Annotated in this window: 143 protein-coding genes, 5 tRNA genes, 2 pseudogenes and 1 riboswitch (1 of these 151 only partly in view); of the genes and pseudogenes, 111 read left to right on the forward strand and 39 right to left on the reverse strand. The window is 72.1% G+C overall.

The features are described 5' to 3' along the window. From ACZ6EG_RS25920 to ACZ6EG_RS25940, 5 genes are all read right to left on the reverse strand, one after another. Positions 1-1031 carry the 5' portion of a nitrate- and nitrite sensing domain-containing protein gene (locus tag ACZ6EG_RS25920; protein ID WP_391971857.1) on the reverse strand. Its footprint begins 2242 nt before the window's first position, so only the first 1031 of its 3273 coding nucleotides appear in the window; it begins with the start codon at positions 1029-1031; its stop codon lies off the left edge, out of view. Between the two features lie 402 nt (positions 1032-1433). After that, positions 1434-2009, reverse strand: coding sequence for a GTP-binding protein (locus tag ACZ6EG_RS25925; protein ID WP_003973455.1), 576 nt, complete (start codon positions 2007-2009; stop codon positions 1434-1436). Next, positions 1990-2388, reverse strand: coding sequence for a DUF742 domain-containing protein (locus ACZ6EG_RS25930; RefSeq protein ID WP_003973454.1), 399 nt, complete (start codon positions 2386-2388; stop codon positions 1990-1992). The genes ACZ6EG_RS25925 and ACZ6EG_RS25930 overlap by 20 nt, the downstream gene beginning before the upstream one ends. A gap of 111 nt (positions 2389-2499) precedes the next feature. After that, complete coding sequence (locus ACZ6EG_RS25935; RefSeq protein ID WP_003973453.1) at positions 2500-2913, reverse strand: roadblock/LC7 domain-containing protein; 414 nt, start codon at positions 2911-2913, stop codon at positions 2500-2502. A gap of 9 nt (positions 2914-2922) precedes the next feature. Continuing rightward, on the reverse strand, positions 2923-6891 hold the full coding sequence (locus tag ACZ6EG_RS25940; RefSeq protein ID WP_469608001.1) for a sensor histidine kinase: 3969 nt from the start codon (positions 6889-6891) through the stop codon (positions 2923-2925). Positions 6892-7493: 602 nt separating this feature from the next. Here ACZ6EG_RS25940 and ACZ6EG_RS25945 point away from each other — a divergent pair. From ACZ6EG_RS25945 to ACZ6EG_RS25985, 9 genes are all read left to right on the forward strand, one after another. Continuing rightward, complete coding sequence (locus tag ACZ6EG_RS25945) at positions 7494-7682, forward strand: hypothetical protein (RefSeq protein WP_391971926.1); 189 nt, start codon at positions 7494-7496, stop codon at positions 7680-7682. Positions 7683-7848: 166 nt separating this feature from the next. Continuing rightward, positions 7849-8634 carry a fumarylacetoacetate hydrolase family protein gene (locus ACZ6EG_RS25950; protein ID WP_469608004.1) on the forward strand — a complete coding sequence of 262 codons (786 nt, stop codon included), beginning with the start codon at positions 7849-7851 and terminating at the stop codon, positions 8632-8634. Beyond that, on the forward strand, positions 8627-10111 hold the full coding sequence (gene gltX, locus ACZ6EG_RS25955) for a glutamate--tRNA ligase (protein ID WP_469608007.1): 1485 nt from the start codon (positions 8627-8629) through the stop codon (positions 10109-10111). Before ACZ6EG_RS25950 ends, gltX begins: the two co-directional genes overlap by 8 nt. 98 nt (positions 10112-10209) lie before the next feature. Further along, the gene (locus ACZ6EG_RS25960; RefSeq protein WP_391971853.1) at positions 10210-10944 is read left to right on the forward strand and encodes an HAD family hydrolase; all 735 of its coding nucleotides are present in this window, start codon (positions 10210-10212) and stop codon (positions 10942-10944) included. 91 nt (positions 10945-11035) lie between these two features. Continuing rightward, positions 11036-11107: transfer RNA gene (locus tag ACZ6EG_RS25965), tRNA-Gln, on the forward strand. Positions 11108-11146: 39 nt separating this feature from the next. After that, positions 11147-11219, forward strand: a tRNA-Glu gene (locus ACZ6EG_RS25970). 62 nt (positions 11220-11281) lie between these two features. Next, a tRNA-Glu gene (locus tag ACZ6EG_RS25975) sits at positions 11282-11354 on the forward strand. A 20-nt stretch (positions 11355-11374) separates the two neighbouring features. Beyond that, positions 11375-11446 (forward strand) — tRNA-Gln (locus ACZ6EG_RS25980). A 43-nt stretch (positions 11447-11489) separates the two neighbouring features. Further along, a tRNA-Glu gene (locus tag ACZ6EG_RS25985) sits at positions 11490-11562 on the forward strand. Positions 11563-11720: 158 nt separating this feature from the next. Here ACZ6EG_RS25985 and ndgR read toward each other — a convergent pair. Continuing rightward, positions 11721-12437 carry an IclR family transcriptional regulator NdgR gene (gene ndgR, locus ACZ6EG_RS25990; RefSeq protein ID WP_053137572.1) on the reverse strand — a complete coding sequence of 239 codons (717 nt, stop codon included), beginning with the start codon at positions 12435-12437 and terminating at the stop codon, positions 11721-11723. Between the two features lie 195 nt (positions 12438-12632). Here ndgR and leuC point away from each other — a divergent pair, with 195 nt between their 5' ends. The 4 genes from leuC (at position 12633) to ACZ6EG_RS26010 (ending at position 15965) form a co-directional block, all read left to right on the forward strand. After that, the gene (gene leuC / locus ACZ6EG_RS25995) at positions 12633-14063 is read left to right on the forward strand and encodes a 3-isopropylmalate dehydratase large subunit (RefSeq protein WP_469608011.1); all 1431 of its coding nucleotides are present in this window, start codon (positions 12633-12635) and stop codon (positions 14061-14063) included. A 5-nt stretch (positions 14064-14068) separates the two neighbouring features. Beyond that, positions 14069-14662 carry a 3-isopropylmalate dehydratase small subunit gene (leuD, locus tag ACZ6EG_RS26000; protein ID WP_391971850.1) on the forward strand — a complete coding sequence of 198 codons (594 nt, stop codon included), beginning with the start codon at positions 14069-14071 and terminating at the stop codon, positions 14660-14662. Between the two features lie 275 nt (positions 14663-14937). Then, the gene (locus tag ACZ6EG_RS26005) at positions 14938-15168 is read left to right on the forward strand and encodes an SCO5555 family protein (protein WP_356610537.1); all 231 of its coding nucleotides are present in this window, start codon (positions 14938-14940) and stop codon (positions 15166-15168) included. 137 nt (positions 15169-15305) lie between these two features. After that, positions 15306-15965 (forward strand): HU family DNA-binding protein, encoded by a 660-nt coding sequence (locus tag ACZ6EG_RS26010; protein ID WP_391971849.1) that lies wholly within the window; start codon positions 15306-15308, stop codon positions 15963-15965. A gap of 117 nt (positions 15966-16082) precedes the next feature. Here ACZ6EG_RS26010 and ACZ6EG_RS26015 read toward each other — a convergent pair whose 3' ends face one another. Next, positions 16083-16286 carry a hypothetical protein gene (locus ACZ6EG_RS26015; protein ID WP_053137586.1) on the reverse strand — a complete coding sequence of 68 codons (204 nt, stop codon included), beginning with the start codon at positions 16284-16286 and terminating at the stop codon, positions 16083-16085. A 9-nt stretch (positions 16287-16295) separates the two neighbouring features. Then, entirely contained in the window at positions 16296-16934 is a 639-nt protein-coding gene (gene cofC / locus ACZ6EG_RS26020) for a 2-phospho-L-lactate guanylyltransferase (RefSeq protein ID WP_469608017.1), read from the reverse strand. 143 nt (positions 16935-17077) lie between these two features. Between cofC and ACZ6EG_RS26025 the strand changes: the two genes are divergently transcribed. From ACZ6EG_RS26025 to ACZ6EG_RS26035, 3 genes are all read left to right on the forward strand, one after another. After that, positions 17078-17929, forward strand: a complete 852-nt coding sequence (locus tag ACZ6EG_RS26025) for a lysophospholipid acyltransferase family protein (protein ID WP_391971847.1) — start codon at positions 17078-17080, stop codon at positions 17927-17929. Further along, complete coding sequence (locus ACZ6EG_RS26030) at positions 17926-18936, forward strand: NAD(P)H-dependent glycerol-3-phosphate dehydrogenase (RefSeq protein ID WP_383645817.1); 1011 nt, start codon at positions 17926-17928, stop codon at positions 18934-18936. Before ACZ6EG_RS26025 ends, ACZ6EG_RS26030 begins: the two co-directional genes overlap by 4 nt. A 158-nt stretch (positions 18937-19094) precedes the next feature. After that, a complete protein-coding gene (locus ACZ6EG_RS26035; RefSeq protein WP_469608021.1) occupies positions 19095-20264 on the forward strand; it encodes a D-alanine--D-alanine ligase family protein in 1170 nt (389 codons plus the stop codon). Positions 20265-20505: 241 nt separating this feature from the next. Here ACZ6EG_RS26035 and ACZ6EG_RS26040 read toward each other — a convergent pair whose 3' ends face one another. Continuing rightward, complete coding sequence (locus ACZ6EG_RS26040; protein WP_053137604.1) at positions 20506-20739, reverse strand: Lrp/AsnC family transcriptional regulator; 234 nt, start codon at positions 20737-20739, stop codon at positions 20506-20508. Positions 20740-20966: 227 nt separating this feature from the next. Here ACZ6EG_RS26040 and ACZ6EG_RS26045 point away from each other — a divergent pair, with 227 nt between their 5' ends. Both ACZ6EG_RS26045 and thiD read left to right on the forward strand, forming a co-directional pair. Next, a complete protein-coding gene (locus tag ACZ6EG_RS26045; RefSeq protein WP_356610543.1) occupies positions 20967-21935 on the forward strand; it encodes a thiamine-phosphate kinase in 969 nt (322 codons plus the stop codon). Continuing rightward, the gene (gene thiD, locus ACZ6EG_RS26050; RefSeq protein ID WP_469608026.1) at positions 21932-22735 is read left to right on the forward strand and encodes a bifunctional hydroxymethylpyrimidine kinase/phosphomethylpyrimidine kinase; all 804 of its coding nucleotides are present in this window, start codon (positions 21932-21934) and stop codon (positions 22733-22735) included. The genes ACZ6EG_RS26045 and thiD overlap by 4 nt, the downstream gene beginning before the upstream one ends. A gap of 184 nt (positions 22736-22919) precedes the next feature. Here the strand turns inward: thiD and rpmB are convergent, their stop codons facing one another. Continuing rightward, on the reverse strand, positions 22920-23105 hold the full coding sequence (gene rpmB / locus ACZ6EG_RS26055) for a 50S ribosomal protein L28 (RefSeq protein WP_003993230.1): 186 nt from the start codon (positions 23103-23105) through the stop codon (positions 22920-22922). A gap of 267 nt (positions 23106-23372) precedes the next feature. Between rpmB and ACZ6EG_RS26060 the strand changes: the two genes are divergently transcribed. From ACZ6EG_RS26060 to mutM, 9 genes are all read left to right on the forward strand, one after another. Beyond that, positions 23373-25091 (forward strand): DAK2 domain-containing protein, encoded by a 1719-nt coding sequence (locus ACZ6EG_RS26060; protein WP_469608029.1) that lies wholly within the window; start codon positions 23373-23375, stop codon positions 25089-25091. Between the two features lie 60 nt (positions 25092-25151). Beyond that, positions 25152-27368: an ATP-dependent DNA helicase RecG gene (recG, locus tag ACZ6EG_RS26065; RefSeq protein WP_391971843.1), complete on the forward strand. Its 2217-nt coding sequence runs from the start codon at positions 25152-25154 to the stop codon at positions 27366-27368. A 162-nt stretch (positions 27369-27530) separates the two neighbouring features. Beyond that, the gene (rsmD, locus tag ACZ6EG_RS26070; RefSeq protein ID WP_391971842.1) at positions 27531-28118 is read left to right on the forward strand and encodes a 16S rRNA (guanine(966)-N(2))-methyltransferase RsmD; all 588 of its coding nucleotides are present in this window, start codon (positions 27531-27533) and stop codon (positions 28116-28118) included. A gap of 23 nt (positions 28119-28141) precedes the next feature. Then, positions 28142-28621, forward strand: a complete 480-nt coding sequence (gene coaD, locus ACZ6EG_RS26075; RefSeq protein WP_356610547.1) for a pantetheine-phosphate adenylyltransferase — start codon at positions 28142-28144, stop codon at positions 28619-28621. A gap of 142 nt (positions 28622-28763) precedes the next feature. Continuing rightward, the gene (locus tag ACZ6EG_RS26080; protein ID WP_469608034.1) at positions 28764-29870 is read left to right on the forward strand and encodes a cell division initiation protein; all 1107 of its coding nucleotides are present in this window, start codon (positions 28764-28766) and stop codon (positions 29868-29870) included. A gap of 143 nt (positions 29871-30013) precedes the next feature. Next, positions 30014-30667 (forward strand): YceD family protein, encoded by a 654-nt coding sequence (locus tag ACZ6EG_RS26085; protein ID WP_391971840.1) that lies wholly within the window; start codon positions 30014-30016, stop codon positions 30665-30667. Positions 30668-30669: 2 nt separating this feature from the next. Next, entirely contained in the window at positions 30670-30843 is a 174-nt protein-coding gene (gene rpmF, locus ACZ6EG_RS26090; protein ID WP_003951102.1) for a 50S ribosomal protein L32, read from the forward strand. Positions 30844-30850: 7 nt separating this feature from the next. Continuing rightward, positions 30851-31699 (forward strand): ribonuclease III, encoded by an 849-nt coding sequence (gene rnc / locus ACZ6EG_RS26095; protein WP_384702918.1) that lies wholly within the window; start codon positions 30851-30853, stop codon positions 31697-31699. Positions 31700-31796: 97 nt separating this feature from the next. Continuing rightward, positions 31797-32657, forward strand: coding sequence for a bifunctional DNA-formamidopyrimidine glycosylase/DNA-(apurinic or apyrimidinic site) lyase (gene mutM, locus ACZ6EG_RS26100; protein ID WP_383645794.1), 861 nt, complete (start codon positions 31797-31799; stop codon positions 32655-32657). On the opposite strand, the gene ACZ6EG_RS26105 is transcribed toward mutM, so the two are convergent. Continuing rightward, the gene (locus ACZ6EG_RS26105) at positions 32647-33051 is read right to left on the reverse strand and encodes a winged helix-turn-helix transcriptional regulator (RefSeq protein ID WP_361012998.1); all 405 of its coding nucleotides are present in this window, start codon (positions 33049-33051) and stop codon (positions 32647-32649) included. The two genes, mutM and ACZ6EG_RS26105, sit on opposite strands and share 11 nt — an antisense overlap. A gap of 183 nt (positions 33052-33234) precedes the next feature. Here ACZ6EG_RS26105 and ACZ6EG_RS26110 point away from each other — a divergent pair, with 183 nt between their 5' ends. Next, the gene (locus tag ACZ6EG_RS26110) at positions 33235-33669 is read left to right on the forward strand and encodes a DUF7144 family membrane protein (RefSeq protein WP_469608040.1); all 435 of its coding nucleotides are present in this window, start codon (positions 33235-33237) and stop codon (positions 33667-33669) included. A gap of 72 nt (positions 33670-33741) precedes the next feature. On the opposite strand, the gene ACZ6EG_RS26115 is transcribed toward ACZ6EG_RS26110, so the two are convergent. Continuing rightward, complete coding sequence (locus tag ACZ6EG_RS26115) at positions 33742-34932, reverse strand: CAP domain-containing protein (protein ID WP_391971838.1); 1191 nt, start codon at positions 34930-34932, stop codon at positions 33742-33744. A 207-nt stretch (positions 34933-35139) separates the two neighbouring features. Between ACZ6EG_RS26115 and ACZ6EG_RS26120 the strand changes: the two genes are divergently transcribed. The 4 genes from ACZ6EG_RS26120 (at position 35140) to ACZ6EG_RS26135 (ending at position 41442) form a co-directional block, all read left to right on the forward strand. Next, complete coding sequence (locus ACZ6EG_RS26120; RefSeq protein WP_053137648.1) at positions 35140-35421, forward strand: acylphosphatase; 282 nt, start codon at positions 35140-35142, stop codon at positions 35419-35421. Positions 35422-35800: 379 nt separating this feature from the next. Next, a complete protein-coding gene (locus ACZ6EG_RS26125) occupies positions 35801-36013 on the forward strand; it encodes a hypothetical protein (protein WP_003973418.1) in 213 nt (70 codons plus the stop codon). Positions 36014-36276: 263 nt separating this feature from the next. After that, entirely contained in the window at positions 36277-39831 is a 3555-nt protein-coding gene (smc, locus tag ACZ6EG_RS26130; protein WP_469608044.1) for a chromosome segregation protein SMC, read from the forward strand. Between the two features lie 192 nt (positions 39832-40023). After that, complete coding sequence (locus ACZ6EG_RS26135) at positions 40024-41442, forward strand: sugar porter family MFS transporter (protein ID WP_469608047.1); 1419 nt, start codon at positions 40024-40026, stop codon at positions 41440-41442. Between the two features lie 393 nt (positions 41443-41835). On the opposite strand, the gene ACZ6EG_RS26140 is transcribed toward ACZ6EG_RS26135, so the two are convergent. Then, on the reverse strand, positions 41836-43287 hold the full coding sequence (locus ACZ6EG_RS26140) for a cytosine permease (RefSeq protein WP_469608049.1): 1452 nt from the start codon (positions 43285-43287) through the stop codon (positions 41836-41838). Positions 43288-43463: 176 nt separating this feature from the next. On the opposite strand from ACZ6EG_RS26140, the gene ftsY reads away from it, so the two are divergent. Next, the gene (gene ftsY / locus ACZ6EG_RS26145) at positions 43464-44672 is read left to right on the forward strand and encodes a signal recognition particle-docking protein FtsY (RefSeq protein WP_391971834.1); all 1209 of its coding nucleotides are present in this window, start codon (positions 43464-43466) and stop codon (positions 44670-44672) included. Between the two features lie 162 nt (positions 44673-44834). On the opposite strand, the gene ACZ6EG_RS26150 is transcribed toward ftsY, so the two are convergent. Further along, complete coding sequence (locus ACZ6EG_RS26150; RefSeq protein WP_391971833.1) at positions 44835-45509, reverse strand: bifunctional DNA primase/polymerase; 675 nt, start codon at positions 45507-45509, stop codon at positions 44835-44837. 445 nt (positions 45510-45954) lie between these two features. On the opposite strand from ACZ6EG_RS26150, the gene nsdA reads away from it, so the two are divergent. The 6 genes from nsdA (at position 45955) to ftsH (ending at position 55741) form a co-directional block, all read left to right on the forward strand. Continuing rightward, a complete protein-coding gene (gene nsdA, locus ACZ6EG_RS26155) occupies positions 45955-47448 on the forward strand; it encodes a transcriptional repressor NsdA (protein WP_391971832.1) in 1494 nt (497 codons plus the stop codon). A gap of 311 nt (positions 47449-47759) precedes the next feature. Continuing rightward, positions 47760-49106, forward strand: coding sequence for an ammonium transporter (locus tag ACZ6EG_RS26160; RefSeq protein WP_391971831.1), 1347 nt, complete (start codon positions 47760-47762; stop codon positions 49104-49106). Beyond that, positions 49103-49441: a P-II family nitrogen regulator gene (locus ACZ6EG_RS26165; RefSeq protein WP_019328769.1), complete on the forward strand. Its 339-nt coding sequence runs from the start codon at positions 49103-49105 to the stop codon at positions 49439-49441. Before ACZ6EG_RS26160 ends, ACZ6EG_RS26165 begins: the two co-directional genes overlap by 4 nt. 41 nt (positions 49442-49482) lie before the next feature. Beyond that, the gene (locus ACZ6EG_RS26170; protein ID WP_391971830.1) at positions 49483-51930 is read left to right on the forward strand and encodes a [protein-PII] uridylyltransferase; all 2448 of its coding nucleotides are present in this window, start codon (positions 49483-49485) and stop codon (positions 51928-51930) included. 172 nt (positions 51931-52102) lie between these two features. Next, a complete protein-coding gene (ffh, locus tag ACZ6EG_RS26175; RefSeq protein ID WP_361012976.1) occupies positions 52103-53653 on the forward strand; it encodes a signal recognition particle protein in 1551 nt (516 codons plus the stop codon). 144 nt (positions 53654-53797) lie between these two features. Continuing rightward, the gene (ftsH, locus tag ACZ6EG_RS26180; RefSeq protein WP_391971829.1) at positions 53798-55741 is read left to right on the forward strand and encodes an ATP-dependent zinc metalloprotease FtsH; all 1944 of its coding nucleotides are present in this window, start codon (positions 53798-53800) and stop codon (positions 55739-55741) included. Between the two features lie 39 nt (positions 55742-55780). On the opposite strand, the gene ACZ6EG_RS26185 is transcribed toward ftsH, so the two are convergent. Together ACZ6EG_RS26185 and ACZ6EG_RS26190 are read right to left on the reverse strand one after the other, a co-directional pair. After that, positions 55781-56389, reverse strand: coding sequence for a hypothetical protein (locus ACZ6EG_RS26185; RefSeq protein WP_469608055.1), 609 nt, complete (start codon positions 56387-56389; stop codon positions 55781-55783). A 160-nt stretch (positions 56390-56549) separates the two neighbouring features. Beyond that, a complete protein-coding gene (locus tag ACZ6EG_RS26190) occupies positions 56550-57419 on the reverse strand; it encodes a class I SAM-dependent methyltransferase (protein ID WP_469608058.1) in 870 nt (289 codons plus the stop codon). Between the two features lie 669 nt (positions 57420-58088). Here ACZ6EG_RS26190 and ACZ6EG_RS26195 point away from each other — a divergent pair. From ACZ6EG_RS26195 to ACZ6EG_RS26275, 17 genes and pseudogenes are all read left to right on the forward strand, one after another. Next, entirely contained in the window at positions 58089-58685 is a 597-nt protein-coding gene (locus ACZ6EG_RS26195) for a hypothetical protein (protein ID WP_356612302.1), read from the forward strand. Positions 58686-58896: 211 nt separating this feature from the next. Next, positions 58897-59325 (forward strand): 30S ribosomal protein S16, encoded by a 429-nt coding sequence (gene rpsP / locus ACZ6EG_RS26200; RefSeq protein WP_356612300.1) that lies wholly within the window; start codon positions 58897-58899, stop codon positions 59323-59325. A gap of 2 nt (positions 59326-59327) precedes the next feature. Beyond that, positions 59328-59567, forward strand: a complete 240-nt coding sequence (locus ACZ6EG_RS26205; RefSeq protein WP_005479813.1) for an RNA-binding protein — start codon at positions 59328-59330, stop codon at positions 59565-59567. Positions 59568-59717: 150 nt separating this feature from the next. Next, the gene (gene rimM / locus ACZ6EG_RS26210) at positions 59718-60281 is read left to right on the forward strand and encodes a ribosome maturation factor RimM (RefSeq protein ID WP_356612298.1); all 564 of its coding nucleotides are present in this window, start codon (positions 59718-59720) and stop codon (positions 60279-60281) included. Further along, on the forward strand, positions 60281-61114 hold the full coding sequence (gene trmD, locus ACZ6EG_RS26215; RefSeq protein WP_361012964.1) for a tRNA (guanosine(37)-N1)-methyltransferase TrmD: 834 nt from the start codon (positions 60281-60283) through the stop codon (positions 61112-61114). Before rimM ends, trmD begins: the two co-directional genes overlap by 1 nt. A 136-nt stretch (positions 61115-61250) precedes the next feature. Next, on the forward strand, positions 61251-61601 hold the full coding sequence (gene rplS / locus ACZ6EG_RS26220) for a 50S ribosomal protein L19 (protein WP_053137698.1): 351 nt from the start codon (positions 61251-61253) through the stop codon (positions 61599-61601). A 45-nt stretch (positions 61602-61646) separates the two neighbouring features. Further along, positions 61647-62402 carry a signal peptidase I gene (lepB, locus tag ACZ6EG_RS26225; RefSeq protein ID WP_469608064.1) on the forward strand — a complete coding sequence of 252 codons (756 nt, stop codon included), beginning with the start codon at positions 61647-61649 and terminating at the stop codon, positions 62400-62402. Further along, positions 62395-63477, forward strand: a pseudogene (lepB, locus tag ACZ6EG_RS26230) (signal peptidase I); the annotation flags it as partial. The gene lepB (ACZ6EG_RS26225) and the pseudogene lepB (ACZ6EG_RS26230), both read left to right, overlap by 8 nt. After that, a complete protein-coding gene (lepB, locus tag ACZ6EG_RS26235; protein ID WP_391971825.1) occupies positions 63368-64357 on the forward strand; it encodes a signal peptidase I in 990 nt (329 codons plus the stop codon). The pseudogene lepB (ACZ6EG_RS26230) and the gene lepB (ACZ6EG_RS26235), both read left to right, overlap by 110 nt. Before the next feature lie 120 nt (positions 64358-64477). Next, positions 64478-65254 carry a signal peptidase I gene (lepB, locus tag ACZ6EG_RS26240; protein ID WP_469608068.1) on the forward strand — a complete coding sequence of 259 codons (777 nt, stop codon included), beginning with the start codon at positions 64478-64480 and terminating at the stop codon, positions 65252-65254. Continuing rightward, entirely contained in the window at positions 65244-65768 is a 525-nt protein-coding gene (locus ACZ6EG_RS26245) for an NUDIX hydrolase (protein ID WP_384703287.1), read from the forward strand. Before lepB (ACZ6EG_RS26240) ends, ACZ6EG_RS26245 begins: the two co-directional genes overlap by 11 nt. Positions 65769-65824: 56 nt before the next feature. Then, complete coding sequence (locus tag ACZ6EG_RS26250) at positions 65825-66133, forward strand: DUF2469 domain-containing protein (RefSeq protein ID WP_003965949.1); 309 nt, start codon at positions 65825-65827, stop codon at positions 66131-66133. Between the two features lie 128 nt (positions 66134-66261). Beyond that, positions 66262-66624, forward strand: coding sequence for a YraN family protein (locus tag ACZ6EG_RS26255; RefSeq protein WP_469608072.1), 363 nt, complete (start codon positions 66262-66264; stop codon positions 66622-66624). Next, entirely contained in the window at positions 66624-68249 is a 1626-nt protein-coding gene (locus ACZ6EG_RS26260; RefSeq protein ID WP_469608075.1) for a YifB family Mg chelatase-like AAA ATPase, read from the forward strand. The genes ACZ6EG_RS26255 and ACZ6EG_RS26260 overlap by 1 nt, the downstream gene beginning before the upstream one ends. Positions 68250-68713: 464 nt before the next feature. Continuing rightward, positions 68714-69856, forward strand: coding sequence for a DNA-processing protein DprA (dprA, locus tag ACZ6EG_RS26265; RefSeq protein WP_469608078.1), 1143 nt, complete (start codon positions 68714-68716; stop codon positions 69854-69856). Between the two features lie 283 nt (positions 69857-70139). Further along, positions 70140-70982, forward strand: a complete 843-nt coding sequence (gene whiG, locus ACZ6EG_RS26270; RefSeq protein ID WP_383645737.1) for an RNA polymerase sigma factor WhiG — start codon at positions 70140-70142, stop codon at positions 70980-70982. Between the two features lie 128 nt (positions 70983-71110). Continuing rightward, positions 71111-71668 (forward strand): TetR/AcrR family transcriptional regulator, encoded by a 558-nt coding sequence (locus ACZ6EG_RS26275; protein ID WP_053137730.1) that lies wholly within the window; start codon positions 71111-71113, stop codon positions 71666-71668. A gap of 185 nt (positions 71669-71853) precedes the next feature. On the opposite strand, the gene ACZ6EG_RS26280 is transcribed toward ACZ6EG_RS26275, so the two are convergent. Next, complete coding sequence (locus ACZ6EG_RS26280; RefSeq protein ID WP_391971820.1) at positions 71854-72513, reverse strand: murein hydrolase activator EnvC family protein; 660 nt, start codon at positions 72511-72513, stop codon at positions 71854-71856. A 272-nt stretch (positions 72514-72785) separates the two neighbouring features. Here ACZ6EG_RS26280 and rpsB point away from each other — a divergent pair, with 272 nt between their 5' ends. The 10 genes from rpsB (at position 72786) to ACZ6EG_RS26330 (ending at position 83912) form a co-directional block, all read left to right on the forward strand. Next, on the forward strand, positions 72786-73715 hold the full coding sequence (rpsB, locus tag ACZ6EG_RS26285) for a 30S ribosomal protein S2 (protein ID WP_391971819.1): 930 nt from the start codon (positions 72786-72788) through the stop codon (positions 73713-73715). Between the two features lie 95 nt (positions 73716-73810). Then, a complete protein-coding gene (tsf, locus tag ACZ6EG_RS26290) occupies positions 73811-74647 on the forward strand; it encodes a translation elongation factor Ts (protein ID WP_356612274.1) in 837 nt (278 codons plus the stop codon). A gap of 206 nt (positions 74648-74853) precedes the next feature. Then, positions 74854-75612 carry a UMP kinase gene (pyrH, locus tag ACZ6EG_RS26295; RefSeq protein ID WP_356612272.1) on the forward strand — a complete coding sequence of 253 codons (759 nt, stop codon included), beginning with the start codon at positions 74854-74856 and terminating at the stop codon, positions 75610-75612. Positions 75613-75793: 181 nt separating this feature from the next. Next, positions 75794-76351: a ribosome recycling factor gene (gene frr, locus ACZ6EG_RS26300; protein ID WP_356612270.1), complete on the forward strand. Its 558-nt coding sequence runs from the start codon at positions 75794-75796 to the stop codon at positions 76349-76351. Further along, entirely contained in the window at positions 76351-77541 is a 1191-nt protein-coding gene (locus ACZ6EG_RS26305) for a phosphatidate cytidylyltransferase (protein WP_469608085.1), read from the forward strand. Before frr ends, ACZ6EG_RS26305 begins: the two co-directional genes overlap by 1 nt. A 445-nt stretch (positions 77542-77986) precedes the next feature. Continuing rightward, entirely contained in the window at positions 77987-79093 is a 1107-nt protein-coding gene (rlmN, locus tag ACZ6EG_RS26310; protein WP_356612260.1) for a dual-specificity RNA methyltransferase RlmN, read from the forward strand. Positions 79094-79150: 57 nt separating this feature from the next. After that, positions 79151-79256: riboswitch (TPP riboswitch) on the forward strand. A gap of 77 nt (positions 79257-79333) precedes the next feature. Next, positions 79334-80419 carry a thiamine ABC transporter substrate-binding protein gene (locus tag ACZ6EG_RS26315; protein WP_391971817.1) on the forward strand — a complete coding sequence of 362 codons (1086 nt, stop codon included), beginning with the start codon at positions 79334-79336 and terminating at the stop codon, positions 80417-80419. Then, complete coding sequence (locus ACZ6EG_RS26320; RefSeq protein WP_391971816.1) at positions 80395-82065, forward strand: ABC transporter permease; 1671 nt, start codon at positions 80395-80397, stop codon at positions 82063-82065. Before ACZ6EG_RS26315 ends, ACZ6EG_RS26320 begins: the two co-directional genes overlap by 25 nt. Positions 82066-82067: 2 nt before the next feature. Beyond that, on the forward strand, positions 82068-83087 hold the full coding sequence (locus ACZ6EG_RS26325; RefSeq protein WP_391971815.1) for an ABC transporter ATP-binding protein: 1020 nt from the start codon (positions 82068-82070) through the stop codon (positions 83085-83087). A gap of 24 nt (positions 83088-83111) precedes the next feature. Then, positions 83112-83912: a maleylpyruvate isomerase family mycothiol-dependent enzyme gene (locus tag ACZ6EG_RS26330; protein ID WP_391971814.1), complete on the forward strand. Its 801-nt coding sequence runs from the start codon at positions 83112-83114 to the stop codon at positions 83910-83912. A 72-nt stretch (positions 83913-83984) separates the two neighbouring features. On the opposite strand, the gene ACZ6EG_RS26335 is transcribed toward ACZ6EG_RS26330, so the two are convergent. From ACZ6EG_RS26335 to ACZ6EG_RS26365, 7 genes are all read right to left on the reverse strand, one after another. Continuing rightward, positions 83985-84695, reverse strand: a complete 711-nt coding sequence (locus tag ACZ6EG_RS26335) for an LAETG motif-containing sortase-dependent surface protein (protein WP_391971813.1) — start codon at positions 84693-84695, stop codon at positions 83985-83987. A gap of 155 nt (positions 84696-84850) precedes the next feature. Continuing rightward, positions 84851-85984, reverse strand: a complete 1134-nt coding sequence (locus ACZ6EG_RS26340; protein WP_469608093.1) for an LOG family protein — start codon at positions 85982-85984, stop codon at positions 84851-84853. 26 nt (positions 85985-86010) lie between these two features. After that, positions 86011-86418, reverse strand: coding sequence for a VOC family protein (locus ACZ6EG_RS26345; RefSeq protein WP_356612246.1), 408 nt, complete (start codon positions 86416-86418; stop codon positions 86011-86013). A 121-nt stretch (positions 86419-86539) separates the two neighbouring features. Further along, the gene (locus ACZ6EG_RS26350) at positions 86540-87976 is read right to left on the reverse strand and encodes a hypothetical protein (protein ID WP_469608097.1); all 1437 of its coding nucleotides are present in this window, start codon (positions 87974-87976) and stop codon (positions 86540-86542) included. Beyond that, positions 87958-88761 carry an ABC transporter ATP-binding protein gene (locus ACZ6EG_RS26355; RefSeq protein WP_391971809.1) on the reverse strand — a complete coding sequence of 268 codons (804 nt, stop codon included), beginning with the start codon at positions 88759-88761 and terminating at the stop codon, positions 87958-87960. The genes ACZ6EG_RS26350 and ACZ6EG_RS26355 overlap by 19 nt, the downstream gene beginning before the upstream one ends. A gap of 209 nt (positions 88762-88970) precedes the next feature. After that, positions 88971-90344, reverse strand: a complete 1374-nt coding sequence (locus ACZ6EG_RS26360) for an aspartate aminotransferase family protein (RefSeq protein WP_391971808.1) — start codon at positions 90342-90344, stop codon at positions 88971-88973. A 2-nt stretch (positions 90345-90346) separates the two neighbouring features. Further along, on the reverse strand, positions 90347-90862 hold the full coding sequence (locus tag ACZ6EG_RS26365; protein ID WP_383645693.1) for an Lrp/AsnC family transcriptional regulator: 516 nt from the start codon (positions 90860-90862) through the stop codon (positions 90347-90349). A gap of 165 nt (positions 90863-91027) precedes the next feature. On the opposite strand from ACZ6EG_RS26365, the gene ACZ6EG_RS26370 reads away from it, so the two are divergent. Beyond that, positions 91028-92467: a gamma-aminobutyraldehyde dehydrogenase gene (locus ACZ6EG_RS26370; RefSeq protein WP_391971807.1), complete on the forward strand. Its 1440-nt coding sequence runs from the start codon at positions 91028-91030 to the stop codon at positions 92465-92467. Between the two features lie 161 nt (positions 92468-92628). Then, positions 92629-93819, forward strand: coding sequence for an extracellular solute-binding protein (locus ACZ6EG_RS26375; RefSeq protein ID WP_469608102.1), 1191 nt, complete (start codon positions 92629-92631; stop codon positions 93817-93819). Between the two features lie 12 nt (positions 93820-93831). Here ACZ6EG_RS26375 and ACZ6EG_RS26380 read toward each other — a convergent pair whose 3' ends face one another. Both ACZ6EG_RS26380 and ACZ6EG_RS26385 read right to left on the reverse strand, forming a co-directional pair. Then, the gene (locus tag ACZ6EG_RS26380; RefSeq protein WP_391971805.1) at positions 93832-94569 is read right to left on the reverse strand and encodes a glycerophosphodiester phosphodiesterase; all 738 of its coding nucleotides are present in this window, start codon (positions 94567-94569) and stop codon (positions 93832-93834) included. A 14-nt stretch (positions 94570-94583) separates the two neighbouring features. Further along, positions 94584-95645, reverse strand: a complete 1062-nt coding sequence (locus tag ACZ6EG_RS26385) for an adenosine deaminase (RefSeq protein ID WP_361012916.1) — start codon at positions 95643-95645, stop codon at positions 94584-94586. A gap of 156 nt (positions 95646-95801) precedes the next feature. Between ACZ6EG_RS26385 and ACZ6EG_RS26390 the strand changes: the two genes are divergently transcribed. Further along, entirely contained in the window at positions 95802-96473 is a 672-nt protein-coding gene (locus ACZ6EG_RS26390; RefSeq protein ID WP_469608107.1) for a DUF4190 domain-containing protein, read from the forward strand. A gap of 116 nt (positions 96474-96589) precedes the next feature. On the opposite strand, the gene ACZ6EG_RS26395 is transcribed toward ACZ6EG_RS26390, so the two are convergent. Continuing rightward, positions 96590-97186: an NADAR family protein gene (locus tag ACZ6EG_RS26395; RefSeq protein ID WP_469608110.1), complete on the reverse strand. Its 597-nt coding sequence runs from the start codon at positions 97184-97186 to the stop codon at positions 96590-96592. 203 nt (positions 97187-97389) lie between these two features. On the opposite strand from ACZ6EG_RS26395, the gene ACZ6EG_RS26400 reads away from it, so the two are divergent. From ACZ6EG_RS26400 to ACZ6EG_RS26435, 8 genes are all read left to right on the forward strand, one after another. Next, positions 97390-98925: a gamma-aminobutyraldehyde dehydrogenase gene (locus tag ACZ6EG_RS26400; RefSeq protein ID WP_391971802.1), complete on the forward strand. Its 1536-nt coding sequence runs from the start codon at positions 97390-97392 to the stop codon at positions 98923-98925. Between the two features lie 55 nt (positions 98926-98980). Continuing rightward, the gene (locus ACZ6EG_RS26405; RefSeq protein WP_391971801.1) at positions 98981-100228 is read left to right on the forward strand and encodes a polyamine ABC transporter substrate-binding protein; all 1248 of its coding nucleotides are present in this window, start codon (positions 98981-98983) and stop codon (positions 100226-100228) included. Then, positions 100228-101397, forward strand: a complete 1170-nt coding sequence (locus tag ACZ6EG_RS26410; RefSeq protein ID WP_391971800.1) for an ABC transporter ATP-binding protein — start codon at positions 100228-100230, stop codon at positions 101395-101397. The genes ACZ6EG_RS26405 and ACZ6EG_RS26410 overlap by 1 nt, the downstream gene beginning before the upstream one ends. Then, positions 101397-102326: an ABC transporter permease gene (locus ACZ6EG_RS26415; RefSeq protein WP_356612220.1), complete on the forward strand. Its 930-nt coding sequence runs from the start codon at positions 101397-101399 to the stop codon at positions 102324-102326. Before ACZ6EG_RS26410 ends, ACZ6EG_RS26415 begins: the two co-directional genes overlap by 1 nt. Further along, on the forward strand, positions 102327-103127 hold the full coding sequence (locus tag ACZ6EG_RS26420) for an ABC transporter permease (RefSeq protein WP_391971799.1): 801 nt from the start codon (positions 102327-102329) through the stop codon (positions 103125-103127). A 35-nt stretch (positions 103128-103162) separates the two neighbouring features. After that, entirely contained in the window at positions 103163-104590 is a 1428-nt protein-coding gene (locus tag ACZ6EG_RS26425) for an NAD(P)/FAD-dependent oxidoreductase (RefSeq protein WP_469608116.1), read from the forward strand. 126 nt (positions 104591-104716) lie between these two features. After that, positions 104717-105175: a hypothetical protein gene (locus ACZ6EG_RS26430; protein WP_391971797.1), complete on the forward strand. Its 459-nt coding sequence runs from the start codon at positions 104717-104719 to the stop codon at positions 105173-105175. An 87-nt stretch (positions 105176-105262) separates the two neighbouring features. Then, entirely contained in the window at positions 105263-107074 is a 1812-nt protein-coding gene (locus tag ACZ6EG_RS26435; protein WP_391971796.1) for a chitinase, read from the forward strand. On the opposite strand, the gene ACZ6EG_RS26440 is transcribed toward ACZ6EG_RS26435, so the two are convergent. After that, complete coding sequence (locus ACZ6EG_RS26440; protein ID WP_391971795.1) at positions 107013-107732, reverse strand: phosphatase PAP2 family protein; 720 nt, start codon at positions 107730-107732, stop codon at positions 107013-107015. The genes ACZ6EG_RS26435 and ACZ6EG_RS26440 overlap by 62 nt on opposite strands. Before the next feature lie 515 nt (positions 107733-108247). Further along, entirely contained in the window at positions 108248-109582 is a 1335-nt protein-coding gene (gabT, locus tag ACZ6EG_RS26445; RefSeq protein ID WP_356612208.1) for a 4-aminobutyrate--2-oxoglutarate transaminase, read from the reverse strand. 257 nt (positions 109583-109839) lie between these two features. Here gabT and ACZ6EG_RS26450 point away from each other — a divergent pair, with 257 nt between their 5' ends. From ACZ6EG_RS26450 to ACZ6EG_RS26460, 3 genes are all read left to right on the forward strand, one after another. Next, positions 109840-111963, forward strand: a complete 2124-nt coding sequence (locus tag ACZ6EG_RS26450; RefSeq protein ID WP_469608122.1) for an ATP-binding protein — start codon at positions 109840-109842, stop codon at positions 111961-111963. Positions 111964-112118: 155 nt separating this feature from the next. Next, positions 112119-113822 (forward strand): PucR family transcriptional regulator, encoded by a 1704-nt coding sequence (locus tag ACZ6EG_RS26455; protein WP_391971793.1) that lies wholly within the window; start codon positions 112119-112121, stop codon positions 113820-113822. Between the two features lie 268 nt (positions 113823-114090). Beyond that, complete coding sequence (locus ACZ6EG_RS26460) at positions 114091-115536, forward strand: aldehyde dehydrogenase family protein (RefSeq protein ID WP_383645642.1); 1446 nt, start codon at positions 114091-114093, stop codon at positions 115534-115536. A gap of 156 nt (positions 115537-115692) precedes the next feature. Here the strand turns inward: ACZ6EG_RS26460 and ACZ6EG_RS26465 are convergent, their stop codons facing one another. Then, complete coding sequence (locus tag ACZ6EG_RS26465; RefSeq protein WP_469608127.1) at positions 115693-118569, reverse strand: glycoside hydrolase family 3 C-terminal domain-containing protein; 2877 nt, start codon at positions 118567-118569, stop codon at positions 115693-115695. A gap of 390 nt (positions 118570-118959) precedes the next feature. On the opposite strand from ACZ6EG_RS26465, the gene ACZ6EG_RS26470 reads away from it, so the two are divergent. Genes ACZ6EG_RS26470 through ACZ6EG_RS26495 form a run of 6 tightly spaced genes read left to right on the forward strand, consistent with a single transcriptional unit; the run spans position 118960 to position 127647 of the window. After that, positions 118960-120645 carry an extracellular solute-binding protein gene (locus ACZ6EG_RS26470; RefSeq protein WP_469608131.1) on the forward strand — a complete coding sequence of 562 codons (1686 nt, stop codon included), beginning with the start codon at positions 118960-118962 and terminating at the stop codon, positions 120643-120645. A gap of 29 nt (positions 120646-120674) precedes the next feature. Continuing rightward, positions 120675-121712 (forward strand): ABC transporter permease, encoded by a 1038-nt coding sequence (locus tag ACZ6EG_RS26475; RefSeq protein ID WP_469608134.1) that lies wholly within the window; start codon positions 120675-120677, stop codon positions 121710-121712. Beyond that, a complete protein-coding gene (locus tag ACZ6EG_RS26480) occupies positions 121709-122656 on the forward strand; it encodes a carbohydrate ABC transporter permease (protein ID WP_469608137.1) in 948 nt (315 codons plus the stop codon). Before ACZ6EG_RS26475 ends, ACZ6EG_RS26480 begins: the two co-directional genes overlap by 4 nt. A 44-nt stretch (positions 122657-122700) precedes the next feature. After that, positions 122701-124677 (forward strand): beta-galactosidase, encoded by a 1977-nt coding sequence (locus ACZ6EG_RS26485; protein ID WP_469608140.1) that lies wholly within the window; start codon positions 122701-122703, stop codon positions 124675-124677. Then, complete coding sequence (locus ACZ6EG_RS26490; RefSeq protein WP_391971786.1) at positions 124674-126905, forward strand: glycosyl hydrolase family 95 catalytic domain-containing protein; 2232 nt, start codon at positions 124674-124676, stop codon at positions 126903-126905. The genes ACZ6EG_RS26485 and ACZ6EG_RS26490 overlap by 4 nt, the downstream gene beginning before the upstream one ends. A gap of 34 nt (positions 126906-126939) precedes the next feature. Then, on the forward strand, positions 126940-127647 hold the full coding sequence (locus tag ACZ6EG_RS26495; RefSeq protein ID WP_391971785.1) for a glycoside hydrolase family 12 protein: 708 nt from the start codon (positions 126940-126942) through the stop codon (positions 127645-127647). A 102-nt stretch (positions 127648-127749) separates the two neighbouring features. On the opposite strand, the gene ACZ6EG_RS26500 is transcribed toward ACZ6EG_RS26495, so the two are convergent. After that, on the reverse strand, positions 127750-128763 hold the full coding sequence (locus ACZ6EG_RS26500; protein ID WP_391971784.1) for a LacI family DNA-binding transcriptional regulator: 1014 nt from the start codon (positions 128761-128763) through the stop codon (positions 127750-127752). A 324-nt stretch (positions 128764-129087) separates the two neighbouring features. On the opposite strand from ACZ6EG_RS26500, the gene ACZ6EG_RS26505 reads away from it, so the two are divergent. The 7 genes from ACZ6EG_RS26505 to ACZ6EG_RS26535 all read left to right on the forward strand — a co-directional run bounded on the left by ACZ6EG_RS26505 (position 129088) and on the right by ACZ6EG_RS26535 (position 138844). Then, positions 129088-131034 carry an acyl-CoA dehydrogenase family protein gene (locus tag ACZ6EG_RS26505; RefSeq protein ID WP_391971783.1) on the forward strand — a complete coding sequence of 649 codons (1947 nt, stop codon included), beginning with the start codon at positions 129088-129090 and terminating at the stop codon, positions 131032-131034. 395 nt (positions 131035-131429) lie between these two features. Further along, positions 131430-132686: a 1-deoxy-D-xylulose-5-phosphate reductoisomerase gene (dxr, locus tag ACZ6EG_RS26510; protein WP_391971782.1), complete on the forward strand. Its 1257-nt coding sequence runs from the start codon at positions 131430-131432 to the stop codon at positions 132684-132686. A gap of 8 nt (positions 132687-132694) precedes the next feature. Next, complete coding sequence (locus ACZ6EG_RS26515) at positions 132695-133987, forward strand: M50 family metallopeptidase (protein ID WP_391971923.1); 1293 nt, start codon at positions 132695-132697, stop codon at positions 133985-133987. Positions 133988-134221: 234 nt separating this feature from the next. After that, complete coding sequence (ispG, locus tag ACZ6EG_RS26520; RefSeq protein ID WP_469608147.1) at positions 134222-135379, forward strand: flavodoxin-dependent (E)-4-hydroxy-3-methylbut-2-enyl-diphosphate synthase; 1158 nt, start codon at positions 134222-134224, stop codon at positions 135377-135379. Between the two features lie 97 nt (positions 135380-135476). Beyond that, positions 135477-136325, forward strand: a complete 849-nt coding sequence (locus tag ACZ6EG_RS26525; protein WP_391972946.1) for a GNAT family N-acetyltransferase — start codon at positions 135477-135479, stop codon at positions 136323-136325. Positions 136326-136524: 199 nt separating this feature from the next. Next, positions 136525-137067, forward strand: coding sequence for a GNAT family N-acetyltransferase (locus ACZ6EG_RS26530; RefSeq protein ID WP_391972947.1), 543 nt, complete (start codon positions 136525-136527; stop codon positions 137065-137067). A gap of 73 nt (positions 137068-137140) precedes the next feature. Next, positions 137141-138844 carry a proline--tRNA ligase gene (locus ACZ6EG_RS26535; protein WP_391972948.1) on the forward strand — a complete coding sequence of 568 codons (1704 nt, stop codon included), beginning with the start codon at positions 137141-137143 and terminating at the stop codon, positions 138842-138844. Positions 138845-139266: 422 nt separating this feature from the next. On the opposite strand, the gene ACZ6EG_RS26540 is transcribed toward ACZ6EG_RS26535, so the two are convergent. The 3 genes from ACZ6EG_RS26540 to ACZ6EG_RS26550 are packed head-to-tail and all read right to left on the reverse strand — an operon-like array spanning position 139267 to position 141254. Beyond that, positions 139267-140166, reverse strand: coding sequence for an aminoglycoside phosphotransferase family protein (locus tag ACZ6EG_RS26540; RefSeq protein WP_391972949.1), 900 nt, complete (start codon positions 140164-140166; stop codon positions 139267-139269). A 39-nt stretch (positions 140167-140205) separates the two neighbouring features. Beyond that, positions 140206-140724: a DUF4439 domain-containing protein gene (locus ACZ6EG_RS26545; RefSeq protein ID WP_391972950.1), complete on the reverse strand. Its 519-nt coding sequence runs from the start codon at positions 140722-140724 to the stop codon at positions 140206-140208. Continuing rightward, a complete protein-coding gene (locus tag ACZ6EG_RS26550) occupies positions 140721-141254 on the reverse strand; it encodes a hypothetical protein (protein ID WP_391972951.1) in 534 nt (177 codons plus the stop codon). Before ACZ6EG_RS26550 ends, ACZ6EG_RS26545 begins: the two co-directional genes overlap by 4 nt. A gap of 275 nt (positions 141255-141529) precedes the next feature. On the opposite strand from ACZ6EG_RS26550, the gene rimP reads away from it, so the two are divergent. The 9 genes from rimP to ACZ6EG_RS26595 all read left to right on the forward strand — a co-directional run bounded on the left by rimP (position 141530) and on the right by ACZ6EG_RS26595 (position 154009). Next, positions 141530-142066 carry a ribosome maturation factor RimP gene (gene rimP / locus ACZ6EG_RS26555; RefSeq protein WP_469608155.1) on the forward strand — a complete coding sequence of 179 codons (537 nt, stop codon included), beginning with the start codon at positions 141530-141532 and terminating at the stop codon, positions 142064-142066. Between the two features lie 2 nt (positions 142067-142068). Further along, positions 142069-143079 carry a transcription termination factor NusA gene (gene nusA, locus ACZ6EG_RS26560; protein WP_391972953.1) on the forward strand — a complete coding sequence of 337 codons (1011 nt, stop codon included), beginning with the start codon at positions 142069-142071 and terminating at the stop codon, positions 143077-143079. Between the two features lie 102 nt (positions 143080-143181). Beyond that, positions 143182-143463, forward strand: a complete 282-nt coding sequence (locus tag ACZ6EG_RS26565) for a YlxR family protein (protein ID WP_469608158.1) — start codon at positions 143182-143184, stop codon at positions 143461-143463. A 173-nt stretch (positions 143464-143636) separates the two neighbouring features. Next, positions 143637-146705, forward strand: a complete 3069-nt coding sequence (infB, locus tag ACZ6EG_RS26570) for a translation initiation factor IF-2 (protein ID WP_469608161.1) — start codon at positions 143637-143639, stop codon at positions 146703-146705. 154 nt (positions 146706-146859) lie between these two features. After that, the gene (locus tag ACZ6EG_RS26575) at positions 146860-147153 is read left to right on the forward strand and encodes a DUF503 domain-containing protein (RefSeq protein WP_356612674.1); all 294 of its coding nucleotides are present in this window, start codon (positions 146860-146862) and stop codon (positions 147151-147153) included. A gap of 37 nt (positions 147154-147190) precedes the next feature. Beyond that, positions 147191-147670: a 30S ribosome-binding factor RbfA gene (gene rbfA / locus ACZ6EG_RS26580; RefSeq protein ID WP_356612648.1), complete on the forward strand. Its 480-nt coding sequence runs from the start codon at positions 147191-147193 to the stop codon at positions 147668-147670. Further along, on the forward strand, positions 147667-148572 hold the full coding sequence (gene truB, locus ACZ6EG_RS26585; RefSeq protein ID WP_469608166.1) for a tRNA pseudouridine(55) synthase TruB: 906 nt from the start codon (positions 147667-147669) through the stop codon (positions 148570-148572). Before rbfA ends, truB begins: the two co-directional genes overlap by 4 nt. 256 nt (positions 148573-148828) lie before the next feature. Further along, complete coding sequence (locus ACZ6EG_RS26590; protein ID WP_469608169.1) at positions 148829-152926, forward strand: hypothetical protein; 4098 nt, start codon at positions 148829-148831, stop codon at positions 152924-152926. Between the two features lie 135 nt (positions 152927-153061). Then, positions 153062-154009, forward strand: a complete 948-nt coding sequence (locus ACZ6EG_RS26595) for a bifunctional riboflavin kinase/FAD synthetase (RefSeq protein ID WP_469608172.1) — start codon at positions 153062-153064, stop codon at positions 154007-154009. A 73-nt stretch (positions 154010-154082) separates the two neighbouring features. Here ACZ6EG_RS26595 and ACZ6EG_RS26600 read toward each other — a convergent pair whose 3' ends face one another. After that, positions 154083-157256, reverse strand: coding sequence for a MinD/ParA family ATP-binding protein (locus ACZ6EG_RS26600; protein ID WP_469608194.1), 3174 nt, complete (start codon positions 157254-157256; stop codon positions 154083-154085). 339 nt (positions 157257-157595) lie between these two features. Beyond that, a pseudogene (locus tag ACZ6EG_RS26605) lies at positions 157596-157727 on the reverse strand (SCO5717 family growth-regulating ATPase); the annotation flags it as partial. 690 nt (positions 157728-158417) lie between these two features. Here ACZ6EG_RS26605 and ACZ6EG_RS26610 point away from each other — a divergent pair. Next, complete coding sequence (locus ACZ6EG_RS26610) at positions 158418-159695, forward strand: outer membrane protein assembly factor BamB family protein (RefSeq protein WP_469608175.1); 1278 nt, start codon at positions 158418-158420, stop codon at positions 159693-159695. 22 nt (positions 159696-159717) lie between these two features. Here ACZ6EG_RS26610 and ACZ6EG_RS26615 read toward each other — a convergent pair whose 3' ends face one another. Next, positions 159718-160014: a DUF397 domain-containing protein gene (locus tag ACZ6EG_RS26615; RefSeq protein WP_391972960.1), complete on the reverse strand. Its 297-nt coding sequence runs from the start codon at positions 160012-160014 to the stop codon at positions 159718-159720. Between the two features lie 482 nt (positions 160015-160496). Between ACZ6EG_RS26615 and rpsO the strand changes: the two genes are divergently transcribed. The 5 genes from rpsO to ACZ6EG_RS26640 all read left to right on the forward strand — a co-directional run bounded on the left by rpsO (position 160497) and on the right by ACZ6EG_RS26640 (position 165987). Further along, entirely contained in the window at positions 160497-160784 is a 288-nt protein-coding gene (gene rpsO / locus ACZ6EG_RS26620; protein ID WP_356297798.1) for a 30S ribosomal protein S15, read from the forward strand. 333 nt (positions 160785-161117) lie between these two features. Further along, positions 161118-163337, forward strand: a complete 2220-nt coding sequence (locus tag ACZ6EG_RS26625) for a polyribonucleotide nucleotidyltransferase (protein WP_391972965.1) — start codon at positions 161118-161120, stop codon at positions 163335-163337. Continuing rightward, positions 163334-164713, forward strand: coding sequence for a M16 family metallopeptidase (locus ACZ6EG_RS26630; RefSeq protein ID WP_391972961.1), 1380 nt, complete (start codon positions 163334-163336; stop codon positions 164711-164713). Before ACZ6EG_RS26625 ends, ACZ6EG_RS26630 begins: the two co-directional genes overlap by 4 nt. Before the next feature lie 40 nt (positions 164714-164753). Beyond that, positions 164754-165506, forward strand: a complete 753-nt coding sequence (gene dapB / locus ACZ6EG_RS26635; protein ID WP_391972962.1) for a 4-hydroxy-tetrahydrodipicolinate reductase — start codon at positions 164754-164756, stop codon at positions 165504-165506. A 25-nt stretch (positions 165507-165531) separates the two neighbouring features. Then, complete coding sequence (locus ACZ6EG_RS26640) at positions 165532-165987, forward strand: tetratricopeptide repeat protein (RefSeq protein ID WP_469608181.1); 456 nt, start codon at positions 165532-165534, stop codon at positions 165985-165987. 87 nt (positions 165988-166074) lie between these two features. Here the strand turns inward: ACZ6EG_RS26640 and ACZ6EG_RS26645 are convergent, their stop codons facing one another. Both ACZ6EG_RS26645 and ACZ6EG_RS26650 read right to left on the reverse strand, forming a co-directional pair. Beyond that, complete coding sequence (locus ACZ6EG_RS26645; protein ID WP_391972963.1) at positions 166075-166626, reverse strand: hypothetical protein; 552 nt, start codon at positions 166624-166626, stop codon at positions 166075-166077. Positions 166627-166743: 117 nt separating this feature from the next. Continuing rightward, positions 166744-166983 carry a hypothetical protein gene (locus ACZ6EG_RS26650; RefSeq protein WP_391972964.1) on the reverse strand — a complete coding sequence of 80 codons (240 nt, stop codon included), beginning with the start codon at positions 166981-166983 and terminating at the stop codon, positions 166744-166746. 175 nt (positions 166984-167158) lie between these two features. Here ACZ6EG_RS26650 and thyX point away from each other — a divergent pair, with 175 nt between their 5' ends. From thyX to ACZ6EG_RS26665, 3 genes are all read left to right on the forward strand, one after another. Then, complete coding sequence (gene thyX, locus ACZ6EG_RS26655) at positions 167159-167899, forward strand: FAD-dependent thymidylate synthase (protein ID WP_356612669.1); 741 nt, start codon at positions 167159-167161, stop codon at positions 167897-167899. Positions 167900-168132: 233 nt separating this feature from the next. Next, entirely contained in the window at positions 168133-169032 is a 900-nt protein-coding gene (gene dapA, locus ACZ6EG_RS26660) for a 4-hydroxy-tetrahydrodipicolinate synthase (protein ID WP_384703989.1), read from the forward strand. Positions 169033-169183: 151 nt separating this feature from the next. After that, entirely contained in the window at positions 169184-170869 is a 1686-nt protein-coding gene (locus ACZ6EG_RS26665; protein WP_356612672.1) for a ribonuclease J, read from the forward strand. Positions 170870-171131 lie beyond the last annotated feature (262 nt).

Raw genomic sequence — 171131 nt, forward strand, 5'->3', positions numbered from 1 at the left:
CACCAGTTTTCCGGCGTGATGCCCTGCTGGGCCAGTTCGGCCCGCGCGCCGGTGTCCGTCGTGTCCAGCTGGGCCACTTCCGAGATCATCGTCGTCGGATTGGTCGGCGGCGGCACGTAGTCCGGGTCCTTGGCCTTGGCCTCCTTGGCCAGGGCCGCGCCGTCCTCCTTCAGCTGCGCCTCGGCGTCCTCGAGCTTCTGCGCGTCCGCCTCGGTACCGCCGCCGATGTACTCCTCGATGGCGATGCGCTCGAGGTAGGCGTACGAGGAGAGGGCGACGCGCTGGCTGGCGAGGTGGCTCGGGTCCGGACCCGGCTTGATCAGCATGTGCATGCCGATGGAGCGCTCCAGCGAGAGCGCGGCCTTGGTCAGGGAGATCGCGTAGACGGTACGGCCGTAGGAGGTGATGTTGCCGGTGCCCAGACCGAGTTCGTTGGCGAACTCCATCAGGGGGTGGGCGATCCCGGTGTAGCCCTCCTCGGTCTCCACGCCCTTGAGCTTGGAGGTGTAGGCGGCCACGCGGAGCGTCTGGAGCTTGGGCTCCTGCTCGCGGAACACCTTCAGCCGGCGCTCCAGACCCGCCTTGCCGGGCATGGCCTGGGCCGCCTCGTCGAAGGCGTCGGCCGCCTGGTCGGTCGCGCGGCGGGCCTGGGTGACGCCGGCGTCCTTATCGCCCTTGCCCTGGAGCAGGGGGGCCGCCGTCAGGTCACGCTCGTTGTAGAGGGCGTTGGCATAGCTCAGCGAGGCCCGGACCAGGCGCGCGGTGCTCTCGGCGTCCTCGGCGTCCGACCAGGTGTCGATCGAGCTCTTGACCTGGAAGCCGCCCATGACGAGGCCGACCAGCACGGGTATGAGCAGGATCGCGTTCAGGCGGGTGGTCACGCGCCAGTTGCGCGGCGAGAAACGGCCACCGCTCGGGGCGGACTCGGCCTTGGCTTCCGCAGCGGGCACGGGGGCGGGCGCCGCTGCGCGCGGCGGCGGGGTGAAGTTGCCCCGGGCCGATGGCTCGGGACTGTTCTTGCTTCGCCTCACTCGACCAACAACCTCTCGGCGGTCGGCACCTACGTCGTGCCGCTGTGTCTCAGAGCCCAGTCCGTCATCGAGTACGTGCTACTGCTGAGTACGTCTTTGACCATTGGGCAGTTCCGGCATTCCAGCACGCGGACCTGCGCTCTTCCAAACAGTGGAACGCGGGGGTTACACGTGATGTAAGCCCCAGATAAAACGGTCAAAAAGAGCGAGGGACGTCAAAAGGCGGGGCGTTCGTGAGCACAGCGAGACGGGATGTGCGCTACGCGTGGCGGTACCACCCGATTCCTCTGCCGAAACGTTATGAACGGCGGAGCCGACCGTGTCAAAGGACACAGTCGGCTCCGACCCGCCTACGACAACTGCCGTAGATCATTGCCGACTTGGTTGCGACCGTCGCCGGGCCTACCGCAGACGTGCCATGAGCGCGTGCTCGACCAGCGTGATCAGCGCGCTCTTCGCGTCGGCGCGGTGCCGGGCGTCCGTCGTGATGATCGGGGTGTCCGGCCCGATCTGCAGCGCCTCGCGGACCTCGTCCGGGGAGTACGGCTGCTGGCCGTCGAAGCCGTTGAGGGCGACGACGAACGGCAGACCGGAGTTCTCGAAGTAGTCCACCGCGGGGAAGCAGTCGGCGAGCCGGCGGGTGTCGCACAGCACGACCGCGCCGATGGCGCCGCGCACCAAATCGTCCCACATGAACCAGAAACGGTCCTGGCCGGGCGTGCCGAACAGGTACAGGATCAGGTCCTGGTCGAGCGTGATGCGTCCGAAGTCCATGGCGACCGTCGTGGTCGTCTTGTCCCCGGCGTGCGTGAGGTCGTCGATCCCCGCGCTGGCCGAGGTCATCACGGCCTCGGTGCGCAGCGGGTTGATCTCGGAGACGGCGCCCACGAACGTGGTCTTGCCGACACCGAAGCCGCCGGCCACCACGATCTTCGCGGAGGTGGTCGCCCGACCCCCGTCAGAGCTTTCGAAGTCCACTGAGCACCCTTTCGAGCAGTGTCACGTCCGGTGCACCGCCGTTGTTCTCGTCGCCGCCCGGCTGGTGGATGGCGACGAGCCCTGCCTCCGCGAGGTCCGCGACCAGGATCCGGGCCACGCCCAGCGGCATCGCCAGCAGGGCCGACACCTCCGCCACCGACTTCACCTCGCGGCACAGGTGGCAGATGCGCTGGTGCTCGGGAAGGAGCCCCATGAGCGCTGCCGGGTCGGCCGTGGTGCTGATCAGCGCCTCGATGGCGAGCTGGTAGCGCGGCCGTGTCCGGCCACCGGTCATCGCGTACGGACGTACCAGTGGCTGGTCGCCCTCGTCCTCGTACGGCTCCGCGTACGGATCATGAGAGGCGGTGGGCGGGGTCATGAATCCTCCGGGCGGGACAGCAGGTCGGTCAGTCGTGCCGTCTGAAGAGGCCGGTGGGGGGATTGTGGCGGCCGGACGGTGATTTGGTAACACGGGTGGTGCCGGGGCCGATCAGTGGAGCAGACTGCCTTGTAGCTCAGCGCGCAGGTCGGGCGTGAGCACCGCCCCCGCGCGGTCGACCAGGAGCGCCATCTCGTAGCCGACGAGGCCGATGTCGCACTCCGGGTGAGCGAGAACGGCCAGCGACGAGCCGTCCGAGACGGACATGAGGAAGAGGAACCCGCGTTCCATCTCCACGACCGTCTGTGCCACGTTGCCGCCCTCGAAGATCCGGGACGCCCCGGCGGTCAGCGAGGTCAGCCCGGAGGCGACGGCCGCGAGCTGGTCGGCGCGGTCGCGCGGGAAGCCCTCCGACATCGCCAGGAGGAGTCCGTCGGCGGACACGACGACGGTGTGGGACACCCCTGGGGTGTTGTCCACGAAATTCGTGATCAACCAGTTGAGGTTCTGTGCCGCCTGGCTCATCGGGCTCAACTAACGCTCCTGCTGGTGAGTGGGCCGCGGGTAGCTGCCGGTCTGGTTGGTACCGGCCTGACGGCCCTGTGCGATTCCCCGACGGAGATTGGTCAGCCGGCCGCGTACCTCGTCGGGCGCACGCGATACCTGCGGACCGTTCTGGTGCGACTGCTGCTGAGCCGTGCCCGGGACCAGGTTGGCCCGGGGCACCCGGCGCGGCAGGCCGGAGGTGGTGATACCGCCTGCGGCGGGCTGCCGCACGCGCTCGGCCTGCCGGACGAGGTCGTCGTTCGGCGAGCTGCGCCAGGCGGAGGTGGCGGGCCGCTGGGGGGCCGCCGGGGTCTGGGGCTGGGCCGCCTGCGGCTCCGGGGCCGCGGCCGGGGCGCTCTGCTGCGCCCTCGCCTCGCGGTCGCCGTGGAACCAGTTGGTCTCCAGCGTGTCGTACAGCGGGGTACGGCCGTCGCCGGGGCCGGAGGCCGGGGGCAGGGCCCAACCGTCACCGGGCCGCTGGGCGGCACTCCCGTTGGCGTTGCCCCCCGCGGGCTCCTGGTGGGCGGGACGCTGCTGCGGGGCCGGCGGACGCGGAGCGCCGAAGTCGTTGCCGCCGCGCGCGCCGTTGACCTGCGGGCGGTCGAACTGGCCGGTGGGGGCCGGGTTCTGCTGCTCCGGCAGCCGGTGCTGCCCGGTCGAGCCGTCGTTCCCGTCGTTCGGGTTCGGGTTCTGGACGCCGGGGAACCGGCCGGTCGAGGCCGGGTCGTTCGGGCCGGCCTGACCAGGCTGTGTGCCGAAGACGTCCGAGCGGACGAACGCCCCGCCGTTCTGCTGCGGAGCGGCCTGCTCGGGCCGTGCGAACTGGTCGTCGCGCGAGGCGTTTCCGCCGCCCTGTCCGTACTGGTCCCGGCCGTACTGCTCCTGGGGGTACTGGTCCTGGCCGTACTGGTCCTGGCCGTACTGGTCCCGGCCGTACTGCTCCTGGCCGTACTGGCCCTGTGCGGGCCGGGAGAACAGGCTGTTGTCGTGCTGCTGCTGCTGCTGCTCGGCCCGGTGCGGGGCCGGGGCGTCGAAGTCCGGGCGGGCGAACTCGGCCGTGGCCGCGGGGCCCTGCGCCTCGCCGAGCGCGGGGACCGCGGGCATCTCGGTGGTGGCGCCGGGACCCTGACGGTCGTCGAAGCGCGGGGTCCGGTCCGTACGGGAGCTGTCCGGCTCCTCGTGGCCGCGCGGGGCGTCCAGCGAGGCACGGGGCACGGACGGCTGCGCGTTCTCGTCGCTCCAGCTCGGCGTGCGGGGCTGCGGGGTGCCGCCGGGCAGCTCGGCCCGCGGACCGCCGCGCGGCGGCAGCTGCGGACGGCGACCACGCTCGGCGTCGCCCTTCCCGTTGCCGCGGCGCTTGCCGCGCTGCGCGGGCGCCGACGGACCGCGTCCGCCGCCGAAGGCGTCCTGGCCCTGCGGGTTGCCCTGCGGAGCGGAGCCCTGCGGCGCGTTGCTGCCGGCGGCCTGCAAACCCTGCGGCGCACCGGGCGCCTGCCCGGCACCGGCCGGAGCCGGGCGGTTCTGCTGGTGGGGGCCCGCCGGGGCCTGAGGCCCGCGCGGCCCGCCCGGGTGGGAGTCGGCGTCGCGTCCGGGCAGCGCGGCCCGAGGTCCCTGTGCGGCACCGAGCCGGCCGCCGCCCGGCGCACCGGCACCGAGGGCACCGCCGCCACCGAAGGCGCCGCCCCCGAGAGCGCCACCGCCCTGGCCGCCACCGCGCCGGGCCGCCGCGACACCGGCCGCCGCCTGGGCCGCGGCCGGGCCGCCGCCCGAGGGGCCCTGACCGGGCTTGGGCTGCGGCTTGCGGCCGCCCTGGGCGACATCGACGGGCAGCATGACCAGCGCGGTCGTGCCACCGGAGTCGGACGGACGCAGCTGGATGCGGATGCCGTGGCGCTGCGAGAGCCGGCCGACCACGAACAGACCCATGCGGCGGGAGACCGAGACGTCCACGGTCGGCGGCGAGGCCAGCCGCTCGTTGATCGCGGCGAGGTCCTCGGGGGAGAGGCCGATGCCGGTGTCGTGGATCTCGATCAGCACCCGGCCGTCGGGCAGCGCGTGACCGGTGACCTTGACCTTGGTCTGCGGGGAGGAGAACGAGGTCGCGTTCTCCAGCAGCTCGGCGAGCAGGTGCACGAGGTCGTTGACCACGCGGCCGGCGACCTCGGTGGTCGGCACGGAGGCCAGCTCGATGCGCTCGTACTGCTCCACCTCGGAGGCGGCGGCACGGAGCACGTCGACCAGCGGCACCGGCCGGGTCCAGCGCCGGCCGGGCTCCTCACCGGCGAGGACGAGGAGGTTCTCACCGTTACGGCGCATGCGCGTCGCGAGGTGGTCGAGCTTGAACAGCGAGGACAGCTGGTCCGGGTCGGCCTCGCGGGACTCCAGCTCGGAGATGAGCGAGAGCTGACGCTGGATGAGGCCCTGGGAGCGGCGCGAGAGGTTGGTGAACATCGCGTTGACGTTGCCCCGCAGCAGGGCCTGCTCGGCGGCGAGGCGGACCGCCTCGCGGTGCACGTCGTCGAAGGCCGCGGCCACGCGGCCGATCTCGTCCCGGGAGTGCACGCCGACCGACTCCACCGAGGTGTCGACGTCCTGCGGGTCGGTCTCGGAGAGCTGCTTGACGAGCTCGGGCAGGCGGTCCTGGGCGACCCTGGTCGCGGTGTCCTCCAGGCGGCGCAGCGAGCGGATCATGGACCGCGCCACGACGAAGGCGCCGACCAGCGAGACACCGAGCACGAGCAGGATGATCACACCGGAGATGATCGCCTCGCGCTCGGACTCGCTGCGCAGCTCGCGGGCCTGCTGCTCCATGTCCTCCAGCAGCTTGAGCTCGATGTTCTTCATCTGCTGGATCTTGGTGGAGCTGTCGTCCAGCCAGTCCTGGTACGAGCGGACCTTCAGGTCGTCCAGACCGTTGGCCTGGCCGAGCGCGCGGCCGGCGTACTGGTCGGAGGACTCGATCACCGGGTTGCCCTCGGAGATCGGCTTGAGGAGTTCCTCGGCGCCGTCGCCGTAGATGCTGGTGAAGCTGCGGACCTCGGAGGTCTGGCTCTGGAGGGCCGACTGGGCGTAGAGCCGGTCGTTCTCGGTGAGCTTGCCCTTGCTCGTGTTGTTCGCCGGGAGCGCGGCCGCGAGGACGGCGCGCTGGATGGAGGCGTACTCCTTGGCCGAGGAGAAGGCCGACAGGGCGCGCGTGCGCTGGATCATGTCGGGGTTGCTGGTCGCCTCCGCCATGTCCTGCGAGAGGTCGAGCAGGTGGGTGATCAGGCGGTGGTAGGCCTCGACGGTCTGGGTCGAGTTGTCCTTCGCCTGATAGGCAGTGCTGCGGATCTTGTTCAGGCCGTTGAGGTCGCTCGCGAGGCCGACGAGGCTGTCGCGGACGCCGACGAGGTTGCCGTCCTTGCTGGCGGCGTCGATCTCCTCGGAGTTGTCCAGGAAGTTCTTCAGGGCCCGGTCGGTCTTCTCCCGGTCGCCCTTGACGGCGATCGCGCTGGAGGTCGAACCGTGCGCCAGCGGACCGGCGGACTGGTCGCGCTCCTCCTGGAGGGCGGCGGCCAGCTCGGTGGCCTGCTTGGTCATCTCCGTCAGCAGCTTCATGTTGTCGAGCTGCTGGATGTCGTCCATCGACTGGCTGATGCGCATCGCGCCCAGCGAGGTGGCCGCGACCACGGGAAGCGCGAGCAGCGACACCAGACGGGTCGAGATCCGCCAGTTGCGCAGGGCTATTCGCGGGCCGGGTCCGGTCGATGCCTTGGCCGGCTTCGCGGACGGCTGCTGACCGGACGCGGACGAGGCGGGCCGGCCGGGGCGTCCGGTGCCGTCCCCGCCGTCGCCGGACGGGGCCTGGCCCGGGCTCTGGGCGTGCTGGGGCGAGGAGCTGACGGCCTTGGGGCCAGTCCCGCCGTGCGGCTCCGGCTCCGCCGAAGCGCTGCCATCCCTCTTGAAACGTCCCTGCACTAGCGTCGCAACCTCTGGACCAGGCGCCCGGCCGCGTGAACGGCTGGGCACGGTGTCGGCGTCATAGGGGCGCCCTGAATTACGCCCCCGTGGTGGTCGTGAGTGACCGGCGCTGGTTCCCCCTTCTCGCCGCCGCTCGGCGCTGGTGTGCGCCCCCTGTGCACCGGCTCGATCCCGCAGCGGTCCGTGAGATTCCAGCACAGTGCCGGATCTCCAACAAGGCCCGTGAGCCAGGCCGTGACCTAGGTGACAGCACGTGAGGGCCGAGTCACCGGACGTAGAAAATGATCACCCGCAAATGGGGCGTATGCCCGCGAGTCGCCGGGGGCCGAAAGGTGTCCCAGTCGACATGATCAGGAGCGGAATGATGGGTTCAGATGGGCAATGTCTGTTTCGTCAGGGTGTTACGCAAGCCGGAATTGACCGGTTTGACCCTTGATAAGTGAGCAAACTCACACGCAGATCACGCACCCTGCTCGGGTCGAGGGGGAATCGCATGTTTAGCCTGACGCTTTACAGAGAAGGCAAAACCGACAACCCGCGCCATCGGAGGGCTTCTTGCGGCCCCCGGGCGCCCGGACATGACAGGGTCTCGTTCAACCGTGAAGACGACGATGATGTTCCACAAGATCGCCAACCCGCGACGCACGACGCTGGCGCACCTCGCCGGCGCCGACGAGCTGCAGACGCCCCAGCAGCCGGAGCACGCCGTCGAGCTCCCCACCCAGACCGCCAACCCCCGGCGCACCGTCCTGATGGAGATCCCCGTCGCGGCCTCCGCCGCACAGTAGTACGCCGGCCGTCCGACCTTCGGCCGGCCCCACGAGCACCCGGGCGCCCGCGCGCCGGACCGCCACCCCCGAGGGCCACGGCAGGCGATGCGCGAGGCGCCCGCCCTGTGCCGCGTTAGCCTGGAGCGTCAGACTCCAGCCAGCTCAGCAAGGGGCCAAGCAACCCGTGCGCATCGCCAGGTTCTCCATCGACGGGAACGTCGCCTTCGGCGCGGTCGAGGGCGACCAGCCGGACCAGCTCGTCCTCGACATCATCAAGGGCATCCCGTTCGCGGACTTCGAGCTCTCCGGCACCAAGGTGCCCCTGAGCAAGGTGCGGCTCCTGCCGCCCGTCCTCCCCAACAAGGTCGTCGCCTTCGGCCGCAACTACGCCGAGCACGCCCGCGAACTCGGCAACGAGGTGCCCGACGCCCCGTTCGCCTTCTTCAAGCCGTCCACCTCGGTCATCGGGCACGGCGACGCCATCCAGTACCCCTCCTTCTCCGAGGAACTGCACCACGAGGCCGAGCTCGCCGTCGTCATCGGCCGCATGTGCCGCGAGGTCCCGCGCGACCGCGTCAAGGACGTGATCTTCGGCTACACCTGCGCCAACGACGTCACCGCCCGCGACGTGCAGCGGCGCGAGAAGCAGTGGGCCAGGGCCAAGGGCTTCGACTCCTCCTGCCCGCTGGGCCCCTGGGTGGAGACGGACCTCGCCCTCGCCGCCGCGGCCGACCTGACCATCCAGCTCACGGTCAACGGCACCCAGCGCCAGCTCGGCCGCACCAGCGAGATGATCCACTCCATCGAGGACCTGATCGTCAACATCTCCGAGGCCATGACGCTGCTGCCCGGCGACGTGATCCTCACGGGCACCCCGGCCGGAGTCGGGCCCCTGCACGTCGGCGACGAGGTCGCCGTCACCATCGAAGGCATCGGCACTCTCACCAACAAGGTTGTCAAGCGTGGCTAGCGCACCCACCCCAGCAGTCCGTGTCCGTTTCTGCCCCTCGCCCACCGGCAACCCCCATGTGGGCCTGGTCCGCACCGCCCTGTTCAACTGGGCCTTCGCCCGGCACCACCAGGGCACCCTGGTCTTCCGCATCGAGGACACCGACGCGGCCCGCGACTCCGAGGAGTCGTACCAGCAGCTCCTGGACTCGATGCGCTGGCTGGGCTTCGACTGGGACGAGGGCCCCGAGGTCGGCGGCCCGCACGCGCCGTACCGCCAGTCGCAGCGCATGGACATCTACAAGGACGTCGCCGCCAAGCTGCTCGACGCCGGCCACGCCTACCGCTGCTACTGCTCCCAGGAGGAGCTGGACACCCGCCGCGAGGCCGCCCGCGCCGCGGGCAGGCCGTCCGGCTACGACGGCCACTGCCGCGACCTGAGCGACGCCCAGGTCGAGGAGTACACGGCGCAGGGCCGCGAGCCGATCGTCCGCTTCCGGATGCCCGACGAGACCATCACCTTCACGGACCTCGTCCGCGGCGAACTGACCTTCACCCCGGAGAACGTCCCGGACTACGGCATCGTCCGCGCCAACGGCGCCCCCCTCTACACGCTGGTCAACCCGGTCGACGACGCGCTGATGGAGATCACCCACGTCCTGCGCGGCGAGGACCTGCTCTCCTCCACCCCGCGCCAGATCGCCCTGTACAAGGCGCTGACCGAGCTGGGGATCGCCAAGGAGACCCCCGCCTTTGGGCACCTGCCGTACGTCATGGGGGAGGGCAACAAGAAGCTCTCCAAGCGCGACCCGCAGTCGAGCCTGAACCTCTACCGGGAGCGCGGCTTCCTCCCCGAGGGCCTGCTCAACTACCTCTCCCTGCTCGGCTGGTCGCTCTCCGCCGACCAGGACATCTTCTCGATCGAGGAGATGGTCGCGGCCTTCGACGTCACCGACGTCAACCCCAACCCGGCCCGCTTCGACCTCAAGAAGTGCGAGGCGATCAACGCCGACCACATCCGCATGCTCGACGTGAAGGACTTCACCGAGCGCTGCCGCCCGTGGCTGAAGGCGCCCGTGGCCCCCTGGGCGCCGGAGGACTTCGACGAGGCCAAGTGGCAGGCGGTCGCCCCGCACGCGCAGACCCGCCTGAAGGTCCTCTCCGAGATCACGGACAACGTCGATTTCCTCTTCCTGCCGGAGCCGGTCACCGACGAGGCGAGCTGGGCGAAGGCCATGAAGGAGGGCTCGGACGCCCTGCTGCGCACCGCCCGCGAGAAGCTCGACGCGGCCGACTGGACGTCCCCCGAGTCCCTCAAGGAGGCCGTCCTGGCCGCCGGCGAGGCACACGGCCTCAAGCTCGGCAAGGCCCAGGCCCCCGTCCGCGTCGCCGTCACCGGCCGCACCGTCGGCCTGCCGCTCTTCGAGTCCCTGGAGGTCCTGGGCAAGGAGAAGGCGCTGACGCGGATCGACGCGGCGCTCGCGAGGCTGGCGGCCTGACGCCCGCACCCCGTGACAGGGGCGGCACCCGGACCCCGGGGGCCGCCCCTTCGTCGTACCGGCGGACAGGCCCCCGGCCCGCGCGTTACCGTCGGATCATGAGCATCCGCGCCGTGGTCTGGGACGTCGACGACACCCTCTTCGACTACACCACCGCCGACCGCGAGGGCATGCGCGCCCACCTGGTGGCGGAGGGACTGCTCGCCGGCCACGGCGGGGCCGAGGAGGCCCTCGTGCGCTGGCGGGAGATCACCGAGCAGCAGTGGGGCCGGTTCGCGGCCGGGGAAGTCGACTTCGTCACACAGCGGCGCGACCGCACCCGCGTCTTCCTGGGCCGGCCGGAGCTGACGGATGCCGAGGCCGACCACTGGTTCCAGCGCTACGTCACGCACTACGAGGCCGCCTGGTCCCTCTTCCCGGACGTCCTGCCCGTCCTCGACGCCCTCGCCGAGAGCCACCGGCACGCCGTGCTCTCCAACTCCAGCCTCGTCGTCCAGGACCGCAAGCTGCGCGTGCTCGGCGTCCACGACCGCTTCGAGGCCGTCCTGTGCGCCGCTGAGCTGGGCGTCTCCAAGCCCGAGCCCGACGCCTTCCTGGCGGCGTGCGACGCCCTCGGCCTCCCGCCGCACGAGGTGGCCTACGTCGGAGACCACCCGGAGATCGACGGACGCGGCGCCGCGGACGCCGGGCTGCTCTCGGTGTGGATCGACCGGGGCGGCGTGTACGCGACCGTCGACCCGCCGACCGGCCCGCGCCGCATCGCCTCCCTCGCCGAACTCCCCGCCCTCCTCGGTGCCGATACTCGTTTTGGAGCCCCGTCCACCTTCGGGTAATGTTCTTCCTGCGCCGCCGGAGAGCGGGCCGAAAGGCCGGTAACCGGAAGCGCAAAGCTAGAACAGAGCCCCACAGGGGCTTGCGTTCCAGTGGCCTATGGTGTAATTGGCAGCACGACTGATTCTGGTTCAGTTAGTCTTGGTTCGAGTCCAGGTAGGCCAGCTCGCAGAGCTCATCTGCGCCGCGGAGATCATCCGCAAAGCCCCCGTTGTGTAGCGGCCTAGCACGCTGCCCTCTCAAGGCAGTAGCGCCGGTTCGAATCCGGTCGGGGGTACAGATCCTTCCCGCGGGGACGGTCAGGGTAGCTCCCGCCGACCTCGATGCAGGATCGCTAGGGCCCCCGTTGTGTAGCGGCCTAGCACGCCGCCCTCTCAAGGCGGTAGCGCCGGTTCGAATCCGGTCGGGGGTACAAACTGGTCTAAACCACATTGGTCTATGGTGTAATTGGCAGCACGACTGATTCTGGTTCAGTTAGTCTAGGTTCGAGTCCTGGTAGACCAGCTCGGATCTGCGGAGTGCGGTATTCAGCGCCTGCAAGATCCTCGCCCCCGTTGTGTAGCGGCCTAGCACGCCGCCCTCTCAAGGCGGTAGCGCCGGTTCGAATCCGGTCGGGGGTACGAGTCTCAAGGGGGCTCCCGTTCACACGGGAGCCCCCTTCGGCGTTCCCGGACCCGTGCCGTAGTCGACGGCCCCGCGCGACGAGGGCTTCGGCATGCGCGGAGCGGGCCCGCCGCGGCGTTGGGGCGGGCCCGCTCCGGTCGCGTACGAGGCGAGGTCAGCCGGTGCGGCGCAGGGCCTCGGAGAGCCGGCCGGCGGCGTCGATGATCGCCTGGGCGTGCATCCGGCCCGGGTGGCGCGTGAGGCGCTCGATGGGGCCGGAGACGGACACGGCGGCCACCACGCGGTTGGAGGGGCCGCGCACGGGCGCGGAGACGGACGCGACGCCCGGCTCCCGCTCGCCGATGGACTGGGCCCAGCCGCGCCGCCGCACCCCGGAGAGCGCCGTCGCCGTGAAGCGGGCGCCCTGCAGCCCGCGGTGGAGGCGCTCGGGCTCCTCCCAGGCCATCAGGATCTGCGCCGAGGACCCGGCCTTCATGGTGAGCGTGGAGCCGACCGGGACCGTGTCCCTGAGGCCCGACAGACGCTCGGCCGCGGCCACGCAGATGCGCATGTCGCCCTGGCGGCGGTAGAGCTGGGCGCTCTCGCCCGTGACGTCCCGGAGGTGGGTGAGCACCGGGCCGGCGGTGGCGAGCAGACGGTCCTCGCCGGCCGCCGCGGCCAGTTCGGCCAGGCGCGGGCCGAGGATGAACCGGCCCTGCATGTCGCGCGCCACCATACGGTGGTGTTCCAGCGCCACGGCCAGGCGGTGGGCCGTGGGTCGTGCCAGTCCGGTCGCCGCGACCAACCCCGCGAGGGTGGCCGGACCGGACTCCAGAGCGCTCAGGACGAGGGCCGCCTTGTCCAGAACGCCGACGCCGCTACTGTTGTCCATGCAACGATACTCCCGTCTCACTCTGTGAAACGCAAGTTCAATTTTCCGTGGAACCCGCCACTCTTGATGGCAAGAAGTCACAACGGCCCGTGACGAAAGGGCCTGGCGGCGGTTGCCCGGATACAGGGGTGCGGGCGTCGTCTCCTCAAGATCTCTAGTTGGGTCGGCGCCTTGTCGCCGGCCGGAGGGAAAGCGATGGGTAGGACACTCGCGGAGAAGGTCTGGGACGACCACGTCGTCCGGCGCGCCGAGGGCGAGCCCGACCTCCTCTTCATCGATCTGCACCTGCTGCACGAGGTGACCAGCCCGCAGGCCTTCGACGGCCTCCGCAAGGGCGGCCGCCCGGTGCGCCGGCTCGACCTGACCATCGCCACCGAGGACCACAACACCCCGACGCTCGACATCGACAAGCCCATCGCGGACCCGGTCTCCCGGGTCCAGCTGGAGACGCTGCGCAAGAACTGCGCGGACTTCGGCGTCCGGCTGCACCCGCTGGGTGACGTCGAGCAGGGCGTCGTGCACGTCGTGGGCCCGCAGCTGGGACTGACCCAGCCCGGCACCACCGTGGTCTGCGGTGACTCGCACACCTCCACGCACGGCGCGTTCGGCGCGCTGGCCTTCGGCATCGGCACCTCCCAGGTCGAGCACGTGCTGGCCACCCAGACGCTGCCCATGGTCCGCCCGAAGACCATGGCGATCACCGTCAACGGCGCGCTGCCGGACGGGGTCACGGCCAAGGACCTCATCCTGGCGATCATCGCGAGGATCGGCACGGGCGGTGGCCAGGGCTACGTCCTGGAGTACCGCGGCGAGGCCATCGAGAAGCTGTCGATGGAGGCCCGCATGACCATCTGCAACATGTCGATCGAGGCCGGCGCCCGCGCGGGCATGATCGCCCCCGACGAGACCACCTTCGCCTACCTCCAGGGCCGCCCGCACGCCCCCGAGGGCGCCGACTGGGACGCGGCCGCCGAGTACTGGAGGACGCTGCGCACGGACGACGACGCCGAGTTCGACGCCGAGGTCGTCATCGAGGCCGCCGAGCTGTCGCCGTTCGTCACCTGGGGCACCAACCCGGGGCAGGGCGCACCGCTTTCCGCCGCCGTCCCCGACCCGGCTTCGTACGTGGACGCCTCGGAGCGCTTCGCCGCCGAAAAGGCGCTGGAGTACATGGGGTTGGAGGCCGGACAGCCGCTGCGGTCCATCAAGGTGGACACCGTCTTCGTAGGTTCCTGCACCAACGGCCGCATCGAGGACCTGCGGGCCGCCGCCGAGATCGTGCGGGACCGCAAAGTCGCCGACGGCGTACGCATGCTGGTCGTCCCCGGCTCCGCGCGGGTGGGCCTGCAGGCCGTCTCGGAGGGGCTGGACGTGGTCTTCAAGGAGGCCGGGGCCGAATGGCGGCACGCGGGCTGCTCGATGTGCCTGGGCATGAACCCGGACCAGCTCGCCCCCGGTGAGCGCTCGGCGTCCACCTCCAACCGCAACTTCGAGGGACGGCAGGGCAAGGGCGGCCGCACCCACCTGGTGTCGCCGCAGGTCGCGGCCGCGACGGCGGTCCTGGGCCACCTGGCCTCCCCGGCCGACCTGTCCGCCGCCGACGTCCCCACGCCCGCTGGAGTCTGAGAGTCATGGAAGCATTCACCAAGCACACCGGCCGGGCCGTCCCGCTGCGCCGCAGCAACGTCGACACCGACCAGATCATCCCCGCCCACTGGCTCAAGAAGGTGACGCGGGACGGATTCGAGGACGGGCTGTTCGAGGCCTGGCGCAAGGACGCGTCCTTCGTCCTCAACCAGCCCGAGCGGCAGGGTGCGACCGTGCTGGTCGCCGGCCCCGACTTCGGCACCGGTTCCTCCCGTGAGCACGCCGTCTGGGCTCTGCAGAACTACGGCTTCAAGGCCGTGATCTCCTCCCGCTTCGCCGACATCTTCCGTGGCAACTCGCTGAAGAACGGCCTGCTCACGGTGGTCCTCGACCAGAAGACCGTCGACGCGCTGTGGGAGCTGACCGAGCGGGACCCCCAGGCCGAGATCACCGTCGACCTCGAGGCCCGCGAGGTGCGCGCCGAGGGCGTCACCGCCTCCTTCGAGCTGGACGAGAACTCCCGCTGGCGGCTGCTGAACGGGCTGGACGACATCTCGATCACCCTCCAGAACGAGCCGGAGATCGCCGCGTACGAGGCCAAGCGGCCGTCGTTCAAACCGCAGACGCTCCAGGTGTGAGCCCGGGGCCTCCACGGAGGCCCCGCAAGGTCGAGTTTCGGCCACCCGACACCCCCGCCGTACCCCCGATCGGACCGATCGGGGGTACGGCTGTTTTCGGGGCCGGTCCCGGCCGGGTGAGCCGGACGAGTCCGTCAACGTCCCACGTTAGAGGCGTGGTTGCCGGGGTAGGCAGGTAGTGGAGGCGCGCCTTCCGGGGGCGCCCAGGAGGCCGTTCGAGGCGGCAGTTGCCCCCTGCGCAGGCGACAACTCGCCCCAGATGGCACAATCTGTGCATGGACCACGACGGCCAACTCGAGCTCTATACGGCGGTCGCGGTCCGGCTCAAGGAAGCGCACACAAGAGTGCGCGCACTGCAAGTCCCGGAGGGCGTACGGATGGCGCTGACCCGGAAGCTGCTGGTCATTACGGCCGCGGCCAAACACGATCTCGCCGGTGCGGCAGGGCGCCTGGATCGGTTCATCGCGGACCTCGACGAGGGGCGATTCCCCGACGAGGAAGGCTGAATGAGCCGGGACCGCCCGAGTCCGTTGCGGCACAAGGGTGATTAGCCCGTTTCGTGTTTGATTTGCGGTATATATCTGCCTAACGTGCGAAAAAGCTTGAACACATTCGTTCTGGCGATGTCTCCGAAGGGGAAGACGTGAACAAGGCGCAGCTCGTAGAAGCGATTGCCGACAAGCTGGGCGGCCGACAGCAGGCCGCCGACGCTGTCGACGCGGTCCTGGACGCCCTCGTCCGTGCAGTGGTCGCGGGTGACCGGGTCTCGGTCACCGGCTTCGGTTCCTTCGAGAAGGTCGACCGTCCGGCCCGCTACGCCCGCAACCCGCAGACGGGCGAGCGGGTTCGGGTCAAGAAGACCTCCGTACCCCGCTTCCGTGCTGGTCAGGGCTTCAAGGACCTGGTGAGCGGCTCGAAGAAGCTCCCGAAGAACGACATCGCGGTCAAGAAGGCTCCCAAGGGCAGCCTGTCCGGCCCGCCGCCCACCATCTCCAAGGCCGCGGGCAAGAAGGCCGCCGCCAAGAAGGCCACGGGCGCCGCGAAGAAGACCACGGGCGCGGCCAAGAAGACGACCGCGGCGGCGAAGAAGACCACGGCGAAGAAGACCACGGGCGCGGCGAAGACGGCGACGGCGAAGAAGGCCCCCGCCAAGAAGTCCCCCGCCAAGACCACCACCGCGGCGGCCAAGAAGACCACGGCGAAGAAGGCCCCCGCGAAGAAGGCGACGGCCACGAAGGCTCCCGCCAAGAAGTCGACCGCGCGCAAGACCACCGCCAAGAAGGCCACCGCCCGCAAGAAGTAGCAGCACGCGGCCGGCGGCGTCCGGCAGGCGGACGGGCACAGGGCACATACGCGCCGGGCCGGACTCCCTCACGGAGTCCGGCCCGCGGCGTGTCCGGCGGTCACAAGGTCCGGAGCCTCAGAAGGTCTGGAGCGTCACCAGGGTGATCCGGCGGTCGGCGCCCGCGCCCTCGCTCTCGACGCGGACCCGCTGACCGGGTCGCAGCAGTCTCAGGCCCCCCGCGTCGAACGCCGCCGCGTCGAAGGGCACCGGAGTGCCGTCGTCCAGCAGCACCTGCCCGCTGCGGCTCTCGGGGTCGTACGTGTACGCGGTCGCCTGCATGCCCGCAGCCTACTGCCCGGCGATCAGCAGCCGCGCCGCGACCGCGGCCGTCCGGGGCCCCACGCCCAGCACCAGCGCGGTGCGCAGATCGTCGCCGGTGTCGACGTCCTGCCGTACGGAGTCCACCGAGTCGAGGCGCAGTTCCGCGGCGCCGGACGCGCGGTGACGGACCCGGGAATCCGGACCGAAAGCGGGGGCCAGTTCACGGCCCGGCGCGGCGGCCAGCAGGGTGGTGCCGATTCCCGCCGCGTCCGGGAGAAAAGCGCGCGGGAATTGCGCGGCCGCCGTCAGTACCCGCGTCAATTCCGCCGGGCGAAGTGCGGGGAGATCGGCGTTGAGCGCGGCCACCGGGCTTGTGGGGTGTGCGGCCCGGACGAACGCCGCCCCGTGCGCCAGCGCGGCGTTGAGCCCGCTGCCCGGCTCGTCCGGAACGACCCCGGCGCCCAGTTTCGCCAGGGCCCGCCCCGCCCGCGCGTCATCCGTGACTACTGCCACATCCGCCACCGCCGGGCAGGCCAGCGCGGCCGCCACCGTGTCCTGTGCGAAGGCGAGCGCGAGACCGGGCCGAACCCCGTCGTGCGCGGTGTCGGACAGCCTGCTCTTGGCCCGGGCGAGGGGCTTCACGGGTACGACCAAGGTCCACTGCACGAGCGTTCCGTCCTTCTCTCGTCGCCGCCATTGTCACCCGGGAGACCTGGCGGTTCACTCGCCGGGGCGTACGGTGTTCTCGACAGACGGGCGGCCCGGGGCGACACTTGTCCGGCCCCAGGCCCTGGAGGAGAGGTGTCAGCGTGCCCCGCCGCAGAATCGGCTTCTGGTACCGCTTCGCCGCGGTGATCTGCAAACCTCCGCTGGTGGTTCTGATCAAGCGGGACTGGCGGGGAATGGAGAACATTCCGGCCGACGGTGGATTTATCACCGCCGTGAACCACAATTCGCACGTCGACCCCTTCGCGTACGCGCACTACCAGTACAACACCGGCCGCGTCCCACGATTCCTGGCGAAGAGCGGACTCTTCCGGAAGGGCTTCGTCGGCGCCGCGATGCGGGGCACCGGACAGATCCCCGTCTACCGCGAGAGCACGGACGCGCTCAGCGCCTTCCGGGCCGCGATCGACGCCGTGGAGCGCGGCGAGTGCGTCGCCTTCTACCCCGAGGGCACGCTGACCCGCGACCCGGACGGCTGGCCGATGACCGCCAAGACCGGTGCCGCGAGGGTCGCCCTGCAGACCAAGTGCCCGGTGATCCCGGTCGCCCAGTGGGGCTGCAACGAACTGCTGCCGCCGTACGCGAGGAAGCCGAACCTCCTCCCGCGCAAGACCCATCGCGTGGTCGCGGGCCCGCCGGTCGACCTGTCGCGGTTCTACGACCAGGAGATGACCGCGGACGTGCTGAAGGAGGCCACCGAGGTCATCATGGCCGCCATCACCCGCCAGCTGGAGGAGATCCGCGGCGAGAAGGCCCCCGACACGCCCTACGACCCGCGCCGCGAGCGGATCGAGCAGCGCCGCCGCACGCAGGCGCAGTCGGGGACGGCCGAGATGGGGACCGCCCGGACGAGGACGGCCCGGACGAGGACGGCCCGGGCGCGGGCGGCACAGGCACCGACGCACGGGCAGCAGGCAGAAGGGCAGAGCGCGTGAGCAACCCCGTCAAGGCGGCCGTCTTCGGCACCGGATCGTGGGGCACGGCCTTCGGCATGGTGCTCGCCGACGCGGGATGCGACGTCACCCTGTGGGGTCGCCGCGCCGAACTCGCCGAGGCCGTCAACTCCACCCGGACCAACCCGGACTACCTGCCCGGGGTGGAACTCCCCGCCGGCCTGCGGGCCACCACCGACGCCGCCGAGGCCGCGCGCAACGCCGACTTCACGGTCCTGGCGGTCCCGTCCCAGACCCTGCGCGCCAACCTCGCCGACTGGACGCCCCTGCTGGCGCCCGGCACGGTCCTGGTGTCCCTCATGAAGGGCGTCGAACTCGGCTCCGCGATGCGGATGAGCGAGGTGATCGACGATGTCGCGAAGGTCGGCGCCGAGCGCATCGCCGTGGTCACCGGACCCAACCTGGCGCGGGAGATCGCCGCCCGGATGCCGGCCGCCGCCGTGGTCGCCTGCCCCGACGACTCCGTCGCCCAGCGCCTCCAGACCGCCTGCCACACCCCGTACTTCCGCCCGTACACCAACACCGACGTCGTCGGCTGCGAGCTGGGCGGCGCCGTGAAGAACGTGATCGGGCTGGCCGTCGGCATCGCGGACGGCATGGGCCTCGGCGACAACGCGAAGGGTTCGCTCATCACGCGCGGTCTCGCCGAGACCACCCGCCTCGGGGTCGCCCTCGGCGCCGACCCGCTGACCTTCTCCGGACTGGCCGGGCTCGGCGACCTGGTGGCGACCTGCTCCTCGCCGCTGTCCCGCAACCACACCTTCGGCACCAACCTCGGCAAGGGCATGACCCTCCAGGAGACCATCGCGGTCACCCGGCAGACCGCCGAGGGCGTCAAGTCCTGCCAGTCGGTGCTGGATCTGGCCCGCGGGTACGGCGTCGACATGCCCATCACCGAGACGGTCGTCGCGATCGTCCACGAGGGGAAGGCCCCGGTGGTGGCGGTCAAGGAGCTGATGTCGCGCAGCGCCAAGCCGGAGCGGCGCTGAGCGGTACCACAACGGCGGCGACCCCGGGGCCCCCGGCGACACTGAGCGATGCCGGATCGACGCTGAGCGACCCCGCCGAGCCACCCGGGCGACGCCCGCGCCACGCGGCCCCGCCGACGCTGTCTCGCGGCACCGCGGGCGGGTACTCTCAACGCGATATGAGCACCGAGAACCTCCCCCAGAGCCCCGAGCAGAGCCCGGAGCAGCCGCCTCGCAAGCCGCGTGTGGCCGTCGTGTTCGGCGGGCGCAGCTCCGAACACGGGATCTCCGTGGTCACCGCCGGCGCCGTCCTCGCGGCCATCGACCGCACGAAGTACGACGTCCTGCCGATCGGCATCACCCGCGACGGGCGGTGGGCCCTGACCGCCGACGAACCGGAGCGCATGGCGATCAGCGACCGCCGCACGCCGGACGTCGAGGACCTGGCCGAGTCGACCGAGGGCGGCGTGCTGCTGCCCGTCGACCCCGCGAACCGCGAGGTCGTCTACAGCGAACCCGGCTCGGTGCCCAAGGCGCTGGGCGAGGTCGACGTCGTCTTCCCGGTGCTGCACGGCCCGTACGGCGAGGACGGCACCCTCCAGGGCCTGCTGGAGCTGTCCGGTGTGCCCTACGTCGGCTCGGGTGTGCTCGCCTCGGCCGTCGGCCAGGACAAGGAGTACATGAAGGCGGTGTTCGCCTCCTACGGGCTGAAGGTCGGCCCGTACGTGGTGATCCGGCCGCGGGAGTGGGAGCAGGACCGTTCCGCCGCCCGCAGGAAGCTCGTGGACTTCGCCGGGGAGCACGGCTGGCCGCTCTTCGTGAAGCCCGCGCGCGCCGGTTCCTCCATCGGCATCACCAAGGTCGAGGACCCCTCCGGACTCGACGAGGCGATCGAGGAGGCCCGGCGCCACGACCCGAAGATCCTGGTCGAGGCGACGCTGCGCGGCCGGGAGATCGAGTGCGGGGTGCTGGAGTTCGAGGACGGTCCCCGGGCGTCCGCCCCCGCGGAGATCCCGCCGCCCTCGGAGCACGCGTACTACGACTTCGAGGCCAAGTACATCGACTCCACGCCCGGCGTCGTGCCCGCCCCGCTCACGCCCGAGGAGACCGCCGAGGTCCAGCGGCTCGCCGTGGCGGCGTTCGACGCGGCCTCCTGCGAGGGTCTGGTGCGCGCGGACTTCTTCCTCACCGAGGACGACGAGTTCGTGATCAACGAGATCAACACGATGCCCGGCTTCACGCCGATCTCCATGTACCCGCAGATGTGGCAGGCAAGCGGCGTGAGCTACCCGGAGCTGGTGGACCGGCTGGTCCAGGCGGCGCTGCGGCGGTCCACGGGCCTGCGCTGACCGCTTCCGCGCGTGCACGACGAAGAAGGCGACCCCCTCGGGGGTCGCCTTCTCGCAGTATGATCAGCGGGTTTCCCCAGTCGGCCGCCCGCTGTCCGCAGGTGGCAGTGGCTTGTCCGCGTTCCGCCACAGCTGGTGACCGACGCGCCCGGGACGGGAACCGCCGCCGACGCGCTGTCGTCTGCTGAGGAGCAGCCGACGGCGGCGATCAGCGGTACGGGAGCGAGTGGGCGGAAGGGGGCTAGAGATGAACGACCGGACAGGTCAGCGTACGCGTGATGCCGTCCACTTGCTGGACCTTGGCGACCACCATGCGACCCAGGTCGTCGACGGTGTCGGACTGCGCGCGCACGATGACGTCGTAGGGTCCTGTCACGTCCTCGGCCTGGATCACTCCAGGGATCTTGCTGATCGTCTCGGCGACGGTCGACGCCTTGCCGACCTCCGTCTGGATCAGGATGTACGCCTGTACCACGGAACCTCCAGAGCGGCCACGAGGATCATGTGGGGAAAAGGAACGCCACGGTATCGCGTCGCCGCTCTCCGCGGGGAGACCCGCGGGGTGGCGGCCTCACGAGCCGTGCCGCCGCAACGACACGAGTTGACGATCACCCCGACCGCGGTGACGGTCATTTCGACCGTAACGAGGACAGAGATGACGCGCGACCGGACACGGACAGGGACAGAAGGGGAGCCAAGGCAATGAAGGGCACTGTTGGTGAGCTCGGGGAGTTCGGGCTCATCAGGGAGCTCACCTCCCGTCTCACCACCACGCCGGCGGTCCGGGTGGGCCCCGGCGACGACGCCGCGGTGGTGGCCGCGCCCGACCGCAGGGTGGTGGCCAGTACCGACATCCTCGTCGAGGGGCGGCACTTCCGCCGGGACTGGTCCACCGCGTACGACGTGGGCCGCAAGGCGGCGGCGCAGAACCTCGCCGACATCGCCGCCATGGGTGCCGTGCCGACCGCGCTGCTGCTCGGCCTGGTCGTGCCCGCCGAACTGCCGGTGGCCTGGCCGACCGAGCTGATGGACGGACTGCGCGACGAGTGCCAGGTCGCGGGCGCCTCCGTGGTCGGTGGCGACGTGGTGCGCGGCGACACGATCACCGTCTCCATCACCGCGCTCGGCGACCTGCGCAACCAGGAACCCGTCACCCGGGGCGGCGCCCAGCCCGGTGACCTCGTCGCGGTGACCGGCTGGCTCGGCTGGTCCGCGGCCGGGTTCGCGGTGCTGTCCCGCGGCTTCCGCTCGCCGCGCGCCTTCGTCGAGGCCCACCGGCGTCCCGAGCCGCCGTACCACGCGGGCCCGGCCGCCGCGGGGCTCGGTGCCACCGCGATGTGCGACGTGAGCGACGGACTGATCGCCGACCTGGGTCACATCGCGGAGGCCAGCAAGGTCAGGATCGACGTCCGCTCCGGCCAGATCGACATCCCGTCCCAGATGAACGACATCGGACAGGCCGTCGGCGTCGACCCGATGCAGTGGGTGCTCACCGGGGGAGAGGACCACGCGATCGTGGCCACCTTCCCGCCGGACGTGAAGCTGCCCGCCCGCTGGAAGGTCATCGGTGAGGTCCTCAACCCCTCCGCGCTGCCCCAGGTGACCGTCGACGGGGCGCCCTGGACCAGCAAGGGCGGCTGGGACCACTTCGGGGACGAGGTCGAGGCATGAGGCCGCCCCTGGTCCTGACCGTGGCCGGCTCCGACTCGGGCGGCGGTGCCGGCATCCAGGCCGACCTGAAGACGATGCTCGCCCTCGGCACCCACGGCATGAGCGTGCTCACCGCGGTGACCGCGCAGAACTCCCTCGGGGTGCAGGGCGCCTGGGAGCTGCCCGTGGCGGCCGTGCGGACCCAGTACCGCAGCGTCGTGGACGACATCGGCGTCCAGGCGGTCAAGACCGGCATGCTCTCCTCCGCGGAACTGGTCGAGACCGTCGCCGAATTGATCGGCGGCACGGACGCCCCGGCGGTCGTCGACCCGGTCGGCGTCTCCAAGCACGGGGACGCGCTGCTCGCCGCCTCCGCCCTGGACTCCGTACGCACCAAACTGCTGCCGGTCGCCACCGTCGCCACGCCCAACCTCGACGAGGTCGCCCAACTCACCGGCGTCCGCGTCGAGTCGGACGCCGATCTGCGCCGGGCCGCGGCGGCCGTCCTGGAGTACGGGCCGCGCTGGGTGCTGATCAAGGGCGGTCACCTGCGCGGGGACGCCGTGGACCTGCTCACCGACGGCTCCGAGGGGCACTGGCTGCGCGCCCCGCGCCTGGACAACCGGCACACGCACGGCACCGGCTGCACCCTCGCGTCGGCCGTCGCCTGCGGGCTGGCCAAGGGGCAGCCGGTACCGGAAGCGGTCGCGGCGGCCAAGGCCTACGTCACCGGGGCCATCGGAGCCGGCTTCGCGCTCGGCGGCGGCATCGGACCGGTCGATCACGGATGGGCGCTCCGCCGGGACACCTCCCGGGCCTGACGCCCGAAGCGGCCTCCTCCACGACCGACCGGGGAGGCCGTCGCCGGTCGACCGCGACGAGGCCGCGGCTCAGCCGCTCCGGCAGGGCCCGGTCCGTGCGGGGACGGCAAAAAGCCGGCCCACACGAGGTGGACCGGCTTTGTGCAGCGGACCAGGCAGTGGCCGCGCGCTCAGCTGAGACGCGTCAGCGCGAGACCTTGCCGGCCTTGATGCACGAGGTGCAAGCGTTCACGCGCTTCGGCGTCCCGCCGACCACGGTACGCACACGCTGGATGTTCGGGTTCCAGCGACGAGACGTACGGCGGTGCGAGTGCGAGATGTTGTTGCCGAAGCCCGGCCCCTTGCCACAGACGTCGCAGTTGGCAGCCACGGGTCACTCCAAAGACTTCAGATGCACTTACGGTTGATCCCGGCATGCCGGGAACAAGAACTCGGAGTCGCGAACGATCCGGGATCTGAGTGGCGGTGCCAGGGGGATGGCCCGATCGGGATCGGGCAACCGGAGCAGCATACAACGGCTGCTCCCGTACAACGAAACTACCACGGCAGCTCAGGGGGCCGGCCCCGGCCCTCCACCGGCCGGACCCCCGCGAAGGTCTACGCTGCCGACCACGTCCAGCAGCTCAGGGAGGCGCAGGTGGCGCAGGTGCCGCAGAGGTTCTTCGACGCTCTGGCGGTACGCACCTGGTGCGGTCTTTCGCTGGAGGCACTCGGGCGGGCGCGTGAGGAGATCGACGCGATCAACGTCTACCCGGTCGCCGACGGGGACACCGGCACCAACCTGTACCTGACCGTGGAGTCGGCCGTGGCCGCCGTGGAGGCGGTCTTCGCCGCGCACGCGGTGGACGCCGGGGCGCGGGAGGCGGGCGACGGACCCTCGCTGCCCGAGACCGTGGGCGCGATGGCGCACGGCGCGCTCATCGGCGCCCGGGGCAACTCCGGGACGATCCTCGCGCAGCTGCTGCGCGGCATGGCCCAGGTGCTCACCGCCCGGGGTGAAGCCGCTCACACCGACGGCCAGGGCCTGCGCCTGGCCCTGCGGCACGCGGCCGAATCCGCCCGGCAGGCCGTGGCCCACCCGGTCGAGGGCACCGTCCTGACCGTCGCCTCGGCCGCCGCCGACGCGGCCGACGGGACGGAGGGCGACTGCGCGGAGGTGGCCCGCGCCGCCTACGAGGGCGCCGGCCGGGCGCTCGCCGAGACCCCGGGCCGGCTGCCCGTCCTGCGGCGCGCCGGAGTCGTCGACGCCGGCGGACGCGGCCTCGTGACGCTCCTCGCGGCCCTGGTGGAGACGTTCACGGGCCGCGCACCCGACCCCGGAGCGGCCGTCGCGCCGCTCGCGCGCGTGACGCACGACGCCGAGGTCCTCGCGGGCGAGCACGCCGGAGGAACCGCCGCGGGCGAGTGCGCCGCGGAGGAGGACGCCGGGAACGGGCCCGCCTTCGAGGTGATCTACCTGCTGGAGGCGGAGGACGCGACCGTGGCACGGCTGCGGCAGCGGCTCGACGCCCTCGGGGACTCCCTCGTCGTCGTCGGCGGCGACGGCCTCTGGAACGTCCACGTGCACGTCGACGACGCGGGCGCCGCCGTGGAGGCGGGCGTCGAGGCCGGGCGGCCGTACCGCATCCGGATCACCCACTTCGGGCACGGGGACGTGCACACCACCGGGAGCGGGCGCCCGCCACAGGAGCGCACCCAGCGCGCGGTGGTGGCCGTCGTGCCGGGGGAGGGACTCGCCGGGCTGTACGCCGAGGCCGGCGCGACCACCGTGCTCGCGCGCCCGGGGGAGCCGCCCGTCAGCGGGGAGCTGGTCCAGGCCGTACGGCGGGCGCACGCGCGCGAGGTCGTGCTGCTGCCCAACGACGTCGAGCTGCGCCACACCGCCGCCGCGGCGGCCGAACAGGCCCGCACCGAGGGCGTCCGGGTGGCCCTGATCCCGACCCGCTCCGCCGTCCAGGGCATCGCCGCGCTCGCCGTGCACGAGCCCGGGCGGCGCTTCGACGAGGACGTGGTGGCGATGACCTCGGCGGCCGGCGCCACCCGCTACGCCGAGGTCGCCGTCGCCGAACGGCAGTCCTGGACCACGGCCGGCATCTGCCAGGCCGGTGACGTGCTCGGCCTCGTCGACGGTGACGTGGCCGTGATCGGCGCGGACGTCACGGTGGTCGCCGTGACCGTCCTGGACCGCATGCTCGCGGCCGGCGGCGAGCTGGTCACCCTCGTCCTCGGCGACGAGGCCCCCGAGACCGTCGCCGCCCACCTGGAGGCCCGCGTCCGCGAGGCGTACCTCGCCGTCGACACCGTGGTCTACCGGGGCGGCCGGCAGGGCGCGCCGCTGCTCATCGGCGTGGAGTAGCAGGCCCGTCCCCGGCGTTCGCGGGGAGGTGCGAGGTCATTGTCAGTGGCGTGGTGTGCAATGGATCTCGTGCCCGCACTGCGAGAACCCCTGAAGAAGGTGCTCGGCCCCGCCACCGCGAAGGTGATGGCCGAGCACCTCGGCCTGCACACCGTCGGCGACCTCCTCCACCACTACCCCCGCAGATACGAGGAGCGCGGCCAGCTCACCCACCTCGCCGACCTGCCGATGGACGAGCACGTCACGGTCGTCGCCCAGGTCGCCGACGCCCGCCTGCACACCTTCGCCTCGTCGAAGGCCCCGCGAGGCAAGGGACAGCGCCTGGAAGTGACCATCACGGACGGCCACGGCCGCCTCCAGCTGGTCTTCTTCGGCAACGGCGTGCACAAGCCGCACAAGGAGCTCCTGCCGGGCACCCGGGCGATGTTCGCGGGCAAGGTCTCCGTCTTCAACCGCCGGCTCCAACTGGCCCATCCGGCGTACGAGTTGCTGCACGGCGGTGACGACGACGACCCGGCCGAGAGCGTCGAGTCCTGGGCGGGCGCCCTCATCCCCCTCTACCCGGCCACCGCCAAGCTGGAGTCCTGGAAGATCGGCAAAGCGGTCCAGACGGTGCTGCCCAGCGCGCAGGAGGCCCTCGACCCCCTCCCCGACTCCCTGCGCGAGGGCCGGGCGCTGGTCTCCCTCCCCGAGGCGCTCCTGAAGATCCACCGCCCGCACACCAAGGCGGACATCGACGACGCCCGCGCCCGCCTGAAGTGGGACGAGGCCTTCGTCCTCCAGGTCGCCCTCGCCCGCCGCCGCCACGCCGAGACCCAGCTCCCCGCCGTCCCCCGCAGACCCCGTCCGGACGGCCTGCTCACCGCCTTCGACGACCGCCTCCCCTTCACCCTGACCGACGGCCAGCAGAAGGTCTCCCGAGAGATCTTCGACGACCTGGCCACCGACCACCCGATGCACCGGCTGCTGCAGGGAGAGGTCGGCTCCGGGAAGACGATGGTGGCCCTGCGCGCCATGCTCGCCGTCGTCGACGCGGGCGGACAGGCCGTGATGCTGGCGCCCACCGAGGTGCTCGCCCAGCAGCACCACCGGTCGGTCGTCGAGATGATGGGCGAGCTGGCCGAGGGTGGCATGCTCGGCGGCGCCGAGCACGCCACCAAGGTGGTGCTGCTCACCGGCTCGATGGGCGCCGCCGCCCGCCGCCACGCCCTGCTCGATTTGGCCACCGGCGAGGCCGGCATCGTCATCGGCACGCACGCGCTGATCGAGGACAAGGTGCAGTTCCACGACCTGGGACTCGTCGTCGTCGACGAACAGCACCGCTTCGGCGTGGAGCAGCGCGACGCCCTGCGCGGCAAGGGCAAGCAGCCCCCGCACCTGCTCGTCATGACCGCCACGCCGATCCCGCGCACCGTCGCGATGACGGTCTTCGGCGACCTGGAGACCTCCGTCCTGGACCAGCTCCCGGCCGGACGTTCGCCGATCGCCAGCCACGTCGTCCCGGCCGCCGACAAACCGCACTTCCTGGCCCGCGCGTGGGAACGCGTCCGCGAGGAGGTGTCGGGCGGCCACCAGGGGTACGTCGTCTGCCCCCGTATCGGCGACGAGGACGAGGCACCGAAGAAGGGCTCCGAGCGGCCCGCCGACGGCGACGCGGAGAAGCGGCCCCCGCTGGCCGTCCTCGACGTCGCCGAGCACCTGGCGAAGGGACCGCTCCAAGGCCTGCGCGTCGAGGTCCTGCACGGCCGCATGCAGCCCGACGACAAGGACGCGGTCATGCGCCGCTTCAGCGCCGGGGAGACCGACGTCCTGGTCGCCACCACCGTGATCGAGGTCGGCGTCAACGTCCCCAACGCCACCGCGATGGTGATCATGGACGCCGACCGCTTCGGCGTCTCCCAGCTGCACCAGTTGCGCGGCCGCGTCGGCCGGGGCTCGGCCCCCGGGCTGTGTCTGCTGGTCACCGAGATGCCCGAGGCGAGCCCGGCACGCCAGCGCCTGGCCGCCGTGGCCGGCACCCTCGACGGCTTCGAGCTCTCCCGCATCGACCTCGAACAGCGCCGCGAGGGCGATGTCCTCGGCCAGGCCCAGTCCGGCGCCCGCACCTCGCTGCGGGTCCTCGCCGTCATCGAGGACGAGGAGATCATCGCCGAGGCGAGGGAGGAAGCGGCGGCGGTGGTGGCCGCCGACCCGGAGCTGACCGGCCTGCCCGCCCTCCGGACGGCCCTGGACGCCCTGCTGGACGAGGAGCGGGAGCAGTACCTGGAAAAGGGCTGAAGGCTCCCGCCCCGAGGGACGCGGGCACCGCACGACCGGCCGCGACGGACCCGCGCCCGCCGCGCAGCACGAGCCACCCACCCCTCTCGCCTGCCAGACTGAACGGAACACCCACCCAGGAACACCACCCAGGAACACCCACCCCACGACCAAGGACCCAAGATGACCCGCGTGATCGCCGGCATCGCCGGCGGACGTCGCCTGGCCGTCCCGCCGGGGACCGGCACCCGGCCCACCTCCGACCGCGCGCGCGAGGGCCTCTTCTCCACCTGGCAGTCCCTGCTCGGCGGCCCGCTGGACGGCGAGCGGGTCATCGACCTGTACGCCGGGTCCGGCGCCGTCGGCCTGGAGGCGCTGTCCCGGGGCGCCGGGCACGTCCTGCTCGTCGAGGCCGACGCCCGCGCCGCCCGCACCGTCCGGGAGAACGTGAAGGCGATCGGCCTGCCCGGCGCCGAGGTCCGGGCGGGCAGGGCGGAACAGATCATCCGCACCCCGGCCCCCGCCGAGCCGTACGACATCGTCTTCCTGGACCCGCCGTACGCCGTCTCCGACGACGATCTTCGGGAGATCCTCCTCACACTCCGTACGGAGGGGTGGCTCACCGGGGACGCGCTCGTCACCGTGGAGCGCAGCACCAGGGGCGGCGATTTCCGGTGGCCGGACGGCTTCGAAGCGATCCGGGCCCGTCGCTACGGCGAGGGAACGTTTTGGTACGGTCGCGCCGCCTCTACGTGCGAAGACGCACGATGACACCGGAGAGCGAGGGAACTCAAGTGCGCCGCGCCGTCTGTCCCGGGTCGTTCGACCCGATCACCAACGGACATCTCGACATCATCGCCCGTGCCTCCAGCCTCTACGACGAGGTCTACGTCGCGGTGATGATCAACCAGGCCAAGAAGGGCCTGTTCGAGATCGAGGAGCGGATCGACCTCATCCGCCAGGTCACCGCCGAGTACGGGAACGTGCGCGTGGAGTCCTTCCACGGCCTCCTCGTCGACTTCTGCAAGCAGCGCGAGATCCCCGCCATCGTCAAGGGCCTGCGCGCGGTCAGCGACTTCGACTACGAGCTGCAGATGGCCCAGATGAACAACGGCCTCTCGGGCGTGGAGACCCTCTTCATACCGACCAACCCCACCTACAGCTTCCTGTCGTCCTCCCTGGTCAAGGAGGTCGCCACCTGGGGCGGCGACGTCTCCCACCTGGTCCCGCCGCTGGTCCTCGACGTCCTCACCGAGCGCCTGAAGAAGGACTGAGAGCGCCCCGCACAAAACCCGAGCGCACCTCTCGCGGGCCCCGGGGACTGACAACCCGTCACCCGGTGTCCCCGGGAGACCGCAGGGTCGTACAGTCGTCCCGTCCGTCTCCAACACAGCTGTAGAGAGTGGCGAGCACACGGTGGACGTGCAGAAGAAGCTCGACGAGATCACCGCGATGGTCTCCGGCGCCCGCGCCATGCCCATGTCGGCCTCGTGCGTGGTCAACCGCGCCGAACTGCTCTCCCTGCTGGAGGACCTGCGGGCCGAGCTGCCCGGCTCCCTCGCCCAGGCCCAGGAGCTGATCGGCGACCGCGAGCACTTGGTCGCCCAGGCCCGCCAGGAAGCCGACCGGATCATCGAGAGCGCGCACGCCGAGCGCGGTTCGCTGATCTCCGACACCGAGGTCGCCCGCCGCTCCCAGGCCGAGGCCGACCGGATCCTCGCCGAGGCCCGCCAGGAGGCCGAGGAGGTCCGCGCCGAGGCCGACGACTACGTCGACTCCAAGCTCGCCAACTTCGAGGTGGTCCTCACCAAGACCCTCGGCTCCGTCGGCCGGGGCCGCGAGAAGCTGCTCGGCACCGGACCCGGCCTCGACGAGAACGGCTACGAGGACGAGGACGCCCCCGAGCGCAGCCACGACCCGGAGACCCTGCGCCGCGACGCCGACACCTACGTGGACACCAAGCTCGGCGCCTTCGAGGCGGTGCTGGCCAAGACCCTGGACGCCGTCGGCCGCGGCCGCCAGAAGCTGCACGGCCGGATCGCCAGCGACGACCTCGGTGCCCTCGCCGACGACGCCACCACCGTCCAGCACTCCAGCGACGCCGACTACCTCGCCGGCCTCGCGGCCCTCCCGGACGCCCCCGCCGAGCAGCCCCGGCAGCGCGAGTACGGCGAGCAGCAGCCGGCGGCGGCCCAGGCCGTGCCGGAGGTGCCGGTGCAGCAGCCCGCGTACGGCTACGCGCAGCAGCAGCCCGACCCGTACGCGGACTACCAGCAGACCTACGGCGGCCAGCAGGACCCGTACGGCTACCAGCAGCAGACCGACGCCTATGCCTACCAGGGCTACGAAGCCCACCAGCAGGCGTACGACGGACAGCAGGGCTACGCCCAGCCCCAGCAGCCGCAGCAACCCCCGCAGCCTCCTCAGGCTCAGCCGCAGGCCCTCGACGAGACCAGCCTCTTCGACACCAGCATGATCAGCGCCGAGCAGCTGCGGGCCTACGAGCAAGGACGCGGTCTCTAGGGCCGTCGGCCGCAGGGGTCCGGATTGGGCCGACAGCGCATGGTCCAGTATCCTGGCTCTTCGGTCGCGTGTACGTCCGCGATCGACGCTGCCCGGGAACACCTCAGGGCGGCACCCCCAGCAAGGAAAGACCGAAAGCAGGAATGGTTCTGAACGCGCGCCTCGACCACCGCGACCCCCTCGTGTTCGACACGCACGAGCTGGGACGGCGGCCCGGTGCGCTGCAGCGCCTGACCCGCACGGTCGACGCTCCCCGGGACCTCGGCCTCCAGGGAGTCATCGGAGTGCCGGAAGGCGCTCCGGTGGAACTCGATCTCCGGCTCGAGTCGGTCATGGAAGGGGTGCTCGTCACAGGCACCGCCCGTGCCAAGGCCGAGGGGGAGTGCGTAAGGTGTCTGGAGCCGCTCGAGCAGCAGCTCGAAGCGGACTTCCAGGAGTTGTTCTCGTACCCTGACGCCGACGACCGGGGCCGCCCTGTGGCGGAACCGGGCGACGACGCCGAGGACGACGAGGACAGGCTCTTCATCGAGGACGGACTGATCGGCCTCGAACCCGTGCTGCGTGACGCGGTGGTGCTCGCACTGCCGATGCAGCCGGTGTGCCAGGAAGACTGCCAGGGTCTGTGCTCCGAGTGCGGAGTGCGCCTGTCGGACGACCCGGACCACCACCATGACGCCGTCGACATCCGTTGGGCGGCATTGCAGGGACTCGCCGGTTCACTCGAAGACGGCGAGAAGGACGAGATGAGCGGCGACGGGCCAGAATCCGCGGACGCCGCCGAGAAGCAGGAGAAGTAGCCGTGGCTGTTCCGAAGCGGAAGATGTCGCGCAGCAACACGCGCCACCGCCGGTCGCAGTGGAAGGCTGCGGTCCCCACCCTGGTTGCGTGCGAGCGCTGCCACGAGCCCAAGCAGCAGCACATCGCGTGCCCGTCTTGCGGCACTTACAACAAGCGCCAGGTCCTCGAGGTCTGAGCGGCTGGTGAGAGGCACTGTGTCAGTCCCCAAGAAGGCGGAAGACGCCAAGGCGGACCCACCCGCCAAGAAGAAGGCGGACACCCAGGCCTCGTCCCACACGCTTCTGGAAGGGCGGCTCGGCTATCAGCTCGAGTCCGCCCTTCTGGTGCGTGCGCTGACCCACCGTTCCTACGCGTACGAGAACGGCGGTCTGCCGACGAACGAGCGGCTGGAGTTCCTCGGTGACTCCGTCCTCGGCCTCGTCGTCACGGACACGCTGTACCGCACCCACCCCGACCTGCCCGAAGGCCAGCTGGCCAAGTTGCGGGCCGCGGTGGTCAACTCGCGTGCGCTGGCGGAGGTGGGCCGCGGGCTCGACCTGGGCTCCTTCATCCGGCTCGGCCGGGGTGAAGAGGGCACGGGCGGCCGGGACAAGGCATCGATCCTCGCCGACACCCTCGAAGCGGTGATCGGCGCGGTCTATCTCGATCAGGGCCTCGACGCGGCCTCCGAACTGGTGCACCGCCTGTTCGACCCGCTGATCGAGAAGTCCTCGAACCTCGGCGCCGGCCTGGACTGGAAGACCAGCCTCCAGGAACTCACCGCGACCGAAGGGCTCGGTGTCCCCGAGTACCTGGTCACGGAGACCGGCCCGGACCACGAGAAGACCTTCACTGCTGCCGCCCGCGTCGGAGGCGTCTCGTACGGCACCGGCACCGGCCGCAGCAAGAAGGAGGCGGAGCAGCAGGCCGCGGAATCCGCGTGGCGGGCCATCCGGGCCGCGGCGGACGAGCGCGCCAAGGCGACGGCGGCCCAGTCGGTCGCCGAAGCGGCGGACCTGCCGAGCGCAGACGCCCCGTCGGCCTCCGCCTGACCCGTCCGTTCCACCTGTTGCACGGCACGTCCCGAACGCCCGCCCCTCACCCGGGGCGGGCGTTCGGCTCGTCCGCCGGACCGTCCGAGGGGATGCCATGCCCGAGTTGCCCGAGGTCGAGGTCGTACGGCGCGGCCTGGAGCGCTGGATCGCCCACCGCACCGTCGCCGACGCCGAGGTACTGCACCCGCGCGCGGTACGCCGGCACATCGCCGGTCCCGACGACTTCGCCCACCGTCTGGAGGGCCACCGCATCGGCACGCCGAGCCGCCGCGGGAAGTACCTGTGGCTGCCGCTGGAGGACACCGGTCAGGCGGTCCTCGCGCACCTCGGGATGAGCGGCCAGCTGCTGGTCCAGCCGCACGAGACCCCCGCCGAGAAGCACCTGCGCGTCCGCGTCCGCTTCACCGACTCCCTCGGCACCGAACTCCGCTTCGTCGACCAGCGCACCTTCGGCGGCCTCTCCCTGCACGACACCACGCCCGACGGACTGCCCGACGTCATCGCGCACATCGCCCGCGACCCCCTCGACCCGCTCTTCGACGACGAGGCCTTCCACCTGGCGCTGCGCCGCAAGCGGACCACCATCAAACGGGCTCTGCTCGACCAGTCGCTCATCAGCGGCGTCGGCAACATCTACGCGGACGAGGCCCTGTGGCGCTCCCGCCTGCACTACGAACGCCCCACGGCGACCTTCACCCGCCCCCGTACCACCGAACTCCTCGGCCACGTCCGGGACGTGATGAACGCGGCCCTCGCCGTCGGCGGCACCAGCTTCGACAGCCTCTACGTCAACGTGAACGGCGAGTCCGGCTACTTCGACCGGTCGCTCGACGCGTACGGCCGGGAAGGTCTGCCGTGCCGTCGCTGCGCGACACCGATGCGCCGCCGGCCGTGGATGAACCGCTCCAGCTACTTCTGCCCGAAGTGCCAGCGCCCGCCGAGGATCATCCTGTAGGGGTCCGCCGGGCGTCGTACCGCTCCCGCGAGGCCAGCACCTCGTCCATCCGCCCCTCCAGGCACTGGATGAGCGCGATCAGCCGCTCGGCCACCGCACGCCCCAGGTCCGTGAGCTCGTAGTCCACGCGGGGCGGGTTGGTCGGCTGGGCCTCGCGGTGCACCAGGCCGTCACGCTCCAGGGCGTGCAGCGTCTGGGCCAGCATCTTCTCGCTGACGCCGTCGACGCGGCGCCGCAACTCGTTGAAGCGCAGGGTGCCCTCGAACAGCGCGCCGAGCGTCAGCGCGCCCCAACGGCCCGTGACGTGCTCCAGGGTGCCGCGCGAGGGACAGGCCCTGGAGAACACGTCGAACGGCAGGTCCTGCTCTCCCGTGCGCTCCTGCGTGGTCGACATACGACAAAGCGTACGCGAGCGCAGCGCTGTGCCGCAGGTTGCGCTGAGCGGGGGACAGGGCCCGTGGACGTGCGGTCGGTGTCCGGAATGCCGGGGGAGCGCGGCCGTGTCACGCTGAGAGAGCGCCGCCCCGCTGTGAGCGTTTCAGCAGGCCGGACGGCCCCGCCTCCTGAGGAGCCCGCCATGCCCCGTGACGCCGCCCCACCCCGAACGACCGGAGCCGGCCCACGGCCGGGGCACGCGCCCGTGTCGGGTACCACCGTCCTCGCGGCAGCGCTGATGATTTTCGGTGGCGCGATGGCGATCTTCGAAGGGATCGCCGCCATCGCTGAGGACGACCTGTTCGTCGCGACGCGCCACTACGTGTTCGAGTTCAGTCTCGCGGGCTGGGGCTGGGTGCACCTGATCCTCGGCATCGTCATCGTCGTCGCCGGGTGCGCCGTGCTCGGTGGCGCGCTGTGGGCCCGCTTCCTCGGCGTGTTCGTGGCGGGGCTCGGCGCGATCGCCAACTTCCTCTGGGTCCCGTACTACCCGCTCTGGGCCCTGACGCTGGTCGCCGTCAACCTCTTCGTCGTCTGGGCCCTGTGCACGGGCATGCACAGAGAGGCCCACGCCTGACGGCAGGCATGCCGGGACGCGCCGGGGGACCGGGCGGGTCCGGGCGGTGCGGGGCCGTGGCCCGGGGTTGTCTCAGTAGCCGAAGTTCTGCGTCCACCAGGGACCGCCGGAGCCGAAGTGGACTCCGACGCCCAGGGTGCGGAAGTCGCAGTTGAGGATGTTGGCCTTGTGGCCCGGGCTGTCCATCCAGGCGTCCATCACGGCCTGGGCGTCGGCCTGGCCGCGGGCTATGTTCTCGCCGCCGAGGTCGGTTATCCCGGCCGCCTCGGCCCGGTCCCAGGGGGTCGCTCCGCTGGGGTCGGTGTGGTCGAAGAAGCCCTCAGCGGCCATGGCCGCGCTGAAGTCCTCGGCCAGTTCGCGCAGCGCGCTGTTCGCGGCCACCGGGCTGCAGCCCACCTTGGCCCGCTCGTCGTTGACGAGCTTGAGCACCTGGGCCTGGGCGACGGCTTCGTCCGACGCGCTGGCCGGTGTGCTGGGCTGCGCCGGCTTCACCCCCGCCGGGCGCGACGGCGTGGGCTTCGCCTCGGTGTCCGGCGTGGACCGCTGCCTCTCGGTCTTCGACGGTGTCCCGGCCGGAGCGGCGGGCTTGGTCACCGACGCGGAGGGGGAGGACGGCGAGGAAGAGGACCCGGACGGTGCGGAGGGGGACGCGGAGCCCGAGGGCGAGGAGGCAGGCGCCGAGGAGCGGTCGGTGCCCCGGCTCGCGGCGTCCCCGCCCCGGCCGGCCTCGGCGCTGCCGGAGGTGCCGCCCTGCCCGGACGGCGTGTTCGTCGGCGCGTCCTGGGCCTGCACCCGGCCGCCCCCGTCGCTGCTCGTCCCGCCGCCGATCCGGTAGTTGTCGAGGCCGGGAACAGCGCCCGTGGCCACCGCCACCGCGCCGAGGGCGACCGCGGCGGAGACGCCGAGCAGGCCCGTACGGACCGGGGTGACGCCCTTCCTCTTGCGGCGGCGGTGGTTCCCCGCGCGCTGCGGCCCCTCGTCGGGGGCGAAGCCGTCGCTCGGGAAGGGGACGGTGCGGCCGGCCTGCGGGGGGCCGTCGCCTCCGTCGCCGTCCGGGCCCTCGGACGCGAACAGGTAGGCGTCACTGCGCGCCCGGACCTCGGCGTACGCCTCCGGGTTCAGGTAGGGCGCGATCCCCATCGTGGGGCGGTCGCCCGGGGCCGGCTCGGTGCCGCCCCTCCCCGTGGTGCCGTCCGTGCGGTGGTCCTCCGCGGCACGGCCCGTGGCGGCGCGGCCGGCGGCGGAGCGTCGGTGGCGTCCCATGTTCTGGCCTTCCTCGTCCTCGCGCTGGACGTGTCTCGCGCCGGACGTCGCTCGCGGTCGACTCCTCGCGGCCGACGTGTCCGCACGATCAACACGCAACTCACACGTTCGAGTGAGTTTCAGGTGTGATTCATTGGGTGGGGACGGTACCGCATGGCGCAAGGGGGTGAAGTGTCCGGCGAGACATTGACTGGTTAGCTTGCCCCCATGAGTGAGGATGTACGGCTGGTCGCGTGGGTGCGCGGACAGGTCCAGGGCGTGGGTTTCCGCTGGTTCACCCGGGCCAGGGCGTTGGAACTCGGCGGGATGAGTGGTTTTGCTCTCAATCTGGCCGACGGGCGCGTCCAGGTCGTGGCGGAGGGCCCGCGCGAGCGGTGCGAGGGCCTGCTCGACTGGCTCCGCGGCGACGACACGCCCGGGCGCGTGGACGGTGTCACCGAGATCTGGGACACACCTCGCGGTGGCTACGAGGGCTTCGCCATCCGCTGACACGGTGTCGCGTGCGGACCTCGGAGCCTCCCGCGGGAGCGACCCCGCAGGGGTGCCCGGGGCGAAAAGGACCAGGTGGTTGCCAAGAACGGTGTCTCATGGCAGGCTCCGCACGCAGGATGATCGCCACGCCCCCAGGGGCCCGCAGGAGTCGCCGCGTCGCCGTTCCCAGGCCGCGTGCCCCCGGGCGCCCGTCAATACGGGGCGTGATCGTGTTGACCGTCAAACTTTTTGGTGAGACGCTGAAAGCCCCGCGCACCTTAGCTGTTTGGCATGGTTGAACGGCAGGAAAAACTCCAAAGTGCCAAGCACCGCGGGTGCGATTCCCTCACGACCCACACCGCTTCGGTCGGTCACTCATTGTGGAGGACCATCCATCATGGCAAAGGCGCTTCTCGGTTACGTCGGCGGCTCCGACCCGCGACTCCTCGCCGAGATGCGACGGCTCCAGCAGCGCGTCCAGGACCTGGAATCCGAGCTCGGACGGATCCAGGCGGAGAACGATGCGCTGGCGGCTGCCGCTTCTCACGACAGGATCATGGAGAGCATGGAGAGCGTTGACGCACACCAGGCGGAGCCTGCGCTCACCTGATCACTGCATCGCTCCAACGCGGCACAGCAGTGGTCGGGCCCGCCCGTACAACCGCTCAGGTGTCAGAGTCTGCAAGGGACGCTTCGGCGTCCCTTCTTTCTTGGCTTCCTGCCCCCGTCCCCGCCGTCCGGCCCGCCTTCTTCTCCCCCGCGCATCCTTTCACCCTCTTCAACGTCTGATGTGCCCTGCACGTTCACTCGTGAAACCGCGGCGGTTCACCGGTTCATGGAGTGAGACACCCGCGAGAGGTAGAGTCCGGCGGCGTGCACCTGAAGGCCCTGACCCTCCGCGGATTCAAGTCGTTCGCCTCGGCGACCACGCTCCGGTTCGAACCGGGCATCACCTGCGTCGTCGGTCCGAACGGCTCGGGCAAGTCCAACGTCGTGGACGCGCTCAGCTGGGTCATGGGAGAGCAGGGCGCCAAGTCGCTGCGCGGCGGCAAGATGGAGGACGTGATCTTCGCCGGCACCACCGGCCGCCCGCCGCTCGGCCGGGCCGAGGTGTCGCTGACCATCGACAACTCCGACGGGGCGCTGCCCATCGAGTACGCCGAGGTCACCATCACGCGGATCATGTTCCGCAACGGTGGCAGCGAGTACCAGATCAACGGTGACACGTGCCGCCTCCTGGACATCCAGGAGCTGCTCTCCGACTCCGGCATCGGCCGCGAGATGCACGTCATCGTCGGCCAGGGCCAGCTCGACTCCGTCCTGCACGCCGACCCCATGGGGCGCCGGGCGTTCATCGAGGAGGCCGCCGGCGTCCTCAAGCACCGCAAGCGCAAGGAGAAGGCGCTGCGCAAGCTGGACGCGATGCAGGCCAACCTCGCCCGCGTGCAGGACCTCACCGACGAACTCCGGCGCCAGCTCAAGCCGCTCGGCCGGCAGGCGGCGGTGGCCCGACGCGCCGCCGTCATCCAGGCCGACCTGAGGGACGCGCGGCTCCGGCTCCTCGCCGACGACCTCGTACGGCTGCGCGAGGCGCTCCAGGCCGAGATCGCCGACGAGGCCGCCCTGAAGGAACGCAAGGAAGCCGCCGAGCAGGAGCTGGGCAGGGCGCTGCGCCGCGAGGCGGACCTGGAGGACGAGGTACGTCGGCTCACCCCGCGCCTCCAGCGGGCCCAGCAGACCTGGTACGAGCTCTCCCAGCTCGCCGAGCGGGTCCGCGGCACGATCTCGCTCGCGGACGCGCGCGTGAAGAGCGCCACCTCCGCACCTCCCGAGGAGCGGCGCGGCCGGGACCCGGAGGAACTGGAGCGCGAGGCCGCCCGGGTCCGCGAACAGGAGGCCGAACTCGAGGCGGCCCTGGAGGCCGCGGAGCGCGCTCTGGAGGACACGGTCGCCCACCGCGCCGACCTCGAACGCGAACTGGCCCTGGAGGAGCGCCGCCTCAAGGACGCCGCCCGGGCCATCGCCGACCGTCGTGAAGGACTGGCCCGGCTCAGCGGCCAGGTGGGCGCTGCCCGTTCGCGTGCCGCCTCCGCCCAGGCCGAGATCGAGCGGCTGGCACAGGCCCGGGACGAATCCCGGGAGAGGGCCGCCGCGGCCCAGGAGGAGTACGAGGCGCTCCAGGCCGAGGTCGACGGTCTGGACGCAGGGGACCAGGAACTCGCCGAGCGGTACGACGCCGCCAAGCGGGGACTGGCCGAGGCGGAGGCGGCTCTGGGCGCCGCCCGGGAGGCGGCCACCGCGGCGGAACGGCAGCGCGCGGCGACACGGGCCCGCCACGAGGCGCTCGCGCTGGGACTGCGCCGCAAGGACGGCACCGGGTCGCTGCTCGCCGCCCGGGACCGGCTCACCGGTCTGCTCGGCCCGGCCGCCGGACTCCTCACCGTGACCCCGGGCCACGAGGTCGCCCTGGCCGCGGCGTTCGGCGCCGCCGCCGACGCCCTCGCGGTCACCTCCCCGGCGGCCGCCGCGGACGCCATCCGTCTGCTGCGCAAGCAGGACGCCGGGCGGGCCGCCCTGCTCCTGGCCGGCGCCCCCGACGACGTACCGGAGGAACCGCGCCCCGACGGGGCGCCGTACGCCGCCGATCTGGTGCGCGGGCCCTCCGAGCTGATGCCCGCCGTGCGGCGGCTGCTGCGCGGGGTCGTCGTGGTCGCCACTCTGGAGGACGCCGAGGACCTCGTCTACGCCCGGCCCGGGCTGACCGCCGTCACCGCCGAGGGCGACCTCCTGGGCGCGCACTTCGCGCAGGGCGGCTCCGCCGGGGCGCCGAGCCTCCTGGAGGTCCAGGCGTCCGTGGACCAGGCCGCCGCCGAGCTGGAGGAGCTGGGCGTGCGGTGCGGGGAACTGGCCGAGGCGCAGGACGCGGCCGTCGAACGGCGCCGGGAGTGTGCCGCGCTGGTCGAGGAGCTGGGGGAGCGGCGCCGGGCCGCCGACCGGGAGAAGTCGGCCGTCGCCCAGCAGCTCGGCCGGCTGGCGGGGCAGGCGCGGGGAGCGGCCGGGGAGGCCGAGCGGTCCGCCGCCGCAGCCGCCCGGGCGCAGGAGGCGCTGGACAGGGCGCTGACGGACGTCGAGGAACTGGCCGAGCGGCTCGCCGTCGCCGAGGAGATGCCGGTCGAGGAGGAACCCGACACCTCCGTGCGCGACCGGCTCGCCGCCGACGGAGCCAACGCCCGCCAGACCGAGATGGAGGCCCGGCTCCAGGCCCGTACCCACGAGGAGCGGGTCAAGGGCCTCGCCGGGCGGGCCGACTCCCTGGACCGCGCCGCCCGTGCGGAGCGCGAGGCACGCGCGCGTGCCGAGCAGCGCCGGGCCAGGCTGCGGCACGAGGCGGCCGTCGCGGAGGCGGTCGCCGCCGGCGCCCGGCAGCTGCTCGCGCACATCGAGGTCTCCCTGGCACGGGCCGACGGGGAGCGCACCGCCGCCGAGGCCGCCAAGGCCCGCCGCGAGCAGGAACTGTCCGCCGCGCGCACCGCCGGACGCGACCTCAAGGCGGAGCTCGACAAGTTGACGGATTCAGTCCACCGGGGCGAGGTACTCGGCGCCGAAAAGCGGCTGCGCATCGAGCAGCTGGAGACCAAGGCGCTGGAGGAACTCGGTGTGGAACCGGCGGGACTCGCGGCCGAGTACGGCCCCCATCAGGAGGTGCCGCCCTCGCCCCCCGCCGAGGGCGAGGAGCTGCCGGACGATCCGGAGCACCCGCGCAACCGCCCCCGGCCCTTCGTCCGATCCGAGCAGGAGAAGCGGCTGAAGGCCGCCGAGCGCGCCTACCAGCAGCTCGGCAAGGTCAATCCGCTGGCCCTGGAGGAGTTCGCCGCGCTCGAGGAACGGCACCAGTTCCTGAGCGAACAGCTGGAGGACCTGAAGAAGACCCGCGCCGACCTGCACCAGGTCGTCAAGGAGGTCGACGAGCGGGTCGAACAGGTCTTCACCGAGGCCTTCCGGGACACGGCCCGGGAGTTCGAGGGCGTCTTCAGCCGGCTGTTCCCGGGCGGTGAGGGGCGGCTTCTCCTGACCGACCCGGACAACATGCTCACCACCGGGGTGGACGTCGAGGCCCGGCCGCCGGGCAAGAAGGTCAAGAGGCTCTCGCTGCTCTCGGGCGGTGAGCGCTCCCTGACCGCCGTGGCGATGCTCGTGTCGATCTTCAAGGCGCGGCCCAGCCCGTTCTACGTCATGGACGAGGTGGAGGCGGCGCTCGACGACACGAACCTCCAGCGGCTGATCCGGATCATGCAGGAGCTGCAGGAGGCCTCGCAGCTGATCGTCATCACGCACCAGAAGCGGACGATGGAGGTCGCGGACGCGCTGTACGGCGTGTCCATGCAGGGCGACGGTGTGTCGAAGGTCATCAGCCAGCGGCTCCGGTAGTTCTGACCGGCATCGCTTCAATTCTTGAACGCTTGACTCGTATCGGCATCTCCAAACTCACAGCTCCCGCCCTATTGACTTCGAAACTTGAAGGCATAGTCTCTGCAACGTTGCTTTTACCTTCAGGTCCCTTCAATGGCACCTCGAAGGCGATCCACCCCGGCAGCGTTGCCGGCAGCCCGAGGAGTACACGTGGCCAGCACACCGCAGGCACCCCCATCAGGAGCCAGAGCGGCTCACCCCGAACATCTCGGGCACGTCATCTTCATCGCCGCGGCGGCCGCCATGGGCGGTTTCCTGTTCGGCTACGACAGTTCCGTGATCAACGGTGCCGTCGAGGCCATCCGGGACCGCTACGACGTGGGCTCCGCGGTGCTGGCCCAGGTCATCGCCATCGCGCTGATCGGCTGTGCCATCGGAGCGGCGACCGCGGGACGCATCGCCGACCGCATCGGCCGCATCCGCTGCATGCAGATCGCGGCGGTCCTCTTCACCGTCAGCGCCGTCGGCTCCGCCCTGCCCTTCGCGCTGTGGGACCTCGCCATGTGGCGCGTCATCGGCGGTTTCGCCATCGGCATGGCCTCGGTGATCGGCCCCGCCTACATCGCCGAGGTCTCCCCGCCCGCCTACCGCGGCCGGCTCGGCTCCTTCCAGCAGGCCGCGATCGTCGTCGGCATCGCCGTGTCGCAGCTGGTCAACTGGGGTCTGCTGAACGCCGCCGGCGGCGATCAGCGCGGTGAGCTGATGGGCCTGGAGGCCTGGCAGGTCATGCTGGGCGTCATGGTGATCCCGGCCGCTCTCTACGGCCTGCTGTCCTTCGCCATCCCCGAGTCGCCGCGCTTCTTGGTCTCCGTGGGCAAGCACGAGCGCGCCCGGAAGATCCTCGAAGAGGTCGAGGGCAAGGAGGTGGACTTCGACGCCCGCATCGCCGAGATCGAGCACGCGATGCACCGCGAGGAGAAGTCCTCCTTCAAGGACCTGCTCGGCTCCAGCTTCTTCTTCAAGCCGATCGTCTGGATCGGCATCGGCCTGTCGGTCTTCCAGCAGTTCGTCGGCATCAACGTCGCGTTCTACTACTCCTCGACGCTGTGGCAGTCGGTCGGCGTCGACCCGACGGACTCGTTCTTCTACTCCTTCACGACGTCGATCATCAACATCGTCGGCACCGTGATCGCGATGATCTTCGTGGACCGCGTCGGCCGCAAGCCGCTGGCCCTCATCGGCTCGGTCGGCATGGTGATCGGCCTGGCGCTGGAGGCCTGGGCGTTCTCCTTCGACCTGGTCGACGGCAAGCTCCCGGCCACCCAGGGCTGGGTCGCATTGATCGCCGCCCACCTCTTCGTGCTCTTCTTCGCCCTGTCCTGGGGCGTGGTCGTCTGGGTCTTCCTCGGCGAGATGTTCCCCAACCGCATCCGCGCCGCCGCGCTGGGCGTGGCCGCCTCCGCGCAGTGGATCGCCAACTGGGCCATCACCGCGAGCTTCCCGTCGCTGGCCGAGTGGAACCTCTCCGGTACCTACGTGATCTACACGATCTTCGCCGCGCTCTCCATCCCCTTCGTGCTCAAGTTCGTGAAGGAGACGAAGGGCAAGGCCCTGGAGGAGATGGGCTGACCGCCCCCGATCCCGGGGAGAAGGGCCAAGTCCCCGCTGCCCCTCTCCTCGCACTGTCCGCCGCCCCCGCACCGGTCACTCCGGACGGGGGCGGCGGTGTCGTTTCCGCCTCCGTGAGGAAGCCGACGGGCTCCCTCAAGGCCCGGTACCCGCCGGTGCGCCGGCACGGCCCGCCGGTGAGGCCGTGGCTCGCGGTGGAGGGACCCCGACAGGCTCGCGGCCCGGGCCGGCCAGGGGCGTACGAGGTCCGGCCGCGGGGTGCGGCGGGGCCCGATCGCGGTGGTGCGCGCCGCGCGGCCGGGGGTGAGTCGTTCGACCCGGGCCCGGACACGTCGACGCCCCCCGCACCATCCGGCGCGGGGGGCGTCGACGTGTCCGGGCGGACGGACCGGGTCAGACGGTCACGGTCTCGGGCTGCTCGGCCCGCTCCGCGGGCGCCGCCGGGACGGTCACCGCCGGCTTCGGCAGCACCACGTAGAGCAGGCCGGAGATCACCACCGTGGCGACCCAGCCGAGGCCGTACTCACCGATGACGTTGTTCGAGGCGAGCGGGCCGGTGAACCAGTCGGACGTCGTGAACATCAGGCCCGCGAGCAGCCCGACCGCCCAGGCGGCGACGGCGGCGGGGGAGAAGCCGCCCCGGTACCAGTAGGCACTGGTGCGCCCGGTGTCGGCCAGGGCCTCGCCGTCGTACTCCTTGCGGCGCAGCATGTCCGCGCCGAAGACACCGACCCAGGCGGAGAAGGCGACGGCCAGCAGCGACAGGAAGGCGATGAAGGAACCCATGAAACTGGTCGCCACCAGCATCAGCACGCCACCGAAGATCAGCGAGATGACGGCGTTGACGGAGACCGCCCAGTGCCGCGGGACCTTGAAGCCGAGGGTCTGCGCGGTGAAGCCGGCCGAATACATCGACATCGAGTTGATCAGCAGCATGCCGATCAGCGCGATCAGCAGGTAGGGCACCGCGATCCAGGTCGGCAGGATCTCACCGAGGAAGGACACCGGGTCGGAGGCCGAGGCCAGGTCCGGAGTGGAGACGGCCATGACCATGCCCATCAGCACCATCGGCAGGACGACGATCCCGGCACCGCCGATCGTCACGCCCACGATCCCCTTCGAGGAGGCCGTGCGCGGCAGGTACCGGGTGAAGTCCGGGGCCGACGGGATCCAGCTCACACCGCCGGCGGCGATCAGGCCGACGCCCGTGATCATCGCGGCCACCGACCCGGCGGACCGGTCGAAGACCGCCGACCAGTCGGTGTCGACGACCAGGTAGCCGAGCACCAGCACCGAGAAGGCGCCGAAGAGGTACGCCGCGTACTTGTTGCACTTCTGCACGGCGTTGATGCCCAGCCCGGAGATCGCGAACGTCGCCACGACGAAGGCCAGCAGCGTCACCATGTCCAGCACCGCGTTGGCCCGCACACCGAACACGATGTCCAGCACGGTGAGCAGGGCGTAAGCGCCGGTCACCGCGTTGATCGTCTCCCAGCCCCAGCGGGCGACCCAGATCAGCGAACCGGGCAGCAGGTTGCCCCGCTGCCCGAACACCGCCCGGGACAGGGCCATGCCGGGTGCCCCACCGCGCTTCCCGGCGATGCCGATCAGCCCGACCAGGCCGTACGAGAGGACCGGGGCGGCGCCCGCGACCACGAGGGCCTGCCAGAAGTTGAGCCGGTACGCCACGACGAGGCTCGCGCCCATCGTGAGCAGCAGCACGCTGATGTTGGCGCCTACCCAGGTCGGGAAAAGCTCGCGGGTCCGGGCGGTGCGCTCCTCGTCGGGCACCTGCTCGATGCCACGCGTTTCCAGGGTGCCTTCGGTCTCGGCGGTCTTGCTCATGTGGGGGGTCCGTGCCTCGATCGTGGGAGAAGAGGGGGCGGTCGGGACTCTACGCGCGTTGACGCGGCCTCTTCCATCGTACTTTGCTCCGACTCCTTCCCTCCAGGGGCCTTTGTCCCTCAGAGGAAGACACAAAAAGCGGCCTGCGGGGGTCCATGGCTGATACTGGACGGGTTATGGACATCGTCATCCTTGCTGTAGTCATCGCCGTGGTCGTGATCGGTGCGCTCGGCGGGCTGGTCGTGGGCAGTCGCCGTAAGAAGCAGCTGCCTCCGCCGCCCCCGTCCACGCCCGACATCACCGCCCCTCCGGCCGAGCCGCACGTCGGCGAAGAGGCCGAGACGCCGCGCGACGAAACGCGCCGGACGATAGAGGAGGTCGACCTCCCGGACGGCGGCACCGCCACCGTCGAGGAGCCGCCCGTCGTCGAAGAGCTCGAGATCCCGCAGATCGAGGTTCCCGAGCCCACCGCCGGCCGTCTGGTCCGGCTCCGTGCCCGCCTCTCCCGCTCGCAGAACGCCCTCGGCAAGGGCCTGCTCACCCTGCTCTCCCGGGAGCATCTCGACGAGGACACCTGGGAGGAGATCGAGGACACGCTGCTCACCGCCGACGTCGGCGTGCAGCCCACCCAGGAGCTGGTGGAACGGCTGCGCGAGCGGGTGAGGGTGCTCGGCACCCGCACGCCCGACGAGCTGCGCGGCCTGCTGCGCGAGGAGCTGATCACCCTCCTCGGCCCGGACATGGACCGCGAGGTCAAGACGGAGCCGCCCGGCGGCAAGCCCGGCATCGTGATGGTCGTCGGGGTCAACGGCACCGGGAAGACCACCACCACCGGCAAGCTCGCCCGCGTCCTGGTCGCCGACGGCCGCAGTGTCGTCCTCGGCGCCGCCGACACCTTCCGTGCCGCCGCCGCCGACCAGCTCCAGACCTGGGGCGAGCGGGTCGGCGCGCACACCGTCCGCGGCCCCGAGGGCGGCGACCCGGCCTCCGTCGCCTTCGACGCGGTCAAGGAGGGCAAGGAGATCGGTTCGGACGTCGTCCTCATCGACACCGCCGGCCGCCTGCACACCAAGACCGGCCTCATGGACGAGCTCGGCAAGGTCAAGCGGGTCGTGGAGAAGCACGCGCCGCTGGACGAGGTGCTGCTCGTGCTCGACGCCACCACCGGCCAGAACGGTCTGATCCAGGCCCGGGTCTTCGCCGAGGTCGTCGACATCACCGGCATCGTGCTCACCAAGCTGGACGGCACGGCCAAGGGCGGCATCGTGGTCGCCGTGCAGCGCGAGCTGGGTGTGCCGGTCAAGCTGATCGGACTCGGCGAGGGCGCGGACGACCTGGCACCGTTCGAGCCGGCCGCGTTCGTGGATGCCCTCATCGGCGAGTGACACCACCCGGCCGCACCCGGTGCCCGCACCGGTCCACGCGCACGAGGAAGCGCCCGCCCCCCGTCACCCGGGGGCGGGCGCTCTTTCGTGCGACTGTCCGCGCGGCGCACGCGCGCTCCAGCGGCCGGAGGGCAGCGGCCGGAGGGTCAGGAGCCGGAGGGGCTAGGCCCGGGAGCGATGGGCCACGTACGCCAGCGTCCCCAGCAGCAGGCGGGCCGCCGGTGGCCTGGTCGCCGAGTCGAGGGCCGGGGGGCGGAGCCAGCGCACCGGGCCCCGGCCGGCGCGGTCGGATGGCGGGGCGGTGATGTACGCACCGCGGCCCAGGCCGCGCAGGTCCAGGGCGGACGGGTCGTCCCAGCCCATGCGGTAGAGCAGGCGGGGCAGCTCGGCGGCGGCGCCCGGCGCGACGAAGAACAGCGCGCGGCCCTGCGGGGAGGCCGCGACCGGCCCGAGCGGAAGGCCCATGCGCTCCAGCCGGGCCAGCGCCCGCAGCCCGGCGGGCTCGGCGACCTCGATCACGTCGAACGTCCGCCCGACCGGCAGCATCACCGATGCGCCCGGATACTCGGCCCAGGCCTCGCTCGCCTCGTCCAGCGTCGCACCGGCGGGCACCTCCGGAGCGAAGGCCAGGGGGTGCGCGCCCGGTGCCGGACAGTCCTCCCGGCCGCAGGAGCAGGCCCCCGCGGCGGCCCGCGCCCCCGGCACCACGTCCCAGCCCCACAGCCCGGTGAACTCGGCGACGACCGTGCACTCCGACGCCCGGCCGCGGCGCCGCGGACCGGACCGGATGTCGCGCATGCCCCGAGTGCCGCCGCCGATGCCGATCGTGAAGCCCATGCCCCCTCCAACGGGTTCGACGCAGCGACGGTTACGCAGCGGACGCAAAACGTGACTCTCTGCTTCCACCTCCCCATCGGAGCGCGGTTCAGACAGCGTCCGGAAGCACCGCGGGTGGTGCGTTCGCCCGTGCACGCCCCGATGTGCGCCCTCGCACCGACTCCTGGTCGGCCTGTGTCAAGTGAATCGCGCCCAGGCCACCGGGAGTTCATTCGAAGGGGTGGCGAATGGTGGCGATTCCGCAATCGGCGTGGCTGGACGGGTGATCGTAGGATTACTTTGTGTGCATGACGCCGTGGGGCACATGCACTCATGGGTATGCCGGAGGCAACTCGACTTTCCGTTCGAAGGGTGGCAACCAGGGGACGGACGGCCACAACCACCGGCATTCTGATAGGGCTTGGCGCACTCGGCGACAGGTGGTCTCAGGGATGGGGGCGTTCCAGTGAGCGGCAACGGCGGAAGCGGTACGAGCGCGGCAAGCGCGTCGCACGCTGACAAGCGCCCCAACGAGCTGCTCACCTCGTGGTTCGCCCGCAGCGGCTGGTCCAAGGGCGAGCTGGCCCGCCAGGTCAACCGCAGGGCGCGCCAGCTGGGCGCCAACCACATCTCCACGGACACCTCGCGCGTGCGCCGCTGGCTCGACGGGGAGAACCCGCGCGAGCCGATCCCGCGCATCCTCTCCGAACTGTTCTCCGAGCGCTTCGGTGTCGTCGTCTCCGTCGAGGATTTGGGCCTGCGCTCCACCCGCCCCACGCCCTCCGCGACGGGCGTCGACCTGCCGTGGACGGGCCCGCAGACCGTGGCCCTGCTCAGCGAGTTCTCGCGCAGCGACCTGATGCTGGCGCGGCGCGGCTTCCTCGGGAGCTCGCTGGCCCTCTCCGCGGGCCCGTCCCTGATCGAGCCCATGCAGCGCTGGCTCGTCCCCGCTCCCCAGGCCACCGCCTCCGGGCGTGAGTCCGCGTCGTCCCCGGGCGCGCGGGGGCGCCTGTCCAAGCCCGAGCTGGACCTGCTGGAGTCCACCGCCGTGATGTTCCGCCGCTGGGACGCCCAGTGCGGCGGCGGTCTGCGCCGCAAGGCGGTCGTCGGCCAGCTCCACGAAGTGACCGACCTGCTCCAGGAACCCCAGTCGGAGGCCACCCGGTCCACCCTGTTCAAGGTCGCCGCCGAACTCGCCGAGCTGGCCGGCTGGATGTCGTACGACGTGGGGCTCCAGCCCACCGCGCAGAAGTACTTCGTGCTCGCGCTGCACGCCGCCAAGGAGGCCGGGGACCGGCCGCTCGGCTCGTACATCCTCTCCAGCATGAGCCGCCAGATGATCCACCTCGGCCGGCCCGACGACGCGCTGGAGCTGATCCACCTCGCGCAGTACGGCAGCCGGGACTGCGCGAGCCCCCGCACCCAGTCGATGCTGTACGCGATGGAGGCCCGCGCCTACGCCAACATGGGGCAGCCCGGCCGCTGCAAGCGGGCCGTGCGCATGGCCGAGGACACCTTCGCCGAGGCCGACGAGTGGGACGAGCCGGACCCCGACTGGATCCGCTTCTTCTCCGAGGCCGAGCTCTACGGGGAGAACAGCCACTCCTTCCGCGACCTCGCCTACGTCGCCGGCCGCAGCCCCGCCTACGCCTCCCTCGCCGAGCCCCTGATGCGCCGGGCCGTGGAACTCTTCGCCGAGGACGAGGAGCACCAGCGTTCCTACGCGCTGAACCTCATCGGCATGGCCACCGTGCACCTGCTGCACAAGGAGCCCGAGGCGAGCACCGGCCTGGTCACCGAAGCCATGGGCATCGCCAAGAAGGTCCGCTCCGAACGCGTCAACACCCGCATCCGCAAGACCGTCGACACGGCCGTACGCGATTTCGGCGACCTGAGCGTCGTCGTCGACCTCACCGAACGGCTCGCCGTCGAGTTGCCGGAGACCGCCGAGGCGGTCTGAAACCCACCAGCCCCGGCCGCGGCCGGCCCTCCCGAACAGCCCGACTCGGCTCCCCCATGCCAGGTCATTCGGAGGCCCGCCGCGGCCGGCTCATGTCCGCGGTCGCACGAGGCACACCCTGCCGATCGACGGACCCCGCACCCGGCAGTTCACCGGGGTGTAACACGCACAGCGCCTTCGTCACGGCGGCGAAACAACCAGGGGCCTCCACCGAAACCGCGCTGCGTCAATCTCGTGGCGCATAACCGGCCCACCCCTCATGCCGCCAGGCTTCGCCCGCACGGGGCCGTACCAACGACGAGGAGACGCCGATGGCTCCAGCCATCACGCTCGCCGCAGAGACGGAGCTCTCTGCCGCCAACACGGGCTTCATGCTCATCTGCTCCGCCCTGGTGATGCTCATGACGCCGGCCCTGGCCTTCTTCTACGGAGGCATGGTCCGCGTCAAGAGCACCCTGAACATGCTGATGATGAGCTTCATCAGCCTCGGCATCGTCACCGTCCTGTGGGTGCTGTACGGCTTCTCCATGGCGTTCGGCACGGACACCGGCAGCATCGTCGGCTGGAACTCCGACTGGGTCGGCCTGAGCAACATCGGGCTGACCGAGCTGTGGGACGGCTACACCATCCCGGTCTTCGTCTTCCTGGTCTTCCAGCTCATGTTCGCGGTGCTCACCCCCGCCCTGATCAGCGGCGCCCTCGCGGACCGGGTGAAGTTCACGGCCTGGGCGCTGTTCGTCGCCCTGTGGGCCACGATCGTCTACTTCCCGGTCGCCCACTGGGTCTGGGGCGCCGGTGGCTGGGCCTTCGAGCTGGGTGTGATCGACTTCGCCGGCGGTACGGCCGTGCACATCAACGCCGGTGCCGCGGCGCTCGGCGTGATCCTGGTCATCGGCAAGCGGGTCGGCTTCAAGAAGGACCCGATGCGCCCGCACAGCCTCCCGCTGGTCATGCTCGGCGCGGGCCTGCTCTGGTTCGGCTGGTTCGGCTTCAACGCCGGCTCGTGGCTGGGCAACGACGACGGCGTCGGCGCGCTGATGTTCGTCAACACGCAGGTCGCCACCGGCGCGGCCGTCCTCGGCTGGCTCGCCTACGAGAAGATCCGCCACGGCGCCTTCACCACGCTGGGTGCCGCCTCCGGCGCCGTCTCCGGCCTGGTCGCCATCACCCCGGCGGGCGGCGCGGTCTCCCCGCTCGGCGCCATCGCCGTCGGCATCGTCGCCGGTGTCCTGTGCGCCATGGCCGTCTCCCTGAAGTACCGGTTCGGCTACGACGACTCCCTCGACGTCGTCGGCGTCCACCTCGTCGGCGGCATCCTCGGCTCCCTCCTCGTCGGCTTCTTCGCCACCGGCAAGGGCCAGTCCGACGTCGAGGGCCTCTTCTACGGAGGCGGCCTGGACCAGTTCTGGAAGCAGTGCGCCGGTGTCTTCGGGGTGCTCGCCTACTCTCTGGTCGTCTCCGCCGCCCTCGCCTTCGTCCTGCACAAGACGATCGGCATGCGCGTGCCGGAGGACGACGAGGTGGCCGGCATCGACCAGGCCGAGCACGCCGAGACCGCATACGACTTCAGCGGCGCCGGCGGCGGTGCCGCCCGCACGACCGCCACGCCGGGCGCCTCCGCGGCCGCGCCGGCCGAGAGCAAGAAGGTGGACGCATGAAGCTCATCACCGCCGTCGTCAAGCCGCACCGGCTCGACGAGATCAAGGAGGCCCTCCAGGCCTTCGGAGTCCACGGCCTCACCGTCACCGAGGCCAGCGGCTACGGCCGCCAGCGCGGCCACACCGAGGTCTACCGCGGTGCCGAGTACACGGTCGACCTGGTGCCCAAGATCCGCATCGAGGTCCTCGTCGAGGACGACGACGCCGAGCAGCTGATCGAGGTCGTGGTCAAGGCGGCCCGCACCGGGAAGATCGGCGACGGCAAGGTCTGGTCGGTCCCGGTCGACACCGCCGTACGCGTCCGGACCGGTGAGCGCGGACCCGACGCGCTCTGACGCTGCTCGCAAACACGGGAACGGGACGGGAGAGTCGCCGGGTGACGGGTACGGACGTGACGAAAGAAGCAGAGGACTCGGGACCCAGCGGCTACGCGGCGGCCCGGCTGCGCCTCCTCACCGAGGGGGCGCGGTCCGGGCCGCCGCGCCGTCTTGCCCTCGCCGAGCTGACGGACGACTGGCTGTCCGGCCTCGTCGCCGCGGCGGGCGGCCCGGCCCGGGGCGTCTCCCTGGTCGCCGTCGGCGGCTACGGCCGCGGTGAGCTGTCCCCGCGCAGCGACCTGGACCTGCTCCTGCTGCACGACGGCGGCGACGACAAGGCGGTCGCCGCCCTCGCCGACCGCCTCTGGTACCCGGTGTGGGACCTCGGTCTCGCCCTGGACCACTCCGTGCGCACGCCGGCCCAGGCCCGGAGGACGGCGGGCGAGGACCTCAAGGTCCAGCTCGGGCTCCTCGACGCCCGCCACCTCGCCGGCGACGCCGGGCTGACCGCGGGACTGCGTACGGCCGTCCTCGCCGACTGGCGCAACCAGGCCCCCCGGCGCCTCCCCGAACTGCGTGAGCTGTGCGCGGAGCGCGCCGAACGGCAGGGCGAGCTGCAGTACCTGCTGGAACCCGACCTCAAGGAGGCCCGGGGCGGTCTGCGGGACGCCACCACCCTGCGCGCGGTCGCCGCCTCCTGGCTGGCCGACGCCCCGCGCGAGGGCCTCGCCGACGCCCGGCGCCGACTGCTCGACGTACGGGACGCGCTGCACCTGACGACCGGGCGGGCGACCGACCGGCTGGCGCTCCAGGAGCAGGACCAGGTGGCCGCCGAGCTGGGCCTGCTGGACGCCGACGCCCTGCTCCGGCAGGTCTACGAGGCGGCACGCGTCATCTCCTACGCCGGCGACGTCACCTGGCGCGAGGTGGGGCGCGTCCTGCGCGCGCGGTCCGTGCGGCCGAGGCTGCGCGCCATGCTGGGCGGCGGGAGACCCGCCCCCGAGCGCTCGCCGCTCGCCGAGGGCGTGGTCGAGCAGGACGGCGAGGTGGTGCTCGCCCGCACCGCACGCCCCGAACGCGATCCCGTGCTTCCGCTGCGGGCCGCGGCCGCCGCCGCGCAGGCCGGGCTCCCGCTCTCGCTGCACGCCGTGCGACGGCTCGCGGCCACCGCGCGCCCGCTGCCCGCCCCCTGGCCCGCCGAGGCACGTGAGCAACTGGTGACCCTGCTGGGTTCCGGCCGGCCCACGGTGCAGGTCTGGGAGGCGCTGGAGGCCGAGGGGCTGGTCACCAAGCTTCTGCCCGACTGGGAGCGGGTGCGCTGCCGCCCGCAGCGCAACGCCGTGCACGTGTGGACCGTCGACCGGCACCTGATCGAGACCGCGGTGCGCGCCGCCGACTTCACCCGCCGCGTCCACCGGCCCGACCTGCTGCTGGTCGCCGCGCTGCTGCACGACATCGGCAAGGGCTGGCCCGGCGACCACTCCGTGGCCGGTGAGACCATCGCGCGGGACGTGGCCGCCCGCATCGGCTTCGACCGCGCGGACGCGGCCGTCCTCGCCACCCTCGTACGCCACCACCTGCTGCTCGTCGAGACCGCCACCCGGCGGGACCTGGACGACCCGGCGACCGTGCGGGCGGTCGCCGAGGCGGTCGGCACCGAGCACACCCTGGAGTTGCTGCACGCCCTGACCGAGGCGGACGCGCTGGCCACCGGGCCCGCCGCGTGGTCCTCCTGGCGCGGCTTGCTCGTCGCCGACCTGGTGAAACGCGTCGCGGCGGTGCTGGCGGGCGACCCGCTGGAGGAGCCCGAGGCCGCCGCGCCCACCGCCGAGCAGGAACGGCTCGCCGTCGAGGCCTTCCGCACCGGCGGGCCGGTCCTCGCCCTGCGCGCCCAGACCGAGCCGCCCGTGGCCCCGGCGCCGGGGGACGACCCGGAGCCGCTCGGCGTGGAGCTGCTGATCGCCGTGCCCGACCAGGCGGGCGTGCTCCCCGCGGTGGCCGGGGTCCTCGCCATGCACCGGCTGACCGTCCGCACCGCCGAGCTGCGGTCCCTGCCGCTGCCGGACGGCGTCGAGGGCTCCGTCCTGCTGCTGGACTGGCGGGTCGCCGCCGAGTACGGCTCCCTGCCCCAGGCCGTCCGCCTGCGCGCCGACCTGGTCAGGGCCCTGGACGGCAGCCTGGACATCGCCGGCCGGCTCGCGGAACGGGACGCCGCCTATCCCAGGCGCCGGGGTGTGGAGCCGCCCCCGCCGCGGGTGACCGTCGCCCCGGCCGCCTCCCGGCTGGCCACGGTGATCGAGGTCCGCGCCCAGGACGCGCCGGGGCTGCTCTTCCGGCTCGGGCGGGCGCTGGAGGCCGCGGGGGTGCGGGTGCGGAGCGCGCACGCGTCGACGCTGGGTTCGAATGCCGTGGACGCCTTCTACGTCACCGGCCCGGAGGGCGCGCGGCTGCCGGGGGAGGAGGCGGGGGACGTGGCGCGGGCGCTGGAGGAGGCGTTGCGGGCGTGACCTTGTGGTGATGTGGCTCAGCAAGTGCTGAAGATGGTCAAGGTGTGCTCCCCGCACACGCGGGGCCCCCGTCCCTGTCCCCTCCCCTTGGCGGGCAGGGACACTTTGCTTGCCAGGCCGGATACCCTGGAGGGCGACCCACACCAACGCCGACGCGAGGACCTACGCCGCCGTGTTCGATACTCTCTCCGACCGCCTGTCAGCCACCTTCAAATCCCTCCGGGGCAAAGGACGGCTGACCGAGGCGGACATCGACGCCACGGCCCGCGAGATCCGCATCGCGCTCCTCGAAGCCGACGTCGCCCTGCCCGTCGTGCGGGCCTTCATCAAGAAGGTCAAGGAGCGCTCCCTGGGCGCCGAGGTCTCCAAGGCGCTCAACCCGGCCCAGCAGGTCCTCAAGATCGTCAACGAGGAACTGGTGGGCATCCTCGGCGGCGAGACCCGCCGCCTGCGCTTCGCCAAGCAGCCGCCGACCGTCATCATGCTGGCCGGTCTCCAGGGCGCCGGTAAGACCACCCTCGCGGGCAAGCTCGGCAGGTGGCTCAAGGAGCAGGGCCACTCGCCGCTCCTCGTCGCCTGTGACCTCCAGCGACCCAACGCCGTCAACCAGCTGAGCGTCGTCGCCGAGCGCGCCGGCGTCGCGGTCTACGCGCCCGAGCCGGGCAACGGCGTCGGCGACCCGGTCAAGGTCGCCAAGGACTCCATCGAGTTCGCCAAGGCCAAGGTCCACGACCTGGTCATCGTCGACACCGCCGGCCGCCTCGGCATCGACCAGGAGCTGATGCAGCAGGCCGCGGACATCCGCGACGCCGTCAGCCCCGACGAGATCCTCTTCGTCGTCGACGCGATGATCGGCCAGGACGCGGTCAACACCGCCGAGTCCTTCCGCGACGGCGTCGGCTTCGACGGCGTGGTGCTCTCCAAGCTCGACGGTGACGCCCGCGGTGGTGCGGCCCTGTCGATCGCCTCGGTGACCGGCAAGCCGATCATGTTCGCGTCCAACGGCGAGAAGCTCGAGGACTTCGACGCCTTCCACCCTGACCGGATGGCCTCCCGCATCCTCGATATGGGTGACCTGCTCACCCTGATCGAGCAGGCGGAGAAGACGTTCAGTCAGGAAGAGGCCGAGAAAATGGCCTCCAAGCTGGCGTCCAAGAAGGGCCAGGACTTCACCCTGGACGACTTCCTGGCCCAGATGGAGCAGGTCCGGAAGATGGGCAGCATCAGCAAGCTGCTCGGCATGCTCCCGGGCATGGGCCAGATGAAGGACCAGATCAACAACCTCGACGAGCGCGACGTCGACCGCACGGCCGCCATCATCAAGTCGATGACCCCGGCCGAGCGCCAGGAGCCGACGATCATCAACGGCTCGCGCCGCGCCCGTATCGCCAAGGGTTCCGGCGTCGACGTCAGCGCGGTGAAGGGCCTGGTCGAGCGGTTCTTCGAGGCCCGCAAGATGATGTCCCGCATGGCCCAGGGCGGCGGTATGCCCGGCATGCCGGGGATGCCGGGCATGGGCGGTGGCCCGGGCCGGCAGAAGAAGCAGCAGAAGAAGACCAAGGGCAAGCAGCGCTCCGGCAACCCGATGAAGCGCAAGCAGCAGGAGCAGGAGGAGGCCGCCCGCCGCGCCGCCGCCGCGCAGAACGGCGGCGCCTTCGGACTGCCCCAGCAGGGCGGCCAGGACTTCGAGCTGCCGGACGAGTTCAAGAAGTTCATGGGCTGACGCCTGACGCCTGACGCCTGACGTCCGTACGGCGCTGGGGGCGCCCCGCGACAGGAGCGCGGGGCGCCCCCAGTGCCGTACCGGTGCCGTAGCACCGTCGTACACCCACATGCCCGCGCGGCTTTCCTGTCGTAACGTCCGGATATGACCAACCCGTCCCCGCCGCGCAAGGCCCCCGAGCGACCCTGGCGCACCGAGGGCACGCCCGACGAGCCGCCCAAGCCGCCGCCCGGCAGAAGGATGCGCGGCGGCTGGTGGAACCTGGCCCTGGCAGCGCTGATCGTCTACCTCATCGCCAACCTGGTCCTCTCCTTCTTCAACGAGGGCGACGAGCCGACCATCTCCTACACGGAGTTCAGCAAGCAGGTCGACGAGGGCAACGTCAGCAAGATCTACGCCAAGGGCGACGCGATCCAGGGCCAGCTGAGGAAGGCCCGGGGCAACCCCGAGGGCGACGGGAGCTACACCAAGTTCACGACCGAGCGGCCGACCTTCGCCGACGACCGGCTCTGGGAGGAGCTGACCGAGCACGACGTCACCGTCACGGCCGAGCCGGTCGTCCGGCAGCGCAGCTTCCTGGTCAACCTGCTGATCGCGCTGGCGCCGATGCTGCTCCTCGTGGTGCTGTGGATCTTCATCGCGCGCCGCATGAGGGGCGCCCTCGGCGGCGGTGCCGGCGGCATGCTCGGCCGCAAGGCACCGCCCAAGCCGGTCGAGCTGGAGGCCGGCGAGCCGCGCACCACCTTCGCCGACGTGGCCGGGATCGACGAGGTAGAGGGCGAGCTGAGCGACGTCGTCGACTTCCTGAAGAACCCCGACGAGTACCGCCGCATGGGCGCCAAGATGCCCCGGGGCGTCCTGCTGTCCGGCCCGCCCGGCACCGGGAAGACCCTCCTCGCGCGCGCGGTCGCCGGGGAGGCGGGCGTGCCGTTCTTCTCCGCGTCAGCGTCCGAGTTCATCGAGATGATCGTGGGTGTGGGCGCCTCCCGGGTGCGGGAGCTGTTCGCCGAGGCGCGCAAGGTCGCGCCGTCGATCATCTTCATCGACGAGATCGACACCATCGGTCGCGCGCGGGGCGGCGGCTCCGGCATGGGGGGCCACGACGAGCGCGAGCAGACCCTGAACCAGATCCTCACGGAGATGGACGGCTTCTCGGGGGCCGAGGGCGTGATCGTCATCGCCGCGACCAACCGCGCCGACATCCTGGACCCGGCCCTGACCCGTCCCGGCCGCTTCGACCGGCTGGTCACCGTATCGCCGCCGGACCGGGGCGGCCGCAGGGCGATCCTGGAGATCCACACCCGTGAGATCCCGCTCGCCCCGGACGTCGACCTGACCCAGGTGGCCCGCACGACCCCGGGCATGACCGGCGCCGAACTCGCCAACCTCGCCAACGAGGCCGCACTGCTCGCGGTCAAGCGGAAGCAGGACCGGGTGACGCAGGCGAACCTCTCCGAGGCGCTGGAGAAGGTCCAGCTGGGCGCCGAACGCCCCCTGGTGATGCCCGAGGACGAGCGCCGGCGCACCGCCTACCACGAGAGCGGGCACGCCCTGCTGGGCATGTTGCAACCGGGCGCCGACCCCGTTCGCAAGATCACCATCGTGCCGCGCGGACGGGCGCTCGGGGTGACGCTGTCGACGCCGGACTCGGACAAGTACGCGTTCACGGAGGAGTACCTGCGCGGACGGATCATCGGCGCGCTCGGCGGCATGGCGGCCGAGCAGGTGGTGTACGACGTGATCACCACCGGCTCGGAGAGCGATCTCGAACAGGTCACCCGGATCGCGCGCGGCATGGTCGGCCGCTGGGGCATGAGCGAACAGGTCGGTCGGCTCTCCGCCCTCCCCGGCGACGCCCAGCAGGCCTACGGACTGGCCGCCGCACCCGGGACCCTCGACGCCATCGACGGCGAGATGCGGCGGGTCGTCGACGAGTGCTACGCGCAGGCCCTGCGCAAGCTGCGCGAGCACCGCGGACAGCTCGACGCGCTGGCCGAGGCACTGCTGGCCGACGAGACCCTGGAGGAGGCGGACGCGTACCGGATCGCCGGGATCACGCGGCCGGCCAAGGACGGCCCCGAGGGGTGAACGCGGTCCGGCACCGCTCCGGGCACCGCCCCGGGGCCGCTACCGGCGCGGGAACTTCCAGACCCAGGGCTCGCCGTCCTCCTCCGACCAGTGCACCTCGACGCTCGTGGCGTCCGCGGGGACCAGGTAGGTCTCGCAGAAGACATGGCTCTCGCCCTGCTTCCAGCTCTCCACCGCGTACGGGTCCTCGCAGCCCGGGGCGTCGTCCGGGGCGCCGACGAGGATGCCGCCGCGCTGCCCGTCGGCGAAGACCGCGGCGGCGTCGTGGACCTCGGAGCCCTCGGTGAGGGCCGGGCCGCCCCGGTGCGTGTACTCCAGGTGCGCGACGGCCGGCACCCTGCCCTCGGCGTCCGCCGCGTCGGCCACCGCCTCGGCGGCCTCCGCCTCCGTGCCCACGTCCACCTTCCGCGCCACGACCTCGTAGGTGACGGCGCCGGGCCCTTCCGCGACCTTCCCCGTCACGGCCTTGCCCGCCGCCACGTCGCCGCCCGACGCCGCGCGTGCCGGAGCGGCCGGGACCTCGGGGCTCCTCGCGTCGGTGTCCTCCCCACCCCCGGTCCCGCACGCGGTGAGGGTCAGGGCGAGGACGGCGACGGGCGCGGCGAGGCGCGACGGGCTCGTGCGGTGCGGCACTGCGGGCTCCTGCATGCAGAGGTGTTCGTTCCCCGGGGACGGTGGACCAGAGTAGAGCGCCGGGATCCACCAGGAGCACCCACGCGAGCCCCGCCGGTTCCGCACACGACTCGCCGCCACCGCGGGAAGCCCTTCCACGGCCGCACGCGTCCGGCCGGAACCCTTCGTCAGGTCGTCAGGTCGTCCGGGCGATCAGGTACCGGAACACGTTGGGCATCCACACGGTCCCGTCCGGCCGCCGGTGCGCGTGCAGAGCCTCCGACAGCTCCTTGTCGACCTGCTCCTGGTCGGTCGCCGCGATCGCCGCGTCGAACAGGCCGGTCGACAGCAGTCCGCGCACCGCGCTGTCGACGTCGCCGTACCCGAAGGGGCACGCCACCCGCCCCGAGCCGTCCGGCCGGAGACCCACGCGCTGGGCCACCTCCTCCAGGTCGTCGCGCAGGGCGGGGCGCCACCGCCCCGCGCCGCGCAGCGGGTCCGCGAGCTTGGTGGCCACCCGCAGCACCGACGTCGTCGCGCACCGCTCCGGCGGGCCCCAGCCGGCCAGCACCACGGCGGCCCCGCGCCCGGCCAGCGGCACGGCCTGCGCGAGCAGCTCGCCCAGCCCCTCCGAGTCGCCCGCCAGGCACCCGATGGGCTCGAAGGCGGTCACCAGGGTGAACGCCGGCGCCGACGGGTCCGCCGCGTCACCGGGACCGCCCTCGACGACCCGCGCGGCGTCCGCACGCGCGCGTGCCTCCCGGCTTCCGGGCGCGTCGGGCAGCAACCGCTGCCGTGCCAGGTCGACGCGCTCCGGGAAGCGGGAGTCGACACCGGTCACCGACGCGCCGCGCGAGGCGGCCATCAGCAGAGCCAGTCCGGACCCGCAGCCCAGCCCCAGCATCCGGGTGCCGCCGCCCACGTGCAGCCGCTCGTAGACGGCCTCGTACAGCGGTACGAGCATCCGCTCCTGTATCTCGGACCAGTCACGCGCGCGTGCACGCGGGTCCACGCGAGGCGTCACCCCCGCGTGGGACGAGTGCTGCCGCACGAGCGTAGGTGTCATAGGAAAGCGCCCCAATCGCCGAGTGTTGCCGCTGTGCCGGATTCGGTGGCCCCCGTGCAGTGCGCTCGCACTCCCCCCGTATGCCAGGAAACTCCGGGCTCGCCGTGGCGTCCAGTGGTAGCGGGCGCCGGTTTGCCCGGCCCCCGCCGCGGTGGCGAGATTTCACTTCCCGGCAATGTGGGCCTGGCCGCGCGGTACTCGAGGTAGCACCTGCGCGACCCCTTCGGCGGATGGCCTGATCGTGGCGCTCGGCGATGACAGCGGGTCGCGACGGCGCGGAGGGCGCGGTTCCGGCCAAGGTCGCCGAGCCCGGCGACGCCGCCCGGTGACGGGAACCGGCAGGGGGAGGGGCGGTACCGCACGCCGGTGGCACACCCGGTAACGTCGCCTCCGTCGGCGCGCCCGATCGGGTGGTGCCCCGGCGGGGGCACAGCGACCGAAACGCCCCTTGCGCATCGGGCATTCTCACGCCCCCCGCGCGTGGACAGGATCTACGCGCCGGCGCGTACGTCGGACTACGCACCAGCTTGGTACGAGCTGCGAGGCTTCTCCGCAGATCAGCGCACCCGCCCTCGTCGGGACGCATCAGCGGCAACTGACGGGTACGTGCAAATTATTTGGGATGCCCCGGAATAGGAACACAGCGGCACCCCGGCTCGTTGTCATTACGTGAGCACGACACCACCTGTTCTCGCCGCAGAGCTGGCGCAGGCGTGGGCCGACATTCAGCGGCACCACACCGAGCTGCCCGATCTTGCCGCGCCCGAGTCCCTGATCGGAGAGTCGTCGTCCGCCTGCGGGCACGAGCTCTCCTTCGAGCGACTGCTCCATGAGGCAGTCCACGGCATCGCCGCCGCGCGCGGAGTACGCGACACCTCCCGCGCGGGGCGCTATCACAACCGTCGTTTCCTCGCGATCGCCGAGGAGATGGGCCTCGACCACCCCGAGGAGCCGCATCCCAGCAGCGGTTTCTCGCTGGTCACGCTCACCCCCGAGGCGAAGCGCCGCTACCGCCCGACGATCGAACGCCTCCAGCGCGCGCTGAAGGCCCACACCGCCGCGACCGCGACCGACTCGGCCCGCAGTTTCCGCGGGCCGGCCGCACGCCACGGATCCTCCGGGGGAGGGGTGCGGGTGAAGGCGGTCTGCGACTGCGGACGCAACGTCCGGGTCGTGCCGTCCGTCCTGGCCCAGGCCCCGATCATGTGCGGCGGCTGCGGCAAGCCGTTCCGGATTCCGGAGGTGGTCGGCGCGGTGGCGAGCTGAGGATCCGGCTGCTCGTGGCGGCCGGATCCGGGCGCGGTGCCCTCGGTCCGAAGGGCACGCCCGCGTGTGGCACAATGGTCAGCTGTACTCGACAGTCGCACAGGACCCCTCTCTCCTCCGGCTGACGCGTCCATCGGGCACTCGGGTACCGCAACCCCACGCGGCTCTCTCGCCGTGCCCACCCACGTCAAATCCAGGAGAACCCACTCCCGTGGCAGTCAAGATCAAGCTGAAGCGTCTGGGCAAGATCCGTTCGCCTCACTACCGCATCGTCGTCGCCGACTCCCGTACCCGCCGTGACGGCCGGGCCATCGAGGAGATCGGCAAGTACCACCCGACGTACAACCCGTCGGTGATGGAGGTCGACGCCGAGCGTGTCGCGTACTGGCTCGGTGTCGGCGCCCAGCCGACCGAGCCCGTGCTCGCCATCCTGAAGAAGACCGGCGACTGGCAGAAGTTCAAGGGCGAGCCCGCCCCGGCGCCGCTGCTGCAGCCGGCCGAGAAGTCGGCCCGTCCGTCCTTCGAGGCGCTCGGTGGCGACGACGAGGGCAAGGGTGAGGCGATCACCCAGAAGAAGAAGGCCGAGAAGAAGGACGAGGCCGCGGCCGAGTCCTCTTCGTCTGAGTCGACCGAGGCCTGAGCATGCTCGAGGAGGCTCTCGAGCACCTCGTGAAGGGCATCGTCGACAACCCTGACGATGTGCAGGTCGCCTCGCGCGACCTGCGCCGCGGGCGTGTGCTCGAGGTCCGGGTGCACCCCGACGACCTCGGCAAGGTGATCGGCCGCAACGGCCGCACCGCGCGCGCTCTGCGCACCGTCGTGGGCGCCATCGGCGGCCGTGGTGTCCGCGTCGACCTCGTCGACGTCGACCACGTCCGCTGACGCCGAACGCAGCACCGGCTCGGGCCGGGGAGGGCCACCGGCCGTCCCCGGCCCGCAGTCGTTGTGCGCCGTGACCGACTCGTCGTAGTCCCGGACCATGGTTTCAGGCCGTGGGTTTCGGCCGTAGTTCCGACAGGAGAAGCAAGCACCGTGCAGCTGGTAGTCGCGCGCATCGGCCGCGCCCACGGCATCAAGGGCGAGGTCACCGTGGAGGTCCGCACCGACGAGCCGGAGCTGCGGCTCGGCCCCGGTGCCGTACTCGCCACCGACCCCGCCTCCACCGGACCGCTCACCATCGAGACCGGCCGGGTCCACAGCGGCCGTCTCCTGCTGCGCTTCGCCGGTGTGCACGACCGCACCGGCGCCGAGGCGCTGCGCAACACCCTCCTGATCGCCGACGTCGACCCCGAAGAGCGGCCCGAGGACGAGGACGAGTACTACGACCACCAGCTGATCGACCTCGACGTGGTGACCGCGGACGGTACGGAGGTCGGCCGGATCACCGAGATCTCCCACCTGCCCACGCAGGACCTGTTCGTCGTGGAGCGCCCCGACGGCAGCGAGGTCTACGTGCCCTTCGTCTCCGAGATCGTCACCGAGATCGACCTGGACGAGCAGCGCGCGGTCATCGACCCGCCGCCCGGTCTGATCGACGACCGCGCGGAGATCGCCTCCGCGCGGGACGCCGAGGACGCGGCCGGGGACGAGGCGTGATGCGGCTCGACGTCGTCACGATCTTCCCCGAGTACCTGGAACCGCTGAACGTCTCCCTCGTCGGCAAGGCACGCGCGCGGGGGCAGCTGAACGTCCATGTGCACCACCTGCGCGACTGGACGTACGACCGCCACAACACCGTCGACGACACCCCGTACGGCGGCGGCCCCGGCATGGTGATGAAGACCGAGCCGTGGGGCGACGCGCTCGACTCCGTCCTGGCCGACGGCTACGAGACGGGTTCAGGTCAACCCGCCCTGATCGTGCCCACGCCCAGCGGCCGGCCCTTCACCCAGGACCTCGCCGTCCAGCTCTCCGAGCGCCCCTGGCTGATCTTCACGCCCGCCCGCTACGAGGGCATCGACCGCCGCGTGATCGACGAGTACGCGACCAGGATGCCCGTGTACGAGGTGTCCATCGGTGACTATGTCCTGGCCGGTGGCGAGGCGGCCGTCCTCGTCGTCACCGAGGCCGTGGCGCGGCTGCTGCCCGGCGTCCTCGGCAACGCCGAGTCCCACCGGGACGACTCCTTCGCCCCCGGCGCCATGGCCAACCTGCTGGAGGGCCCCGTCCACACCAAGCCGCCGCAGTGGCGCGGGCGGGGCATCCCCGACGTGCTGCTCAGCGGGCACCACGGGAAGATCGCGCGCTGGCGCCGCGACGAGGCCCTGCGGCGCACCACGGCCAACCGGCCCGACCTGATCGAGCGGTGCGACCCGAAGGCCTTCGACAAGAAGGACCGGGAGATGCTCTCCATCCTCGGCTGGGAGCCCGATCCGGCGGGGGAGCCGTACGGCCGATTTTGGCGCAGGACCCCCGGCGTGGAAGAATAGGCCGCTGTTGTGCGTCCGTCCGGAGCGCGCCCCTGCCACAGGGGGAGACGTCGCCCGTCCCGACCCGCACGACCCTGATCCCGAAACACCTAGTTTCCGTTGATGACCTGTGGCATCAGCGAAGAAAGCAGACGCAATGTCTCACCTGCTCGACTCCGTCGACGCCTCGTCGCTGCGCAGCGACGTCCCCGCCTTCCGCCCGGGCGACACCGTCAACGTCCACGTCCGCGTCATCGAGGGCAACCGCTCCCGTGTGCAGCAGTTCAAGGGCGTGGTCATCCGCCGCCAGGGCGCCGGCGTGCGCGAGACCTTCACGGTCCGCAAGGTCTCCTTCTCCGTCGGCGTCGAGCGCACCTTCCCGGTGCACACCCCGATCGTGGAGAAGATCGAGCTCGTCACCCGCGGTGACGTGCGCCGCGCGAAGCTGTACTACCTGCGTGAGCTGCGCGGCAAGGCCGCGAAGATCAAGGAGAAGCGCGAGAGCTGAGCGCCCTCCGAGGTCCATGCCGGGGCCGGATAGCATCTGGCCCCGATGGACACCGAAGCACAGCCCACGGAGCGCGACCGCTCCTCCCGTTCCTCCGACTCCGAGCAGCACTCGGAAGCGGAGAGACCGGAGGACCGGTCGCGTTCCGCGTTCGCGGGCCGGCTCACCGACTGGGTTCCGGGCGGCCGGATCACCGTGACCCTGCTGACGCTGCTTCTGTTCCTGCTGCTGCTCAGCACCTTCGTGCTCCAGCCGTTCCAGATTCCCAGCGGTTCCATGGAGCGCGGATTGAGGATCGGCGACCGGGTTCTCGTAAACAAGTTGGCGTACCGTTTCGGTGGCGAGCCGCGGCGGGGTGACGTCGTCGTCTTCGACGGGACCGGGCTCTTCGGGCACGGTGACTACATCAAACGCGTTGTAGGTGTGGGCGGGGACCATGTGGTGTGCTGCGACCGGGAGGGGACAGTCCAGGTGAACGGCCAGTCGGTCGACGAGTCGGCGTTCCTCTACCCCGGCGACCGCCCGTCCACGGTGCCCTTCGACGTCGTGGTCCCGGACGGCACCCTGTTCGTCCTCGGCGACCACCGCGCCGACTCCAGCGACTCCCGCGACCACCTCGGCTCGCCGGGCGGCGGCATGGTCCCGGTCGACGAGGTGATCGGCCGCGCCGACTGGATCGTCTGGCCCTTCTCCCACGCCACGCACCTCGACCGCCCCGACGCCTACGCGCGCGTACCGGACGGGGACGAACCGGCCCCTGGTACGCGCCGGTCCGAGCAGACCGAGGGCGCCGATGGGTAACCGGGGCAAACCGCGCGGCGCGGCCGGCAGTCCCGCGGAGAACCTGCTGCCCACCGGCTCCCGGCGCGCGAAGGCGCCGTCCGGCGGCCGGTCGCGCGCCGAGCGGCGCAAGCTCCAGCGCAAGGTGAAGCGGCGCCGCAGGCGCAGTGCCGTCAAGGAGATACCGCTCCTCGTGGGCGTCGCCGTCCTGATAGCGCTGGTACTGAAGACCTTCCTGGTCCAGGCGTTCGTGATCCCCTCGGGCTCCATGGAACAGACGATCCGGATCGGCGACCGTGTCCTGGTGGACAAGTTCACGCCCTGGTTCGGCTCCGAGCCGCAGCGCGGGGACGTCGTCGTGTTCCGGGACCCCGGGGGGTGGCTCCGTGGCGAGCAGACGACCAAGAAGGACGACCCCGTCGTCGTCAAGCAGGTCAAGGAAGGCCTCGCCTTCATCGGCCTGCTGCCGTCCGACGACGAGAAGGACCTCATCAAGAGGGTCGTCGGGGTGGGCGGGGACCGGGTCAAGTGCTGCGACACCCAGGGCCGGGTCACCGTCAACGGTGTCCCCCTGACCGAGGACTACCTGTACCCCGGCGACAGGCCCTCCACGATGGCGTTCGACGTCAAGGTCCCCGAGGGACGGCTGTGGGTGATGGGCGACCACCGGTCGAACTCCGCCGACTCCCGGTTCCACCAGGGCACCGACTTCGGCACGGTCTCCGAGGAGGAGGTCGTGGGGCGCGCCATGGTGATCGCCTGGCCCTTCGGCCACTGGACCACCCTGGACGAACCGAAAACGTACGCGTCCGTGTCCGACTCGGCCTCGGGTGCGACCGCCGCTCCCGGGCTGTCGCATAGGGTTGCCCCCGACGATCCGAACGCGATGATTCAACTCCCGACCCCTGCGGAACTCCCGCTCGTTATGGGAGTGGTGGGCCTGCACCGTGTACGGGGCAGGCGGTGGCAGAGAGTGAGGAGTTGGCGTGGGGGATGTGGCGGTTGGCGCACGGTCCGGACACGACGGCGAGGAGAACCGCGGACACCCCGTGGAGACAGCCGTCCCGGCCGCGGACGGCGCCCCGGCCTCCGGGCGCGACTCCGGGACCGAGGACGGCAGGGTGACGGACGAACACAGCGGGCCCCAGGACGAGGGAGTGGGCGGGACGCCCGCCACGGCACCTCGCGAGGCGAAGAAGCAGCGCTCCTTCTGGAAGGAGCTGCCCATCCTGATCGGCATCGCGCTGGTCCTCGCGCTGCTGATCAAGACGTTCCTGGTGCAGGCGTTCTCGATCCCGTCCGCCTCGATGCAGAACACGCTCACGATCAATGACCGCGTCCTGGTCGACAAGCTGACCCCCTGGTTCGGCTCCGAGCCCGAGCGCGGCGAGGTCGTCGTCTTCCACGACCCGGACGACTGGCTGGCCGGCGAGCCCACCCCCGACCCGAACGCGCTGCAGACGGTCCTCAGCTGGATCGGCCTGATGCCGTCCGCGGACGAGAAGGACCTGATCAAGCGCGTCATCGGCGTCGGCGGCGACACCGTGGAGTGCAGCAAGACCGGACCGCTCAAGGTCAACGGCAAGGCGCTGAACGAGCCGTACGTCTACCCCGGCAACACGCCGTGCAGCGTCGACGACCAGGGCGGCCAGTTCAAGGTCAAGGTGCCCGAGGGCTCCCTCTGGGTCATGGGCGACCACCGGCAGAACTCCCGGGACTCCCGCTACAACCAGTCGGACAAGCACGGCGGCATGGTGCCGGTGAAGGAGGTCGTCGGCCGGGCCATCGTGATCGCCTGGCCGATGAACCGCTGGGACACCCTGCCGGTCCCCGACACCTTCGACCAGGACGGTCTGCAGGCCCGGTCGTCGGCCGCCGCCGCGCTCTCGGCCGCGCCCCAGGGCCTGGCCCTCGCCGGGGTCGTCCCCGTCGTCTGGTGGCGGCGCAGGCGTATCGCCGCCGCCGAGACCCGCTGAGGCCTCTCGACCTGCGCGCCCGCCTCGGGGCAGCCTCGCCCGCGGAGGCGGCCCGCCGGCCCCTTCCGGTCTCCGGGAGGGGCTGCCCCGTTCCGGTACCGCCGGGTAAGGTGCGGATCCATGGGTGGCGAGAGCACGACACGTACGACCCCGCGTGACGGCGGAGCGAACAGGGCCCCGGCCGGCGGCCGGACCGGACAGCGGCTGTCCGGTGTCGCCGTGGCGCTGGGCCTGGTGCTGTTCCTCGGAGGCTTCGGCTGGGGCGCGGTCGTCTACCGGCCCTACACCGTGCCGACCAGCTCGATGACGCCCACGATCGACGCCGGGGACCGGGTCCTGGCGCAGCGCGTCGACGGCACCGACGTCCGCCGCGGCGACGTCGTCGTCTTCAAGGACGCGACCTGGGCCGACGCTCCCATGGTCAAGCGGGTCGTCGCCGTCGGAGGGGACGTCGTCTCCTGCTGCCAGGAGGGGAAGCTCAAGGTCAACGGCAAGGTGATCGACGAGCCGTACCTGCCCGCCGGCACGCCGGCCGAGATGAGCAACTTCCCGACCGTGACCGTCCCCGAGGGCCGCCTCTTCCTGCTCGGCGACGAGCGCGACAACTCCGTGGACTCCACCGCCCACCTCACGGACGCGGCCGGCGGGACCGTGTCGCGCGGGGCCGTGGACGCCCGCGTCGACGCCGTGGTCTGGCCCCTGGACGGCATGCTGGAGCGCCCGACCGGCTTCGAGACGCTGGGGGACCTCTCCTCGCCCGGACCGCTGCGGACGGTCGTCGTGCTGGTGGTCGCCGGGGCGGTGCTGATCCTCGCCGGGGCCGCGTACGGTCCCTTCGCCAAGAGGGCCGAGGCCTCCCGTGTCCGGAAGGGGACGGGGCCCACCGGTGTCCGCTGAGCCGACGCGGGCCGGGCACGACTCCTACGAGGGCGGCCTGCGCAGGGTCGCCCGGGTGGTGCTGCTCGACCCCGACGACCGCATCCTGCTCCTGCACGGACACGAACCGGACGACCCGGCCGACGACTGGTGGTTCACTCCCGGCGGCGGCGTGGAGGGCGACGAGACCCGCGAGCAGGCCGCGCGGCGGGAGCTGGTGGAGGAGACCGGCATCACCGACGTCGAGCTCGGCCCGGTGCTGTGGCGGCGCAGGTGCTCCTTCCCCTTCGCGGGCCGCCGCTGGGACCAGGACGAGTGGTACTACCTGGCCCGCACGACACAGACCGCGACCGAGGCCCTGGGGCTGACCGAACTGGAGCGGCGCAGTGTCGCCGGAGCGCGCTGGTGGACGTGTCAGGAACTGGCCCGGGCACATGAGACGGTGTATCCGACCAGACTCGCCGGGCTGCTGCGCACGCTGCTCGACGAAGGGCCCCCCGCCGGGCCGGTGACCCTGGACACCGAAATCGTCTAGGGGTGCACGGGACTGGCGCACAATGGTGGGACCGCACGGCTGAAGGGGAACATGCCATGAGCGCCGAGGACCTCGAGAAGTACGAGACCGAGATGGAGCTCAAGCTCTACCGGGAGTACCGCGATGTCGTCGGCTTGTTCAAATACGTGATCGAGACCGAGCGGCGTTTCTATCTGACCAACGACTACGAGATGCAGGTGCACTCGGTCCAGGGTGAGGTGTTCTTCGAGGTCTCCATGGCGGACGCCTGGGTCTGGGACATGTACCGGCCGGCCCGCTTCGTGAAGCAGGTGCGCGTGTTGACGTTCAAGGACGTGAACATCGAGGAGCTGAACAAGAGTGACCTGGAGCTTCCCGGCGGCTGACAGCCGTCAAGCGGTCACCGCACGACACTCGTGCGGGTGACGACGTTGTCCACAGTCGGCTGACCCTCCACCAAGATCCAAAAGATCGTCGGGCCACCCTCATCGTTGGCGCCGGAGGTGGTGCCGACATGAACGCACGAGCTGCGATCGGCAAGTACGGCGAGACTCTCGCCGCCCGCCGGCTGACCGGGGCCGGCATGACCGTGGTGGAGCGCAACTGGCGCTGCGGCAGGACCGGTGAGATCGACATCGTGGCCCGGGACGGGGACGTCCTGGTGGTCTGCGAGGTCAAGACGCGCAGGGGCGGATCCTTCGAGCACCCGATGGCCGCGGTGAGCCCCGAGAAGGCCGACCGGCTGCGACGGCTCGGCGAACGCTGGATCCAGACCCACGGCGGAGCCCCGCCCGGGGGCGTCCGCATCGACCTGGTAGGCGTCCTCCTCCCGCGACGCGTCGCCCCCGTGGTCGAACACGCCCGGGGGGTGGCGTGATGGGGTTCGCACGAACGTGCTCCGTGGCGCTCGCCGGCGTCGAGGGCGTGGTCGTCGAGGTCCAGGCCGACCTGGAACCGGGCGTGGCGGCGTTCACCCTGGTCGGGTTGCCGGACAAGAGCCTGACCGAGAGCCGGGACCGGGTGCGGGCCGCGGTGGTGAACTCGGGCGCCGAGTGGCCGCAGAAGAAGCTGACGGTGGGGCTCAGCCCGGCATCGGTGCCGAAGAGCGGCAGCGGATTCGACATGGCGGTCGCCGCGGCCGTCCTGGGCGCCGCCGAGCGGATCGATCCCCGCGTGCTCGCCGACATCGTGATGATCGGCGAGCTGGGGCTGGACGGACGGGTGCGGCCGGTGCGCGGCATCCTCCCGGCGGTGCTCGCCGCCGCCGAGGCCGGCTACGAACAGGTGGTCGTCCCCGAGTGCGCCGCCGCCGAGGCGTCCCTGGTGCCCGGTGTGTCGGTGCTCGGCGTGCGCAGCCTGCGCCAGCTGATCGCCGTCCTCGCCGACGAACCCGTCCCGGAGGAGGAGCGGGACGAGCAGGGCCGCCCCGACCCGCTGCTGGCCGGTCTGCGGATGCCCGGCACCGGAGCCGCCACCGGCATGCGCAGCATGGGAGCGGCGCAGCACGACCAGGGGCACGACCTCGCCGACGTCGTGGGTCAGGAGTCGGCGCGCACGGCGGTCGAGGTCGCCGCGGCCGGTGGCCACCACCTGTTCCTCGAGGGGCCGCCCGGCGCGGGGAAGACCATGCTCGCCGAGCGGCTGCCCGCCATCCTGCCCCGGCTCCGCCGGGCGGAGTCGCTGGAGGTCACCGCGGTGCACTCGGTGGCGGGCCTGTTGCCGCCGGGCAAGCCCCTGATCGACGTGGCCCCCTACTGCGCACCACATCACTCGGCCACGATGCAGGCCCTGGTCGGGGGCGGTGCCGGCATCGCACGGCCGGGGGCCGTCTCCCTCGCCCATCGGGGCGTGCTCTTCCTGGACGAGACGCCGGAGTTCAGCAGCCAGGTGCTCGACGCGCTGCGCCAGCCGCTGGAGGCCGGTCACGTCGTCATCGCCCGCAGCGCCGGTGTCGTGCGCTTCCCCGCGCGGTTCCTGATGGTCCTCGCCGCCAACCCGTGCCCGTGCGGGCGGTTCTCGCGGACCGAGGACCTGTGCGAGTGCCCGCCGTCGGCGATCCGCCGCTACCAGGCGAGGCTCTCCGGCCCGCTGCTCGACCGGGTCGACCTGCGGGTCGAGGTGGACCGGATCACCCGCGCCCAGCTGGCCGGCGACGGCACCCGGGGGGACACCACCGCCGAGGTCGCCGGCCGGGTGCGAGCAGCCAGGGACCGGGCGGCGGCACGACTGGCGGGCACGCCCTGGCGGTCCAACAGCGAGGTGCCGGGACGCGAGCTGCGCAGCCGTTGGCACGCGGCGCCCGGGGCGCTGGAGGAGGCGGAGCGCAGCCTGGAGCGGGGCGTGCTCACCGCCCGGGGCCTCGACCGCGTCGTGCGCGTCGCCTGGACCGTCGCGGACCTCGTCGGACACGACCGGCCCGACGCGAGGGATGTCGCCCTCGCGCTGCAACTGCGCACGGGAGTCCCGCGGGGCGTCCCCATGGCGCTGGGGGCGCTGACATGACCGGGGGCGGGCCCGTGCCGGAGGACGGGGCGGTCGCCGGGACCGGGGATCAGGCGGGGGAGGGGATGGTGCCGGGACGCGACCCCCGGGCCGGGGAGGGGACCGTGCCTGGGCATGACCACCGGGCCGGGGACGGGACCGTGTCCGTGCCGGGACGCGACCTTCGGATCGGGGAGGGGACCGTGCCTGGGCATGGCCACCGGGCCGGGGGCGGGACCGTGACGGAGCGCGGGACCGTCGCCGGTGCCGAAGTTCAGGCGGGGGAGGGGATCGCGCCGGGACGCGACCACCTGGCCGGCGACGGCCTTGCGCCTGGGTGTGACCGCCGGGCCGGGGACGGCAACGCGCCGGGGCGCGACCCCCGGGCCAGGGGCCGGGTCTCCCGGGCCGATGATGCCGGTGAGGGCGCTGCCGGCGCCCCGGATGATGTGGGGCGGGGCCATGAAGAGCACCCTCCCGGTGAGGTGGACGGCGAGTTGCTCGGCAGGGTCTTCCTCACCCGGGTCCTCGAGCCCGGCGACGAGACCGGCGGGCGCTGGGTGCGCGAGCGGGGCGTCGCTGACGTGGTGCGACGCCTGCGTGACGGCGGGCGTCCCCTGCCGGGGGTGAGTGAGAAACGGTGGGCCGGGCTCCGTGCCAGGGCCGGCCGGGCCGACCCCCGCAGGGACGTGGCCGTCGCCCGGGCGGCAGGCGTGCGGTTCGTCGCGCCTGGGTCCGCCGAGTGGCCCGGGCAGCTCGACGACCTGGGGGACGCCCGGCCCCTCGGGTTGTGGGTGCGCGGCCGGCCGAGCCTGCGCATGTGGGCGCTGAGGTCGGTGGCCGTCGTGGGGGCCCGCGCCTGCACCGAGTACGGCGCCCACATGGCGGCCACCCTCGCCGCGGGCCTCGCCGAGCGTGGCTGGGTCGTGGTGTCCGGCGGTGCCTACGGGGTCGACGGCGCTGCCCACCGGGGTGCCCTCGGCGCGGGCGGCGCCACCGCCGCCGTCCTGGCCTGCGGAGTCGACCGCCCCTACCCACCCGGGCACACGGGGCTGATCACCAGGATCGCGGAACAGGGGCTGGTCGTCGGTGAGCTGCCCCCGGGCGATCACCCGACGCCGAGCAGATTCATCCTGCGCAACCGGGTGATCGCCGCGCTGACTCGGGGCACCGTGGTGGTGGAAGCCGCCTACCGCAGTGGTTCGCTGGTCACGGCACGTGCCGCCGAACGCCTCGGCCGGCACACGATGGGCGTGCCCGGCCCGGCCACCAGCGCGCTCTCCGCCGGGGTGCACGAGCTGCTGCGCGGCGACGCGGTGCTCGTCAGCGACGCCGCCGAGGTCGTGGAACTGGTCGGCGACATGGGCGAGCTGGCTCCCGACCGGCGCGGCCCGGTGCTCCCCACCGACCTGCTGGATCCCCGGGCCCGCCAGGTGCTCGCCGGCCTCCCCGGACGCGGAGCGGCCACGGCCGCCGAGGTGGCACGCCGGGCGCAGACCACGGAGGACGACGCGATCGCGAGGCTGTACGAGCTTCGAGCACTTGGTTATGTCGAACGACACGGCGACGGCTGGAAGTTGACACGCCAGTCGATGATCTCGGTCCGCGGTGGCCGGAGCCCGTCCTGACGCAGCGTGTTCGGCCGTCCGGGGGAACCCCGACGCCCTTGGGATTCCAGGCAGTTGAGGTGTTCGAGTGATCACGCAGAGCGATCATCATCCCCCCTGTAGAGCGTTCAGCGGAACGTATCTGCGTACGGCCCTCCCTCCGCTCTTCGCGCACCGCGACAGTCCAGTCACGCTACGCTCACGAGGACCCCCACGCAGACGTCCGACAGCAGGCGACAACCAGACAGCAGACCGGCGGCCCCACCAGGCACCCGCATCACGGCAGAACGGCACAAGGCGACGAATGCCCCAGCACACCTCCGGGCCCGAACGGGCGGCGATCCCCCCAGCCGCCCGTGACGGTGGCAGCGTGCGACCGCCCGCCCCCTCGACGCTCGACGAGTTGTGGCGGTCGTACAAGGCGACGGGGGACGAGCGGCTGCGGGAACAGCTGATCCTGCACTACTCGCCCCTGGTCAAATACGTGGCAGGCCGGGTGAGCGTGGGGCTGCCGCCCAACGTCGAGCAGGCGGACTTCGTCTCCTCGGGGGTCTTCGGGCTGATCGACGCGATCGAGAAGTTCGACGTCGACCGGGAGATCAAGTTCGAGACGTACGCGATCACCCGGATCCGTGGCGCGATGATCGACGAACTGCGGGCCCTTGACTGGATCCCGCGGTCGGTCCGCCAGAAGGCGCGGAACGTGGAACGCGCCTACGCGACGCTCGAGGCGCGACTGCGCCGCACCCCGTCGGAGAGTGAGGTGGCCGTCGAGCTGGGGATCGCGGTGGAGGATCTCCACGCGGTCTTCAGCCAGCTGTCGCTGGCCAACGTGGTGGCGCTGGAGGAGTTGCTGCACGCCGGCGGGGAGGGCGGGGGCCGGCTGAGCCTCATGGACACCCTGGAGGACACCGCCGCCGACAACCCGGTGGAGGTCGCCGAGGACCGCGAGTTGCGACGGCTCCTGGCGCGGGCGATCAACACGCTGCCCGAGCGGGAGAAGACCGTCGTCACGCTCTACTACTACGAGGGGCTCACGCTCGCCGAGATCGGGAACGTGCTCGGTGTGACGGAGAGCCGAGTCAGCCAGATCCACACCAAGTCGGTGTTGCAGCTGCGCGCGAAGCTGGCGGGATTCGGCCGCTGACCAGCGGTGATGTGCGGCCGATGGCGTTGCCGGTGGCCCCGTGGCCGGGCGCGTGGCCGGACGAGCGACTCCCGTACGGGGTGGCGCGTCCGTAAAGTGGGGGCGTGCCAAGGATTCGAGCGGCCTCCGTGGCCGAGCACCGGTCGATGCAGCGTGCCGCCCTGCTGGACGCGGCACGCTCCCTGCTGTCCGACGGCGGAACGGAGGCGCTGACCTTCCCCGCCCTCGCCGAACGGACGGGCCTCGCGCGCTCGTCCGTCTACGAGTACTTCCGCTCGCGGGCGGCGGTCGTCGAGGAGCTGTGCGCCGTCGACTTCCCGGTCTGGGCCGCGGAGGTCGAGGCGGCGATGGAGCGTGAGGCGTCCGCCGAGGCCAAGGTCGAGGCGTACGTGCGCACCCAGCTCGACCTGGTCGGGGACCGGCGGCACCGGGCTGTCGTGGCCATCTCCGCGAGCGAGCTGGACGCCGGCGCGAGGGAGAAGATCCGGGCGGCGCACGGCGGGCTAATCGCGATGATCGTCGAGGCGCTGGGCGAGATGGGGCACGAGCAGCCGCGGCTCGCGGCGATGCTGCTGCAGGGGGTCGTGGACGCGGCCGTGCGGAGGATCGAGCTGGGTGCCGCGGAGGAACCGACGGCCATCACCGAGGCCGCTGTCTCCATGGCCCTGCGAGGCGTACGGGGCTGACCGGCCGGGCGCGGCCGGGCGCACCGGCGTGCGGGCGGCCGGGTGTTCAGGTGTGTCCGATGGCTTCGTCCGGTCCGGCGTCGTGGAGGGCCGTCCGAGTGGGGGCGCGGCCGGGCCTACCGGCGGGCAGGTGTCCGGGCACCGTGTCTCCCGACGGCCACGGCGACCGGCGCCTTTGTCCGGCGTCACGGAGTGACCTCCGCGCCGGACCGCCCCGCCCCGGCCGCACGGTGGCCCGAGGTGTGCGGCAGAGGGACCCCCAGCACCGGCAGAAGCCTCGACGGGCCGCCGTCGAGCAGCCACGGGGGCAGCAGGGACAGCGGATCCAGGTAGACCTCGCCGCGCAGCAGGCCCCAGTGCAGGCAGCCCGCGCAGTGCGAGCCGGTGGGCTCGACCGTGCCGAGCGCCTCGCCGGCCGCGACCTCGTCGCCCCGCGCCACGGAGGCCTCGACCGGCTCGTACGTCGTCCGCAGGGGCGGATCGCCCGTCCCGGCCAGCTCCACCGAGACGACGCCCCTCCCCGCCACCCGGCCCGCGAAAGACACCCTCCCCGCCGCCACCGACCGCACCGGAGCCCCGGCGGCCGCGGCGAGGTCGACGCCACGATGGCCCGGACCGTAGGGAGTCGCCGGGGCCTCCCAGCCCCGTAGGACCGGGGGACGACCGCCGACCGGCCAGACGTGGGCCACGGCCGGAACGGACGGGTCCGGAAGTGCTCCGGCAGCCCCGGCCGTCACCACCGCCGCCGTTCGCGGCGGCCCCGGGACCGCCACGAACGGCAGCAGCCACACGACCGCCCACAGTCCCGCCCCTCGCCCCGCGCACACCCATCGCCTCACTCGCATGCGGGAAACGGTGCCGCACCCGGGGCCCTCGTCGCCCTGCCCTGTGGACCGTCCCGCGGTTGTGGACAGCCGCGTCACCCGGTGCCCCGTGGGTCCCGTACACTTCTGATGGCGATCCGGGTCACCGGGTCGACTTCGCACGCCCCGACACGAGGCCCGCAAAGGCTCGTGTCAGCGCCCCTCGGTCCCTTGCGGCAGGCGCATCGCGGGCGTCAGGCGCGGGAGCCGTCCGGCTCGCGCGGCACAACCGAGAAAATCAAGGAGATACGGCCATGGCCGTCGTCACGATGCGGGAGCTGCTGGAGAGCGGCGTCCACTTCGGTCACCAGACCCGTCGTTGGAACCCGAAGATGAAGCGCTTCATCTTCACGGAGCGCAACGGCATCTACATCATCGACCTGCTCCAGTCGCTGTCGTACATCGACCGCGCCTACGAGTTCGTCAAGGAGACCGTCGCCCACGGCGGCACGGTCATGTTCGTCGGCACGAAGAAGCAGGCGCAGGAGGCCATCGCCGAGCAGGCCACCCGCGTCGGCATGCCCTTCGTCAACCAGCGCTGGCTGGGCGGCATGCTCACCAACTTCTCGACCGTCTACAAGCGCCTGCAGCGCCTGAAGGAGCTCGAGCAGATCGACTTCGAGGACGTGGCCGCCTCCGGCCTCACCAAGAAGGAGCTGCTGGTCCTCTCCCGCGAGAAGGCCAAGCTGGAGAAGACCCTCGGCGGTATCCGCGAGATGTCCAAGGTGCCCAGCGCCGTCTGGATCGTGGACACCAAGAAGGAGCACATCGCGGTCGGCGAGGCCCGGAAGCTCAACATCCCGGTCGTCGCCATCCTCGACACCAACTGCGACCCCGACGAGGTCGACTACAAGATCCCGGGCAACGACGACGCGATCCGCTCCGTCACCCTGCTCACCCGCGTGATCGCCGACGCCGTCGCCGAGGGTCTCATCGCCCGCTCCGGTGCCGGCAAGGGCGCCGAGGGTGACAAGGCCGCGGGCGAGCCGCTCGCCGCGTGGGAGCGCGACCTGCTCGAGGGCGAGAAGAAGGCCGACGAGGCTGAGGCTCCGGCCGCCGACGCCGAGGAGCCCGCCGAGGCCCCCGCCGCCGACGCCGAGACCCCGGCCACCGACGCCGAGACCCCGGCCGCCGACGCCGAGAAGCCCGCCGAGGCCCCGGCCGCGGACGCCGAGCAGGCCTGACCCCTCACGACCTTCGGGTTCTGGACGGCGGGGGCCCACGAAGCCCCCGCCGTCCGGCCCGTAGATCTTCAGACTTCGAGAGAGATTCCGGAATCATGGCGAACTACACCGCCGCTGACGTCAAGAAGCTCCGCGAGCTCACCGGCGCCGGCATGATGGACTGCAAGAAGGCGCTGGACGAGGCCGAGGGCAACGTCGAGAAGGCCGTCGAGGCGCTCCGTATCAAGGGCCAGAAGGGCGTCGCCAAGCGCGAGGGCCGCTCTGCCGAGAACGGCGCCGTCGTCTCGATCATCGCCGACGACAACACCTCGGGTGTCCTCGTCGAGCTGAAGTGCGAGACGGACTTCGTCGCCAAGGGCGACAAGTTCCAGAACGTCGCGAAGACCATCGCCGAGCACGTCGCCAAGGCCGCCCCGGCCGACCTCGAGGCGCTGCTCGCCTCCGAGATCGAGCCCGGCAAGACCGTCCAGGCGTACGTGGACGAGGCCAACGCCAACCTCGGCGAGAAGATCGTCCTGGACCGCTTCGCGCAGTTCTCCGGCGGCTTCGTGACCGCGTACATGCACCGCACGATGCCCGACCTGCCCCCGCAGATCGGTGTCCTCGTCGAGCTGGACAAGCCGAACGCCGAGATCGCCAAGGGCATCGCCCAGCACATCGCCGCCTTCGCGCCGAAGTACCTCTCCAAGGAGGACGTGCCGGCCGAGGTCGTCGAGTCCGAGCGCCGCGTCGCCGAGGAGACCACCCGCGCCGAGGGCAAGCCCGAGGCCGCCCTGCCGAAGATCGTCGAGGGTCGCCTCAACGGCTTCTTCAAGGACGCCACCCTGCTCGGCCAGCCCTACGCCCTGGACAACAAGAAGTCGGTCCAGAAGGTGCTGGACGAGGCCGGTGTCACCCTGAAGCGCTTCTCGCGCATCAAGGTCGGCATCTGAGTCCGTACCGCGACGGACGCTCGACCCCGGTAGGGTCGACAGCAGTCGTCGGCGCCGTTCGCGCATGCCCTGGCGCACGCGCGCGTGGCGGCGGACGACGGCAGATCTGACGAGGAGGCCATTGCCGCGTACGGGATGCGAATCACGCCCCCACCGGCAGTGGCCTCCTTCGTATGTGTGACCCACGTAAAAGAGGCGAGATCTCCATGACCACCAAGGCCGAGAAGAGCGACGACGGCAAAGTACGCGGCCGCTTCATGCTGAAGCTGTCCGGAGAGGCGTTCTCCGGCGGTGGGGGCCTGGGCGTCGACCCCGACGTGGTGCACGCCATCGCCCGCGAGATCGCGGCCGTCGTCCGGGACGGCGCCGAGATCGCGATCGTCATCGGCGGCGGCAACTTCTTCCGTGGCGCCGAGCTGCAGGTGCGCGGCATGGACCGCGCCCGCTCCGACTACATGGGCATGCTCGGCACCGTGATGAACTGCCTGGCCCTCCAGGACTTCCTGGAGAAGGAGGGCGTCGACTGCCGCGTGCAGACCGCCATCACCATGGGCCAGGTCGCCGAGCCCTACATCCCGCTGCGCGCCGTGCGCCACCTGGAGAAGGGCCGCGTGGTCATCTTCGGCGCCGGTATGGGCATGCCCTACTTCTCCACCGACACCACGGCCGCCCAGCGCGCCCTCGAGATCGACGCCGAGGCCCTGCTCATGGGCAAGAACGGCGTGGACGGGGTCTACGACTCCGACCCCAAGACCAATCCGGACGCCGTGAAGTTCGACGCGCTCGGCTACGGCGACGTCATCACCCGGGACCTGAAGGTCGCCGACGCCACGGCCGTCACGCTCTGCCGTGACAACAGCCTCCCGATCGTGGTCTTCGAGCTCCTGAAGGAGGGCAATATCGCCCGCGCCGTCAAGGGTGAGAAGATCGGCACGCTTGTGGGTGACCAAGGCAGCCGGGACTGACCCGGAGACCACCCCCTGTCCGCGGACGCCACCTGTCCGGGGGACGGACGGGACGGGGCCGGGCCGGGGGATGGACAATGTCCCACCGGTCGGGAACCGTGCAGGAAGAACGCGACGCAGCCGGCCGCCGTCCCGACAGGGAACCGCGTCCGGGCCTACTCAAGACACGCAGGAGCAAGTGGTGATCGAAGAGACCCTCCTCGAGGCCGAGGAGAAGATGGAGAAGGCCGTCGTGGTCGCCAAGGAGGACTTCGCCGCGATCCGCACCGGCCGTGCGCACCCGGCGATGTTCAACAAGATCGTGGCCGACTACTACGGCGCGCCGACGCCGATCAACCAGCTGGCCTCGTTCTCCGTGCCCGAGCCGCGCATGGCCGTGGTGACCCCCTTCGACAAGAGCGCCCTGCGCAACATCGAACAGGCGATCCGCGACTCCGACCTGGGCGTCAACCCCAGCAACGACGGCAACATCATCCGGGTGGTGTTCCCCGAGCTGACGGAGGAGCGCCGCCGCGACTACATCAAGGTCGCCAAGAGCAAGGGCGAGGACGCCAAGGTCTCGATCCGCTCCGTGCGCCGCAAGGCCAAGGACACCATCGACAAGATGGTCAAGGACGGCGAGGTCGGCGAGGACGAGGGCCGTCGTGCGGAGAAGGAGCTCGACGACACCACCGCCAAGTACGTCGCCCAGGTGGACGAGCTCCTGAAGCACAAGGAAGCGGAGCTGCTCGAGGTCTGATGAACGACTCTTCCTGGGGAGCGCCGCCACAAGCCGGGTACTGGGGGCCGTCCGACCAGGGACCTGTCCAGGGCGCTGCCCCGGCGGGTCCCGCGTACGATGCGCACTACGCGCAGCAGACTCGCCCCATGCCCATCGTGCCCGACGTACCCGAACACGGCGGTGCCCAGGACGGCGACCAGGGGGCCGCTCGGCCGAGCGGCCCCCTGTCCCGGGACGAGGCGTTCCGCGATGAGCCGTATCGCGACAGCACACATCGCGACAGCACACACCGCGACGAGAACCCGTCGGCGCAGCCGTATGGGGCGGTGCCGCAGAATCCGGAGCCCATGCCCGACGCCCCGCAGCCGGCGCAGCACCGGCCGCAGCCGAAGAAGACCGCGGGGCGTGACCTGGGTGCCGCGATAGGGGTGGGTGTCGGGCTCGGCGCGGTGATCATCGCGTCGCTGTTCGTCGTCAAGGCCGTCTTCGTCGGTGTGGTCGCGATCGCCGTCGTCGTGGGCCTGTGGGAGCTGACCACGCGGCTGGAGGAGCGCAAGGGCATCAAGGCGCCCCTCGTACCGCTCGCGATCGGCGGCGCCGCGATGGTGGTCGCCGGGTACGTGCGCGGCTCCGAGGGCGCGTGGGTCGCCATGGCGCTCACGGCGCTCGCCGTCCTCGTGTGGCGGATGACCGAACCGCCGGAGGGCTACCTCAGAGACGTCACGGCGGGCCTGTTCGCGGCGTTCTACGTGCCCTTCCTGGCCACGTTCGTCGCGATGATGCTCATGGCGGACGACGGCGCCTGGCGCGTGCTGGTCTTCCTGGTGCTGACGGTCGTCAGCGACACCGGCGCCTACGCGGTGGGCTGGCGGTTCGGCAGGACCAAGCTCGCCCCGCGCATCAGCCCCGGCAAGACCCGCGAGGGCCTGCTCGGGGCGGTGGGCTTCGCGATGGCGGCGGGCGCCCTGTGCATGCAGTTCCTGATCGACGACGGCACCTGGTGGCAGGGTCTGCTGCTCGGCCTCGCGGTCGCCGTCAGCGCCACGCTGGGCGACCTCGGCGAGTCCATGATCAAGCGGGACCTCGGCATCAAGGACATGGGCACGCTGCTCCCGGGCCACGGCGGCATCATGGACCGTCTGGACTCCCTGCTGCCGACGGCGCCGGTGGTGTGGCTCCTGCTGGTGATCTTCGTCGGGTCGGGCTGACCCTCGGGCCGTCCCGGCCGGCTGACGCACGGGTCCACCGCTGCCGGTCGTACCGGCCGCCTCCCCGCCCCTTCCGCACCCGCGGCCGCACGACCGGGCCGCCCTCGCGGGAGGGGCGCGGTGCGTTCCGGGGCGGCGCACGACCGCCCCTTGCCGGCGTCGACGGCAACGCCCTGCGGTCGGGCTCCCGGCCGCGGCGCCTGCGGTCGGGGCACGACGCCGTTCCCGGCGTCCGTCGGGGGGAGGCGCCGGCGCCGCGAGGAGGGCGGCCGCCTCCCGGTGCGCCCGGTTCGCTTCATCCGCCTCGACGCGTGCGCTCCGTACGAGGTCGCGCCGTGCGCCGTTCCGTGGACGCCCGGCGGGTGACCTGGGGAAACCGTCGACGACCGCCGGAGCGGGCGACGGTCGCGGGTCACCCGAGTGGATCTGCGACACTGGGAACGTCATGCCTAAGCCCGGAGAACTCACATTCGTCGCCCCGCGCGGAGTCAAGAAGCCGCCGCGGCACCTCGCCGATCTCACGCCCGCCGAGCGCAAGGAGGCCGTCGCCGCCATCGGCGAGAAGCCGTTCCGTGCGAAGCAGCTCTCGCAGCACTACTTCGCGCGGTATGCGCACGACCCCGAGCAGTGGACGGACATCCCGGCCGGCTCGCGGCAGGGGCTGCGGGAGGCGTTGCTGCCCGAGCTGATGTCGGTCGTCCGGCACCTGTCGACCGACCAGGGCACCACGCGCAAGACGCTGTGGAAGCTGTTCGACGGGACGCTCGTCGAGTCCGTCCTGATGCGCTACCCGGACCGGGTGACCATGTGCATCAGCTCCCAGGCGGGCTGCGGCATGAACTGCCCGTTCTGCGCCACGGGGCAGGCCGGCCTGGACCGGAACCTGTCCACCGCCGAGATCGTGCACCAGATCGTGGACGGGATGCGGGCGCTGCGCGACGGGGAGGTCCCCGGTGGTCCGGCCCGGCTCAGCAACATCGTGTTCATGGGCATGGGCGAGCCCCTCGCCAACTACAAGCGCGTCGTCGGTTCCATCCGCCGGCTCACCGACCCCGAGCCCGACGGGCTGGGGCTCTCCCAGCGCGGCATCACCGTCTCCACCGTCGGCCTCGTGCCGGCGATCCACCGGTTCGCCGACGAGGGCTTCAAGTGCCGCCTCGCCATCTCGCTGCACGCGCCCGACGACGAGCTGCGCGACACCCTCGTCCCGGTCAACACGCGGTGGAAGGTGCGCGAGGTGCTGGACGCCGGGTTCGAGTACGCGGAGCGGTCGGGGCGCCGGCTGTCGATCGAGTACGCGCTGATCCGCGACATCAACGACCAGGCGTGGCGCGGTGACCGGCTCGGGCGGCTGCTCAAGGGCAGGCCCGTGCACGTCAACCTCATCCCGCTCAACCCGACGCCCGGCTCGAAGTGGACCGCCTCGCGGCCCGAGGACGAGAAGGCGTTCGTGGAGGCGATCGCGGCGCACGGTGTGCCGGTGACGATCCGGGACACCCGTGGCCAGGAGATCGACGGGGCGTGTGGTCAGCTCGCCGCGAGCGAGCGGTAACCTGACCGGCGTCAGCATCACGCGTAGGTCTTCACAGGTCAGTACAAGTACATCTTCATATTCCGACAGGGGAGCGCCACAGCGCTGAGAGTGCGGCACCGGCCGCAGACCCTCCGAACCTGGCCCAGGTCATTCTGGGTAGGGAGATCGGTCACCACTCGAGCTGTTGCGCCCTGCCCGGGACCCTCACCAGGTCCCGGGCGGGGCCGCGTCTTCTCCTGGTCACCCAGGAGGAATTCAGTGAGCATCACCAAGAAGGTCAGTGTCCTGGCCCTCGGACTCGGCATGGTCGGCACGCTGGCCGCCTGCGGATCGTCGTCGGACGACGGTCAGGGATCCGGCGATCCCAAGACCGTGACCCTGGTCAGCCATGACTCGTGGGCCGCGTCGAAGGACGTCATCGCCGCCTTCGAGAAGCGCTCCGGCTACAAGGTCAGGGTCCTGGAGGACGGCGACGCCGGTCAGGCCGTCAACAAGGCCATCCTCACCAAGGACAACCCCCAGGGCGACGTCTTCTTCGGCGTCGACAACACGCTGCTGTCCCGCGCCCTCGACAACGGGATCTTCCAGCCGTACGAGGCGAAGGGCTCCGACCTGGTCCTCCCCGAGTACCGGGCCGACCAGGACAAGCACCGGGTCACGCCCGTCGACACCGGGGACGTCTGCGTCAACTACGACAAGGCGTACTTCGGCGAGCACGGGCTGACCCCGCCGGACTCCCTCGACGACCTGGCCGACCCCCGGTACAGGGACCTGCTCGTCACCGAGAACGCCGGCAGCTCCTCGCCCGGCCTCGGCTTCCTGCTGGGCACCGCCGCGAAGTACGGGGACGACGGCTGGCAGGGCTACTGGAAGAAGCTGAAGGCGAACGGCGTCAAGGTCGTCGACAGCTGGGAGCAGGCGTACAACGAGGAGTTCTCCGGTTCGTCCGGCGGCAGGAAGGCCGGCGGCGACCGTCCGCTCGTCGTCTCCTACGCCTCCTCCCCGCCCGCCGAGGTCATCTACGCCGACCCCCAGCCGGCCACCGCGCCGACGGGCGTGGCCCAGGGCACCTGCTTCCGCCAGGTCGAGTACGCGGGACTGCTGGAGAACGCCGCGAACCCCGAGGGCGGCAAGGCGCTCCTCGACTTCCTGATCAGCAAGGAGTTCCAGGACGACATGCCGTTGAACATGTTCGTCTACCCGGTGCGTGAGGGCGCGCGGATCCCCGAGGCGTTCCGGAAGTTCGGGCCGCAGGCCGAGGACCCGCAGACCATGGACCCGGCGAAGATCGCCGACCACCGCGACCAGTGGGTCAAGTCGTGGACCTCCCTCGTCCTGAAGTGAAACGCCGGAGCACCGCGCGCGGGAGCGTGGCGCGGCTCGGCCTGATGGCCGTGCCCGTCGCGTTCTTCGCGGTGTTCTTCGCCTACCCCGTCGCCGCGATCGTCGCGCGCGGGCTGAAGGTCGACGGGGTCTGGCGATTCGGGCGGATCGCGGACGTGCTGGCCCAGTCCGACATCCGGCACGTGCTGTGGTTCACCACCTGGCAGGCCCTGGCCTCCACCGCGCTCACCCTGCTGATCGCCCTGCCCGGCGCGTACGTCTTCGCCCGCTTCGACTTCCCCGGCAAGCAGCTCCTGCGGGCCGTGGTGACCGTGCCGTTCGTCCTGCCGACGGTCGTCGTCGGTACGGCGTTCCTGGCGCTGGTCGGACGCGGCGGCCTGCTCGACGAGCTGTGGGGCCTCAGGCTGGACACCACCGTGTGGGCGATCCTGCTCGCCCACGTCTTCTTCAACTACGCGGTCGTCGTGCGCACTGTCGGCGGCCTCTGGTCGCAGCTCGACCCCCGGCAGGAGGAGGCCGCGCGGATGCTCGGCGCGTCCCGCCTCACCGCCTGGCGGACGGTCACGCTGCCCGCGCTCGGGCCCGCCGTGGCCGCCGCCGCGCTGATGGTGTTCCTGTTCACCTTCACCTCCTTCGGCGTCGTCCAGATCCTCGGCGGGCCCACTTTCTCCACCCTGGAAGTGGAGATCTACCGGCAGACCTCGCAGGTCTTCGACCTGTCCACGGCCGCCGTGCTCACCATGATCCAGTTCGCGGCGGTCGCCGCCGTCCTCGCCGTGCACGCCTGGACGGTACGGCGCCGGGAGACGGCCCTGCGCCTGGTGGACGCCGCCCGGACGGCGCACCGCCCGCGCGGGGCCGGGCAGTGGGCGCTGCTGGCCGGAGTGCTGCTCACCGTCGCCGGACTCGTCCTGCTGCCGCTGGCGGTGCTGGTGCGGCGCTCGCTCGGCGCGTCCGGCTTCGGTTACTACCGGGCGCTGACCCGCGCGGACGGCGGTGCCTTCCTCGTCCCGCCGATCGAGGCGATCGGCAACTCCCTTCAGTACGCCCTCGCCGCGACCGCCATCGCCGTGGTGATCGGCGCGCTGGCCGCCACCGCGCTCACCCGGCGCGACGCGGGGCGTTTCGTCCGCGGGTTCGACGCGCTGCTGATGCTGCCGCTGGGGGTGTCCGCCGTCACGGTCGGCTTCGGCTTCCTGATCGCGCTGGACGAACCCCCGCTGGACCTCCGATCCTCCTGGATCCTGGTACCGCTCGCGCAGGCGCTGGTCGGCGTCCCCTTCGTCGTGCGCACGATGCTGCCGGTGCTGCGGGCGGTGGACGTACGGCTGAGGGAGGCGGCGTCCGTGCTGGGGGCGTCGCCCTGGCGGGTGTGGCGTGAGGTGGACCTGCCGATGGTGCGCCGGGCCCTGCTGGTCGCGGCCGGGTTCGCCTTCGCGGTGTCGCTCGGGGAGTTCGGGGCCACCGTCTTCATCGCGAGGCCGGACAGCCCGACACTGCCGGTCGCCGTGGCCCGGCTGCTGGGACGGCCCGGGGACATGAACTACGGCCAGGCCATGGCCCTTTCGACGATTCTGATGCTGGTGTGCGCCGTGGCCCTGGTGGTGCTGGAGCGGCTGCGGACCGACCGGAGCGGGGAGTTCTAGGGATGCTGCTGAGCCTTGAGGGCGCGACCGTCCGCTTCGGTGGGCGGGCGGTGCTCGACTCCGTCGACCTGGAGGTCGCCGAGCACCAGGTGGTGTGTGTGCTCGGGCCCAGCGGCAGCGGCAAGTCGACGCTGCTGCGCGCGGTCGCCGGGCTCCAACCGCTGGACGCCGGTCGGGTGATGCTCGACGGGCGGGACCAGGCCGCGGTGCCCGCACACCGGCGCGAGGTGGGGCTGATGTTCCAGGACCACCAGCTCTTCCCGCAGCGGGACGTGGCGGGGAACATCGCCTTCGGGCCCCGGATGCGCGGCGCCTCGCGCGACGAACAGCGGGCCAGGGTGGGGGAGTTGCTGAACCTGGTCGGCCTGCCGGACGCCGCCCGCCGGTCCGTCGCCGCGCTCTCCGGCGGTGAGCAGCAGCGGGTGGCGCTGGCCCGCGCGCTGGCGCCCCGGCCCCGGCTGCTGATGCTGGACGAGCCGCTCGGCCAGCTCGACCGCTCGCTGCGGGAGCGTCTCGTGGTCGAGCTGCGGGAGCTGTTCGGCCGACTGGGCACCACCGTGCTCGCCGTGACGCACGACCAGGGCGAGGCCTTCGCGCTCGCCGACCGGGTGGTGGTGATGCGGGACGGGCGGATCGCCCAGGCGGGGACGCCGCTGGAGGTGTGGCAGCGGCCGGCCGACGCGTTCGTGGCCCGTTTCCTCGGCTTCGACAACGTGGTGGAGGCGACAGTCACCGGGCAGAGCGGCGACACGCCGTGGGGCAAGGTGCCGGTGCCCGAGGACGCCCCGCAGGGGGTGCGGCACCTGCTGGTCCGGCCCGCCGGGGTGCGCCTGGTGCCCGCCGACGCCGGCCTGCGCTGCACCGTCACCGCCCGCACCTTCCGGGGCACCCACGTCGCCGTCCACCTCAAGCCCGAGGACGCGCCGCGCCTGGAGGCGGCGTGCGCGCTGCGGGCGGCGCCGGAGGTGGGGGACGCGGTCGGGGTGGAGTTCGACGGGGCGGAAATCGTCGTGCTCGGATGATCGCCCGACCGTAGGGTCACGGGCATGACACTCCTCGCTCATGAGCGCTACTGCGATGAAACCGCCCTCCGGGTACGGCAGTTACGGGCCGTCGTCGGGTCCGGTGCCGACCTGTCGGCCACCGTGCCGACCTGCCCGGACTGGTCCCTGGAGGACCTCGTACGGCATGTCGGCCGCGCCCTGAGCTGGGTGGAGCTGATCGTCCGTACCCGCGCCGAGGAGGAGGTCCCGGTCGACCGGGTGCCCGGGTCCGGGGGGCCCGCGACGCGCGGGGACGCCGCCGCACTGGCCGAGTGGCTGGCGGAGTCCGGTGCGAGGGCCGTGCACGCGCTGCGCGAGGCCGGACCGGACGGGCGGGCGTGGTCGTGGTTCGGGGACCACACCGCGGGCTTCTGGGCCCGCCGTATGACGCATGAACTCCTCGTCCACGGGGTGGACGCGGCCCTCGCGGCGGGCCGGCCGGTCGAGGCGGTCGCGGCCGACGTGGCCGCCGACGCGATCGACGAGTGGCTGGAGATCGTGCGGTTCGTGCAGCGGGTCGTCCCGGACGGGCCGGCGAAGGAGCTGCGGGCCCCGGGCCGGAGCATCCACCTGCACGCCACCGATGCCGGCGCCGGTTCGAACGCCGAATGGCTCATCGAACTGGGTGAGGAGGGTGTGACCTGGCGCCGTGGCCATGGGAAGGCGACCGTGGCGCTGCGCGGGCCGCTCACGGACGTGCTGCTGGCCTTCTACCGCAGGCTCCCGCCGGACGCCCCCGGGCTCCAGGTGCTCGGTGACCGAGACCTGCTGGGCCTCTGGCTGGACAGGACGACGTTCGGCTGAGCCGCCGCGACGCGACGGTGGCCCGCCCCCGGGCCGGGGACGGGCCACCAGTGCCGCGCCGGGCGTGCGGCGTCAGCGGTCGCCGTTCGCCCCGCGACGGCGCAGGCCGAAGAAGACCGCGCCGCCACCGATCGCGACGAGGGCGGCCGCGATGCCGGCGATCATGCCGGTGTTGGAGTTGGCGCCGGTCTCGGCGAGGTTGGAGTCACCGGCCGCCGGGGACGGCGCGTTGCTCGGCACGGCCGCCGGAGCGGTGCTCTCGCTCTCCGCCGGGGCCGGGGCGGACGTGGACGGAGCCGGGGTCGGCGTCTCCGTCTCCTCGGCCGGGGTGGAGGAGCTCTCCGACGGCGTCGGGGTCGGCGTCCCCTCCGTCGTGCAGGGAGTCGACGGCGTCACGAGGTTCGGCTTGATGTCCTCGTCGACGTACTTGTCGGCCTTGACGTGGATGCGGTACTCGGCGTTCGGCTTCCAGTCGGCGGCGAAGGTGATGGTGGTGCCCTCGCGCGAGCCCTTGACCACCTGCTCGCCGATCTTCTCGATGTCGGCGCCGTTGTTCTGCAGGTGGACGGTGACGGTGGCGGGGATGCCGGCGGGGTCCACGTCGGTGACCGTGATGACACCCTTGCCGCCCTCGCACTTGGCGGCGGCGGAGAACTCACTGATGTCGCAGGCCAGGGCGGTGCCGGCGGCGCCGACGGCCAGGGCCACCGAGGCGGAGGCGACACCGAGGGCGCGGACGCTACGGCGTGATGCCGTGCGGCTGATTATGGACAGGACTGCCACGTTGGTCCTTTACGGGAGCGCGGATGCGGGGGGTGGAGAGGGTGCCGACACCGTTGTCGCGGCATCAGCACACCCACGAGCCTCACTGGTCTATAAGCGGTGCATAAGCAGTGTCAACGCATATGCCCGTCAAGGGACTTGGCTTTACCGTCTTATTAACCGCCCAGACGTTTCAGCGCCTCCGGAGCTTCCTCGATCCGGTCGACCAGCGCGATCCGGGACTCCATCGTCCGCCCCGAGGCGAGGGACGTGAGCAGGGGCCACGCCGGCAGCCGCTCCGTCCAGTGCGCCCGGTCCACGAGCACCATGGGCGTGGGCTCGCCCCGCGACTCGTAGTAGTTGGGCGTGGCGTTGTCGAAGATCTCCTGTACGGTGCCGGCGGCGCCCGGCAGGAAGACCACGCCCGCGTTCGAGCGGGCCAGCAGGCCGTCCTCGCGGGTGGCGTTGGCGAAGTACTTGGCGATGTGCGCGGCGAAGGCGTTGGGCGGCTCGTGGCCGTAGAACCAGGTCGGGATGCCGACCGAGGCACCGCCGCCGGGCCAGCGGTCGCGGATCTCGAAGGCGGAGCGCGCCCAGTCGGTGACCGAGGGCGTGAACGACGCGACCTTGGCCAGGAGCAGCAGGGCGTCGTCCAGCATCCCGTCGGCGAACGGGGCGGCGTACGCGCCGAGGTTGGCCGCCTCCATGGCGCCCGGGCCGCCGCCGGTCGCCAAGGTGAACCCGGCGCGAGTCAGCTCCCGGCCCAGGCGCGCGGCGCCCGCGTACGGCCTGGTGCCGCGCGCCATGGCGTGGCCGCCCATGACACCCACCACCCGGACGCCGGCGAGGAGTTCGTCGACCGCGTCGGAGACGGCGTCGTCATGGATGGCGCGCAGCATGGAGGCGAAGACGTCGCCGTCGGACTTGGTCTGCTGGAACCAGTCGTAGGCGAGGGCGTCCGGGGTGGCCCCGTAGCCCTCGTCGAGCCGGGCGTACAGCTCCTCGGGGGAGTAGACGCGCGCCCGGTACGGATCGAAGGGCAGGCCCGGTATGGGCGGGAAGACCAGGGCGCCCGCGGCACGCACCCGGGCGGCGGCCCCGGGGTCCATCGCGCAGCCGAGGAAGACGGCGCCCGTGGGGTCCGCGGACATCAGGGCGTCCGTACGGGCCGTCAGGTCGACGGCCTGGACGCGGTAGTGGGCGAGCGTGCCGTGCGCCGAGACGACCCGGTCGAACTCGGCGAGGCTCTCGATCTCCCGGTCGTGCGAGGCGTGGTGGGACTGGGGCTGGGCGGGTGTCGTCGGATCCACCCGCCCATGCTAGGCGTGCGGTCCGCTCAGCCCTCGACGGCCGCCGGGTCCATCCACACGACCTCGAAGGTGTGGCCGTCGACGTCGTCGAAGGCACGGCCGTACATGAACCCGTGGTCCTGGGTCTCGCCGGAGACCGAGCCGCCGGCCGCGACCGCCTTCTCCACCAGCTCGTCGACCTTCTCGCGGCTCTCGGCGCTCAGCGCGAGCAGCACCTCGCTGCTCTTCGCCGAGTCCACGATGTCCTTCTTGGTGAACTGGCGGTACTTCTCCGGGGTGTGGACCATCACGACGATGGTCTCACTGAGCGGGATCGAAGCGGTGCTGTCGTCGCTGAACTGGGCGTTGATCTCGTAACCGAGCCCGGTGAAGAACTTCTTCGAGGCGTCGAGGTCGTTGGTGGCCAGGTTCACGAAGATCATCTGCTGGTACATGGGGGCCTCTCCCGTCGGTGTCCTGCTGTTGTCGTGCTGTTCGAGGGGTTAGACGCGAGAGGCGCCCGGAACTCATCGCCGATGCGCGATTTTCTTCGCAGAGTTTTTGTGGGTCAGCGGGTCAGCGGCTCAGCGGCAGGGACGCCAACCGCGCGACGACCAGGGTCAGTGGACCGAACAGGGCGAGCAGGGCCCCGGCTCGTACGGCGGCCGCGGCGCGCAGGGTCGTCGGGGGTGCGCCCAGCCGCAGCAGGGCGTCCGTGGTGTCGGCACGGGCGTGCTTGGCCTCGACGGCCGCGGTCAGGAGGGTGGCCACCGTGCAGCCGGCCACGAGCAGGGCGCCGAGGGTGCTCAGAGGGCCGAAGGCCGGGCCGTCCGCGTCGTACAGCGTGGCCGCCGCCCAGGCCGCGGAGACCACGGCGCAGACGACGCCGAGCGGGCGGCCGATGCGGTGCGCCTCCTCCATGAGGACCCGGCCGGCCAGCAGGCGCAGGGCGCCGGGGCGGGCCGCCTGGAGCAGCCGGCCGCACAGGTGGGTGAGGCCGGGGCCGGCCAGGGCGAGGCCCAGGGCGGTGAGGACCCAGCCGGCGAGGACGCCGGCGGAAGGGGCGGTGTCCGCCGTGGCGGCGGTCGTGTCGCCGGCGTAGGTCTCCACCGCGAGGCCCGCGGTCAGTACGGCGATGCCCCAGGGGAGGGCGGTGGTGCTGCTCTGCGAAAGGGGCGCGGGCGGGGCGTCCGGCGCCGGCTGCGGGCCGTCCGCCGCTGCCGTGCGGCGGCCGTCCACCGCGTCGGCGAAGTCCGCGACGCCGGCCGGCGCCTGCGGGCCCGCACCGGAGGGGGGACCGCCGGCGTCCAGCAGCGCCACCCCGGTCTCGGGGCTGCCCGCGGGCTGTGCCGGGGCCGTCGCGACGGCTCCCGCGGCTGCCGCCGCCGGTGCCCAGCGGGCGCCGAAGCGGCCGTAGGTGCCGAAGGTCTCGCGGGCCGCGCCCCAGCCGTACGCGCCGAATCGGCCGTAGCGGCGGGCGCCGGAGGCCGGGGCGGGGCGGGGTTCGCGCGGGCGCAGCGTCATCGCGACGGCGGCCGACGCCGTGGCCGGCACCAGGGCCAGCAGCGTCAGGGCGGCCGGGAGGGGGAGGGACTGACCGACGGCCAGGGCGTCGGTCACGTCGCCGCGGAAGGGGGCGCCCGCCAGGTCGCCGCGCAGCTGGAGGAAGCAGAGGAGGGCCGCGACCGAGCCGAGCCCGGCGGACAGGGCCGTGGTCGTCGCCGAGACGGCCATCAGCCGGCCGGCGCCCAGGCCGATCGCGGACAGCCCGGGGCGGGGCCGGGTGCCGGGGTCGGTGCGGGCCACCGCGACGGCGAGGTACGCCGTGGCGGCCAGCGGCGCCGTGCACCAGGCCAGGCGGAGGGCGGAGGCGCCCGGGGTGTCCGGATGGGTCAGCGCGTGACCGAGGGCGCTCAGCAGCAGGAAGCCCGTGCCCGCCGAGGCCACCGCGACCAGCAGGCGGCGCACGTGGACGGCGAGGTGGGCGGCGCGGGTCAGGCGGAGAGCGAGCACGCCGCCAGGCCTTCCGTTCCGGTGGGGCCGGACGAGCCGGAGGCCCCGGCGGACCCGGTGGCCCCCGTGGCCACCGTCGTCTCGGCGACCGGCGGCAGGTGCACGGTCCGCACCCGCCGTCCGTCCAGCAGCGCGACCGTGCGGTCCGCGAGGGCGGCGGTCTGCGCGTCGTGCGTGGCGAGGAGGACGGTGATGCCGTGCGAGCGGGCCGCCGTGGTGAGCGTGCGCAGGACGTGCGCGCGGTCGGCCCGGTGCAGAGGGGCGGTCGGCTCGTCGGCGAAGAGGACCGCGGGGGCGACGGCGAGCGCGCGGGCGATGCAGACGCGCTGCCGTTCGGCCTGCTGGAGCTGGTGCGGGCGCCGACGGGCCTTCGCGCCGACGTCGAGGCGCTCCAGCCACTCCAGGGCGCAGGTCCTGGCCCGGCGCCGCCCGGTGCCGCGCAGCATGAGGGGGAGGGCGGTGTTCTCCCAGACGCTCAGTTCCGGGACGAGCGCCGGGGCGGGGTCGATCCAGCCGAACCGGTCGCGGCGCAGTCGCTCGCGCCTGAGCGGGCCCAGGGTGTGCACCGGCACGCTGTTGAACCACACCTCGCCGTCCTGCGGCCGGACCAGTCCGGACAGGCAGCGCAGCAGCGTGGTCTTGCCGCTGCCGCGCGGGCCGCTCACGGCGAGGATCTCGCCCTCGCGGACACCGAGCGACACGCCTTGAAGCGCGGGGGAGCCGTCGTGGTGCTGGAAGTGCAGGGCGCGGGCCCAGAGCACGTCGTTGTCCGGCGGGGCCTCCATGGGCGTACACCTCGGTTCTGATCCGTTTCCCCCGGTCGTTTCCCCCGTCCGGGGGACGCGAGGGGCGGGGCCGATCGGTCACTGGGCACCGTAGGCAGTCGGTGGGAGGAGGCCGGACAGCACGCGGCCCCGGGCCGCCGTTTCTCACTCGATCGGGCGACACCGGGGCCGGGGCGATCATCCGAGGGGATGATCGTCCGAGAGGGGGATCAGAGCTTGGTCCACGCCTCCGTCAGCGTGGCGCGCAGGATCTGCTCGATCTCGTCGAAGGTCTCCTGGTTGGAGATCAGCGGCGGGGCGAGCTGGATGACCGGGTCGCCGCGGTCGTCGGCCCGGCAGTACAGGCCGTTGTCGAAGAGCGCCTTCGACAGGAAGCCGTAGAGGATCCGCTCGGTCTCCTCGTCGTTGAACGACTCCTTGGTGGCCTTGTCCTTGACCAGCTCGATGCCGTAGAAGAAGCCGTTGCCGCGGACGTCGCCGACGATCGGCAGGTCGAGGAGCTTCTCCAGGGTCGCGCGGAAGTTGCCCTCGTTGTCCAGCACGTGCTGGTTGAGGCCCTCGCGCTCGAACAGGTCGAGGTTGGCGATGCCGACCGCGGCGGAGACCGGGTGGCCGCCGAAGGTGTAGCCGTGCAGGAAGGTGTTGTCGCCCTTGTAGAACGGCTCGGCCAGGCGGTCGGAGATGATGCAGGCGCCGATCGGGGAGTAGCCCGAGGTCATGCCCTTGGCGCAGGTGATCATGTCCGGCACGTAGCCGAACTTGTCGCAGGCGAAGGTCGTGCCCAGGCGGCCGAAGGCGCAGATGACCTCGTCCGAGACGAGCAGCACGTCGTACTGGTCGCAGATCTCGCGCACCCGCTGGAAGTAGCCGGGCGGGGGCGGGAAGCAGCCGCCGGCGTTCTGCACCGGCTCCAGGAAGACGGCCGCGACCGTCTCCGGGCCCTCGAAGAGGATCTGCTGCTCGATCTGGTCGGCGGCCCAGCGGCCGTAGGCCTCGGGGTCGTCGCCGTGGATCGGGGCGCGGTAGATGTTGGTGTTCGGCACCTTGTGCGCGCCCGGGACGAGCGGCTCGAAGGGGGCCTTGAGGGCCGGCAGGCCGGTGATGGACAGGGCGCCCTGCGGGGTGCCGTGGTAGGCGACCGCGCGGGAGATGACCTTGTACTTGGTCGGCTTGCCGGTCAGCTTGAAGTACTGCTTGGCGAGCTTCCAGGCGGTCTCGACCGCCTCACCGCCGCCGGTGGTGAAGAAGACCTTGTTGAGGTCGCCGGGGGCCTCGTTCGCGAGGCGCTCGGCCAGCTCGACGGCCTTGGGGTGGGCGTAGGACCACACCGGGAAGAAGGCCAGCTCCTGCGCCTGCTTGGCGGCGGTCTCCGCCAGCTCCTGGCGGCCGTGTCCGGCCTGGACCACGAACAGGCCGGCGAGACCGTCGAGGTAGCGCCTGCCCTTGTCGTCGTAGATGTGGGTGCCCTCACCACGGACGATGGTGGGGACGGGGGCGTTCTCGTACGACGACATGCGGGTGAAGTGCATCCACAGGTGGTCGTACGCGGTCCTGCTGAGGTCCTTGGGGCTGTCGGTGCTCACGATTATCGGGTTCCCCACATGTAGGTCTGCTTCTTGAGCTTCATGTAGACGAAGCTCTCGGTGGAGCGCACGCCGGGGACGGCCCGGATGCGGCGGTTGATGACCTCCAGGAGGTGGTCGTCGTCCTCGCAGACGACCTCCACCATGAGGTCGAAGGAGCCCGCGGTCATCACCACGTACTCGCATTCGGACAGGGCCGTCAGCGCGTCGGCCACGGACTCCACGTCACCCTCGACGTTCACACCGACCATCGCCTGGCGGCGGAAGCCCACGGTGAGCGGGTCCGTCACGGCGACGATCTGCATCACGCCCTGGTCGAGCAGCTTCTGGACGCGCTGGCGCACGGCCGCCTCGGAGAGGCCCACGGCCTTGCCGATGGCGGCGTACGGCCGGCGGCCGTCCTCCTGGAGCTGCTCGATGATGGCGAGGGAGACGGCGTCCAACTGGGGACCGCCGCTCCTGGACTCGCGGGAGTCCCTCTGGTCTGCGCTTCGACTGGCCACGGCTTCACTGTGCACGACGTATCGACAGTTTCGCAAGGCGGGATCGATGAAATTCGTTGTCCAGATGGTTCCAGTCTACGGATTTCGCAATCTGGAGGCGATCGGGGGTGTTGAAAACGTCGGTATACGGATTAGGGTGGGTGTCTCAGTGATTGGACACCCAACCTTGGAGGGCCGGCAGTGAGCACCGAGCTGCGTCGTCTGCGCAATTACATCGACGGTGAGTTCCGGGACGCCGCCGACGGACGGACCACGGAGGTGGTCAACCCCGCCACGGGCGAGGCCTACGCGACCGCCCCGCTGTCGGGGCAGGCGGACGTGGACGCCGCCATGGCCGCCGCCGCGGCCGCCTTCCCGGCCTGGCGCGACACCACCCCGGCCGAGCGCCAGAAGGCCCTGCTGAAGATCGCCGACGCGTTCGAGGACCGTGCCGAGGAGCTGATCGCGGCCGAGGTGGAGAACACGGGCAAGCCGATCGGGCTCACCCGCTCCGAGGAGATCCCGCCGATGGTCGACCAGATCCGCTTCTTCGCGGGTGCGGCGCGGATGCTGGAGGGCCGCTCGGCCGGCGAGTACATGGAGGGCCTGACCTCCATGGTCCGCCGCGAGCCGATCGGCGTCTGCGCCCAGGTCGCGCCGTGGAACTACCCGATGATGATGGCCGTGTGGAAGTTCGCCCCGGCGCTCGCCGCGGGCAACACGGTCGTCCTGAAGCCCTCGGACACGACCCCCGCCTCGACGGCCCTGATGGCCGACATCATCGGCTCGATCGTCCCCAAGGGCGTCTTCAACGTCGTCTGCGGCGACCGCGACACCGGCCGCCTCATGGTCGAGCACGAGACCCCGGCGATGGCCTCCATCACCGGCTCCGTGCGGGCCGGCATGTCGGTCGCCGAGTCCGCCTCCAAGGACCTCAAGCGGGTCCACCTGGAGCTGGGCGGCAAGGCCCCGGTCGTGGTCTTCGAGGACACCGACATCGCCAAGGCCGTCGGGGGAATCTCGGAGGCGGGCTACTTCAACGCCGGCCAGGACTGCACCGCGGCCACCCGCGTGCTGGTCCACGAGTCGATCCACGACGAGTTCGTGAGCGCCCTCGCCAAGGCCGCGTCCGACATCAAGACCGGGCAGCCGGACGACGAGGACGTCGCGTACGGGCCGCTCAACAACCCCAACCAGCTCAAGCAGGTCTCCGGGTTCATCGAGCGGCTCCCCGCCCACGCCAAGGTCGAGGCGGGCGGCCACCGGGTCGGGGACAAGGGCTACTTCTACGCCCCGACCGTCGTCTCGGGCCTCAAGCAGGACGACGAGATCGTGCAGAACGAGGTTTTCGGCCCGGTCATCACCGTCCAGGCCTTCCGCGACGAGGACCAGGCGGTGGAGTGGGCCAACGGCGTCGAGTACGCGCTGGCCTCCTCGGTGTGGACCAAGGACCACGGCCGCGCCATGCGGATGTCCAAGAAGCTGGACTTCGGCTGCGTGTGGATCAACACCCACATCCCGCTGGTCGCCGAGATGCCGCACGGCGGCTTCAAGAAGTCCGGCTACGGCAAGGACCTGTCGTCGTACGGCTTCGACGACTACACGCGGATCAAGCACGTGATGACGTCGCTGGACGCCTGACCGGCTGTCGTACGCGCGGCCCCGGACGGAGGTTCCCGTCCGGGGCCGCGGTGCGTGGGGCGTCGCGAACTGCCCCCGCTCGACAGGGTGTCGGGCCTGGCCGGGCGTGCTCGACGCAGCGTCGATTGTCCCGGTGCGCGCGGGCGCGGAATCCTGCGGCCATGCCCCTGCTGACGACGACGCCCTCGATCTCCCGCCGGACCCTGCTGCGCGGCCTGGGCGGCTCCGCGGCCCTCGGCGCGCTGGCCGGCTGCGGTGTGCCGGCCGCCTACGTCGCGCCGGGCGACCGCGCCGCGACCGACCGGTCCGCCGGCGAGCCACGGCTGACCTGGGCAAACTGGCCGCTCTACATCGACACCGACGACGAGCACCCGAGCCGGCGGCCCACCCTGGCGGCGTTCGAGAAGCGGTCGGGCATCTCCGTCGAGTACATCGAGGAGATCAACGACAACGACGAGTTCTTCGGCAGGATCAGCCCGTCGCTGATGAACCACCAGCCGACCGACCGCGACCTGATCGTCATCAGCGACTGGATGTGCGGGCGGTTCGTCCGGCTCGGCTGGGTGCAGGAGATGGACCGCTCCCGCCAGCCGAACGTGACCGCGCACCTGGACCCGCTGCTGCGCTCGCCCGCCTTCGACCCGGGCCGGAAGTACACCGTGCCCTGGCAGTCGGGCATCACCGGCATCGCCTACAACCGCCGCAGGCTCGGCCGGGAGATCCGGCACGTGGCCGACCTGTGGGCGGACGACCTCAAGGGCCGGGTCACCCTGCTCTCCGGCCTGGACGAGGCGTTCGCGCTGCTGATGCTGGGCGACGGCGTGGACGTCACCGACTGGAGGGCGGACGACTTCCACCGGATGTGCGACCGGGTGGAGCGGCAGGTCGCCCGGGGCCAGATCCGGCGCTTCACCGGCAACGACTACGTCAAGGACCTCTCCGGCGGTGACGTCCTGGCCTGCCAGGCCTACTCCGGCGACGTCATCCAGCTCCAGGCGGACGACCCGGACATCGAGTTCGTCGTCCCGGAGGAGGGCGCGGAGCTGTGGGCGGAGTCCCTGATGATCCCCAACCTGGCCGGTCACAAGGCCAACGCCGAGCGGCTCATCGACCACTACTACCGGCCCGAGGTCGCCGCCGAGCTGGCCGCCTGGGTCAACTACGTCTGCCCGGTCCCGGCCGCCCGGGACGTGCTGGCCTCCTCGGGCGACGAGGAGACCGCCGCCCTGGCGGAGGACCCGCTGATCTTCCCGGACGACGCGATGCGCCGACGCCTCGCGATCGCGCGGGACATCGCGGCGGGGGAGCGGACGGAGTTCGCGAAGCGGTGGAACGGGATCGTGGGCGTGTGACCGGTGAGGGGCCTACGCGGGGGTCCGTCCCCGGGGGCGCGGGCCGGTGGCGGCGGGGTGCCGGTCGCGCAGGGCGCACAGTACGTCGATGCGGTTCGTGGTGATCGAGTCGGCGCCCAGGGCGATCACCCGGCGCAGGGAGCGGCGGGTGTCGGGGGTCCACACGGACAGCAGGCAGCCGTCGCCGTGGACGCGCTCGGCCAGCGCCCGGTCCACCAGCCCCCACCGGTAGTTGAGCCACCGCGGCCGGACCGCCGCGAGCAGCGCGGGCCGCGGTGGTGCCGCCGTCGTCCAGGTCATGGCGATCTCGGCGGCGGGGTCGGCGGCGCGCACGGCGAGCATGGCCGCGGGGCCCGCGGTGTAGTACACGCGGTCCTCGGCCCCGCACGCGCGGACGACGTCCACGATGCGCCGCACCGCCCGGTCGTCCGGTCCGCCCGGCAGGTCGAGCATCAGCCGGCCGTCCCCGGTCGCGGCGAGCGCCTCCGCGAGCGTCGGCACCCCGCCCGCCGTCAGCCCCCGTACCTCCTCGGCGGACAGCGAGCGCAGCGGCCGGTCGTGCCGCCACAGCCGTTTCAACGTCTCGTCGTGCAGCAGCACGGGCACGCCGTCCCGGGTGAGGCGTACGTCGGTCTCGACGGCGTCGGCGCCGCGGTCGAACGCCGAGCGGAGCGAGCCGATCGTGTTCTCGCGGTGCCGGTACGGGTCGCCGCGGTGGGCCACGGCGGTCACGCCGCGCGGGGGCTTCATGACTGCGTCACCTCTCAGGAGGAGAGCCAGGCGGCGGTGTACGTGTCGATCTCGTCCCTGATCCGGGCCTTGCCCGGCGCGTCCAGGAACGACGCCTCGACCGCGTTCTTCGCCAGGCCGGCGAGGCCCCGCTCGTCGAGGTCCAGAAGCCGGGCGGCGACGGCGTACTCGTTGTCGAGGTCGGTGCCGAACATCGGCGGGTCGTCGGAGTTGATGGTCACCAGGACACCGGCGCGCACGAACTCGGCGAGGGGGTGCTCGTCCAGGGTGCGCACCGCGCGGGTGGCGATGTTCGAGGTCGGGCACACCTCCAGCGGGATGCGGTGTTCGGCGAGGTGGGCCAGCAGCTTCGGGTCCTGCGCGGAGCTGGTGCCGTGCCCGATGCGCTCGGCGCGCAGCTCGGTCAGGGCGTCCCACACGGTCTGCGGGCCGGTGGTCTCGCCGGCGTGCGGCACCGAGTGCAGCCCGGCGGCGATCGCCCGGTCGAAGTACGGCTTGAACTGCGGCCGTCCGACGCCGATCTCCGGTCCGCCCAGCCCGAAGGAGACCAGGCCCTCCGGCCGCACCCGGTCGTCGGTGGCGAGCCGCGTCGTCTCCTCCGCCGCCTCCAGCCCGGCCTCGCCGGGAATGTCGAAGCACCAGCGCAGCACGGTCCCGAACTCTGCCTCGGCGGCCTTGCGGGCGTCCTCGATGGCGTCCATGAAGGCGCCCTCGTCGATGCCGCGCCGGGTGGAGGAGTACGGGGTGATGGTCAGCTCGGCGTACCGCACCTGCTGCCGGGCCAGGTCCCGGGCCACCTCGTACGTCAGCAGGCGTACGTCCTCCGGGGTGCGGATCAGGTCGACGACGGACAGGTACACGTCGATGAAGTGCGCGAAGTCCGTGAACTGGAAGTAGTCGACCAGCGCCTCGGGATCGGTGGGGACCTTGGAGTCGGGGTGGCGCGCGGCGAGTTCGGAGACGATCCGCGGGGAGGCGGAGCCGACGTGGTGCACGTGCAGTTCGGCCTTGGGCAGTCCGGCGACGAAGGCGTGCAGGTCGCGCGGGACGGCGGGGTCCACGAGGTGCTCGGTCAAGGGTTCCTCCCCACGACGGCGTCCCGGCCGCGCGGGGCGGTGGCGGGACGCGGGTGATCGGCTGATCGGCGGTGCGGGGATCATCGTAGGCCGGTCTCACGCCGTGCGGCCCGGGACCGTAGCATGACGGGCACGATCGACCCAGGGGGACACGAGATGAGCGACGCGACACAGCCGGGCGGGGACACGAACGGTGCCCGTGACCCTTGGGCACCCCCGGAGAGCGGGCCGTCGCTGGACAAGGGCCGGGACGCCGCGACGGCACCGCCGCAGCAGCCGGCGCCCGCCGTCGGAGGCACACCGGCCTGGCAGCCGCCGCCGTCCGTGCACGACCAGGCCACGGTCGCCTCGATGCCCGCCGCCGGATTCCCCCTGCCCGACGGCGCGGTGCCGCCTCCGCCCGTCGCGCCGGGCGGCCCGGGGTACCAAGGGGGGTACGGCTACCCGGCCTACCCCCAGGGCTACGGCTGGCCCGGTGCTCCGCTGCCGCCGCAGAACGGCATGGGCACCGCCGCGATGGTGCTGGGCATCCTGGCCTGCTGCATGTTCTGCGCGTACGGCGTGGTCTCGCTGGTGCTCGGCATCCTCGCCGTGGTCTTCGGGGTCAAGGGGCGCCGCAGGGCCGAGCGCGGCGAGGCCAACAACCACGGGCAGGCCCAGGCCGGCTTCATCATGGGGATCATCGGCATCGTCCTCGGCATCGCCGTGATGGCCGTGATCGCCGTCGCGATCGTCGCCGCGATCAACGACGACTCGGAGTACGAGGACCCGTACTACGGCGCCCCGCGCCCGGCGGCGGTCTCGGTGACCGCGCAGCCCCAGGGCTGACGGCGCCGGCGCCCGCGCCGCGGATCCCGCGGGCGCCGGTCGGCTCGTCACGGGCGTGAGCCGACCTCACGATGCCGGTGTCCGCCGGTCTCCACACTCCCGCTCGGTCCCCGGCGTCAGCCGGCCCCGCGCAGCCGCTCCCGTGCCGCCATCAGCGCGAACCCCAGCAGATTCGCTCCCCGCCACCGCTCCGGGTCGGTCGCCGCCTCGTCGTCCGCGGCCAGGCCGATGCCCCACACCCGGTCCACGGGGCTGGCCTCCACCAGCACGCGGTCGCCCGTGCCCAGCAGGAACGCGCCCAGCGCCGGGTCCGAGGCGAACTTGTGCACGCTGCCCTCGACGACGATCCGCAGCCGCTCCCGCTCCCACACCGCCTCGTCGAAGCCGCGCACCAGTCGCCCGGCCTTCTTGGCCTCGGCGGGATGCCCCGCGGCCACCGCCCGGCGCTCGGCCTCCGCGTCCTCGAAGAGCCGGGCCTTGCCCGCCATCATCCAGTGCTCGGCCGTCGCGTACGCGACTCCGGCCACGGTGAACGGCGACGGCCACCACTGGCTCAGACAGCTCGTCCCGATCCGGCCGTCCGGTCGCGGCCGGTGCCCCCAGAAGCACAGGTACCTGGTCCTCTCGCCCGCCCGGACCCGCCTGAGCAGCGCTTCCCTGCTGTCGATGATCTCCACCGCGCCCCGGCCCCCCGCCCCCGTGCTCTCCTCCATACACGCGAGTCTGGCACGCGCCACTGACAGTCCGTCCGCCCTTTTCCGTGGTGACTCGACACCTGGTCGACAGATTCCGTCGCGTAACCAAATGGCAACAACGGAATCACTTGTTGGAGGCCTAGTGCTCTGTCAGGATCGGCACTCACATCGAGCCTGAGCCACGCCGGCCCCCGTCACAGGGGAGACCGAGGAGAGCCGACATGCACAACCCGGGCAACGCCATCCAGGACCGATTCCCGGCCCAGGACCGCTTCGCGGACGGGGCCCAGTACATCGCGGGCCGTCTGACGAAGGGCACCTCCGGACGCACCCACACCGTCGTCGACCCGGCGACCGGCGAGGACGTCCTGACCTACGACCTGGCCGGTCCCGCGGACGTCGACGCGGCCGTCGCCGCCGCGCGGGAGGCGTTCCCCGGCTGGGCCGGCGCCACCCCGGGCGAGCGTTCCGACGCCCTGCACCGGTTCTCGGCGGTGCTCGCCGAGCGCGCCGAGGAGTTCGCCCGCGCGGAGTCCCTCCAGTGCGGGAAGCCGCTGAAGCTGACCCGCGAGTTCGACGTGCCGGGCACGATCGACAACGCGGCCTTCTTCGCCGGCGCCGCCCGGCACCTCCAGGGCCAGTCGGCGGGGGAGTACTCGGGCGACCACACCTCGTACGTGCGCCGCGAGCCGATCGGTGTCGTCGGCTCCATCGCGCCCTGGAACTACCCCCTCCAGATGGCCGCCTGGAAGATCCTCCCGGCGATCGCCGCGGGCAACACCGTCGTGCTGAAGCCCGCCGAGATCACCCCGCTGACCTCCCTGATGTTCGCCCAGGCCGCCACCGAGGCGGGCATCCCCGACGGGGTGATCAACATCGTCACCGGCACCGGTCTGGAGGCCGGTGAACACCTCGTCGGGCACCCGGACGTCGCGATGACCTCCTTCACCGGCTCCACCGCCGTCGGCAAGCGGGTCGCCGAGGTGGCCACCGCCACCGTCAAGCGCCTGCACCTGGAGCTGGGCGGCAAGGCCCCCTTCCTGGTCTTCGACGACGCCGACCTGGACGCCGCGGTGCACGGGGCGGTCGCGGGCGCCCTCATCAACACCGGCCAGGACTGCACGGCCGCCACCCGCGCGTACGTGCAGCGGCCCCTGTACGAGGCGTTCGTGGAGCGGACCGCCGCCCTCATGGACACCGTCCGCGTCGGCGACCCCTTCGCCCCGGGCACCGACCTCGGCCCGCTGGTCAGCCACGTCCAGCGGGACCGCGTCGCCGGCTTCGTCGACCGGGCCCGCTCCTACGCGCGCGTGGTGTGCGGCGGCGAGGCACCGCAGGAGGAGCTGAAGGACGGCGCCTACTACCGGCCCACCCTCATCGCCGACGCGGCCCAGGACAGCGAGGCCGTCCAGTCCGAGATCTTCGGGCCGGTCCTGGTCGTGCTGCCCTTCGACACCGACGACGAGGGCATCCGGCTGGCCAACGACACCCCGTACGGGCTGGCCGCCTCCGCCTGGAGCCGGGACGTGTACCGGGCCAACCGCGCCACCCGCGAGATCAAGGCGGGCTGTGTCTGGGTCAACGACCACATCCCGATCATCAGCGAGATGCCGCACGGCGGGTACAAGGCGTCCGGCTTCGGCAAGGACATGTCCGCCTACTCCTTCGAGGAGTACACGCAGGTCAAGCACGTCATGTTCGACAACACCGCGGTGGCGGCCAAGGACTGGCACCGCACCGTCTTCGGGGACCGATAGCCAGCACCCCAGGCCGCCGACCACGGCCGACCCACCCGAAAGGCCACACACGCGCATGGAGCAGTACGAGCCCGACCGCCTGTCCCCGGCCCAAGTGGCCGCCATGCGGCGCAGTTTCACCCACGGCAGGGCCTCCCTCACCCGCCGCTCGCTGCTGCGCGCCTCCACGGGCGGCGCGCTGGCGGTCGGCGGCCTCGGGGCGCTGAGCGCCTGCGGCATCCCCCCGGCGGGCAAGAGCGAGGGCGGGGTCTCCTCCGAGGACCGGTCCAAGGAGGAGAAGGAGGTCTCCTTCTCCAACTGGACCGAGTACATGGACGTCGACGACAGCGGCGGACGGCACCCGACGCTGGACGCGTTCACCCGGCGGACCGGCGTCAAGGTCAAGTACACCGAGGACATCAACGACAACAACGAGTTCTTCGGCAAGATCCAGCCGCAGCTGGCGGCGGGCCAGGAGACCGGCCGCGACATCATCGTCGTCACCGACTGGCTGGCCGCCCGTCTGATCCGCCTCGGCTGGGTCCAGAAGCTGGACCCGTCACACCTGCCGCACGCCTTCGCCCACCTGTCCCCGCAGTTCCGCGACCCGGACTGGGACCCGGGCCGCGCCTACTCGTACCCCTGGCAGGGCATCTCGACCGTCATCGCCTACAACAAGAAGGCGCTGGACGGCGTCGAGGTGAGGACGGTCTCCGACCTCCTCGACCACCCGAAGCTCAAGGGCCGCGTCGGCTTCCTGACCGAGATGCGCGACACCGTCGGGATGGTGCTGCTCGACATGGGCAAGGACCCGGGGCGCTTCACCGACGACGACTACGACGCCGCCATCGCCCGCCTCCAGAAGGGCGTCGACCGCGGCCAGATCCGCCGCTTCACCGGCAACGACTACACGTCCGACATCAGCAAGGGCGACTTCGCGGCCTGCCTGGCCTGGGCCGGCGACGTCGTCCAGCTCAAGGCGGACAACCCGGACGTCGACTTCCTCATCCCGGACAGCGGGTACATCACGTCCAGCGACAACATGCTGGTCCCCAACAAGGCCCGGCACAAGACCAACGCCGAGCGGCTCATGGACTACTACTACGAGCCGGGACCGGCCGCGCAGCTCGCCGCCTACATCAACTACGTCTGTCCCGTGGACGGCGTGAAGGACGAGCTCGCGAAGATCGACGAGGACGCGGCGAACAACCCGCTGATCCTCCCCGACAAGGCCATGCAGGCCAAGTCCCGTGCCTTCCGCTCCCTGAGCCCGAAGGAAGAGACGGCCTACGAAGAGAAGTTCGCGAAGCTCACTGGGGCGTGATGACGACGATGAAGACGCAGACAGACGCGACGGAGCACGGCGGGGACGTCCGCCTCTCCGGCATCAGCAAGACCTACGGCTCCTTCACCGCCGTGCACCCGCTCGACCTGACCGTGCCGCAGGGCTCCTTCTTCGCCCTGCTCGGCGCCTCCGGCTGCGGCAAGACCACCACCCTGCGCATGATCGCCGGACTGGAGGAGCCGAGCGCCGGCACCGTCCACCTCGGCGACCAGGACGTGACCGCGCTGCCGCCGTACAAGCGGCCGGTGAACACGGTCTTCCAGTCCTACGCCCTCTTCCCGCACCTCGACATCTTCGAGAACGTCGCCTTCGGTCTGCGCCGGCGCGGCATCAAGAGCGTGAAGAAGCAGGTCGGAGAGATGCTCGACCTCGTCCAGCTCGGAGAGCAGGCCCGCAAGAAGCCGCACCAGCTCTCCGGCGGCCAGCAGCAGCGCGTCGCGGTCGCCCGCGCGCTGATCAACCACCCCAAGGTGCTGCTCCTAGACGAACCGCTCGGCGCCCTCGACCTCAAGCTGCGCCGCCAGATGCAGCTGGAGCTCAAGCGCATCCAGACCGAGGTCGGCATCACCTTCGTGCACGTCACGCACGACCAGGAGGAGGCCATGACCATGGCCGACCAGGTCGCCGTGATGAACGGCGGCCGGGTCGAGCAGCTCGGCGCCCCCGCCGACCTCTACGAGAACCCGCGGACCACCTTCGTGGCCAACTTCCTCGGTACCTCCAACCTCGTTGAGGCCGAGGTCGACAGCCGCAGCGGCGACGACGTCGTGGTGCGGGCGGCCGGCGACAAGCTGGTCCTGCCCGGCGCCCGCTGTTCCGCGCCGGCCGAGGCCGGCGGCAGGCTGCTGGTGGGCGTGCGTCCGGAGAAGATCAGCCTCACCCACGCCGACGAGGCCGGGTCCATACCCGAGGGACGCAACCGGATCACCGGAAGGATCGCCGGCACCAGCTTCATCGGCGTCTCCACGCAGTACGTGGTCGACTGCGCGGCCTGCCCCGGGTTCGAGGTCTACGTCCAGAACATCGACCGCGACGCCCGGCTGGTGCCCGGCGCCGAGGTCGTCCTGCACTGGAACCCGGCGCACACCTTCGGCCTGGACGCGTCGCAGGACATCGAGGCGGGCGTGACCGAGGGCGAGGGCGCCTGATGTCCACCCTCACCGAGGCGCCACCGCCGCTCTCCCCGCCCGCACCGGAGGGGAAGCCCCCGCGCAGGCGGGGCCGCTGGACGCCGTACTGGCTGCTGCTGCCCGGCATCCTGTGGCTCGTCGTGTTCTTCGCGGCGCCGATGATCTACCAGGCCTCCACGTCCGTGCAGACGGGCTCGCTGGAGGAGGGCTACAAGGTCACCTGGCACTTCCTGACCTACTGGGAGGCGCTGTCCGAGTACTGGCCCCAGTTCCTGCGCTCGGTCGCCTACGCGGCCTCCGCCACCGTGCTCTGTCTGCTGCTGGGCTACCCGCTGGCCTACCTGATCGCCTTCCGGGCGGGCCGCTGGCGGAACCTGATCATGATCCTGGTGATCGCGCCGTTCTTCACCAGCTTCCTGATCCGCACCCTGGCCTGGAAGACGATCCTCGCGGACGGCGGCCCGGTCGTCGGCGTCCTGAACACCCTGCACGTCCTGGACGTCACCAGCTGGCTCGGCTGGACGGCCGGCGACCGCGTACTGGCCACGCCGCTCGCGGTGGTCTGCGGTCTGACGTACAACTTCCTCCCCTTCATGATCCTGCCGCTGTACACGTCGCTGGAGCGCATCGACGGCCGGCTGCACGAGGCGGCGGGGGACCTGTACGCGAAGCCGTCGACGGTGTTCCGCAAGGTCACCTTCCCGCTGTCGATGCCCGGCGTCGTCTCCGGGACGCTGCTCACCTTCATCCCGGCGACCGGTGACTACGTCAACGCCTCGCTGCTGGGCTCGGCCGACACCGGCATGATCGGCAACGTGATCCAGTCCCAGTTCCTGCGGGTGCTGGACTATCCGACGGCGGCGGCGCTCTCCTTCATCCTGATGGCCGCGATCCTCGCCATGGTGACCGTCTACATTCGAAAGTCCGGCACGGAGGATCTGGTCTGAATGGCCTTCGTCAACTGGTTCAAACGCAATCTGGTCGTCGTCGCGGGCCTTTTCACGCTCGCTTACCTCCTGTTGCCCAACCTCATCGTCACGGTCTTCTCCTTCAACAAGCCGAACGGGCGTTTCAACTACGAGTGGCAGCAGTTCTCCACGGACGCCTGGAAGGACCCGTGCGGCGTCGCGGGACTGTGCGGCTCCCTCTCGCTGAGCCTCCAGATCGCCTTCTGGGCGACGCTCGGCGCCACCGCGCTCGGCACCGCGATCGCCTTCGCGCTGGTCCGCTACCGCTTCCGCGCGCGCGGCGCCATCAACTCGCTGATCTTCCTGCCGATGGCGATGCCCGAGGTCGTGATGGCCGCCTCGCTGCTCACCCTGTTCCTCAACATGGGCGCTCAGCTGGGGTTCTGGACGGTCCTGATCGCCCACATCATGTTCTGCCTCAGCTTCGTCGTGACGGCCGTCAAGGCGCGCGTGCTGTCGATGGACCCGAGGCTGGAACAGGCGGCGCAGGACCTCTACGCCGGGCCCGTGCAGACCTTCGTGCGGGTCACGCTGCCCATCGCCGCCCCGGGAATCGCCGCCGGCGCGCTGCTGGCCTTCGCGCTCTCCTTCGACGATTTCATCATCACCAATTTCAACGCGGGTTCCACCGTCACCTTCCCCATGTTCGTCTGGGGATCGGCCCAGCGCGGCACGCCCGTTCAGATCAACGTCGTCGGTACGGCCATGTTCGTCGTCGCCGTACTGTTCGTCCTGGCCTCCATGGTCATCGGCAGCCGCCGAAAGCGCCGCACGGCGTAAGGCACCGAGCACTGCATTCGTAGGGAGTTGAAATCATGGCCCCGAGCGCCATGAGCCGCAGCAACGACTGGACGAAATCCCTCTCCGACGCCCAGCCGGTCCCGTACTGGCTGGACGACCCCGGCCGACCCCGCCCCGAGGCCGCCCTCACCGGCCCCGAGAGCTGCGACCTGCTGGTCGTGGGCGGCGGTTACAGCGGACTGTGGACCGCGCTGATCGCCAAGGAGCGCGACCCGGGGCGGGACGTGGTGCTGCTCGAGGGCCGCGAGGCGGGCTGGGCCGCCTCGGGCCGCAACGGCGGGTTCTGCGCCGCCTCCCTCACCCACGGCCTGTCCAACGGCCTCACCCGCTGGCCGGACGAGATCCACCGGCTGGAGGAACTGGGCGCCCGCAACCTCGACGCGATCGAGGCGGCGGTCGCCCGCCACTCCCTCGACTGCGACTTCGAACGCACCGGCGAGATCGACGTCGCGACCGAGGAGTACCAGGCCCGGGAGCTGAAGGACTGGTACGGGGAGATCAGCGCCAAGGGCCTCGCCGACGGCGTCGAGTACCTGGACGCCGAGGCCGTGCGGGAACAGGTCGACTCCCCGACCTTCCGCGCGGGCCTGTACGACCGCCGAGGCGTGGCCATGCTCCACCCGGCCAAGCTCGTGTGGGGCCTCAAGCGGGCCTGCCTCGCACTGGGCGTACGCGTCTACGAGAACACTCCGGCGCTCACCCTCAGGCCCCTCGGCGCCGGCATGGCCGTGCGCACCCCCTACGGCGGGGTCCGCGCCCGCACGGTCGCGCTCGGCACCAACATCTTCCCGAACCTGGTCAAGCGCGTGCGCTCGTACACCGTCCCGGTCTACGACTACGCCCTGATGACCGAGCCGCTGACCGCCGGGCAACTGGCCTCGATCGGCTGGAAGAACCGGCAGGGCCTCGGCGACAGCGCCAACCAGTTCCACTACTTCCGCCTCTCCGCCGACAACCGCATCCTGTGGGGCGGCTACGACGCGATCTACCCGTACGGCGGCCGGGTGCGCGCCGAGTACGACGACCGCCCGGAGACCTACGCCAAGCTCGCCGGGCACTTCTTCACCTGCTTCCCGCAGCTGGAGGGCGTCCGCTTCACGCACGCCTGGGGCGGCGCGATCGACACCTGCTCGCGCTTCTCGGCGTTCTTCGGCACCGCCCACCAGGGCAGGGTGGCCTACGCGGCCGGGTACACCGGCCTCGGCGTCGGCGCCACCCGCTTCGGCGCCGAGGTGATGCTGGACCTGCTCGCGGGCGAGCGCACCGAGCGCACCGAACTGGAGATGGTCCGCAGGAAGCCGCTGCCGTTCCCGCCCGAGCCCTTCGCCTGGACCGGCATCGCGCTCACCAAGTGGTCGCTGGCCCGCGCGGACGCGTCCGAGGGACGGCGCAACCTCTGGCTGCGGACCATGGACAGACTGGGACTCGGCTTCGACAGCTAGACCTCCCGCGGGGGCGTGTGACCCGGTTCACCTGAACGAGTCGCCCGGACCCGCGTAATGCCCGCCGGGGGACCTCCCTCTCCCTCGTGACGCACCCGCGTCCACGAGCGAGAGGGAGGTCCTCACATGCCTGGTGCGAAGACGGCCGTCGCGTGGCTGGCATCCGTCGCACCGGATCCGGAGTCCTGTCGGCGGGAATGGGAGCGCAACCCCCTGGGGGTCGCGCTGTTGCCCGCCGGCAAGGCCTGGGACGTGCTCATCCTGCCGAGCAGGCTCGGCTATCCGACCCTCGACGTGCTCACCCGCGTCCTGGACCGGCCCGGCCCGGTCCTCGCCGACTTCGGCGACGCGCGCACGGGCTTCTTCGTGCCGGCCGGCACGGCCGCCCGCTGGGTGGGCACCGGTGTCCGGTCGGCCGGGCTCGGCACCTGGATCGTGGTGCCCCACCCGGGAGGGCTGTCCTCCGGCGGAACCCGCTGGCTCGTCCCCCCGGACGGGGCGGGCACCCTCACCGATCCCGCGCTCCTCGAACTGGCGATGCACGAGGCGGCTGCGGCTCTGGCGGGGGAGGAGGGCGGAGGGTGACCGACGGCAAGGGTTGACAAGCCAATTGGTCTGGACCAAGTTGGGCGCGCTCCACCCTCCCCATCTCCCCCATGTCCGGAGGCACTTGTGGAACGCTCCAGACCTCGCGCCCGTCGCACCCTCGTCACGCTGCTCACCGCCGCGGCACTCGCCGCGTCCGGTACGACCGCGCTCTCGTCGGCCGCCCGTGCGGCCGACGCGGACCTCGCCAGGAACGGCGGCTTCGAGACCGGCCTGGACGGCTGGACCTGCACGGCGGGCGCGACCGTGACCTCACCCGTGCTCAGCGGCACCGCCGCCCTCAAGGCCACCCCGGCCGGCGCCGACCACGCCCGCTGCGCGCAGACGGTGACCGTGAAGCCGGACTCCCCGTACACGCTGACGGGCCACGTCCGCGGCGCCTACGTGTACCTCGGTGCGAGCGGCACCGGCACCACCGACGTCTCCGCCTGGACCCAGTCCGCCCCCGACTGGCAGCGGCTGACGACCACCTTCCGCACCGGCCCGACCACCACGAAGGTCACCATCTACACCCACGGCTGGTACGGCACCGGCGCCTACCACGCCGACGACATCTCCCTGACCGGCCCCGGCGGGGAGGCGGGTCAGCCCCCGGCGGTGCCCGGCGGTCTGGCGACCGGCTCGGTCACCTCCTCCAGCGTCGACCTGTCCTGGTCACCCGTCCCGGGCGCCACCGGCTACGCCGTCTACCGCGACGGCACCCGGGTCCGCACCGTCACCGGCACCTCCACCACCCTCACCGGCCTGAGCCCCTCGACCGCCTACGCCTTCCAGGTCGCCGCGGTCAACGACGCGGGCGAGTCCGCGCGGTCGGCCACGGTCACGGCGACCACCGCGGAGGGCCCGGGCGGCGGCGGATCCGACCTCCCGGCCCACGCCCTGGTCGGCTACCTCCACGCGAGCTTCGCCAACGGCTCCGGCTACACGCGCATGGCCGACGTGCCCGACAGCTGGGACGTCATCGACCTGGCCTTCGGCGAGCCGACCTCGGTCACCTCCGGCGACATCCGCTTCGAGCGCTGCCCGGTCGCGGAGTGCCCGAACGTGGAGAGCGACGCCGAGTTCAAGGCCGCGATCAAGGCCAAGCAGGCGGCCGGCAAGAAGGTGCTGATCTCCATCGGCGGCCAGAACGGCCAGGTGCGGCTCACCACCACCGCGGCCCGCGACACCTTCGTCTCCTCCGTCTCGAAGATCATCGACGAGTACGGCCTCGACGGTCTCGACATCGACTTCGAGGGCCACTCCCTCTCCCTGGACGCCGACGACACCGACTTCCGGAACCCGAAGACCCCGGTGATCGTCAACCTGATCTCCGCGCTGAAGACCCTCAAGGCCAGGTACGGCGACGACTTCGTCCTGACGATGGCCCCGGAGACCTTCTTCGTCCAGCTCGGCTACCAGTTCTACGGCACGGGCAAGTGGGGCGGCCAGGACCCGCGGGCCGGGGCCTACCTGCCGGTCATCCACGCCCTGCGCGACGACCTGACCCTGCTGCACGTCCAGGACTACAACTCGGGCCCGATCATGGGCCTCGACAACCAGTACCACTCCATGGGCGGCGCCGACTTCCACATCGCGATGACCGACATGCTGCTCACCGGCTTCCCGGTCGCGGGCGACGCCGGCAAGGTCTTCCCGCCGCTGCGCCCCGACCAGGTCGCGATCGGCATGCCGGCCTCCACCAACGCCGGCAACGGCCACGTGTCCCCGGCCGAGGTCACCAAGGCGCTGAACTGCCTGACCAGGAAGACCGACTGCGGCGCGTACGCGACCCACGGCACCTGGCCGGCCCTGCGCGGCCTGATGACGTGGTCGATCAACTGGGACCGCTACTCGAACTGGGAGTTCCAGAGGAACTTCGACGCGTACTTCGGGTGACCGGGCGCCGGGACCGGCCCGCCGCCAGACACACCCCGGCCAGCAGCACCGCACCCAGGCACCAGCTGGCCAGCACGTCCAGCGGCCAGTGGTAGCCCCGGCGCACCAGTCCGTAGGAGGCACCGAGCACGAGGAGAGCGCAGAGGACGACGAGCGCGCGGCGGACGGCCGGCGAACGCAGCAGCCCGAGGACGAGCAGCGTCGCCGCGCCGTACGCGACGACCGCGGTGGCGGTGTGCCCGGAGGGGTAGTAGCCGACGGCCGGCGGCACGGCCGGGGTCCCGGGGCGGTCGGTCCACTCCTTCAGCGGGGCGACCACAGCCGGCACCAGGGCCATCGCCAGGGCCCCGGCCAGGGGCGGCAGCCACCAGAGGTCCAGACCCGCGGCCCGCCCGCGCCACGCGGCGTACGCCAGCGCGAGGGCGAGGACGGGCACCGCCACCTGCACGTTGCCGAGGTCGGCCAGCAGTTCGGAGAGCCGGTCGGGGTGGACGAGCGTCCTGCTCAACCGTTCGTCCACGCCGACCAGCGGGCCGTCGGCGACGACCTGCCAGGTGATCAGCGAGAACAGGAGGACGGGCACGCCGACGAGGGCGGACAGCGCGCGGCGACGGGAGAGACGAGCACGGGGAGCGCGCGGGGACGGGGAGACCGGCATGCCGCCCAGCTTCGCAGGCCCGCCCGCACCTGGTCCCACCGCCCGTGCGGCGTGTGCGGACCGGGGGCTCCCGGCCGGAGGGAACACCGAAGGGCCGGCGCAAGGGGGGGAGTGTGCCGGCCCTTCGGTGAACCGCCGTCCCGGGTGCCGGGGCGGCCGTCCTGACCGGAACGCCGCGCGCCCCGGGGGGTTTGGGGCGGGCGACCGTCCGATCGTGAGGAGATCCGGAACCCGTGGGTTCCGGTCGTGTGCGCGAGGCACGACCAGGTCGAAGCTGGGGAGGCCTCGGCCTGAGATCCCGCCCGCAGTCCCCTGCGGGCGGGGTGTATCTCTCATCTGCGTAGAACCTACGGCAGGGGATGGGCTCAGGACAGGGCCATCGGCGTCCTGCCATCCACCTCGCACACGTTCTTCACACGCTCTGCGGTTCGCCCCGTCAGGCGTGCGAAACGCAGCTCAGATGCGCGTTCGGGCACTCGCTCACCTGCCCGCTCGCGCGTCCTCCGCGGTCTCGCTCAGACGCGGGCGAAGCCCTGCTCGATGATGTCCAGGCCCTCGTTCAGCAGGTCCTCGCCGATGACCAGCGGGGGCAGGAAGCGCAGCACGTTGCCGTAGGTGCCACAGGTCAGGACCAGCAGGCCCTCGGCGTGGCAGGCCTTGGCGAGCGCGGCGGTGGCCTCCGGGTTCGGCTCCTTGGTGGCGCGGTCCTTGACCAGCTCGACGGCGATCATCGCGCCGCGGCCGCGGACGTCGCCGATGATGTCGAACTTCTCGGCCATGGCGGTGAGGCGGGACTTCATGAGCGCCTCGATGTTCTTCGCCCTGGCGTTGAGGTCCAGCTCCTTCATCGTCTCGATGGCACCGAGCGCGCCCGCGCAGGCGACCGGGTTGCCGCCGTAGGTGCCGCCGAGGCCGCCGGAGTGCGCGGCGTCCATGATCTCGGCGCGGCCGGTGACGGCGGCGAGCGGCAGCCCGCCCGCGATGCCCTTGGCCGTCGTGATCAGGTCCGGGACGATGCCCTCGTCCTCGCAGGCGAACCACTGGCCGGTGCGGCAGAAGCCGGACTGGATCTCGTCGGCGACGAAGACGATGCCCTTGTCCCGGGCGAACTCGCTGATGGCCGGCAGGAAGCCCTTGGCCGGCTCGATGAAGCCGCCCTCGCCGAGCACCGGCTCGATGATGATCGCGGCCACGTTCTCGGCACCGACCTGCTTGCTGATCTGGTCGATCGCCTGGGCGGCGGCCTCCGGACCGGCGTTCTCCGGGCCGGTCGGCCAGCGGTAGCCGTAGGCGACCGGCACGCGGTACACCTCGGGCGCGAACGGACCGAAGCCGTGCTTGTACGGCATGTTCTTCGCGGTCAGCGCCATCGTCAGGTTGGTGCGGCCGTGGTAGCCGTGGTCGAAGACGACGACCGCCTGGCGCTTGGTGTAGGCGCGGGCGATCTTCACCGCGTTCTCGACGGCCTCGGCGCCGCTGTTGAACAGGGCCGACTTCTTCTCGTGGTCGCCCGGGGTCAGCTCGGCGAGCGCCTCGGCGACGGCGACGTAGCCCTCGTACGGCGTCACCATGAAGCAGGTGTGGGTGAAGTCGGCGAGCTGCGCGGACGCCTTGCGCACCACGGCCTCGGCGGAGGCGCCGACGGAGGTCACGGCGATGCCGGAACCGAAGTCGATCAGGCGGTTGCCGTCGACGTCCTCGATGATGCCGCCGCCCGCGCGCGCGGTGAAGACGGGCAGGACGGAGCCCACACCCTGCGCGACCACGGCCGCACGCCGGGCCTGCAGCTCCTGCGACTTCGGGCCGGGGATGGCGGTGACGACGCGGCGCTCCTGCGGAAGTGCGGTCATGGGGGGCTCCTGGGTCTTGCGGAGGTGACGGACGCTTGCCTTCTTTTCTCGCAGGCTAGGACCGGGACGGGGGAGCGGGCATGCTCCATGGGGGCGTGTCCCGGAGTGCCGGTTGTCCGTGGTGGACAGGTGGTCCGCGCGTCGGCATCCGGACACGTCCACACGGGCCCGGCCGCGTAAGCGGTGAACTCCCCCTGGGAGGGCGTTAGATTGGCTCGCTGATGGTGGACGGAGCGGCTGGTCAGGGGGCAAGGGCGATGGACAGCGACGGGATGCGGGACGCGCGGGGTACGCATGCGAATCCTGTGCCGCGTCCGGCGGGGCCTCCCGAGGTGCCGTCGGTGCCGCCGCGCCCCCCGGCGCCGCCGGGGGCCCCGCCCCTGCCGGACGGCTCCGCCTTCGTGGCGTGGCTGCGGACCCCCCGCCCCGAGGCGCCGCCCGGCGTGTGGCGGTTCGGGCACCGGCCCCGGTCGGCGCAGGAGCCGGAGCAGATGCCCAGCAGGCAGCTGCTGACCGGCGCCCTGATCGCGTTCCTCGTCGGGTGGCTCATCTGGTCGCTCCTGGCCAACGGCTACCTGGGCGGCTGGTGGATCCTCCCCCTGGAACTGCTCACCCCGGACTCCTGGCGCACCAGCGACAGCCAGGTCGTCAACCTCGTCGTCTGGGACGGCTACACCCTGCTCGTCGTGCTCGCGATCATGGTCGGGGTCGGGCGGCTGGGCCGCTGGGACGAGGTCTGGCGCCGTTTCGTGAAGCCCCGACTGCGGCGCCCCGAGGCGCGGGAGCCGCAGCCCCTGTCCGCCGAGGACCCCGCCGACTGGCCCGCGCTGCGCGCGGCCGGCGCCCACGACGCCGCCGAGCGGCTCGCCGCCGAGGCGCGCCAGGGACTCATGCGCGACGTCGACCACGCCCGCATCAGCCGCGCGTGGCAGGGCGTCCTCGGCGGCCGGCACAGCCTCGCCTCCTTCACCGGCGCGGTGCTCGGCCACGGCGCCGGCGCCTGCCCGCACCCCTCCGGCGCCCGCGACCTGCCCCTCCGGCAGGCCCGGCACGACCTGGTCACCGGACAGGTACGGCTCGGGACGACCGCCGACGACGCCCGCAACCCCTACGCCTACCGGGGCACCGGCCTGGCCCTCGACCCCGGCCTGCTCGGCACCTCCCTGCTCGCCGTCGGACCGGCGGGCTCCGGCAAGACCGGCAGCGTCGTGCGCCCGCTCACCGAGTCGCTGTGCCTGCACGCGCTGGCCGGACGGGCCGCCGTCGTCGTGGTCGGCGCCGCGGGCGCCCCCCTCGGCCCGGCCGACGCCTACGACGTCGTCGTACGGATCGGCCACCCGGACTCGGTGTACGACCTCGACCTGTACGGCGGCACCACCGACCCGGACGAGGCCGCCGCCGTGCTCGCGGAAGCCCTGGTCGGGGACCTCACCGACGCGCACGCGGGCGGCGACACCCGCCGCTCCACCACGGTCCTCGCCCAGCTCCTGGGCCCCTTCCACGCGGTGCACGGGCGCTTCCCCGGCGTACCGGAGCTGCGGCAGCTGCTCGACGGGACGCCCGGCCCGCTGGCCGCACTGCGCGAGGGACTGCGGGCGGCCGGGCACGCGTCCCTGCTGCGCGAGCTGGACGCGCGCGAGCGGCAGATGGCGCACCCCGGGGACGTGGGCGGCGTGCTCGCCGACCGGGTGGCCCTGCTGGACCGGCCCGCCTTCGCCCCCTTCTTCGACACCTCGGGGCAGACCCGGCCGTTCTCGCTCAAGGCGCTCGACCATCCCGTACGGGTCCGCATCGACCTGCCCGAACGCGGGCACGCCGACGCCTCCCGCATTCTGGCGCGCCTGGTCCTCGCCCAGTTCACGGCGAGCGTCCCCGTGCGCGAGGACCGGTCGCTCTTCGCCTGCCTGGTGCTGGACGACGCGAGCGGCGTGATCACGCCCGAGGCGGTGCGGGGCGTCCAGCGGCTGCGCTCCGCGGGCGCCGGGGTCGTCCTGACCCTGCGCACGCTGGACGACGTGCCGCGCCCGTTGCGCGGGCCGCTGCTCGGGTCCGTCGGGTGCCGGATGGCACTGGCCGGGCTCACCCCCTGGGACGGGCAGGACTTCGCCGCGGTGTGGGGCAAGGAGTGGACCGACGCCACGGACGTCACCGACCGGCAGATCATCGCCGAGACGCCGGCGGGCAAGGCCGTGCACATGCTGCGCCGGGTGATCACCGGGAAGGCGCCCACCGCGCGGGCGGTGACGGTGCGGCAGGTCGAGCGGGAGCGCTGGTCCGCGTCCGAGCTGGCGCACGCCGTGCCCGCGGGGCACGCCGTGCTGTCGCTGACCTCCGTCAAGGGGGAGCACGCGCCGCCGCTCCTGGTGGACCTGCGCGGGTGATCCGCCGCGGATGATCTGTCCGGAGCGGACGCCTCGGACCGTACAGTGAGGCAGAATCGACACAGGTCGTTCATACGCGGCGGCCAAAAGATCACGGTTGTCTCACACCGCAGGCACCTTCCGCACCGCACGCAGATCCGAAGGCCCAGGCCCCCATGCCCCCCACGCTCGCCTCGCTCGTCCACCACTCCGCGCTCAAGCTGACCGTGCGCGCGGGGGAGGACCGCCTCGACGTGCCGGTGCGCTGGGCACACGTCAGCGAGCTCGCCGACCCCGTGCCCTACATGGAGGGCGGCGAACTGCTGCTGATCACCGCGTTGAAGCTGGACGCCGAGGACCCCGCGGTGATGCACCGGTACGTGAAGCGCCTGGTCGGCGCCGGCGTGGTGGGGCTCGGGTTCGCCGTCGGGGTCAACTACGACGACATCCCCGAGCCGCTGGTCGAGGCGGCCCGGCAGGAGGGGCTGCCGCTGCTGGAGGTGCCGCGCCGCACCCCGTTCCTCGCCATCAGCAAGGCCGTGTCCGCCGCGATCGCCGCCGACCAGTACCGGGCGGTCACCGCGGGCTTCGCGGCCCAGCGGGAGCTGACCAGGCAGGCCCTGTCCGGCGGCCCCGAAGGGCTGCTGGCCGCGCTCGCCACGCAGGTCGACGGCTGGGCGGCACTGTACGACGCCTCGGGCGCCGTGGTCGCCGCGGCACCCGAGTGGGCGGGGCGCAGGGCCGCGCGGCTCACCGGGGACGTCCAGCGGCTGCGTGAGCGCCCCGCCCCGGCCTCCTCGGTCGTCGGCGGCGCCGAGGGCGCTGAGCACCCCGAGAACGCCGACCGGGTCGAACTCCACTCCCTCGGCACCTCCCGCCGCCCCCGCTCGGCCCTCGCCGTCGGCACCGCCGCCGCCCTCGGCACCGCCGAGCGCTACGCCGTCCACTCCGCCATCGCCCTGCTGACCCTCACCACGGAGCGCTCGCGCTCCCTGCACGAGGCCGAACAGCGCATCGACGAGGCCGTCCTGCGCATGCTGCTGGCCGGCGAACCGGACCACGCGCGCACGGTCGCCGGGGACCTGTACGGCGGTCTGCTGGACGCGCCCTTCCGGATCGTCGTCGCCGAGTCGGCGTCCGCGTCCGCCGCGCGGGCGCACGCCGGCCCGCACGCGCGCGTGCCGGCCGCCCCGGCCAAGCCCTCGGCCGCCGCGCTGGCCGCCGCCGACACCGACGGCGACCCGCTCGGCGCGCTCGCCGAGGTCGTGGAGTCGGCGGCGGCCCGGTCCGGCGAGGCGGTGCTCGTCGTCCCCGAGGGCGAGCGGCTGGTGGTGCTCGCCGTGGACGGGGGCGCGGCCGTCGCCGCCTGCACCGAGTACGCCGCGGCGCTGGAGACCGCCCGCCCGGCGCCCGAGCCGAGGGTGGGCGGTGACGAGGAGGGTCTGGTCGTCGGCCTGTCGGCGCCCTCCGGGCCGATCGCCGCCTCCGCCGCTTACAAGCAGGCCGAGCAGGCCCTGTCGGTGGCCCGGCGGCGCGGACGGGTCTGCGTGGAACACGAGCACCTGGCCGCCGGATCGGTCCTGCCGCTCCTCGCCGACGACGCGGTCCGCGCCTTCGCCGACGGCCTGCTGCGCGCCCTGCGGGACCACGACGCCACCGGCCGGGGCGACCTGGTGGCCTCCCTGCGCGCCTGGCTCTCCCGCCACGGCCAGTGGGACGCGGCCGCGGCCGACCTCGGCGTCCACCGCCACACCCTGCGCTACCGCATGCGCCGCGTCGAGGAGATCCTCGGCCGCTCCCTCGACGACCCGGACGTACGGATGGAGCTGTGGCTGGCCCTGAAGGCGACGTCGACGGAGAACAGCCCGTCCGGCGGGTGAGGACGGGCCGTCCAGGGCCGCGGCGGGCCCGCGGCGGCGGCCCCGGGACGGTACGGGGGGACCGGGGCAACCGGGGCAACCGGGGCGACCGGGACCACCGCGCCCCCGATCCTCCGCCCCACTCCGCGCTCCACCTGGCCGCAGCGTCGAACACCCCCTCCTCACCACTACACCCCGGACAAACGCCCCCCACCGCCTCCCGCCCTACCGTGGACCCCGCACCCCCGTCACGTACACACACCCCAACGCGGAAGGGCCGGGACTCGACATGACTTCCACCCACGCCTTCTGGCTCGCCGGCCGCCAGGCCACCGGCGAGTCCGGCTTCGACGTCACGTCCCCCTGGGACGGCAGCCAGGTGGGCACGGTGAGCCTGCCGACCGACGCCCAGGTCGAGGAGGCCGTGGCCGCCGCGTACGCCGTACGGGACGAGTTCGCCGCCACCCCGGCCCACGTCCGCGCCGCCGCCCTGGACCACGTCAGCCGGCGCCTGGTCGAGCGCACCGAGGAGATCGCCCGCCTGATCTCCGCCGAGAACGGCAAGCCGATCAAGTGGGCCCGCGGCGAGGTGGGCCGCGCGGTGTCCGTCTTCCGCTTCGCGGCCGAGGAGGCCCGCCGGTTCAACGGCGGCGAGGCGCAGCGCCTGGACACCGACGCCGGCGGCCAGGGGCGGCTCGCCCTCACCCGCCGCTTCCCCAAGGGCGTCGTCCTCGGCATCGCGCCGTTCAACTTCCCGCTCAACCTGTGCGCGCACAAGATCGCCCCAGCGATCGCCGCAGGCGCGCCCATCATCCTCAAGCCGGCGCCCGCCACCCCCCTGTCCGGCCTGGTCCTCGGCGAACTGCTCGCCGAGACCGAGCTGCCCGCCGGCTCCTGGAGCATCCTGCCGGTGCCCAACGACAAGATGCCCGCCCTCGTCCAGGACGAGCGCCTGCCGGTCATCTCGTTCACCGGCTCCGAGACGGTCGGTTACGCGATCATGGACTCGGTGCCCCGCAAGCACTGCACCCTGGAGCTGGGCGGCAACGGTGCGGCCGTCGTCCTCGGCGACTGGGCGAGCGACGAGGACCTGGACCGGGCCGCGACCCGCATCGCGACCTTCTCCAACTACCAGGGCGGCCAGTCCTGCATCTCGGTGCAGCGCGTGATCGCCGACGCCGCCGTCTACGACCGCCTGCTGCCGCGCATCGTCGCCGCCGTCGAGGCCCAGGTCACCGGCGACCCGAACGACGACGCCACGGACGTCGGCCCGCTGGTCAGCGAGGCCGCCGCCGAGCGCGTCGAGGCGTGGGTGCGGGAGGCCGTCGAGGCCGGCGCCACCCTGCACACCGGCGGCAAGCGGGACGGTGCCTCCTACGCGCCGACCGTCCTCACCGACCTCCCGGCGGACACCACCCTCGCCTGCGAGGAGGTCTTCGGACCCGTCCTCAGCGTGCAGAAGGTGAACGGCGAGACCGAGGCGTTCGACGCGGTCAACGACTCCAAGTACGGCCTCCAGGCGGGTGTCTTCACCCACGACCTCCAGGCCGCCTTCCGCGCCCACCGTGCCCTGGAGGTCGGCGGCGTCGTCATCGGCGACGTGCCGTCCTACCGCGCGGACCAGATGCCGTACGGCGGCGCCAAGCAGTCCGGCGTGGGACGCGAGGGCGTGAAGTTCGCGATGGACGACTACACCTACGAGCGGGTGCTGGTCCTGACGGGCCTGGCCCTCTGACCCACCCCGAGCAGCCCGACGGCCCGAGCCCACTGTGCGGGGGCTCGGGCCGTCGCCCGTCCGCGGGCCGATCCCGGGGGTCCTGGGCGACGAGTCGGGGCCGGGCGCCGGTCAGTACCGGTGCCCGGCCCCCTCGTGCCGGCCTGCTCCGGACCCTCAACCGGAGAAGCCGACGTGCGCGAGCCGCAGAGAGCCGCGCAGTCCGATGCGGAGGTCGTGCACGCCCTCGGCGGCCAGCGCGGCGCGCAGCTCCGTGTAGGCGTACGGGCCCGAGGCGGGAGTGTCCGCGGACAGCACCACCGGTGCCGGGCCGCCGTCGAGGGTGATCTCCACGGTGCCCTCGCCCGCCACGCTCACGGTCACCCCGCTGACCCCGGCGCCGAAGTCGCAGGCCCGGTAGAGCAGTTCGCCCGTGCGTCCGGCCACGGGCGTCACCGCGTCGCCCGCGGTCTTCGTCAGGTCGACGATCTCCGTGCCGCTCTGCTCGTCGAAGCCGGCCGCCGCCAGCCCTCGTTCGCGCACCGGGCGCGGTGCGGTGGGCTCGCCGTCCAGGGTCACGGTCGCCGACAGGCGCACGTCCTCGCAGGAGGCGCCCACCAGCAGGGCGTACGGGCCCGGCTCCAGCCGCCACCGGTCCAGCGCCACGTCCCAGAACGCGAGCGCGGACGACGGGACGTCGAAGGACACGTCCGCCGTGGCGCCCGGGGCGAGGGTGATCCGGCGGTGGGCCAGCAGCTCGCGGCGCGGGCGGGGGACCGACGGGTCCTCGGCGCGGACGTAGAGCTGGGGCACCTCGTCGGCGGTGACGTCCCCGGTGTTGGTGACGGTGAAGGACACGGACACCCTCCCGGCCTCCGCCCGCGCCGACAGGTCCGCGTACGCGAAGGAGGCGTACGACAGGCCGTGCCCGAAGGGGAACAGCGGGGTGCCCTCGAAGTACAGGTAGGTCTGGCGACTGCCGATCACGTCGTAGTCGAGGAGAGCGGGCAGGTCGGCGTCGTCCGCGTACCAGGTCTGCGGCAGCCGCCCGGCCGGGGAGACGTCTCCGGCCAGCACCCGGGCCAGCGCGGTGCCGGCCGCCTGGCCGCCGTGCGCGGTCCACAGCACCGCGGGGAGCGCCTCCGCGTCGACCGCGTACGGGTAGGCGGACGTCAGCGCCAGCACCGTCTCCGGGTTGGCGGCGCGGGCCGCGCGCAACAGCCGCTCCTGGTGGGCGGGGAGCCGCAGCGTCGTACGGTCCTCGGTCTCCCGCCCGTTGATGTGCGGGTCGTTGCCCGCCACCACCACGACCACGTCCGCCCCGGCCGCGGCCCGCGCCACCGCGTCCTCGCCGCGCTCGGTGACGACCAGCCCGAAGACCTCCGGGGCGTCGGCGGCGGAGGAGGCGTCCGGCGCGGCAACCTTCACGCCGTCGGCGGCGACACGGACGTGACCACCCGTTCCCGTGTGCCTCAGGAGGTGCCCGTCCCCGTGGGGTTCCAGACGGAAGGTCTCCTGCACGACCCAGCCGCCGGGCTGGTCGGCGGAGGCGCGCACGAAGCCGTCCTCGGCGACGGACAGGTACCGGCCGTCGGGGGCGCGCAGGGTGAGCAGACCCTCCCCCCAGTCGACGAGGGCGAGTTCGGTGCCGGTGGCGTCGGTGGTCAGTGGCGGCAGGTCGGTGCGGCCGGCCAGCAGGGCCGGGTCGAGCGCGCCCTCGGTGCCGGCCGCCCGGTCCGCGGCGTCGTCCGACGGGAGGACGTGCAGGAACGTACCGGCGGTGGTCTTCAGCCGGACCCGGTCCACACCCTCCGCGAAGGTCACGCGCTCGGCGCCGAACCGTTCGTACACGCCCTCCAGCGGGGTGGAGCGGTGGATGAGCGTGCCGCTGTACCAGTCGAGCTTGCACTCGTCGGCGAGCAGGCCGACGACGGCGATCCGGGCGTCGGGGGCCAGCGGCAGCACACCGTCGTTCTTCAACAGGACGACGGCCTGCTCGGCCGCCTCCCGCGCCAGCTCCCGGTGGGCCGGCGTGTCGAAGGCGGCGGCGACGTCCTCGGCGGCGGCGGGGGCGTGCGGGTCGTGCTCCGGGTCGAACTCGCCGAGCCGGAACCGGACCGACAGCTGGCGGCGCACGGCCGCGTCGACGTCGGCCTCGGTCAGCAGGCCCTGCTCCAGGGCGCCCCGGACCCGCGCGACGATCTGAGAGGAGTCCGTGCCGTGGTCGGTGAAGCTGTCCACCCCGGCCCGCAGCGCGGCGGCCGTCGCCTCCTCGTGGGTGTCGAAGTAGTGCTCGGAGTCGACCAGGTTGGAGGGGGCGCCCGCGTCCGAGCAGACCAGCAGATCGTCCTCGGTCCAGGTGCGCAGGTGCCGGCCGAGGTGCGGGGAGAGGTGGTTGGGGCGGCCGTTGACCAGGTTGTAGGCCGGCATCACCCCGGCCACCGCGCCCGCCTCGACCGTCTCGCGGAAGGCGCGCAGGTCGTACTCGTGCAGGACGCGCGGGCGGACGGACGCCGAGGACGTGTCCCGGTCGGTCTCGTTGTTGTGCGCGAGCCAGTGCTTGAGGACGGGCGCGGTGCGCCAGTACGTCGGATGTCCGCCGCGCAGACCGCGGGTATAGGCGGTGGCGATGGCGGAGGTGAGCCCCGGGTCCTCGGAGTAGCCCTCCTCGTTGCGGCCCCACAGGGGGTGGCGCAGCAGGTTCACCGTCGGGGACCAGACGTTGAGGCCGACGCGTTCGTCGCGGGCGCGCATCGCCCTGGCCTCCCGGGACACCGCCTCGCCGACCCGGCGCACCAGGTCCTCGTTCCAGGTGGCGCCGAGCCCCACGGCCTGCGGGAACACGGTCGCCGGACCCATCCAGGCGACGCCGTGCAACGCCTCCTGACCGGTGCGGAACGCGGCGACACCGAGCCGCTCGACGGCGGGCGCGAACTGGTGCAGGAACGCGGTCTTCTCGTCGAGCGTGAGCCGCGCCAGCAGATCGTCGACGCGCTTCGCGAACGGCAGGCGCGGATCGCGGAACGGAGGCGCGGGCGGCGTGGATGCGGTCACGTGGGGATCCCTTTGCGGTGGAGCGGCCGAGGCCTTTCGAAGCGCTTCGATGCTCAGACCTCGCGGGGCCGGGTGTCAAGACATCGCCCGGCATCGCCTCCGACTTCTCGCCCCAAGCGGCGCGCAAAATGAGCCAGTTAGCCCTGAGTCGTCCCGCGCACACCTCCGAGGAATTCCGGCAACGGCTCTTGTGCACCCTCAGGCGTTCACTTAACCTCGCTGCAACATCGAAGCGCTTCGACGCCGGGCTCGCACTCCCGCACGTGCCGTGAGGTGCGACGGAGACCGGGCACACCTCCGACGACCGCTTCAGCTCAGCCAGTTCCACTCGAGACACCACAGCCGACGGCCACCGCCGGGTGTCCTGGTGCGCCACGAAGGGTTGACGCAATGACGCCGAACGCCGCCTCCGGCCCCAGCCGGAGAAAGTTCCTCGCCTCCACGGCGGTGGCCACCGCAGCGGTGGCCGGAGGCATGCCGCTGCTCTCCGCCTGCGGCGGATCCGACGGCGGCTCGCGCGACGGCACCACGTCCGGCAAGGACGCGAAGAAGCTGCTGCCGGCGTACGTGGCCAGCAACGTGGTCGCCCCCGACATCCCGAGCAAGAACGGTTCCGCGGTCGGTTTCACCAGCAAGCTGGACCTCGCGGACCTGAAGACCTCGGTGCCCGAGAAGCTCGGCAAGGGCGGCCGGGTCACCGTCATGTCACCGTTCTGGGGGTCCCCGCCGAAGGACGGCAACGCCTACTACAAGGCGATGAACGACCTCATCGGCGTCGACGTGGCCTGGCAGAACCAGGACGGCAACACCTATGACCAGAAGCTGGGCGCGGTGCTCGCCTCCAGCGAGGTGCCCGACGTGGTGGTCGTGCCCGGCTGGAACATGACCGGCAAGATACCCAGCGCCATCATCGGCAAGTTCGCCGACCTCGGCCCGTACCTCTCCGGTGACGCGGTCAAGGACTTCCCCAACCTCGCCGCGATCCCCACCGACGCCTGGCAGCGGTGCATCTTCGGCGGCAAGCTGCGCGGCCTGCCGATGCCGTCCTCGTACGTGCCCAACAACGTGCCCCTCTACCGTCAGGACATCTTCGAGAAGGAGGGGTACGAAGTCCCCACCTCCGCCGACGAGTTCCTGGCGCTGGCCAAGGAGGCCACCAACGCCAAGGCCAGGCGCTGGGCCTGCCTGGACATGAAGTGGACCGCCTTCTACTCCTTCGGAGTGCTCTCCGGCGAGGAGAAGTCGCTCGGCTGGAACGAGGTCGACGGCAAGCTGGTCTACCGCATCGAGACCGACGAGTACCTCGAGGCACTGGAGTGGACCCGCAAGCTGTTCGCCGCCGGCGTCGTCCACCCGGACGCCGAACTGGGCAAGAGCAGCGCCCAGGACCCCGGCCCCAAGTTCGCCGCCGGCGAGTTCCTCGTCTACAACCAGGACATCTCGCAGTGGTGGAGCCGCACCGCCGAACAGGCCGCGCAGAACCCCGAATTCAAGATCTGGGGCATGGACATCTTCGGCCACGACGGCGGCGCCCCGACGCTGTGGGCCAAGAACCCGGCGAGCATCTTCGCCTTCGTCAACAAGAAGGCGTCGGAGTCGGTGATCCGTGACGTGCTGGCCGTCGCCAACGTCACCGCGGCGCCGTACGGCACCAAGGAGTACATGGCGACCAACTACGGCGTGGAGGGCACCCACTACACGGTCAAGGACGGCGTCCCCACCAAGACCGACCAGGGCAACATCGACGTGATGAACGCCTACGTGATGATCGCGAGCCCGGCCGCGACCATGGCCCACCCCGACTTCCCCGAGGTCGGCAAGGGCCAGGTCGAGTGGCAGCAGCGGATGGGCGCCTTCACCAGGAAGTCCGCGTTCTACGGCATGCAGATCACCGAGCCCGCCCGCTACACCAACCTCTCCAACGACTTCGAGCAGCTCGAGGACGACTTCGTCCGCGGCCGCAAGAAGATGAGCGACGTCCAGCAGGCCGTCTCCGAGTGGCGCAGCAAGGGCGGCGACAAGCTCCGCGACTGGTACCAGAAGCTGCTCGACGAGAACGGCTCGGCGGCGAGCTGACCGGCGCGGACGAGGCGAGGAGAACGGCCGTGTCGCACAGCACGGTGCCTCGGAGCAGGGCCGAGGCCGATACGACGGAGAAGACCCCGGTGGCGTCCGACGGCGCCACCGGCCCCCGGAGGAAGGGACCGCCGTCCGGGAAGCTGAAGCTCGGGCTCAGACTCAGACGCGACCGCGTGCTGCTGCTGATGACGCTGCCCGCCGTGCTGCTGGTCCTGCTCTTCAACTACCTGCCGATCCTGGGCAATGTCGTCGCCTTCCAGGAGTACGACCCCTACCTCAGCGACAACGGGATCGTCTCCATCCTGAACAGCCCCTGGGTCGGCCTGGAGAACTTCCAGCGGATCTTCGAGGACTCGGCCTTCTGGAACGCGGTCCAGAACACACTGGTCCTCTTCGTCCTCCAGCTCGTCCTCTACTTCCCGGTCCCGATCCTGCTCGCGCTGCTCATCAACAGCGTGGTCAGGCCCCGGGTGCGGGCCGTGTCGCAGGCGATCCTGTACCTGCCGCACTTCTTCTCCTGGGTGCTGGTCGTCGCCGTCTTCCAGCAGCTCTTCGGCGGCGCCGGCATCCTCTCCCAGCTGCTGCGGGAGAACGGGTACGACGGTCTGAACATCATGACCAACCCGGACACCTTCGCCTTCCTGATCACCGCGCAGAGCGTGTGGAAGGACGCCGGCTGGGGGATCATCGTCTTCCTCGCCGCGCTCGCCTCGGTCAACCCCGACCTGTACGAGGCCGCCGCGATGGACGGCGCGGGCCGTTGGCGCCGCATGTGGCACGTCACCCTGTCGGCGCTGCGCCCGGTGATAGCCCTGCTGCTGGTGCTGCGCGTCGGTGACGCCCTCACCGTCGGCTTCGAACAGATCCTGCTGCAACGGGACTACGTCGGACCCGGCGCGGCAGAGGTCCTCGACACCTTCGTGTGGTGGAACGGCGTGCGCAACCAGGACTTCGGCTACGCGGCCGCCGCCGGCCTCGTCAAGGGCGTCATCAGCCTGGGCCTGGTCCTCGCCGCGAACAAGGTGGCCCATCTGATGGGCGAGCAGGGGGTGTACAAGAAGTGACCACCGTCATCGACAAGGACGTCCGGCAGCCTTCGCGGAAACCGGGCCGCTGGGCGGCCCCGCCCCGGCCGGTGTGGGAGGAGAAGCCCAGCACGGCCGGCGTCGCCGGCAAGGGCCTGGTGCTGGGCCTGGCCTGTCTGGCGATCGTCTTCCCGCTGTGGATCGTCATCGTCACCAGCCTGTCCTCGCGCAGGACCATCGACGAGGCCGGCGGCCTGGTGATGATCCCCAAGGACATCACCTTCGTCGCCTACCAGGAACTGCTCAGCGGCGGCCAGGTCACCCGCGCCGCGCTCGTCAGCGTCGGCATCACCCTCGTCGGCACCCTCTTCTCGATGACGGTGTCCGTGCTGTGCGCCTACGGCCTGTCCCGCACCGGCTCACTGGGCCACCGCTGGATCCTGATGCTCCTGCTGGCCACCATGTTCTTCAGCGCCGGCCTCATCCCCACCTACCTGCTGGTGCAGTCGCTGGGGCTGACGGACAGCTATCTCGCGCTGATCCTGCCGAGCGCGATCAGCGTCTTCAACATCCTGGTCCTGCGCGGCTTCTTCATGGGCATCTCCCAGGAGCTGATCGACAGCGCCCGCATCGACGGCGCAGGGGACTTCCGCATCCTGTGGCGGATCGTCATGCCGCTGTCCCGTGCCGTCCTCGCCGTGATCACGCTGTTCTACGCCGTCGGCTACTGGAGCGCCTGGTTCAACGCCTCCCTGTACCTGAACGACCAGGACATGATGCCGCTGCAGAACGTCATGATCCAGCTCGTGCAGAAGCAGGAGGCACCGGTCGGCCTCGGCCAGGCGATCAAGACCGGGGAACTGTCGGGCCTCGCCGTGCAGATGGCCGTGATGGTCGTGGCGCTGCTGCCGGTGGCCGTGCTCTCGCCCTTCGTCCAGCGCCACTTCAAGAAGGGGATGCTCACGGGGGCCGTCAAGGGCTGACACCTCCCGACCACCCTCCCCCCCGCAAGCAGAGAGCCCAGCCGATGCCGAACCTGTCGGACACCACCCGCCACCGCATCCTCTACGGCGGCGACTACAACCCCGAGCAGTGGCCCGAGGAGACCTGGCACGAGGACGTCCGCCTGATGCGGGACGCCGGCGTCAACTCCGTCACCCTCGGCGTCTTCTCCTGGTCGAGGCTCGAACCACGCCCGGGAGCATACGAGTTCGACTGGCTGGACCGTCTGATGGACCTGCTGCACGCCCACGGCATCGGGGTCGTCCTCGCCACCCCCACCGCCTCGCCCCCGCCCTGGCTGGGCCACCTCCACCCAGACACCCTGCCCCGCGACGAGGACGGCCGCACCGAGTGGTGGGGCGGCCGACAGCACTTCTCCCACTCCAGCACCGCCTACCGCCGGCACGCGGCGGCCGTCACCGAGGCCCTGGCCGCCCGGTACGCGGGCCACCCCGCGCTCACGATGTGGCACATCAACAACGAGTACTGCACCTCCGACCACGGGGAGGAGGCCGCCACCCGCTTCCGCCGCTGGCTCCGCGACCGGTACGGCACCCTCGACGCCCTCAACACCGCCTGGGGCACCGCCTTCTGGAGCCAGGGCTACGGCGACTGGGAGGAGGTCGCGCCGCCCCGTCGCGCCCACTACCTGAAGAACCCCACCCAGGTGCTCGACTTCCGGCGCTTCACCTCGGACATGCTCCTGGAGTGCTACGTCGCCGAACGCGACATCGTCCGCCGCCACACCCCGCACCTGCCGGTGACCACCAACTTCATGCCGCTGTGGTTCGGCCAGGACGCCTGGCGCTGGGCCGAGGAGGAGGACGTGGTCTCCGTCGACCTCTACCCCGACCCACGTGACCCGCTCGGCGCGCAGCACGGCGCCCTGGTCCAGGACATGACCCGCTCCCAGGCACGGGGCCCGTGGATGCTCATGGAGCAGGCCGCCGGACCCGTCAACTGGCGCGGGGTGAACCACCCCAAGCCGCGCGGCCTCAACCGCCTGTGGTCCCTGCAGGCCGTGGCCCGCGGCGCCGACGCCGTCTGCTACTTCCAGTGGCGCCAGTCCCGGCAGGGCGCGGAGAAGTTCCACTCCGGGATGCTCGGCCACGCGGGCCCGCAGGGACGCACGTACCAGGAGGTCAAGCGGCTCGGCGCCGACCTCGCCCGGCTCGGCCCGCACACCGCGGACACCCGCGTCACCGCCGGCATCGCCGTCCTGCACGACTGGCACGCCTGGTGGGCCGGCGCCCAGGACGCCCGGCCCTCCACCCGCTTCGACTACCCCGACGTCCTCCACGCCTGGCACCGGGCCCTCTGGGAGGCCCACCTCACCACCGACTTCGCCCACCCGGAGCACGACCTGAGCCCGTACAAGGCGGTCGTCGTGCCCCAGCTCTACGCCCTCACCGACGCGGCGATCGACAACCTCCTCACCTACGTCCGCGACGGCGGCACCCTCGTCTGCGGCTTCCTCACCGGGGTCGCCGACGAGGACGACCGGATCAGACCCGGCGGCATGGACGCCCGGCTGCGCGCCCTCTTCGGCATCCGCACCCTGCACGAGTGGTGGCCCCTGGAGACCGACGAACCGGCCGCCTGCGACGGCTTCCACGGCACCCTGTGGTCCGAGGAGATCGAACCCGACGGCACCGCCACCGAAACCGTCCCCTACCAGGGCGGCGAGCTGGACGGCATGCCGGCCGTGCTGCGCAAGGGCAGGGCCTGGTACCTGTCGACGCTGCCGGAGCCCCAGGCGCTGCGCGGGCTGCTCACCCGGGCCGCCGCCGACGCGGGCGTCCGTCCCGTGCTCGACGGCCTCCCCGCGAATGTCGAGGCCGTACGCCGCGGTGACCTGCTCTTCCTCCTCCACCACGGCCGCGAGCCGGTCACCGTCGACGTCCCGGGCACCCACCGCGACCTGCTGACCGACGCGACCGTCACCGACCGCGTCACCCTCGGCCGGTACGGCGCCGCGGTCCTCGCGGAGTCCACCTCATGACCGGCACGCGCCCGGCCCGCGGGCCCGTGCACGGCACCTGGGAGCCCGAGCCCGCCACCCGCTGGGAGGACGCCTTCCTCAGCGGCAACGGCCACCACGGCGCCCTCGTGTTCGGCGATCCGAACGCCGACCGGGTCGTCGTCACCCACCACACCCTCGTCCGCCCGGACGGCGACGACGCGCTCCGCCGCCCACCCCGGCTCGCCGCCGACCTGCCCGCCCTCCAGGACCGCCTGCTCGCCGGGGACGCCAACGCCGCCGAGGACTTCACCGACGGCCGTCCGCTGCGCTGGGTGCGCCCCTTCCACCCGGCCTTCCAGCTGCGCCTGAACAGACCGCCCGGCGACGCCCGCGCCGCCTACCGCCGCTCCGTCGACTTCACCACCGGCGAGGCCACCGCCACGCATTCCACCTGGACCAGCCGCGTCTTCGTCTCCCGCGCCGACGACGTGATCGTCCAGCGCGTCACCGCCCCGCACGTCACCCTCGACCTCTCCCTCGACCACCGCCTCCCCGGCGCACCCGCCGGGCTCGCCGTCGGCCAGGGCGCCGTCCGCACCCCGGAGGGCGCCCTGCTCAGCCTGCGGGCCCACTACCCCGGCAGCGACCTCGCCTACACCGGCGTCACCCTGGTCGCCGTCACCGGCGGCACCACCCGGCTGGTCCCGCCGGGCGTCCTGGTCGAGGGCGCCACGGAGGTCCTGCTCCTCACCCGGGTGCGCCGCCACACCGGCGAGCTGGACGTGGCCGCCGAGGGCCGCGCCCTGCGCGAGCTGCCGGCCGCGGCGTCGTACGACGGACTCCTCGACCGCCACCTCACCCTGCACCGCACCGCCTACGACCGCGTCACCCTCGATCTCGCCGCCGACCCCGTCGAGCGCGCCCTGCCGGGCTCGGCCCTCCTGGAGCGCGCCGGCGGCCCCGCCCTCCTGGAACGCCTCTTCGCCGCCGGCCGCTACCACCTGCTCTCCGCCAGCGGCCTGCTCCCGCCCCGGCTGACCGGCCTGTGGACCGGCGACTGGAACACCGCCTGGTCCGGAGCCTTCACCACCAACGCCAACCTCAACCTCCAGACCGCGTCCGCCGCGGCCGCCGCCCTGCCCGAGGTCACCGAGGCCCACGCGGCCCTGGTCCACCGCCAGCTCCCCGACTGGCGCGACAACGCCCGCGCGATCTTCGGTGCCCGGGGCGTGGTGGCGCCCTCGCACACCGACGGCGAGTCCGGGCACACGTACCACTTCAGCCGCGAGTACCCGCTCCACCTGTGGACGGCGGGCGCCGACTGGTTGCTCAAACCGCTCGTGGACCACGACGAGACCCGCGGCGCCCGCGACCCCCGCACCACCGCCGCCCTCGCCGAAGCCGCCCTCTTCTACGAGGACTTCCTCACCCGCACCGACGAGAGCGGCCGGCTGGCGTTCGTCCCCTCCTACTCGCCCGAGAACCGCCCCGCCAACGCCGGCTGGGGCACCCTCGACGCGGCGATGGACCTCTCCGCCGCCCGGCACGCCCTGCTGACCGCCGCCGACCGCCACCCCGAGCACGCCGACCGCTGGCGGACCCTGGCCGACCGTCTCCCACCCCACCGGATCAACGCCGACGGAGCCCTCGCCGAATGGGCGCGGCCCGGCCTGGAGGACAGCTACGACCACCGCCACCTGAGCCACCTCTACGGCGTGTGGCCGCTCGACGAGATCAACCCGTACGACACCCCCCGTCTCGCCGAGGCCGCCCGCCGCGCCCTCGAACTGCGCGGCGCCGAGAACGACTCCGCCCACGGGCACCTCCACCACGCCCTGGTCGCGGCCCGCCTCCGGGACGCCGGACGGGTCGCCCACTGCCTCGCCCGCGTGCTCGACGGCGACTACTTCCACCCCTCCCTGATGAGCGCGCACTACCCCCACCGCGACGTCTACAACGCGGACGCCGCGCACGCGCTCCCGGCCGTGCTCGTCGAGATGCTCGTGCAGTCCACGCCGGGCCGGCTGGTCCTGCTGCCCGCCCTCCCCGCGTCCTTGCCGCGGGGTGAGATCCGAGGCGTACGCACCCGTTTCGGAGCCGAACTCGACCTCGCCTGGACGCCCGACGGGACGGCGCGAGCGCTCCTGCGCCCCGGCCGCACCGTCCGCGTCGAACTCCGGACCTCCTCCGGCGCCGAACCGCTCGACCTGGTCGCCGGAGAGGACCGCGCCCTCGGCATCGCCGGCACGCGTGCCGCGGCGCGGTAGCCCCGCACCTCCCCCCACCCATGGAAGGAACCCCATGGCACCACGCACCCGCACCCTGACCGCTCTGCTCGCCCCCGCCCTCGCGCTCGGCGCCACCGTCGGCCTCGCCGCCGCCCCCGCCCAGGCCGCGGTCTGGAACTCCTGCGACCAGTGGGGCAACACGAACCTGAACGGCTACACCCTCTACAACAACATCTGGGGCTCCGGCGCCGGCGCCCAGTGCGTCTGGGCCAACTCCGGCACCAACTGGGGCGTCTGGGCCGACCACCCGAACACCGGCGGCATCAAGTCCTACCCGAACTCCAAGAAGGTGATCAACAAGCCGATCACCTCCATCGGCTCGCTCACCAGCAGCTACAACGTCACGGTCCCGTCGTCCGGCGCCTACAACACGTCGTACGACATCTGGGACACGGACTACGACTACGAGATCATGCTCTGGGTCAACCACCACGGCGCCGTGGGCCCGCTCGGCAGCCCGCAGGGGACGGCCACCCTCGGCGGCCACACCTGGAACGTCTACAAGGGGAACAACGGGGCCAACGAGGTCTTCTCGTTCCTGCGCACCTCGGACTCGAACTCCGGCACGGTGAACATCCTCCCCGTCCTGAAGTGGATCAAGGACACCAAGGGCTGGATGGGCAACGAGACCATCGGCGACGTGCAGTTCGGCTACGAGATCACCTCGTCCGCCGGCGGCCTGGACTTCCGCACCAACAACCTGACGGTCAGCGGCGGCTGACTGGGCGCGCGGCGAGGGGCCGGTCCCGCCCGGGACCGGCCCCTCCACTCCGCCGCGGGTCCCGGCCCGTGTCCGCGGGGACGGGGACAGGGACCGGGGGCCCTACGACCGTACGGGCGCCGGGCCGGAGCTGGCCCGGACGGTCAGCTCCGGCGCGAGCAGCACGACCTCGTCGCTCCCGCGCCCGCCGAGCTTGGCGAGCAGCTGCTCCACCGCGTGCCGGCCCATGTCCTGCGCGGGTACGGCGACCGACGTGAGCCGCACCGAGGCCTGGGTGGCGACCTGCTCCGGGCAGACCGCCACCACCGACACGTCCTCGGGCACCGCCCGGCCCTGCTGGCGCAGCAGGGCGAGCAGCGGCTCGACGGCCGCCTCGTTCTGGACGACGAAGCCGGTGGTGCCCGGACGCTCGTCGAAGATCCGGGCGAGGGTCGCGGCCATCGCGTCGTACCCGCCCTCGCAGGGGCGGTGCAGCAGCCGCAGTCCGAGCTCCCGCGCGCGGGTGCGCAGCCCGTCGAGGGTGCGCTCGGCGAAGCCGGTGTGCCGTTCGTAGACCGCGGGAGCCTCGCCGATGACGGCGATGTCGTGGTGCCCCAGCTCCGCCAGGTGCTCCACGCACAGCGCGCCGGTCGCCCGGAAGTCCAAGTCGACGCAGGTGAGTCCCTCGGTGTCGGCGGGCAGCCCGATCAGGACGGACGGCTGGTTCGTGCCCCGCAGCAGGGGGAGTCGCTCGTCGTCCAGTTCGACGTCCATCAGGATCATCGCGTCGGCGAGTCCGCTGCCGGTGACGCGGCGCACCGCGTCGGGGCCCTCCTCGCCGGTGAGCAGCAGGATGTCGTACCCGTGGGTCCGCGCGCTGGTGGCGACCGCGATGGCGATCTCCATCATCACCGGCACGTACATGTCCGTGCGCAGGGGGATCATCAGCGCGATGATGTTCGACCTGCTGCTGGCCAGGGCGCGGGCGCCGGCGTTCGGATGGTAGCCGAGCGTGCGGATGCTCTCCTCGACCCGCTGCCGGGTGGTGGTGGAGATGGACCGTTTGCCGCTGAGGACATAGCTCACCGTGCTGGCCGAGACTCCGGCGTGCTGGGCGACCTCGGCGAGGGTGACCATCCAGCTCTCCAAATGATGTGAAGCGCTTCGACAGCGCGCGAGAGATGCGGGGACGAGTGAGGGTGGTCCGACAGTAGCGCCCGTGCGGCTTGAGTGTCCATAGGCTGTCGAAGCGCTTCGACAGCCGTTTCTTCCAGGGCGCTCCCCACGGGGCTTCGGCCGAACGGCCGCACGAAGGGTGGTGGGGCCGCCCGCTGTCGGGTAAATACGATCGGGTAGCACCGACCAGTAAGTCACGTACGTCCGCAAGTTCGCGCGGCACGCCTCCGGCGATCTTGGTGGACGTGCTTCCCCCCGATGCCGATTCGCGGCGAGGTGAGACTCATGTCCGCCCCCACCACCCCCTCCTCCCGACCCACCGTCACCGAACGTGAGGCCCGACAGGTCGCCGAGGCGGCCCGGGAACAGGACTGGCGCAAGCCCAGCTTCGCCAAGGAGCTGTTCCTCGGTCGCTTCCGCCTCGACCTGCTCCACCCCCACCCGCTCCCCGCCGACGAGGACGTCCAGCGCGGCGAGGAGTTCCTCGCCAAACTGCGCGACTTCTGCGAGACGAAGATCGACGGGTCCGTGATCGAGCGCGACGCGCGCATCCCGGACGAGGTGATCACCGGGCTGAAGGAGCTCGGTGCCCTCGGCATGAAGATCGACACCAAGTACGGCGGCCTCGGCCTCACCCAGGTCTACTACAACAAGGCCCTCGCCCTGGTCGGGTCCGCGAATCCCGCGATCGGCGCGCTGCTCTCCGCCCACCAGTCGATCGGCGTGCCGCAGCCCCTGAAGATGTTCGGGACCCAGGAGCAGAAGGACACGTTCCTGCCCCGTTGCGCCCGCACCGACATCTCGGCGTTCCTGCTGACCGAGCCGGACGTCGGCTCGGACCCGGCCCGCCTGGCGACCACCGCCGTGCCCGACGGGGACGACTACGTCCTCGACGGGGTGAAGCTGTGGACGACCAACGGTGTCGTCGCCGACCTGCTCGTCGTCATGGCCCGCGTCCCGAAGTCCGAGGGCCACAAGGGCGGCATCACCGCCTTCGTCGTGGAGGCCGCGTCCGAGGGCGTCACGGTCGAGAACCGCAACGCCTTCATGGGCCTGCGCGGTCTGGAGAACGGCGTCACCCGCTTCCACCGGGTGCGCGTCCCGGCGGCGCACCGCATCGGCGCCGAGGGTGCCGGGCTGAAGATCGCCCTGACCACGCTGAACACCGGTCGCCTCTCGCTCCCCGCGATGTGCGTGGGCGCCGGCAAGTGGTGCCTGAAGATCGCCCGCGAATGGTCGGCGGTGCGCGAGCAGTGGGGCAAGCCGGTCGCCCTGCACGAGGCGGTCGGCTCGAAGATCGCCTTCATCGCGGCGACGACCTTCGCCCTGGAGGCCGTGCTGGACCTCTCCTCCCAGATGGCCGACGAGGACCGCAACGACATCCGCATCGAGGCCGCCCTCGCCAAGCTCTACGGTTCCGAGATGGCCTGCCTGATGGCCGACCACCTGGTCCAGATCCGCGGGGGACGCGGCTTCGAGACGGCCGCCTCGCTCGAAGCCCGCGGCGAGCGCGCGGTGCCGGCCGAGCAGATCCTGCGCGACCTGCGCATCAACCGGATCTTCGAGGGTTCCACCGAGATCATGCACCTGTTGATCGCGCGGGAGGCCGTCGACGCCCACCTCTCGGTCGCGGGCGACCTGATCGACCCCGAGAAGACGCTGTCGGACAAGGCACGCGCGGGCGCGCAGGCGGGCGTCTTCTACGCCAAGTGGCTGCCGAGGCTCGTCGCCGGTCCCGGCCAGCTCCCGCGCGCGTACGCCGACTTCCACCCGTCGGGCCATCCCGACCTCTCCGGGCACCTGCGCTACGTCGAGCGCACCGCCCGCAAGCTCGCCCGCTCCACCTTCTACGCCATGTCCCGCTGGCAGGGCCGGATGGAGACCAAGCAGGGCTTCCTCGGCCGGATCGTCGACATCGGCGCGGAGCTGTTCGCGATGAGCGCCGCCTGTGTCCGCGCCGAGCACCTGCGCACCCGGGGCGAGCACGGCCGCGAGTCCTACCAGCTCGCCGACGCCTTCTGCCGCCAGGCCCGCATCCGCGTCGAGGAACTCTTCGGCCGCCTGTGGACCAACACCGACGACCTCGACCGCAAGGTCGTCAAGGGCGTGCTGGGCGGCGCCTACGAGTGGCTGGAGCAGGGGATCGTCGACCCGTCCGGCGACGGTCCGTGGATCGCCGACGCGTCCCCGGGCGCCTCGCAGCGGGCGAACGTGCACCGCCCCGTCAGATGAACCCCGCCCGGCGGCGCGGCCCCGGGCACACCGCACTCCCGCCCGGAACCAGCGCGCACCCCGGGCGGGCGGCCGGGGGAGCGGCCTCCCGGCCGGGGGCGGGCCCGGTGCCCCCCGCCCGCCCCAGAGGGTCGGCCGGCGATCCCTCGCCCGCCGGCGCCGACGCCACGGGGCCGGGAAACCCTCGCCCGGCCGCGCCCGCCGCCCGGCCGGGAGCACGACCGCGTCCGGCCGGGAACACCACCGCGCCCGGCCCGGAGCGCCGGTGCGCCCGGGTGGGGACGCCGGTGCGGCCGGCCGGGGTACGCCTCCGCGGTCCACCCACCGAGGCCTCGTGACACCCGTGCGAGGGACGCGCTGTCCTCGCGGCGTGCGGTTGCGGCAACAATGGGGGGATGAGCGACAGTCCAGCCCCCCTCGCCGACCCCCACCTCGTGTACGACCCGGTGGCGGGCGACGGCCCGAAGGACGTGGCGATCCTCGGGTCCACCGGATCGATCGGGACCCAGGCCATCGACCTCGTGCTGCGCAACCCGGACCGCTTCCGGGTCACCGCCCTGTCCGCCAACGGCGGCCGGGTCGCCCTCCTCGCCGAGCAGGCGCACCGGCTGGGGGCGCGGACCGTCGCCGTCGCCCGCGAGGACGTCGTCCCCGCGCTGCGCGAGGCACTGGGCGCTCGGTACGGCAGTGGGGAGCCGCTCCCCGAGATCCTCGCCGGACCCGACGCGGCCACCCGGGTCGCCGCCTCCGACTGCCACACCGTCCTCAACGGCATCACCGGCTCCATCGGGCTCGCCCCGACCCTGGCCGCCCTGGAGGCGGGCCGCACGCTGGCGCTCGCCAACAAGGAGTCGCTCATCGTCGGCGGCCCGCTGGTCAAGGCCCTCGCCAAGCCCGGGCAGATCATCCCGGTCGACTCCGAGCACGCCGCCCTCTTCCAGGCGCTGGCCGCCGGCACCCGCGCCGACGTGCGCAAGCTGGTCGTCACCGCCTCCGGGGGCCCGTTCCGGGGCCGGACCAGGGAGCAGCTGGCGGGCGTCACCGTCGAGGACGCCCTCGCCCACCCCACCTGGGCCATGGGTCCGGTGATCACGATCAACTCCGCGACCCTCGTCAACAAGGGCCTGGAGGTGATCGAGGCCCACCTCCTCTACGACATTCCCTTCGACCGCATCGAGGTGGTCGTGCACCCGCAGTCGTATGTCCACTCGATGGTGGAGTTCACGGACGGATCGACCCTGGCCCAGGCGACGCCCCCCGACATGCGGGGGCCCATCGCCATCGGCCTCGGCTGGCCCGAGCGCGTCCCGGACGCCGCCCCGACGTTCGACTGGAGCAAGGCCTCGACCTGGGAGTTCTTCCCCCTGGACAACGAGGCCTTCCCCTCGGTGAACCTCGCCCGGCACGTCGGGGAGCTCGCGGGCACGGCCCCGGCGGTGTTCAATGCCGCCAACGAGGAGTGCGTCGAGGCGTTCCGCCGCGGCGCGCTGCCGTATCTCGGGATCATGGAGACCGTCACGCGGGTGGTCGAGGAGCACGGCACCCCCCGTACGGGAACCTCGCTCACCGTCGCGGACGTCCTCGAAGCGGAGACCTGGGCGCGCACCCGGGCCCGGGAACTGGCGGCACAGACGGCGGAGGCCCGTGCATGACGACACTGATGTTCATCCTCGGCATAGTCCTCTTCGCGGTCGGCCTGCTGTTCTCCATCGCCTGGCACGAGCTGGGACACCTGTCGACGGCCAAGCTCTTCGGCATCCGCGTGCCCCAGTACATGGTCGGCTTCGGGCCGACGCTCTTCTCGCGGAAGAGGGGCGAGACCGAGTACGGCGTCAAGGCCATCCCGTTCGGCGGCTACATCCGCATGATCGGCATGTTCCCGCCCGGCGCCGACGGCCGGGTGGAGGCCCGTTCCACCTCGCCCTGGCGCGGCATGATCGAGGACGCCCGCTCGGCCGCCTTCGAGGAACTCCAGCCGGGTGACGAGAAGCGCCTGTTCTACACGCGCAAGCCCTGGAAACGGGTCATCGTGATGTTCGCGGGCCCGTTCATGAACCTGATCCTCGCGGTGGTGCTGTTCCTCATCGTCCTGATGGGCTTCGGTATCTCGCAGCAGACCACCACGGTCAGCTCCGTCTCCCAGTGCGTCATCTCCCAGACCGAGAACCGCGACGACTGCACCAGGTCCGACCCGGCTTCCCCGGCCGCCGCGGCCGGCCTCAAGGCGGGCGACAGGATCGTCTCCTTCGACGGCGTGCGGACCGACGACTGGGACCAGCTGTCCAACCTGATCCGCGCCAACCCCGGCGACAAGGTGCCGGTCGTCGTCGAGCGCGGGGGCCAGGAGGTCACCCTCCAGGCGACCATCGCCACCAACCAGGTCGCCAAGAAGGACGCGAACGGGCAGATCGTCGAGGGCGAGTACGTCACCGCCGGCTTCCTCGGCTTCAGCGCCGCCACCGGCGTGGTGAAACAGGACTTCGGCCAGTCCGTGACCTGGATGGGCGACCGGATCGGCGACGCCGTCGACTCCCTCGCCGCCCTGCCCGCCAAGATCCCCGCCCTGTGGGACGCGGCCTTCGGCGACGGGCCCCGCGAGGCCGACTCCCCGATGGGCGTGGTCGGTGCCGCCCGCGTCGGCGGCGAGATCGCCACCCTCGACATCCCGCCCACCCAGCAGCTGGCCATGTTCGTGATGCTGGTGGCCGGCTTCAACCTCTCCCTGTTCCTGTTCAACATGCTCCCGCTGCTGCCGCTCGACGGCGGCCACATCGCGGGCGCGTTGTGGGAGTCGCTGCGCCGCAACGCGGCCAAGGTGCTGCGCCGCCCGGACCCGGGCCCGTTCGACGTGGCGAAGCTGATGCCGGTGGCCTACGTGGTGGCGGGCATCTTCGTCTGCTTCACCCTGCTGGTGCTGGTGGCGGACGTCGTCAATCCGGTACGTATCAGCTGACACAGGGGTGTTCCGGGCGATCCGGACCATTCAAACGGTCCGGTGAGGAGCCCGATCCTGGAGCATGTCCCTCCGGGTCGGGCTTCACGCCGGACGCCCGGCAGAAGGGCGCCAAAGGGTGTATCTCGCGTACGCCGCGTGCCGGGCGTTCACGTCGGTGCCGTAATCTCGAAGGCCGGAGCCCGCCGCTGAACGGGGCCGGACCTTGATCCACGACTTGGGGTTGCACAGCAGATGACTGCGATTTCTCTCGGCATGCCGGACGTTCCGACCAGGCTCGCGGAGCGCCGCAAGAGCCGGCAGATCCAGGTCGGGACCGTGGCGGTGGGCGGCGACGCCCCCGTGTCGGTCCAGTCCATGACCACGACCCGTACGTCGGACATCGGTGCGACGTTGCAGCAGATCGCGGAGCTGACGGCGTCGGGCTGTCAGATCGTGCGGGTGGCCTGTCCCACCCAGGACGACGCGGACGCGTTGCCGGTGATCGCGAAGAAGTCGCAGATCCCGGTGATCGCGGACATCCACTTCCAGCCCAAGTACGTCTTCGCGGCGATCGAGGCGGGCTGCGCGGCGGTGCGGGTGAACCCGGGCAACATCAAGCAGTTCGACGACAAGGTCAAGGAGATCGCGAGGGCGGCGAAGGACCACGGCACGCCGATCCGTATCGGGGTGAACGCGGGTTCGCTGGACCGGCGGCTGCTGCAGAAGTACGGGAAGGCGACGCCGGAGGCGCTGGCGGAGTCGGCGCTGTGGGAGGCCTCGCTGTTCGAGGAGCACGACTTCCGGGACATCAAGATCTCGGTGAAGCACAACGACCCGGTCGTCATGGTGGAGGCCTACCGGCAGCTGGCCGCCCAGTGCGACTATCCCCTGCACCTCGGTGTGACCGAGGCGGGTCCGGCCTTCCAGGGCACGATCAAGTCGGCGGTCGCCTTCGGGGCGCTGCTGTCGCAGGGCATCGGTGACACCATCCGGGTCTCGCTCTCCGCGCCGCCGGTGGAGGAGATCAAGGTCGGTATCCAGATCCTGGAGTCGCTGAACCTGCGGCAGCGCGGCCTGGAGATCGTCTCGTGTCCCTCGTGCGGGCGTGCGCAGGTGGATGTCTACAAGCTGGCCGAGGAGGTCACCGCCGGTCTGGAGGGCATGGAGGTGCCGCTGCGGGTGGCCGTGATGGGCTGTGTGGTCAACGGTCCGGGGGAGGCCCGCGAGGCCGACCTCGGTGTCGCCTCGGGCAACGGCAAGGGGCAGATCTTCGTCAAGGGCGAGGTCATCAAGACCGTCCCCGAGTCCAAGATCGTGGAGACCCTCATCGAGGAGGCCATGAAGATCGCCGAGCAGATGGAGGCCGACGGTGTGGCCTCCGGCGAGCCCTCGGTCGCGATCGCGGGCTGAACTCCCGCGCCTGCCGCGTCGCCCTCGGGGGCGGCGCGGCCTTTTTGCGGCAGGTACAGTGCGGGGACCAGCAGATCTCAGGGTGAGGCCCCCGCACGTGTTGACGCAGACCACATCCCGCGTGCTCGAACCGAGCGATCTCGACGCCGCGCTGGCCGTCCTCGGCCGTGAGCCGGTCGCGAACGCCTTCGTGACCGCCCGGGTGCAGATCGCGGGCCTCGACCCGTGGCGCCTCGGCGGCGAGATGTGGGGCTGGTACGAGCACGGCATGCTGACGTCCCTGTGCTACGCGGGCGCCAACCTCGTCCCCATCTGCGCGACCCCGCGTGCCGTCCGGGCCTTCGCCGACCGCGCCCGACGGGCCGGCCGCCGCTGCTCCTCGATCGTCGGCCCCGCCGACACCACGGCCCTCCTGTGGCGACTCCTCGAACCGGGCTGGGGCCCGGCCCGCGAGGTCCGCACCCGGCAGCCCCTCATGGTCACCGACCGCATGCCGGCCGACATCGCCCCCGACCCCTACGTCCGCCGCGTCCGCAAGGACGAGATGGACCGGATCATGCCGGCCTGCGTGGCGATGTTCACCGAGGAGGTCGGCATCTCCCCGATGGCCGGCGACGGCGGACTGCTCTACCAGGCCCGGGTCGCCGAACTCGTCGGCTCCGGCCGCTCCTTCGCCCGCTTCGACGCCGACGGCAAGGTCGTCTTCAAGGCCGAGATCGGCGCCGCCACCGACCGCGCCTGCCAGATCCAGGGCGTCTGGGTCGCCCCCGAGTACCGCGGCAAGGGCCTCGCGGCCCCGGGCATGGCGGCGGTCCTGCGCTACGCCCTGGCGGACGTCGCCCCGGTGGCCAGCCTGTACGTCAACGACTTCAACACCGCGGCGCGACGGACGTACCGGCGGGTCGGCTTCCAGGAGGTCGGCGCCTTCATGAGCGTGCTGTTCTGACCCTCCGGCGCGCGGGGCGCCGTCCCCGCGGCCCGGCGCAGGCACCCCGCCTGAGCGGTCCGTGCGGTGCGGCTCACCCGTAGTCTCCTGCCTCGCCTCACGCCTCGCGTCGACGGTCCCCGGGCGCTTCCCCGGCACCACCGCGAACGCCCCGCGACCCCGACGTGATCCGGCGGAAGGCCCGGGTAGGCTCCCCGCCATGGACCTCGTGATCGGCCCCTTGGACCTCGCCGCGCACGTGGACGAGGCTCTCGCGGTCCAAGCCGCCGCGTTCGGACTCGGCCCCGACGAGGTGGCCGTCCGCCGCCAGATCGTCCTGCGCCACATGACCCACCCGGGCGCCAGAGCGCTCGGCGCCACCGTCGGAGGCGACCTGGTCGGCTTCGTCTACGGCATGCCCAACGACCGCACCCAGTGGTGGTCCACCGTCGTCGAGCCCTACCTCCGCGCCGAGGGCACCGACTCCTGGCTCGACGACTCCTTCGTCATCACCGAACTCCACGTCCACCCGGCCCACCAGCACCGCGGCGCGGGCCGCACCCTGATCACCACGATCACCGACAGCGCCGCCGAGCCCCGTTCGATCCTCTCCGCGATCGACACCGAGAGCCCCGCCCGCGGCCTCTACCGCTCCCTCGGCTACCAGGACCTCGCCCGCCGGGTCCTGTTCCCCAGCGCCCCCAAGCCGTACGCGGTGATGGGCGCCCCACTGCCCCTGCGCAGGCCCTCCGGCGGCCGATAACCGATTTCCGCGGGGATGGACCGCCCGGCTAACCTCCTAGCACCACCCTTACGCAGCAGGAGACACGAGAACCATGGCCAACGCACCGGTCCAGCGCATGTCGAAGTTGATGGCGAAGACGCTGCGCGACGACCCGGCGGACGCCGAGGTCCTCAGCCACAAGCTGCTGGTCCGCGCCGGGTACGTGCGCCGTACCGCCGCCGGCCTGTGGAGCTGGCTGCCCCTCGGCAAGAAGGTCCTCGGCAACATCGAGCGCATCGTGCGCGAGGAGATGGACGCCATCGGCGCCCAGGAGGTGCAGCTCCCCGCCCTGCTGCCGCGCGAGCCGTACGAGGCGACCGGCCGCTGGGACGAGTACGGCCCCGAGCTGTTCCGCCTCCAGGACCGCAAGGGCGGCGACTACCTCCTCGGCCCCACCCACGAGGAGATCTTCACCCTGCTGGTGAAGGACCAGGCGTCCTCCTACAAGGACCTGCCGGTCATCCTCTACCAGATCCAGAACAAGTACCGCGACGAGGCCCGCCCCCGGGCCGGCATCCTGCGCGGCCGCGAGTTCCTGATGAAGGACTCCTACTCCTTCGACGTCGCCGACGAAGGCCTCGCCGAGTCCTACGCCCTGCACCGCGCCGCCTACCAGCGCATCTTCGAGCGCCTCGGCCTCGACTACCGCATCTGCGCGGCGACCGCCGGCGCCATGGGCGGCTCCAAGTCCGAGGAGTTCCTGGCCCCGGCCGAGGCCGGCGAGGACACCTTCGCGGACTGCCCGAACTGCGACTTCGCCGCCAACACGGAGGCGATCACCTACGCGCTCACCCCGGTCGACGCGGCCGGTGTGCCCGCCGCCGAGGACATCCCCACCCCGGACACCCCCACCATCGAGACCCTGGCCGCCTCGCTCGGAGTCCCGGCCTCCGCGACCCTCAAGAACCTCCTCGTCAAGGTCGACGGCGAGATCGTCGCCGTGGGCGTTCCCGGCGACCGCGAGGTCGACATGGACAAGGTGGAGGCGCACTTCGCCCCGGCCGCGGTCGAACTGGTCACCGCCGAGGACTTCGTGGGCCGCCCCGACCTGGTCCGCGGCTACGTCGGACCGCAGGGCCTGGGCGACAAGGTCACGTACATCGCCGACCCCCGCGTGGCGCCGGGCACGGCGTGGATCACGGGCGCCAACAAGGAGCACACCCACGCCAGGAACGTCGTGGCGGGCCGCGACTTCGAGGTCGACGCGTACGTGGACGTCGTCGTGGTCCGGGACGGCGACCCGTGCCCCAAGTGCGGCACCGGTCTCACGCTGGACCGCGCCATCGAGATCGGCCACATCTTCCAGCTGGGCCGCAAGTACGCCGACGCCCTCAAGCTCGACGTCCTCGGCCAGAACGGCAAGCCGGCCCGCGTCACCATGGGCTCCTACGGCATCGGCGTCTCCCGCGCGGTGGCCGCCCTCGCCGAGCAGCACGCCGACGACAAGGGCCTCGTCTGGTCCAGGGAGGTCGCCCCGGCCGACGTCCACGTCGTCGCCGCGGGCAAGGCCCTGCAGACCGAGCTGGCCCTGGAGGTCTCCGACAAGCTGGCCGCCGCCGGCCTCCGGGTCCTGGTCGACGAGCGCGCGGGCGTCTCCCCGGGCGTCAAGTTCACGGACGCCGAACTGATCGGCGTACCGCAGATCCTGGTCGCCGGACGCCGGTCCGCCGAGGGCGTGGTCGAGCTGAAGGACCGCCGCACCGGCGAGCGCGAGGAACTGACGGTCGAGGAAGCGATCGCCCGCCTCACCGCCTGACACCCCGCCGCAGGGGGCGCCCCCACCGAACGGGCGCCCCCTGCGGCGTACGCGGCCACCCGGGCGAAGCGGCCCATCGCCTACCTCGCGCGACGCTCCCGCCGCGCACCCCGACCGGCGAGCGCCGCCTCCATGGGGGGCACGCGTAGGCCGCATGCCGCTTCCACCCGACGACGATCCCCGCGGTCGACCCCGCGCGACGGACGCACCGCCCCCTCATCCCCGAGACCCACGCGGGTGGAGGCCGTACGCCTGCTCGGCGACGCCCGCACACGCGCCCTCCGGGGCCCGGCCCCGAAGCAAGCACGAGCGGTCCCCCGCGTCTGGGCCGCGAGGGACAGCGAGCAGCGCCCCGCACCTCGGCCCTCGACGCACCGCACGACCGGGCCGCCGCGCCCGGCCCGCGGCGAGCGTCCCGCGCCCTACAGCCAGCTCGCGAACTCCAGCAGCAGTTCCGCGTCCTTCTCCCGGCCCACCCGCCGCGCCCGCACGCCCGACTCGACCGCGCGGAACAGCGTCCAGCCGCGCAGCCGTTCCTGGTCGACGTCCAGCGACTCCGCGAGCCGCTTCACGCGCCGCCGGGTCGTCGAGGCGCCCGAGGGCTGGGCGATGAGATCCTCCACCCGGTCCCGCACCAACCGCGCGAGATCGAAGGCGCACTCGCCCACCACCGGGTCGGGACCCACGGCCAGCCACGGCGCCCGGTCCCCGGCGAGCACCTTGCTCTGCCGGAACGTGCCGTGCAGCAACCGCTGTTCCGGCGGCGCGGCCAGCAGCTCCCCGCGGGCCGTGAGCGCCGCGTCGACCAGCGGGGCCGTCTGCGCGTCGGCCGCCGCGCCCGCCCGCATCGCGTCGGCCTGTCGCCCGGTCCGCTCCGCCACGGTCTCGAAGGGGTGAGCGGCGGGCGGCGCCACCCACAGCCGCCGCAGCGTGCCCGCGGCCTCCAGCAAGGCCTTCGCCTCCGGCAACGACCGCACCGACACGTCCGGATGCAGCCGCTCCAGCAGCAGTACGCCCTCCGTGGCCTCCTCGTCGAGGAGCCGCACGGCGCCCTTCCCGGCCCAGTGGGCGAGCGCGGCCCGTTCGCTCTCCGGACGCGCCCTGCGCGGGGCCAGCTTCAGCACCGCGGGCGTCCCGTCGGCCGTCCGCACCAGGACCACCAGGCTGCTGCGCCCCCCGGGCACCTGCACCCGCTCCACGGTCGATCCCCGCAGCGCCACGGCCCGCTCGGCCGCCTCGGGCAGCCTTTCCAGCCAGTCGTCACCGTCCGGTGCCGTCTCACCGAGCGCCGTGACCAGACGCCGCGGCGGTTCGAAAGCCATGCGCGAGCCGTTCCCTTCCCGTACGGACAGCCGTACGTGTTACGCGGTCGGAGCCGCCGAAGCGGTGGGCGGGGCGGAGACCGGGTCCGGGGACGAGTCCGACGCCGTGTCCGGCACCGACGGGCCGCCGGCCCGCTCCGCGAGCCCAGGGAAGGCTACGCTCCCGCCCCGCCACCGCACCGCCCGGACCGCCGCCTCCCGCAGCGCCCCCGCGGCGGCCGTCCGCCGCTCGCCCGCGGCGGCCCGCACCAGGTCGGAGTAGACCCCGGCCACCCGGTCCTCCAGCTCGGCCGCGAGCCGCACCGCCGTCGCCGAGTCCGGCACCGTGAACGGCAGCGCGTACCCGGCCGCCGCGGCGACCGGCTCACCCCCGAGGTCGCGGACCTCACGAGCCAGCGCGTCCCGCCGCGCCCGGTGCGCGTCGTACGCCGTCCGCGCCTCGGAACGCCGCTCCTCGCCGACCCGCCCGCCGACGACCCCGTAGCCGTACACCGCGGCGTGCTCCGCCGCCAGCGCCGCCTGCAGGGCGGCCAGCTCCCTGTCCTCCGCCTCGCTCACCCGTCACCCTCCGTCAGCAGGTACACGTGCGCGGCGCCCGCCGCCGCCACCGACGCCAGCAACCGCGCCAGCTCGCCCGGAACCTGGAGCAGCGCCTCGGTCCGCCGGTCCGCCAGCTTCCGCTCCGCGGCGACGAGCAGGGCCAGGGCGTCCTTCGCGGTCGCCGGCACGGGTCCGGACCCGTCCTGGGGTCCGGCGGCCCGCGCGGAGCCCGACGGCGACGCCTGCGGTGACGCGGCCCGTACGGCGCCGAACGCCTCCGCGTGCCGTACGACCTCCGCGCGCAGCGGGCGCAACCGCTCCGCGAGCCCCGGATGCGCGGCGGCCACCGCCGCGTAACGCCCGGCCAGCTCCTCGCTGTCCCGGGCCGCCCGCGCGCGGGCCCGCTCGACGGCCGACGGGTCGGTGTCCGTGCCGCCGGAGTCCGAGCCGCCGGTGCAGCCGGTGAGCAGGGCGACCCCGGCGGCCGAGGCGAGCAGGCTCCTTCTGCGCGGCCCCGGGGCCGGGCGCGGCGATGCGGAAAACGACACGGCAGACGTCCTCGACAGGCTCGTACGGAAGCGACGGCAAAGCGGCGGGTGAGGCGATGGTGAACGACCGGGTGCGGCGGTGCGGAAGAGCAGCGGGCGGCGGCCGGGACCAGCGGTGCGGCCTGCCCGTGATCACGGTACCCGGGCCGTGGCCGGGCACCACTCATCGGCACCGCCGTCCCGGGGTGGACGGCAACACCCCCCGGGACCGGATACCCTTTGACCAGACACGCGCACCGTCCCACAACAGCACACGCGGCCGAGGAGTCACCCGGATGAGCACCACCCAGAGCGACAGGCTGCGAGAGCTGCTCGAGCCGCTCGTCGCCTCCCAGGGACTGGACCTCGAGGAGATCGCGGTGGACTCGGTCGGCCGCAAGCGTGTGCTGCGTGTCGTCGTCGACTCCGACACCGGAGCCGATCTGGACCGGATCGCCGATGTGAGCCGCGCGCTCTCGGCGAAGCTCGACGAGACCGACGCCATGGGTGACGCGGAGTACACCCTCGAGGTCGGCACCCCGGGCGCGGAGCGCTCCCTCACCGAGCACCGCCACTACGTGCGTGCCACGGACCGCCTGGTGCGCTTCCAGCTCCGGGAGGGCGGCGAACTGGTCGCCCGCGTCCTCGGCGTGGACGACGAGGGACTCGACCTCGAAGTGCCCGGAGTGAAGGGCCGCAAGGCCACCACCCGCAGACTCGCCTTCGGCGACATCGACAAGGCCCGCGTCCAGGTCGAGTTCAACCGCAAGGACGACGGCGGCAAGAACAGCATGAAGAACGACGAGAACACGACGGAAGAGGAGGAGGCGTAGCCGTGGACATCGACATGAGCGCCCTGCGGGGTCTGGTGCGGGAGAAGGAGATCTCCTTCGACCTGCTGGTCGAGGCGATCGAGTCGGCCCTCCTCATCGCCTACCACCGCACCGAGGGAAGCCGCCGACACGCGCGCGTGGAGCTCGACCGGAACACCGGCCATGTGACCGTGTGGGCGAAGGAGGACCCGGACGACCTCGAGGAGGGCCAGGCGGCCCGCGAGTTCGACGACACCCCGTCCGACTTCGGCCGCATCGCCGCCACCACCGCCAAGCAGGTCATCCTGCAGCGGCTGCGCGACGCCGAGGACGACGCGACGCTCGGTGAGTACGCCGGCCGTGAGGGCGACATCGTGACGGGCGTGGTCCAGCAGGGCCGCGACCCGAAGAACGTGCTCGTCGACATCGGCAAGCTGGAGGCCATCCTGCCGGTGCAGGAGCAGGTGCCGGGCGAGACCTACCCGCACGGCATGCGCCTGAGGTCGTACGTCGTCCGCGTCGCCAAGGGCGTGCGCGGTCCCTCCGTGACGCTGTCGCGCACCCACCCCAACCTGGTGAAGAAGCTGTTCGCGCTGGAGGTGCCGGAGATCGCCGACGGGTCCGTCGAGATCTCCGCGATCGCCCGCGAGGCCGGCCACCGCACCAAGATCGCCGTCCGCTCCACCCGCTCGGGCCTGAACGCCAAGGGCGCCTGCATCGGCCCCATGGGCGGCCGGGTGCGCAACGTCATGGGCGAGCTGAACGGTGAGAAGATCGACATCGTCGACTGGTCGGACGACCCGGCCGAGATGGTGGCGAACGCGCTCTCCCCGGCCCGCGTCTCCAAGGTGGAGGTCGTGGACCTGGCGGCCCGCTCCGCACGCGTGATCGTGCCCGACTACCAGCTGTCGCTGGCGATCGGCAAGGAAGGGCAGAACGCCCGGCTCGCGGCCCGGCTGACCGGCTGGCGGATCGACATCCGGCCGGACACCGAGCAGCCGTCCGACCGCCCGGCGGACGAGCGCGGGGAATAGATCCAAGCCGCACGGCGCTGAGATCACGACAGTCTGGCGTGCGGTATGTGTTCGATGCTTGCCCCGAAGGGGTGAGGTCGGTCCGGGGAGGTAGACTAAGAAGTGTCTGGCCGGACACGTATCCGAGCCTGCCCTGAGCGCACCTGCGTGGGGTGCCGGGAGCGAGCGGTCAAGAGCGAGCTGCTGCGCACCGTGGTGGTCGAGGGTGAATGCGCCCCTGATCCACGCGGTACGCTGCCCGGCCGGGGTGCTTACGTGCACCCCGCACCGGTCTGTGTCGACCAGGCAGTGCGCCGCAAGGCGTTCCCGCGGGCGCTCCGCGTCCCGGGTCCGCTCGACGTAAAGGCGTTGCGCCGCTACGTCGAGCAGGCACAGAGTTGCTGAAAGCAGCACGTAGGCAACTGGTAAGGAAGACACGCCGCGCGAAACCCCGTGCGGCTTGGTACCTCGCGAGTCGAAAGCAGGTCGAGATTGCGATGAGCACTCGATGAGTACGCGATGAGTACGCCCATGAACTAGCGACGGTCCGGACGCAACCCGGACCTCAGAGGAGCGAAGTGGCTAAGGTCCGGGTCTACGAACTCGCCAAGGAGTTCGGTGTCGAGAGCAAGGTCGTCATGGCCAAGCTCCAGGAACTCGGTGAGTTCGTCCGTTCGGCGTCTTCGACGATCGAGGCGCCCGTAGTACGCAAGCTGACAGACGCCTTCCAGGGCGGTGGCAACGGCCGGTCCGCCGGTCGCCCCGCGGCCCCGAAGAAGGCCGCCCCCAGGCCCGCGGCGCCCTCCCCGGCGCAGGCGGCGCGTCCGGCTGCCCCGCGTCCGGCGGCGGCCCCCAAGCCCGAGGCTGCCCAGCAGCCCGAGGCTCCGTCGGCCCCCGCGCCGGCTCCCTCCCAGGGTCCGCGTCCGACGCCGGGCCCGAAGCCCGCGCCGCGTCCGGCCCCGGCCACCCCGGAGTTCACCGCTCCGCCGGCCGCCCCGGCCGCTCCCGCCGCCTCGACTCCGGCTCCGGCCGGACCGAAGCCCGGCGGCGCGCGTCCCGGTGCCCCCAAGCCGGGGGGCAGCCGTCCGTCCGGTCCGGGTCAGGACCGCGGTCAGCAGGGCGGCCAGGGCCGTCCCGGTGGCCAGCGTCCCGGCGCCCCGGCGCAGCGTCCCGGCGGCCGCCCCGGCGGTCCCCGTCCGGGCAACAACCCCTTCACCTCCGGCGGCAACGCCGGTATGGCGCGTCCGCAGGCGCCCCGCCCGCAGGGCGGCCCGCGTCCCGGCGGCCCCGGTGCCCCCGGCGCCGGTCCCCGGCCGCAGGCTCCCGGCGGCCAGGGTGGCGGTCCCCGTCCCCAGGCTCCGGGCGGCAACCGTCCGAGCCCCGGCTCGATGCCGCGTCCGCAGGGCGGCCAGGGCGGTCCCCGTCCCGGCGGCGGCCCGCGTCCCAACCCCGGCATGATGCCGCAGCGTCCCGCTGCCGGCCCGCGTCCCGGCCCCGGTGGCGGCGGTCGCGGACCCGGCGGTGCCGGTCGTCCCGGCGGCGGCGGTCGTCCCGGTGGCGGCGGCGGCTTCGCCGGTCGTCCGGCCGGTCCCGGTGGCGGCGGTCGTCCCGGTGGCGGCGGCGGCTTCGCCGGTCGTCCCGGTGGTGGCGGCGGCTTCGGCGGCGGCGGTGGCCGTCCCGGCTTCGGTGGCCGTCCCGGCGGTCCCGGTGGCCGTGGTGGCACGCAGGGCGCCTTCGGTCGTCCCGGCGGTCCCGCGCGTCGCGGTCGCAAGTCGAAGCGGCAGAGGCGCCAGGAGTACGAGGCCATGCAGGCCCCGTCGGTCGGCGGCGTGATGCTGCCCCGCGGCAACGGCGAAGCCATTCGCCTGTCGCGCGGTGCCTCGCTCACCGACTTCGCGGAGAAGATCAACGCCAACCCGGCGTCGCTCGTCGCGGTCATGATGAACCTCGGCGAGATGGTCACCGCGACCCAGTCCGTCTCCGACGAGACGCTCCAGCTCCTCGCCGGCGAGATGAACTACACGGTTCAGATCGTCAGCCCGGAGGAGGAGGACCGCGAGCTGCTCGAGTCCTTCGACCTGGAGTTCGGCGAGGACGAGGGCGGCGAGGAGGACCTGGTCGTCCGTCCGCCGGTCGTGACCGTCATGGGTCACGTCGACCACGGTAAGACCCGACTGCTCGACGCCATCCGCAAGACGAACGTCATCGCGGGCGAGGCCGGCGGCATCACCCAGCACATCGGTGCCTACCAGGTCGCGACCGAGGTCAACGACGAAGAGCGCAAGATCACCTTCATCGACACCCCGGGTCACGAGGCGTTCACCGCCATGCGTGCCCGTGGTGCCCGGTCGACGGACATCGCGATCCTGGTCGTCGCGGCCAACGACGGCGTCATGCCGCAGACGGTCGAGGCGCTCAACCACGCCAAGGCCGCCGAGGTCCCGATCGTCGTCGCGGTCAACAAGATCGACGTCGAGGGTGCCGACCCGACCAAGGTGCGCGGTCAGCTGACCGAGTACGGCCTGGTGGCCGAGGAGTACGGCGGCGACACCATGTTCGTCGACATCTCCGCCAAGCAGGGTCTGCACATCGACTCGCTGCTGGAGGCCGTGGTCCTCACGGCCGACGCCTCGCTCGACCTGCGGGCCAACCCGCACCAGGACGCGCAGGGCATCTCGATCGAGTCCCGCCTCGACCGCGGCCGCGGTGCCGTGGCGACGGTCCTCGTGCAGCGAGGCACCCTGCGGGTCGGCGACACGATGGTGGTGGGCGACGCCTACGGCCGCGTCCGCGCCATGCTCGACGACAACGGCAACAACGTCGCCGAGGCCGGTCCCTCGACGCCGGTCCAGGTCCTCGGCCTGACCAACGTCCCGGGCGCCGGTGACAACTTCATCGTGGTCGAGGAGGACCGTACGGCCCGCCAGATCGCGGAGAAGCGCGCCGCCCGCGAGCGGAACGCCGCGTTCGCCAAGCGCACGCGCCGCGTGTCGCTGGAGGACCTGGACAAGGTGCTGAAGGCCGGCGAGGTCCAGCAGCTGAACCTGATCATCAAGGGTGACGCTTCCGGTTCCGTCGAGGCCCTCGAGTCCTCGCTGCTCCAGCTGGACGTCGGCGAAGAGGTCGACATCCGCGTCCTGCACCGCGGCGTCGGTGCGGTCACGGAGTCCGACATCGACCTGGCGATGGGCTCCGACGCCATCGTGATCGGCTTCAACGTGCGCGCCGCCGGGCGGGCACAGCAGATGGCCGAGCGCGAGGGTGTGGACGTCCGGTACTACTCGGTCATCTACCAGGCGATCGAGGAGATCGAGGCGGCCCTCAAGGGCATGCTCAAGCCGGAGTACGAAGAGGTCGAGCTGGGCACGGCGGAGATCCGCGAGGTCTTCCGCTCGTCCAAGCTGGGCAACATCGCGGGTGTTCTCATCCGCTCCGGCGAGGTCAAGCGCAACACCAAGGCGCGCCTCCTGCGCGACGGCAAGGTCATCGCGGAGAGCCTCAACATCGAGGGTCTGCGTCGCTTCAAGGACGACGTCACCGAGATCCGGGAAGGCTTCGAGGGCGGTATCAACCTCGGAAACTTCAACGACATCAAGGTCGACGACGTCATCGCGACGTACGAGATGCGCGAGAAGCCGCGGGTGTAACAGCCCCGACTTCCGAGACGGTGCGGTCCGGGGCCGGTCGGCGGAGAGTGAATATCCGTCGATCGGCCCCGGCCGTTCGTTGTACGGTTCTGGTGTCCCCGCCCCATGGATGGCGGGGCCACCGATCCCGTACCGGCGGGTGAACCGGTTACACATGTATGTGGGGACGCTGTCCTTCGACCTCCTCCTCGGCGACGTACATTCGCTGAAGGAGAAGCGCTCCGTCGTCCGCCCGATCGTCGCCGAACTCCAGCGGAAGTACGCGGTGAGCGCGGCGGAGGTGGATCACATGAACCTGCACCGCCGGGCCGTCATCGGCCTGGCGACGGTGTCCGGCGACGCGGGGCACCTCAGTGACGTACTCGACCGGTGCGAACGGCTGGTGGCCGGCCGCCCCGAGGTGGAGCTGCTGTCCGTCAGACGGCGCTTCCACGGCGAAGACGACTGACCAAGAACGAGAAGAAGAAAGAACGGGAGACGGACCAGTGGCCGACAACGCGCGGGCGAAAAGGCTGGCGGACCTCATCCGAGAGGTGGTGGCCCAGAAGCTGCAGCGCGGGATCAAGGACCCGCGGCTCGGCTCGCACGTCACCATCACGGACACCCGGGTCACGGGTGACCTGCGGGAGGCGACCGTCTTCTACACGGTGTACGGCGACGACGAGGAGCGCGCCGCCGCCTCCGCGGGCCTGGAGAGCGCCAAGGGAATCCTGCGCTCCGAGGTCGGCAAGGCCGCCGGCGTGAAGTTCACCCCGACCCTGACCTTCGTCATGGACGCCCTGCCGGACACCGCCCGCAACATCGAGGACCTCCTCGACAAGGCGCGCCAGTCCGACGAGAAGGTGCGCGAGGCGTCCGCGGGCGCCGCGTACGCCGGCGAGGCGGACCCGTACCGCAAGCCGGGCGAGGACGACGAGGCCGACGAGGTCGTCGAGGGCGACGAGACGGACGACACCGCTAAATGAGCGAGAAGCACACCACGCCCGACGGCCTTGTCATCGTCGACAAGCCGTCGGGCTTCACTTCGCACGACGTCGTCGCCAAGATGCGGGGCATCGCCCGGACGCGGCGCGTCGGGCACGCCGGCACGCTCGACCCCATGGCGACGGGCGTCCTGGTCCTCGGCGTGGAGCGGGCCACCAAGCTCCTCGGGCACCTCGCCCTCACCGAGAAGGAGTATCTGGGCACCATCAGGCTCGGGCAGACGACGCCGACCGACGACGCCGAGGGCGAGATCACGAGGTCGGTCGACGCCTCGAAGGTCACCCGGGAGTCCGTCGACACGGCCGTCGCCGAGCTGACCGGCGAGATCATGCAGGTGCCGTCCAAGGTCAGCGCCATCAAGATCAACGGCGTGCGGTCCTACAAGCGGGCGCGCGAGGGCGAGGAGTTCGAGATCCCCGCCCGCCCCGTCACCGTCTCCTCCTTCGAGGTCTACGACGTCCGGGACGCCGTCGCCGAGGACGGCACCCCCGTGCTGGACCTGGTGGTCTCGGTGGTCTGCTCCTCCGGGACCTACATCCGCGCCCTGGCCCGCGACCTCGGCGCCGCCGTCGGAGTCGGCGGTCACCTCACCGCGCTGCGCCGCACCCGCGTCGGGCCGTACAAGCTGGATGCGGCGAAGACGCTGGACCAGCTCCAGCAGGACCTCGCCGTGATGCCGATCGCGGACGCCGCCGGTGCCGCCTTCCCTCGCTGGGACGTGGACGCCAAGCGGGCCCGACTGCTCCTCAACGGCGTACGGCTGGAGATGCCCGAGGTCTACGCGGGCGCCGGTGCCGTCGCCGTCTTCGACCCCGAGGGCCGCTTCCTCGCGCTCGTCGAGGAGCAGCGGGGCAAGGCCAAGAGCCTGGCCGTCTTCGGCTGAGCCGGCCCGCCGCCGGAGCCCGCCCGTGGAGCGGCGACCACGGGGACTACCACTGCCGCCGCTCCACGGTCCCCCCTCGGTTCCCCCACCTCCTAGGGTGTATCCAACCTTCCCCTCCTGTTCACCCGTCCGGGCAGGCGCTCGGAGTGAACCAGGGGTGTGGAAGGGGGCGCGTTCGTCACGGGATCTGTCCCGCTGATCATCACCGGCCTACCGTCGAACACACGGCACGGGTGTACGGCGGGGAGGCTCGACGATGGCGTCGCGGAACCGGTCCCGGGAGGCGGGCAGCGACAGGGCGGCACGGCGGTCCCGGGCCGACCTCCAGGACCCGCGCGACGATGCGCGGGCCCCGGAAGCCGACCCGGGGCGGTGCCCGCCCGACGACGTCCTGATCCGGATTCACGACCTCGCCGGCCGCCCCCGCGGCGCGGGGTTCGTCGCCGACCACCACGGGACGGTGGTCACCAGCCACGAAGCGGTCGACGGTCTGCCCCGGCTCGTGCTGAGCACCGCCGGTGGCCGCCGCCGTGTGGTGGCCGCCGCCGACGTGACGCCGCTGCCCGCCCTCGGCCTCGCACTCGTCCGCGGTGCGGGCCTCGGCGTCCGGCCGCTGCCCATCAGCGCGCGGGGCCGCGTCGAGGCGGGCACGTACGTGCGGCTCGCCGCCGGCGGCTGGCGCGAGGCCCGGCTCCTGGGGGCCACCGACGTCCACTACGCGGCCACCGACCGCTTCCACGTCCTCCGTGACGCGCTGGAGCTGGCGCTCGGCATCTCGGGCAGGGACGCGCTGCGTCTCGGCGGCGGCGCGGCGGGCGGACCCGTCCTCGACCTCACGACCGGCGCCGTCCTCGGCGTCCTCGGCACCGCCCTGAGTTCCGGACACAGCGACGTCGGCTTCGCCGTGCCGCTGCCGCCCGCCCCCGGCCCCCTCGCCGCCCTCCTCGCCGAGAACGCGGCGACGGTCCCGGCCTACGGCGCCGACCTGAACCTGGCCGGCGTCCTCGCGCTCACCGCGACCTCGGTGGGGCGGGACGGTCCGCCGGGGGTGCCCGGCGGTGGAGGTTCCGGCCCGGGCGGGTTCCGGGCCGGCGTCGAGGCCGACGGCAGTGGTGGCGCCGCTGCCGTGGCCCCGGTCGAGCGGGCCGCCGTGGCCAGGGAGCTCACCGCCTTCACCCGAAGCCCCGCCCGTGTGCTCGGGCTGGTCGGCGCACCCGGCAGCGGCCGTACGACGGAACTGGCGGCCCTCGCCGTCCGCCGCTCCCGGAGCACCGAACCGGCACCCACGCTGTGGCTGCGGGGCGCCGAGCTGCGCGACGACGACAGGTCGCTGGCCGACGCGGCGCGCAGGGCGCTCGCCCGGGCCGCGCGCCTAGTGGCCGCGGCGGACCCGGCACGTCCCGCGGGCCTCGGCGACATCACCCCGGAGCGCCTCGCCCGTCTCGCCCGCGCCGCCGGGCGCCCGCTCCTGCTCCTTCTCGACGGCCCCGAGGAGATGCCGGCCGTCCTGGCCCACCGCCTCCCCGAGTGGACCGAGGGCACGGCGGCCTGGCTCGAGGAGACGGGGACACGGCTCGTCATGGCCTGCCGAGGCGAGTACTGGGAGCGGGCCGGCGCGGAGTTCCCGGCGGAGCTGCTGTACGGGGCGGTGCGGCGCGCGTCTTCTTCGGCAGCGGTTGTGGGGGAGTGGCGGACGGGGCGTGGGGCGGGGGCGCCGTTGCCTGGCTTCGCTGCGGGTGGTGCGGGGAGTGCCGGTGGTGCGGTCCGGGCAGTCGGGGGTGTCGCCGGGGTCGTCGGCCGGGTGGGGGGAGGCGATGCCGCCGGGGTGTCGGAGGTGGAGGTGATCGCCGGTGACGCGTCGGGTGCGGAGGCGGTCGCCGGCGGTCCGAGCGCCCGCGCGGGCGTCGTAGGGGAGCCGTCGTCCGGGTCGGCGGGCGGGACGCGGTCGCCCTCCTCCGCCTTCGGGGCGTGCGGTCCGTTCGGGGGGCGTGTTCCGTCGTCCGGGATCGTGGTGGGCGGGCTGTCGTCCCGGGCCGCCCAGGGCGGGTCGTCGGCCGGGGTTGGGTCGGGGACGGCCGGGTCGTCGTCCGAAGGCGTCGGTTCTCCGCCGGAGGCGGACTGGATGCCGTGCGGGGGGTCCGGGGCGTCGGCCGCCCCGGCCGGGACCCAGGCCGTGGCGGTCCGGGCGTCGGGCGAACCGGTCGGCGTGGGGCGTCCGCCCTGTGTCCGCGTCGGCGACCTGCGCGACGACGAGGCCCGGGAGGCGCGCGCCCGCTACCGCCTGCCGGACGGAGCCCTCGCGGCCCCGGACGACCGGCACCCCCTCACGCTGCGCCTGCTCGCGGAGGTGTACGAGGCCCTCCCCGGACCCCCGCCCCCCGCCCGCGTCGACCGGGACGGGGTCTTCGCGGCCTACCTGGACCTGATCTGCCTGCGCGTCGCGACCCGCCTCGCGGCGGAGAACGGCCTGCGCGGCACCGCCGTACGCCGACTCGCGGCGAAGGTCTCCGGGCAGGTGCACGAGGCCGCCCGGCGCAGTCTCGGCCCCGGGCGGGGGGAGCTGGACCGCGAGTCGTTCGAGGTCCTCTTCCCGCGGGGGCAGGCGCCCGCCCGGCTCGGCGGCGGCACCGGCTGGGCGGCCGCCGTACTGGCCGAGGGTCTCCTCGTCCCCGCCGGCGCCGGGTACCGCTTCGCACACGAGGAACTCGCCGACTGGATCCAGGGCACGCACCTCGACCTGGACGAGGCCCTGCGCGCCCTCGTCCACCACCGCGGTACCCCGCACGAACCCCACGCCCTGCCCGTGCCGCACCACCGCATCGGCCCCGTCGCCGAGGCGGTACTGCTGCTCGGCCGACAACACGGTATCCCCCAACTGGCATTGACTCTCGAAGAGTTGGTCACCGCGCTCGACGCCGACCCGCATTCCTGGTGGGCCGCACGGCTGGTCGCCGACGTACTGACGCGGGTGCCCGACGCGACGCCGTACACGGAGGTGCTGCGGCTGCTCGCCGACGGCATCGCCGAACGCGGCGGCGAAAGGCGGACGCCGGAGGAGTTCGGCCCCGCCTTCTGGACCACCCTGCGCCTCCCGCAGGCCACGCGCCTGGACCTGCTCCGCCGCCTCGTCCTCGCCGACGGCCCCCCGCACGAGCCCGGCCCCCGCCACCTCGACACCGTCGCCGAACTGCTGGCCGCGGACCCCACGACCGTGCAGCCGCTCCTCCTCCGCTGGTTCGACGACGAACGGCCCCTGCCCGCCACCCCGCACGCGACCGTCGCCACCGCCGCGCAGGCGCTGCTGCACACCCACCGCCACCGCGGTCTGGACGGCCTCACCGAGGCACTCGTCGACAGCCCGCACCGACGGGCCGACGAACTGCTCGCCGTCCTGGCCGAGGACGAACCGTCCGCCCTCTGCCGGGCCGTCGAGCGGTGGGCCCGGGACGAGCGGCCGGCGCGCCGGGCGGCCGCCGTGACCCACGGCCTGCGCACCGCCCCGCACGCACGGACCGGCGCCGACCGCACCCTGCTGCGCCACGCCGCCCTGGTCCTGCTCGCCGGCCCGGCCGACGATCCCCTGCACGGCGGCGCGCTCGCCCTGCTCGTCCAGGACCCCGAGAGCCGCGACCGCCACCTCCCGAGGGCCCTCGACCACTTCGCGGCCGGTGACCCCTACCTCCCGCCGAGCGCCATGGCCGCCGCCCTGCCGGCCCACCCGGAGCCCGTCCTCGCGGCCTTCCGCGCCCGGCTGCGCGGCCCGGACTCCGGGGAGGCCCTGCGCAGACTCACCGACGCCACGACGCCGGCGCTCGCCCGACGGGTCGCCGTCCTCCTGGGGGACGCGGTGGCGGAGCGCCCGGAGACCGCCGGGCACGTGGCGGCGTACGTCGACCGGCGACTGGACCACGACCCCGCGGCCCGTTCCGTCCTCCACCCCCTGGTCACCGCCCTGCTGGACGACGGCCCCGAGCCCGTACGGGCCGCGCTCGCCGGTGTCCTGGCCGACGACGGCCCGCCCGGCCGCGGGCCGCTCCGCCGCGAGCTGCGCGAACACCTCCTGGCCCGCGAGCAGGACCCCGCCGTCCTGGAGGCGCTGCTGCACGCGGCCGTCCGGTGCGAGGGCGAGCACCTGCGCGTCCTCGTCCACCGCACCGGCCTGCTCCTCGTCCGCACGCCGGACGGCGCCACCCGTTTCGACCGCGGTCTGGTCGACCTGGCACGCCACCTCCCCGGATTTGCCGCCCGAGTGACCGGCTGGCTGGCCGACGCGCCGCAGGACTGGGCCGCGCTGGTGGGTCCCAGCGCGCGCCGTACGCTCGAGAATCTGGCGGGCGCCCGGGTCCCCGCGTGACCGGGGTCCGCTCCGCGGGGCGTGCACCCGGTCACAGCGCGCATACCGATGCGGGCGGGAAGCGGACGGCATGGCACTCTTAGAGCTGCGTAAGAGGCATCGACTCCGACGAGTTTGCGACAAGGAGCAGACACAGTGCAGCGCTGGCGTGGCTTGGAGGACATCCCCGAGGACTGGGGACGCAGCGTCGTCACCATCGGCTCCTACGACGGCGTCCACCGCGGGCACCAGCTGATCATCAAGCACGCCGTGGACCGCGCCCGCGAGCTGGGCGTCCCCACCGTCGTCGTCACCTTCGACCCGCATCCCAGCGAGGTGGTCCGCCCCGGCAGCCACCCCCCGCTGCTCGCCCCGCACCACCGCCGCGCCGAACTGATGGCGGACCTGGGCGTGGACGCGGTGCTGATCCTGCCGTTCACGACGGAGTTCTCGAAGCTGTCCGCGGCTGACTTCGTGGTGAAGGTGCTGGTCGACCGGCTGCGCGCCAAGGCGGTCGTCGAGGGCCCCAACTTCCGCTTCGGCCACAAGGCGGCCGGGAACGTGGACTTCCTGGTCGAGCAGGGCAAGACCTACGACTTCGAGGTCGAGGTCGTGGACCTGTACGTGACCGGTGAGGCGGGCGGCGGCGAGCCGTTCTCCTCCACCCTCACCCGCCGCCTCGTCGCCGAGGGCGAAGTCGCGGGCGCCGCGGAGATCCTCGGCCGACCGCACCGTGTCGAGGGCGTCGTCGTCCGGGGCGCCCAGCGCGGCCGCGAGCTCGGCTTTCCCACGGCCAACGTGGAGACGCTCCCGCACACCGCCATCCCGGCCGACGGCGTCTACGCCGGCTGGCTGCACGCGCAGGGCGAGGTGATGCCGGCCGCGATCTCCGTGGGCACCAACCCGCAGTTCGAGGGCACCGAGCGCACGGTGGAGGCGTACGCCATCGACCGCGTGGGCCTCGACCTGTACGGCCTGCACGTCGCCGTGGACTTCCTGGCCTTCGTACGCGGTCAGGCGAAGTTCGAGACGCTGGACGCGCTCCTGGAGCAGATGGCCGAGGACGTGGAGCGGTGCCGCGGCCTGATCGCGGCGGCATCGTAGCGCCGAGCCCCTCCCCGAGACGCCGAAGGGCGGCCGGTGCCCACGAGCACCGGCCGCCCTTCGTCGTCCGTGGCTACTGCTGGGGCGGCTGCGGAGGCGCCTGCGGAGGCGCCTGCCCCTCCTGCTGACCGGGCTGCGGGTATCCGTAACCCGGCGGCTGGGCGTACGGCCCGCCCGGCTGGGGGTACGGCTGCCCGGGCTGCTGCGGATACGGCTGCCCCGGCTCGGCGTACTGGGAGGGCTGGCCGGGCATCGCCGGCGCACCGGGCTGGCCGGGCATGGGCTGCTGACCCGGTACGGGCTGACCCGGCACCTGCTGGCCCGGGTAGTTCTGGCCCGGCATCGGCGGTGCCGCGACCGGCGGCGGGTTGCCGTCGGCCGTCCACAGGCCGTGCGACTGCTGGTGGCGGACGAAGTCCTCGGCGACCATCGCCGAGAGGTTGAAGTACGCCTCCCGGACCTTGGGCCGCATCATGTCGAGGTCGACCTCGGCGCCCGCGGCCAGGTGCTCGTCGAACGGCACCACGACCACGCCCCGGCACCGCGTCTGGAAGTGCCCGACGATGTCGTCGACCTTGATCATCTTGCCGGTCTCGCGGACCCCCGAGATGACGGTGATGGACCGGGAGACCAGGTCGGCGTACCCGTGCGCGGACAACCAGTCCAGCGTCGTACTGGCACTGCTCGCACCGTCCACGGACGGCGTCGAGATGATGATCAACTGGTCGGCGAGGTCGAGCACCCCGCGCATGGCGCTGTACAGCAGGCCGGTGCCCGAGTCGGTGAGGATGATCGGGTACTGCTTGCCGAGTACGTCGATCGCGCGCCGGTAGTCCTCGTCGTTGAAGGTCGTGGACACGGCCGGGTCGACGTCGTTGGCGATGATCTCCAGCCCGGACGAGGCCTGGGAGGTGAACCGCCGGATGTCCATGTACGAGTTGAGGTACGGGATCGCCTGGACGAGGTCGCGGATGGTGGCGCCGGTCTCGCGGCGCACGCGACGGCCGAGCGTACCGGCGTCCGGGTTGGCGTCGATCGCGAGGATCTTGTCCTGCCGCTCGGTGGCGAGCGTGGAACCGAGGGCGGTGGTCGTGGTCGTCTTGCCGACACCGCCCTTGAGGCTGATGACGGCGATGCGGTAGCAGGACAGCACCGGGGTGCGGATCAGCTCCAGCTTGCGCTGCCGCTCGGCCTCCTCCTTCTTGCCGCCCAGCTTGAAGCGGGAACCGCCGGAGGCCGGACGGCTGCTCTTCGCCTTCTGCCGCTTGTTGTTGAGCAGCCGGTCCGACGACAGCTCCACGGCCGCGGTGTAACCGAGCGGCGCGGCACCGGGGTTGGTGGGCTGCCGCTGGTCGTGCTGTATCGGCTGCGGCCAGGCGGCACCGAGACGGGGGTCGACGGGCGGCTGCGGCGCCGGAGTATGGGGGTGCTGGGCCTGCTGGGCCTGCTGGGCCTGATCCGGCTGGCCGGGCTGGCCAGGGTGGCCGGACTGAGCGGGCTGACCGGGGTGGTGCAACGCCTGGGGGGCGTACGCCGCTTCAGGAGCATGCGGGGCCTGCGGGGCCTGCGGGGCCTGCGGGGCTTGCGGGGCCTGCGGGGCTTGGTGCGGTTGCTGAGCGAACGGGAGCGGGGGAGCCTGTGGAGCCTGCCCCTGGGGGCCTTGTCCCTGCGGCTGGTTCGGCTGGTTCGGCTGGGCCATCGGCCGGGCCGGTGGAGTCTGCGGGGCGAAGCCCTGCTGTGCCGGGTGCGGAGCGGCCTGCGGGGGCTGCGCGTCCGCCTGGGGCTGACCCTGCGGCGGTACGCCGGGCTGAGGCTGCTGCCCGTACGGCGGGGGCGCCTGGGGGAAGCCGTAACCGCCGGGCTGCACCGGAGGATGGGCCGGGTGAGTCGCCGCACCGGGCTGCGGGAATCCGTAACCTGCGGCTGCACCGGCCGCAGGCCCCTGCACGCCGCCCGGCTGCTCGACCGCAGGCCGCGTTGCCGTCGGAGGCGTGGCGCCCGGGTGAGGGAAGCCGTAACCGGCCTGCGGCGCCGGCTGTCCGGGCGCCTGGTCGGGCGGCAGCGGCGCGGGACTCCATGCGGCGGGCGCCGGCTGTGGGGCCTGCGGCTGGAACGCCGGCTGCTGGACCGGGACGTTCGGCTGCTCCGGAGCGGCGGGGGCGGGCTGCGGCTGCGCGGGCCACTGATGCGCAGGCGCGGGAGCAGCGGGAGGGTACGACGGGGGCAGCGGCGGCAGTCCGCCCTGCGACGCGGATGCCGTCTCGGCAGGACGGGCGTCCTGCGGCTCGTCGTCCGCGGGGGCGGCGGCATCGGCCGGAACGGCGTCCGCCGGATCCGCAACGGGGACCACGGCCTCCGCCTCGGGCCGGGCGTCCTCAAGGTGAGGCTCCGCGTCCTCGGGCGCGTCCTGGGCCGGCATCCTGTCCTCGGGCTCGGGCTCGGGCTCGGGCTCGGCGACCTCGGCCACGGGAGCGACCGGCTCGGCCTCGACGTCCTGAGCCGGACCGGCGGGACCGGACTCGCCCACGCCGCTGCCCGCGGCACCGGAAACCTCGTCGGACTCGTCGGATTCCTCGGCCTCGCCGGAAGCTTCGGAGCCGACGACGTCCTCCACGCTCCCCGGCCTCTCGGCCGCACCGTCCCCGTCGGCTGGGTGGCCCTCCTCGCCGGATTCGGCGGGCTCAGAAGCGTCAGCGGGGGCTGGACTGTTGTCGAGTCCCGGGCCGTCGGTGAGATCCGGACCATCGGTGACCACGGACCCGTGGCCGCGCTCGGGTCCACCGGAGTCCTCCGCCACCGCGAAGTTCACGTGCGGGGTGCCTTCACCGGCCGCCTCGGAAGCGACGGAGTCCCGCTCGGCCGTGACCTCGGGTTCACCGACCGCGGACGTGGAACGCTCGTCCCGCCCTTCGTCCTGCCGGGCATCGTCCGCAGCGGCGCGCTCGGCGATCTCCCGCTTCAGGGCGGCCGAGGAGAAGCGCATGGTGGCGCCGTTCTCCAGGTCGCCGTTGTCGGTCTCCGGCTCGTCCGCGGGCGGGGGAGCGGGGGCTTGCAGATGGAAGCCACCGGCAGGGAACGCCGGCACGGCCGTGGGGGACGCCGGGCCCGGAACGGGGGCGGCCGCCTCCTCCGGCTCCGGCCGCACCTGGGGTTCCGGCCGCGCATCCGGCTCGGGCCCCGCATCCGGCTCGGGCCGCGCCTGCGGCTGCTGCGGCTCGAATCCGCTCCCGATCGGCAGCCTGGGCACGCCGGTCGGTCCGCCGGCGGAGGGCACGGGCGGCGTGAACGGCGCGGGCGCCGGCGCGGGCGGCGTGAAGGGGGCTCCCGGAGCGGGTGCCGGGGGCGGCGGCGCGAAGGGAGGCGTCGGAGTGGGAAGGGAGGAGGGGCCGCCGGACGGGTTCGCGTGCGGTGGCGGCGTCAACCCGGGCAACGGCGGAACCGGCCCACGAGGCGCGGCCGGAGCGAAAGGACTGGAAGAACCGGAAGGACTGGAAGAACCGGAAGGAGCGGCGGCGGACGAGGACCCGGCGCCCGAACCGCCGGCCGAGCCCGCTCCCTGTCCCTGGTCCGCATCACTCGACGCGTTCTGCGTGTACCAGGCGGGCGGTGCGTAGTCGATGGTGAACTCGCCCGTCGTCTCGTTCGCGGACTCCGCGTCGGGCTGGTCATCGCCGGGTGTCGCCCAGCCCCCGCGCATCCCGTCCCGATCGCTGCTCACAGTTCCTCCTGATGTGGTCGAGCACCCTCATACCGTGCTGGGGCGACCGTTTTCGTCGTCCGACGTTGTCCGAAGTGAAACGAGGTCGTCCGATCGTCGGCCCTCCCCGTACGACGCCGACGCCCGGGTCACGGGTTCTGGCGTCGCGCCGGGACCCAGCCTAATCACCACACGCCCCGCCCCGGCAGCCCCGTCCTCACCCCAGCATCCGCCCTGTGCGTCACAGCCTGACCCGAAGTGCCGTACCTCGTTTCCGAATCCGTGCATGCGCCATGCGACATCCACGAACAAGTCGGACAGAAACCCGGCATGTGCGGTGGGGGCCGACGCCGGGTCACCCCGTGTGTGCCCGTACGTGATCAAGGCACCGGCATAGTTGGAGCGCCTCCCGTCATCCCATCGCGGGAATTCCCAGGAACAGGAAGAGGACCCACGCGTGAGCTTCGGCCCGCCCCCCTCCATGACCCAGCCCCCGCCGCGCGCGGAGACCCGCGAGCCGAAACGCGGTCGGAAGGTGCTGGCGGGCCTGCTCGCGGTCGTCGTCGCCGCGGGACTGGCCTGCGGCGGTTGGCTGTTGTGGGGCGAGGGCGGGGACACCGCGTCGACGGACAAGGCGCGGGCCGCGGACGCGCAGGGGCCCTCGACGTCCGGGAGACGGTCGAGAAGCAACCCGCGAGCACCGTGGGAGAGATGGCCTTCCGCTTCTCCGTGGACGACATGGTCCCCGGGGAGCACGTGGAGATGCCGGGGATGTGGGCCACGGACCGCATCCTCGCCAAGGGCGTCAACAAGACCCTCGTCGGCATGCGGATCGGCACCGACGTCGCGCCCGGTGAGGAGGAGTGGAGGCTCGGGCTGGACGGCCCGATCTGCGGCTACACCCGCCATGTGACCGGCGACCACCGGACCGCCGTGCTCTTCCGCGCGAACGATCAGGAGGAGGACGCGTACTGCAACCAGGTCGCCTTCGTCGACCTCGACGACGGACGCCTGGTCTGGGAGGACCGCTTCCCCTACTCCGTCGCCGGTCCCGGCCCGGGTATGGCCACGGGCCGCAGCAGCCAGGACCGGCCGAGCGTGACGCTGACGCACGACACGGTCGCGGTGACCTGGGGCGGCGGCACCATCGGGTACGACATGGAGAAGGGCACGAACCGGTGGGCCACGAAGGCCACCGCCCCCTGCCAGGACATGGGAGCGGCCGGCGGACGCGCCCTCCTCGTCCGCCAGCAGTGCTGGAGCACCGACGAAAGCGTGCCGGACGCATCCTGGCAACACGTCACCTACAAGGTGCGCAAGGTGGACCCGGTCACGGGCCGGTCCCTGTGGACGTACTCGGCAGCGAAGGGCATCCGGGACCTGAGCGTGCCGTCCAGCGAGCCGGCGGTCCTCGCCGTCGCCGGCGGCGACACCGAGATCACCGACCTGCTGTCCCTCGACGACAAGGGACGCAACCGCGCCACGGTCAGTCTCCGCAACGGCGCGTACGTCGCCGACTGTGCGTACACCGACTACCTCGTGATCGACGACTGCCCGACCGTTGCCGTCGGAGCGGGGCAGGTGTTCATCCGCAGCAAGGACCAGTCGGAGAAGCAGGTCTCCAACTGGATCATCGGCTTCGACCTGGCGACCGGGAACACCACGAAGAAGTTCGACTCGGGTCCGGGCTCCCTGCTCCAGCCGTTGCGGATGAGCGGGGACCGGCTTCTCGCCCTGCGCCTGAGCAATGACCACATCTCGCCGAACGCGCTCGTCTCCCTGGACCCCGAGAAGGACAAGGAGACGCCGTACTTCTACTTCGACCTGCCGAGCGAGGGCGAACCGCTGACGAACGAGAACGACGTGGTCGTCCAGGACGGGCGGATCTTCTTCGGCGCCAAGTCCGCGAACGGTCCGTCCGGCGAGCAGAAGAAGCAGTGGACCTACCTGGTCCTGGGCATCGGAAGCAGCGCGGCGGCAGGACCGTGACGGTCCCAGTCGTCCCGACGCCTCATTCCGGGTCGGCGGCTCCGTCCCGCGTCGCCGGCTCCAGATCGAACTCCCCGTCCCGCGCCCCGAGCACGAAAGCCCGCCACTCCGCCTCCGTGTACCGCAGCACGGTGTCCGGGTCGAGCGACGACCTCATGGCGACGGCGCCCGCGGGAAGGTAGGCGATCTCCACCCGCTCCTCGTGCTCCTCGGTGCCGGGTGCGCTGTGCCACTCGACGCCGGAGATGTCGAGGGAGTAGAGCTCGTCCCTCTCCCGCTCCTTGCGTGCCCGCAGTTCCCTGTCCTCGGCGTCGGCCATCGCGGCTCGGTCCTTCCTGCTGTGCCAACGAGCTGTGCGGTCACCCTACTTGCCGCGGTTCTCCCTGATCAGCGGTTTGCCGATGTAGCGGGTGCGGATGACCGGCAGGAGTGAAGGCGGCCTCCCGAAGGCGATGCCGGCGAGTCCGCCGGGCGGGACGTCACGTGAGCGGAGCCACGCGAGCGGCGCAAGGTACCCGGAGCCGGAGCCGGAGCCGAGCCCCCATAGGATGGCCCCCGCCCGCCCCCGTCCGTACCCAGGTCGCCCGCCCAGGCTCGCGCCCAGGCTCGCGCCCAGGCCCGCGTCCAGGCCCCTCCGCCCAGGCTGGTACGCTGTGTGACGGCCGTTTGTGTACGCGCCCCCGGAGCCTTGAAGCCCTGGAGGTCGCGCCCAGCGGATCCCCGCCTTCCGAGTCACGGAAGATTCCCCGAGAAGTAGACCGGGGGCACTCGGTGGGCACTCACAGACCCAGAGGAGTACGCGTGTCGCTCGACGCCGCAGTGAAGAAGCAGATCATCTCCGAGTTCGGTACCAAGGAGGGCGACACCGGCTCCCCCGAGGTCCAGGTCGCTCTGCTGTCCCGTCGGATCTCCGACCTGACCGAGCACCTCAAGGCCCACAAGCACGACCACCACTCCCGTCGTGGTCTGCTCATCCTGGTCGGTCAGCGCCGCCGGCTGCTGCAGTACCTGGCCAAGAAGGACATCCAGCGCTTCCGTGCGCTGGTCGAGCGCCTCGGCATCCGCCGCGGTGCGGCGGGCGCCAAGTAAGACGCCGTGAAGGGGGCGGTTCCCATCGTTCGGGGGCCGCTCCCTTTGCTGTACGTGCGCGGTGTCGCCACGGCTTTGTAGTGTGGTAGCAGAACAGCAAGACGCACGACGCACGACAAGAACGAACGCACGACAAGTACGACGCAGGACACGAACGACACGAGGAGAAGCGCGCCTCGCCGCCGCCGGTCCTCGGTAGTGGCCCCCGGGGGCAGAACCCCGGGTGCTTCGATCGAAGACCGGCCCGCACCGGACGCAGCGCTTCTCCACCCCCGTCCCCCCGCCACACGGGCGAGGCGGGACAAAAGACGACACGTAATGGAGAAAACGCTAGTGGAGAACGAGACCCACTACGCCGAGGCCGTCATCGACAACGGCGCCTTCGGTACCCGCACCATCCGCTTCGAGACGGGCCGCCTGGCCCGCCAGGCCGCCGGCTCCGCCGTCGCCTACCTGGACGACGACACCATGGTGCTGTCGGCCACCAGCGCCTCGAAGAACCCCAAGGACCAGCTCGACTTCTTCCCCCTCACGGTGGACGTCGAGGAGCGGATGTACTCCGCCGGCAAGATCCCCGGCAGCTTCTTCCGCCGCGAGGGCCGGCCCTCCGAGGACGCCGTCCTCACCTGCCGCCTGATCGACCGCCCGCTGCGCCCGTCCTTCAAGAAGGGCCTGCGCAACGAGATCCAGGTCGTCGCGACGATCATGGCGCTCAACCCCGACCACCTGTACGACGTCGTGGCGATCAACGCCGCCTCCGCGTCCACGCAGCTGGCCGGTCTGCCCTTCTCCGGCCCGGTCGGCGGCGTCCGCGTCGCGCTGATCCGCGGCCAGTGGGTGGCCTTCCCGACGCACACCGAGCTCGAGGACGCCGTCTTCGACATGGTCGTCGCGGGCCGCGTCCTGGAGGACGGCGACGTCGCGATCATGATGGTCGAGGCCGAGGCCACCGAGAAGACCATCAAGCTCGTCGAGGGCGGCGCCGAGGCGCCCACCGAGGAGGTCGTCGCCGCCGGTCTGGACGCCGCGAAGCCCTTCATCAAGGTGCTCTGCCGCGCGCAGTCCGACCTCGCCGCCAAGGCCGCCAAGCCGACCGGCGAGTTCCCGATCTTCCTGGACTACCAGGACGACGTCCTCGAGGCGCTGACCGCCGCCGTCAAGCCCGAGCTGACGCAGGCGCTCACCATCGCCGGCAAGCAGGAGCGCGAGGCCGAGCTGGACCGCGTCAAGGCGCTCGCCGCCGAGAAGCTCCTGCCGGAGTTCGAGGGCCGCGAGAAGGAGATCTCCGCCGCGTACCGCTCGCTGACCAAGTCCCTGGTCCGTGAGCGCGTCATCAAGGAGAAGAAGCGCATCGACGGCCGCGGTGTCACCGACATCCGCACCCTGGCCGCCGAGGTCGAGGCCATCCCGCGCGTCCACGGCTCCGCCCTGTTCGAGCGTGGCGAGACCCAGATCCTGGGCGTCACCACCCTCAACATGCTCCGCATGGAGCAGCAGCTGGACACGCTGTCGCCGGTGACGCGCAAGCGCTACATGCACAACTACAACTTCCCGCCGTACTCCGTCGGCGAGACCGGCCGCGTCGGCTCCCCGAAGCGCCGCGAGATCGGCCATGGCGCCCTCGCCGAGCGCGCCATCGTGCCGGTGCTGCCGACGCGCGAGGAGTTCCCCTACGCGATCCGCCAGGTCTCCGAGGCCCTCGGTTCCAACGGCTCGACGTCCATGGGCTCCGTCTGCGCCTCCACCATGTCGCTGCTGAACGCCGGTGTGCCGCTGAAGGCCCCCGTCGCCGGTATCGCCATGGGCCTGATCTCCCAGGAGATCAACGGCGAGACGCACTACGTCGCCCTCACCGACATCCTCGGTGCGGAGGACGCCTTCGGCGACATGGACTTCAAGGTCGCCGGCACCAAGGAGTTCGTGACCGCCCTCCAGCTGGACACCAAGCTGGACGGCATCCCCGCCTCCGTCCTGGCCGCCGCCCTCAAGCAGGCCCGTGACGCCCGCCTCCACATCCTCGACGTGATGATGGAAGCGATCGACACGCCGGACGAGATGTCCCCGAACGCCCCGCGGATCATCACGGTCAAGATCCCCGTGGACAAGATCGGTGAGGTCATCGGCCCCAAGGGCAAGATGATCAACCAGATCCAGGAGGACACGGGCGCCGACATCACGATCGAGGACGACGGCACGATCTACATCGGTGCCGCCCAGGGCTCGCAGGCCGAGGCCGCCCGCGCCACGATCAACGGCATCGCCAACCCGACCATGCCCGAGGTCGGCGAGCGCTACCTGGGCACGGTCGTCAAGACGACCACCTTCGGCGCGTTCGTCTCCCTGCTGCCCGGCAAGGACGGACTGCTGCACATCTCCCAGATCCGCAAGCTCGCCGGCGGCAAGCGCGTGGAGAACGTCGAGGACGTGCTCGGCGTGGGCGCCAAGGTCCAGGTCGAGATCGCCGAGATCGACTCCCGCGGCAAGCTCTCCCTGATCCCCGTGATCGACGGCGAAGCAGGCGACGACGACAAGAAGGACGACGCCGACCAGTGACGTCCCGTAGCGCCAAGGCGACGGCCCGCACCTCCTCGGAGGCGCGGGCCGTCGCCCGTACCCAAACCCTGATCAAGGGCGAGCACGGCATCGGTACGGTCCGCAAGACCACCCTCCCGGGCGGCCTGCGCATCGTCACCGAGACCCTCCCCTCGGTCCGCTCGGCGACCTTCGGCATCTGGGCGCACGTCGGCTCCCGCGACGAGACCCCGGCCCTGAACGGCGCCACCCACTACCTGGAGCACCTGCTCTTCAAGGGAACGCGCAAGCGCAGCGCGCTGGACATCTCCTCCGCCCTCGACGCGGTCGGCGGCGAGATGAACGCGTTCACGGCGAAGGAGTACACGTGCTACTACGCCCGTGTGCTCGACACCGACCTGCCGCTCGCCATCGACGTGGTCTGCGACATGCTGACCGGCTCGCTCATCCGCGAGGAGGACGTCGACGTCGAGCGCGGCGCGATCCTCGAAGAGATCGCGATGACCGAGGACGACCCGGGCGACTGCGTGCACGACCTGTTCGCGCACACCATGTTCGGCGACCACGCGCTGGGCCGCCCCGTCCTCGGCACCGTCGACACGGTCAACGCCCTCAGCGCCGACCGCATCCGCCGCTTCTACAAGAAGCACTACGACCCCACCCACCTGGTGGTCGCCGCGGCCGGCAACGTCGACCACAACAAGGTCGTACGACAGGTCCGCGCCGCCTTCGAGAAGGCCGGCGCCTTCCGCGAACCGGTGGCCGCACCCGTCGCCCCGCGCGACGGCCGCCGCACCCTGCGCACCGCCGGGCGCGTCGAGCTGATCGGCCGCAAGACCGAGCAGGCCCACGTCATCCTCGGCATGCCGGGGCTGGCCCGCACCGACGAGCGCCGCTGGGCGCTGGGCGTTCTCAACACCGCCCTCGGCGGCGGCATGTCCTCCCGCCTCTTCCAGGAGGTACGGGAGAAGCGCGGCCTGGCCTACAGCGTGTACTCGTACACCTCGGGCTTCGCCGACTGCGGCCTCTTCGGCGTCTACGCGGGCTGCAGGCCCTCCCAGGTGCACGACGTGCTGAAGATCTGCCGCGACGAGCTGGACCACGTCGCCGAGCACGGCCTCACCGACGACGAGATCGGCCGTGCCGTCGGCCAGCTCCAGGGCTCCACGGTCCTCGGCCTGGAGGACACCGGCGCGCTGATGAACCGTATCGGCAAGAGCGAGCTGTGCTGGGGCGAGCAGATGTCGGTCGACGACATGCTGACCCGGATAGCCTCGGTCACGCCGGACGACGTCCGCGCGGTCGCCCGCGACGTCCTGGGCAGGCGGCCCTCCCTGTCGGTCATCGGCCCGCTGAAGGACAAGCAGGCGTCCCGGCTGCACGACGTCGTCGCCTGACACTGGCGGCCCCGACACTCCCGGTAAGGAAGCGAACAACATGAGCAAGCTGCGCGTGGCCGTCCTCGGTGCCAAGGGCCGGATCGGCGCCGAGGCGGTACGGGCGGTCGAGGCCGCCGAGGACATGGAGCTGGTGGCGGCCCTGGGCCGCGGCGACAGCCTGGACACGCTGGCCGAGTCCGACACCCAGGTCGCCGTCGAACTGACCACCCCGGCCTCGGTGATGGACAACCTCGACTACTGCGTACGCCACGGCATCCACGCCGTCGTCGGTACGACCGGCTGGACCGACGAACGCCTCGCCCAGCTGACGGGCTGGCTCGACGGTTCCCCGGAGACCGGCGTGCTCATCGCGCCCAACTTCTCCATCGGTGCCGTACTCACCATGAGGTTCGCGCAGATCGCCGCCCCGTACTTCGAGTCCGTCGAGGTCGTCGAGCTGCACCACCCGAACAAGGTGGACGCCCCCAGCGGTACCGCCACCCGCACCGCCCAGCTGATCGCCCAGGCCCGGCAGAAGGCAGGCTCCGCTCCGGCGCCCGACGCCACTGCCACCGCCCTGGACGGCGCCCGCGGCGCGGACGTCGACGGTGTCCCGGTGCACGCGATCCGCCTGCGCGGGCTGCTGGCCCACCAGGAGGTCCTGCTCGGCGGCGAGGGCGAGACCCTCACCGTCCGGCACGACTCCCTGCACCACAGCAGCTTCATGCCGGGCATCCTGCTGGGCGCCCGCCGGGTGGTGACCACTCCGGGCCTCACCTTCGGCCTGGAACACTTCCTGGACCTGAACTGAGACCCGGACCGAGCTACAGCCCCTCATGCGCGCGAAAATCTCCTACGCCCTCACGGCCGGCGTCCTGGTCTTCTACTTCGCCCTGGTCGGCAGCCGCGGCGTCATGCTGATCGGCACGGGCACCGTCCTCACCGTGACCTTCGGGATCGCGGTGCTGATCCTGCCGGTGATCGGCCTGTGGTTCCTCTGGAAGAACACCCAGTTCGTCCGCCGGGCCAACGCCCTCGCCGCCGAACTCGACGCCGAGGGCGGACTGCCCGTCGACGAACTGAGGCGCACCCCCAGCGGGCGGGTCGACCGGGACTCCGCCGACGCGGTCTTCGCCCTGCGCAAGGCCGAGACGGAGGACGCCCCCGGCGACTGGCGGAGCTGGTTCCGCCTGGCCGTCGCCTACCACGACGCCCGCGACACCCCCCGCGCCCGCAAGGCGATGCAGCGGGCGATCGCCCTGCACGACGGCAAGCCGGTCGAGACGGCCTGAACGCCCGGGATGCCGGCGACAGGGGCTGGGGCCCGGACCGCACCGCGGTCCGGGCCCCAGCCCCTGTCGTGAGCGTGTCGCGGGCGCTCAGCCCTGCCGGTACTCCGCGGCCCACGCCTCCACCGTGTCGGCGGCCCGGTCGAAGGACTCCTCACGGGCGAGGAAGTCGGCGCTGTGCGTGGTCAGCAGGGGCGGCAGGGTCTCCCCGGACCGGCCCTGCCGGACGAGGAGCAGCGCCTGTCCCTGCACGGTGCGCGGCAGCCCGAGCCAGCGCACCGGCTGCTGCACCGTACGCACGCTGGAGACCTGCTCCCAGGCCACCGTGCGCGTGCTGAGGAAGCCCACCTGACGCACGCCCCGCGCGCTCACCCAGGCCCCCATGCGCAGCAGGCGCAGGGCGCAGACGATCATGACGACCGCGATGGCGAAGACCGCACCGGCGGAGGACAACGGAGCCGTGGCCGCGATGATGACCCCCGCGAACAGCACGAACGAGGCGAGCAGCAGCATCAGCGCCGCCGCCCCCACCCGCCAAGGCCCCGGCCGGTAGGGCCGGCGCCACAGGTCGCGGTCGTCGTGGGGCAGCGCGACGTCGTCGGTGTCGAAGGCGCGGTCGGCCGTCAGGAAGGGCAGGGGCACGGCTGGTCCTCACTCGTTCCATGGCACGTTCTGTGCCCGGTGAGGCTACCGACCTGTGTCACCGGTCACCACCTTCGGGGCCCCGGATGGAGTCAGAGGGACCGGCCCGCGACGCGCCTAACGGGGCTCGGAGGCCTGTGACGGCTGCTTGTGACCGGACGACTGGTCGGCCGACAGGGCGGGCATCCCGATCACCAGGGAGCCCACGATCCCGGCGACGAGGGTGAGGCCGAGCAGCCAGCGCCCGGCCATCTGGCCCACGGACGCCCGCTCCCGGGGCGGGGGTGTGACATTGCTGCGGAACCTGTCGGCTTCGGCGACGAAGGCGAACGGCACGGGTTCACGCCGGCGGATCATGGAGGCTGCGTCTCCCTTCGGGGAATGAATGCATCGCTGTTACTCATACAGACGAACGAACGCCCCCGCGGGTGCCCTGTTTCACCGACTTCATCGCGGCACGCCACCGATGGCCCCTTTCGGCGGGCCGTAGAGTGGCCCTCGCCAAGCGACAAGATGGGAAGGCCCTGCACCCGTGACCGACACCCCCGCCGACGATTTCAAGATCGACCTTCGCAGCGACGTCACCGTCGAGCTGGTCAAGAGCGCCGCGACCGACTCGGACGTGCTGTTCGCCGCCCGCGTCTCGACCGCCGGGGAGCAGTCCCTCGACGAGCTGAAGAAGGACCCGGAGCGCTCCAAGGGCCTGATCAACTACCTCATGCGGGACCGGCACGGCAGCCCGTTCGAGCACAACTCGATGACCTTCTTCATCAGCGCCCCGATCTTCGTCTTCCGCGAGTTCATGCGGCACCGCGTCGGCTGGTCGTACAACGAGGAATCGGGCCGCTACAGGGAGCTCCAGCCGGTCTTCTACGTGCCGGACACCTCCCGCAAGCTGGTCCAGCAGGGCCGCCCGGGCAAGTACGTCTTCGTCGAGGGCACCGCCGAGCAGCACGGCCTGGTGAGCCGGTCGATGGAGGACTCCTACCGCGAGGCCTACCGGACCTACCAGGAGATGCTCGCCGCCGGCGTCGCCCGCGAGGTGGCCCGCGCGGTGCTCCCCGTCGGCCTCTACTCGTCGATGTACGCCACCTGCAACGCCCGCTCGCTGATGCACTTCCTCGGCCTGCGCACCCAGCACGAACTGGCGAAGGTCCCGTCCTTCCCGCAGCGCGAGATCGAGATGGTCGGCGAGAGGATGGAGGAGCAGTGGGCCCGGCTGATGCCGCTCACCCACGCGGCCTTCAACGCCAACGGCCGCGTGGCCCCGTAACCTCCCGACCGCCCTCCCGGACCGTGTGCCCGGCGGGCCCTCGGGCACAGATGTACGCATCAGCCACCCGAAGTGTCCGTATTGCGGCGTTCTGAGAAGTTCACTTAGCCTGATCAAAGGGACCCGGCACTGCTTGAACCCCCGAGCAGGCAGTGCCGGGCTCCACCTCCCTCCCGACCTGCCGCCTCCCCCGAGGGCAGACCCCGCCCTGAGCAACGAGTAGCGTGTAACCCATGGCTCCGACCTCCACTCCGCAGACCCCCTTCGGGCGGGTCCTCACCGCCATGGTCACGCCTCTCAAGGCGGACGGCGCACTCGACCTCGACGGCGCGCAGCGGCTCGCCGCCCATCTGGTGGACGCAGGCAACGACGGCCTGATCATCAATGGCACCACCGGCGAGTCCCCCACCACCAGCGACGCGGAGAAAGCGGACCTCGTACGAGCCGTCCTGGAAGCCGTCGGCGACCGGGCACACGTCATCGCCGGAGCCGGCACCAACAACACCCAGCACAGCATCGAGCTGGCCCGCGCCGCCGAACGCGCCGGCGCGCACGGCATCCTGCTCGTCACGCCGTACTACAACAAGCCCCCGCAGGACGGCCTGTACCTGCACTTCACGGCCATCGCCGACGCCACCGGCCTGCCGGTCATGCTCTACGACATCCCAGGCCGCAGCGGCGTCCCGATCAACACGGAGACGCTGGTCCGCCTCGCGGAGCACCCGCGGATCGTCGCGAACAAGGACGCCAAGGGCGACCTCGGCCGCGCCAGCTGGGCCATCGCGCGCTCCGGCCTCGCCTGGTACTCCGGCGACGACATGCTGAACCTGCCGCTCCTCTCCGTGGGCGCGGTCGGTTTCGTCTCCGTCGTCGGCCATGTCGTCACCCCGGAACTGCGCGCCATGGTGGACGCGCACGTCGCGGGTGACGTACAGAAGGCACTGGAGATCCACCAGAAGCTGCTCCCGGTCTTCACCGGCATGTTCCGTACCCAGGGCGTCATGACCACCAAGGCCGCGCTCGCCCTCCAGGGACTGCCCGCCGGACCGCTGCGCGCGCCGATGGTCGGCCTCACACCCGAGGAAACCGAGCAGCTCAAGATCGATCTTGCCGCCGGCGGGGTACAGCTCTGACAACAGACTTGGCACCACCGCACGACCGGACTTCACAACTGAATACGCGGGCCACCGGTGCCCGCACCCCACCACGACAATTGCTTCTGCACGAACGTCACGCGCGCCACGTGCCCACCGGTACGTGGCGCGTGTGGTTGAGGAGAGTCTTTTGAGTCATCCGCATCCTGAACTGGGCCGGCCCCCGGCGCTCCCCAAGGGTGGCCTGCGGGTCACCCCCCTGGGCGGCCTTGGCGAGATCGGCCGCAACATGACGGTCTTCGAGTACGGCGGCCGTCTGCTGATCGTCGACTGCGGAGTGCTCTTCCCCGAGGAGGAGCAGCCCGGAATCGACCTGATCCTGCCGGACTTCTCGTCCATCCGGGACCGCCTCGACGACATCGAGGGCATCGTCCTCACCCACGGTCACGAGGACCACATCGGCGGCGTCCCCTTCCTCCTCCGCGAGAAGCCGGACATCCCGCTGATCGGCTCCAAGCTGACCCTCGCGCTCATCGAGGCCAAGCTCCAGGAGCACCGGATCCGCCCCTACACCCTCGAGGTGGCCGAGGGGCACCGCGAGCGCGTCGGTCCCTTCGACTGCGAGTTCGTCGCGGTCAACCACTCCATCCCGGACGCGTTGGCCGTCGCCATCCGTACCCCGGCGGGCATGGTGGTCCACACCGGCGACTTCAAGATGGACCAGCTCCCGCTGGACAACCGCCTCACGGACCTGCACGCCTTCGCGCGCCTGAGCGAGGAAGGGATCGACCTCCTCCTCTCCGACTCGACGAACGCCGAGGTCCCGGGCTTCGTCCCGCCCGAGCGCGACATCTCCAACGTCCTGCGCCAGGTCTTCGCGGGTGCCCGCAAGCGGATCATCGTGGCGAGCTTCGCGAGTCACGTGCACCGCATCCAGCAGATCCTGGACGCGGCGCACGAGTACGGCCGCCGGGTCGCCTTCGTCGGCCGCTCGATGGTCCGCAACATGGGTATCGCCCGGGACCTCGGCTACCTGAAGGTCCCGCCGGGCCTGGTCGTGGACGTCAAGACGCTCGACGACCTGCCGGACAGCGAAGTGGTCCTGGTCTGCACGGGCTCCCAGGGCGAACCGATGGCAGCCCTGTCCCGCATGGCCAACCGCGACCACCAGATCCGCATCGTCGACGGCGACACGGTGATCCTGGCGTCGTCACTCATCCCCGGCAACGAGAACGCGGTCTACCGCGTGATCAACGGCCTGACCCGCTGGGGCGCGCACGTCGTGCACAAGGGCAACGCCAAGGTCCACGTCTCGGGCCACGCCTCGGCCGGCGAGCTGCTGTACTTCTACAACATCTGCCGGCCCAGAAACCTGATGCCGGTCCACGGCGAGTGGCGCCACCTGCGCGCCAACGCCGAGCTGGGCGCCCTGACCGGCGTCCCGCACGACCGCATCGTCATCGCCGAGGACGGCGTCGTCGTCGACCTGATCGAAGGCAAGGCGAAGATCGCCGGCAAGGTCCAGGCGGGCTACGTCTACGTCGACGGCCTCTCCGTCGGCGACGTGGGCGAACCGGCGCTCAAGGACCGCAAGATCCTCGGCGACGAGGGCATCATCTCCGTCTTCGTGGTCATCGACTCGTCCACCGGCAAGATCACCGGCGGCCCGCACGTCCAGGCCCGGGGCTCCGGCATCGAGGACTCGGCCTTCGCCGCCGTGCTCCCGAAGGTCACGGAGGTACTGGAACGCTCGGCACAGGACGGGGTCGTCGAGCCGCACCAGCTCCAGCAGCTGGTGCGCAGGACCCTCGGCAAGTGGGTGTCGGACACCTACCGACGCCGGCCGATGATCCTCCCTGTCGTCGTGGAGGTCTGACGGCCCGTCGGGTCTCCGACAGCGTCAACCAGGAGCGGGGCGCCTCGATTTGCATCGGGGCGCCCCGCTCCAGTACGTTTACATCTCCGCTCGGACGGGCACCCGACCACTTCGTGGTTCGGAGTCGACCCCGGGGGGCGGAAATTCCGGCTCAGAATCTCTGATAAAGTCGGAACCGCCGGAAAGGGAAACGCGAAAGCGGGAACCTGGAAAGCACCGAGGAAATCGGATCGGAAAGATCTGATAGAGTCGGGAACGCAAG

It is taken from the genome of Streptomyces sp. NPDC041968, assembly GCF_055589025.1.

Bases quoted from the DNA above. Each gene is read 5' to 3' on its own strand.
- ACZ6EG_RS25930 (WP_003973454.1), bottom strand. From the start codon at position 2,388: ATGACCCCGCCCACCGCCTCTCATGATCCGTACGCGGAGCCGTACGAG.
- ACZ6EG_RS25935 (WP_003973453.1), bottom strand. From the start codon at position 2,913: ATGAGCCAGGCGGCACAGAACCTCAACTGGTTGATCACGAATTTCGTG.
- ACZ6EG_RS25960 (WP_391971853.1), top strand. From the start codon at position 10,210: ATGAGCATCCGCGCCGTGGTCTGGGACGTCGACGACACCCTCTTCGAC.
- ndgR (WP_053137572.1), bottom strand. From the start codon at position 12,437: ATGGACAACAGTAGCGGCGTCGGCGTTCTGGACAAGGCGGCCCTCGTC.
- leuC (WP_469608011.1), top strand. From the start codon at position 12,633: ATGGGTAGGACACTCGCGGAGAAGGTCTGGGACGACCACGTCGTCCGG.
- leuD (WP_391971850.1), top strand. From the start codon at position 14,069: ATGGAAGCATTCACCAAGCACACCGGCCGGGCCGTCCCGCTGCGCCGC.
- ACZ6EG_RS26005 (WP_356610537.1), top strand. From the start codon at position 14,938: ATGGACCACGACGGCCAACTCGAGCTCTATACGGCGGTCGCGGTCCGG.
- ACZ6EG_RS26015 (WP_053137586.1), bottom strand. From the start codon at position 16,286: ATGCAGGCGACCGCGTACACGTACGACCCCGAGAGCCGCAGCGGGCAG.
- ACZ6EG_RS26035 (WP_469608021.1), top strand. From the start codon at position 19,095: ATGAGCACCGAGAACCTCCCCCAGAGCCCCGAGCAGAGCCCGGAGCAG.
- ACZ6EG_RS26045 (WP_356610543.1), top strand. From the start codon at position 20,967: ATGAAGGGCACTGTTGGTGAGCTCGGGGAGTTCGGGCTCATCAGGGAG.
- thiD (WP_469608026.1), top strand. From the start codon at position 21,932: ATGAGGCCGCCCCTGGTCCTGACCGTGGCCGGCTCCGACTCGGGCGGC.
- recG (WP_391971843.1), top strand. From the start codon at position 25,152: ATGGATCTCGTGCCCGCACTGCGAGAACCCCTGAAGAAGGTGCTCGGC.
- rsmD (WP_391971842.1), top strand. From the start codon at position 27,531: ATGACCCGCGTGATCGCCGGCATCGCCGGCGGACGTCGCCTGGCCGTC.
- ACZ6EG_RS26085 (WP_391971840.1), top strand. From the start codon at position 30,014: ATGGTTCTGAACGCGCGCCTCGACCACCGCGACCCCCTCGTGTTCGAC.
- mutM (WP_383645794.1), top strand. From the start codon at position 31,797: ATGCCCGAGTTGCCCGAGGTCGAGGTCGTACGGCGCGGCCTGGAGCGC.
- ACZ6EG_RS26105 (WP_361012998.1), bottom strand. From the start codon at position 33,051: ATGTCGACCACGCAGGAGCGCACGGGAGAGCAGGACCTGCCGTTCGAC.
- ACZ6EG_RS26110 (WP_469608040.1), top strand. From the start codon at position 33,235: ATGCCCCGTGACGCCGCCCCACCCCGAACGACCGGAGCCGGCCCACGG.
- ACZ6EG_RS26115 (WP_391971838.1), bottom strand. From the start codon at position 34,932: ATGGGACGCCACCGACGCTCCGCCGCCGGCCGCGCCGCCACGGGCCGT.
- ACZ6EG_RS26120 (WP_053137648.1), top strand. From the start codon at position 35,140: ATGAGTGAGGATGTACGGCTGGTCGCGTGGGTGCGCGGACAGGTCCAG.
- ACZ6EG_RS26125 (WP_003973418.1), top strand. From the start codon at position 35,801: ATGGCAAAGGCGCTTCTCGGTTACGTCGGCGGCTCCGACCCGCGACTC.
- ACZ6EG_RS26140 (WP_469608049.1), bottom strand. From the start codon at position 43,287: ATGAGCAAGACCGCCGAGACCGAAGGCACCCTGGAAACGCGTGGCATC.
- ftsY (WP_391971834.1), top strand. From the start codon at position 43,464: ATGGACATCGTCATCCTTGCTGTAGTCATCGCCGTGGTCGTGATCGGT.
- ACZ6EG_RS26150 (WP_391971833.1), bottom strand. From the start codon at position 45,509: ATGGGCTTCACGATCGGCATCGGCGGCGGCACTCGGGGCATGCGCGAC.
- ACZ6EG_RS26160 (WP_391971831.1), top strand. From the start codon at position 47,760: ATGGCTCCAGCCATCACGCTCGCCGCAGAGACGGAGCTCTCTGCCGCC.
- ACZ6EG_RS26165 (WP_019328769.1), top strand. From the start codon at position 49,103: ATGAAGCTCATCACCGCCGTCGTCAAGCCGCACCGGCTCGACGAGATC.
- ftsH (WP_391971829.1), top strand. From the start codon at position 53,798: ATGACCAACCCGTCCCCGCCGCGCAAGGCCCCCGAGCGACCCTGGCGC.
- ACZ6EG_RS26185 (WP_469608055.1), bottom strand. From the start codon at position 56,389: ATGCAGGAGCCCGCAGTGCCGCACCGCACGAGCCCGTCGCGCCTCGCC.
- ACZ6EG_RS26190 (WP_469608058.1), bottom strand. From the start codon at position 57,419: ATGACACCTACGCTCGTGCGGCAGCACTCGTCCCACGCGGGGGTGACG.
- ACZ6EG_RS26205 (WP_005479813.1), top strand. From the start codon at position 59,328: ATGCTCGAGGAGGCTCTCGAGCACCTCGTGAAGGGCATCGTCGACAAC.
- trmD (WP_361012964.1), top strand. From the start codon at position 60,281: ATGCGGCTCGACGTCGTCACGATCTTCCCCGAGTACCTGGAACCGCTG.
- rplS (WP_053137698.1), top strand. From the start codon at position 61,251: ATGTCTCACCTGCTCGACTCCGTCGACGCCTCGTCGCTGCGCAGCGAC.
- lepB (WP_469608064.1), top strand. From the start codon at position 61,647: ATGGACACCGAAGCACAGCCCACGGAGCGCGACCGCTCCTCCCGTTCC.
- lepB (WP_469608068.1), top strand. From the start codon at position 64,478: ATGGGTGGCGAGAGCACGACACGTACGACCCCGCGTGACGGCGGAGCG.
- ACZ6EG_RS26250 (WP_003965949.1), top strand. From the start codon at position 65,825: ATGAGCGCCGAGGACCTCGAGAAGTACGAGACCGAGATGGAGCTCAAG.
- ACZ6EG_RS26255 (WP_469608072.1), top strand. From the start codon at position 66,262: ATGAACGCACGAGCTGCGATCGGCAAGTACGGCGAGACTCTCGCCGCC.
- ACZ6EG_RS26260 (WP_469608075.1), top strand. From the start codon at position 66,624: ATGGGGTTCGCACGAACGTGCTCCGTGGCGCTCGCCGGCGTCGAGGGC.
- whiG (WP_383645737.1), top strand. From the start codon at position 70,140: ATGCCCCAGCACACCTCCGGGCCCGAACGGGCGGCGATCCCCCCAGCC.
- ACZ6EG_RS26280 (WP_391971820.1), bottom strand. From the start codon at position 72,513: ATGCGAGTGAGGCGATGGGTGTGCGCGGGGCGAGGGGCGGGACTGTGG.
- rpsB (WP_391971819.1), top strand. From the start codon at position 72,786: ATGGCCGTCGTCACGATGCGGGAGCTGCTGGAGAGCGGCGTCCACTTC.
- tsf (WP_356612274.1), top strand. From the start codon at position 73,811: ATGGCGAACTACACCGCCGCTGACGTCAAGAAGCTCCGCGAGCTCACC.
- pyrH (WP_356612272.1), top strand. From the start codon at position 74,854: ATGACCACCAAGGCCGAGAAGAGCGACGACGGCAAAGTACGCGGCCGC.
- ACZ6EG_RS26305 (WP_469608085.1), top strand. From the start codon at position 76,351: ATGAACGACTCTTCCTGGGGAGCGCCGCCACAAGCCGGGTACTGGGGG.
- rlmN (WP_356612260.1), top strand. From the start codon at position 77,987: ATGCCTAAGCCCGGAGAACTCACATTCGTCGCCCCGCGCGGAGTCAAG.
- ACZ6EG_RS26325 (WP_391971815.1), top strand. From the start codon at position 82,068: ATGCTGCTGAGCCTTGAGGGCGCGACCGTCCGCTTCGGTGGGCGGGCG.
- ACZ6EG_RS26330 (WP_391971814.1), top strand. From the start codon at position 83,112: ATGACACTCCTCGCTCATGAGCGCTACTGCGATGAAACCGCCCTCCGG.
- ACZ6EG_RS26345 (WP_356612246.1), bottom strand. From the start codon at position 86,418: ATGTACCAGCAGATGATCTTCGTGAACCTGGCCACCAACGACCTCGAC.
- ACZ6EG_RS26355 (WP_391971809.1), bottom strand. From the start codon at position 88,761: ATGGAGGCCCCGCCGGACAACGACGTGCTCTGGGCCCGCGCCCTGCAC.
- ACZ6EG_RS26375 (WP_469608102.1), top strand. From the start codon at position 92,629: ATGCCCCTGCTGACGACGACGCCCTCGATCTCCCGCCGGACCCTGCTG.
- ACZ6EG_RS26380 (WP_391971805.1), bottom strand. From the start codon at position 94,569: ATGAAGCCCCCGCGCGGCGTGACCGCCGTGGCCCACCGCGGCGACCCG.
- ACZ6EG_RS26390 (WP_469608107.1), top strand. From the start codon at position 95,802: ATGAGCGACGCGACACAGCCGGGCGGGGACACGAACGGTGCCCGTGAC.
- ACZ6EG_RS26395 (WP_469608110.1), bottom strand. From the start codon at position 97,186: ATGGAGGAGAGCACGGGGGCGGGGGGCCGGGGCGCGGTGGAGATCATC.
- ACZ6EG_RS26400 (WP_391971802.1), top strand. From the start codon at position 97,390: ATGCACAACCCGGGCAACGCCATCCAGGACCGATTCCCGGCCCAGGAC.
- ACZ6EG_RS26405 (WP_391971801.1), top strand. From the start codon at position 98,981: ATGGAGCAGTACGAGCCCGACCGCCTGTCCCCGGCCCAAGTGGCCGCC.
- ACZ6EG_RS26410 (WP_391971800.1), top strand. From the start codon at position 100,228: ATGACGACGATGAAGACGCAGACAGACGCGACGGAGCACGGCGGGGAC.
- ACZ6EG_RS26415 (WP_356612220.1), top strand. From the start codon at position 101,397: ATGTCCACCCTCACCGAGGCGCCACCGCCGCTCTCCCCGCCCGCACCG.
- ACZ6EG_RS26420 (WP_391971799.1), top strand. From the start codon at position 102,327: ATGGCCTTCGTCAACTGGTTCAAACGCAATCTGGTCGTCGTCGCGGGC.
- ACZ6EG_RS26425 (WP_469608116.1), top strand. From the start codon at position 103,163: ATGGCCCCGAGCGCCATGAGCCGCAGCAACGACTGGACGAAATCCCTC.
- ACZ6EG_RS26430 (WP_391971797.1), top strand. From the start codon at position 104,717: ATGCCTGGTGCGAAGACGGCCGTCGCGTGGCTGGCATCCGTCGCACCG.
- ACZ6EG_RS26440 (WP_391971795.1), bottom strand. From the start codon at position 107,732: ATGCCGGTCTCCCCGTCCCCGCGCGCTCCCCGTGCTCGTCTCTCCCGT.
- gabT (WP_356612208.1), bottom strand. From the start codon at position 109,582: ATGACCGCACTTCCGCAGGAGCGCCGCGTCGTCACCGCCATCCCCGGC.
- ACZ6EG_RS26450 (WP_469608122.1), top strand. From the start codon at position 109,840: ATGGACAGCGACGGGATGCGGGACGCGCGGGGTACGCATGCGAATCCT.
- ACZ6EG_RS26455 (WP_391971793.1), top strand. From the start codon at position 112,119: ATGCCCCCCACGCTCGCCTCGCTCGTCCACCACTCCGCGCTCAAGCTG.
- ACZ6EG_RS26460 (WP_383645642.1), top strand. From the start codon at position 114,091: ATGACTTCCACCCACGCCTTCTGGCTCGCCGGCCGCCAGGCCACCGGC.
- ACZ6EG_RS26470 (WP_469608131.1), top strand. From the start codon at position 118,960: ATGACGCCGAACGCCGCCTCCGGCCCCAGCCGGAGAAAGTTCCTCGCC.
- ACZ6EG_RS26485 (WP_469608140.1), top strand. From the start codon at position 122,701: ATGCCGAACCTGTCGGACACCACCCGCCACCGCATCCTCTACGGCGGC.
- ACZ6EG_RS26490 (WP_391971786.1), top strand. From the start codon at position 124,674: ATGACCGGCACGCGCCCGGCCCGCGGGCCCGTGCACGGCACCTGGGAG.
- ACZ6EG_RS26495 (WP_391971785.1), top strand. From the start codon at position 126,940: ATGGCACCACGCACCCGCACCCTGACCGCTCTGCTCGCCCCCGCCCTC.
- ACZ6EG_RS26500 (WP_391971784.1), bottom strand. From the start codon at position 128,763: ATGGTCACCCTCGCCGAGGTCGCCCAGCACGCCGGAGTCTCGGCCAGC.
- ACZ6EG_RS26505 (WP_391971783.1), top strand. From the start codon at position 129,088: ATGTCCGCCCCCACCACCCCCTCCTCCCGACCCACCGTCACCGAACGT.
- dxr (WP_391971782.1), top strand. From the start codon at position 131,430: ATGAGCGACAGTCCAGCCCCCCTCGCCGACCCCCACCTCGTGTACGAC.
- ACZ6EG_RS26515 (WP_391971923.1), top strand. From the start codon at position 132,695: ATGTTCATCCTCGGCATAGTCCTCTTCGCGGTCGGCCTGCTGTTCTCC.
- ispG (WP_469608147.1), top strand. From the start codon at position 134,222: ATGACTGCGATTTCTCTCGGCATGCCGGACGTTCCGACCAGGCTCGCG.
- ACZ6EG_RS26530 (WP_391972947.1), top strand. From the start codon at position 136,525: ATGGACCTCGTGATCGGCCCCTTGGACCTCGCCGCGCACGTGGACGAG.
- ACZ6EG_RS26535 (WP_391972948.1), top strand. From the start codon at position 137,141: ATGGCCAACGCACCGGTCCAGCGCATGTCGAAGTTGATGGCGAAGACG.
- ACZ6EG_RS26540 (WP_391972949.1), bottom strand. From the start codon at position 140,166: ATGGCTTTCGAACCGCCGCGGCGTCTGGTCACGGCGCTCGGTGAGACG.
- rimP (WP_469608155.1), top strand. From the start codon at position 141,530: ATGAGCACCACCCAGAGCGACAGGCTGCGAGAGCTGCTCGAGCCGCTC.
- ACZ6EG_RS26575 (WP_356612674.1), top strand. From the start codon at position 146,860: ATGTATGTGGGGACGCTGTCCTTCGACCTCCTCCTCGGCGACGTACAT.
- truB (WP_469608166.1), top strand. From the start codon at position 147,667: ATGAGCGAGAAGCACACCACGCCCGACGGCCTTGTCATCGTCGACAAG.
- ACZ6EG_RS26590 (WP_469608169.1), top strand. From the start codon at position 148,829: ATGGCGTCGCGGAACCGGTCCCGGGAGGCGGGCAGCGACAGGGCGGCA.
- ACZ6EG_RS26610 (WP_469608175.1), top strand. From the start codon at position 158,418: ATGGCCTTCCGCTTCTCCGTGGACGACATGGTCCCCGGGGAGCACGTG.
- ACZ6EG_RS26615 (WP_391972960.1), bottom strand. From the start codon at position 160,014: ATGGCCGACGCCGAGGACAGGGAACTGCGGGCACGCAAGGAGCGGGAG.
- dapB (WP_391972962.1), top strand. From the start codon at position 164,754: ATGAGCAAGCTGCGCGTGGCCGTCCTCGGTGCCAAGGGCCGGATCGGC.
- ACZ6EG_RS26640 (WP_469608181.1), top strand. From the start codon at position 165,532: ATGCGCGCGAAAATCTCCTACGCCCTCACGGCCGGCGTCCTGGTCTTC.
- ACZ6EG_RS26650 (WP_391972964.1), bottom strand. From the start codon at position 166,983: ATGATCCGCCGGCGTGAACCCGTGCCGTTCGCCTTCGTCGCCGAAGCC.
- dapA (WP_384703989.1), top strand. From the start codon at position 168,133: ATGGCTCCGACCTCCACTCCGCAGACCCCCTTCGGGCGGGTCCTCACC.